Below are 230,686 nucleotides of genomic sequence, written 5' to 3' on the forward strand. Positions count from 1 at the left end.
CCGCGGCGCTGCTCCCGGCGCTCCGCGCCGGGAGACGGGGCGAGTCGCTGCGCTCCCCGCCAGGGAGCCGCTGCGCGGCTCGCAGTGGGTCGATTCCCGTTGCCGTCGATCGAGTCGCTTCGCTCCTCTGAGTTTCCGAGATTAGGTTCTCGCCTGCACTTTTCATCGTCCCGTTCGATCCGGTCCCCCGCACCCCAACGGGGCTGGAGAAGCGGGAGGGTGTGCCCGACCCGCCGCCCACTCGCCTTCCCGCACCGCTCCATGTCATACCCACAGCATACCACCCGGCACCCTCGAATCCCAAAACAGACGAAAAACTTAAAACACCCATATCTGTTGATAATCAACCTTTTTCGAACCTTACAATCTGAAAAACGTGCACAACCCACGTAAAAACTTACTCACCAAGTAATTACCCAAACATGTTGTCAATCAATACCTTTCAGAAACGGCTCGAAAACGGACGAAGCAGACACCCCCACGCCCGCCGACACCCCGGCGCCGGCACTCACCCGACAGGTCGCCGACACCCCACATCACAAACCGGAGACATGTCATCACACCAGGTCACAGCACCATTACGCCCGCGGGTGCCGAGGTCGCATCGATCCCACCCAGAATGGGCAGCAGAGATTCAGCAGCGGATCGCGTCGCTCGCGGCGACGCCTTGGGGCGGGAGCGCGTCATCGTGTTCGAGAGATTCTCCGATCAAGCCCGCCACGTGGTCGTCCTCGCCGCCGGCGCCGCCCGCACCCACCACCAGAACTGGCGTCGGCACCGAACACCTACTGGTCGGGATCCTCGACGCCGGCGGCCCCGGAACGGCAGCACTGACCTCATGGGGCGTCACCGCCCCGGCACTCGACAGCAAGCTCCAGGGCACCGGCGGGCTCCACCCCCGTCGCCGGGCACATCCCGAACACCGGCAAAAACGAAGAAGGTCCCCGAGGGCAGCCTCCGCCAGACCGCCCTGCTCGGGCACGAGGAAATCGGCACCGACCACCTCCTCCTGGCCCTGCTCGACGACCCCACCTCCACCGGCGCTCACGAATTCTATTGTTCCTCACCCGAACCCAGCGGACGCCGCGCGCAACCTCGACATCACCGAACGCGTTCATGCTGCAGTGGCACCAACGACGGGCGTTCAGCGCCTCCGCCTTTCGTGTCCTGCCTAAATCTTTCGTGTCCAGGATCACCCGCGCCGCCCTCGGTGGGGCTTGCCATCGCCGCCACGTCCGTGACCCGGCAGAGCGCCAGCCGACAGTGGCAGGTTCTGCGCTACCGTGTATTTCGTTGCTGCTGCGGAGCTCTCGCCGCCGGGGCCCTAACCGAGCAGCACCCGTCGCCGCGACGGGTGCCGAGGGCGCAGAGCGGCGGGCCCTGCGGAAGGCTACAGGTGCTCGGTGGTGCGCCTGCCGATGGTGGTGCTCAGGGCGTCGAGTTCGGCGAGCACACCGGTGGCGGCCCAGATCTGGTTGCGCTTGCTCTCGGAGAGCACCTCGAGCACCCCGGCCGCGGTGAGCCGGCCCAGCGCGCGGTACGCGCTGGCGTCGGTGGTGCCGGTGATCTGCTGGGCGGTGTCGGCGCCGAAGATCGGCGTGCCGAGGAGGGCGTCGATGATCTTCTCGTCGGCGGAGTTGCTGCGCGGCCGCGCGATATCGCGCCAATAGCTGGGGAGTTCGGCCAGGGCGCGGGCAGAGTCCTGCGCGGCCTCGCTGGAGACGATCGCCGCGCGGGCGACGTACTCGACGAACCCGTCGGCATCACCCGCCCGGTAGCGGGTCAGGTGGTCGAAGTAGCGGCGGGTGTCGGCGAGCATCACCGACGCCAACGGGACGGTGACCCGGTGGGTCAGGCGGCGGCGGCGCAGGATCGCGCTGATCAGGGCGCGGCCGATGCGTCCGTTGCCGTCGGTGAACGGGTGGATGGACTCGAGCTGGGCGTGTGCGATCGCGGCCTGCGCGAGGATCGGCAGGTCGGTGCGGTTCGCGAACTCCAGCAGGTCCGCCAGCAGCTCGTCGACCAGTTCCGGTGGCGGGGGCACGAACAGCGCGTCGATCGGGGTGTAGTCGCTGCCGCCGATCCAGTTCTGCACGTCGCGGAATCGGCCGGAGTCGCGGGCGGTGTAGTAGTCCGGTGCCATCAGCAACCGGTGCGCACCGAGCAGGGTGTCACCGGTGATCGGGCCGTCCCCGGCCGCGTCGACCATCGCGATCAGGGCCTTGACCGCGGCGAGCTGGGACTTGGCCTCCGCGCTGGACTTGCCACCGGCCAGCGCCTTGCCGAACGCGCGCCAGCCCGCGTCGATGTGCTCGATCTTCGACGACGCCACCGACTCGCTGCGCAGCAGGAAGTCCGACAGCGGCGCCAGGTGCTCGCCGAACCCTGCTTCGAGGCGGGCCACCGCGATGACCGCCTCCTCGTGCGCGCGGGCAACAACACCGACCAGATCGCAGTCGAGGGCGCCGATCATCGGCGGGATCATCACGTCGACGGTCTCCAGGGTGCGGTCCGCGCGCGAACCCTGCCGATGACGCGGGTTCCAGGGCCGAGTCTCGATACGATGCTCCGGCCAGATCACAGACCTTCTCCCCCTGGTTCGGTGCAAACGTAGACAACAGACATCTTAGCGTACTTTTACTACCTTAAACGTAGTCAACGACATTGATTGGTATACGCACGGCGGCAGGACACCCACCCCCGCAGGTCGGCGCCTGATGTCGTCCACGCCCGGCAGATCACCGCCCGGTCGGGTGACACCGTCACTCGTCGAACCCGACCCCGCACCGTGCCCCGAGCCATGCCGGAACCTGACTTCGCCGCGACCGAAACAACCTGCCCGGATTTGCCGCTCGTTCGAGAAGCTGATGGCGTTCGGCCGCCGCGACGAATGGTCTGACCACACCATGTCCGCCCACAATGATTCGGCACATCCTTCCAAACCTTCTGCGGAACTTAACAGGCAAGCGGTCAGGCGACGACAGGTCTGACGACAACGCCGACGACAACTCAACCCGTCGCGTCCCGGTCGCGGTGGTCGAGTCGTTGTTGGCCGCTCCCGATGCGCTGACACCCGCACAACCTGAAGAGCTTGTCGCGCAGGCGCGCCGCGTTCAGCGCGAATGGCAGATTCGGCTCCGCAACCTGGGCTACTTCATGGCCGACGACGGGGTGTTCTTCGGCTCGACCATCCTCGACACGGTGTGCAGCACACTCTTCTCAGCCGCACCCTGAACAACCTCTACAGCGGGCCGATCACACCGTTTCCACAACCGCGGGGACGACCTCGACGGATTGCATACGGCTCTGGCCGCCGCGTTCAAGGAGGTCGAGATCACCGTCGCTGTGTTCGCCGCCCGCCGCCCGCGACGTCCCGGCAGCTGATGCGCCGCGCGGGACCGCTGGCCGCGGTAGTCACCGGGATCGCGGTCTATCTGGCCGCGTTCATCTCTCACCCCCCCACAGGAGATTTGCCGCGGACACCACCGCTTCCCCGAGGACGTGCTCAACCAGTACGGACTCGTCATCGCCGAACAGCACTCCAGCCGAGCAAAGATGCCCACCGTGGCCGCGCACTGCACCCTCCACCTCGTCTCCGGCCCCGAACCACCCCCACCGTCTTCGTGGTCGATTGGCACGCGACCGGACTGGCCCTCGCCGGTGTCGTCCTCGCCGCCGGCGGCGTCTGGCTCCGGTGGCGATCCCCGCTCCGCAGCACGGACCGAACGAGTTGGGCCGGAGCGACCGCACCGCCGCGCTGCCTGTGATCCGCCGTTGCCGCCTGCCGACCGAGAGGAACCCCAGTGCCGACACCCAAACCTGACGACCAGACGACCAGACGACCAGACGATCGTCAGTCTGAACGCGGTGCGTCAGAGGACAACCGACGACCTACTGTCCGGGCACGTACCACTGACGTCGCTGCTGTACCGCCGACGCGACCGAATCGCCGCCGACCTACTCGTCTCCGACGTCCTCACCACATACATGCGCGGTCACGGGATCGGGCCGGCCGGGGTCATGGTCATGCTCGGCATCGCCGACGACGCCCGGGCCCGCGACCCGACCGCCGAACAGCGCGGGCAGATCACCGACGCGATCGCCGCGACGAGCGAGCGATAGGGGACGTCTAGCTCCGCTGTCCAGATGGCACTACTCGTCCGGGTCAGGACTCGACCGGGACCCACCGCTCCAGGCGGGCATGGCAGGGGAACTGCCCCGGGGAACGTCGCCGCGCATCGACTCGATCACCGTGTCCTCGCCGTCGACGCATGCGCGTGCGGATGGATCTGGCGGAGATCGTCGACCAGAGGCGCTCACCGAGCACTACGCCGCCGACTGCATGCCCTGCCCGCCACCGGAATCGCTCCACAGCTCCCCCCTCCGAAGCCGAGGTGTGCACGGGCAGAGTTGGCGGCAAGAGCGCTTCTGGTGTCGAGGACAGACATGCCCACCCTTCGTTGTTGCACCAAATTTGCACACCACTGTGGAAGTCCCGATCCGACAGCGAGCGCACCCCGGAAACTGTCAGCGTCCGATCCAGCACCCGTCGCCGAACCCGCAATCCGGTCCGGCGCGGCGTTCATTCCCGTCGCCTGCCGCCGCCGCACCATGGGCGAACTGGTAGACAGACCAGATGTGGTGGAACGCTCTGATCAGGAGGCCCCGATGCCACGACCATCATCATGGGTGAGGACGACGGCCTCCGCCCTCGGTGAGGAGCTGGCACGGATCGGTCTGACCGTCCCCGCCGACCGACTCGAGGACCTGCTCACCGACCGAGTCGCCGCCGTGGCAGAGCGGATGCACATCACCGAACGCACCGCCCGCCGGTACTTCGATCCTCACGCACTGCGCACCCTCGCCCGTGAACTGGCCCTGCGCATCAACGATGAGGCACCCGGCGCCGACCTGCTGACACTGCCCCGCACCATCGCCATGCCCCTGCCCACCCTCGGTGCGACAATCGCCGCCCTCGTCGAGGTCGCCGCCCTCGCCGGCGCCGACACCGGTCCCGACGAGCCGGCGACAGCGATGTCGATGATCTCCACCCTCGGCGTCCTGACCAGAGAACACGACGGTCACCTTCCCACTGTCTGGGTGCCGGAGCCACTCCTCGTGCGAGCGGTGCGGCTCATCGAGAACACCGCCGACCTCGTGCACCACGGCTGCACACTCCCACCAGGCGTCGCCGAGGACGTACGCCCCCACCTGCGGAAGGCACTGAGCGACGACGCCGCCCGGCTACGGGCACTGACCCCCCACACCGGCCGACGGACCGGCCCGGGCCTGTGGGCGGTTCCCGACGATCCCCGGTGAACACCGCGACTGCTGCCCCGAATGCCTTCGTGACGCAGAAACGCAGGAGAAACGAGATCTTCTGGGTAGTGGCTTCGGTGTCCTCGGCCGGTTTGCTCACGGACAGGTTGAGCGTGGGCAGCCCGTACTCGTCGGTCGGTGTGGTCCCGGTGACCACACCGCCGCCCGTCGAAGTCAACGCTGCCGCCCGTGCCGATGGACGTCACCCATTCCGCGCCTTTCATTGTCGAGGTGTTGCGTCGACCGGTTGAACCTGGTCGGTTCCGTTCCGGAATGTTCGTAGAATTGTTGGCCTGCAATGGCTTACGAGTTTCTATGAGAAGGTTGGGGCATGGGTGACAATGCGGCGATGGAATCGTTTTTCGCGTTGCTGCAACGCAATGTCCTCGACCGTGGCCGCTGGAGCAGCCGTGAGGAACGACGGTTGGCGACCGTCGGGTGGATCGAGACGGCCTACCACGGCGGCGCCGGCAACGCGGTTTCGGTCGACTGAAGTGCTGCCACACAATCATCACCGGCAGCTGGAAAAGACCGCCAGCAGCGGCCCCGCGATGACGCCCAGTGAAATCCGCGGTCCTTTCCACCCATCATCCGCAACACGCCTCCCGATCACATCCGGGACCCGACATATTCCCAGATCAGAGCATTCGCCCGGGCCACGGCTCTATCCTGTCCATCCTGCGACACTCGCCGTCTCACGTCAGGACGAGGACCGACAGGCGTCCGCGCGGTGAGAGAGCGCGGTGACCTCGACCGTACGATTCGCGTCGTTGATCAGATACAGCCTTTGACTACTCGAGACCGCCGTCGCTCTGGAGAAGTTGGGCGTTGATCCCTCCGCCCTCCGCGGGGCAGAGGAACGTCACCAGATTCGCGCAAGTCCTGCGGTATACCGAGGCGTCCCAGAGATGTGCAGGTGATCATGTGCGCCTTCTGCTGTTCGGTTCATCCACCCGGTGTCGGTCGGTCCGGGATTGATCGCGTTACAGGTCACTCCCAGATCGGCAAGCTCACGGGCGGCGGCCAGCGTGATCCGGTCCATCGCCCCCTTGCTCGCCCCACAGGCCAGGTTGCCGACGGTGTGATCGCTGGTCAGGCTGACCACCCGCCCGGTACCGTGCTGACCGCGAAATCGCAGCCCGTACCCCCGGATCAGCAGCCACGACGCCCGCGTACTGACCGCGAAGTGCCGATCGAAGCTCTCCACCGTGGTGTCCAACCGGCCGGAATCGACCGACTCGCAATGGCAGAACACCAGCGCGGCGACGTTTCCCAGTTCGCGCTCGACGCTGTCGAAGAGCCGATGGGTCAATCCCACTTCTCTCACGCTCCCCCGGCGGAGGTTCTTTCCGTACTCGGTGCGATCGCCGAGTTCTCTGGTGTCCGGACACACCGGGAGGTCCGCACGAACCCTCGCTGTTGCCCGCGTGCGGACGCACCGGCGGCGCAATTCGAAAATCGGTGTGCGCCAATTCGAAATTGTCGAGCGAAGCTCAGCGCGGATTCGGTCAACGACCTGCTCGGACACCACGGGGGGCGCGCCGCGGCGTAGCGTTGGGGTGACGCCTTGTGGGCTCGCCCAGCACGTTGGCTCACCCAATCCAGGTAAAACCTTATGCACCAGCTCAGTTCACTCGATGCGCAGTTCCTCGACGCCGAGACATCGACCACCTGCACCCATGTCGGGATCCTGAGCGTCCTCGGCCCCACCACACCGGGTGGCGGGCTCACGGTGCAGGCCCTCCGGGCGCTCGCCGATGGCCGATTACACCTGGTGGGGCCACTGCGGTGGCGGCTACAGCAGGTACCTCTCGGGCTCGACCGGCCCTACTGGGTGGACTCCGAGTTCCTCGACCTCGGCTATCACATCCGGGAGGTCACCCTGACCGGTCCCGGCACCGACGAACAGCTCGCCGAGCAGATTTCCGGTCTCGCGGCACGTCCACTGAGCCGCGACCGGCCCCTGTGGCAGTGCTACCTGGTGAACGGGCTCACCGGTGGCCGGCAGGCGATCTACACCAAGGTGCACCCCGCGGTGATCGACGGCCTGACCGCGGCGCAGGCTCTCGCGGTGCTGATGGACACCACCCCGCAACCCCGCACGGTGCCGCACCGGTTCAGCGACGAGCAGTACCAGGCGGCCGGCGCCCTGGGGATGCTCGGCAACAGTGCCTGGCATCTGGCCCTGTTGCCCGCGCGGCTGATGTGGTCCTCGCTCCGGCTGGCACCGCACCTGCCCGAGCTCGCCGACGCTCTCACCGTCCCGGGCGCGGACCTGCTGGGCACACTCGCCCGGGGGCTGACCCCGCGCACATGGCGGCGGCCGGCCGACGAGGCGACGGCCGGGGCACCGGCACCGGCACCGGCACCGCCCGACACCCCATTCCCCGGCCCCGACACCGCGCGCCGACGATTCGCGTTCACCTCGCTGCCACTCGGCGAGGTCGATGCGGTCAGGACCGCGCTGGGATGCACCGTCGACGACGTGGTGACGGCGCTGTGCACCACCGTGCTGCGGCGCTGGCTCATCGACCACGATGCCCCGCCAAACACGACGCTGGCCGCGGCCATGCCGATCGCACGGCGCACCGACGCACAGTTCGCGGCCGCCGACCATCGACTCTCCCTCCTGCCCATCGCCCTTCCGATCAACGAAGCCGACCCGGCCCGCCGCCTGCACAAGGTGCACACCTCACTCACGGCGGCACCCCAACGTTTCCGCGCCGCACCCGCCACCCTCGTCCGCGACGTCGGCGCCGCGCTGCCGCGAGCACTGCGCGGCCCGATCTCACGCACACCGCTGCGGGCACTGACCATGCCCACGCCACCGGTCAACCTGATCATCTCCCACGCCGCCGGCCCTGCTCGGCCGCTGTACACCGCGGGCATCGAGGTAACCGGGAACTTCCCCGTCTCCGCCGTCAGCGACATGACCGGCGGCATCACCATCGCCGCCATGTCCTACGGCCGGCACCTCGACGTCGGCATCATCACCTGCCGAAACCTCGTCCCCGATGTGTGGGACGTCACCGGCCAACTACACCAGGCCCTCTCCGAACTGACCGCGTGCACCCGCAACGTCCGATACCTGCGCCCCGCCCGTCCCCCGCACCGACCGATGTCGAGGTAACCGCGCTCTCGTCATCGGCACCACCATCTACCGACCCGAAAACGCAAATAGTCCCGGCTCTACCCGGAGGCGATTTTGCGTGGAGGCCGTCCTGTCGAGACGATCCTTGGGCAGGAAGGATTTTCGAGGTTGGCGCGGCGCTCGATTTCCGTCTACGAGGCCGACCGGCTTCAGCCGGGGCCGGCTACCGGAACGCCGCGTCGGCAGTTCCTCGAGGGGAACGGATCGTCGCCACTGAGCGAATCGGTGATCTCGCGATACGCCGGTGGTGGGGCGGCGGCGGCAAGTATGAGTTCGTCCGCGCAAAGGTGCCGGATGCGGCCGTTGGCGAAATGCACGGTCGAATCCGATACTGCCCCAAGGCTTCCATCAGCATGCGGATCAGGTCCAGATGGGAACCCTCCGACCGAAGGGGTCAGGCGGCCGGAGGATCCGGGCTCTCGCGCGGGTTTGCCGTCCGAGGCCACGCGGCAGCACGCGCATCGGATACCCCTATCCGACCGGTTCACTCCTCGAGCCGACAGGCGCATCGGTCCAGCGCACCGAGGGCGCCTGCCGATCGCATCGGTGACCAATGCCAGGGGCACGGGGATGGGTGCACGGCGGCTCGCCGTGCACCTTTTCCCACGAGCAGCCTGCGGACGTTCGACGGTCACCGCAACGTCGACATGAACATCACGGGGCGCCTCCGGACGGAACTATCCCATCACTGAACATGGAATGTGCTGTGCCATAGCCAGATTGACCGGACAGGCGGCGAACGACACGATGCCGATGCTGTCGTCGACGCGTCGGACCATCCGGCGCATCCTGCCGCCGCACCCGATCGGGTATTCACCTCAGCCGGCCCGGGCACTGCGTTTCACCCGCAGCCTCGGTCGGCATCGGCACTTCGGCGACCCGGGACGGGACAACCCTTCGGTCTCAGAGGTAGAGGTCGAGAGGGACACCGATCATCGAGCGGTGTCCGACCGTGGGGGCGCACCGTCTTCACCTCGGGATACGGTGCGGAAGGTCCGCGCGAACCTCACGCGCAGCCCGCCGGTGGTGTCGCGGGCAGCCACGACCGGGGTTTCGGTCGCGAGCATCCGGTCGAGCGACGGATAGCCGGCCAGCCACCCGAGGATCGGCTCGACTGACAAACGGTGACCTGAGCCTCGCGGAACAATCGCTGTTCTCCTGTAAACCCATGTGATCGGTATGTCCGTACAATCGATGATGTTGTGGCGAAGGGCCGCGGCAACCGCCGCGGCGACGAAGAGCAGATCGCATATTCTCCTGGCGCCAACCTCGCCGAACCGGCGACAGTCGCCCCTGCCGACGCCGCGAGCGGCCACCACCCGAAAGCTGTCCTCGAACTGATCGAGCGTCATCTTCCATCCCACCCCGGGTGGCCGGCAGGGGAAAGTCGCATACGTACAGCACAAGAGCCACAAGCCTCCCGAGGCGGGAGCCATGACACGGCATCACCCCGATGGGGCCCACACCGCCACCGCCACCGCCACCGCCACCGCCACCGCCACCGCCGAGGATTGGACACTGGACCGCCTAGCGCAGACACCAGGCCATCCGCACTACCCGTCAAACCAAGGTGCCCGGTTTGTTGTCCGGAACGAGCCGCAACCGAGACCCCACGACACATCGACAACACAGAAATTCAGTTTCCGGAGTCCGGATCTGCCCACAGATCCTCCCGTTCGGGAACGAAAGGAACCGCACTTGCTCCCCGCCCGAACCCCATCCACGCCGACCCACCAGGTCCTGAGCGGACCCGAAGGGTGGCGGGACAGCGCCGCGTGCCGCGGTATCGAACCGTCGATGTTCTTCTCCCCCGACAATGAACGCGGCATCGCCCGAAGTCACCGCGAATCACGGGCCCGGCAGATCTGCCAGGACTGCCCCGTACTCACCCAGTGCCGCGAGCACGCCCTGACGACGGGCGAACCGTACGGAATCTGGGGCGGCATGACCGAAAACGACCGCAAACGACACACCAACCGAGCTCGCCGCCGCGAGCACCGACCCCTCGCGCCCCGGCACGCGACACCGGCCACCGCCGACGCCCTGCACCTGAGCTCCGCCCGGTAACGAGCGCGTCCAACGCGGCATCCCGACGACCCCACCACCCCACGGAGAACCCCAGCTCCAGCACCAGAATACGAACCAGATCAACGGTTTTGGACCAACCAGAGTCCGGTGGAGCATCGCCGATCGAGACGCCCGAACGCGTCAACGACGCGATGCTCCCGGCCCCGAAAGCGAGCACGGTGCTCTCCGAAGCGGCGAAACACCGATTGTCACCGGTCGCGATGACGAACTGCCCTCCCGGAGCAGCGAAGGTCGCCGACCGCAGCGGGCCTCCGGTTCCTCGACCCTTTCAGGTTCGGGCAGGTTGAGCGGGGGCAGTCCGTTCTCGCCGGTCGCAGCGGCGGCCGTCATCGCAGCCTGAGCCGGATCGGGATTGCCCTCGCCCATCGGGTCGTTCGCCACCCCCACGGCGGCAACGCAGGCGGCGGTGATGCCCAACGCGGCTGCGGTCTTCACGTATGGGCGGCCACCCGAAGGGCCACGCATTCCCCGGGCTTTTAGTCGGTAGTCGCTTGGCCGGCCCCCGGCACCGCACCCGCGGTGCGGGCGCCCGGGGGTTGTCACGAGGGTTACCGCTGGCGCCGCCGAACAGAGAAGCGTCCGGAACGCCTGGACACCGAGCACGCGGCCCACGCCCCGAGCGGGTCGAGTTCCTCGAGTCGCTCTCGAGTCACTCTCGGGTCGCTCTCCGCTCTCGGGTCGAGTTCCTCGAGTCGCTCTCGGGTTGCTCTCGGGTCGCGTCGTCACCCGTCTTCGCCAGCCGCTGCCACTTGCCGGAGAGAATGAAGAACTCGTCGAGGACCGCGATCATCAGCGGTAGCTGCGAGCCCTCGATCTTCTTGTGGTGAATGTAGGCGTTGCGGGCCATCATCTCGGTGTGCAGCGCACGCACGAACATTGCCGCGCGGAGCGCGTCCTACACCATCGCGCCACAACCGGGGTAACCCTCGAGTGCCGTCGAGTTCGATCATCTTCGGATCGACACCGACGAACGGGATGCCACGGCGCACCGCCTCGGTCAGCAACCGTGCGGATCACGAACCCCTTGCCACCGCCGGTCGGCCCCACGATCACGCAATGCGGCCGGTTCGAACGCGTCGACACATCCCAGAACATCGTCAGGTCCGCCGCGCCGGTCGCATACGGCAGGTGCCGCAGGTCCGCGCCGACCAGGGCGAACGGGTACTCCACCCCGGTCGGCACCGCAGCCACGAGCCGCATCACCAGGGGGGCCCTGCGAAGGGGTCCACTCCGTGGTCCAGGTCCGGCCGGACTCGTGCACGCCCGCAAGAGATGCCAGGGCTTCGTCGACCTCCGCTTGGAAGCCGCCGGCACCGGAGTTCATCGACGGCTCGAACGTGCTCTCGACGCCGTTCTCGAGCCGTTCTCGACGCCGTACTCGACGCCGTACTCGACGCCGTACTCGACGCCGTACTCGACGCCGTACTCGTCGACCGAGTCGACGGTGACCCTCGCGTCCTTGAGGATTGCGCCGGCATCGAGCGCCGCCTGCAGCGCCTTGTGCCGCGCGGAGCGAGTGTCGGGGATGACTTCGGCGCGGGTGATGAGGATTCGATTCCTGTGCCCCTCATGCTCGACGCGGACCTCCCACTTGCCGCGGCCAGCGAATGCCTCCTCGATTGCCCGGGTCAGCTCGTGAAAACGCCTTCGGCCGGATCACGGTGCCGGGGTGCAGTGTGATCGCCGCCCGGCAGACGGTCCGTCGCCGGGGAGCCAGTGACACGATGACCTTCCGGCGACGGTGACCGGTGGTCTGACGCACCACGGATTCGAGCATCCGAGTCGACTTGTGCGCGCGGTAGCGGGACACATCGAGCGCGCACAGTGCGGCAGCGCCAGCGAGCAACGGGCCACTGGTAGCCGTGCAGCTGGGTGAGGGACGTCGGTCGCGGTCTCGTTGCCGTCGACGGCCGGCAGCAGCCGTGGCGCGTACACCGCCGCGGCGGCGCCGGCCACAGCGATCGGTGAGGTGGGGGTGAAGCGGCCGATGCGCGCCCGGTCGGGCGGCCGAATCGACCTGCGTGCCTGCGCGTGCGGTGTCGCAGTCGCCGAAGATCTCGCGGTACTGCTGAACCACCCAGTCCTCGACCGGGTCACGACGTGCGTTCACCGCGGGCTCCTTTCGCTCGGCCCGACACCACTGCGGGAGTGATGCGGGAGCACTGTGGCAACAAACGCGCGCCGGGTTCAACGGGGTATGTGGATAACTTCCGAGCGGCGCGTTCGACGAATCGTCCCGAGCCTGTCGGTGCCCCACGTAGAGCATCCCGGCGACCCCCGGATCCCAGCGGTCCGCGCGCCGCTCACCGAGACCCGGTGTGTGCCGCATCGCACGCCGTGGCGAGGCAGGCATCCAGGGGACTCGTTCGCTGTGTCGGCGGTGTTCGCCGCACGGTGCCGGAGCGGTGCGGGTGCGGCCGCGGACCCGCCCGCCGCAGCGCTCCGAACAGCAGTCGCGGACCCCCGTCGCAGAGCGCTCGAATCAGCGGTCACGGACCCCCGTCGCAGAGCGCTCGAATCAGCGGTCGAATGAGCGGTCGAGTTCCGGGCGTTTCGACGGTGATTCGACCGCTGCGGCGAGCACGTCCGAGCACGCGTGTGAGACGCCTCTCCGCGAGCGATACCGGCAGGGTCGGTGCGGCGGTCGACGCGGTCCCGATGCCGGCGCGGCGAGTCCACGAAGGGCGCGCCGAACCGGCGCCCCGCTGCGCGGTCGACACAGCACCGCCGCAGGCGTGTGACATGGGGCGTCCCGAAATAGGTTGGCGCGGCGCAATTTCTAGTAGTACACTCCCCCCTAGGCCCGAAGGGCCGGGGGGAGTGACCCCCGAAGGGGGTGGGGTTCCCCCGCTTTTCCGGACGCTCGATTCGGACGCCCGTTCTCATGCCACGACAGAGCACCCTCCGATCGGTGCCGCAGCACCACCTGTTCGATCCCCATTTCGAGGGCAATAAGACGCGCACTCGTGTGCGCCTGAACACGGGCGGTCCGGCACCACATTGCAGCGCTGAATTTCGCGCTTCCACGGCCCTGCCGCCACCGTTGCTCCGCCGGGTTCTCCGGGCACCACCCCACCGGGCGGCCCGTTGCGGTGCTCGGCGGGCCCCGATCTCTGACCGAGAGGGGGTCAAGCGCACACCGAACCACCCACGACCCGTCAGAGGTCCACGCGCGACACCCTCACCGCCCACGCAACCGATGCCCGCGCCCAGCCCATGCGTGGGTCACCAGATGGCCGAAAAGCACGCACCCCCGCTGCGCCGACGACCACCGCTGCGCCTTCGCACAAGGAAGCTATCCACATACCCCGTTGACGTCGGCACGCGATCTTTCTTCACGTCGCCCGCACCACATTTCAAGTGCTCTCGCCAGATCCGACCCGAGAAGAACCCCATCTGTGTTGCGTCCACCGTCGTCGACGCCGCACTCGCTTCACCCACACACCCCCACATCGGTGATCACTTTCTTGCTCCGGAAACCGAGGTGAACACCAACAACCTCGAGGACTGGATCGGCGACAACGTCTTCGCCGGTGATCTTCCCCGCTGGTTGCCTGCGCGATCACACTCGGAGCCCGCCACAAGCAACTTCTCGAAGGTGCCGACCGTCGGCGGACCGATCTGTCGCCGCGATCACCTTCTTCGTGCTCGCCGGTAGCCAGAACGCAATGAACGGGCTCGGAACCTTTTCCCTCAGCCTCTTCGGCGTCGACGTCTCACGCGTGCTCGTCCCTTGCGAACACATCCTCGAAGGGAGTGAGCACGTAAACGCCGACCGACCCGCTCTACCCGCGTAGACGCGCACTACCTCGGCCCCCGCGGGCAGAACCCTCCCCCGACTCGCATCCGGTACTCCGCCGTCGGGGTGAATGCAACGATCGCGGTCACGGCCTTCGTCGTCGCCCGCATGATCATCGACGTCCCTCCGGGCTTCACACCACTGGCCGTGATGCTCACGCTCACCGTCTCTCTCACCACCACGATCACCCGATACATCAACGCCGACCGACCCCCGCACTTTCCGTGTTCATCGCGGCATGGAACGACGTGGTGGCACCACGACCGCCTCAGACCCGGACAGAGCGCCCCGGCCCCGGCCCGCCGGTGCTCGACCTGTCCACTACCGAAGATCGACGGTGAAATCCGATCAGCCCGAACAAGGACATCGCCGCCGGTGCTCGACCCGAACTTCGACGAGCCGCAGCCGCCGGTCCTGCCGCCGGAAGCCCCGCCTCCCTCCCGCGCCGCGGCGATGCGCAACGCCCCCCACGACCCCGCCGGCCGAACCGGCACCACAACACCCAGCCCGGCCCCCGATCCCCGATCCCCGGGGCCCGGGGCCCGGGGCCAGCCCGCCGCCCGTCGAACCGCCCAGGACACCCGCGGCACCCCCCCTCCCACCGAACCACCCGTCGTCGACGAACCCGCCGGCCCGCAGCGACGCCGCAAACACCGCACGACCTCCGAAGCCGAGTTCGTTCCACCGACGAAGAGCTACCGCCGCTGCCCGCCGACAAAGGCAGCCAAGCGCACATGCAGATCGACTCGATCCGCATCATGCGCACAATCGCGGCGGCCTTCCCCGAGATCACCACCCTCGGCGGATGGCGCCCCACCGGCGACGTCACCCCGGATCACCCCGACGGGCGCGCGGTCGACATCATGATTCCCGACTCCGCGAGCGCCCCAGGGAAGGCACTCGGCGACACGATCGCCCGGGCTGCGGAGGGGGACTGTCGGGATAACGGTTGAACTGGATCTGGCCGACACGCCGAGTTCTCTTGGCGAGAAGGCAAGACGATGACCGAAACACTTGATCACATGGATCAGTCGAAGATTGACCACCAGAAGCTGGCCCAACAACTGTTGGCCCAGGCCAAAGCCGAGGGCGTCGAGCTGGTCGGACCGAACGGACTACTCAACCAGCTCACCGCGAACGTCCTCGAAACCGCACTCGAAGCCGAAATGGACGAGCACCTCGGCTACGAGAAACACCACGTCACGGGATGAAACGGAGAAAACTCCCGGAACGGGAGGCGGACGAAGACCGTGCTCACCGAAATCGGACCGGTACAGATCCAGGTGCCACGAGACACCGATGCCTCGTTCGATCCGCAGATCGTCAAGAAACGGCAGCGACGCCTGACCGGGGTCGACGAAATCATTTTGTCCCTCTCGGCGAAAGGCCTGACCACAGGCGAAATCGCGGCACACTTCGACGACGTCTACGGCGCATCGGTCTCGAAGGAGACCATCAGCAAGATCACCGACAAGGTCCTCACGGAGATGGCCGAATGGTCCGTCCGTCCCCTCGACCCGGTGTATCCGGTGCTGTTCATCGATGCCATCCACGTCAAGATCCGCGACGGTCAGGTCGCCAACCGGCCCGTCTACGTCGCCATCGGCGTCACCACCGCCGGGGAACGCGAGATCCTCGGGCTGTGGGCAGGTGACGGCGGGGAGGGGGCCAAGTTCTGGCTCGCCGTCCTGACGGAAATCCGCAACCGCGGGGTCGCAGACGTGTGCATCGCCGTCTGCGACGGACTCAAGGGACTGCCCGACGCGATCACTACCGTGTGGCCACTCACGGTGGTGCAGACCTGCCTGATTCACCTCTTGCGTAACACCTTTCGTTACGCATCGCGTCAGTACTGGGACGAGATGTCACGGGACCTGCGGCCGATATACACCGCTGTCAACGAGGCCGCGGCCAAGGAGCAGTTCACCGAGTTCGCCGACAAATGGGGGCCGAGGTATCCGGCGATCGTCCGGCTGTGGGAAAGCGCCTGGAGCGAGTTCGTGCCCTTCCTCGACTACGACCCCGAGATCCGCCGGGTCATTTGCTCGACGAACGCGATCGAGTCCCTCAACGCGCGCTACCGGCGGGCGGTGCGGGCGAGGGGCCACTTCCCCAGCGAGCAGGCCGCGCTCAAGTGCCTCTACCTCGCCACCCGGTCGCTGGACCCGTCCGGTAAGGGAAGAGCACGATGGGTGACGAGGTGGAAGCCGGCCCTCAACGCGTTTGCTATCACATTCGAAGGCCGAATCACCCCAACCGTGATCTAGATTCATGCGCCAGAACTGGATCCACCGATGTTCTGACAGTCCCTGCGGAGGAACGGCTGAGCGAGCGCTGATCAGGTGGGCGACGCTGTGCTGGCGCTGGATCGTGTTCCGGCCGACGATTTCGGGTTCACGCTGGGGCTGCGCGATGCAGTGGGCGGGGATCGATTCGTGCGGCTGGGGCAGTGCGGTCACTTGACGCTGGTGCAGGCCGCGCCGGTGCGGACGTTCCGCTGGTCGCGTGGGCTCGGTCATTTCCCCGGGTGGTGGTGGTCGGTGACAACCGGCCACCATGTGGGTTACGAGTCCTGGCTGGAGCGCGATCGTGTCCGCGCGCTCGATTTCGATCGGGACGTCGTCGGTATCGCGTCGCAGCCGTTCTGGCTGCACTGGAGCGATGGCAGACGCCAGCGCCGCCATGCCCCGGACTATTTCGCTCGCGTGGTCGACGGGTCGGGTGTGGTGATCGATGTCCGCGCCGATGACGCGATCGAGCCGAGGGACGCCGAAGCGTTCACGGTCACGGCGCAGGCGTGTGAGCAGGTGGTCGGCTGGCGATATCGGCGAGTGGGGTGCTGGATCCGATGCTGGCGGGGAACGTGCGGTGGCTGGCACGCTACCGGCATCCGCGGTGCGCCGGCCGGGCCGAGATCGGGCAGCGGCTGCGGGAGGTGTTCGCGTCACCGGCGCCGCTGCTGGCGACCGCCGAGCGTGCCGGAGACCGGATCGCGGTGCTGCCAGCACTGTTCTGATGTGGCAGCAGGAGCTGGTGGCCGATCTGGCGGCCGCCAGGCTGGGCCCGACCACTCTGGTGGCGACTGTGGGTTCGGTCGGTGGTGCTCGGTGAGCGGGGGATCTGCGCCTCGGCGGCCTGCGCGGTTGTCGATCGGTGATCGCGTGCGGCTGGCGGGAACGTTGCACACGGTGATCGCGGTGTCGGGAACACGAATACAGCTGGCGGACACCGGCGGTCAAGTCGCCGAGGTTGGTCTGACCGACCTATTGGCGGCCGGAGACTTCGAGGCGGTGAGTGCGCCGGCGCAGGCTCCGGTTCCCCCGTCCACGCTGTTGGACGGTGTGCCGGAAGCTGTGGCGGCGGAGGCGTTGTGGTGGGAACAGCACATCGTCGAGGTGTTGCGCGGGGTGCCGCCGCAGGCCCGGCGGGGACCAGGCCGAAACGGGAGTACGACCCGGAGCGGGTGTCGCTGACCCGCCGCGAGCAGGCCAAGGCCGCGGAGCTGACCGGGGCCGGTCGTCCGGTGACCGCGAGCGCGATCACCAAACGCCGACGCCGCTACGAAGCGCGCGGGCTGGCCGGGATGGTCGATCATCGGATCGACAAGCCCGTCACCGCGCACGGTCGGGCCGATCCGCTGGTGGTGGCGGCGCTGCAACAAGCGATCGCCGAGGCGACGCAGGAGTCCTCCCGCACGGCCACCTACCTGTTCTGGCGGACCGGCCAGATCCTGGAGGCCGCCCACGGTCCGGGGGGCCGTTCGGTTGCCGTCGCAGCGCAGTCTTTACCGGTTGCTGGAGAAGCTGGCGGTGGGCAAGCACACCACGGGATCTGCTCGCACCCGCCGGTCGCTGGCCGACCGCCCGGACGGGCCGTTCGGCGAGGCGGACGCGTGGGCGCCGGGTGAGGTGATGCAGATCGACTGCACCCCGCTGGACGTGCTGGTCCGCCTGGACGACGGCGTTACGGGCCGGATCGATTTGACCGGCATGATCGATGTCGCGACCAGGACCGTGACCGCGGCGGTGTTGCCTCCGACGACCAAGTCGGTGGACGCGAGCGTGTTGCTGGCCCGCACCGTCACGCCTGAACCGATGCGGCCGGGCTGTTCGCAGGCACTGGCGATGTCGCGGTCGGCGCTGCCGTTCGAGCGGCTGCTGGACATCGATGCCCGTATGCAGCACGCCGCAGCCCGGCCGGTCGTCATTCCCGAGACGATCGTGGTCGACCAGGGAAAGGTGTTCATCTCCCGCAACTTCCGGGCCTCCTGCAACTTCCTGGGCATCAACTTCCAGCCCGTCCACGACGCATCCGGCTGGGAAAAGGGGCATATCGAGCGGATGCTCGGCTCGGTCGGCACGCTGTTCGCCCAGTTCGTCGCGGGCTACACCGGATTCAACGCCGAACGCCGGGGCCGCCACGTCGAGCAGCAAGCGGTGTGGTCGGTGACGGAGTTGCAGGAGCTGCTGGACGAGTGGCTCGTGGCAGCCTGGCAGAACCGGCCCCACGACGGGCTCGGCGACCCCGTCCATCCGGGACGGATGTTCAGCCCGAACGAGAAATACGCCGCGCTCATCGAAACCGCAGGCTATGTCCCGGTCGCACTGTCGGCGGACGACTACGTCGAACTGCTGCCCGCGACCCGGCGGGCGATCAACGCCTACGGCGTGAAGATCAGCCATCGCACCTACCACGACAAAGCCCTGAACCCGCTGCGGCACCAGCGATCCGGCGTGACCGACCATCGGGATCTCTGGGAGATCCATTACGACCCCTACGACGTCTCACGCGTCTGGGGCCGCAACCACTGGAAGGGCGGCTGGCTCACCCTGTTCTGGAGGCACCTGCACCGCGTCGCAGCACCGTTCGGGGAACTGGCCTGGGACCACACCCACCGCGCCCTACCGGGCGCGACCGAAGAAGAAGTCGCCGACGCTGTCGCCGACCTGCTCAAACGGGCCCACCAAGGACCTTCCGACAGTGAGGGAAAGGCCTCGGCGAAACTCAGCCGCCGGGACCGGCGGGTCGCCGCGCGCACCAAGGCCAGCTCACCGGCTGCCCCGATCCCACCGCGGCCCGCACCGCGGGACAGCATCGACGAGGAACCGGACCCGGTCCGCAACAACTCGTCCGGGCGCCAAGGTGATAGCGCTGCCGATCTTCGACCCCTGCGCCGAGGCGGACAAGCGATGGTGACCCGCACAGCCCGTCACGGATCCGATGACGAATCCGGTGATGCCGACTACGGACACCTGCAGCTGACCACGCCGGACGGGTGGCGCGGCTTCGTCGCCGAGATGCACACCGCGCCGAACCTGCTGCCCACAGCGGTGTGGACGGGCCTGGCCGAGGACAAACGCGACTACTACGACGACGATCGCATCGATCACCATTCCCGGTTGCTGGTGGTCCAGACACCCACGATCCGCCAGGTCATCGCCTCCGGTCGCCGCCTGGTCCAGCTCAACCGCAACGCCCACTCCGGGCGATGCGGCTTGATGGTGTCCGGGCCCGCCGGAACCGGTAAGACCACCGCACTGACCCAGCTCGGCAAGACCGTCGAGGTGATCCACCGGCGACGTCACCCGCACGCGGCGGACGACATTCCCCTCGTCTACATCACCATCGCGCCCGCCGCCACCCCGAAGATGATCGCGATGGAGTTCGCGCGGTTCTTCGACCTGCCGATCTCGCGGCGCGCCAACATCACCGACATCGCCGACGCGGTCTGCGGCGTGAGCCGCGACGCCCGCGTCACCCTCGTCGCAGTCGACGAACTCCATAACCTCAACACCCGCACCCGCACCCGCGCGGGCGCCGACGCATCCGACACCTTGAAATACTTCAGCGAGAGGACCCCAGCCACCTGTACATATGCCGGGACCAGCCTGGAACGCACCGGGCTGCTGTCCGGCACCCGCGGCGAGCAGATCGCCGGCCGATTCGAACATGGTCCGCACCGGTCCGTTCAGCCAGGACCAACAATGGACCGCGCTCATCGCCGCCTTGGAAGACAGTCTGCGACTACACCGGCACCGGCCTGAATCACTGCCCGAGCTCGACCGCTACCTGCACAGGCGCACCCACGCAAATGATCGGCAGCCTGCTCTGGCTGATCCGCAGCGCGGCCATCAACACCGTCCTCGACGGCACCGAGAAAATCACCACGAAGTCCCTGGACGCCGTCGACGCCGACATCACCTCCGAATCCTCGGCCCCTCCCGTCGGATAAGCGGCGAGGTCCCACATGCTGCCCCGCGATCGAGCCGAGCTGATACCGGCCCTGGGCAAGGCCGGATGGTCGGTGAACGCCATCGCCGGGGCAGCTCGGCTACAGCCCGACGACGAACCGCTCCTCCCTGACCGGACACACGAGACCCGGAGTCCGAACCGCACGCACCCGCCTGCTCACCGGCGCCCTGGCCGACTACAGCCGCCAGCACCTCACCGACGACCCACAGCTACGACCCACAGCTACGACCCCACGCCCTGTTCAAAGAGTTGAAAGAACTCCGATTCCAAGCCAGCAAAGCGACCTCCAACCGCGAGATGCAACAGCTCCGGCCACCCGCCGCACAGCCGGCTCCCCCGCGCCCGCTCGGGCAGTCCAGACGAGCACACGGTCGTGCTGCCACGGCCGGTCGCACCGATCACAGGGCAAACGCTGAGCTCCTACCTACCTCGGCTCGCCCGAACCAACCACCTCACCCTCACCGAGGTCCTGGCCACACTGCCGCCCTGGTTCTCCACGAAGATCAACAACCCCGACGAACTCTCCCAGCACCACATGCTCGTCCCCGCGACCACCGACGCACTATCCGCGTCACACAGGCCCCCGTACCGAGATCTTCCTTCCGAGGAGGAGACCAATCAGCGGCAAGCCCGTGCACCCGCTTACACAACAAAGGAGCGGCGTGGACATGCTCACCGATCAGCGAGCAGACAGCGCAGGCGTTGACATGGCATACGCATCGGCGAAGCCGACCATCCCACCCATCCCTGATCGACTTCGCCGGGTGCACGATGGCGGTGCGGCGATCTGCCATCTCCCCATTGCCGATCGCCCGAATACCATTGGCGCACCAAATCTTAGCAACTGATACCCGACATCGAGTCCGAAAACTCGTGCCGGCCACCGACCTCCTCCGACGCCGACAACACCCCGCCCGCCCCCCACAACAGGACGCGCGAACAGCGCCACGACAACGACACGCCAACCACCGACAAAGACAACATCCGACCGACGCACCCGATCACATCCATCGCCAAGCAGTTCCGCTCCCCCTCAACGGTCGACGCTGCCGTCATCCAGGGGCCGAGACCGGTACCCGTCAGGCTGCCGCGAGGGCCCTGATGCGATCGGGCCGGAAACCCGCCCAATGGTCGTCACCCACCACGATGACAGGGGCCTGCAGGTAGCCGAGACCCAGCACGTAGTCATGGGCGTCAGGGTCTCGGGTGATGTCGACGATCGTGTAGTCGAGCCCCTCGTTGTCCAGGGCGCGGTAGGTGGCGGTGCATTGCACGCAGGCCGGCTTGCTGTAGATCGTGATGGTCATGGTGCACTCCGCTCCGTGATGTGTGCCGGCGGGGGACCGGAAGTATATGCTCTCCGGCCCGGGTTCGCGCGCTGACAGCGCGGAGGCGCCGAGTCCCGCGAACTCATCGAACATACATGCCCCTCCTTACGTTTGTGTGGGCAGTTTTACCTCGATTCCGCCGAGATTGAGATAGATCATCGCCGTGAGTGATTTTGCTGAATGATGACCGTAACCGCGGGCATTGATCAGTCTGATCTTCGAGTTGATCCCCTCGATAAGGGCATTGGATATCCCCAACTCGATTGCTGCACAGATTTGCTCGGATTTCTTGTCGATCATGCGCGCCAGTTGTACGAACGCATCGATCCCGCAGGACCGCGCTTCTTCGATCCACCGCCGTAGATACCGTGCAGCGTTCCGGGGCGCGATCTTGCGGTAGAGATCGCGGAACTGCTCCTTCAGACGCCACGCTGTCCCGACCTCGGTATCGGCTGCGGTCACCGTCCGCAGCAACGACTTGTGTTTCTTGGTGAGCCGATTCTTACCGAGCCGCAACACTGTGCGAGCTTGACGCCATTCCGGGGCTTGCATCGACAAGGTCCGGCGAACAGACGCCGCGTCGGAGAACACACGATCCAATGCTCGGTTCACCCACTGCATCACGTGAAAGGGGTCCATACACTGACGAGCCCGCGGGACGTGATCCTCTGCGGCGGCTCGGAAGGCGGGAGAGCCGTCCATCGACACCACCTGCACCTTGTCGCGCTCCTTCGCCGACTGTTGCTCGAAGAACTCCGAAAACGAGTCTCGGCCTCGGCCCTCGGTGATGTAGACGACCTTGCCGGTGTCGTGATCGCCGACGATGGTGAGGTACTTGTGCGGATGTCGGTAGCAGATTTCGTCGACTCCGATTCGATACAAATTCTCGAGCCTGCGCGAGTCGATCAACGCATCGACCGCCCGCGTGACGATGGAGGTGACCGTTCGCCATGCACAGCGCATCAAGGTCGACACCGAGGTCCGATCGGTGCGGGTGACCAACCACAGCACCATGTCCTCGAAGTCGCGTGTATGCCGTGCTGTCGGACGCGCCCACGGAATGTCCTCGGTCCGGACGCCGCAGGTCGGGCACTCGATCCGTCGGATCGGATACTTCAACCACACCTTGTGGCGGCCGAAGTCGAGATGGCGCCAGCGCCGCGGCGCGTGGTCGTAGGCTGCGGCGCTCGTGTAGCCGCATGGGCACTTCACACGGCGTGCTGCGAGCCTGAGGGTGACCTCGACGGAGTCGTCTGTGATCGACACATCCGACACCGATGCACCGGGGATTTGAAGCAGACGGTTAAATGCAGTACTGACGCGCACGTGTAGCGGTCCTCCGGGTTGAGGTTGGTGTAGGAACCCCGAAATCTAGAGACCCAACACGTGCGCGTCCCTCATTTCACCGGCAACTCGCCGACCACTGCGTCCAACAACACAACCCACCCTGAACAGCAGAAATGACGCCCACACAAACCTCAGGAGCGCCACATACATTCGATTATCTGTTATGGTGACCTTTCGGCACCAGTGACGGTGTAGGGAAGACTCCGTCACTGGCGCCGTCAACGCTGTGACAATCACAAAAGCCGTTGTCGCGCAATGCTTGTCGGCCAATTTCGGAGAATCGGCACGGGGAGAAGTGTCGGGATGCGACCCGAACGTCCGGCCCGGCGAGTCGGGCGCTGTGCCGTTCCGGGCCGCCGTGGCCAGGGCGGCTTCCACCCCTTCGTACCGGATTCCGCAGCGTTCAGGGACGGGCGCACCCGTTCTCGGTTCCCGCACCCGTAGGGACCTTCGAAGAGAATCCGGGTACCGGGCTGCAGAGTCCGGGTTCGTGCGCTGTTGTCGCCGAGAGACTTGATCGATATCCGCAGGTGGCGCCCGTGCGGTGCGGCGGACAGCGAGTAGGGATTTGCCCGGCTCCAACCGTGACGACCGAGGAACCTCCAGTTGCAGAACTGGCCGGCGACGATCGGAAGTCGATCCAGGTGCCTGCCGGAGATGTACACCGACAGGACCCCGTCCGCCTCCGGCACTACGGCAGCGACCCGCAGCGCATGTCGGACACTGCGCCACAACGGAAGACCGATCCGCCACACGAGAACCGCTGCGGCCACGAGGATCCACAAGGTCCACCAGTAGAGGGTCGCGGCGGTCGAACCCAGGAATTCCTGGCCGGTCCACAGTTGGTGCGGCAACACCAATCCCACCCCGAGATACCCGTAGAGGTGCAGCAGATGCCACGATTCGTAACGGAGCCGGTCGCGTATCGGCCGCACGCTGGTGATCACCACCATCAGAAGTAGCGCCGTGCCGACGACGGCCAGCAACATCCCAGGGTAGTCCGTCGCCAACTCCCACGCCGTCGCGGATGCGGCGAGCACGTCACCGCCGGCATAGCCGAACGTGATTGCCGCGATATGAGCGAACATCAGCGTGAACGACGTCAGGCCTACCACCCGATGCAGCCCGATCAGCCGGTCCTGACCGAAGGCACGCTCGAGCACGGAGATCCGTGACGATCAGCACGACCTGCACGAGGAGGAGGTCCGCGGACGCCAGGCCGGCGAGGCGCCCCCCGGACAGAAGAGCGGTGGCGATGGTGCCGAGATCCTGAATCCCGCCGTCGGCGGCCCACCAGTAGGACACCATCAGCAGGCTCAGCCAAAGCGCCACCCCGGCGCCGATGCGGACGAGGGCATCGCTGCGCTCGGCGCGGCAGTTGGCGCGTGCAAGCGGAGGTCGATCCAGAGGTCGGGTCGGCGGCTCGGCCGCGGTGATCGGATGTGTCGGACAGCTCGATCGTTCCCGACCGGTCACTCGAGAAGTGGGCATACGCGTCATCGTGATCGTCCAACCCGATGTCGTCCTGGCGGCTCGCTGCGTACTTGCTGTGAACGGCAGACCGGTCCGGCGATTTCGATCGTTCGACTGCTCCCAGCATCGTCGGGTCGCCGCGTTCCCACCCACCGCCGGATCATTTCCCGCACACTCGGTGAATGCCCTCGTTGCCGACGGTCCCGTCTCCGATGCTGGCCACGTTGGGCCAACTTCCGCGCGGTGCGGGGTGGGCGTTCGAAATGAAGTGGGATGGTCAACGTGCCATCGCCACCGTCGACGATGGTGGATCCCGGCTGTTCAGCCGCAACGGAAATGACATCACTGCGACCTTTCCGGAGCTGGCCGGGCCGGTATCCGACGCGCTGGGCGGACGTGAGGCGATCCTCGACGGCGAGATCGTCGCGCTCGACGCGAGCGGCCGGCCGTCGTTCAGCCGCCTCCAACGGCGCATGCACGTGCTGTCCCCCACCACAGAACTCCGCAACGAGGTGCCCGTCACGTATTACGTGTTCGACGTCCTATCCCTCGATGGCAAGTCCACGACTGGGCTTCCCTATCTGCGGCGGCGGGCCGAACTCGCCGACCTTGCGCTGTCCGGCCCCCGCCTGCAGGTGCCGCCGTACTGGACCGACGTCGACGGCGAGGAGATGCTCGATCGCGCCCGTAGGCACCACCTCGAGGGAGCAGTCGCAAAACGCGTCGACTCGACGTATCAACCGGGTCGCCGCTCCCCTGCCTGGATCAAGCAACCGCTACGCGCCAATACCGAAGGGATCATCGTCGGCTGGGTCGATGGCACCGGAGCCGCCCGCGACGGTATCGGATCACTTCTCCTCGCCGCGTATGACGACGACCACCGGCTGGTGTACATCGGACATGTCGGCACCGGTTTCACCACCGCGACACGGAAGTCACTACGAGAGCAGCTCGCGGCGCTGGAACGACCCACGACTCCTCTGTCCTCGCCCCCACCTGCGCGGGACACCAAGGGCGCACACTGGGTCGAGCCGCAGTTGGTCGGCGACGTCGAGTACCGCGAGCACATCAGTGGCAGGCTGCGCCATCCCAGCTGGAAGGGCCTGCGCGAGGACAAGGCGCCGAGTGAAGTCGACTTGCCGGGTCGGCACTGAGGTCGCGTGCCCTCGGCGACGGGTCGGGCGGACCACTCAGTGGTTTCTCAGCGACGCCGACGAATACTCGAATCATGTCGACTGTCAGCGGGTTGCCCGCCCATGTCCTGCTCGTCCATTTCATCGTCGTCCTGGCACCGCTGACCGCAGTTCTGATCGTCGTGTGCAGCGTATGGCCGGCGGCCCGCCGTCGGCTGGTGTGGCTCACGCTCGTGCTCGCGGCCGTGACGGTGATAGTGACTCCACTGACCACCGACGCCGGTGAATGGCTGGAGAAGCACGTCGCCCGGTCGTCTGCCGTGCACACCCACGCCGAACTGGGCGACAGCATGATCTACTTCTCCGTCGCGCTTCTTCTCAGCGCGTTGGCGGTCACCGCCGTCCAGCTTCGCGAACGAAAGTCGGATCCTCCGCGGTCGCTCACCGTGATCGTTGCTGTTCTCGCGGTGGTGGTTGCGGTAGGGACCATTGTTCAGGTCTACCGCATCGGAGAGTCCGGGTCGCGCGCCACGTGGGGGGATGTCGTCACGTCGGGCTCGGAGCCGTGACACGACTCCCGGAGCGACGCCGGGGCGTATCCAGGCCGGGTGCCATCGGACTGGGCAGTGCGGCACAGGTCCCGACCGTCGGTACGCCGGAGAACCGCCCTCGGCGGGTGGATGATCGAAGGTCACCTCACCACACGTTCGAAGGGGAGCGCCGGTGTCCGAATTACTGATCTTCGACGATGAGCCCGAACCCGGACTGCGCTCTGGCATGCCTGCACACGGGTTCCGACCGGCGCCCCGGGCGACTCCGTGACGGCCGTACTGAGCGACATGGCCACCACACGGTACGACTGCGCTTCGGTCGTCGCCGTATTGGACGGAGGACGGCTCGCGGGCGTCACGACGATCGAACGTATGTTCGGCACCGCGGACCGTGAGGTTCTGCGCGACGTCATGGATCCGAATCCGCCGGCGGTCCGACCCGATACTCACCAGGAACGGGCCGCGTGGCAGGCGGTCCAGCACGGGGAGCCGGAGCTGGCGGTGGTCGATGACGACCGGTCGGTTCCGTCGTCTCATCGCGCCACAACAACTTCTCGCGGTACTGCTCCAGGAACACGAGGAGGACCTCTCACGCCTCGGAGGCTTCCTCCATTCGGTCGAGACCACCCGCGCGACGAGCGTGGAGAGCGTGCGGCGGAGGCTGTGGCACCGTGTTCCCTGGCTCCTCGTCGGATTGCTGGGTGCCATGGTCTCGGCCGTGTTCATGGCGGCGTTCGAAGTCACGCTCGAAGCGAATGTGGCCGTTGCCTATTTCGTTCCTGGAATCGTGTATCTCGCGGACGCAGACCGAGACCCTGGCGATCCGTGGCTTGTCTGTCGGGGTGGGAATTCGACGTAACGTGCGGCGCGAGGCGCTCACCGGGCTGTCGGTGGGTGCTCTCCTCGGAGCCGTGATGCTCCCGGTCGTCAGCCTCATGACCGGTGACACGATGCTTGCGTTCGCGGTCGCCGTGGCGGTTCTCGCCGCGAGTGCGATCGCCACCGTCGTCGCCATGGTGCTGCACGTCGTAGCGATTACCCTGCAAGGGTCTCGAAAACGTCGTAGACCATCCAGGCCGGCCAGAACAACCCCTGAATGATTGCGAGAACATATTCCCAGAACGCGTCCGCCTGCTGCCAGAACCACACCCAGGCACCGAAGATGCCCAGGGCGTAGATCGCTCCGCCGCCCGCGGCGCCGGTGTTGCTGTCGCTCATGGTCGCATTCCTTCCGCAGCCGGCGTCGGTGATATCGGAACTCGGGCAACTTTCGATCGGGCGCCTCGTCTCAGTGTCGTCACTGCAGGTCCGCGGCGACAGAGCCGTTGGTCACCCGGGCGGGATGCCGCGGTCACGGAGTCAATCGGGCCGGGTGCCGACCTCGGGTTGGTGACCTTCTCCCCTACGGGTGTCATTCGGGGGCGGCAACGATGAAGGTCGAGGCAGAAATTCGGCACCAGCAACCCGGCAGGAGTGCACCATGTCCGGCCATCGCCCGATCGTTGTGGGGATCGACGGCTCACCATCGTCGTTGCAGGCGGTTTCGTGGGCGGCCCGAGAAGCCGCGCTCCGCAGCTCGCCCCTCTCGCTGATCACGACGATGTTCGTTCCCGGGAGATACGGCGTCCCGATCGGTGTGCCCGCCAGCTTCTTCCAGGACGAGGAGCGCGACGGTAAGGAGAGGTTGGAACGGGCGGCGCAGACCGCCCGTGCCGCAGTGCCCGGACACGACATCGAGATCGACACCACCGTCTGCACCGGCACGCCGGCAGGTGAACTTCTCGACCGCTCGGCGGATGCCTCGATGCTCGTCGTCGGTGCGAATAGACGGGGAATCGTCGACCGTGCCGTCCTGGGATCGGTCAGTTCGGCGGTTGCCACCCACGCCTCATGCCCGGTCGCCGTGATTCGCGGTGAACCTGATCGCGATATCAACGACATCCCCGGACCGATTGTCGTCGGTGTCGACGGATCACAGCACAGTGAACCGGCCATCTCGACGGCCTTCGAGGAAGCAGGTCTGCGGCAATCGGAGCTCGTTGCCGTTCACGCATGGTCCGACATCGTTCTGCAGCTCTCCCCGGACGGAGGCAGCGAAGCAGAGTGGCTGCGGGATGCGGCCAACGAAACGGCCCTGTTGTCCGAGAATCTCGCCGGTCGTGCGGAGAACTATCCGGATGTGAAGGTACGCACCCTCGTTGTCAGGGATCGCCCCACCCGGCACCTGCGTGAGCAGGCCGAGAACGCGCAGCTTCTCGTGGTGGGGAGCCGGGGACGGGGCGGGTTTTCCAGCATGCTTCTGGGGTCGACCAGCAGGGCGTTGATGCATTCGGTCGTCTGCCCACTCCTGATCGTTCGCTAGACGGTGCTCAGGAGAGATGTGTCGTGCACAGCCCCGGCCCCGGATCGACCCTGATCGAAGCGCAGCTGCCGAGGTACGAACAACGCATCCTGCGTACGCAGGCCGTACGTGCGTCGGCGCCCGCAACCTTCGCCGCCATTCGCCGCGTCGACTTCTTCCGGTCGCCGGTGGTCGCGTTGCCGAACCGGGCCCGAATTGCGATCGACACCGTCCGCCCGCGTCGGGGCGGCGCACCTATCCAGCGGAGTCGGTCCGAATTCCGATTCGACCGGTTGCTCGAACCCGACGGCGGGTTCCACCTCCTCGCGGAGAAGCCTGGTCACGCAATGGTTCTCGGGTTCATCGGGCGCTGGTGGGAGCGGGGCTACGGCCGCGTCGAGTGGTCCCCGGCCGAGTTCGGCCGCTTCGCCCTTCCCGGATACGGCGTCGGCGCGTGGGGTTTCACAGTTCTCCCGTACGGCGCTCACACGTCTGTCCTGCTCACCGAGGTCCGCGTACACGGCACCGACGACACGGCGCGGCGGATGTTCCGCAGGTATTGGACGGTTGTGGGTCCGTTCGTCACGGCGATGGGCGGGCCGATCCTGCGCCTGATCCGTGACGAGGCAGAGTCTCGCTGAGTTGCGGCCCTGCTGTCACTCGATCGCGGCCCGGAATTGTTCGCGCAGATACGCCGCGAGCTCGCGGATCTCGGGGACCACATCGGGATCGACGACGATCGTCACGGTCAGGGTGCCCGCATAGGACAGTGCCGCGAACGCGACGCCGACGTTCCCCGCGGTGACGGTAATCGGGGTGATGTCCGTGATCGGTGCACCGGCGATGACGAGTTGTCCAGCGGGGCCCGGGAGGTTGGTCAGGAACGAGTTGACGAGTCGCTGACGATCGACGAGCCGGCGAAACAACCGCACCGCGGCCAGAATCCGGAAGAGTGGTCCGATCAGTGCCGAGGATGTGCCTCGGGTCCGCATCTTCCGGGCGCGGGTGATGCGCGAAACAGCGGCGAGCCTTTCCTCGACGCTTCCTTCCAGCGGTACGCGGACGGGCATCACGCCGACCTGGTTCCCCAGATACCCGCTGGTTGTCGTACTCCGGGCCGAGACGGGGACCGACACCACCAATTCCTGGGGAAACTCCTTCCGCTCATGCAGGAGTGTGGCCAAAGCGCCGGTGACGGCGACCAACAGAACATCGTTGACGGTGGCCCCCGACCTCCGCCCCGCTGCCCGGACACGGTCGAGGCCGACGTCGACCGTCGTTACCGTGCGACGGGAACCGGTGGGAACGTTGAGGGAACACCGCGGCGCCCATCCGAGGCGACCACGACCGAGTTCGGCCCAACCATCTCGTATACGAGACACCGTGCGCGGAAGTCGGCGCAGCGTCCGGGTACGGTCGGCAACGCAGTCGACGAACCGGCCCCGAGGCGGTGCCGCGGTATTGTCGGCCGGCCCAGCCGCGTCCGCGCCGTCCACGACACGCGCGAGCACTGCGAGGCCACCGATCCCGTCGGCCACGACGTGATGCAGCACCAGCACCAGACCGATGTGACCGCCCGTGAGACCGGTGACGACAACCGCCCGCCACAATGGTCGTGACCGGGGCAGCGGCCGGGTCACCGCGTCCACCGCGATTGCCAGCGCAGCGTCACGCTCGCCCGGGCACGGGCACCGTACTCGGGACACATGGGCGTGGACGTCGAAATCGGAGTCGTCGACCCAGTACGGCCGCCCCAGGCCCCGCCGTGGCGTGGCCAGGCGCTGTTGCAGGCGCCGAATGCTGGTGAGCCGTCGTGTGAACGTGGCCTCGACGGTCGCCGCATCCACGTCACCTTCACCGGCAACGAAAAGTATCGCGCCGACGTTCATGGGTACCGGTCCGACGTCCGAGACGAGCGTGATCAGGTCGCCCGAGCCGAGTTGCTCGTGACGGTCGTCGGACATCATTCGGAGGCTGCGGCAGCCGCGCGCGAGGCGGCGAGGAGTGTCAGGACACCGCGTTCGATCGCGTCGGTGAGGTCGGCGAGGTCGGGTGTGGTGTCGTAGTCCCCGGTGAGACCGAAGGCGAGATGGTCGCTGTAGCTGAGGATCGCGATCCCGATCCGTAGTCGCAGCGCGATCGGCACGTACGGGAAGATCTCCAGGATCGTGCGGCCCATCACGTGTCGTGTGGCCTTCGGTCCGGGGACGTTGGTTGCGACGGCGACAACACTGTGCTGAGGGAACCGGGTGGCGAGCCGAACTGCCCAGGCCATCGGCATGAACGGCCCGTACTGGGCGACCGCGGTGAACGCCTTGCCGCCTTCTGCTTCCTTGCTCGCCTTGTGCGTCGTGAGCCGGTCGTGGACGGCGACCAACTGCGCGACCGGGTCGTCGATGTCGACCGGCAGGAAAGGCAGCATGAGCGAGACCTGATTGTGGATCGAATGTTCCTCGGTTGCGGAGCGGACGGACACGGGAACGAGTGTGCGGACCGTGTGCGGGTCGGGGTGCTCGCCCCGTTTCAGGAGCAGCTGCCGCAGTCCTGTGGTGATCGCGGCGAGTGCGACGTCGTTGACGGTGACCCGGTACGTGGCGCAGATTTCGCGGACGTCATGCATCCGGACTCGTGCGGCGCAGTAGCGGCGCTGGCGCCCGATCGGTCCGATCAGTGATGTGTCCGTAGAGGAGGTCAGCATCTCGGACAGCAGGTGGGTGAGGCCGGTTGCGACGCCGATACCGGCGGCTGTCAGCCTGCGCGGAACAGCCAGAGCCGCCGAGACGAGCCGCAGTTGCCGCATCGGGGACAGGAACTCGATCGTCGAGCGGATCAGGCCCTCGACGCTCGCGAGGCGTGTGCCGGCGGTTCGTGCCGGCACGGCGTCGGTGTCGGTGTCGGCCTCTGTGGTTCCCGACGCTTCGGCCACGACTTCGTCGCACATTGCCTCGAACAGTTTCGTTCCGGTGATCCCGTCCGCCATGCAGTGGTGAATCTTGGTCAGTATGGCCCAGCGGTCGCCGGTGAGGCTTTCGACGACCCAGCATTCCCACAAGGGGCGGTCTCGGTCGAGTCGGTGCGCCATGACCCGGGCGACGAAACCGAACAGGGCCTCCTCCTCCCCCGGTTCCGGGAGGGCGACCCTCCGCAGGTGATGACCGAGGTCGAAATGCGGATCCGGTGACCACGAGGGTGCGCTGAAGTCGAGTGGGACCGTGTGAACCCTGTCTCGGGTGTGCGGGAGTGTCGCGAAACGTGCGGCGACCGTGTCCCGAAATTCGTCTTGCCCGGGAACCGGACCCTCCATGATGGCGAGAGCGCCGATCGTCAGGCTGGCGTGTGGGTCGGAGTCCTCCGTCTCGAGGAAACCCGCGTCGAGGAAGCTCAAGTTGTCGTCCACTGGCTCCGGCCTCACCATTCGGAAATCGTCGTCGTTTGCCTGTGTTCACCGTGAGCGGGCGTCAGCTGACCGGCCACCCTGGTGCCTTTCCGAGGTTTCGCCACTCGCGGTCCCACTGTGACATCCGGTATCTCGTTCCTGCCCAGCGAATTCCGATCATCATCGTGAGGCAGATCGTCGTACCCATGGTCCACAACGCGAGTGCGGCGCCCACGGCCTCGAACGCGTTCTCGGTGCCTGTCTTCGGCGCGGACACGATCTTTCCGGCCGGGTCGATCCAGATGCTGATCGTTTGTCCCGTTTTCGCTTCCGGCGCGGTCTGTACCAGACCGGTGTGTGTGGTACCGGCAACCGCCCACCGGGCCGGCGCCTGGCCGGTGGCACCCGTCGCCGGGGTGGTATCCGCCAGGTTGACATTTGCGTCCTCGAGGAGCACTGCCGCGATCTGCTGCCGAGTTGCGCGGTCGGCGCGGGATTGGTCGTCGAGGCGGGTGCGGGTCGCGGTTCCGAAGGCGGCGGCGAGGGGGACCAAGCTCAGCACCACTGCGACGACGAGGAGGAAGACCGAGGATTCGAGGCGACAACTTCCCCGCATCAGTCGGTTCCCGCTCCACGGCCCCAATCGCCACATCCGCGCTACCAGTGTCTGTTCCCCGATCATGACGACCTCCTGCGATTGCTCCTTCGAGTGTCGCGCCGGAGCAGGTGCCGATGTAGGGCCCAAGGTCATCGCCCTGGTCGGATCGGTCCGGCTATCAGAAGGGGACACGGAGTGATGTGTACCAGCGCTGCGCTGGTCGAGCCGAGAGTCATCCCGGGGAAGCCGCCCCGCCCGCGGCTGCCGACGACGATCATCTGGGCCTCGTCGGCCATCTCGAGGAGATGGCGGACGGGACGGTCGCGAACGAGAGTTCGGCGCACCGAGACGTCGGGGAACCGTTCACACCATTCGGCGACCGCGGCGTCCAGCACCGACCGCTCCGCGGTCTGCTCCACGCCGACCGGAAGTATCGACAGGTCCTGGTCGGACCACGCGTGCAGCGCGATCAGTTCCGCGTTGTGGAGGGAACACTCCTCGAACGCCAGTCCGACGGCCCGTGCACTGCTCGGAGATCCGTCGATGCCGACGACGACGGGTCCCGTGCCGTCCGCGACTCTCGACCAACCGTCGATCACTGCGACCGGGCACTGGGCATGACGCACCACGGCCGAAGTCACGGAGCCGATCAGCCCGTCGGTGAACTCCCCGAGTCCGCGCCTGCCGAGGACGACCATTTCTGCGCCGGCGGATCGGTCGACGAGTGATCCCGGGGCGTTCTGATGTGACACCTCCGCCCGAATGTCGAGGTCCGCGTCTGCGGACCCAGCTCGGGCGGTCTCGCGTGCCTCGGCAACGTTCCGCTCGGCTCGGGCGTGGAGCGTTTCGGCGAGTCGAGGCCCATCTTCCGTACCGCGGTACGTGATGCAGGACAACAACAGTAGCGGCGCCCTGCGCACTGTCGCCTCACGTGCGGCCCACCGCACCGCATCCAGCGCCGGCCCGGATCCGTCCACTCCCACAACGATCGCCGGATCGACCATGGTGACCTCCTCATCACTTCCCGTTGACGAGCGGGTGAGTCGGCATGCCCTACTCCCCCGGCAGGTGGCCCGGAGCCGGCCGCTCTCGCACCAGAACTTCCGACAACGGGCGTCTGGGTGTGGTCGAGGGTTCCCCCACGCCGGTGCCCGCTCCCACCCTGATCAGAACCTGCGGCATTCCCTCCCCGGAAGACAGCTCTCGAAGCAGTGTCCGCGTCACGGCGCGTTCGGTCAGATGGGTGACGGGGCAGGTACCGAGTCCGCGGTCGGTGCATGCGAGCAGGACGGCGGAGAGCACTTCGCCGCTCCGTAACCAATCGAGTCGCGAATCCGCGGACGTGGAGAGCAGGAGGATCGCGGCTCGATCTTCCGATGGGCCGCCGTCGGGTGTGCTCGCGCGGCCGGGTGGAAACTCGCGGGAGAGGTGCACCGAGTGCTGTTGCCGGTCGGACGGGCGAGCCTGCTCCGGCACACCGTCGGGGAACAGCCCGCGCCCCGACCACCACCGGAGTTCGGCTTGGTAGGTGGGGTCGTCGTGCCGTAGACCGGTCATTCGGCGTGATGCTTCCTCGAGTGCGGGGCGGCTTCGCTGCCCCAGGTCTTCGAGTTCGACGCCTGTACCTGCGGTGATTCGCACCAACTGCTCGAGTGTGTCCGCCCACGCGGGCGGCGGGTCCATGGGCAGTCGTTCGGTTCGCCTCCGTCCGATCGCCACCGCCATTCGGGCGACGAAATCTGTCGGTGCCGGAGCCGGGATGAAGTTTATCGTCGACAGAAGTTGCCGGTCGGAAGAATGCGGCAGCCGTTCGATCACAAGACGCCAATGATTGGCCGTGAAGGCGTACTCGAGGTGATTCAAGGCCGCACCACAGGAGATCACCATTTGGCGTCCGAAGCCATCGGTGGCGGGCAGCAGCCGGTCGGGGTCGCTGTACAGCCGCAGGGCAGTGCCCATCACCCAACGCCACGGTTGGCTGTTGTGCAGTGACGGCGCGCGGCACGCCAGCGCGACAGCTGATTCGACGGTACGTCGGTCGGGGACCGTGGGGACCGCGCGCGTGTTCACGGCGTGTCCATGGGTGTGGTGGGTGCTCCGCCGGTCATCGGGTCTCCTGCGTTGTCCTGGATTCGAGTGTTGTGCTCACGGCTCGACGACTCTAGGGCCGTAGGTCATCGACACCGCCCGGAGCAGGGTTGCACCATCTGGCCGGCACATCGGGGTGTAGCCGTGGGCGTGGAAGTCAGCGATGTCCACGGTCGCCGAACTCCACGGCCTGATCAGGGACTGTGCCGGTGTCACGCTGAACTTTGCTGATCATGACCGGGCACCGAGCCCGGTGCAGCACGTCCTGACTCGTCGACCCGAGGACCGCACGGCCGAGTGCGCCGTGCCCATGGTTTCCGACGACGAGAAGCTGAGCGTCCACACACCAGCGGAGCAAGACTTCGCCAGCTCCACCGGACTCGACGATCTCTCGCACGGCGAGGTCGGGGTATCGATCGGCCAGTCCCGCGAGGCTCTCCGCCAGAACTGCCCGCTCCCGTGGGCGGGCCGCGGCCCCATCCGGTGCGTTCTCGGCGTCGGGCGGCACACGCGACTTCCACGAGTGCACGGCCACCAGCGGCGCGGCGAATCGCCCGGCGAAGTCGGCGGCGTCGGCCACCGCGGCGACACTGCACCGGCTGCCGTCCACACCGACGACAACCGCGCGACGGTCGGGAATCGCGTGCTCTTCGGCTCCCCGCCACACCACGACCGGGCACGGTGAGTGATGGGCGAGTCGCAGCGCCGTAGCGTTCAGATACCCCTCCACGGGGCCCCGTGCCGTCGACCCGATCACCACCATCGACGCCGAATCCGCCAACGGCAACAGGACGTCCGCCGCCGTCGACCCGGTAGGTAGCGAACACTCCACGGCGACGGTGTGCCGGTCGCTCCTGATGTTGCGTACCGCATCGGCCAGGAACCGTTCCCCGGCGATGCGGTCCTCGTCTTCCGACGGAAGTGGCCGGGGTTCCGTGTAGAAGACCGGGGGTGAGGGCAGCACGTGAATCAGGTGCACGGTTGCTCCCTGCTTGTCCGCGACCGCGGCGGCCCAGCGCGCCGCGCCTCTCGCTGCCACCGAGCCGTCGACTCCGACGACGACCGGGGCGAGAGACCGTGTCCTGGCATCGGTCACGGCTATCTCACCACGTCGCGATGAGCGAAACCGACGAGCGCGACTCCGAGCAACACTGCAATCGTGAGTGCGGATACGGATGCTGCTGCGAGCGAGAACCCGTGGCGCAACGGATCATGGCCGGCGTACTGATAGAACGGTGAATATCGTTGCCAGGGAGCCAACCACGACACCACCGGTCCGAGACCGTTGAGCACATACGCCAGTATCGCGATCACGGCCGGAACCGAACGACTGGGTGCGGGGTGGCCGGTGGCGGCTCCGATCGCGAAGGCGAGTGCACCGAAGACCAGCGCCAGAAGTGCCAGATGCACCATTGCCGCGGCAACGTTTCCCACCGGCAGATCCATGTCGGCGAGTATCCCCTCCCCGAGCAGAGCGAGACCCATGACCGCCGACAGCGCCACAGTGCCCGCGGTGAGCGCACCGAACTTCTCCGCAAGGATCCGTCCGCGGCTCAGGGGCGTGGCGAGCAGCTGATCGAGCGTTCCCCGATCCTCCTCTCCGGCGACCGCCGCCGCACCCGTTCCGACGGCATAGATCAGAAGCAGCAGTGGTCCCATGAACGACAGCAGTTCGATCTGGATGTATCCGACCGGGGTGGACATGTCGGCACCGGACATTGCGAACAGGGCACGGAATGCCTCCGGCATCTGGTCGAGGAATTGATTCATCGCCGGCTGGTCGCGAACACTCGGCCAGATCACCACGTACATAGCCACCAGCAGCGCGATCCCGACGACCCATGCGGGGAACGCCCGGCGTTGGTCGTACAACGTCTTGGTCAGAACGCTACGCAGCATGTCGGTCTCGAATCTCGTAGAACGCCATAAAGGTCTCCTCGAGGTCGGCCTCGGCGCACTCGAAGTCGACGATGCCGTAGTGCGAGATCCGGCGGATCAAGGCGTCCAGCGCGGACTGAGGCGCACTGCACGTCAGCGATGTGCCCGCAACGGTGAGGCCGCGGATACCGGCCACGTCGCGGAAGTCCGATTCCTGGATCGGGGTCGAACATTCGGCGGTGACATGGTGCAGCGACTTCTGGCGTAGTTCGTGAAGACTCTCGACGGCGATGAGGCGACCCTCCCGCAGCACACCGACGCGGTCGGCTACCTGCTGCACTTCGCCGAGTACGTGGGACGACAACAGGACCGTTCCGCCGGATGCGGTGTGCTCCCGGATGATCGCGTGAAACTCGTGTTGCACGAGCGGATCCAGTCCGCCGGTCGGTTCGTCGAGAATCAGCAGTTGCGGGCCGGACATCAGGGCGAGAACCAGCGCGAGCTTCTGGCGGTTTCCCTTCGACATCGTCCGGGCGGTGCGATCGAGATCGAGATCGAGATCGAGTCGATCGGCGAACACGGTCGCGGCTTTGTCGACAGGGTCGCCACGCAGGTGTCCGAAGAACGTGATGTGCTGCCGTCCGGTCAGGCGGTCGTAGAGAGCCAATTCGCCGGGGACGTAGCCGATCCGACGATGAACCGCGGGTGCCGCCGACCATGCATCGAGGCCGAGCACACGGGCCGACCCCGCAGTGGGACGCAGCAAGCCCGTGAGTAAGCGGAGCGTGGTCGACTTTCCGGCACCGTTGGGGCCGAGGTAGCCGAAGACTTCGCCTTCGACGACATTCAAGTCCACCGCGTCCAGAGCGAGTACCGAACCGAACCGCTTGCTCAGTCCCACCGTGCACATGGCGATAGTGTCGGACATCTTTTCAGGTTTGCATCGGGGTGAGTGCCGTCAGTAGGGTCTTCCGGCCCGAATCGTCGCCGAGTGTCGCGCCAGTGACCATCGGCCCTAACCTCGGGCCACGGAAAGGCGAACACTGAGGTGGACGCACCGACTGCCCGACCTGGGTGAGGGCGGAGTGCGATCTACCGAGGAGGCGATCGTGGACAGCACCATTCCCGACGAGAACGTCGTGCGCATTGCCGTGGACCTCGCCTGCCGGGCACCGTCGGTGCACAACAGTCAGCCGTGGCAGTGGACGTACGCCGACGGTCAGCTCGACCTTTACACCGAACGCGGTCGGCTTCTGGCCTCGACAGACCCGTCGGGCCGGCAGCTGGTCGTCAGTTGTGGTGCGGCGCTGAATCATCTCGAAACGGCATTGACCGGGCTCAAATGGTCGGTGGACATCCGGCGCGTCCCGGAGGGGCCTCACTCGGGGCATCTGGCGACGATTCGGTTCCGCCACGACGCCCGGCCTCAGTCGCACGACTTCGACTTGCTTGCCGCGATCCGGCACCGGTATTCCGACCGCAGGCCCTTCGGTCCGGTCAGCATGAAGACCCCGCTGCCCCCGGCATTGACCGACGTGACGCGTCGCGTGGACGTCCACCTGACCCTGCTGGCACAGGACGCTCGTCCGACCCTGGCGAAGGCGACGGAGTTGACCGCGGCCGCACGAAAATACGATTCCGCGTACCAGGCCGAGCTTCACTGGTGGGCGGGTCATTCTATTCCGCAGGGTGGGATACCGGCGGATTCCCTCGCGACCGCGGAGAATCGTGACCGCGTCGACATCGGACGCCGTTTCCCCGCCGGCCGCGACAACGACGCGAGCCCGGGGATCGACCGCTCGACGGTTCTCGTGTTGAGCACCGATACCGACGGTCGTGAAGCGTGGCTCCGGGCCGGTGAGGCCTTGTCCGCGGTGCTGTTGGAGGCCACCGTCGGCGGTCTCGCGACGTGCCCGCTGACGCACATGACCGAACTACGGCAGAGCCGGGAGATGATCCGCGAACTGGTTCCCGACCGCGGCTTCCCGCAGGCCCTGATCCGGGTGGGCACGACTGAGAAGAAGTCTCCGCCACGTCAGACTCCCCGGCGCCCCGTCGAGTCGGTGTTCTCGATCGGCCGCCGCCACTCCACTCGTTGACGCTTCGGTAACCCGCAGACACGGTCACGACATTTCCGCGAGCGGCTCACCGAGCACCGACAGTACCGCCGCCACCGCCGTCTCGACGGCGCGGCCGACCGCGGGTGACAGTCCGCCGCCGGCAGCCAGGTCGGCGACCTCGACGGCGAGGACGACCATTCGGTGCGGCAGCCGATCGAGCACGGTGCCGAGTTGAATGATGTCGCCGAGGGAGATCCCGTGGGTGCTGAACCTGCCCGCCCGAACCCCGGCGAGTTCGTCCGGTGTGAACCGGTGCACGGTGCCGGGTCGCGACGGTTCGCAGACGACGGCGTCGACCAGGACGGCCAGCTGCGCACCGGCCCACGCGTCGAGCAGAGCGGCCGGGTCCCCGTCGGACACGGACACGCGCACGTCCGGGGCGACGCGGTCCGCGACCTGTCGCGCGACCGCCGGACCGATCCCGTCGTCGCGGCGGAGTTCGTTTCCCAGCCCGATCACCACGACCGTCATCGGCGGTCGACCGTGAGCGTCAGAAAGTGGGTGGCGCACGAGATGCACGGATCGTAGTTGCGGATGGTTCGTTCGCACAGCGTCGTCAGTTCGTCGTCGGCCAGCATGAGGTTTCCGTCCACCGCGCGCCGTAGGTCGTGTTCGATGGCGGCCTGGTTCTGCGACGTCGGCGGAACGATGGTGGCGGCGCGGATCAGCCCGGCGGGATCGACTTCGTAACGGTGATACAGCAGTCCGCGGGGTGCCTCGCTGACTCCGTGTCCGACCGTACGTATCGGTGACCCGGCGGTGAACGGCTGCGGAGGCCGCTCGTATCGGTCGATGATGCGCAATGCTTCCTCGACGGCGTAGACCACCTCGACGGCGCGGACGACGATGCTGCGGTACGGGTTCCGGCACTGCGCGCCCAGCCCGGCGTCGGCGGCGGTCCGGGCGGCCACTCCGCCGAGCCGGGACGAATTGAGCGAGTACCGAGCCAGCGGTCCGGTGAGGTATCGGCGGCCGTCGAGCTCGGCGTGCAGTGCGGTCGAGTGCGGCACCTGGTGCTCTACCACATGCTTCGGGAATTCGTCGGCGGTGCAACGTAATCCGGTCGACGACCGGATCTCGCCGTCCTCGATGGCGTAGCGGGAGTCGTCGTGCAGTGCGAGGAGGTCGTGGTCGAGTTCGATGTCGGGGAAGTCGAACGACGACACCCATCGGACGGTTGCCACCGCGTGATCGAGTGCCGTGCGCAGTTGGTCGGACAGGGGTATCAGTTCGGCTGCGGTCGGCGCCCGGTGGAATCCGCCGATACGGACGTTGACCGGGTGGATCGGCCTGCCACCGATCGCGTCGAGGATCGCGTTTCCGGCCTTCTTCAACGACAGGCCCCGCTCGACGGCCTCCCGATCGTGCCGGGCGAGGGCAATCGAATCCGGGAGCCCCAGAAAGTCGGGTGCGTGCAGGAAGTAGATGTGCAGCACGTGACTGGCAATCCACTCGCCGCAGTACAGCAGTCGCCGCAGATCCCTCACGTCGTCGTCGAGCTCGAGTCCGCATGCCTGCTCGATGGCGTTGCACGCGCTCACCTGATAGGCCACCGGGCAGATACCGCAGATTCGCGAGGTGATGTCCGGGGGTTCGAGAAAGTGGCGGTCACGGAGGAAGGATTCGAAGAAGCGGGGCGGCTCGTAGATGTCGAGTGTGACGTGTTCTGCTCTCCCCTCCCGCACGGTCACGTCGACGCGGCCCTCACCCTCGACCCTGGCGAGGGCGCGCACCATCAGTTCTCTATTGCGGGGTGCCATAGACCTTCCCTTCCGATCCGTATGCCGCCACGTTGAATGTGGCGAAGACGCGGCCCATGGCGTCCTCGCTCATTCCGCATGTGCGCAGCCACCCCCGCATCGCGGCGAGATTCGGGTCGGTGGTGGGGCCGAAGCAGCCGTAGCATCCGCGGGAGACCGACGGGCACAGCGCGCCGCAACCGGAGTGGGTCACCGGGCCGAGGCAGGGTGTTCCGTCGGCGACCATCACACACGTCAGACCGCGCCGCTTGCATTCGGTGCACACGCTGGTGTCGGGGATGTTGGGCCGCCGGCCGGCGAGGTATGCGGTGATGACCTCGAGGAGTTGACGCCGGTCGATCGGGCAACCGCGCAGCTCGAAGTCGACGGGGACGTGCGCCGAGATCGCGGTCGAGGTGGCGAGGGTGTCGATGTACTCGGGCCTCGCGTAGACCACCGACAGGAACTCGTCGATGTCGGCGAAGTTGCGTAACGCTTGGATGCCGCCGGCCGTCGCGCAGGCCCCGATCGTGACGAGGAACCGGGACTGCTCCCGCACCGCGCGGATGCGGTCCCGGTCGGCGGCCGTGGTGATCGACCCTTCGACCAGCGACAGATCGTATGGGCCCGCGGTGATCGTGTCCGACAGCTCGAGGAAATGGGAGATTTCCACGGCCTCCGACAGGGCGAGCAGCTCGTCCTCGCAGTCGAGCAGGGTGAGCTGACAGCCGTCGCAGGAGGCGAACTTCCACACGGCGAGTTTGGGTTTGGTGGTCGGTGGTGCGCTCATCACAGCTCCGGTACCCGTAGAAGTGGTTCGGCGGTGGCGTAGTCGACGACGGGACCGTCTCGGCACAGCAGCAGTTCGCCGAGCTGGCAGTGTCCGCAGGCCCCGATGCCGCATTGCATGTTCCGTTCCACGGACACCTGAATGTCGTCCGGACGCACCCGGCGGTCGGTCAGTGCCCGGGCGCAGAACCGCATCATCGGCTCCGGTCCGCACAGCAGCGCGGTGGTGCGTCCGGGGTCGAGGTCCACCCGGTGCAGGGATTCGGTGACGAAGCCGACGCCTCCCGTCCATCCCGCGATCGGCTGGTCGATCGTCACTTCCACGGTGAGGTCCGTGCGGGCCTGCCAGGTCCCGAGTTCGGCACGGTAGAGGATGTCCGCTGGGGTGCGGGCGCCGACGACGAGAACGAGCCGGCGGAACTTGTCCCGCGCGGCCAGCGCGGCGAGCACCACCGGCCGCAGCGGCGCCAATCCCACTCCCCCGGCAACGATCACGAGGTCTCGGTCCGGGCCGGTGGGCATGGTCCAGCCCCGCCCGAAGGGGCCGCGCACACCGATGATCGTGCCGCGCGGGGCGTCGTGGAGTGCCCGGCTCACCGCTCCGACGTTGCGGATCGTGTGGACGAGGGTTCCGTCCGTGGCGGACGGGTCGCCCGAGACCGAGATCGCGACCTCGCCGACCCCGTGGGCGTACAACATCATGAATTGGCCGGGGGTGAACTGCGCGAGCGGCATCGCGGGTGGGGCGGCCGGGGCGAGGGTCACGGTGACCGAGTCGCGGGTCTCCACCGAACGGGACACGACCCGGTATCCGGTCGGAAGCATGCGGTCGTCCGGCAGTGCAGTCACCGGTCGCCGCGATTCGCGTAGAGATCGAGGAGTCGCGCGCGGGTGGACTGCAGCCGGGCGATCAGCACCCCGGACAACGCGCGGGTGACGGCATATCCGAAGTCGGGGCGGCTGAGCGCCATCTGCTCGAGCGCGGCGACGTCCACCTCCGCGGCATCGGTGGTCGTCGTGGCCTGGGCATCGAACTGCCACACCTGCCGGGCGCCGAGCCACGACCAGCCGAGAACGTCACCGCCGTGCAGGGTTTCGAGTGCGACGGTGCCGCGGCCGGGTACCAGCGTGGTGAGGACGACACTTCCGGTACCGAGCAGCCAGCACCGGGTCGCCGGTTCGTTCTCGCGGAAGACGAACTCCCCCGCGGCGAATCGAACCGGGGTGCTGAGTTCCGCGAGCCGAAGCCGGTGTTGATGGTCGAGTCGGCCGAGGACTGGTGGCAGCGTCGATTCGTCGGCGTTCACCGTTGCTCCCGGTCGTCCTCCGGCCGGTAGGCAGGCATGACCTGCACCAGCCGCGCGGCCTCTGCGGTGATGTCGATCCCGACGGGGCACCAGTCGATGCACCGTCCGCATCCCACGCACCCGGAGCTGCCGAACTGGTCGAACCACGTTCCGAGCTTGTGCGACATCCACTGCCGGTATCGGCTCTCCCCCGACGTCCGGACGTTCCCGCCGTGCACGTAGCTGAAGTCGGGTTCGAAGCACGACGACCAATGCTGCCACCGCTCGGCGTGCTCCCCCGTCAGATCGGTGACGTCCTCACTGGTGGTGCAGAAACAGGTAGGGCACACCATTGTGCAGTTTCCGCAGGTCAAACACCGGCTTGCAACGTCCTCCCAAACGTCGGCTCCGCGCGCGTCGCGGAGCAGTGCGCGAAGATCCACGTCGGGCATCGCCCGTCCCATGCGGCCGGTTGCGGTGCTCACGGCCTGCCGGGCGTCGTCGGCCTCCGCGGTCGCGGCGGCACGGTGGGCGACGTCGGCGAGGACGTCGGCACCGGATTCGGTGCCGACCTCGACGACGAAACGGTGGCCGTGCTCGTCGATGCGCTCGGTCAGCGCCAGATCGTACCCTGGTCCGGCCGCGGGTCCGGTGCCCATCGAGGCGCAGAAACAGACACCTCCCGGTTCGGTGCAGTGGGCGGCCACGATGAACAGTTTCCGGAACCTGAGGGCAGTGGTGCTGTCGGAGTCGGGGTCCGGGCACAGTACCCGGCGCAGGACGGATATGGCCGCGAGATCGCAGCCGCGGATCCCCACGAAGGCGTAGGGGCGCTCGTCGTGGGCCGGTGCGACGAAGGTACCGTCCCGGTCGACGGACCACTGTTGCTGCCGGGGCGGATGGAGGAATCGTTTCCACGACTGCGGGCCCGCCGAGTGACCGAAGACTGCGGCGTCGTCTCGCCGACGCAGCCGATACGTCCCGGGCCCGGTCGTCACACCCCAGCCGGACGGCAGCTGCGCACCGGAATCGAGTTCGGCGAGAACGATGGCCGAATCCTCGACGGTGGGACCGACGACGCGATATCCGCGGGCGCGGAGCGCCTCGATCAGTTGGTCGAGGCCGCGGCGATCGAGGACACTCGCGTCGGCGTGCGCGGTTGGTTGCCCCTCCATGTGCTCACTCCCTTGCCTATGTGGCGGGTCCATCACTCGGTGAGGTGGACCCGGCTGTGCGTGGCCGCTTCCACGTCGGCCGCGGTGAGCTCGATCAACTGGTGGGCGAGGTCGGCCAACGCACGTGCCGTGGCCAGTTCGTCGCCGATCTCGGGGATCTCGGTGTCCGCGGGATTCCGGCGGGCGAGCCCGACCCCGACCAGGGTGTGGGTGTCGCGGGTTCGGAGCCGGGCTTGGGCCCGGGTCCTGGACCCGCCTTCGTCGGCGTCGTGCTCGTCGATGACGATCTCCACGGACCACGTCTTCTCGTTCATGTTCATCGGCCTCCGTTCGGTGTGGGCGCGGCGTCGCGTCCTCGATGTGCTTGTCGGTTACATGGGGGTTCCGCGATCATGAGGCCACGACCACCCTCGTGTCGGTTGTCTTCGCGCACAGTCCGAGGACGGCGCGAAACCCGTCGGCGAGAGACTCCGTCAAGGTCGCCAGATCCGGCACGGCATCGGTGTCGGCGTTGATCCCGACGCAGCATTGCGTGGTGTAGGACATCAGGGTGACGTTGAACGCCGATCCGAGTGTGGGGCTGAACGCGTAGTAGTGCAGGATCTCCGAGCCGGCAATGAACAGAGGGACCGGGGATCCGGCGACGTTCGAGGCGACGAAGTCGACGTGTTTGAGCATGTTTCCGAGTGTCGAGGCGGGAAGCAGGTTCACGGCGCCGGCGATCATCGGGGAAAACGGAATCGCGGGCTCACGGCGCCACGCATCGACGGTGGCGTGTACCCGGCGCATCAGCTCGGCGGGGTCGTCGATATCGGTGGGTAGCGCAAATCGTGCCAGACTGATGCGGTTGCCGCCCAGCGGGTCCGTCTCGGTGCGCAGGCTGATCGGCAGCGTCATCCGCAGTTCGCGGATCTCGGCTCCGTGCAGTCGGTGATACTTCGCCATTCCCAGCAGGACAGCAGCCAGGAACGCGTCGTTGATCGAACCGGCGGCCGCCGCGGCTGCCTGAGCGAGCGCTTCCACCGGCACGTCGATCACCGCGCAGTGACGCCGCGTGCTGCGTTTCGTCATCACCGGGGACAGCGTGGAAACCACGGGACGCGTGAGGCGCAGTGTGGAGCCGGCGAGAGCGGTTGCTTCGCGCCAGGTGGCCCTCGGCGCACGAACCAGCCGAACACTGTTGCGGCCCAGAATGTTCGCCGCCCGATGGGTCACGTCCGCGGCCGTATCCCGGTACCAGGAGAGGCGGCTCGGCGGACGAGACGATCCACCGTGCGGCACGGCCGTCGCCCGGTCGGTCCGGCCGGGTCGTGGTGTGCCTTCGCGGGTGAAATCCACGATCTCCCGGGCTATCTGCATTCCACTGACACCGTCGGTGAGAGAGTGATGCACTTTCATCACGAGGGCGGATCTGCCGTCGTTCAGTCCGTCGAGAATCGTGAACTCCCAGAGCGGGCGGCGCTTGTCGAACGCCGTCATCTCGGCGGTCCGCGCGAAGTCGAGAACCCCGTCCCATGTTCGTGGTTCGGCGAGGGTGTAGCGGCGCAGGTGCCAGCTGAGGTCGAAGTCTCGATCGTCCGCCCACCGCGGCGGCGCCAGGCCCAGCGGATCCTCGATCGCCGTCCGCCGGAAGAGGGGAACGAGGTCGACCGCTCTGCGCATCATGTCTACGAATCGGCTCTGATCCGGCCTGCGGTCGAGCAGCGCGACAGCCACGATGGTCGATCGGAGGATCGGATCCTCCTCCATCCGCCACGACATGAAGTCCGTCTGGGTCATGTATCGCTGATTCGTGGTGATCACGTCGGTCAACTCGCTCGTGGATCGGGTCTGCGGTCGGTCTGTGTCGCTGAGCTTCGGTGTGGGCGCCGGGGACCCGTCCCTGCGGGACCCCGCGCCGCGGCGTCACATCGGCATCATGTGCATGGGCGGCAGGACACCCATGCTGTGCAGCCACATCATGAACATGTGGAACATCTGCATCGCATCCATCACGATCACCTCCTTCGTGTGCGCGGGTGTCAGGGCGTCGTCCCGGCGCGCAGGATGCTCAGGCGATTGCGGTATTCCTGCTCGTCGATCTCTCCGCGTGCGAATCGCTCGGCCAGGACCGCTTCGGCACTGCGATGCGGTGGCTCGCCGGGCGGTGCCGGGAACGGGTGACTCACGTAGCGGATCAACAGGATGATTCCCACGATCAGCAGGCCCCAGATCAGCGCCATACCGGTGAACATCAGTGCATACCCCCAACCGCCGACATCGTCGTCGTACATCACGGGGCGGCCTCCTCCGGGCTGTTCGGCGGTGTGGTCCGAATTGGTCCGCCGTGCTACCAGTGTCCAACCGTGCCGGGGGTCGTTTACAGGGTCTTTCGGCCGTTTCCGGTGGTGTCCCCGGAGGAATCAGCGCGCCGTATCCAGTGTTGTATACAAGCGATGGTGGTGGCATCGGGCGACCGCCGACAGTGAGACTGCACGCCATGACGAATCCCCGCGAACTTGCCGCAGACAACCTGCCGACCCGCAAGCGTACGGTGGCGCGTCCGGAGCTTCCCACGCCCAGCATGATGCTCGTCGATCCTCGTTTCGGTGAGCTGGCCGGTCAGTTCTTCCGGTTGTTCGGGCAGCCTAGCGACGGGGGCGGCGCCCTCGCGCTCTACCTGCACGGTGAGCCCGTGGTCGACATCTGGTCGGGATGGGCCGCGCGCGACACGCGCTGGCAGTCCGACACCGTCTCGGTGTCCTTCTCCACCGGCAAGGGCGTTGCGAGCACGGTGCTACACCGGCTGGTGGACCGCGGACTGATCGACTACGACGCACCCGTTGCCACGTATTGGCCCGAGTTCGCGAGTGCCGGCAAGGAGTTGGTGACGGTGCGGGATTTGTTGACGCACCGGGCTGGTCTGCATCGTGTGCGCGGACTGGTACCGGGGCGGGCGGCGCTGTTCGATCACGACAGCGTCGTCGGCGCTCTCGCATCCGCGGCACCGGATCGTCGCCGCGCCGTCATGCCGGGTTATCACGCCGTCACGTTCGGATCGCTGGTCGCGGAACTCACCACTCGGGCGACCGGTTCGTCGTTCACCGACCTCGTCCGCACCGAGATCGCCGAACCCCTCGGAATCCGCGAATTCTGGTTCCAGGTTCCCGCGGAGGAACGTCACCGCATCGCCAAGTCCTTCCCCCGCATCACTCCGTTCGGGGTGCCGTGGGAGACCGCGTCCTTCGCCCTGTCGTGCCTGCCTGTGTTGCGGAACATCGCACACGCAGGCATGCCGGAGGGGTTCGACGAACTGGTCCGCAATCCGGCCATTCACGACTATGTGATGCCCGGCTGGAACGGTGTCTTCAGCGCCCGTGCCCTCGCCCGAATGTATGCGGCGCTCGCGAACAAGGGCATGGTGGGCGGAAGGAGGTTCCTGACGGAGGACACGCTCGCGCAGATCGGTGAGGTGCAGACGACGGCACGCGACTATGTGCTCGGTATCCGGATGAACTGGCGCCTGGGCTACCATGCGGCGTTCGTCGCCAGCCGCAATCAGTATCCACACGCATTCGGCCACTACGGACTCGGTGGTTCCGGCGCGTTCGCGGACCCGGAGACGGGGCTGTCGGTGGCGTTCGTGACGAACAGGATGGGTGGTGCACTGACCCCGCTCGCCGACCTGCGGCTGGCAAAACTGGGCGCGCAAGCGGAATCGATCGCCCGGCGACTGTGACCCGTGAGGTCAGCTCGCTCGGCGGCAGATCGTGATCAGGCAGGCGACGTGATGGAGCAAATTCTGACTGGTCGATCCCAGAAACGCTCCGGCCAGGCGGTTGTGGCCGTGGCTGCCGACGACGACGAGTTGTGCGTCGCGAGCGTACTCGAGGATCAGCTCGGCCGGACCAGCTTGTTCGATGACGGTCGTCAGTTGTAGATCCGGGCATTTCTCGCGCCAGCCGGCGAGATTCTCCGCCATCAGAACGGATTGTTCTTCTTCGACGACGGCCCAGTTCACCATCGGCAGGGCGGCAGGGCGCTCCGGGAGGTCGCCGGCGCCCCAGCCGTGCACCGCGAGGAGCGGTACCTCGAAGAACGTGGCGAATTCGACGGCCGTGGTGATGGCGAGTGAGCTCAGGTCACTGCCGTCGACGCCGACGACGACAGGACGGTGGTCGGGTACCGGGGACGGTGCCTCCGATCGGAACACGGTAACCGGACAGTGCGCACGGTTGACCACCTGCAGGACGGTGGAGCCGGTGAGGATCGATTGCAGTGCACCCGCACCGGTGGATCCCACCACCACCATCTCGGCGTGCGCGCTCAATCCTGCGAGTGCCGGTCCCGCGGGGCCGGGATGGGTGCTGCACGACACGGTGACGTCGGGGACGGCGCTCTTCACGTGCTGTTGGGCGCGATCCAGGATCTCGTGGGCAGACTTCTCGACTTCTTCGGCGAACTCGTTCTGGAAGAGAAGCGCGGCTTCGCTGTAGTGATATCCCGGACTCCGTCGACACCGACGACGATGGCCTGACGTTGCGCGAGAATACTCATGGTCCGCAACTCCTCCGGTCATCGTCACGGTCTCAGATGCGACAACGGCGTCGGTAGGGGCATAGGTCATCCCGCTCACCACGGCGCGACCCGATGCCTATGCGGGGGGCACAGTCCCGGAAAGTGACGGTAGACCCTACTCGGTGGTCGCCATCGTTGGTTGAATCCGAAGTGACACGACCCCTCGGAGTTCGCCATGAATCCCCCACCTCAACGTCGTCGACAGGGATCTCGGTCGACGACGAGACACACACAGCCGCCAGTGCCGGAGACGGATGACGACCGAATCGACTGGCCCGATCCGAGCCCGCTGGCCGACTGGTGGGCGCGCGTGATGTTCGGCGCGCACCCGTCGACGTGAACCGTCGGCCAGAACACGCTCGGGCCCAGATCGCGGCGCCGAGCCCCCAACCTCAGAAGGAGTCGACATGCGAACACTCGTGGTCTACGAATCGATGTTCGGAAACACCCGGCACGTGGCAGAGGCGATCGCCCGGGGCCTCGAGTCCGCGGGACCCGTCACAGCGGTCCCGGTCACCCGGGCCGGTGACGAAGACCTGTCCGGCTACGATCTCGTGATGGTCGGCGGTCCGACGCATGTCCACGGGATGAGCCGGGAGTCGACCCGTCGCGGAGCGGCCGTGACGGCCCAGAAACCGGACAGCACGGTGACACTGGAACCTGACGCGGAGAGCGAGGGCCTCCGTGAGTGGCTCGACGGGCTCCCCCCGACTCACGGGAAGGCGGTGGCGTTCGACACTCGTGCGAACGGCCCCGCCCTACTGACCGGCCGGGCATCGAAGGGCATCTGCCGAAAGCTGCGCCTGCACGGGTTCGATCTCGTCGCCGACTCAGAGAGTTTCCTCGTCGACAAGGAATCGCGGCTCGAGGATGGCGAGGAGACACGCGCCGAGCAGTGGGGCCGGACACTCGCTCGGCAGGTCACCTCCAGTCACGCCTGATCATCGCGCGCTTCCGACGTAATCTGGGCATACCGGCGTCGCGGCAGTTCGGAGAGCAGTTGTCATGCGTCCACCACCCGGGAGCTGAGCCCCGTGTCACACGCTGGGATCGATCTGCGACGGCACGATGCGGTGATCTTCGACCTCGACGTCGCGATGACCGAGTCCGCGCGGACCGACACCACGAGAGCACTCGTCCGTCAGCTGCAGAGTCTCGGGGTGGCGACCGCGGTCTTCTCGGCCGATCGCGACGTTCGACCGGTGCTCGACATCGCAAGGATCGCCGACCTGTTTCCGGTTCGGGTCGACGGCGCGTCGCCGGTCGACGCCGCCGACCGACTGGGCGCACATCCGGGCGGTGCTGTGGTCGTCACGGCCTCCGCGGAGGCGGCAGCCGCGGCCAGGCGGGGCGGCTTCGCACTTGTCATCGGGGTCGGGCACGACCGCCGCGCCGACGACTTGGCACGGTGCGGAGCAGATTTCGTTGTCGCCGACCCCTCCGAGATCCAGTTCCGTGCGAGCGATCTCCGGCTGTCCGAGATTCCGGACGCTCTGACGTCGCGGCATGAACTGACCGCCCTCCTCCGGATCCGCAGGCCCGCAGTGTTTCTCGACTTCGACGGCACACTCGCGAACATCGTGTCCGACCCGTCGAAGGCCGTCCTGGTCGACGGTGTGGGCGACGAGCTGGTTCGGCTGACACACGAGTGCCCGGTGGCGGTGATCAGCGGACGCGACCTCGCGGACGTGCAGACACGGGTCGGTCTGGCGGACATCTGGTATGCGGGCAGCCACGGATTCGAACTGGCCGGACCGCAGGGGCAGTACTACCAGAATCCCGACGCTCTCGCCGCGGTACCGTTGCTGCATCACGCCACCCGCGCCCTCACCGACCGCCTCCGAGACGTGCCGGGCGTGTTGATCGAACCGAAGAAATACACCGTCGCCGTCCACTACCGCAACGTTGCCCCCGACCGGATCGACGAGGTCGTCGCCACGGTCCATGACGTCGCCACCACCGGGGAGGTCCGCCTGCGGGTCACCGGGGGTCGCAAGGTCGTCGAACTCCGTCCCGACGTCGACTGGGACAAGGGACGCGCATTGAACTGGGTCCTCGAGCACATCCACGACGCGAAGTCCCTACTTCCGATCTACATCGGCGATGACCTCACCGACGAGGACGCCTTCGACGCCGTGACGACGAACGGGGTGGGGATCGTCGTCCGCAGCACGGAGGTCGGGGATCGACGGTCGGCGGCACGATTCGCCGTGAACGACCCGGCCCAGGTCCGCGAACTGCTGCAGCGGCTCGCGGATCTCCTCGGTCGCGACCCCGAGACCGCAGCCACGGCCGATGCCTGGATGCTGTTCTACGACGGCTACGACCCCGCGACCGAGAAGTTACGGGAGGCCATCTGCACTCTGGGGAACGGCTACTTCGCGACTCGCGGATGCGCACCCGAGGCAACGGCCGGCTCCGTCCACTACCCGGGCACCTATATCGCGGGTCTGTACAACCGCTTACGCGACGAACGTGCCGGGACGGAGATCGTGAACGAAAGCATGGTGAATGCCCCGAACTGGCTGACGACGACCTTTCGCATCGAGGGCGGGCCGTGGTTCGACGTCGACGCCACCGACCTGCTCGAGTACCGCCAGTACCTCAATTTGCGTCGCGCCGTACTCACCCGCCGGTTCCGGTACCGCGACGGCGCCGGGCGAACGACGTCGGTCATCCAGCGGAGATTCGTCGCCATGCATCTCCCCCACGTGTGTGCACTGCAGACGACGATCGTCGCCGAGAACTGGTCCGGCTCGTTCGAGGTGCGTTCGGCTCTCGACGGTGCGGTCCGCAACACCCTCGTCGAGCGGTACCGGGATCTCGCCGCCGAGCATCTCGCGCCGCTCCAGTCCGGCGCGCTGTCGGCGGATACCGTCCTGCTGGCGATGCAGACCACCCAGTCGCGGATACCGGTGGCCATGGCGGCACGGACCACGCTGTCGCCCCGCGATCGACACCGCGAATGCACCTACCGTCTGCACGATGACGACGGGCGCATCGGCCACGACCTGACGGTCGATCTCACCGAGGGTGAGTCCGTCACGTTCGAGAAGATGGTGACCGTGTTCACCGGGCGCGATCACGCACTGTCCGAACCGGCCGACGAAGCGGCACGCTGGGTGCCGTCGATCGGTGGGTTCGAGGAAGTGCTGGACGGTCACGTCCTGGCCTGGGAGCACCTGTGGGACCGCATCGGAATCTCCCTCGGCCACTACCAGGACGGGCTGCGCATCGCCCGGCTCCACCAGATGCAACTCCTGCAGACGGTGTCGCCGAACACCGCGGACCTCGATGTCGGTGTGCCCGCCCGGGGACTGCACGGTGAGGCGTACCGCGGCCACGTCTTCTGGGACGAGTTGTTCGTCTTCCCGGTCCTGAACCTGCGGGTGCCTACCTTGACCCGGTCGTTGCTGCGCTACCGGTACCGTCGTCTGCCGGAGGCCCGCCGGGCCGCGCGGGCGGCCGGTCATCGCGGCGCCATGTTCCCGTGGCAGTCGGGCAGCGACGGCCGGGAGGAAAGCCAGCAAGTGCATCTCAACCCGCGGTCCGGTCGTTGGCTCCCGGACCCGAGTTGGCGCCAGCACCACATCGGCATCGCGATCGCCTACAACGTCTGGAACTACTACCAGGTCACCGGGGATCTCGAGTTTCTCAGTGATTTCGGCGCCGAGATGCTGGTGGAGATCGCCCGATTCTTCGCCGGCCTCGCCTCCTACGAGTCGGCGCGGCGTCGCTACACCATCCGCGGGGTGATGGGGCCGGACGAGTTTCATTCCGGCTACCCCGACGCACCGCACGAGGGAGTCGACAACAACGCGTACACCAACGTCATGGCCGTGTGGGTGATCCTCCGGGCGCGAGAGGCCCTCGATATGATTCCGGCCCCGGACCGGGCCGATCTGGTGGACACCCTGAGCCTGGATGCCCACGAGATGGCCCGGTGGGCAGACGTGAGCCGCCGCATGTTCGTTCCCTTCCACGATCGGGTCATCAGTCAGTTCGAGGGGTACGAGGCGCTGGCGGAACTGGACTGGGCTGGCTACCGGCAGCGGTACACCGACATTCAGCGGCTCGACCGAATCCTCGAGGCGGAGGGAGACGATGTCAACCGGTACCGGGCGTCGAAGCAGGCCGACGTGTTGATGCTGTTCTATCTGCTGTCCGCCGACGAACTGCGAGATCTGTTCGGGCGCCTCGGATATCAGCTCGAACCGGAGGCGATCCCGCGCACCATCGACTACTACATCGCGCGGACCTCACACGGTTCCACGCTCAGTGCGGTGGTGCATTCCTGGGTGCTGGCCCGCGCCAACCGTGACAAGGCCATGGAATTCTTTGACAGGGTTCTCGCGTCCGACATCACCGACATCCAGGGCGGCACGACCTCCGAGGGGATCCACCTGGCGGCGATGGCGGGAAGCATCGACCTGCTGCAGCGCTGCTTCACGGGACTGGAAACGCGCGGTGACCGCCTCGTGTTCAGCCCGGAATGGCCGCATACGCTCGGTGCGCTCGAATTTCCGATCGTCTATCGCGGGCACCAGCTGTGGCTGACGATCAGCGGTCGGCGCGTTCAGGTCAGTGCGGGCGCCGGAAATCAACGCGCGATCGAGATCTCGTGTCGCGATCAGGTCGTTCGTCTGGAACCGGGGTGCACGGTCAGTCTGGGTTAGGCACCGTCGAGGCGGGCCGTTCACGACCGGCGCGTCGGTCGGTCAACTGACCGGCCATCCCGGTGTGCGGCCGAGATCGTTCCATTCCCGATCCCACTGCCGCATCCGGCTTCGGCCGCTGATCCACCGCACCCCGGAGTACAGCAGGAGGGCGCCGACCGCCGCACCCGCCCACACCGACAGGGCCGCGCTCACGGCGATCGCCGCGTTCTGCACTCCCGACCGGGGCTCGGCGACGACGTTGCCGTTCGTGTCCACCCACACCGTCACCGTGTCGCCGCGGTGCGTCCCGGGTCTGGTTTCCACGGCGGTCGAGCGCAGGGTGCCGTCCGGTGCCTTCCACTGAGCTGTCCCACGGTCCTGCGTCTCCGGTGAGCGGCTGCGCGCGTCGGCGACCACCACCTGTCGCGGATCATCGACGAGAACGGCGGACTGTGCATGCCTCGTCTGAAGTTCGGTGTGAGACCGTTCGGCCAAACCGGTGTACGTCACGGTTCCGAACGCCGCCGCGAACGGGACCACGATCAGGACGACGGTGATCAGGACGGCCGCGACGACGGAGTCGCAACGGTCGGTGGCACGCATGAGGGGATTTCGACTCCAGGGCGCCAGACGCCACCAGCGCAGTGCCTGATCGATGGTCATCACAGCCTCCTCGGACCGTCCTCCTCCGTCCTCCTGTTTCCGAGTCTTCCGCGGGCGAGGAGGACGGCCTAGAGCACAAGGTCATGGGCAGGGGTGACCGGCCCCGGACGAGTGGCCGAGCGTCACACCTGTCGTCACCCTCCCGCGAATAGCCGACAACAGTGACGTGGTGACTTTCGGCCCTGGAATTGCGCGCGCCGTTATCGCACCGTTGTGGAAGAGGCCGACGCACGACATCTGAGCCCGTCGGCGAGGGAACGAGGAACATCATGTTCGAAGGCCACGCCACCGCATCGCCGTGCGACGATCGTCACCGCCGAGACGACGAACCCGAGGAGTTTCTGTACGTGCATCCCGCCGGGTTCGCACTCTCCGTGGTGACAGGGGCAGCGGCCGCCGGCCTGGTCGTCCTGCTCGGCGCCTGGCTCGCAACCCCGCTCGTCGGAGTCGGCGCTGCCGCGACACTTGTCGCCACCGTCGGCCTGGCGGCGGCCATGTTGATGCCCCATCGACCACGCCGGCATGGGACGCGCCCGGTTCGTTCCACTGCTCGATGACCATCGGAGGGCCTCGAGTGGGAGGCTTCGGATGCCAGCTGATCTCGGCGTAGTCTGATTTCCCGGAGCGATCACACAGCAAAGACTGGAGGTTGCGGCATGATCAACGTCTTTCTCGTGGATGATCACGAGGTCGTCCGGCGCGGAATCGCCGACCTCCTCACCGCTGACCCCGATCTGACCGTCGTCGGTGAAGCCGCCTCCTACTCTCAGGCCATGGCACGAGTGCCGGCCCTGAAACCGGACGTCGCAGTCCTCGACGTCCGACTGCCCGACGGCAATGGAATCGAGCTGTGCCGTGAACTGCACTCGCTCATGCCGGAATTGCACTGCCTCATCCTCACCTCGTTCTCGGACGACCAGGCGATGCTCGACGCGATTCTCGCCGGGGCCAGTGGATACGTCGTGAAAGACATCCGGGGCATGGAACTGACCCGGGCGGTCCACGACGTCGGGGCCGGCAGGTCACTCCTCGACAGTCGCGCCGCCGCTGCTCTGATGGTGAAGGTCCGCGCGAACGCTGGTGAGAAGGATGGAATCTTCGGGCATCTGACAAATCAGGAACGGACACTCCTCGCCCTGCTCGGTGAGGGGCTGACGAACCGTCAGATCGCGGCGCGGATGTTTCTGGCCGAGAAGACCGTCAAGAACTACGTGTCCCGGCTGCTGACCAAGCTGGGTGTGGAGCGCAGGACTCAGGCCGCGGTGCTCGCGACGAAGATGCAGTCGAGACAGTCCGGCACCTGACGGATCAGACCGGGTCGGTTGTGCGTCCAGTGGTTGTTCCGGCTCCCCGCCATGGCGCTACGTGGGACAATGCGTCGTGTGACCCGTCAACCGGATGCGGGCGACCGAGGTCCGTTACTCGGTAGTCTGTCCGAGCTTCGGCTCCGTGAGCTCCTGGCCGAGGTGCAGGAGCGCATCGAGCAGATCGTCGATGCCCGAGATCACGTCGACGGGCTGCTCGAGGCGATGCTCGCGGTCACGTCGGGACTCGACCTCGACAACACGCTCCACACCATCGTCCATGCTGCGATCAATCTGGTGGATGCCCGCTACGGCGCGCTGGGGGTGCTCGGCCCGGGTGGGGGCCTGAGTGAGTTCGTCTTCGAGGGCATCGACGAGGAGACCCGCGAGCGTATCGGCGACCTGCCCCGTGGTCGCGGGGTCCTCGGTTTTCTCATCACCAATCCGAAGCCGGTCCGGCTGGATGACCTGTCTCATCACTCCGCGTCGGTGGGATTCCCGGCCGAGCACCCGCCGATGAAAACCTTTCTGGGAGTTCCCATTCAGATCCGGGACGAGGTGTTCGGGAATCTGTATCTGACGGAGAAGGCTAACGGGTCACAGTTCACCGAGGACGACGAGGTCCTTCTCCGCGCGCTCGCGGCCGCGGCCGGGATCGCGATCGAGAACGCCCGCCTGTACGAGGAGTCCCGGACGAGGCAGGCGTGGCTCGAAGCGACGCGGGAGATCGCGACCGAACTACTCGCGGGCAGCGAGACCGCCGAGGTGCTGCAGGTGATCGCCGACGACGCCCTTGCCCTCACCGGCGCCGACAGTGCCTTTCTCGCGGTACCGGACGATCCCGACATCCCGTCGGACGAGGTCACCGAGCTCGTGGTGACGGCATCGGCGGGGACGGTGTCGGATCGGATCATCGGCCGGACGATCCCGGTCGACAAATCCACGTCCGGCGAGGCTTTCCGCGAACGGACACCGCTTCGCGTCACGGCGCTGGCGTTCGACCCCGGGTTCGAGACGGGAACCCGGTTCGGTCCGGCGCTGGCGCTGCCGCTGCGTGCCGCGCAATCGGTGACGGGGGTGCTGGTGACGCTCCGCCACGTCGACGCTCTGCCGTTCACCGACGACCAGCTGGCGCTGATGTCGGGGTTCGCAGACCAGGCGGCCGTCGCGTTGCAGCTGGCCAACAGTCAACGCCGAATGCGTGAGCTCGACGTCCTGTCCGATCGGGATCGCATCGCGCGCGACCTCCACGACCACGTCATTCAGCGCCTCTTCGCGGTCGGCCTGTCGCTGCAGAGCACCTTGCAGAGGGCGAAGGCTCCGATCGTCAAGCAGCGGCTCGAACAGTCGATCGACGACCTTCACGACATCGTGCGTGATATCCGTACCGCCATCTTCGACCTTCACGGCGGTTCGGGGGGGATGACCCAGTTCCGGCGGCGGCTGCACGAGATCGTCGCCGAGACCACCGCGGATTCCGGACTCCGCACGACCGTGCACATGTCCGGGCCGCTGTCGGTCATCGACGCCGCGCTCGCCGACCATGCCGAGGCTGTCCTGCGTGAGGCGTTGAGCAACGCGGTACGGCATGCAGGAGCCGACACGGTCACGGTCAGCATCTCCGTCTATGACGATCTCGCCATCGAGGTCGCGGACGACGGCAAAGGTTTCGTGGAGAACGTCGTCACCAGCGGATTGGAAAATCTGGCTGCCCGGGCGCGGGAAGTGAACGGGCACTTCGCCATCGACACAACCCCCGGTGGCGGAACCACTCTCCGGTGGACGGCTCCGCTGCCGTGAGCCGGGATCGGCTCGCCCCGCCCACGAAGGTGGGGACCTTCTCCCCTACGCGGCCGACGGTCGCACCGTCACGATGAGAGGTAGCGGCACCTGCTGCCGCGCGCTTCCTCGAGGAGAAGACCATGACCGCCCGCCACCCGATCGTTGTCGGAACAGACGGGTCACCGTCCTCGCTCCAGGCGGTGGCGTGGGCCGCGCAGGAGGCGGCGTTGCGGAACTCCCCGCTGTCGGTGATCGCGACCACGTTCGTGCCCGGCGCCTACGGTGTGCCGATCGGCATGCCGGAGAGCTTCTTCGACGACGAGGAACGCAACGGAAAGAACCGGCTGGCTGCCGCAGCGGAGATCGCCGCCCGGACGGTGCCCGGGCAGTCCCTCGATATCCACACGACCCTCTGCACCGGAACGCCGGCCGGGGAACTCCTCGAAAGAGCGAAATCCGCCGCGATGGTCGTCGTCGGCTCGAACCGGCAGGGAATCATCGAGCGCGGCTTCCTGGGATCGGTCAGCGCCGCGGTCGCCACCCACGCACCGTGCCCGGTGGCGATCATCCACGATCTTCCCGATTCCGAGGTCACCCGCCTCGAGGGGCCTGTCGTCGTGGGGGTGGACGGTTCGGCGCACAGCGAGCCCGCCATCTCGATGGCCTTCGCCGAGGCCGGCCTGCGCCAGTGCGAACTGGTCGCCGTGCACGCCTGGTCCGACGTCGACCTCCCCGTGCATTACGAGGGCGGTAGCGTTTCCGGGTGGAAGCAGATCGTCACCCAGGAGACGGCCCTGCTGTCGGAGAGTCTCGCCGGCCGTGCCGAGGATTTCCCCGACGTCAAGGTGCGGACGATGGTCGTCATGGACCGGCCGGTACGCAACTTGCGCGAACAAGCCGACAACGCCCGACTTCTCGTGGTCGGTAGTCGCGGACGCGGCGGATTCACCAGCATGCTGTTGGGATCGACGAGCCGGGCCCTGATGCACTCCGTCCGGTGCCCGCTCCTCGTCGTTCGGTAGCGCCGACGCCGGTCAGCGCTCGTCCTCGATTCCCGGGGCCAGCGCGAAGTAGTCCTCTTCCTCCTGGGCAAAAAAACGCAGCACCGCATACAGTCCATACAGGCACGCGAGAAGGTCGTCACGCTGATCCGGGCGGACCTCACCCTGCGCCTCGACGGCGCCGAGGTGAGTTCCCAAGCGCCGGCTGAGCCGATCGATCTCCGCGTGCGCTCGGCTCATCGGAGCGGTGGCTTCCGCCGTCCCGAACGCCTCCGCCAGCGCGGGATACAACTGGGTCTCCTCGGCGCGCTCATGGGGCAGGACCCGCTCTGCCAGCACGGTGTGTGCTCTCCGCACCGCCGCTACCGTCTCGGGTCCGGGTTGGCTACTCACCTGCTCTGCCGCGTTACGGATCAGTGTCAGGGCTCCCCGCAGGTCGTCGTGTTGATGGTCGAAACGCTGCAACAGCAGACCGGTTTCCCGCGTCACCGTGAGTTCGGAGGAGCGGCCGCCTCGAAGGGCGCGCAGGGCATTGAGGATGAACGCCACATCGATCCCCTCCTGCAGCAGGGCGCCCGGCGCGGGAGCGATCCAGCCGAACGCCGCGGCAGTCATTGCCAGCAGCGACAGCGTCATACCGATGCCGGCACTCTGGATCGCGATCCGCCTCGACCGCCGTGGGATCTCCATGGCGTCCGCCAACCGGGCGAGGTGATCGGTCGTCAGCACGATGTCGGCGGCCTCGGAACTGGCTGTGGCTCCTCGCGCGCCCATCGCCACTCCGACCGACGCCGCCAATGCCGGTGCATCGTTGATCCCGTCCCCCACCATGATCGTGACGGCCCGGCGCTTCTCCTCCCGCACTGCTGCCACCTTGTCCACGGGCGTCTGCTCCGCGAGCACGGCGTCCAGTCCGACGATCGACCCGATCTCGAGGGCCGGTGCGCGGCGGTCACCCGTCAGTATGATCAGTCGGTTCAGCCCGGCCGCCCGCAGTCGGCGCAACGTGCGAGGCGCGTCTCGACGAAGCGGATCCCGCAGCAGGATCGCCCCGGCCAAAGTGCTGTCGATCTGAACCCAGGCCGCCGCCGCGCCGTCCAGGGCCGATCGCGTCGAGACGGCCTCCGCCCAGTCCGGCAACACGCCGTAGTCCGCACTGACCTTGACGGCACGACCGTTCACGACGCCGCTGACCCCGGTTCCGGCTGCTCGCTGACATCGGTGGGCAGTGGCAGCGCGCAGCCCCTCGCCCTCGCGAAGTGGACGATCGACTCGGCGAGAACGTGGGGCGACAACTGGTCGACAGCGGCGGCGAGTCGGAGTACCTCGTCGGGATCGTGGCCGGGGGCGGCCGCGACGTCGAGCCCGGACGGCCTGCCGGTCGTCAGCGTTCCCGTCTTGTCCATCCACCAGGGTCCGCGCTCGACGCGACCTTGTCCCGCTGCGGACCGCATTCGTGCCGGTCGACCGCGTAGTAGGCGATGTTGCAGCCGCCGGGGGCCGGTCCGAGTCGACGCTCGAGGTCAGACCACGAGAACCGTGTGCGTTCACCGCCGTAGTCGGTGAAGTTCGGTGCCGCCCCGGGGGTGGACGACGATGTGGGAATCATGCTCATAGCCGCTGATCACAGTCCGTGTCCGCACGCAGCCGCGTCCTGTGTGGCTGCCAGCTCGAACAATTGGTGCGCAAGGTCGGTCAAAGCACGAGCGGCGGCCATCTGGCGACTGACCTGCACTGTGTCGGCGTGTCGAGAGTGGCAGCCGGCCTCTCCCTGCCCTTCGAGGAGGGCCTTGCCGTGCGGGCGCAGGCGCGCCGTGGCCCGGGAGCAGGTCTGCTCCGCGTCGGGTTCGTGTATCTCGATCTCCACGGGCCACGTGGTCGCGGGCACCGGTCTGGTCACCGCCGCCCCGGACCCTTGCACATCGCGCCCATGCCGCTGGTCCGTCATGGCCTCTCCTGTTCGATTGCCGTGTGGTGACGCTCGGTAACGGGCCCGGTCCTCCGGATCGGTGGGACACGATCACTCGGTTGTCCGGTGTGGGCTCACAACGGCCGGACGACGACCGTTCAGGGTGCCGTTCGAGTGCCGTGAAGAGCCGTTGCCGGGCAACCCGTTCGGCCAATTCCGGCATGTCGGCGATCGGCACCCTCGCGAGATCCGCAATACTGCCCGCCACTGTCCGAGCAATCGCATCCCGCGTGAAACTCCCCTCGAACTCGGGAATCAGCCGCTCCACCACCGGCGCCTGCGTGTGCACCATCGCCGTGGTCTCCGTGTCACTGCTCGTGCTGGTCATTGCGTTTCGAGGATCTTTCGATGCCGGTAGGGCGCCCTTGGTTTCCTTCAGCATCGCGAACCCACCGACATCGGCAATAGAGGCGAAGGACCGTAGTCGAGGACCAAAGGCTCTGACGCCGCGTCCGCCGCCACGCTTGAATGAATTCCGACGGCCGACGACGGAGGTGACGGTGCATGAAAACCCGAACGCCGCACGCGGTCACCACGGGCGTCGTCGTGCGCTCCCTTCGACCCACCGACAGAGACGACGTGCAGTCTCTACACGAGCGGATGGACCAACACGACGCCTACCTGAGGTTCTTCGGAGCCCGTCCGAAGCATCTCGAGGATCTGGCCGAGTCACTGTGCCTGCAAGACCCCCGGCATTGCGCACTGGGCGCCTTCATCGGCGGCATCCTGGTAGGAGTCGCGAACTACGTGAGCCCGGCACACCAGTTGGACAACGACTCGACGCCGGTCGAATTCGCGCTGGTGGTCGATCACGAGTACCAATCGCACGGAATCGGAACGATGCTGCTGACCCGGCTCGTCGACGCCGCGCGGGCGCACGGCATCGAGCGGATGACGGCGGAGGTGCTGGCGCAGAACACCTTGATGCTCGAGGTGATCCGAGACCGGGGGTGGGCCCACGCGCTGCGTCGCGACGGGACCACACTTCACCTCGACCTCGACCTCGACCTCGATGAGGACGCGCAGGCTGACGGACCTTCGGCGCGGCGCCGGCCCGTCGTGATGTGACGAACCCTCATGTCGGCGACCGAGAGAACTCAGAGGTGTTCGCCACCGCAGGCAGTCGGTGGACTCGAGGTGAGCGGAGTCGAGACGCACACGGCCTATGTCGTCATGGTCGGTGATGTCGTCTTCAAGGCGAAGAAGCCGATCCGGACGGCGTTCGCCGACTTCGGCACCGCCGAAAGGCGTCGCGCGGCCTGTGAGCGTGAAGTGACATTGAACCGCAGGCTGTGCCCCGACGTGTATCTCGGAGTCGCCGAATTGACGGACCCAGCCGGAGGGCCGACCGAAGCGCTGGTCAAGATGCGCCGGATGCCGTCGGACCGACGACTGGCCCGGCTGGTCGGCGGGGGCGGCGACGATACCACCGCGCAGGTGGATGCGATCGCCGCCGTCGTCGCCCGATTCCACGCCGGGGCGGAGCAGTCTGCGGAGATCGATTGTGACGCCACGCCCGGAGCGGTGGCCGCACGGTGGCGAGCCAACGTCTCCGAAGTGACGAGTTACCGGTGCGATGTCCTCCCGGCGGCGGACGTCCACGAGGTGCAGGCGCGGGCCCTCAGGTATCTGAAGGGGCGGAAACGGCTGTTCGAGTACCGCGTTCGGGAAGGCCGGATAGTCGATGGTCACGGCGATCTTCTGGCGGACGACATCTTCTGCCTCGCAGACGGGCCGCGCATTCTCGACTGCCTCGACTTCGACGACCACCTACGCCACGTCGACTGTATCGACGACGCGGCATGCCTCGCCATGGATCTCGAGTACCTGGGACGCGAGGACCTGGGATCGCGGTTTCTCGATCGGTATTGCGCCGCGGCACGCGATGAGCCGCCGGCATCATTGCAGCATCACTACATCGCCTATCGGGCGTTCGTCCGTGCGAAGGTGGCCTGCCTGCGGTACACGCAGGGTTCCCGCGCGGCCGGCGAGGATGCTCGGGCGCACTGCAACCTCGCGTTGCGGCAGCTGCGCGCGGGAACCGTGCGAATGGCACTGGTCGGTGGGCTGCCCGGCACCGGAAAGTCCACGCTGTCGCGCAAGTTGGCTGACGTCACCGGATCCGTCGTCATCTCCAGCGACCACGTCCGCAAGGAACTCGACGGCCTCGATCCGCATTCCCGTCAGGTGGCCGGATTCGGTGAGGGCTTGTACAGCGGCACCATGACCGACCGCACCTACGCCGAGGTGCTGCGGCGCGCTCGCGACCATCTCACGGCGGGAAGGTCGGTCGTGCTGGATGCGTCGTGGACACAATCGATGCGCCGGGAGCGCGCTGCGCTCGTCGCTTCCTGCACCCACAGCGATCTCGTCGAACTCGAGTGCAGGGCACCACGCGCCATGGCGATCGCGAGAATCGGGAGCCGTCCAACCGGCGACTCGGACGCCACCCCCGCCGTGTACGACGCGATGGCCGCGAGTGCCGCGGCGTGGCCCTCGGCCACCGCGGTCGACACGGACACGGCCGCCGGGGACAGCGTGCAGACGGCGGAGCGGATCTGGCATTCCACGTCGGGGTGGCGAGATGAGTAGTCACAGCTACCGTTCGCCGGTCACGGTTTGCCCGACGACAGGAGAGCCCATGCCCGACATCGTGACGTTGACGATGAATCCTGCGCTCGACATCACCACGAGCACGAACCGGGTGGTGCCGACCGACAAGGTGCGCTGCGGCGCGCCTCGCCGAGATCCCGGCGGCGGCGGACTGAACGTGGCCCGGGTACTGCACGTTCTCGGAACTCCCGCGACGGCGGTGTTTCCTTCGGGCGGCCATACAGGCCGGGCCCTCGAGGATCTCGTGGCCACCGAGGGCGTCGAGATCCGGAGTCTGACGATCCGCGGTTCCACACGGGAGAGCCTGACGATCAACGAGAACGAGACGGGTCTGCAGTACCGTTTCGTCCTGCCGGGACCAACAGTGACCGCAAGGGAACAGGTGGCCTGTCTCGACCTGGTCATCGAGGTCGCGTCGGGCGCCGACTATGTGGTGGTGAGCGGAAGTCTGCCACCGGGTGTGCCCGCCGATTTCTACCAGCAGGTGGCAGACGTCGTCGGCGACCTCGGTGCGCGAGTCATCGTCGATACGTCCGGTCCGGCCCTGAGACAACTTCGGGGTGGTGTGTTTCTCGTCAAACCGAGCATTCGCGAACTCCGGGACTGGACGGGGCGGGAGTTGTCGGCGATCGACGACCAGGTGGCAGCGGCTCGGGAAGTCATCGACCGGGGGGTCTCCCAGATCGTCGTCCTCTCGCTCGGTGCCGATGGCGCTCTGCTGGTCACACGGGACCGCGACGAGCATTTCCCGTCGGTCCAAGTCCCGGTGGTCAGCGGTGTCGGTGCAGGCGACAGCATGGTCGCCGGTGTGGTGTGCGGCCTGGCACACGGTCGTTCGTTGAGCGACTCGGTGCGGTACGGGATCGCCGCGGGGGCGGCCATGCTGCAGACACCGGGCACCGCCCTGTGCCGGCGACCCGACGTCGAGCGGTTCTATCAACTGCTCACCGACGGATCCGCCGCGGGCACCATCGTCGGATAGTCAGGCGTGTGCGAGATGGAGACCGGCCGCGCTCAGTTCCGCGTAGTTCGGCCTTCAGTTCGTACGCGGGAATGGACGTGGGCCGCGACAACGGCCTGGTCGTCGACCGCGATTACGAGGACAAGGCCCCGTACCGGTTCACCGGAACCGTCCACGAGGTCGTGTTCGATCTCCAACCGGCAAACCACGAGGCCGAACTCGCGCTGCACGAGCACGCGGCGATGCAGGGTGTCGGGCACGGCGCGGCCGGCTGACCCGACGATGCCTTTGCCCGGGCTCAGGGGTGTTCGCTGTACAGGGCGGCGCCGGCGGTGACCCCTGCACCCACGGCGACGATCAGGACACGGTTCCCGGCCGGGATACCACCCGTCCGGCGGTCCAGGGCCGCCACGAGGGACGCGGTATGCATCCGTTCGTCATAGGCGACCACGATCCGCGGCACGGGGACACCCAGGTGCTCGGCGAGCGCCGCGCGGAACTTCGGCCGGGCGGGAGCGGCCACGATCAGATCGACATCGGCGAGCTCGAGGGAGGATGCCTCCAGGCATTCCCTCGCCGCCTGCGCTCCGGCGGTCGCGAATCGCTCGTCCATCGAATCCGACTCCCGGAATCGCAGTACGTTCCGGGAATCCTCGAGTCCGACGGTGGCACAGAAGCTTTCACCGGCGTCGGAGCAATTCACCCAATGGACGGGCCCCAGGCCGAATTCGTCGTCGGTCCAGCGGCAGAGGATGGCTCCACCCGTCGGCGCAAACGGAAAGTGCTCGCTCATCCCACGTCCGGGATCGGCATCACTGGCAACCACCAGCGCCCAGTTGATCGTGTGCGACCGCAGGAATCCGTCGACGATCTGCAGACCGTTGAGAGCCCCACAGGATCCGTTTGCGACATCGAAGGAAAAGGTCCCGTGCGTGTCGTCGTGGGGGTCCTCCGGGTGGGCACCGATATCTTCCTGGATGAGCGCCGCGAGGGCGGGCTCTCCCAGATTCCGGTCGCGGTACAACCCGACGTTGACGAGCAGGTCCAGGTCGTCGGCATTCCGACCGGCCCGTTCGAGGCAGGTCTGGGCGGCCGACACCGCGAGATGCAATGCACTGTGGCGGGTACGCCAGCCGCCTCGTGTGACGTCGAGCCGATCAATGACTGTGCCCATAGCGTGCCACCAATTCCTCGTCCAGGGTCAGCAGAACGACGCCGATCTCCAAACCCGATGCGAGGGCGATCAACGCCACGGTCTCACCCGCTCGGATGCGGCCTGCTTCGAGTTCCTCGACCAGCGCGACGGTGTGGGTCGTCGAGGCCGTATTTCCATAGCGGTCGACGGTGATGACCGCGTCGTGCCGTGGAGAATCGCCCAGCGTGGCGGTCACCTCGGCCATCCCTTTGCGGATCGCTCGCGCCGAGGTTTGGTGTGTGATCACGTGATCGATGTCGTGGAGGGAGATCCCGGCGGCGTCGAGCACCTCGTGCAACAACAGCGGGGTGTCCGCGATCGCCGCCCGCTGGATCCCCCGCGAGTTGGTGAACATTCGGGCGCCGGGGTCGTCGCCCTTCGGGTACGCGAGACAGAGCCGACTGTAGTCGGCGACGGTGGTGAATCCGGCCAAACCGATCCCGGCCGATCCGGCAGGGGCACGTTCGAGGAGCAGCGCGGCCCCGGCGTCGCCGAGCGTGAGGCACGCAAGCTCCTTGCTCATGATGTTCCGGATGTGCTGGGCAGCATTCTGTCCGAGCTGCGAAATGTACTCACCACTGACGACAAGTGCCCGTTCGACGATTCCCTGACGGATCCAGTTGTTCATCACCGTCACACCGGTCAACATGCCGGCGCACGCGTTCGAGAGATCGAAGGTCATCGCCCCCGGCGCGCCGATCGCCTGGGCGACCGCACTACTCATCGTCGGTTCGAGCCATTGGGTGAGACCGCCGTGAAACTTGGTGATGCTGCAGCTGACCACTACATCGATCGACGCGGCGTCCCGGTTCGACCGTTCCAGGCAATCCAGTGCCGCCGAGATCGCCAGTGTGTAGGAGTCTTCGTCCCCCACCGATACCCGGCGCTCGCGGATCCCGGTGAGCCGCTCGAGGTCGATGTGAGTCGAGTGACGGGTGGTCGACATCAGGTCCGTGGTCGTGAGATGTGTCGTGGGTAGATGCCGGCCGGCCCCGGCGAGACGCGTAGCGAACGGCATTCGCCGGTCGTCGTTCTCGGTCTCCATGACCAGCCAACGCTTGACCATTCTTCCCACCTCCGTGCTCACTCCACAATCGCGCATCGGCGATGTCGTCACCAGGGCATTTGGACCCTTCCGGGGGATCGTTCGAACCAGCACCGAGGAATGCGACGAGGTGAGGTCCTAGGACCCTTGTCCTGTGACGGTGGCACGCCGACGCTGAGGGACGAGGAGAGGAGTCGTCATGCAGGCACGACACGTCATGAGCAGCCCGGTCACCACGGTGGACCGATCCACCTCGGTGGACGAATGCCTTCGGTTGGTCGGAAGTTCGGGCTTCACGGTGCTTCCGGTCGTCGACGAGCGGAAGCATCTCGTGGGCATCGTGTCCGAGGGTGATCTGCTCCGTGCACGATTCCGTGAGCTGGGCGGGGCGGACCGCGGGACCGACCCGCAGCCTGACGAGATGTCCGCAGGCGACGTCATGGCCAGTCCCGTGGTGGCGATGACGGCCGACGCGGAGGTCAGTGAACTCGCATCCGCGATGCTTCGATCTCGGCTGCGCGGCATCCCCATCGTCCACGATCACGACATCCTCGGGATCGTCACCCGCCCCGATCTCATCGCCGTCCTCACGACCGACGACGCTCAGGTCGCAAAGGAAGTGCAGCACCGCCTCGACGTCTACGGTGGAGCCGGCCGATGGCGCGTAGACGTCGCCCACGGCTCCGCCGCGATCTACGGTGTCACGCCTCAGGACCCGGAACGAAATGTCATCGCCGCACTGGCCGATACCGTGCCGGGCATCGCCGAGGTGCATTTCCCGCCCGAGTAGCCGAACCTCGATGTCACACCGATCCTCGTTTTCTCTGGGCAGGAGCCGGCAATGCAGGCAAGGTATCTCGACGCCGGAGATCTGCGATGGCCATGGGTCGCGGCCGCCGCCGTCGTGGGCTTCGCCGCATTGTCGATGACATCTCCCCTCGCCGTCCTCGGGGGTGCAGCCGCGGTCGTCTTCATCGGACTCGGCGTTTTCCGTAATCCGCACCAACGGGTCGTCGGCGCCGCGATCGTGTCGGTCGGTGTCGGACTGCTGGTGCCGGGCTTGCCCGCCCTGCTCCTGCACGGTGTGAACTCGCTGTGACCGGCCGGTCCGCGATCACGCGGCACCGCAGTCTCGACGGGCCGACGCGAACGAACAGAGACGAGGTATCGACATGACAACAGATTCACCGATCGTCGTGGGTGTGGACGGATCGGCGCACTCACTCGACGCCGTGTGCTGGGCCGCCGACGCGGCCGTCCACCATCGAGCCCCGTTGTCCTCCCTCCTCGGTGCGCCCGGTACGTTCGGCGACGCCGTCAACCTCTCCGCAGGCGTGTTCAGCGGCGTGGAATATGCGGGCACCCAGAGTCTCGCCACGGCTTCGGAACTCGCCCGGCGGAGCGTGCCCGGCAACCACCTCACCCTCCGGACGTCGCTGCGTCACGGCTCGGCCGTGGCGGCCCTGCTCGACGCCGCCGAGTCGGCGCGCATGCTGGTCGTCGGTTCCCGTGGCCTCGGAGAGTTCACCGGCGGCCTGGTCGGGTCGGTCAGCGCCGCGGTTGCCAGTCATGCACCCTGCCCGGTGGCGGTGATTCGCGGAATGCCAGAAATGGACGCGCCGCCGTTGGACGGCCCGGTGGTGGTCGGAGTCGATGGTTCACCGAACAGCGAACCTGCCATCGCGGCCGCCTTCGAGGAGGCCTCTCTGCGCGGCGTCGACCTCGTGGCAGTGCACGCGTGGAGCGACTTCAGCCTGTTGACCGTTACCCCCGCCGATCCCAGCGACAACGAACTTCCCTGGTCGGCAATCGAAACCGCTGAACGGGCGGTCCTGTCGGAGAGACTTGCCGGATGGAAGGACAAATATCCGGACGTGTCCGTCCGCAAAGTTGTCGTCCGAGATCGACCGGTTCACCACCTGCTCCAGCAAGCGCGGGAATCGCAGTTGGTGGTGACCGGCAGCCGGGGGCGTGGTGGGTTCGCCTCACTGTTGCTCGGTTCGACGAGCCGGGCTCTCCTCCACGCGCTGACCTGCCCGCTGCTGATCGTTCGCCGGTGACGAGACGAGACGCCTCCACCGTCGTCCCCGCCGGGCGGACCGTGTTGAGTCCCTTCTGAGGATCGGCCGCGCATTGGGGGCCTTCGGGTTCGTCGTCGTTGCAGGCACGCTCGGATATGTCGTCCTGGGCTTCGGCATGCTGGATGCGCTGTACCAAACCGTGACGACGAATAAGCACGGTCGGGTTTCGTGAGGTTCACCCACTCGGTGCGGTGGGCCAGATCTTCACGATCCTGCTCATACTGGCAGGTGCCGGTACGGCGCTGTACACGTTCGGAGTAATCCTCGAAGCCCTGATCGAGGGGTATCTACGGCAGCACATGGAGCGTCGGCGAATGGACAGACACATCAGCAGGATGACCGGGCACGCGATCGTCTGTGGTTTCGGCCGGGTCGGACGGGCCGGAGTGCAGTATCTGGCCACGCTCGGGATGCCGGTCGTCGTCGTCGATCGCGATCCGGAGCGCCTCGCCGAGCTCGACGTCCCGACAGTCGTCGGGGATGTCACCGACGATCAAGTTCTCGAAGCGGCGGGAATCGGCCATGCCCACGCTCTGATCCGGGCGGGAGCAAACCGCGTCGTCACCCTCATCTCATCGGGGGCGCCGGATGGGTGCCTTCGCGCTCCAGCCACACGTCGCCGAGTTCTCGCACGTCGTGATGCACGACGAGACGCTGGATTACCGGATCGAGGAGGTCGAGGTCTCGCCTGCCTCGCCGCTGGCCGGGCGAACACTGGCGGAAGCGGGCCTCGCGGCGCAACCGGCTCACTGTTGATGGCGTTGTGGTCACCGACGGGGCAGTTCGTCGCCGATCCCACCCCGGAGCAACGTCTGGACCCGGGCACCATTCTCATTGCACTCGGAACTGCGCCGCAACTCGATGCGCTTCGGCGCGAGGTCAGGCAGAGTGAGGGAATCTACTCACCCTGAACAGTTTCCGCCCTCACCGAGCCTGCGCCGGGGCACGGCGGGCCCACCGGAAGTACGCGATCGGTCCGATGAAGTTCACGGCAATCGCAGCAGCCCATGTCGTTCTGCTCCCCCTGATCTCGTGTGGATCACGTTTCGCGAGATCTGCCCAGGCCGCCACGGCCAGCCCCACCTGCACCGCCGCCATCACCACCAGCGCGGCGCGCTGCGACGCTGTCAGACGCGACCACGTCACAGGCCTCTTCCATGGACTCATCGCTGCTCCTCCGATCTCACTTCACCGGCCCGGCACCCGCGAGGTTAGTGCCTCCTCGGCGCCCGACCACCGGATTCAGGTCCATCTTTCCGTGTCCCGGGTCGATTCGGCGGCGATGGCGCCTGCCCACGCGCACACGTCCGCCCAGTCGCGGGCGTCGCCGTAGTGCCCACCCATGAGCGTGAAGACGACTCGCCCGAATCCCGGCCAGTCGCCCGGTGCGATCACGCCGGCGAAGAATCGGTGGTCGCGCACATCGGCCGCATCCCGCAGTATCCGCACTGCTCCGGGCTCCGGTGTCACGCGACGCAGAAAACGCGCCAGTCGTTTCGACAGGGTGGTGCTGGTGACGCCGACCGACGACACCGAGAACGCCCATACGCGCCTTCTTTCCGTGTCCCGGGTCGATTCGGCGGCGATGGCGCCTGCCCACGCGCACACGTCCGCCCAGTCGCGGGCGTCGCCGTAGTGCCCACCCATGAGCGTGAAGACGACTCGCCCGAATCCCGGCCAGTCGCCCGGTGCGATCACGCCGGCGAAGAATCGGTGGTCGCGCACATCGGCCGCATCCCGCAGTATCCGCACTGCTCCGGGCTCCGGTGTCACGCGACGCAGAAAACGCGCCAGTCGTTTCGACAGGGTGGTGCTGGTGACGCCGACCGACGACACCGAGAACGCCCATACGCGCCTTCCCTCGAACTGGGACCGCAGGCGCCCGACGGCGTCGGAGGCCTCGGCGAGCCACTGTCCGTTGTGGATCGCGCTTCCGAAAACGATCACGTCGTAGGAGTGCACGTCAGACACGGCTGCGACCGGCCGGACGTCGACCGACTGCCCGAGGCCTTCGATGCACGATCCGAGCCGCTCCGCGATCCCGCGGGTCGAGCCTTTCGCCGTCGCGTACGCCACCAGTACCGTCATGTGCGTGGCCTTTCCGGAGAGGTCTCGCCGGAATCGTCTCCGCCCGAGTGCGGCGTGGGCTCGTGCGGCTCGCATGGTCCCTGATCGAGACGGAACGGTGGGTATTCATCCCGCATCAGGGTCGCGTACGCCGCGACGCGGAACGCCCAACGATTGATTCCCATCACGAAGTCGAACAAACCGTGTGGGTATCGCCCGGTGAAGAGAAGCGCAATCGCCGAGAAAGTCACCGCGAGACCGAGCACAGAACCGAGGAGCCACGGCTGCCCGTAGTGCGTACCGTCGGTGACGGTCACTCCGGCACGCCAGCTCCCGAACCACCCTCCCGCGAGTAGCGCCAGGATCAGGTAGTGCGGGATCGCCAACAGCCACCACTTCACGAGGACCAGTCCGCGGGACAACCGCACGGGGTAGTCGACGTCGAAGTCCGCGGGATAGTCGGTACGGTTCAGGGTGAAGGGCGGGTAGCGGTCCGTGGCCAGGGCCGAGTAGGTGTAGAACTGCACTCGCCACACCCACCGGAGAACTCCGACGTTGAAGTCGAACAGGGTTCGCGGATACCGCGCGGTGAACAGGATCGCGAATCCGGACACCAGGGTGGTGACGACGAACGCGATTCCGAGGAAGAAGAGCACGAAGTAGTGCGGGAGCGCCAGGAGCCATTTCACCAGCCACAGCCATCGCGACAGCGGCGCGTCGAGTTCACCCACGAGGCGAGCGGGATAGACGGTCCATGGAACGTGTGCGTCGCCGGCGATCGTGCCGTCGCCCGCGATCTGCGCGACGGGATGCGGTTGTGGCGGGCCGTGCCGGCCCAACCCGATTGCTCCTGCCACGATCAACGGGATTCCGATGATCAGAAGGACGACCGCGCCGACCAGGACGCTCAGTGCGAGTGGTCCGAGGAAAGTGAGGCGTGCGCCGGCCTGAATGTCGACGGACAGGCCTGGAGTTGCGTCTGCCTTCATGACGACAGCCGTCCAGGACCCCTGCTGTAGCTCCCACCGCACTTCCTGCGTGCCAGTACCCGAGGAAGAGGCGGACCAGAATGGTTGTGTCCCAGGTAATGCTGCCGGTCGGGTTCCAGGAATCTGCCGATAGGTCGGCCGAAACGGATCGAACTGCACGTCTGTCACTTCGGTGCGAGCAACGTCGGTGAAGTACTTGTCGACCTCGTCACGAGGGCCGATCCCGATGAAGATCTCTTGGTCGGGATCGGTGGCGGTGGCTCGCACCAGTACCCGGCCGAGGTCCTCGGTGCTGAAGCCTTTCGGCAAGTCCGCGCCCTCGAAGAGATCGACCTTCTCCGATACCAGGGCACTCTCACTCGTCTCGAAGTGCTCACGCGGCGAGGTGAAGTGCCCACCGTCGCGTTGCATGAAGTAGGCCCACCCCAGAAACACCGCGGCAGTGAGCAGCGCGAACCCGGTCAGGGCGCTCAGACAGCCCAGGACGAGAACGGCTACTCTGCCGGTTCGCACAGGCGCATCCTCCTGGTCCGGGATCCCCGAAAACTCAGTGTGCGGCGTCCCTCCAGCCGCGCGTCAGGGTCATTGGTCACCACTCGGTCGACCGGTCGAGTGTGTTGCGGCTACGAAACCAACTGGTGGAGCGTTGGGTACCGATCGTGTGGGAATCGGCCATCGCGGTCGCACTCGTCACGGCCGGATCGACCGGCTTCCGCCGCCGCGACCTGAGGTGTCGAATCACCGGTGACGTGAGCGGGGCGTCAGCTCACCGCGGCCCGCACCACCAGTTCGAACGTCGGCCGCGGATCCGCGGTGTCGTGTCGGGCGATGCGATGCAGGATCAGGCCTTCTGCGCACGCCATGACTGCGGTGGCGGCGGTCTGCGGATCCCGTGCTCCCAGCCGGTGGAATGCCGACACGGCGGACGCCTCCATTGCCGCGCGCCCCCGTGCCAGCGCCTCCCGGAGAGCGGGGTCGTGGCTGGCTTCGAGGAACAGGACCAGCCGTGCGGCGGTGACGGTTCGGTTGGCGACATTCGTGTAGTCGATCAGACCGCAGAGCGCGTCGACGAGGTCTTCTGCGGATGTCGGTGCCAGTACACCGACTTCGGACATCTCGCGTTCCACGATCGCGTCGACGGTGCCGGTGACGAGCGCCGCCCGGGTGCGGAAGTAATTGGACAGGCCGGTCACGGCGAACCCGTGGTGCTACTCCACGGCTTCCCCCAACACTGGTGGGAGTGGCGCGGGGTCCTCCCCGGGCTGGCCGCGCATTACCGGGTGATCTGCCCGGATCTGCGCGGCGCCGGCTGGACCGACGCACCGCCGACCGGATACACCAGCGAGCAGTTGCTCGCCGACGTCGTCGCGCTCCTGGACGCGCTCGAACTCGACCAGGTCTGCCTGATCGCGCACGACTGGGGCGCTCTGCTCGGATACGAGCTGTGCCTGCGCGCGCCCCACCGTGTGCGGAAGTACGTGAGCCTCGGTGTCCCCCCCGTTCGTCCGGTTCGATCCACGGCTGCTCGGACGGGGGCGTCAACGCCTGACCTACCACCTGCTGCGGGATTTCACCACGAACCGGAACACCTGTTCGGAGAACGACATCGAGCTGTTCGCCGCCAGCTGCGCGCACCGGCCCGCGCCGCCGCCGCGTCCGCTCTCTACCGCTGCGGATGCTCATCGGCGCCGAAGACCCCATCGTGCGCCCGGAGTTCCTCGGCGGATGCGAGGAGCGCACCGATGACTTCGGTGTCGAGTTCGTCGACGGCGCCTCACACTTCATTGTCGACGAGAGGCCGGAGGCAGTGCTCGAACGCGCGCTCGCATTCTTCGCGCCGCCGGGCCCGGATCACGAGGCGGCGACGGGCACCTGACGGACGGGATCGATGCTCCCCGAACGTTCGAGCTCGCCCAGGGCGAACCCCACGCCGCGCACGGTGTGGACGACGTACGGCGATCCGACGGCCACCAGCTTCCGTCGCAGGGAGCAGATATAGGCATTGAGGACGTTCGTCTTCGATTCGACCGTCACACCCCACACCATGAGCATGAGGTCGCGGCGGGTGACGACTCGATCGACATTCTGCGCGAGCACGGTGAAGAGGACGAATTCCGTCCTGGTCAGCGTGGTGCGGAGCCCGTCGTGGTCGGGTTCGTGGGGTTCCTCGCACTGGCAGACGTCCTGCGCGTCGTCGGGCGCCTGCGCGGGCACCGCGGGCTTCACCCGGCGGAGGATCGCGCGGAGCCGTGCGACGAGCTCGTCCGCCCCGACCGGCATCTCCATCACGTCGTCGGCGCCGGCCTCCAGGAGGTCGCTGCGCCGGTTGCCGGAGCGGAACGTGCCGATCACCACAACGGCGAGCGCGAATCGCATCGCTTTCAACGCCCGCACCGTGGTGTCCGCGTCGAGATGTGGCGATCGCGCGTCGACGATCACCACATCAGGGGGTTCGATCCGCGACCGCACCGGCTCCGCATATGTCCTCGTGACGAAGAACCCCGCGTCCCGAAGGCGCTCGACGAGGGATCTCTCGACGTCCGCGTCGATCAGGAGGACGCGCGGACGGGCGATGGCCGAACTCGACACAGCGTTCATGCGGGTTCCTCCTGTTTTCGAGCCTCGCGTCGGTGTGCCTGTTAGATCAACCGGGGGCAGAGATCAAGTTCCCACGCCGCAGTTGATGACGATATCGGGCGAAACTCCCCTATCGTTACCGAGAGACCGCTGCATCACCCGATCGGGAGGTCGTTGTATGTCCCAACTCCAGCACCTCGCACTGCACGGGGACGCAGTCGCATACCGGCTGAGCGGTGAGGGCGAGACATTGCTGCTCGTGCACGGGATGGCGGGAAGTTCCGCGACGTGGCGCGCGGTTCTCCCGCAGTTGGCCCGGCGGTACCGGGTCCTGGCGCCGGACCTGCCCGGCCATGGTGATTCCGCCAAGCCGCGCGGCGACTACTCGCTGGGCGCGTTCGCCGCGTGGCTGCGCGACCTCCTGAACGAACTGGACATCGAACGGGTGACGGTGATCGGTCAATCCCTCGGCGGAGGGGTGGCGATGCAGTTCAGCTATCAGCATCCCGAACTGTGTGACCGGCTGGTCCTCATCGGCAGCGGCGGACTGGGACCGGATGTGAACTGGACCCTGCGGTTGCTGGCGGCACCGGGGTCCGAGTTCGTCCTGCCGTTGGTGGCGCCCTCCGCGGTTCGTGACGCCGGCAACAAGGTCCGCGGCTGGCTGGCGGCGGTCGGGATCCACTCGGTCCGCGGCGACGAGATGTGGAACGCCTACTCGTCGCTGTCCGATTCGGACACCCGGCAGGCGTTTCTGCGGACGCTCCGCGCCGTCGTCGACCATCGGGGGCAGGCGGTGAGCGCGCTGAGCCGTCTGTACCTGAACGAGGGTCTCCCGACGCAACTGATCTGGGGCGATTCCGACGGCATCATCCCGGTCGCGCACGGATACGCGGCGCACGAGGCGATTCCCGGGAGTCGGCTCGCCGTCCTCGACGGTGTCGGGCACTATCCACACCTCGAGGATCCCGCCGCGGTGGTCGAGATCATCGACGACTTCGTCTCCACGACACCGGCGCGGACCTGAATGATCGGTCGGCTGCGCTCGCGCGGCGCCCGGTGACGAGGATGTAGACGCTGATCAGCAGCACCCATGCCGGGAACGCCAACGTCGACCACAGGCTGAAGTCGACGATCGCCAGCAGCGCCAGGGCCAGCAGATACGTGGTCATGACGAGCCATCGCGGCATCAGGCCGGTCCGCAGCCAGATCGTCCCCAGCGAGATCATGAACACCGCGGCCATGCGCAGCGCGTAGACGTGGTTGATCTGCAGCATGATCTCGCGGCCGAAATAGACGATGTCGTTCGCGGAGCTGCCCGAGTGGCGGGCGATGGCGAGCACGCCGCCCGCCACCCCCATCGAGACGAATCCCATCGCGAGAAACAGCAATCCGCTGCCGAGGAACACCGTCGCGAAGAACCGGTCCTCGAGGTCGCCGAGACGGTCGCGGATGACGCCGATGAACCAGAGGAAGGCGATCCCCGCGAACGGAGCGAGGAGCAGGGCCGTCTTGATCCGCGTCTCGCCGCTGCCCACCCAGGGGGTTTCGTCGAACGGGTCCGCCGGCAGCGCGGTCCGCAGAAGGACGAGGCTGGCGGCGAACAGCACGGCGAAGACGATTCCCGCGACGGCCGCCGAGCGTGGCGTCCTCAGCCGGCGGAACTCCTGCGCGCGCTGCGTTTCGGCCATGAGTCAATCATGGCTCGAGGAGCGATCGGGATTCACCGATTCGCGTCTACCCGGTGAACACCCGCCGGTCGGTTTCCCGCTGGGCGGAACGCCGCATGGCGTGCCGCATCCCCGAGAACTGTGATGTCAATTACACATTCACGAGACTTCGACCACCGAATGTGACCACCCACCCCTACCGCCCGGCTCGGGCCGCGCCGCAGTGCGGCGGCGCCGCCCCGAGTTCCCGTGCAGGTATTCGAAAGGACCCGATGATGGTCACCCATGCGACTACCGAGCGATGGACACCGCGCCTGATCTTCTCGCTCGCCTCGATCGTGTTGCTGCTGGAGATGCTCGCGGTCAGCTACATGATGATCTCGATCGCGTTGCCGCAGATCGTCACCCACTACCAGACGACGCAGGGCGCATGGTTGCTCACGGCGTTCCTGCTGGTGGGAGCGATCACCTGCCCGCTGATCGGCAAGCTCGCCGATACCCACGGCAAACGGAGACTCCTGCTGACGGCCGTGGGCCTGTCGGCGCTCGGGTCGCTGATCTCGGCGATCGCACCGACATACGCGGTGCTGATCGCCGGCCGCGCCCTCACCGGTCTGCTCGTGCCCTGCCTGTTCCTGAGCTATTCGCTCATCCGCGACGTCTTCCCCGCCCGGACGGTGGCGTTGGCGGTCAGCATCGCCACGAGCGGCATGGGCCTCATCGCGATCCCCGCACCGTTCTTCACCGGGTGGCTGATCGACAATTTCGGCTTCCGGAGCATCTTCTGGTTCTTCGTGGCCGGTCTGGTGATCCTCGCCGTCCTGATCCGGGCGACGACCGGCGAATCGACCGTGCGGCTGCGCTCCCGCATCGACCTGATCGGCGCGGCGCTCCTGGGCGCCGGACTCGCCGGCATCCTCGTCGGGGTGAGCTTCGGGCCCTCGTGGGGCTGGACGTCGGGGGCGACGATCGGTTTCCTCGCCGGCGGTGCCGCCCTGCTGGTGGCGTGGATGGTGTCCGCACGACTGCTCGCGGACCCGCTGATCGACATCCGGTTCTTCGGTAAGCGGCCGGTGTTCCTGACGGCGCTCGGCGCGGGATTCTGCTACGGCACGTCCGCGGTGTTCACGATCATGCTCCCGATGATGTGCATGACCCCGGCGATCCTGGGGCTCGGCTACGGATTCGGTATCAGCGCAGAGGGATTCGCGATCTTCCAGGCGCCGCTCGGTGGCGCCGTGGTGATCGGCGGACTGATCGTCGGAACCCTGGTCCCCCGGAACGTCCGTCCGCGGATCCTGATGGTCGTGGGCATGCTCGTGATGGCCGCCGCCTGCCTGCTCACGGCGATGGTCCACGACGACAAGGCCCTCCTGATCGGCTTCGCCGCACTCCTCGGCGTGGGAATGGGCATGGGGTACGCCTCCGTCCCGAACCTGCTCATCGCCGCGGTGCCGCCGCAGTTGCAGGCGACGACGGCGAGCATGGTGGCGGTGTTCCAGAGCATCCTGCCCGCCATCCTCCCGGTGATCGTCTTCTCCGTGTTGAACTCGCACATCGCGACCGTCGTGCAGGGTGCGGTCTTCTACACCGACACCGGCATCACCATCGCGTTCGTGATCGGCGCGGTCTCGGCGCTGCTGGGCGCGGTCGTGGCCTTCGCGTTGCCCCGCCGGATTTCGCAACTGAGCGCACCCGGTTCGGGGGCCGCGGCCGCGGCCGACACGGACGGGGCCGTCGTCCTCGCCCACTGAGCCGCCGGTCTCACACCGTCGTCGCCGCGACTCCCCCGTGGGGTCGCGGCGACGACGGCCCTCAGCGATTTCACAGCGCGCGTGTGTCACCATCAGCGGTCGTCCCGTCCCTGGGTTCGGTCGTGGTGAGGAGGCATTGATGCGGGTGCGAATACCCGGGCGGGTCGTCCCGCTGACCGAGGCGCAGCACGCTATTTGGTTCGCACAGCAGCTCGCACCCGAGATTCCCTACGTGATCGCCCAGTACGTGGACCTGCGTGGTCCGGTACGCCTGGACCTGCTGACGGAGGCGTCCGCACGAGCCGTCCACGAACTGGGATCGTTCACCGTGCGGGAGGTGGATGGTCGGCCCCACCAGGTTTTCGGCGCCGGAACGTCGGAGCGGGTGCCGGTGGTCGATCTGCGGGACGAACACGATCCGGTCGATGCGGCCGAGCGGTGGATGCGGAAGGACTGCATCGCCCCCGTCGACATGTACGGCGAGTCACTCGTCCTGTCGACGATTCTGCAGGTGGGCGACGAGCGCACCTACTGGTACACGCGTGCCCACCACGTCGCAATGGACGGCTATGCGGCGATGATGCTGATGCGCCGCACCGCCGAACTGTACGTGGCGGGAATCGACGGCGACCGGCCTCCGGAATTCCGGGCGGTCGATCCGGGACGGATCGCGGCGGACGACGCCGGCTACCGGTCTTCGCCCCGCTTCCAACGCGACCGCGCCTACTGGCGGGAGCAGGTCCGCGACCTGCCGCCGACGGTCGGCCTCAGCGGACGACGTACCCCGAATCCCGGCGCCTCGGTGCTGGTGGCACGGGGCAGCGCGGACCGCAGCAGCGACCTCTTGCGTCCCACCGGCGACGGGAACGCGCACAGCCCGACGGTGGTGGTGGTGGCGGCGTTCGCCGCGTATCTCGCCCGCATGACCGGCGCCGACGACGTGATCCTGTCACTTCCGGTGTCCGCCAGGACGTCTGCGCGTCTGCGCGGCACCGGTGGTTCCGTGTCGAACGTCCTCCCACTCCCCTTGCGCGGTGTCGGCACCGGCACGGTGCGGGACGCGGTGCGGGCGGCCCGAACGGCCTTGACGGGGGCACTGCGTCATCAGCGGTACCGCCGCGAGGACATCGGTAAGGACATCGCCTCTGCCGGAACGGGTCTCACCCACTTCGGTCCGGTCCTCAACCTGATGCTGTTCAAGCAGGAGATCACTCTCGGTGCGGTCACCGGACGCGTGCAGGTGCTGACGACCGGTCCGACGGCCGACTTGGCGGTCAACATCTATCCGGGACCACCCGGCTCGGTTCCGCGCATCGACGTCGAGGCGAACCCGGCGCTGTACGACGAGGACGAGGTCACCGGGCACCATCGACGGTTCACCATGTTTCTCGCACGCTTCCAGGCCGCCGCCGGAACGGACCGCTCGGTCGCCGAACTCGACGTGTTCCACGATGCCGAACGGGAGGCGTTTTCTCCCGCCTGCGGACGGCCGGATTCGGAACCGGCACCGTTGGATCGGATCCTCGCCGCGACCGTCGTCACCCGCCCGGACGCCGTCGCGGTGCGGGATCGAGGACGGGTGGTGACGTACCGCGAACTCGACGAGGCCGCCGACCGGTGGGCGCGGGTGCTGACAGGTCACGGCGTCGGACCCGAGGACCTGGTGGCGGTGTCGATTCCGCGGTCGTACGAATCGGTGCTGGCCTTGTGGGCGGTGGCCAGGACCGGCGCGGCGTATGTGCCCGTCGATCCGACCCACCCCACCGACCGGATCGCGTACACCCTCGGCGACTCCGGTGCGGCGCTGGGTCTCACCGTCCGCTCTGCGCGCGATCGTCTTCCCACCACCATCCGCTGGCTGAGCATCGACGACGGTGACGACCATCCGCCGACCGTGGAACGCGACCGTCCCGTGCATCTCGGGCACCCGGCCTACGTGATCTACACCTCCGGCTCCACCGGGGTTCCGAAAGGGGCCGTGGTCACACACGACGGTCTCGCCAACCTCGTGCAGGAGATTCGGGAGAAGTACGCGGTCGCAGCGGATTCGCGGGTGCTGCATTTCGCGTCGCCCAGCTTCGACACCGCACTGGTCGAGGTGCTCGCGGCGTGCATCGGCGGCGCCACCCTGGTGATCGCGCCGACCGACGTGTACGGCGGGGCTGAACTGCGAGAACTGCTGCGCGCCGAACGCATCACCCATCTGCTGTCGACGCCGTCTGCGTTGGCGACCGTGGACCCCGACGGACTCGACTCCCTGGAACTGGTCCTCGTCGGAGGCGAGGTGTGCCCGCAGGACCTCGCGGATCGGTGGGCGGTCGGCCGGACGATGCGGAATGCGTACGGACCCACCGAAACCACGTGCAGCGTCACCCTCACCGACCCCCTCGACCCGGGCGGACGGGTGACGATCGGGTCCCTGATGCGCGGTGTGCGGGCGACGGTCTGCGATCCCCTGCTACGCCCCCTCCCACCGGGAGCTGTCGGCGAGCTGTACCTCGCGACGCCGGCCCTCGCCCGCGGATACCACCGACGACCGGCATTGACCGCCACACGGTTCGTCGCGGACCCGTCCGGTAAGCCGGGCTCCCGCATGTTCCGCACCGGTGATCGGGTCCGGTGGACGAACTCGGCCACCCTCGAGTTCCTCGAACGCACCGACGATCAGGTGAAGGTCCGCGGATTCCGCATCGAGCTCGGCGAGATCGATGCCGCGCTGCGCAGGAACCCGGACATCGACTTCGCCACCACGATCGTGCACCGCACTCCGGTCGGAGACCCGGTCCTGGTCTCCTACATCATGGTGCGGCGCGAGTCGCAGACCACGCCCGAGTCGGCGAGACACGCCATCGCACGGTTCCTGCCGGAGTACATGGTTCCGGGATCGATCACGGTGCTGGACGCGGTTCCCCTGACACCGACGAAGAAGCTGGACCGCGGCGCGCTCCCCGCCCCCGACTTCGGCACGACGACCGTCCCTCGGCGCGATCCGGAAACGACGACCGAGCGCACGGTCGCCGACGTGTTCGGCCGACTGCTCGGTGTTCCCGCCGTCGCGGCGGGCGATTCGTTCTTCGACCTCGGCGGAGACTCCCTGTCGGCCACGAGGGTGGTCGCGACATTGAACGCCGAACTCGACGCGACGCTCGGTGTGCGTGAGCTGTTCGAGACCCCGACCGTGTCGGCGCTCGCGGAGCGGATCGACGACCGGGACGCTTCCCGATCCGGCGCGGTGCGGGCCCCGCGCATCGCCGCCACCGCCGTGCCCGACCGGGTGCCGCTGTCGCCGTCGCAGCAGTTCATCGACCGCAGTGCCACCACCCCGCCGCTGTACAGCATTCCGTTCACGGTGCGGGTGGCGGGGGCAGTGGACGTCGACGCGCTGCGCTCCGCAGTCGCGGACGTCCTGGCGCGCCACGGTGCGTTGCGCACCGTGTTTCCGGACTCGGCGGCGGGGCCGTACCAGCGTCTGCTGTCCGTCGACGATGCCCTACCGGATCTGGCGCCGATCCCCGCCGGACCCGACGACGTCGCCGACCGGGTGGACCGGGTGCTCGGGGCGCCGTTCGATGTGCGGACCGAACCCCCTTTGCGCGCAACGCTCTTCGCGCTGGACGCGCGCGATCACCTCCTCGCGTGTGTCCTCCACCACATCACCGCGGACGGATGGTCGCTGGCGCTGGTCGCCCGCGATCTCGTCACCGCGTATGCGAGCCGGACCGCGGGTGCGCCCCCGGGCTGGGAGCCGCCCCGGGTGACGTACCCGCAGTACAGTGTGTGGCGCCGCGACATGCTGGGCGCCGAGGACGATCCGGGAAGCGTCGCGTCGCAGCAACTCGCGTACTGGACCGAGGAACTGTCGGGGCTACCCGGCGCGGTGGGGTTGCCCCTCGACCGCCGCCGGCCACACCACTGGACCTACGGCGCCGGCCGCGCCACGTTCCGGATCGACCACACCGCGCATCACACGCTCGCGTCGCTCGCACACCGGCATCACGCCACGGTGTTCACCGCACTGAGATCTGCGGTCGCGATCCTGCTCGCCCGACTGAGCGGGGACACCGACATCGCCGTCGGCACCCCGGTCGCCGGTCGGAACGACCCTGAACTGGACGACGTCGTCGGGATGTTCGTCAACACCGTCGTCCTGCGGACCCGGGTCGATCCCGGGGACACGCTGGCGGACGTGATCCGCGACTCCCATGACATCGAACTGCGTGCCTTCGCGCATGCGGATGTGCAATTCGAGCGACTCGTCGAGGTGATCGACCCGCCCCGGTCGTCGTCACTGCACCCGTTCTTCCAGGTCGCGCTGTCGCTGAACAACTTCACCCCGGCGACCCTGGACGTCGCCGGCCTGCGCTTCGACATCACCCCGCGTCCCCTCGACGTGGCGAAATGCGATCTCCACTTTCATTTCACCGAACGGCACGACACCACCGGCCGGCCGGCGGGAATCGACGCCGAACTGGTGTACGCCACCGACCTCTTCGACGGGGCCACCGCAACGTCCTTCGTCGACGCCCTGCTGGCGGTCATCGGAGGCGATCCCGGTGCGTGAGCAACACTGAACCCCATGGATCGGAATCTGCTCCACCCGAGGTCGTGGAACGTGCGCGCCCGGTCCGCGGCGGCCGCCGCCCTGGTGGTCACCATCTGCCTCGTCCTCGCGGGCGGAGCATTACTGCTGGTGCTGTACCGGACACTGGAGCACTCGGCGCGCGACGCCGCGGACGCCCGCGCCCGGCAAATCGTCGAGCAACTCCGGACCACGGCACCCGGGGGCCTCGACAGCTCGCTGTTCGCGACCGACGGCCAGGTCGGCACCATCCAGGTCATCGACTCGGCCGGCACCGTCGTAGCCACCTCCCCCGGCGCCGACCGTCTCCCTGTCACGTTCGAGCCGGTGCCGCCCGGCGAATCCCGGTACCTCGGCAACATCGACCTGGGCGACGAACCCGACTACTGGATCGTCGAACGGGGCGCGCAGTCACCGCAGGGTCCCGCGACCGTGGTGGTGGGGGCGGACCGCGAACCCATCGAGGGCATCCTCGGCACCGTGGCCCTCCTGATGGCGATCGGTGGCCCCGTCGTGGTCGCGATGGTGGCGGTGGCGAGCTACCGTCTCGTCGGCGCGGCGCTGCTGCCCGTCGAACGAATCCGGGCGCGGGTGGCCGCCATCTCCACCGACCGACTCGATGAACGCGTCCCGGTGCCGCACACTCAGGACGAGATCGCGCGGCTCGCCGAAACGATGAACAGCATGCTCGGCCGTCTCGAGTCCGGTCACCGCGCGCAGCAACGATTCGTCTCCGACGCGTCACACGAACTGCGGAGTCCGCTCGCCACGATCACGGCCGCTCTGGAGTTGGCGCACACCCGGCCCGAACTGGTCGACACGTCGCTGGTCGACGAGTCGTTGCTACCGGAGGCGCGCCGCATGAACCATCTCCTCGCGGACCTGCTGCTCCTCGCCCGGGCCGACGAGAACGGGCTCACCCACACATCGGTGGACGTGGACATCGACGACCTGATGTACGCCGAGAGTGCCCGCGTGCGCGACATGTCGCCGGAGTTGGTGGTGCGGACGGCGATCGCGCCGGTCCGCGTGGTCGGCGACCCGCAGCAACTGGCGCGGGTGGTGCGCAATCTCGTCGACAACGCGCGGCGTCACGCCCGGCGTGAGATCCGCCTGAACTGCCGGACGTCGTCCGACGGCGCCGTCCTCGAGGTCGCCGACGACGGGCCGGGGATCGCTGTGCCGGATCGGCAGCGGATATTCGAACGGTTCGTCCGCCTCGATACGCCCCGTACCCGCGACTCGGGCGGTGCGGGACTGGGCCTGGCAATCGTCGCCGAGATCGTCGCGACACACGGTGGCACGATCGACGTCACCGACAGCGGCACGGGCGGAGCGCGATTCGTGATCACCCTCCCCGCGGACGGTACCCGTCAGTCGTCTCCGGACTTCAGCCGGTAACCGACCCCGCGCACGGTGTCGATGCTGTTTCTGCCGAACGGGGTATCCACCTTGCGTCGCAGATAACCGATGTACACCTCGACGATGTTGTCGTCGCCCTCGTAGTGGGTGTCCCACACCGACTGCAGAATCTCCTGCTTGGTGACCGCGGATCCGGCGTTCCGCATCAAGAACTCCAGGACGCTGTATTCGCGGGGCGTCAGCGCGAGCGCGGTGCCGTCCCGGGTGACCCGATGCCGGGCGGGGTCCAGCTCCAGGCCGTCCGCCGTCAGGACGGTGGGACGCCGCGGTGCGCCGCGGCGGACCAGCGCCCGCAGCCGGGCCACCAGCACCACGAACGAGAACGGTTTGATCAGATAGTCGTCGGCGCCGAGGTCGAACGCGTCCGCCAGGTCGTATTCGCCGTCCTTGGCCGACAACATCAGCACCGGAGTCCACACTTCACGACGCCGCAGGTCCCGTACGATGTCATACCCGTGTTTCCCGGGCAGCATGATGTCGAGGACGACCACGTCGAAGTCGCCGCTCAGCGCCGCCTCGAAACCCGACAGGCCGTCGTGCTCGACGTCGACGACGAACCCCTCGGCCGTCAGTCCACGGCGCACCGTCTCGGCGAGACGCCGTTCGTCCTCGACCAGAAGAACTCGCACACGCGCTCCTCCCTGTGCCCCGCGACTTTCAGTACAACAGACCGCCGCGGGGTGGGCCACGCGCTCTCAGCGTTCCCACAGCGGGCGGTGACGACACTGGCCGGATGCCCCACACCTCCATCGCCACCGCCGGGCTTCGTGTGTCCGCGCTGACGCTGATCCTGGCCGTGCTCTGTGTGCAGGTCCGCGACGGCGGCCCACTGACCGGTGCCGACGTGCCCGCGACGTCGTGGGTCGTCGGTCACCGCTCCGCCACCCTTGACCATGTGGCTCTCCTCGTCACCGCCCTCGGCAGCCCCGTCGCCACCGTGGCCCTCGCCGTGATCTGCGGGCTCGCCCTCGCCTGGCGCCGGCGTTCCGCGATCCCCGCCGCCGTCGTCGTCGGGACGGTCGGGGCCGCCACCGCGGCGAGCACGGCCCTGAAGCTGGTCGTCGAACGCAGCCGGCCGGCCGTCGACCTGCAGGAGGTCCTGGAGACGGACTACTCGTTCCCGTCCGGGCACGTCACGGGCACCGCGGCCCTGCTCGGGGTCACGGCGGCGATCCTGCTCGGCCGCCGGCATCTCCGCGTCCGGGTGTGCGGCGCGGCGGTGGCCGGGTGCGGGGTGGTGATCGTTGCCGTGACCCGCGTCTACCTCGGTGTCCACTGGATGTCCGACGTCGTCGCCGGCGCGATCCTCGGCGCGGTGTTCGTGACGGTAGGCGCCGCCACGTACGAGCGTGTCCACCGTCCGCTCGTCGCCGTCGCTCCGTCGAAACCGCTCGCGGTCCTCGACCGAGTGGGAGGCTGAGGTGGGGAACAGTTCTCTGGTTCGACCCGGACGACAGGAGACCACCATGCGACTGACCACACTCGGCGACCTTCCCGCGCGCATCGCGACCGGGGGTTTCATCCTCCATTCGGGGATACAGAAATGGTCGGCGGACGAGCAGACCGCCCAGGGCATTCATGGTATGGCGGCGGGGGCGTTCCCGTTCTTGAACGCGATTCCGCCGGAACGGTTCATCAAGTTGCTGTCGGTCGCCGAGATCGGCACGGGCGCAGCGCTGCTCACACCGTTCGTACCCTCCGCCGTGGCCGGGGCGGCGCTCACCGGGTTCTCCGGCGGCCTCGTGGCCATGTACGCGAGGACGCCTGCACTGCGTAACCCCGGCAGCATCTGGCCGAACGAGAACGGCATCGCCGTCGCCAAGGACGTGTGGATGCTCGGCATCGGGCTGGGTTTCGTGCTCGACGGGTTGTCGCGTTCCCGCTGCCGCTGACGGTCTGACGTCGATCGGACCGAGTGCGGAGACTCCGCCGGCTACTGCTCGGGCACGACGCAGAAGTCGCTGTCGGAGAAACCCGAGGGACGCACACCGAGCGCCTGATTGAGACGTCCCCGGTGGTTCTCCCAGGCGATGGCCGCGGCGAGTTCGGTCAGCTGCGCCTCGGAGAACTCGGCGAGCAATGAGCGCCGCAGGCCCTCGCCGATGTGGGCGGGCGTGCGGGTGATGGCTTCGGCGAATTCCAGCACCAGCTTCTCGGTGTCGTCGAATTCGCTGCTCTCCCGAAACTTCGGGAGGGCGCGCAACTGCGCGTCGCTCACTCCGAGCGCGCGGCTGAACGCCGATCCGATGTCGAGGCAGTACTCGCAGTTGGTCAGCGCGGCCGCCTTGATCTCGCCGAGCGCCTTGAGGCGGGGGTCGACCCTGGCGCTGGTCGCGAGCGCGAACTCGTGGAACCCGACGGCGGCGAGTAGCTGCGGTCGGCGCCGCAACCAGCGCAACAGGTCTGCCCGGTTGCGGCGGGCGGTGGGAAAGACACGGCGAAACGAGTCCATCTGACCGAGGACGCTCATGCTGTCGGTCTACACCCGTCGCCGGGGCGGGACAACCCTGAAGCCGTTCGGCATTCGTGGTGTCTCGGCGACGGGAGTGTTCTACGTTCGGAACGGAGGCCCACCGCACCCCGAGGAGTCGGCATGAAGGCTGTCATCTGCACCGAGACTCGCCTGGAGGTGGGTGACATCCCGGCTCCGATCCCGGCGAGGGGTCAGGTGCTGATCGATGTGTCCCGGTGCGGGATCTGCGGCTCGGACCTGCACGCCCGCGTGCACGCCGACGCGATGGCGGAACTGGCGGCCGAAACCGGCTACCGCGACTTCATGCGCTCCCACCAGCGGGTCGTGCTCGGGCACGAGTTCAGCGGCACCGTCGCCGGCTACGGGCCCGGTTGCCGGAAGCGGTGGCCGGTGGGTACCGCGGTGGTTGCGTTGCCCGGGCGTTCCCCCCGAGATGTGGACACCAATTCCTATGCAGCGGTGGCCAGCGTAGCCGATCGCTGCTCGAACTCGATCGGACAGATCTGACCGAGGGTGGAATGCCTCCTTCGCGTGTTGTAGCGGGTGATCCAGCGGAAGATGGCGGCGCGGGCCTCACCCGCACTGTTCCAGCGCTTCCGCCCCTGCAGCGTCTCCCGTTTCAACGTCGCGTTCAGCGACTCGGCGGCCGCGTTGTCCGCCGACGTTCCGACCGCACCCCGCGACCGGGTCACCCCCAGCTCGCGGCAGAGGTCGGCGAACTCGGCCGATGCATACTGGGCTCCGTTGTCGGAGTGGAAAATTGACCCCTCGAGCCCTGCGGCGCCGCGACAGGCCGCCGCCGCCCGCATCGCATCGGTGACCAACTCGGTACGCATGTGGTCGGCGATCGACCACCCCGCCAACCGTCGCGAGCCCAGGTCCAACACCGTCGCCAGATACAGAAATTCACCGTCACCGACTGGGAGGTAGGTGATGTCGCCGACGTATCGAGTGTTCGGTGCGCTCGCGGTGAAGTCCCGCCGGATCAGGTCCGGCACCGCGGCCGCGTCCGGATCGGGGACGGTGGTGCGCACCGGTTTGCGCAGGTGCACCCCGACGATCCCGTGCTCACGCATCACCCGCTCGACCCGCTTGTGATTGACCTCGATCCCGGCCTCGCGCAGTTCGGCCGTGATGCGCGGGGCACCGTAGGTGCCATCGAAGTCGGCATGGATAGCGCGGATCCGCTCGGCCAGCTCCTCGTCGGCGCGGGCACGGGCGGCCCGGGCCGGTCCGGAGGTCCGCCACCGGTAGAAGCCCGAGCGGGAGACTTCGAGGATCTGGCACAGCCACTTCACCGGAACGGTGTCGCAGTGGTCGTCAACGAACTGGAAGCGGCTCACCAATTCGTCTCGCCCGCGAAATACTTCGCGGCCTTGCGCAGGATCTCCCGCTCGGTTTCGAGCTTCCGGATTTGGGCCTTGAGCTGCTTGTTTTCTTCCTCCAACACGGACTCGGACGATACCTCGCCGGCCCGGGATGCCGGCCGCGCAGCCCCGTCGGCCCGGAGCTCGGCCGTGGAGGTACCGGTGCGTTTGCGTTCGGCCCGCACCCAGTTGCGCAGGGTCTCGCGGCTGACTCCCAGGTCGTTGCCGATGCCCTCAAAGGTGTGGCTCGGGTCGGACAGGTACAGCGCGACGGCATCGGCCTTGAACTCCGCCGAGTACGCCTTCATCGCCATCAGTGACATCTCTTCCTCTGGGACCTTCACGACCCAGTGTTCACGATGTCCTCACTCAGGGGGGAACCCCCCCCATCGTCCGCACCGGGTCGGACATCCACCTGACCGGGCTGTCGGCCTCGGCGCCGGGCGGCTACGCGGAACAGGTGGTGGTGCAGGAGTCGATGACCCTGCCGGTGCCCAACGGGCTGTCGGAGGAGGCGGCCGCGCTGACCGAGCCGATGGCGGTGGCGTGGCACGCGGTGCGGAAGGGCGACGTCGGCACGCGCCGGACCGCGATCGTCATCGGATGCGGCCCGATCGGTCTCGCCGTGATCAGCATGCTGAAGGCATCCGGTGTCCGCACCGTCGTGGCCGCCGACTTCTCCACCCGACGGCGGGAGCTCGCCCGGCAATGCGGTGCCGACGTCGTCGTCGACGCTGCCGCGGCGTCGCCCTGGACGTCCTATCCGCGACGCAGGGAGACGACCTCCATCACGGAGGTGCTCGCCCTCGGACTGGACACCATGGAGAGGCTGCGTCGAATCCCGAAGCTGCCGTGGTGGCATGCCTTCGCCCTCGCCGACGCGGTGGGCGCGACACCGTCCGGGCCGGTGGTCTTCGAGTGCGTCGGCATGCCCGGAGTCATCGACGGCATACTGGCCGGCGCGCCGCTGCGGTCACGTGTCGTCGTGGTCGGGGTCTGCATGGAGACCGACACCTTCCGGCCCGCCCTGGCGATCAACAAGGAGATCGACCTGCGCTTCGCCATCGCCTACGACCCCCGCGAGTTCCGCGACACACTCCACATGCTCGCCGACGGAAAGGTCGATCCGACGCCGCTGATCACCGGCACGGTCGGGTTGGCCGGTGTCGAATCCGCGTTCACCGCGCTCGGCAGCCCCGAGGTGCACGCGAAGATCTTGATCGACCCCGAGAACACGACCGCCGCGCTGTGATTCGCCGATGCCCATGACATCCCACCACCCCCGGCTCCAGTGGGCCGTCCCGGCGCTTCTCCTCACGCTGATCTACGCCGCGTCGCTCACCGTGTACGGGCTGAGCAGCCGCACCGGCGACGACGACGGACCGTTCGAGATCGGTAGCGACGAGGTCGTGGTCCTCGTGACGGCGAAGTCGCTGCAGCCGACGACCGACCGGGTGCAGGCCGAGGTGACAATCGCCGTCGGTGAGGATTTCCTCCACGCCAACGGCGACACACTGAACCGGGACATCACGCTGCTGCTCGTCCCGAGCACCAGCCACGAGGAGATCGTCTTCCGGGCGGGCGCCTCGGCCACGACCTTCGACACCGAGTTCATCGCCACCGGCAACGCGGCCTATTGGCCGTTCGACCGGTTCGAGGTGAATCCAATGGTGGTGGAGGCGTATCAGGGGCTCGGCGCCGACCGTGAACTGGTGCCCACGGCCCTCCTGCTGGAGGGCCGTGTCGACGGGTGGAAGGCACGCGCCGAGGAGGTTGCGGTCGATACGGACCTGTCCCGGAACGGTACCGGCGCCGCGCTGATGTTCGCGCGCACGGGCGGGAACCTGATCTACGCCGGAATCCTGTTGCTGATGATGACGATCCTCGCGGGCCTCGCCGCATTCGTCGCGTTGCAGACGTTCCGCCGTAAGCGCGCCGTCAACACGGACATGCTGGGCTGGATGGCCGCGATGCTGTTCGCCGTCGTGCCGTTGCGTGGAATCCTGCCGGGAAGCCCGCCGATCGGGTCGTGGGTCGACATCGCCCTCACGGTGTGGGTGGTCTCTACACTCGTCGCGTCGCTGGCCCTGTTCGTGTTCTGCTGGTGGCGGGACAGCGAAGCGCCCGCACAGCACGAGGTGGTTGCCACGAGAGCGCCGGGTTCGGAATAGTCGAGGACATGGTGCGCCGGACCGGAACAGTGCGGCCGCCCTGGTATCTCGCCCACGTGAACAAGGTGATCGTGGGCCTGCACCGCTTGGGCGTTCCGATGCCGATGCCGGCGCTCACCGTCCCCGGCCGGAAGACGGGGGTGCTCCGGTCGACCCCCGTGTCACCGTACGAGGTGGATGGCCGGCGCTACGTCGTCGCGGGATACGCCGAATCGGACTGGGCGAAGAATGTCCTGGCCGCCGGGCGCGGTGAGCTGACGCGGGGGCGTCGCCGCGAACGCGTCCGGCTGGTCGCCCTGCCCATGTCGGAGCGGGGCCGGATCCTCCGCGAGTTCCCGATCCGGGTGCCGCACGGAGTCACCATGTTCCTCAAGGCCGGGACGGTCGCGAATTCCTCGCCGGAGGCGTTCGCGGCCGCCGCGGACCGGTGCGAGGTGTTCCGCATCGAGCCGCTCGACTGACGGGGTCACCGAACCTCGAGTGTGCCCACCATGTTCGGGTGATACGCGCAGTGGAACGCGAAGGTGCCCGGCTGACCGGGAACGGTGAACGTCGCGGTCGCACCCGGTTCGACCTCCACGTCGAACAGGTCGCCGGTGTCTGCCGTCACGGTGTGTTCGGCGGTGTCGTTGTTGCGGACGGTGACCTCTTCTCCCGGCGCGAACGTGCCGGGCAGGGTGTATTTGAAATCGGAGATCAGGATCTCATGCCCGCCCGCTTGACCCGCCCCCGCAGGCATGGACATCGGCATCGACATGGACATCGACGGCATGCCGGACATGGGATGGTCGCCGCCGTGCGCCGATTCCGCCGAACCGGACGAGTCGTCACCGTCACTTCCGCACGCGGCCAGCGCGAAGACGGCCAGCAGGATCGGCAGGACAAGTGTCAGAACGCGTTTCATGGTGGTCGCCTCCGGATGACGATGAGAACGGATGCCCGACGCCCCGCTCCTCGCGGGAGTAGTACCCGTTTTCACGGCAGGCACCCCTCGGCGCGCCCGGCGACCCGTCAGCCGCCGTTCAGCGCCTCCTGCGACTCGAGGTTCGCCACCGGGGTGCGGAGCGAGGCGACGGCGTCCGCATAGAGGGACGACTTGATCTCACCGAGTGTGCGTCCGCGGGTCGCGACGAGCCCCTGCGCGTGTTCGACGGCCCTGGTGAGCACCTGCTGCTCGGGGGCGACCTCGTCGACGAACCCGAGTTCGCTTGCCGCGACGCCGCCGTACCGACGGCCGGTCACCAGGGCGGTGTGCACCGCCCGCGCGGGCAGGCGGGCCGCGAGCAGCGCGATGCTGCCCGGCGCGTAACTCGCCCCGATGGTGATGCCCGGCAGGCAGAAGTAGCCGCGGTCCTCACGCATTACCCGGTGATCGTGGGCGGCCGCGAGGATGGCGCCGCCACCGAAGGTGTGCCCGGTCAGCGCGGCCACGGTCGGCAGGGGGAAGGTGAGGATCCGGGCGAACAGGGCCTGCACCCGGTCGATGTAGGAGTTCAGCTTGTCGGTGTTGGCGACGACCCAGGCGGTGTCGAGACCGGTGGAGTAGAACTTTCCGAGTCCCGTCGTCACCAGGGCGGCGGGACCGTCGTGCTGCTCGATGCGGTCGAGGAGGCTGTCGACCCTGTCGATCCAATCCGGGTGGAAGGCGTTCTCGCTGTCCGGTTCCCCCTCCTCGCCGAAGTACAGGACGAACACATCTCCCGAGCGCTCCACGTAAGGCATGCGGCGAGGCTACCTGGAGATGGGCGGGTCGCGCCGCTCGAGCACACACACCTCGGTGGGTGAAGTTTCAACTGTCGCGGGGCCGGGTATGTCGATCGTCAAACAGCTGAGGCGGTGGACGATGAAGAGCGGAACAGGCATTGCCGACACCCGCACCGTTCGGGACTATATCCACACGGTGGCCAGAATCGTTCACGCCGACTCCATCGACTGGTGGGACAGCGACGGCATCGAAGCGGTCCTCGTTCTGCCGCACCGGTTGCACTATCTGCCCGGACGCAACGCGGTGCTCGCGTGGAACCGCACGTTCGGCTGGTCACTCGGCGTCGAAGGACTGGGCCGCCGCAGTGTCATCGTGATCGACGGCCTCGGCATCGGGCGGATGCCGTCGCCCACCGTCTGCGCGGAACGTGCAGTGGAGTTGATCGACGACTACTGCCGCTCGACACCCGTATCGCCGGGAGTGCCGAGCACCGGACCCGGCACGACCGCCGCGGACCGGTGTCCCCGCATCGGCCGGGACACCGCCGGCAGCGGACGGCGGGACAGAGTCGTCAGACGACCGTGACCACGGGCGCCGGGGGCCACGACGACAGCGTGGCCCAACCGCATTCCCCCGAGCAGGAGCAGCCGATCGTCGCCGCGGAGGAGGGCGCGGCGCGCATCAGCACGGCGGCGCATCCGCTCGGGAAGCCCGGACCGCGCTTCGATCGCCGGTCACCGTTCTTCATCGGGATGGCGGGGGCCGCCGGTGTCGCCGTCACGTACGCCCTGATCGAGGTCGTTCTCGCGGCCCGCGGGGTGCTGGTCCTCATCGCCGTCGCCGCATTCCTCGCGATCGGCCTCGAACCTGCGGTGTCCTGGCTGGTGCGGCACGGTTTTCCCCGATGGGCCGCGGTCGCAACGGTTTTCGTCCTCGCCTTCGCCGTGCTGGCCGGGTTCCTGGCCGCCGCGATCCCGCCCATGGTGACGCAGGGCGGCGCACTCGTGCACAACGCCCCGGACTACCTGGGACACCTCGAGCAGCGCTACCCGGTATTGGAGGAGCTCAGCACCCGCTTCCACCTGCAGGACGAACTGCGGCGGGCACTCGACGCGAGCAACGCGCCGATGGTGGTCGGCGGGCTCGTGGGTGCGGGCAAGTTCGTGTTCAGCGCCATCAGCGGCACCGTGATCGTGGTCGTGCTCACCGCCTATTTCCTGGCCGACTTCGCACACATCCGGTCGTCGATCTACCGCCTGGCCCCGAACTCACGGCGACCCCGCACGATCCTGATCGGTGACGAAATCTTCGCGAAGGTCGGCGGATACGTGCTCGGGAATCTCTTGATCTCGTTGATCACCGCCGTCCTCACGTTCGTGTGGCTGGTCGCCTTCGACGTCCCCTACCCGTTGCTGCTGGCCGTCCTGGTCGCCGTGCTGGATCTGATTCCGGTGGTCGGCTCCACCCTCGCCGGCGTGGTGGTGGCGCTGGTCGCCCTCACCGTCTCCCTGCTGGTGTCACTGGCCACCATCGTCTTCTTCATCGCCCTCCGCCTGTTCGAGGACTATCTTCTCGTTCCCCGCATCATCGGCCGCACCGTCAAGGTGCCCCCGATGGTCACCGTCGTCGCCGTCCTCATCGGTGGCGCGCTGCTGGGGATCGTGGGGGCGCTGCTCGCGATCCCCGTCGCCGCCGCCGTTCTGCTCCTCGCCCGTGAGACGGTGTTTCCGCAGCTCGACCGCGGCTGAGGAGGCAGGGCACGAAAACGGTCTTGCGGAAGAAGTTTCCGTGTTCTGCTTACCCTGGAGACGTGGGATGCGCCGGGGCATGCTCGGGCCGTGTCCCGAGCATGAGAAAGAGGCGCTGGATGTCGGTGATGAGTCCCACCGAGGCGATGTTCGTGCTGTTCGAGACGCCGTCGCATCCCATGCACGTGGGTGCGCTCGAACTGTTCGAACCGCCGCGCGAGTCGGGGCCCGATCATGCCCGGGCCATGTTCGAGGCGCTGATCTCGCACGAGGGCGCGTCGGACACGTTCCGCCGGCGCGCCGTACGCCCGCTCCGCGGGGCCAGTTACCCCTGGTGGTCGTTCGACGACCGCATCGATCTCGGCTACCACGTGCGGCACACCGCGGTCCCGGGCCGGGGCCGGATGGAGGACCTGCTGTCGCTGGTGTCCCAGATGCACGGCATGCCGCTCGATCCGCAGCACCCGATGTGGGAGATGCACGTCATCGAGGGGCTCGCCGACGGACGGACGGCCGTGTTCTCGAAGATTCACCTGTCGTTGATGGACGGACCGGCGGGGCTGCGACTTCTCCACCACGCGCTGTCGACCGACCCCGACGCCCGCGACTGCCCCGCACCGTGGACTCCCGGGGTCGCCGGTGTGCCACGGCGCGAATCCGTGTTGCCGGTGGCCGTGGTCCGGGCCGGGGTGCGGGCCGCCACCAGCATCGTCGGGGTACTGCCCGCGCTCGCGAAAGTCGCCTACGACGGCGTCCGCGAGCAGCATCTGACCCTTCCCCTGCAGTCGCCGCCCACGATGCTCAACGTTCCGGTCGGCCGGGCCCGGAAACTGGCGGCACGATCGTGGCCGATCCGGCGCCTGGTGTCGGTGGCCACCGCCGCCCACACCACGATCAACGCGGTGGTGCTCGCGATGTGTTCGGGGGCTTTGCGCCGGTATCTCCTCGAGCAGTACGCGCTGCCGGACGCGCCGTTGACGGCGATGCTGCCCGTGCCCCTCGACCTCGGCGGCACGATGATCGGACCGCGCGGCCGCGATCACGGCGTCGGCGCCATGGTCGTCGGCCTGGCCACCGACGAAGCTGATCCGGCGGCACGCCTCGCCCGCATCAGCGAGTCGGTCGAGCACACCAACCGGGTGTTCGGCGCGCTGAGCCACACCCAGTTCCAACTGATGAGCGCGCTGGCGATCAGCCCGATCCTGCTCGAGCCGGTCCGACGGTTCGTCGACGACACTCCCCCGCCGTTCAACGTGATGATCTCGTACATGCCGGGCCCGTCGAGGCCGCGATACTGGAATGGGGCCCGCCTCGACGCCGTGTATCCGGCGCCGACGGTCCTCGGGGGTCAAGCACTCAGCATCACCCTCACCAGCCGGTCCGGTCAGCTCGACGTCGGCGTGGTGGGCGATCGGCACGCCGTCCCGCATCTACAGCGGATCATCACGCACCTGGAGACGTCGCTCAGCGATCTCGAGCACGCGGTCGCCGCATCCGGCACCTGATCCCTAACCGGGCGGCTGCCGCAGCGACGTGCGGTTCTCCTCCCAGCATCGTGCGACGTGATCGCCGACGAGGTCGTCGAAGGCGAGGCAGGCCGCAGCCCCCAGCAGGATGTCGCCGGCCACGTCGGGCCGGGCCGCGACCAGTCCGCCGGCGAGGTCGCGGCAGACGATCTGTTCGTGCACGGAGTCGGCCTCCACGTGCTCGTCGAAGAACAGGGTGGCCGCCTTCCCGAATCCGAGGCGGCGCAGTCCGGCGGCGTATTTCTTGCTCGGCAACGCGGACGTGGTCTCCACCGCGCACAGGTGTCCCACCAGGGCCCCGAGCCGGCTGCGGTGCAGGCCGAACAGGGACAGCGCATTGAGGGACGCCAGCGTCACGGCGGGGACCGCGTCGATGTAGTGCGCGTAGTCGTCGGACAACCCGAGTTCACGCATGGTGGTGGCGAACAGCGCCGAGTGCATCCGCTCGGGTCTGCCGCCGCCGTACTCGTCGGACTGCACCTCCACCAGCGCCGCCTTCGGCGCGCCCGCGAGCCGCGGAATGCCGAACGTGTGCACGTCGGCCTCACGCAACTGGTTCAGGGAACGGTGGATCAGCAGTTCCCGGAACTGGGTGAGATCCGCCTCGTGGGCCATGTGACCGGACAGCCCCGGCGCCGTGCTGGGGGCGGTCATCGCCCACAGTGCCGCCACCACGTCGTCGGCGCCGGTCGGCGCGTCGGCGACGTCACGGATCGCGGCGTCGAACGGAACCTCGAGCGCCGACCGGGCGGCGATCAGGTCGCTGTTCCACTCCCATTCGTCGCCGACACCGGTGATCCCCTGCAGGTGCAGTTCGTAGAGCGCGGTCAGGCAGATCTGCGCGTCCTCGTCGAAGAGGAACGCCCGCGGACTGTCGCGCGCCGACGAGGCGAGGGAGCGTGCCGCCGCCACGAACGGTTCGGCATCGGCGACGTCTGCGCGCAGAATGGAGAACAGGAGGTCGCTGACAGGCCCACGCGGCTTCGGAAAGGGCATGGACGTTCCCGATTGCGCGACCGTGTCCGACATCGACCGAGAGTGCAAAGTAGTCATATGAACTCCATTCCCATTGCCGGCGCCGACGAATCCGACGTCACGATCACGGTCTGCCCTGATGGTCCACTGCTGGTGCGCGGTGCTGCGCGGATCCTCGACCCCGAAGGTAACCCGCTCGGCACCGATCGGGCCACCGTGGCGCTGTGCCGGTGCGGGCGGACAAGCATCGCTCCGTTCTGCGACTCGTCGCACAAGAAGCGGCGCCGCCCGTAGGGCCGACCCGCATCAGTTGCGCTTCCGGTTGTGCGCGCGGCGGCGCGCGATCACGAACGTCACGACGCCGACAAGGATCACGATGGCGATAATTTCCATCCGCTCCGATTACCCACTCCGCGGGCAAGCTACGCCGCGCCCCGGTTGCCTCCCCCGGTTCGATGGCGAGAAGTGCAGTGGGACAACCGGAAACGACGACAGCCCGCCGTCGGCGGTGGTCCGCGGGCAGAAACGTTCGCCGCTGTCATTGACACGATGGGGTAACGTCAGAGTCCTGCACGGTTGAGCCCCCAGCCGCAATGGACGGGCACGGTTCACGCGCCTTATTTCGTGCCTGTCTCCTAACGTCGCTCGACCGTGAGGAAACGACATGAAATCTGTTCTCAGTGCGCTGCCGACACGCTACGGCCCACCCGACAGTTCGACGCTGTTCAGTTGGGCCGTCGAGCCCGAGCACGGGCGGCTCTCCGTCGTCAGTGCGCCCGGTGCCGGCGGGATCCTCGTGGTCCGGATATCCGGTGACATCGACGTCACCACCCTGCACACCTTCGGGAATCATCTCGACGAGGCGATCAACGAACGACTTCCGTTCGTGCTCGACCTGACGGACGTGCAATTCTTCTGCGCGTCTGCCCTGCCGGTACTCGGCACCATGGCCGCCCGCGCCCGCCGGCTCACCGTGCCGTGGGCGGTGACCGGCAACAACGCACTCCGCAGGCCGTTGACGGCAATGAAGATGGCTGCACAGATCCCGTTCTGCGCCGACCTGGAGGACGCCTTCCTGCTGGTCGCCCAGGGAGTTCACCAGGGTGGGCGCTCGGCGTGAAGGATTCCGTTCCGCACGGCACGTCCGACTTCGTGGTGGTCGCCAACCGGCTGCCCGTTGACATGGAAACACTCGACGACGGGACGACACGCTGGAAGCGGAGCCCCGGAGGCCTCGTCACAGCACTGGAGCCGATCCTTCACGACCGGGAACGCGGTTCCTGGGTGGGCTGGCCCGGTGTGCCCGACACGAAGGTCGAACCGATCGTCTCCGGCGGGGTCGACCTGTACCCGGTGGAGCTGAGCTCGGACGAGGTCAAGCTGTATTACGAAGGATTCTCGAACGCGACGCTGTGGCCGCTGTACCACGACGTGCTGGTGGCACCGGTCTTCGACCGGGACTGGTGGCACTCGTACCTGGACGTGAACCGCCACTTCGCCGAGGAGACCGCGCGCACCGCGGCCGAGGGCGCAACCGTGTGGGTGCAGGACTACCAGTTGCAGTTGGTGCCCCGTCTGCTGCGGGAGATGCGCCCCGACCTGACCATCGGGTTCTTCCTCCACATCCCGTTCCCGCCCGTCGAACTGTTCATGCAGTTGCCGTGGCGCAAGGAGATCGTGGAGGGGCTGCTCGGCGCCGACCTCATCGGCTTCCACCTGCCCGGCGGCGCCAACAATTTCCTGTTCCTGGCGCGCCGGCTGCTGGGACTCGACACCACCACCGCAGGTGTCGGCGTGCGCAGCGCACTCGGCAAGGTGACACTCGACGGCCGGGTCGTGCAGGTCGGCGCGTTCCCCATTTCCGTCGACTCGCGGCAACTGGTCGAACAGGCAACCGATCCCGCCATCGTCGAACGGGCCGCCGAGATCCGCCGCGAACTCGGAAACCCCCGCAAGATTCTCCTCGGAGTCGACCGGCTCGACTACACGAAGGGCATCGACCTGCGGCTCTCGGCGCTCGGCGAACTGCTCGACGAGGGCCGCCTCGATCCGTCCGACACCGCGATGGTGCAACTCGCCACCCCCAGCCGTGAACGCGTCGAGCACTACATGAAGATGCGCAGTTCCATCGAGGAGCAGGTCAGCCACATCAACGGTGACCACGGTCAGATCGGCCGGCCATTCGTGCACTACCTCTATCAGCCGGTCGATCGCAGCGAACTGATCGCGCTGTTCCTGGCCGCCGACGTCATGCTGGTCACCCCCATGCGGGACGGGATGAACCTCGTCGCCAAGGAGTACGTGGCCTGTCGCGCGGACCTGGGCGGGGCGCTGGTGCTCAGCGAGTTCGCCGGTGCCGCCGCCGAACTCCGGGGCGCCTACCTGGTGAACCCGCACGACCTCGACGGAGTGAAGAACACGATCATGGCCGCGCTGGACCCGGAACGGGAGCAGGGACGGCGCCGCATGTCACGACTGCACCGTCAGGTGCTCGACCACGACGTGCACCGGTGGGCGCAGTCGTTCCTCGGCGCGTTGTAGCCGTCGCCCGCGACCGAGCGTCGCATCACACCCCTGTCCTGGATCGGCCGAGGCCGAAGGAGAACACATGATTCGCGTTGCCTCCGTCCCGGAGTCCCATGTCTACGTTCGTCATCTGGGCGAGCCGGACGGAGGCGGCGGCGACGTCGTCCGTCTCGCCGATCCCGTCCCGGCAGACGGTCGCAAGGTCCCCGGGGGATGGTGGCCACCGCTCATGCTCGATCCGGGCTGGATCAGCCGCCACCATCGCGAATTCGACGTGTTCCACATTCATTTCGGATTCGACGCCATCGAACCGGCGGACATGAAGGACATCGTCCACGAGTTGTCCGCCCGCGGGAAGCCCTTGGTCTACACGGTGCACGACCTCCGCAACCCACACCACCCCGACGCCGGGCCGCACCTGGAGGTTCTCGACGTGCTGGTGCCCGCCGCTACCGAGTTGGCCACACTCACCGAGGGCGCCGCAGCCGTCATCGACGCGAACTGGGCCCGCACCGCGACGGTCCTCGCTCACCCGCACGTCGTGGAGCGCCCTCTGGTCGAGCGTCCCCGCCCGGACTCGGACGACTTCGTGGTCGGGGTGCACGTCAAGAGTCTGCGCGCCAACATGGATCCGTTCCCGGTCCTGGACGCGCTGACCCGCACGGTCGCCGCTCTCCGCGGAGCGCGTCTGCAGATCGATATCCACGACGAGATCTTCCGACCGGACAGTTATTGGTACGCGCCGAACGCGGCGGCGCGACTCCTGCGCTACCGCGACGCCGATCGGGTCGACGTGCGCGTCCACCCGTACTTCACCGACGCCCAGTTGTGGAAGTACCTGTCGTCGCTGTCGGTCTCAGTGCTGCCCTACCGCTTCGGCACCCACTCCGGGTGGCTCGAGGCGTGCTACGACCTGGGTACCGCGGTGGTCGCCCCGACATGCGGCTTCTATGCGCAGCAACAGGACTGTGCCACTTTCGGATTCGACGAGGACTCCTTCGACGCCGCCTCGCTCGACCGGGCCGTCCGCACCCTGCACCGATCCGCGACGGCCCGGGCGACGTGGCACGAGCGCGCAACCCAGCGGCGCCTGCTCGCGCAGGCGCATCACAACCTGTACGAAAGAGCACTGTCGTGGCGTGCGCTGCCGTGAACGTCGACGCCCTGCGCATCGCCCTGATCGCCTCCAGCCGGCACCCCATCCGCCAGCCCTTCCCCGGCGGCCTCGAATCGCACGTCTGGCACCTGGCGCGGAGCCTGTGCGCGGACGGGCATCGAGTCAGTCTGTTCGCCGGACCCGGATCCGATCCGGGTCTCGGTTGCGCGCAGCTGACGGTGGAGACCTTGGAAACGAGTGCGGCCGCCCGGCAGGACGTGTCGATGCCACCGATGGACTTCCTGCGGGACCACCACGCCTACCTGCGGTTGATGCTCGATCTCGCCGGACCGCTGGCGGATTCGTCCGACGTGGTGCACAACCACAGCCTGCACTACCTCCCCGTCGCCATGGCTCCCGCGGTCCCGACACCCGTGCTGTCGACATTGCACACTCCGCCCACCCCGTGGCTCGAGTCGGCTCTCGCCGTCCGGGCCGGCACCGACGCCCATTTCGTGGCCGTGAGCAAGCACACCGCCGCAGCGTGGAGTCACGCGATCGACCGCATCGACGTCGTGCCGAACGGGGTCGACGTCGACCGCTGGCCTCAGGGTGACGGCGGCCCGCACCTCATCTGGTTCGGCCGACTGGTAGCGGAGAAGGGTGCGCACGTCGCGATCGCGGCGGCGCGCCGAGCGGGCTTCGCGATCCGCCTTGCGGGGCCCATCAGCGATCCGGGCTACTTCGAGAGCACGATCGCACCCCTGCTGGGTCCCGGCGTGACCTATCTGGGCCACCTAGCCCAGCCCGAGTTGGCGACCGCGATCGGCGGTTCGGCGGCGGCGGTGATCACCCCGCTGTGGGACGAACCGTACGGTCTGGTCGTCGCCGAAGCGCTCGCCTGCGGAACGCCGGTCGCCGCGTTCGCGCGCGGCGGGATCCCCGAGGTCCTCTCCGCCGACTGCGGTCGCCTCGTTGTGCCCGACGACGTCGACGCCCTCGCCCGGGTGATACCGCAGGTCGTCGCGTTGCCACGCCGGGTAGCCCGCGAACACGCACGGAGCCACTGCTCGGAACGTCGCATGGTGGACGCCTACGTGAACATCTACCGGCGGCTCGCGGCGAACCGGGTCCGCGCCGACGGCGACCGGAAGGTGGCATCGTGATCGGCTACTACATCCACCACCACGGGACGGGCCACCGGGTGCGCGCCTCGAGCATCTGCGCGGCCCTGGAGGCACCGGTCACCGCTCTCTCCTCGGCGCCGGTCGACCCCGGCGGTCCATTCGTGGACCGTGTCCGGCTGGCGCGCGACGACCGGGGCTCCTCCCCCGAGAACCCCACCGCCGACGGCGCACTGCACTGGGTTCCCGCCCACGACGTCGGGCTGCGGACCCGCATGTCCCGGATAGCGTCGTGGGTCGACGCGACCCGACCCAGCCTGATGGTCGTCGACGTCTCGGTGGAGGTGGCTGCATTCGTTCGACTGCTGGGCGTGCCCGTGGTGATGATCGCGATGCCGGGAGAGCGCACAGATCCAGCCCATCGTCTCGGCTACCGGCTCGCCGACCACATCGTGGCCGCATGGCCGCAGGCGATGTACGACCCGGAATGGTTACGGGAATTCGCGCACAAGACCACATTCGTCGGCGGGATCAGTCGGTTCGACGGCCGCGCATCCGCCGCCGGTCCCGCCTCCTCCCGACCCCGGATCCTGGTGCTCAGCGGCACCGCGGTGACGGTCGGGGACGTCCGTCGGTGCGCCCACGTGCATCGCGACTATCGATGGCAGGCACTCGGGGTTCCGGGCGCACCGTGGATCGAGGACCCCTGGCCGGAACTGTGCGGCGCCGACGTCGTCGTGTCCGACGCCGGGCAGAACTCGGTCGCCGAGATCGCCGCCGCCCGCCGTCCGGCCATCGTCATCGCGCAGCCGCGTCCGTTCGGTGAACAATCGGCCACGGCGCACTCGCTCGCGAGCGGTGGACTCGCCGTGTCGATACCGCAGTGGCCGGAGGTGACCAGATGGCCGGCGCTGCTCGACCGGGCACTCGCCCTCGGCGGCGACAGCTGGGTGCGTTGGCAGACCGCGGGCGCCGCCACCCGCGCAGCGGCAGTCATCGACAGCCTGGCGAAACGGGCGGAATCGGCGCCGTGAAGGTCGCGGTCGTAACGATCGCCGCACGCCGGGACCGTCATCTGCGGATGCAGTTGCGTTCCCTCGAACGGAGCCAGCGTACCTGCGACGACCACATCGTCGTCGCGATGGGTGACCCGCGGACGATGGACACTGTCTCCGAGAACGGACACGCACGGGGGATCTGGCTCGACCACGACGACGGCCCGCTGCCCCTGGCGGCCGCACGCAATGCGGGTGCGGATGCCGCACTCGCCGCCGGCGCCGATCTGCTGGTCTTCCTCGACGTCGACTGCCTGGCGTCCGAGGGTCTTCTCGGCTGCTACGTGTCGGCGGCCGAGCATCCGGACAACCGGTCGGCCCTGCTGTCCGGCCCCGTGACGTACCTTCCGCCTCCAGAACCCGCAGGGTACGACCTCGCCGGGCTCGGGCGGCTGCGATCCCCTCACCCGGCCCGCCCGGCGCCGCCGCACGGGACCGTCACAGCGGGAAGCGACTTCGATCTGTTCTGGTCACTGTCCTTCGCCGTCGGCCGGGCGACCTGGCAGCACATCGGCGGGTTCTGCACCGACTACACCGGCTACGGCGGCGAGGACACCGACTTCGCGCAGACCGCCCGCGCCGCGGGAGTCGGTCTGCGATGGGTGGGCGGAGCCGACGCGTTTCACCAGTATCACCCCGTGTCGGATCCACCCGTCGAGCACCTGCGGGACATCCTCACCAACGCCCACACCTTCCACCGGCGCTGGGGGTGGTGGCCGATGCAAGGCTGGCTGAGGGCGTTCGAAGCCGACGGCCTGATCGAGTACGACCGCGATCGCCGCACGTGGGTGAGGAGTTGACCTCACTCGGGATTCGTCGTCACCGACTCGACGATGCGGCGCGCCACCTCGGCCAACTTGACGTGCTCCTGCTGCGACTGCGCGACGAGGATCTCGAACGCCTGGTCCGCGGGCACGCCCCGCAGCGCCATCACGATTCCCTTGGCCTGCTCGATGACCGCACGGGACTTCATGGCCTTCGTGAGACCCGAAACCTCGTTCCTGGCCAACTCCACGCTGCGGGCGCTCCTCAGCAAACCCTCGATCGCCGTCGTGTAGACGAGCAGCACCACGGCGTCGAGTTCGCTGAACCCGTGATCCCCCTGCCCGTAGATGTTGAGTGTGCCGGCGAGGGCCTCGTCGACGGCGAGCGGCGCGGATAGGAAGCTGCGCATGCCGGCCTGGTCGAGATTGTCCGCGACCGACGGCCACCGGGCCGCGGCCTCCCCGAGCCGGGCCTTGACGACCTTCCGCGTTCCGGCGACACCGAAGTAGTCGCCGTCGAGGGCCTGAAAGTTCGGAATGTCGATCTCACGGACCGCCTCGTCCGTGTACGCGACGGTCACCACCCGTCCGTCGCGCAGCAGCGAAATCCCGGCCATGTCGGCGTCGGCGATCGCGTCCACCACCTGGTCGCAGACCCGCTGAAGCAGCAGGCTCATCTCCACCTGCGAGCCAGAATTGCGATTGAACTCGTCCAACGCGGTTGCCAAGGAGCCCAATTGGGCGGCGATCGTCGCGTTGTCGAGCTTGGGGGACATCGACTCGGGGCGCTCACCCACAGTCTCGGCCATTCTCGGATACACCTCAAAATTCCGGGTGTAACCGACAGGACACCCACTGAACGAACGCAGCAGTTGTCTCTACCGTCGAGAAGACTTTACTCGACCCCGGGACCGCCTCCGTCCACCGATCCCGTCCCGGACGGTGAGGCGGGAGATTCCCCGGTCAGCAAACTCAGCGCCGCCGCGGACGGCCGGAGGATGCTTCCGGCGCTCATCGACGAACCCCGGGTCAGACCGCTGTGGGAGGACACCGCGTCCTCGAAGTTGCGGAGCCGCTCCTCCGCCGTCCGGCAGGCGGCGACCGGAGCGTCGCGGCTGTCGGCGAAGGCGAATTCGGCTCGGATCACGTCTGCCAGTGCGTCCACGAACGCGGCCGCACTCTCCCGGATCTCCGGGTCGAGCGGGCCGAACGGGGGTTGCGGCGCCAGCGCCAGCGAGGTGGCGCGGACGATCTCCGTGCACTGGGGCCAGCCCTCGGACAGCGCCACGACCGCCGGTTTCCATTTCCTTCCGGCGGCGGCCGGACCGGCGGCGCGTCGCATATTGGCGCGCGCGCTCTCATCCGTCCAGGCCACGGCGTCCAGGGCGTCGTCCAGTTGCACCCGCACGTGCGCCGCCCGTTCAGCCCAACGATCGGGCTGTCCACCGGTTCCCGGTTCCCGCAACTCCCGGGCCACGTCGCACAACAGCGACGTGGCCGTCGAACCCAGCCCCGTCACTGCGCGTTCGGACCGCCTCAGGTACAGCGGAGGCAGGAGCAGCGCGTTCACGGCCACCCCGGTGCCGGCGCCGAGCGCGATCGCCAGGATGCGGTCGCCGAGTATCGCCGGTTGATCGGAATCGCCGTACGTCACCATCAGCAGCGCGGTGACCGCCACCCACACCCCGCTCGAACCGAATCGGTGCCACCGGCCGAGCAGGAGACCCGTCAGCACCGCCACACCGACACCGACGGTGACCGAATCGAGCAGCATTCCGACCGCCGCGGCCAGCAACACCCCGAGCGAGACCGCCGCGAGTTGCTCGCCGGCCACCCGCAGTGATCGCGACACGGTGACCTCGATCATGAACACCGCTGCGTAGGGCGCGAGGAACGGCTGCGGCAGCCCGAGAAGGCGCTCGGCCAGAATCCATGCGAGCACCGCAGCGGTCGCGGCCTTCGCCGACTGCACCACCACGGTGTTTCGCTGACCGTCCCCCGCCCACGAGCGCAGACGTCGGAGTGTGGTGACGTGCAAGAGTCCTTCTCTCCCTTCGTGCGACGACAAGTGCCGTGTGCCCGAGTCGCGGCAGCACCAACCGACACGGTTCGAACGCGGCGCGTCCGGGTATGCCGGGCACTATGAACACCCACGTGACCGCGACGCACCTGCAGACACTTCTCGATTCGCCACTGCCGGATCCCGCCCTGATCCTGCAGGGCGGCGCCCCCACCATCGTCGATTCGGGTGAGCTGGGCGACGAGCATCAGTCCCTGATCATCGTGACCCGGACCGAACTGCGCGAGCAACTCCCGCAGGACCGCAACTGCTCGCAGAGCGATCTGGAGTTCCACGCCGCGTCGCTCGAATCGACGGTCGCGGGTTTGGGTGGCTGACCCGGGGTGATCAGCCGTCGCCCAGCTGCGCCCGCAGTCCGGAGAGGGTGCGCGCCAGGATCCTCGACACCTGCATCTGCGAGACGCCCACGCGCTGGGCGATTTCCGTCTGGGTCATCGATCCGAAGAACCGCAACATCAGCACGCGGCGTTCGAGCGGCGGAAGTTTCTGCAGCGCAGGCCGCACGGCGGCGTGACTCTCCACGTTCGCGAGCTCCGGATCCTCCTCGCCGAGCGTCTCCGCGAGGGGAAGGTCGTCGGGATCATCACCCATGGCTGCATCCATCGACAAGGTTTGGTAGGCGTTCTTCGCGAGCAGGCCCTCGGATACTTCACGGACGTCGAGTTCGAGTTGGGCGGCGATCTCACTGGCCGAAGGTGACCGACCCAGTTCCTGCGACAGCTCGTCGACGGCCTTGGTGATCAACGCGTGAAGTTCCTGCATGCGGCGGGGCACCCGCATCGACCAGCCGGTGTCGCGGAAATACCGGCGAACCTCGCCCATGATCGTGGGCACCGCGTAGGACACGAAGTCGAAGCCCCGGTCCGGATCGAAGCGGTCGACGGCCTTGACCAGTCCGAGCCGGGCGACCTGCAGCAGATCCTCGTGCGCCTCGCCGCGCCCGCCGAATCGGCGGGCGATGTGATCGGCGAGCGGAAGGCAGCGTGTGATGACTTCGTCGCGCAGCGCGGACGCCTCCCCGGACGACGCGTCCAAGGCTCGCAGGCGCGCCACCGTGGGCGCCACGTCCTTGTAGTCGTCTCTGCCGGGACGGTGCCGCTCGCCACGTTCCGAAACCGGTGACACTAGATGGTGCCCCTGTATTTGACCAGTTCCACCGCCACGGTCCGTTCGACGGACCCGTTGCCGACGGGTCCCTCCGATACCGAAACCGCATTCATCAACGTCTCGAGCACGTGCCAGCCGAAGCTCTCCCGGTTGGGCACTCCGCCGCGGGTGAGGGGTGCACTGATCGTCACATGCAACCCCGGCTCCGTGACGACGAACGAACACGTCAGTTCGGCACTTCCCGGCGCAGCCGCGATCAGTTCCGAACACACCTCGTCCACGGCAAGTTTGATATCGGCCACGTCGTCGAGCGTGAAGTCTCCCAGAACGGCGAGAGTTTCCGCGACGGCGCGCACCACAGGCAACTGTTCGAACTCCGCCGCCACACGAAGCTCCACGGGCACACCGGATCTCGTTCTCATTCGTCTAACCTCGTCGACCTCGGCCATCTGCACTCCACGTCTGTGTCGTCGGTTTCTGCGACTCTCGGCAGCGTACCCAGCTGCCGCGACCCTCAACCCGCCGGCGAACGAAAGTGCGAGCGCGTGCCGAATGCGTCCCGACGTGCGGGTTCGACGAACTCGATTCGGTGGGCTCAGGCGATCCGGACGTCGCGTGCCTGGTCGCCGGTCTCGGTGCGGCAGACGGCGAAGCTGACGCGCTGCCCTTCCTCGAGAATGCGGTGACCGTCGCCGGCGATTTCGGAGACGTGCACGAAGATGTCGTCGGATCCGTCGGCCGGGGCGAGGAAACCGAAACCCTGTTCGGCGTTGAACCATCGCACCGTGCCCGTGCGCAGTGCCGTCGACTGCCGGGCCGGCAGCGTGTGCCCGGCGCTCATCGTGCCGCCCTTCGATCGGCCAGGCCGTGGAGCGCAGCGCCGCCCCCCAGACTCGCAACGAGCAGAACCACAAGCAGAGCCACGTTGAGCATTGCTCCTCCTCGGCGTGCGCACGGTCGACCCCTGGTCGAATCAGACCGAAGGTAGTGCCTCTAGTACGGATGTGGGGCGATTCGGGCGGAGCGTTTGCACAATCGAGATCTGCCGACCACAGCGCATCCGCGCTCCACACCGCAGAAGATCTGATTTGCTCGGCATAGATTTTGTAGTACGGTCGAGTTGTCGGAACTTCGGCGATCGAGTCAGGAACGTTGTTCGACACGACCGCAGGTTGCGGCGAGGCAGGGTCACGGTGATTCGAGACTTCTCACCACGGGTACGCGGTGAGTTCATCCGGCCCCGCCTCCCCGGCAATCGAGGGGGCACCCAATGCCTCGAAGTTCCGCCGGCAGGTAGTAGCGAAAGAGAGGACCGAGAATGTCGAAGTTCACCGTGCCAGGTCTTTCCGACGATCAGGGCGCGCGAGTCGCCGACATACTTCAGAAGCGGCTCAGCGCATACAACGATCTGCATCTGACGCTCAAGCACATTCACTGGAATGTGGTGGGTCCGAATTTCATCGGCGTGCACGAGATGATCGACCCGCAGGTCGAGTTGGTGCGGGGCTACGCGGACGCCGTCGCCGAACGCATCGCCGCGCTGGGGAATTCGCCCGACGGCACCCCGGCCGCGATCGCCCGCGACCGCACCTGGGACGACTACTCGGTGAAGCGGGACACGGCGCAGGCGCATCTCGGTGCCCTCGACCTCGTCTACAGCGGCGTCGTCGGAGACAACCGCAAGGCGATCGCTGAGACGGGCGACCTCGACCCGATCACCGAGGACCTTCTCATCGGGCAAACCGGCGAACTCGAGAAGTTCCAGTGGTTCGTCCGCGCCCATCTCGAGAACTCCGGCGGCAGCCTCTCGAACAACGGCGCGCACTCCGAGAAGCAGGCAGCCGCGCAAGCGCGGTGAGCACGGTCGATCTCCCGTCCACAACGAAAGGTGACGAACATGGCTGACAACAACAGCGGTCCGGCAGAGGCCGTCAAGGGCGTCGTCGAAGACGTCAAGGGTAAAGCGAAGGAAGCCGCGGGTGCGGTGTCCGGCCAGGACGATCTCACCCGCGAGGGCAAGGCGCAGCAGGACAAGGCCGCCGCCCAACGCGAGGCCGCCGCAAAGGAAGCCGAAGCCGAGAAGGCCCGCGGCAAGGCCGAAGCGCAGGAAGCACGCCAGCGCGCCGAACAGTGAGACGGTGCGGGCCGGATCACGACCGGCCCGCACCGAGCGTCTCTTCTCCGAGCGGAATCGGCAATCGCCGGTCACCACTCTCCCCCGAAAGGACTGATACGTGCTAGGACTGGGAATTCTGGGCTGGATCATCATCGGCGGCCTCGCCGGGTGGATCGGCAGCAAGATCATGAAGACCGACGCCCAGATGGGCATCATCCTCAACATCGTCGTCGGAATCGTCGGCGGTCTCCTCGGCGGCTTCATCCTCCGCCTCTTCGGCACCGACGTCGAGGGCGGCGGTCTCTGGTTCAGCTTCTTCACCTGCCTCCTCGGTGCGGTGATACTCCTGTTCCTGGTCAAGCTCGTGACCGGGCGAAGCACGGCCGGGCGACGCTAGTCCCCCGCACTCCGGAACCGGGCCTGCCCATCTCACGATGGGCAGGCCCGGTTTCGTCGCGTATTCCACACGAAATCGTGGCCTCGACGCCGGCGGTGGGGTACTCGTGGGGGATGGACAGTCGAGGACCGGCTCGGGACGATGCGAACTGGAACTTCCGCGCCCGGCACGAGACCGAGACTCAACGACTCGACCGGAACTGGAGCGGCCTTCTCCAGGAACTGCGCGTCGTGCAGACCGGGGTGCAACTACTCACCGGCTTCCTGTTGACGTTGCCGTTCCAGCAACGGTTCGAGGACCTCTCGGACAGTGAGGTTGCCATCTATCTGGCGACCGTCGCACTGTCGGTGACGTCGACCATGCTCCTGGTGGCCCCGGCCGGCCTGCACCGCATGCTCTTCCGTCGGCACGCGCTCCCGGATCTCGTGTCCGCATCGCATCGCCTCGCGATCTGTGGCATCGCCACCCTCGCGCTGGCGCTGATCGGTGTGGTGGCGTTGATCTTCAGCTTCGTGATCTCACCCATCGCCGGAGTTGTCGCCGCCGCGGTGGCCCTCGCGATGTTTTGCGGACTCTGGGTCTTCGCCGCGATCCTGCGGTCGCGGCATCGCTCGACCGACGGCGATTCCGCCGATCGATGAGCACGGCGGGAGTGCGCCGCCCTGTTTCGCCCGGAACGCTCCCGGGTAGGCGGTGCGGAGACGAGGAAGGAGCACGGACATGACCGATATCCATCGCGGCGATACCCCGCGGGTCCAGCCGCCCGGCGCTGCACACGATCTCGACGATCTGTCGACGGTCCAACTCGTCGAACGACTCACCGATCAGGTGACGGGACTCGTACGGACCGAGATGACCCATGCCCTCACCGAAGTGAAAGACAAGGGAACGCGCTTCGGGATCGGAGCGGGTGTCTCCGGAGCGGGCGTGCTGCTCCTGCTGTCCGGATTCGGGGCCCTCGTCGCCACCGCAATTCTGGGATTGGCGACGGCACTCGATCCGTGGCTGGCCGCGTTGATCGTGGCCGCCGTACTGATCGTGGTGGGCAGCGTCGTGGCGGCGGTCGGAGCCCGCCGCGCCAAGAACGCGCTGCCGCCTGTACCCGCGCGGACGGCGAACAGCGTGCGCGCCGACGTCGACACCGTCAAGGAAGGCCTTCGATGACCGACCCCCAGCCCGAACCGGAACACTCGGTCGCCGAACAACGAGCCGCGCTCGCATCCACTGTGGATGCGCTGCACCGCAAAGTGGACGTGCCCGCACGCGCGAAAGCCGGCGCGCGCCACGAACTCGACAGGGTCCGGCAGCAACCCCGCGGGGTCGCGGCCGCCGGACTCGTGACCGCATTCGTCGTTGCCTACTTCGCCGTGCGACAACGCCGTCGGCACCGCCACTGAAGGAGAGCAAAAACATGACCAAGGACACTCACGGAGAGACGGACGAGCCCAGGAGTGGCCGTCCCGGTCCCGTCGATCACGGCAAGAACGGCGGCATGGCCACGCGAGAGAACGCGCCCGAGTTGGCGGAGGACTCCGCCGACACCGAGACAGAGACCGACTGATGAAACTCAGATCACCACTCGCGCACAGGAGGACTGTAGTGACGTATCAGCCGGACAACGGACCCAGCCGCGAATTGAACTCCGAGCATCACCCCCAGGACGATGCGCACACCATGCGCAATCACGCCGGTGAGGCGATCACCGACAGCCGGAACTGGCCGGGATACATCCTGATCGCCGCCGGAATCGCCGTGCTCGGTCTGACACTGGTCGCGGCCGGCTACGGATTCGAGGGCTGGGCACTGATCGGTGGCATCGCCTGCGTCCTGTGCCTCGTCGTCGGCACGGGTCTCGTTCTCCTCGAACGGCGGCGCGTCAAGGCCCTCGAAGGCAGGGAACTGACCGATCAGGAAGGGCATTGACAGATCCGAAGGTGGACCTTCACCAGTACCTCCAAGCCGCCCGCGACGCTCTGCTGTGGAAGCTTGACGGGCTGTCCGAATACGACATCCGTCGGCCGATGACCCCGACCGGCACGAACCTGCTGGGGTTGGTCAAACACCTGACGGGCGTCGAGATCGGCTACTTCGGCGAGACCTTCGGCCGATCCGTCGAATACCCACCGTGGGTGACCGGCGCCGCCGAAGACAACGTGGACATGTGGGCGACCCCCGGCGAGTCACGCGAGTACATCGTCGGGCAGTACCGGACAGCGTGGGCGCACGCCGACCACACCATCCGGGCTCTACCCCTCGACGCGCCCGGCCGGGTACCGCACTGGCCGGGCGACCGCCGCGACGTCACCCTGCACCGGATTCTCGTGCACGTGATCGCCGAAACCCACCGGCACGCAGGGCACGCCGACATCGTCCGCGAACTCGTCGACGGCACGGTCGGCATGCGCGCGGACAACACCAACGTGCCCGCAGAAGACCGGATGTGGTGGGAGACCTACCGGACCCGTCTCGAACGTGCCGCACGCGAAGCCGGCCAGGGCTGATCGGGCGTCACCCGGCCGCCGGTTGAAGCGTCGTCGTGGTGACGACCGGCGTGGTGGTCGTCGGTGACTCCGATTCAGTGGTCGTGGTGGGTTCCGCCGCGGTGGTAGTCACCACGGATGTGTCCGGTGTTCCGGCGACGGCCTGAGGCGCCGACACCGAGGTCGTGGTTTCTGCGGCCACTTCCACAGCCGTCGTGGGTTCCGGTGACGTCGTCGTCGCGACCGTCGTCGTGGGGGTCGGCGAACTGCTGGTCGTGGTGGTCGCGCTGACCGGGTTGCCCGCCAACTGAGCCTTTTTCGCGCTGTCCGTGGTGGTGGGTGCGACCCGAGCCGCTTCCGTTTCCGTTTCCTTCGTGGAGGCAGAGGCAAGTTTCGCGGTCGACGCTTCCGCCGCGGCCGCGCGCGACTCGCCCTTCTCCGCCTCCTGCGCCAGGTGGGTCAACCACGCTGCGGCGTACTGGGCAGAAGTCAGCGGTTTCCCGCTGCCGGCATTCGCATCACGCCAGTAGTCGAAGTGATGGCCGGTCCCCTCCCCCAGCGTCTGCTGATACGGGTCGCTCATCGCCACCTGGATCGTGTTCTGATTGTCCGCGATGAACCCGATGATCTCGTTCCGCACCTTCGCAGGCAGGTAGACCAGGTCGACCGCCTGATTCGACGAGATCGGACCAGTTGACGTGTCCGATTGCGCCGCACCGCTATCGGGCTTGTACGCCGGATCCGACACCTTGATCAGAACGTCGAGGAACGTCTCGTCGGACTGCATCCAATCGCCTTGCGACTGGATGTCCGCGAACGCGGCGAGGGCGATCTGCCCGAGCACCACCGCGAGATCCTGTCCCGTCGCAGGGGTCAGCCCATCCTTCTGCAGCGAGTCGACGTTCAGTTGCCGTCCCACGTTGATCGCGAGCTGCAGTAGCGCAATGTTCTCGGGTGCGGAGCAGGTCAGGTCGCCTTCCGAGCAGAACGATGCCACCTTCCCGTCCAGGGCACCGAAGCTGCCCGACGTGCCGGGCAACGCTCCCCGCCCGGACGTGCCCTTCTGCCCCGACTGGTAGGCAAGGTCGAAGCCGTCGGGATTGCGGAATTCGTTCTCCGAACCGGGAAATGGCCCTCCCCCGAGGTTGCGGCCGGCATCCGCCAGGATGACCACACCGACCACGGCCGCCGGATCGAGGATGTCGTACGAGCCGTCCCGGCCGTCCTGGTTGCCGACCTCCATCGCAACCCGCCGTGCCACATCGGCGCCCTCGCTGTAGCCGACGATCGAGAACTTCGTGTCCGGGCACGACGCGTGAATCGACCGCATCACGGTCTCGGTGTTGTCGACGCCGGCGTTCACGGCGTCCTCGTACGAGTTCATGTTGGCCGGATACTCGATGTAGACCGCGGCATAGGACCCACCACCGACGGATTGCTGCGGCGCATTCACCACCTCGTCGATCCATGGACTGCTGTAGTCGCTGGAGTACGACGCGGGAAGCCGTGTGCCATCGGGTGCCACGAGCATTCGGGTCCCGTCGCGCGGGGTGTCACCGCGGCCGGCGACGGCGATGCTGACCATGTCGTAGCACGCGTCCGAGGCCGCCGCCGTCAAGGCAGTCGCCGTCGTGGCCGGTGAACCCGGATTCGACCACGGAGTCGCGAGCAGCGCCGCCAGCCCCAACGCGCCGGGCGCGATCAGACTGCCTGCGATCCTTCGTCGATGCGCGACCTTGCGTGCCGAAACGCGACGTTCCATGGTCTACCCCATCCGTTCGTAGCCCGTGTCGAAAACCCGAGTAGGTGTCAACGCGTTAACAGACAAGTCGCACATTGCAGCAACGGCGTTACACGTCCGCCTCGGAAGGCGTCGTTCACGAGGCGCGGAGGTGTGTGATCAGAAGGGTCTCGACCGCCGAATCTCGGGCCGCGGCCGGGTCCGAGCACAACCGGCGGTCGACGATCGCCCGATCCGCGGCCGACAGACACGCTGTCTCCCGCACCAGCAAGGTGGCTCGCCATTCGTTCAGCCGACCGGTTTGCAGCAGAGCCAGGGTGTGCGGCATCTCGCGCACCAGCGCCTGCGCGAATCTGCGACGCGATACCCCGGTCCCGCTCCACCTGCGGTAAACCCCGCAGCCTTTTGCTCCGCGCGAGTACGGGTGGCGACGTCGTCGGTGATCACCGCCTGCGCCGCGTACCCGACCGACTTCAACCCCTCTGCGCTCAAGTGGTCGTTGCCGTTCTGGCAGAATTGATCGGACGTCGCGAGTCTTGCGACGTCGGTTCACGCCGCGTTGGTGCACGTCGGGAGGCGAACAATGCCGAATGGTCCTTCGGAGATGACGCATACCGGAGGCGACGCGCCCAGTGCCGTCTTCGCGAGGCTGGCCGAGATGGTCTACGACGGCGACGACTTCACTCAGGTCTACCAGGCCATCTGCGATGCCGCTGCCACTTTGGTTCCCGGGTGTGCCCACGCCAGCCTCATGCTGAAGGAGAACGATCGCCACGTCACCGTGGCCGCGAGCGATGACATCGCAGCCCAGGTCGACGCGCTCGAGCGAGCCGAGCAGGAAGGGCCCTGCCTCGATGCGATCGAGAACGACGCACCGCAGGTCGAGAGCGAGCTCGCCCGTTCGACGCAGTGGCCGCGCCTTGCCCGTCGGGCCATTGCCGAAACCCCGGTCCGGGGCGCTGCCGGTTTCCGGCTCATGATCCGTGGACGCAAGGTCGGCGCCCTCAATCTGTTCTCGGACAACGCCGGAGAATTCACCGACAAATCGATCGATCAGGCGATTCTGATCACGGCCTTCGCGGCGGTGACGCTGACAGCGCTCCACGAACATCAGGAAGCACAGACCTTGCGTGAGGGCCTGGCCAGCAACCGCGAGATCGGAAAAGCGATCGGACTGTTGATGGCCTTCCACGACATCTCCGAAGGAAGAGCATTCGACTTGCTGCGCAAGACGTCGCAGGACATGAACATCAAGCTCACGGGTGTCGCACGGGAAGTCATCGCGCATCACAATTCGAAGTTCGACTGACGAGACCTCCCCGCTCGACCACGTTGGCAATCGGTTGATGCCCATCTGCTGTAGACGTAATGTTTATCGCGCGTAGTTGAGAACACAGCCGCAGATTGTCCGGGGGCCGCAGCGGTGCGCGGTGGACAGATATTGTGTGCGCTCCCACTGCGGTCTCGGTGCCGTTGCGCTCCTTGCGGCGCACGGACTCGCACAGAGTGCCCGCGATCGGAGGGTCATGAAACTATTACGCACGTCGTTCCGGGTCACTCCCCGCACCGCGCGGGCCACCCGCCACCGCACTCGGAATGCGCACACCAATAATAGTCGAGTGCGGATGGCCGTCGAATTCGCGCCGGACGCCACTGTGGGACGAATTTCCGGCGACATCGACGTGCTCGCCGCACCTTCGTTCGCGCTCGCCCTCGCGCACCTGATCGACAGGACCTCGTCACGCATCATCGTCGACATGACCGCAGTCGACTTCGTCGGAACCTCGGGATTGTCGATACTGTCCGAGTTTGCGGAATCTGCTCGGCGGCAGCACATTACCTGGGCGCTGGCGGGCAATCGAGCGGTGCTCCGGCCCGTCGAGGCCATCGGCCTCGACGCGATGATCCCCACGTGCCGCACGGTTCGCGACGCCTTCGACACGGTGGAGAAGATCGCACACGGCTGATCGGGAGTCGACATGTCCGGGAGGCAGCCTCCTCGTGGGCATCCGACGGCAAGCGTCGCGGAGACCGTGCGTGTGCTTCTCGACACGGCCGGTCCGACGTACGTGTCCGAGTCGCACGTGACCTTGAAGGACACCCCGACGTTTCTTTTTCAACTGCTGTCGCCGGCACACCGTCGCACGAGCATCTCCGCACTCGGCAGAGCAGGTTACGTGCGCTATGACGGGAGCACGGCTACCCGGCTGCACGCCGCCGCGGTTCGAGTCGACGACGAGTACGGCGGTGACCTGCGCCGGCCGGCCCGCGCCTGTGATCAGGAGACCTCCGCCACTTCGTGAGGAAGTGCGCGCCGATACGTGCTGAGAGCCGGCGCCGGCACTACTACTCCGCTCGGACTGCCTTCGACTCGCGCTCGTCGTCCTCGCGGAACATTGCTTCGATGCGGTTCTTGATCTCGACCGTGCTCATCGAGCCACGGGAGGGGGCAGCGAAGCCGCGATTACGGGCTGAGGTGGGCCTGGAGAAGGTGTTCATGTGAAGTGCTTTCTGTCTTCTGCGCCGGCGAGTGCCGCGTGGTGGTCGAAGGGTGCGTCCGCGAGGTGGACGGTTAGATCAGGAGCGCGGCGAGTACTACAGCGGCGAGCACTGACACGGAGGTGGCGACGGCGACGAGGACGGATCCCGTCACGACGGCGGCCGGCGCAGTTGCGGTTGCCGCCGAGACAGAGGCGATGTATGCGATCGGACGGAGCGTGTGGCGGTGCGGCGGCTCCTCGGCAGAGGGCGGCGACATTGTGCGCTGGTCGTCCTGGTGCACCGTGGTGCGGGTCATGTGTTGGCGTACCCCGTCGTAGGAGCTGAGTGACGTGAGTCACAAACTTACGAGTATGTTGTACATCACAACAAGCCCCACGCGCCAGTCGGTGCTATCTGCACCATGTGCAGGCCGAAGGGATCATCGTCGAACGGTGGAGCAGTTGACCGTCCGTCACGGAAAGCGACGATCGAGAAAATCCGTGCAGGGATGTCGAGAAGCCGCGCGCGGCTTCGTCCCCGGAGTGAACACGGCCAGAATGGGCCGTACCGCACCAAGGAGAGCACGATGGCCAAGTACCTGCTGCTCGGGCACTACCGGGGCGCGCCCGCATCGGTCAACGACGTGGCCATGGACCAGTGGACGCCGGAGGAGATCTCCGCCTACGTGCAGTACATGAACGACTTCGCCGCTCGGCTCGAAAGCACCGGCGAGTTCGTCGACAGTCAGGCACTCTCCCCGGAGGGCACGTTCGTCCGCTACGACGGCGAGGGACGACCGCCGATCACCGACGGCCCGTTCGCGGAGACCAAGGACCTGATCGCCGGCTGGATGGTGATCGACGTCGAGACCCACGAGCGGGCACTCGAGCTGGCCGGCGAGCTGTCCGCGGCCCCGGGTGCGGATGGTAAACCGATCCACGAATGGCTCGGGGTGCGCCCATTCCTGGCCGTCTCTCCCACCGCTACGGAGTGATGCACGGTGGACGACGCCCTTCTGCGGACCCTCACCCCCACCGTGATCGGCGTCCTCGTCCGTCGCGGGGCAGACTTCGCGGCGGCCGAGGACGCCGTGCAGGACGCTCTGATCGAGGCCGTGCGCGCGTGGCCGGACGACCCACCGCGCGACCCCAGGGGCTGGCTGGTCACCGTGGCCTGGCGCAAGTTCCTCGACGCCACCCGCTCCGATTCCTCGCGGCGGTACCGCGAGGCACGCGTCGATGCCGAGCCCTCCCCCGAACCTGGCGAGGCGGTGGACGACACACTCCAGCTGTACTTCCTGTGCGCGCACCCATCGCTGACACCTGCCTCGGCTGTCGCGCTCACGCTGCGCGCGGTCAGCGGCCTGACCACGCGTCAGATCGCGCAGGCCTACCTCGTGCCCGAGTCGACGATGGCCCAACGGATAAGCAGGGCCAAGCGGACCGTCTCGGACGTGCGGTTCAACCAGCCCGGAGACGTCGCCACGGTGTTGCGCGTGCTCTACCTGGTCTACAACGAGGGCTACGGCGGCAGTATCGATCTCGCCGCCGAGGCGATCCGGCTCACTCGCCAGCTGGCGGCCAAGACCGACCACGAGGAGGTCGCGGGCCTGCTCGCGCTCATGCTGCTCCACCACGCACGGCGCCCGGCGCGGACCCGCACCGACGGCAGCCTCGTGCCTCTTGCCGAGCAGGACCGCAGTCTGTGGGACACCCGCCTGATCGCCGAGGGCGTCGTCGTGCTCCAGTCGGCCCTCGACCGCGACCGACTGGGCGAGTTCCAGGCCCAAGCCGCCATCGCTGCGCTCCATGCCGACGCCCGGACGTCCGCGGAGACCGACTGGGTGCAGATCGTCGAGTGGTACGACGAACTGGTGCGCCTCACCGACAGCCCGGTGGCCCGCCTCAACCGGGCCGTCGCCGTCGGAGAGGCAGACGGCGCGAGGGCGGGCTTGGCCGCCCTGTCGGGGCTCGACCCCACCCTTCCCCGGTACTCCGCGGCCGCGGCGTACCTACATGAGCGTGACGGGGACCCGGTCACCGCAGCACAGCTCTACGCCGAAGCTGCCCGGTCGGCGCCCAACCTCCCCGAACGGGACCACCTCACGCGACAGGCCGCTCGGCTCAACGCTCAGCTGCGCAGTTGAGCAGCGACCACGCCACCGCTTAATAGCCGGTTAGGGGGTGATTGGTTCAAGAAAGGATCGGTGCTGGTTGTGGTGAGGACGGTTGGTTGATGCTGTGGCGACCCGCTTAATTCGGTAAATCACCGTGTTCCGTCACGGCCCGATTCAAGTATCGGCGATGGAACACTATCAAGGCCGATGACGGGATGGCTACATACGCGATTCCTGCTCACTGCCGACCGCTATTCGACTGACGACTGCCGGGCGTGCGGCTCCACTCCCCCTGGCCGCTCGGCCGGCCCCGCAGCGTCCTCTCCCCTAGGGGCACGGCCGGAGTACGCCGGAAACGGGCCTTTGACGGGTAGCTGCCGACGATGAGAGTCACAGCAGGCTCCGTCATCGACGGTGATTGCCGCAGACGAGTTCCGGGGTGGTGGTCCATCCATGGTGTTCGAGCCAGTCCAGGATGGGTTGTGGCGGTTGGGTACTGGCCGGGTCTATGCCGGTGACCAGTGGTCCGTCGCCGCAGCGGGAGCAGCTGATTACCAGGACGTGGTCGTGGGGCTGGCATCGGGCGCAGTGGTGTTGCTCGCGGACCCGGCGACGGCGCTCGTCGAGTTGCAGCCAGATGGTGGCCAGGTCGTCACGGTGCGGAATGGCCTCGCTGCGGGTGGCAGGACGATGCCCGCACGTGGGACACACCAACGTGCCGCGTTCGGCGCGTGGTTGTCCCGCAGAAACGGTGGAGGCGGAGCCTGTTCGGATGCCGCCGGTACTCGCGGTGGCCGCGGTGACGGGATCGGTTTCCCGCGGCGGGAGGTGTCGGTACAGAGTCGAGCGGGTCAGCCCGGTCTGGGCGGTGATCTCGGCGACGGTGGCGCCACCCTCGCGGAGTTGGGTGGCGTAGGCGAGCTGGGCGTCGGTGACCACGCTCGGCCGGCCGGTGCGGCGCCCCTTGGCGGTGGCCACGGTGCGGGCGTGGGCGGCCCGCTCGACCGCGTAGGTGCGTTCCATCTGCCCGAACAGCGCCAGCAGCACCACCGCCAGCTGCCCCATCGGATCGTCCGGGTTCGTGGAGTCGATACGGATCGGGTCCGCCAGGTTCCGGAACCCGATGCCGCGCTGGTGCAGGTCGTGGATCAGGTTCAGCGTGTCGCGCACGGTGCGGCCGAGCCGGTCGAGGGTGTGCACCACGATGACATCGCCCGGCCGGGCGTAGCCGAGCAGCGCCTGCAGCCCGGGCCGGTCGGTGGTGGTCCCGGACTTCTTGTCCACGTAGATGTTCGCCTGCTCGATTCCGGCCTTGGTGAGCGCGTCGATCTGTCGATCGAGGTCCTGCTTGCTCGTCGACACCCGCGCGTACCCCAGCTCCACGGATTGAGCGTACCGAAAGTCATGACTGCACGGCTGTTGTGACACGGAATTGTGGAATTAACTTTTGGGATGCTCTGACCAGGCGCTTTGCAGGGATGCTTCGGCGGGTGGGTGACCGTCTCATTTCCTTGGATGTGGGACGACGAGGCAGGGACGCGGCTGACTCGTCCCCACGTACTGCACGTGAAGTACACGGCAAGAAGCCCGCTACCAAAAACCTCCTGTAGCGGGCTTCTTGTCGATATTGGATGCTGCCGAAGCCGATCACCTGACGTGTTCTGGGTAAGGGGCTGGTGGCAAAAATTCTGGGCGAATGAACCTGATCAGGTCAGGTGTGTCCCAGTCGGACCTGTGTACGTGCGCGCGTGTGGGGTAGCTGATCCATTCACATGCCCAGACAAGGCCGATGCGGTGGACTATCGGGTCCGGTTGATCGTCGACTGTGACCGTGACCTGCACTTCTGGGTCGGCGTAGCCGTACATAGCCCACCACGATGGCCGGTCTAGATCTCCAGGAGGTGCCTCCTCGAATCCGACCACCTGTCGTTCGGTGAACGGTGGGTGCCAGATCGAGCCAATAGTGTCCGGCCGGGCTTCTAGCCGCGGCAGGTCTTCCTCCCGCGCTACGTAACTCATCCCGTCTTCACGCCACTGAACCACTACGCGTGACTTCTCAAGGACGAGAGTCGTGATATTCATCTCCCGTTCTCCTCAGTTCAGGTCATTGCGTGGTGCGGGTCGTGTGCTCACCATTTCCAGTCTCCCCCCACGGGGTTACCTGGTAGCTGATCGGCTCCCATGAATCTGTAAATGTCGTTCGGGTCGTCGTCGTCGTAGTGCGCAACGGGGCTGCGTACGTAAAAGTACCAGTAGCCTGGCCATTCGCTGAATTCTACCGATATCTGTACGACGTAGTTATGGTCACGCATCCGTCGGTCTTCGAGTTCCATACCTGAGGGATTCGGCAAGCCGACGGCGCGTCCCGTCATGTGCGGTCCCGGCGCGAACTGCGGCTGGGTGGAATGAATGAGGGATCCACCATTCGCAACTCCGACGGCACCATTCTGAAGCGCACCAGCAAATACGACGCGTCCCATAACGGCATCGTTCGAGCTGACGGTTGCCCGTGTGATCTGAGTGTAGGGACCGGCTAGCTTCCATTCCACGACTACGGAGCCGTTGCCTATGATCTGCGGACCCGCGCCGAACACAACGTCGCCTTGATAGTCAGCGCGGAAGTCGTCATAGACATTCCAGCAACCGCCGAAGTTGACGTCGCAATATTCACCCGGACCGTTGAACTGGGGAGGTGCCGGAAGAGCCGCAGCTGCACCACCTGCTTTTGTGCATGTCCACGCACCGACGCGAGACCCCAGCGGTGCGGCACATTGGGCGGCCGCGGGTGCCTGCATGTAGTCCTTATATGCGGCATCTGCTGCAACCCGCTTCGGTGAGTACAGGATGCCATTCTGGAATTGTTGTTGTCGCGCAATATCTTGCAGTGTTACTTCGTCGGCAGTGGGGTAGCCGTACGCTCCAGTTTCGTAACCTGAAGCGGTCCATTGATCGAGGATTCCGCTCACTACTGGGTGGGCTCCATGGGAGGGGTGCCAGTAGAGGACGCCGCGTTCGAAGCGGTTCATCCGGCCCTGCCCGTCGGGTAGGACGATCTCATCAGAGAGTGGGTACCCGAGGAGGCTGCCTGGCCGTTCGGCATTGACGGTGTTCCATTTGTCGCGGATCGCGCCACGGATGGCCCATGCCTCGTTGAGTTTCCAATAGATGGCGGCGGTGTTCTGGAACTCTTGGCGGCGGCCCAGACCGTCTGGGTTGACGATCTCGTCGGTCGTCGGATACCCGAGGGGCCCAGTTTCCCAGTTGTTCCGTTGCCAGGCCGCGAAGAAGTGGTTCACCACCGGGTGGGCGCCACTGGCGGCGGACCAGTAGATCGGTCCGTTGACGAATACGGATCTGCGTCCAAATCCGTCGGGGTTCGTGAGTTCGTTGGTGGTGGGAAAGCCCAGGAAGCTGAACTGTGCGCCGAGTGAGTTGTATTTGTCGCGGATGGCACCGCAGACCTGGAAGTCCGACGGCCAGTACACCTGGCAGCCGGGGGCCACCGCGGCCCGGAGGCCGCTAGCTTGTTTCTGTAGCTCCGCTTCCTTCATCTCGGCCTTGTCGGCGTCTTCCTTTGTGAACCCTTCGGGCAGCTCTTCTCGATCCGAACGCATCTTGCCCGGGACAATGGTCGCGTTGGGGTTCTCGGTCGGTAACCCTGTGTAAGGGATCTTCTTCCCATTTGCAGGGGCTGAGCTGGGGGTGGTGGATTCGCTCGGTGTCGTTGTCGGCGCACTACTGTCGGTTTGGGCGCTCCCCGATGGCGCCGGCGTTGTTACGTCGGGTGCGGCAGAGGCCTCTGGCGTCGACTCGACGGCGGGTACCGTTCCCGACGGGGATGCCGGCGGCGACGAAGGAACAGTGCTGCTCGGGGTTACACGCTCCGCAGTGGTCTCCGTGGGCGTCGGCGATGTCGGTGTGGTGGTGGTCGTGCTCGGTGTGGGTGTCGGTGTGGTGGTGGGTTGCGCTGCGGCGATCCCTCCGCCGGTCGCGAACAATACCGACGCTAACGATGCGAGGATCAACGTTTTTGCTGGTGAAGCCCGCTTCGGGCGCGGCAAATTCAGGTACTTCGTCACTCTGGCCATCTGACATCCGGTTCCTGTGAGGGGACTTTCGGTCAGCGGCGGGCCCACTCGCTGAAAAGCAACCTATGCGACGAACCCCCAGGAATCTCTCAGGAAGGCAAGCGCCGATCCGGTTACACATGCAAGTCCGGCCGGTGATGTTGCGCTGACCTGGACGTTTGACCGGCACAGGAACGACGGAGGGTCGATGTGCGCGGGCGTGTCGCGATGAAACAGGGAGTTGCCCTGTTTTGCAAGGAGTTTCGGACTTCATGTAGCACTGCAAGGGAGTGCATTTCGCATCAGGGCTGCCGCCGAGGAGGAGTGGGGACTATGCGTGGTCGTCTTGGGGGGAGGGCTGAGTTCGTGGATTCAGGTGTGGTCCGGGATGCCGGTTGTAGGGTGCGAGAATGGAACTGGTCCCGCAACCACCACCTGATGACGATGAGTTCGTGTACGAGCTGACCGAGCGGCAGCGTCGCGCGATCATGGCCACTGCCGCCGTCTTGGCGGCCACGGCGTACGGCGACACCGAGGCCCTGGGCGATCAGGTGATCGAGTCCGAGGACCACGGATCACTACTCGCTGCGCTGCCGCCCTGCACCTGGGGACAGGACGCATCGTGGAGGCGGCAGATGGCGCGGGCGTTCGACGACCTCGCCGGCGATATCACCGCCGGGACGGACCCAGAGCCGACCTGCACCGGGGAGGAAATGGCGTTGCACATCATTTTGACCCGCGCGAGCAGCGATCACCTCGCCGGTCACCTCGACCAGATGCTGGCCAAGGCGCCGGCACACGACAATGACACCGACTGGGCGGCGCCCACCAGTTTCTTATTCCAGGACCATGATGTGCTGACTCTGTACGACGAGGACGGCGTCCCGGTCCGCGATGGGGTGAACCTCGAACCCGAGGACTGGTTTCTGCCCTTCGGCGATGCCGTCGCCCGGGACCCGGGCCGCGGTTTCCGGTTCTGACCGCGTCCGAACAGCGTCGAAGGCATCAGCTCTGCGTCGGGCCGCGGGTGCAGTTGGTGTTCGGGAGATGCCGGGCGCCCGGCACCGGTGCCCGGGTCGACGGCACTCGTGCGGTCAAGCCGGGGCGGCCCGGAACAGCACCCGAGGCTCGAGGTCGAGTCGGGTGGTCGGGGTCTGCTCCGGTGGGGTGAGGTTGATGACCCAGTTCCCGAAGCGGCGCACCGTGTGCGTGATGTAGGGGGCGATGGTGGCCAGATCGTCCGGGTCGACCGGTTCGCCGTCAGCGGCGATCTCGTTGGCGGCGTCGGTGATGTCGCAGGCGGTGGAGTATATGACGCAGTTGGCGATCAGTTCGTTGAACTTGATCGCCTTCTCCTGGTGGTCGGGGTCGTTGTGGCCGATGAGTTTGCCGCCGAACATCAGCCAGTCGGCGAAGCCGTGGAACGCCTCATTGCGGTTGGTGATCGCGGTGATCTGTTCCCGCAGCTGCGGTTCGGACAGGTACCGCAGCAGGGTGATGGTGCGTATGACCCTGCCGAGTTCGCGGAACGCCCGGTATAGGCGGTTCCTGCGGGAGTGGTTGCCCAGGCGGCGCAGCAGGGTCACCGACGACAGGCGGCCCTCCCGGATGGAGATGGTGGTGCGCAGTAGGTCTTCCCAGTGGGTTTCGATCAGATCCCAGTCGATGCTCTCGTCGCCGAAGAGCCGGTCGATGTGCTGGTAGCGGGACCGTGGGTCGGGGCGGTAGAAGGTGAGGTCGTGCCAGTTGCGGATCCGTGGGAGCAGATCGAAACCCAGCAGCGTCGCGAGCCCGAACACCGGCAACGACTGGCCCTGGGTGTCGGCGTGCACGGTGTCGGGTTGGATGTCGGAGTCGTTGCGCAGCAATCCCTCGACGATGTACACCGCCTCCCACACCCCGCACGGGATGAAGTGGCTGAACAGGGCGATGTAGGTGTTGGAGATGTGCCGGTAGGCGATTCCGCCGTAACCGCCGTAGCGGATGTGGGATTCGGCGAGCAGGTTGTTCTCCCAGGTCTCGACCTGCGTCCCATCCGCCGCGGCGACCTTCCCGTCGCCCCACATGCCGGCCACATCCAGCCGGTGGAACGCGTTGACCACCACCGTGGACGCTTGGTCGATTTTGGTGGCGGTGGTGTGCTTGTTTCCGGCCAGCGACAGCTCGTGCACGCTGACCTGCCCGCGCATGTGCGCGGCGACCTGACTGGGCCCGAGCAGGGTGCCGTGAGCGAACACGGTCAGCACGTACCGTCCGAGGGCGTCCCGGATTTTCGGGTCCGAACCCGACGCGGGGCCGAAGTGACGGTGCCAGCAAAGCAGGAACGCGGTGCGGGTGAGAATGTCGAGCAGTGCGCGGTGCGGGAGCCGGTCGTGGATGGCCCGCTCCAGCGCCAGCGCCTCCGGGCACCGGTCGGCGCCCTTGCGGCGGCGCAGCACCGGCCGCCCGTCCTCGAGCATCAGGTCGGTGTTGCCGGGGTAGCCGGCGTCCACCGCCGCGGCGGTGGCAGTCAGTTTCTCCCGGTAGAACGCGGTCAACGCGCTCGCCTCGGCCGGGATGCCGGCCTGAGCGCAAAACGCCGGAACCAGCGGTGCGCACTCGTCCCAGGACATCAACTGAGCGTGCAGGTTCGCGAACGAGTCCGACCCGGCCACCGCGACGTCCCCGGAACGGAGCTCGGCGGCCAGCGCGGAGAACACGCACACCTCGAGATGTCGCCGCACGAGCAACCCCGGCCGGTCCCTGTCCCGCAGGATCTTGCGCCACGCCGCCGACGCGAACACCCCGACGTCGATGGTCAGCGTCACCGTCGAGGGGGCACCGTCCGCCCCGGGCTGTTCTACGGTGACATGCTCGGGGATGAGGTTGGCGCGGGTGTTGCGGTGCGCGCGCAGGAATTCCACCGCGTCGAGCACGCTGCGATCGGCGCTGGTCGCTTCGAGCTCGAGGCAGTCCAGCAGGGTGAACAGCGCCGACCGGTGTGAGCGGTAATGCCGCTCGAGCAGCGGCAGATAGTTGTTGCCGTGATGGGCGGTGACCGCCTCATGGGCGCCCACGAGGGCGTCCATGCCGCCAGCCCGGGCCAACGTCTTCAGCACCAGCCGTCCGGCCTGCTCGGCCACCGCCTCCATTGGCCGGGCCGAGGCGGCACCGGCGTCCGCGGACTCACCGGGGCGGATGTCCGGGCGGCCATCGCCGGTGGTGGGGTCGAGGGCTTCGCGCACCGCGGTCAGCACGTCGCCGAATACGCCGAGTAGTCGTTCGGATTCGGCGCGGTGCTCCTCGCGCAGTGCCTCGAGGTGCTCGCGGCCCTTCTTGTGGAGGGCGGCCATGCGTTTGCAGAACATGGTCACCACCTCGTCGCGCGCCCCGGCGCGGGCGGTGTGCAGAAGGCTGGCGACCAGGGTGATCCGCTTGTCCTCGCCGACCTTGCGCAGATCGGCCACGTCGGTCACCTTCGCCTCACCGGCGAAGTGTGCGACCTTGCCCGGCGGGACATCGGCGAGCCATACCTCTGTCGGCCCCAGATCGTCAAGTTGTCGCAGGTAGTCAAGGCGAGCCTTGAATTTACCGAGCGAGGCGGCCTTGGCGGTGTCCTTGACCCTGTCGAACTCGCTGCGCCGGGTGATCGGATCGACCAACAGCAGTCGCCCCAGCCGGGACCGATCGGCCGGACCGAGACGGCCGGCCACCTTGGTGAACAATGCGGTGTTGACCTCGGCCCGGATCGTCGATGCCATCGCGTCCAGGGTGGTGAAGCCGGGCAGCTCACATCGGGTGCGGACCAACTCTTCGAGCGCCACGTTAATCAGATCCGCGGGGTTGTCCTTCGTCTGCACCGCGTCGCGAATCGCCCGCTCTGCGATGTCCCGGACCCGCGCCGGCTCATACGTCACCCCCAACCGGTCCCGCACCCACTGACGGTGCCGCTTCGCCGTCCGTTCCGCGTCCTGCACCAACACGGTCCCCGCCGGCAACTCCAGTACCCCACACAGGTGCGCCGCAACCACCTCGGGCACGTCGACCAGCTTCGGGAAGTAGCCCAGACGCTGAAACGATTTCAGCCACACCAGCAGAACCAGCAGGTGCTGCGCATCCCGGGTACGGCCACGAGCCCACTCAACCTCCTCGACGGACGGCGTGAACGCCTCGGCCAGCTCCCCCACCGACACCATCCGCGAGAACCGCGGATAGGCGGTGCGATCGATCGACGCCACCCACACACCCCAGAGATACGATCACCAACATGACGTGAGCGACACTAACCGGCCCCCGCTCGACAGGCACTTGATCACCCCGATACCAGCATCGAGAAATCCCGAGTGGCCCGTTTCTGCCGTACTCCGGCCGACCCCGCCCTACCCCGGCATCGGCCTGAAGGCCTCAGCGTCTAAGCAGTCCGAACAGGTTTTGAACGAGTCGAGAGGTGCAGACAGGGTCCCACTACCCCGACGCCGTGCGGCGACCACCTGAATTCGGGTAATATCGGCGTTCCGTCCGAGCCAGAGTCTTACCCATCGAATTATTGGGAAACTGATGCGGCGATTTCCGACGAGCCTGCAGGAGTCGCAGATGGTGGGAATGCCACGAGCTGCTTACGTGTCCTCCCCCACACCAGGCACGCCCATGCCGCCGAGTCCACCACTCCCCCGCAGAACGCAACTACAGGCTTCAGAACCAGCCTTTACGCTTCGCCCAGACGAGTAGTGCCCCGGACATCGCGAGCATCACGAGCACGATCGCGGCAACCGAGAGCCATTGCGTCCGTTCGTTCACGATCACATTCATGCCGATGATCGAAGACAACGCCGTGATCGGCAACGTGACGGCCGCGATGACGGCGAGTCGCTCGGCGGCAATGGTCATTTTGGTGTTCGTGCGTGCCTGGTAGAACTCGATCGTGCCCTGGAGGTAGTCCTTCTGGCCCTTGGCCATCACGGTCAGATGCTGGAACTGGTCGACCGCGTCTAGGAGGAGGTCCTGCCCCTTGCCGGCGCCGAACGCCTCGATGGTGACCATGCGGCCGTAGACCTCTCGGCTCAGCGCGGCCATGGTGCCGACCGTGAGCAGACCGTGTCGGACCCGGAACATCTCGTCGAGAAAGGTTTCCGGATTACCGAGGTGCCCGCCGGTGACCTGTTGCTCGAGCTTCCACACGTCCTTGGTCAACTCGGCGGTGTACGCCCGCATCCGAGCCGTCAATGCGGCGAGCACTGCGAAGGACAACTCGAATGCGTTGCTCGGCTGCAACTTTCCCGACTTCAACCGGCCCAGCACCGCATTCACCTCGACCATTGCGGTCGCGGGATCGATCGCTGGATTCACCGGGCCGTGCACGGTGACCAGGTACCGGCCGCCGATGAACTGGTCCAGTTCGACGTAGTGCACGTGCCCGTGCGCTCCCGACTGCGGCGCGTGCAGAACCACGAAGAAGTGGTCCTCATACCTGTGCACCTTCGGCACCTGATTGCGGTTCATCGAATCCCGCACGGCGAGAGGATGGAAGCCGAAAATCGTGGTCAATGCGTCGTTCGCCTGCTCGTCCCAGGTCGGGACATCCACCCAGACCAATCCGTCGGGCCGGTCGAGCAACGCCCTCAGTTCTGTCACCGCACACGAACGCACATCGTCACGGGAGATGAAGCGGACGTCCATATCGGCCTCCTCTCCACGACGGACAGACCGTCTCCTCTGTCATAGCACCCACACGGGGTGTGCGAGGAGAGAGGAGACTGAGGGCGTGGTTGACGACAAAATTGCGCTGGTTGTGGTGGATGCTGCGAACGTCGTCGGCTCGCGACCCGACGGTTGGTGGCGTGATCGTGCCGGTGCGGCCCGACAATTGCTCGCCAAGCTCGGCACCCTCGAACAGCGCCTGGACCGGCCGGCCGAGGTGGTGGTCGTCCTCGAGGGCGCGGCGAAGGCCGCGGTCACCGGTGAGACCAACCCGGAATTCGAGGGTCTGCACGTGGTGTCGGCGCCCGGTTCGGGCGACGACGCGATCGTCGATGTGGTGGCCGCAGCCGCCGAGGAGGACGGCGACCGGCCGATCACCGTCGTCACCGCAGACCGAGAACTCCGCGACCGAGTCGAGGCGCTCGGGGCCACCACGATCGGTCCGCGCTGGCTCCTGGACCGCATCAACACCTAGCGGTGGTGCGGCGACCGCTTACCGTCGGGGGTGACCACGAGGTCGAGGATGCGGCCGCGGACCTTCCGCCGCACCAACCCCCACCGCCCGTGGTCGGCCAGGGCGGCACGGGCCGCGTTGTACCCACACATACCGTGGACGCCGCCGCCCGGATGGGCGGCCGAGCTGGCCAGGTACAGCCGGTCGATGGACGTGTAGGGCCCGGACGAACCTGGGGTCGGGCGGAAGACGAGCTGCTGGTACAGCTGGGCGGTGCCGCCGTTGACGGCGCCGCCGTGCAGGTTCGCGTTGCTCGCCTCGAGGTCACCCGGACGCTGCACATTGCGCCCCACCACCCGCTCGGCGAACCCCGGCGCATGCGATTCGAGCATCGCGTCCACTCGGTGCGCCAGCAACTCGGCCGATTCGTCGTCCGTGATTCCCCGCGGAAGATGCGTGTAAGCCCAGGCGCTTTCGGTTCCCTCGGGCGAACGGCTGGGGTCCGACGTCGTCATCTGACCGAACAGCAGGAACGGGTCTGTCGGGATCACGCCTGTGGTCAGGTCGGCCATCCACCGGACCAGTCCGTTGTCGTCGGCGCCCAGATGCACCGTTCCGGCGGATTCGAGGCTCCGCGACCGCCACGGAATCTTGCGGTCGAGAGCGTAGTTCACCTTGACGACGGGGGTATCCCACTCGAACTTCTCGAGGTCTGCACGGACACCGGCGGGGACCACGGAGGAATCCAGCAGCCGTCCGTAGAGTGCGGGCGCGGAGACATCGGCGAGCACCGCGCGCTTGACCAGATAACGGTCGCCGCCCGCCGTCCGAACCTCTGTCGCCACTCCCCCGGTTGCCTCGATCGACGTCACCTCCTCGCCGCACCGAATTTCCGCGCCGTTTCGTCTCGCTCGTTCCGCCATTGCGGCGGAGAGGGCGCCGGCCCCACCGACCGGGACGACGTACCCGTCGTCCTGCGCGAGCATGGTCAGGAGATATCCCATGACTCCGCTCCCCGGTGCGTCGACCGGTGTGTCGGCGTGCATTGCGTTGCCCAGCAACAGCACCCGGGCGGATTCGCCGTCGAACAACTCGTGCGTCATCCGGCGTGCGGGCAGCATGAGGAAGCGGACGAGCCGGAGGGCTTCCGCGGTGCCGAGCTGCGACAACAGTCGCCGCGGTCCACGGACGGGAGGAAACGGGCTGAACAGGGTGTCGAGGAACGGTTCCTTCACGTCCTTCCACTGCTCGAAGAGCCGGAGCCACGCCTGTCCGTCCCCCGGTTGCCTGCGCTCGAGGTCGGCGGCGGTGTCGGTCGGATCCCGGTGGATCAGTGGGGCATCGTCGTCGTGCGGGTGCCTGGGGTGCCCGACCGCGGCGGGCGCCTGACTCCATCGCAGACCGACACCTTCGAGGTCGAGGTGCCGGATCGCCGGCGACACCGCAGCCAGGGGATAGAACGCACTGAACAGGTCGGTGCGGAAACCAGGGAAGAGCTCGGCCGACCTGACGGCGCCACCCGGTTCGGGTTGTTGTTCGAGAAGTACGACGTCCCAGCCGGCCTCCGCCAGGGTGGCCGTTGCGGCGAGACCATTGGGCCCGGCCCCGATGACGACGGCGTCGACAGTCCGCACTGTCACGGCGTCAGGGTTTCGTGTTTCGCTCGGCCAGGAACGAGAGCCGGCGTAGACATTCCAGGTTGCGCGGGAGGACCGCGAGGTCTTGCGCCGTCTGCGGAACCCACTTCAACGGTACGGAGGCTGCTGCCTCCGACATGCGGAGGTGGCAGCCGGATTCACGCGGCTCGAGTCGCAGTCGCACGACAGCCTTCGTGGGCGTCACCTGGGCGAGCAGCCGAAGTTCACGATTCTCTTCGGCGAAGAGGACCTCGGTGGAGTCGTCGATCAACGCGGGCCAGGCGCCGACGGAATGGTGCAGACGGCTCCCGACGGCGGGCCATTCGGCGGAGACGGCACGCATGCGTGACGCCCCGACCACCCAGGACGGGTACAGCCACCCGTTGGCGAGAACGGACCACACGTCCGACACCGACGCCGACGTGTCGTGTTGTGCCTCGATGACGACCACTCCTTCGAATGAGTACCTGACGGACTCTCCGCGCTTACCCACGTTCACCACATCGAAAACTGTGGTTTGCTCGAGCCTATGTCTGCGAAATCCCCGTCCACCGCCCGAGCAGTGCTGTTCGACGTCGACGGCACCCTGGTCGACTCCAACTACCTGCACGTGCGAGCGTGGCAGCGGGCCTTCCGGGAGGTCGGGCACGACGTGGACGCGTGGCGGGTGCACCGTGCGATCGGACTGGATTCGTCGCTTCTCCTGCAATCGCTTCTCGGTGACGACGCGGACGAGCTCGGGGACCGCGCGAAGGATCTCCACACGACGTACTACCTCGGCGCGCGGGACAGCATGCGGCCGCTGTCCGGGGCACGGGAACTGATCCGGGAACTGCACGGGCGCGGTGTGCAGGTCGTCCTCGCCACCTCCGCCCCCGAGGAGGAACTCGACGTGCTGCGGGAGATCTTGTCGGTCGACTCGTACATCGCTCACACGACGTCGTCCGAGGACGTCGATCAGGCCAAGCCGGATCCTGGGGTGGTTCGCGCCGCGATGGACCGCGCGTCCACGTCGCCCGACACTGCCGTGATGGTGGGCGACGCCGTGTGGGACGGCAAGGCGGCCTCGCGGGCCGGCGTCACCTTCGTCGGACTCCTCAGTGGGGGCATTTCCCGCGCCGACTTGACGGAGGCCGGCGCGGCGGCGGTGTTCGAGGACGCACAGGACCTGCTGGACAACCTCGAGTCCAGTCCGCTGGCGAAGCTGCTGGTGTCCTAGACGCCGCGCGACGACCACGCCTGCGCAATCTCGGGATACGCCTCGGCGATCTCGTCGACACGCTCGTCGGTCGCGGTGTCCATCTCGGCCCGGTGGCGCTGCGCTGTGACCAACGGACTCTCCGATCCCGCGGATCCCGAACCACCGGCAGGCGCGTCCGCCTCCCATTCGTGGATCACTTCGTCGAGGCGTAGTGCGACGAATTCCTTCTTGCTCTCAGCCATCATCGGTTCCTTAGTTGCGTTCGCAGGCGGCGTGCTCTCAGTGCTGCGCTCCTACGCCCTCGCCCGCCGCGAACCGCGATTCCGAATCGGTGACCAGTCCGATCGACACGAGTGGGCGGGGGAAGAGCAGATCGGTGAGATAGGCGAGGGCGACCGCCCAGCGATTGGCCGTGTTCGGCATGGCGTACAGGTGGTAGGCGCGCGTGACCACCTTCGCGAGGAACCCCGACAGCTGGATGCCGAGAGGGTTCGCGACGGCGAACCCCGGGCCGAGATCCACGACGAGACCCATGTCGCGGTGGCCGTACGGTTTCGGGTCGCCGACGCCCAGGCTGGCCGCGACGTTACGGGCCAGGGTCTGCCCTTGCCGGACGGCGTGCTGGGCGGTGGGTGGGGTGATCGACCCGCTGTTCCTCGGATCGGGAACAGCCGCGGCGTCGCCGCCCGCGAAGACGTCGGGATGCCCGTCCACCGAGAGGTCGGGGCGGACCGTCAACCTTCCCTTCTCGGTGGGTAATCCGAGCGTGTCGATGAGCGGGCTTGCGGTCACGCCCGTCACCCAGGCGACGGTGCGGGTGGGGATCACGGTGCCGTCGTCGAGCGTGACGTGTTCGGGTCCGAGTTCGGTCAGCGTGGTTTCCAGTCGCACGTCGATGCCGCGGGAGCGCAGCACGTCCAACACCTTGCCGCCCAGCTTCTCGCCCACCTCCGGCATCACCGTGTCGGCGGCGTCGAGCAGCAGGAACCGGATCTTCGCGGGGTCGAGGTTTCGCCGCGCGGCCGCCTCGTCGGCGAGGGCGCGCAGTTGGGCGGTGAGTTCCGTGCCCGCGTAGGACGCCCCCACCACGACGACCGTCCGGCGGGCGTCGGCGACCGAAGGGTCGGTGTCCCGCTCTGCGAGTTCGATCTGGGTGAGCAGCTGGTCGCGGAAGTACAGCGCCTCGGCCGGCGTCTTGAGTCCCCTGGCGTGCTCGGCGAGACCGGGAATGTCGAACAGGCGGGTCACCGACCCCGGGGTGAGCACCACCCGGTCCCAGGCCACGTCCTCGACACCGTGCTCGCAGTCGGTCACGTGCACGGTGCGGGCCTCGAAGTCGACGGAATCGACGTTGCCCTTCACCAGTTCGACGTTCGGCAGCGCCTCGGCCAGCGGAACCGTGACGAACCGTGCGTCCAGGATTCCGCCCGCCACCTCGGGCAGGAGCGGTGTGTAGAGCATGTAGTCGTGCGCCGAGATCAGGGTGATGCGGGTATCGGTCCCCCGGAGGCGACGCGTGAGAGCGCGTGCGCATTCGAATCCGGCGAAGCCGCTTCCCACCACGACGATGCGAGTTGGCTCTCCAGCTGATTCGTTGGTCATACAGAACACTGTCCCCAACCCGGCGTCGAACCAAACAACACCGGCGGCGCGGCATCGCGGTGTGAGGACGGCGAATACGGGTACTCGCCGTACGAGAGCGATCGACGGGATCGAATGCGAAGGGCGGGAACATGAGTGCCGTGTCGAAGGCAATGTACAAACCGTTGGCGCTGGCCGCGAGTGTCGCCGGCGGAATCGCGGCAAGCGCGCTCTTCGGTCAGGTGTGGAAGCGCGTCGCCGGCGAAGCCGAGGCTCCCGACCCCAAGGATCTCTCACGCAGCACCCGCGAGGTGCTGATCGCGGCGGCCGTGCAGGGCACCGTATTCGGCCTGGTCAAGGCAGCGGTAGACCGTGCAGGCGCGCAGGGATACCGGAAGCTGGCCCACGACGACCCCCGGTAGATCGAGGCAGTTGTCACAGAACACCCCTAGGCTGAGCCGATGCGTACTCGTTTCGCGGAGAATCTCGACAGCCTGTCCGGCGATCTGGCCTCCATGTGCCGGCTGTCCGTTACCGCGATGTCGGAGGCGAGCGACGCACTGCTGCAGGCAGACCTCGAGCTCGCCGAGCACGTCATCGATGTGAGCGGCGAGCTCGACGATGCCGCGGCGCACTGGGAGAAGCGTGCCTTCGCCCTGCTGGCGCTGCAGGCGCCGGTCGCGCACGACCTCCGGTTCATGGTCGGCGGCCTCCACATCTCCGCGGATCTGCACCGCATGGGCGGTCTCGCGGTGCACATCGCGAAGATCGCGCGCCGACGGCATCCCGACCACGTCGTTCCCGACGAAGTCTTGGGCGTGTTCACCGAGATGGGCGCCGTCGCCGTCGCGCAGGCGAAGGAAACCGAGCAGGTTCTGCAGCACCGTGATCCCGAGCGCGCACGCGGTTTGCTGACGGCGGACGAGGCGATGGACGATCTCCATCGGAGCCTGTTCACGATCACCCAGGCCGAGGACTGGCCGCACGGTGTCCAGTCGGCCGTCGACATCACCCTGCTCGGCCGTTTCTACGAGCGGTTCTGCGACCACACGGTGGAGATCGGCAGGCGCGTCATCTTCCTCGAGACGGGCAGCCTGCCCGAACAGTGAGTGCGACGCCCGGTCAGCTCAACCCTTCCGCCGCGGCCACCGAGGGCACCGGACCCCGGGTGTAGACGTCGAGGTGGAAGTCCGCGTCCTGGTACGACCCGGCACGGTGGAGGCCGTCCGTCGCGGCGACCGTCTCGTGCACCGCGCGGCCGGTCTGCGGGTACTCGGGTACCGGATGCTGCCAGTGGACCGCCACGAGGGTGCCACCGACTTCCAGGGCGTCGACAGCACGTCCGAGCGTGGTGGCGAGGTCGGCGGGTGTCAGGTAATACAGCACCTCACTGAGCACGACGAGGTCGAAGGCGCCGGGTGGCCACGGGTCGAGCAGCGATGCCCGGCCGAGTTCCACCCGGTCGGCCACTCCTTCGCGCCGCAGACGGTCCCGTGCGCTCTCCAGGGCGCGCGGAACCACATCCGTTGCGACGACTCGGTCGCAACGCCGCGCCAGGTGCACCGTGAGGACGCCGATCGAACACCCCGGTTCGAACGCCCGCCGATAGTGCGGACGGGGCAGGGCCGCGAGAGTGAGCGCGTACTTGCGGCGCTCGTACCACCGCTCGTCGAAGCCCCACGGGTCCGCCGATTCCGCGTACATCGTCTCGAAGTAGCCGGGATCCATTGCGCTCACCACAGCACCCATTCCGTTGTCCGCATCAGTCTCGCGAGCACCCACGGCGGGAGGATCGCGGCGTCCCGCGGGTCCTCGGACAGCGGGAGGATCTGGGTCCGGAATTCGTCGACGGCACCGCGTTTGCGTGCCAGGATCTCGGCGGCCGGGGTCAGCACGCGTATCCGGTTCCAGGGCACCGCCGGATCGGCGGGCCGGGCCCAGTGCCACATCCAGACCGGATATTCGATCAGTCGGTGACCGGTGATCGAACATGCTGCTGCTGCAGCTCGTCCGGTGGCTTCGTGATCGGGATGGCCGTCGTCTCGCCAGGTCGCGAGCACCCACACTCTCTCCCCCGCCCCGGAGGTCGCGGTGAGCACGTCGACGAGGCGGGTGGTGAGTTCGTGCTCGTGCGCGCTCACTCCGCCGTCCGGTATTCCGAGTCGCAGTGGTTCGCCGGCACCCAGCAGTGCTGTCGCCTGGGTCGATTCCGCGATCCGTGCGACGGCCAGCGCGTCGGGCGACAGGGTCGGCGAGTCCGGGTGGGACGCCGCACCGTCCGTCACCGCCACCACCACGACGGGTATGCCGGCGGCCGCGGCGGTGGCCATCAGCGCGCCCACGCCGAGTACCTCGTCGTCGGGATGTGGTGCGACGACGACCAACCGGTCGCATTCCGCGAGTGGTACCGGCAGGAAACGGGTGGACTCGAGCCACGACTGCCATTCGTCCTCCGGTGTGCCGCGCGCGGCCACGGAGATCTCCCGGAATCTGGTGCCGTTGTCCACTGTCAGTCCTCCCCCGCGACGAGTGCGCCGAGTGCCGCGAGATCGCGCTCGGCGTGGGATTGCCGGATGTAGACGAGCAGGTCCGCGACGTTGCGGGCATGGTCGGCATCCGTCGCGAGCGGCGCGGCGCCCAGCGCCCGGCCGACGCGGTCGATCACCTCGCTCGCGGTCCGTTCGATCAGCGCCCGCACCCGGAACGCGCGCACCTGGGCGGATCTCCGGTCGAGGGGATTCGCGTCCACCTCCCCGGCCGCCGATTCGAGTGCCCATCGTGCCGCGCTGACGGCGACGTCGATCGCGCCGAGGTGCGCGAGCTGGTGACCGTCCGTGCGGCCACTCCGGGCCCGCACCCGCAGCGGTTCCGCGACGGCGAGTGCGCCCCCGAACCAGCAGGCCGCCACCCCGATGCCGCCGTGCCAGAACCCGGGACGGTCGAGGTACTCGTCGGGCGCGCCGACCGGTCGTGCGGGAACGCCGTCGAACGTCACCGACTCGGTGTCGGTGGCCGCCATGCCCGGATTTCGCCAGCCGCCGCGGCCCGCCGTGACCCCCGGTTCCCGCAGATCGACGGCGAACAGGCGGGGTTGCTCGTCGACTCGCGCCGTGACCAGGGCGTGCGTGCACATCGACGCCCCGGAGCACCATGCCTTCGTCCCCCGCAGGCGCCACCCGGCAGCGTCGTGGGACGCGTGCAGGACGGGGTGCGGTGGCTCGCTGGCCCACACGCCCCAGAATTCGTTCCGGCCGGCGCGGGTGCCGTCGACTTCGGCGAGGATTGCGTCCGCGTCGGCGTGTGCCTCGAGGAGCCGGCCGACCGAGAGGTCGTGGCGGCACCATTGCGTCAGCCGGGCCCACCGGGCTGCGGTCGAGCCGCCGCCGGGCAGCGGCAGTTCCGCGTCCCCCGAACCGATGATCGCCCGCACTGCGGCGTCGGTGGGGCTGCTGTCGTGGGTGACGTCGGTGCTCATCGGTCCTGCAGTCCTTCGAGGTACGTGGCGAAACCTTGCGGCGCTCGGGCGTCGGCTCGCGCCGATGTCTCCACCGGGGCATCGATACTCCACACCACGTTCGCTCCCCGCTCGACCATCCGCTGCACCAGATCCACGTCTTCGTGCGCGGGCAGTGCGGCGAACCCTCCCGCCGCCCGATACAGGTCCGCCGAGAATCCGAGGGACGCGCCGTGCACGTGCCCGTGGGCGGAGCCGGACCGGTAGGCGCTGCCGTACCGCGACCGGACATGGTCGGGCCACCCCGACCAGTCGGTCACCGCCACCGTGCCCGCCACCAACTGCGCCCCTCGACGCGCGTGCTGCAGGTGGGACGACAGCCAGTGCGCGGGGACGCGCGAGTCGGCGTCCGTCGTGGCGAACCACTCGTGGGGGCGCGGGGCGACCGACTCGAAACCCGCACGCCGGGCCGCTCCGACGTTCCGCGCACCCAGGATCACGACGTCGACACCCGCCCTGCGGACGACGGCTTCGCTGCCGTCGGTGCACCCGTCGAGCACCACTACCGTCGTGACCGGCACGGACACGGCCCGGGCGGCGGTATGGAGGCCCTCCAGGCAGCGCGGCAGCAGCGCTTCCTCGTCGTGGGCGGGCACGACCACCGTGATGTGCTCGACGCGCATGACGTCCCTTCCTGATCACTCACTGTTTCGGGTTCAACAAGTACCCAGTCCGTCGTCAGGGGAACCACGATCGTTCGGCGTTGCCGACGGCGACATCGGGGCCGTCGACGATCCGGTCCAACAGCACCCACGACAGTTCGACGGTCAAGTTCGGGTGCCGCAGCAAAAGTTCGCGGACCAGGTCCAACTGTCCGTTGGGGCCCACCCGGCGGGACACCCCTGCGTGACACCACACGACGGAGGTCGACCGATGCCGTTCGAGAGCTCGCTCGAGCGCGCCGATGTATTCGTGCCGCCCTGGCAGCCCCATCGACGCGGAATCGTGGTGGATCGAGATCGGCACCTCCTTCTCGGAGCAGAAGTCGAGGACGTCGTCCATCGCTGCGTGATCGGGAGAGGGTACTTCGCCGACGGTGAGACTCGTGAGGTCGTCGTGGCGGAACATCACCTCACCGACACCGGCCCAGCGACCGGTGCGGTTCCACACGAATTCGATCCGACCGCGAGGGCGATCGGTGGGATCGAACCCGCAGACGAGCGGCGCCACCGTCAACCGGCCGTCCGATTCGAGTTCGGGTAGCAGATCGAGGACGATGGCGTCGGTCAGCGAGTGGTAATGGCACGGCCCGCTGCACGCCGGCCCCGACCAAGCTGTCTCGCAAATCGGTCACAGCCGCGGGATGCTGAAGAAAGTCCACCAGATGTACGTGCGTGTCGATCCACTGAGCAGACGCCATATCGTCCGATATACCAGCAATTCCCGAGTCGGCCGACTGTGATTCGGGATCAGTGCCCGCGGGTAACCTCCCGCCATGAATGTCGCGGACAGCCCCCGCTACCGGAAGATCACCCTCACCGTGGACGGTGAGGAACGAAACCTCGAAGTCGACACCCGCACGACGCTGCTCGACGCGCTCCGCGACCACCTCGGGGTGACCGCGCCGAAGAAGGGCTGCGACCACGGCCAGTGCGGCTCGTGCACCGTCCTCCTCGACGGCAGACGATCCACGTCCTGCCTCACATTCGCCGTCGCTCACCACGGGGAACGCGTCGTCACCGCACACGGACTGGCCGACGGCGAGGTGCTGCATGCCGTTCAGCAGGCGTTCGTCGAGCAGGACGGACTGCAGTGCGGTTACTGCACGCCCGGTCAGATCTGTTCGGTGATCGGGATGCTCGACGAGTTCCTGGCCCTGCACCCGAGCGCCGTCACCGAGAACCTGACCGCTCCGCCCGAACTCACCGACGACGAGATACGCGAGCGGATGAACGGAAACCTCTGCCGGTGCGGCGCGTATCCGAACATCCTCGCGGCGATCAGGCAGGCGGCGGAGGCGTGATTCCCTTCGACTACGAGCGGGCCACCGACGTCGACAGTGCCGTCGCCACGGTCACGGGTGACCCGCGGGCGTCGTTCCTCGCCGGCGGCACCAACCTCGTCGACCACATGAAGCTCGGGGTCGCGCGCCCGCATCTCCTCGTCGATGTGAGCCGGCTTCCCCTGGGCGACGTCGTCGAACTCCCGGACGGCGGGCTCCGAATCGGGGCGGCCGTCCGCAACAGCGACCTCGCCGCTCACGACGTCGTCCGCGCCCGGTACCCGATGCTGTCGCGCGCCCTCCTCTCCGGTGCGTCGGGCCAGCTGCGCAACCTCGCGACCACGGCGGGAAATCTGCTTCAGCGGACTCGCTGCGTGTACTTCCAGGACGTCACGACGCCCTGCAACAAGCGGGAGCCCGGCACCGGGTGTTCCGCGATCGGCGGTTACGTCCGCTACCACGCCATTCTCGGTGCCTCGGAGCACTGCGTCGCGGTGCACCCGTCCGACATGGCCGTCGCGATGACGGCGCTCGACGGTGTCGTGGTGGTGCGCGGCGCCGACGGTGAACGGCGAATCCCGCTGAGCGAGTTCTACCGGCTTCCCGGGGACCGGCCCGACCGCGACACCGTCCTCGCGCACGGTGATCTCGTGACGGCCGTGGAGCTGCCCCCGCCGCCTTCCGGGAACCGGTCCGCGTACCGGAAGGTGCGTGACCGTGCCTCCTTCGCGTTCGCAGTGGTGTCGGTGGCCGCCGAGCTGACGATCGGGGATACGTCGATCACGTCGGCGCGGGTCGCGCTCGGTGGGGTCGCGCACCGACCCTGGCGTGCCACGCTCGCCGAGGAGGTCCTCGTCGGGTCGCCGCCCACGGAGGCCACGTACACCGAGGCCGCTGCAGCGGAACTCGCTGCGGCACAACCGCTTCCTGGAAACGAATTCAAGGTTGCACTGACCCGGCGGGTGCTGGCGTCGGTACTTCGTTCCCTCGCCGAGGAGGCGCGCCGATGACCCTCGTCGATCCGAAGGTGATCGGAACCTCCGCCGAACGGCTGGACGCCCACGACAAGGTGACCGGCACGGCGCTGTACGCGTTCGAGTACCCGGTGGACGAGCCGACCTATCTGCACCCGATCCTGTCGACGATCGGACGCGGCCGGGTCACGGCGATGCACACGGCCGACGCGGAAGCCCTGGACGGGGTGCTCGCGGTCCTGACGGTGTTCGATGCGCCCCGCCTCGCGGACACCTCGGACGGTGAACTCGCGATCCTGCAGGACGCCGAGGTTCATTTCCGCGGCCAATTCGTGGGTGCGGTGGTGGCGGAGTCACCGGAAGTCGCCCGCCACGGCGCGAGCCTCGTGCGCGTCGACTACGACGTGGAATCCCACGACACCGACTTCCGTTCCGGTAGGGGCGATCTGTACACCCCCGAGGATGTCAACGCGGGATTCCCGACCGACACCGAGGACGGCGACGTCGACGCGGCACTTTCCGCCGCCGCGGTCACGGTCGATCAGGTGTACTCCACCGCGATGGAACACAACAACCCGATGGAACCGCACGCCGCCATCGCCCGGTGGACCCCAGGCGGCAGCGGACCGGTTCTGACGCTGCACGATTCGACCCAGGGCGTCCACTCCGTGCGGCAGACGCTCGCACCGCTGTTCGGACTCGAAGTCGAGCAGATGCGGGTGATCGCCCCGTACGTCGGCGGCGGCTTCGGCTCCAAAGGACTGCCGCACGCGCACGACGTGCTCGTGGTGATGGCGGCGCAGCGGGTGGAAGGCCGGCCGGTGAAGTTCGCGCTCACCCGGCAGCAGATGTTCGCCCTCTCCGCGTATCGCACGCCGACGGTGCAGCACATCCGGCTCGGGGCGGACGCCGACGGACGGCTGACCGCGCTCTCCCACGAGGCGGTCGTGCAGTCCGCGAAGATCAAGGAGTTCGCCGAACAGGCGGCGGTCCCGTCGCGGCTGATGTACTCCACGCCCACCCGGTACACCACCCACCGTCTCGCGTCCCTCGACGTGCCCGCCCCCTCCTGGATGCGTGCCCCCGGCGAGACCCCGGGCATGTTCGCGGCCGAGGTGGCGATGGACGAACTGGCCGAAGCTTGCGGGCTCGACCCGATCGAATTGCGGATCCGCAACGAACCCGAGGTCGACCCGAGTACCGGCCGCCCGTGGTCGGGGCGGCGCCTCACCGACTGTCTGCGGGAAGGCGCCCGGCGTTTCGGGTGGGCGGACCGCGACGCGACGGCGCGGGCCCGGTCGGACTCGCAGTGGCAGGTGGGGATGGGCGTCGCGTCCGCGACGTATCCAGCCAACACGTCACCCGGATCGGTTGCCCGGATCGTGTACGACTCCGACGGCACGTACACCGTGCAGATCGGGTCGGTCGACATCGGTACCGGCGCGTGGACCGCGCTCACCCAGATCGCCGCCGACGCGCTGGGCTGCCCGCTGGACGCGATCGTCCTGCAGATCGGTGACACGAATCTTCCGTCGGCGACCGTCGCAGGCGGCTCCACGGGAACCAGTTCCTGGGGCAGTGCGATCGTCGCGGCGGCCCGCGCGTTCCGGGACGCGCACGGCACGTCCCCCGACCCGGGGGCGGAGGCGCGTGCGGGGACGCCCGACAACCCCGACGCGGAAAAGTTCGCACTCCATTCGTTCGGTGCCCACTTCGTGGAGGCGCACGTCCACCGCGATTCCTGCGAGATCCGTGTCGAACGCATGCTCGGGGTGTTCGCGATCGGCCGGGTGATCAACGCCCGCACCGTTCGATCGCAACTCCTCGGCGGGATGACGATGGGGATCTCGATGGCGCTGCACGAGAGCAGCGTGAACGACCCCCGGTTCGGTCACGTCGTGACCCAGGACCTTGCCTCCTATCACGTCAGCACCCACGCCGACATCAGGTACCTCGACGCGGTGTGCCTCGACGACGTCGACGAGCACGCCAATCCGATGGGATCGAAGGGCGCCGGTGAGATCGGCATCGTCGGGGCCGCGGCCGCGGTGGCGAACGCTGTCCGTCACGCCACCGGGGTGCGGGTCCGGAAGGCGCCGATCCACCTGGACGACCTACTGCCCGGGTGATCGACCGGGGCTACTGCACGCCCCACGCCTGCGCGAGGGACGTGCGCAGGTGACTTTTCATCGCACGGATCTTCTGGACATCGGTGGACTTCGGTGCGAGTCCCTCGAATACGAGTTCCATGAAGCGTCGGCGGCTGACACCGAATCGCTCCAGCAGTTCCGCCGCGCTGGCACCACCGAACGGTGCCCACTGGATCGCGAAGCTGATCATCCACCGGGCATCCGAGCTCACCGAGTGCATCTGCGCGAGCAGATCGCATCGGCGAAGCGCCAGGCGCAGCCAATCGGTGCCGAACGCTTCCTCCGGTTCCTCTGTGGTCTGGGTCGTCATGCCGCTCACCGCTGACCGGCGGAGCGGACCGCGAACACCGGCAACTGTTCCGCCGTCGACGCGGGACGGAACTCGACGCGAACCGGACAGTCGGACGGTGCCGGGACGTCGCCGTCGATCCAGGTGTACACCCACGGCCCCTCGTCGAGTTCGACGATCGCGATCGTGCAGGGGACGAGACCACGGTCGGTCTCGTTCACTTCACGGTGGACCACCTTCGAGGACACGATCGATCCGACGCCGCACGACGGGACCCGCTCGAGGTTCGAACCCTGACACGCGGAGCAGGTGGCCATCAACGGCGCGAGCAGGGTCGTGCAGTTGAGGCAGCGCTGGATCATCAGTTCGCACTTCTGGGCAAGTCCCTGCCAGCGGGTCATGCCGTCCGTGGTCATGCCGTCACCCCCGTGAATTCCTGCCCCACCACGTCGTCTGCCATTCGGTTTCCCCCGATCCACACAAGACACCGGTCGGTGTGCGCCCGACGGAGAATCGGGGGCCGTGGAAGTTGGGGGTCGGGCTTTCGGTGTGTTCGGGGATCAGTGGGCATCGGGGGGCCTCGGTCTGGAGCCGGATTGGGGGGACGCGTATGAGCATCCCGTCCGCGGCGGGGAAGTACAGCGGCTGAACGACCCGGGGACATACCTATTTCGTCCCGTGCGGGTGGCGGGTCAGGGGTGCGGGTCCTGTGCGTGTTCGACGATCCACGCCGCGATCTGGGTGCGCGAGTTGAACCCCAGTTTGGCGAGAATGTGCTCGACATGCCCCTGCGCAGTGCGCTGCGAGATCACCAACCGGGCGGCGATCGCCTTGTTGGTGAGCCCGTCGGCGACCAGTTCCGCGACCTGCCATTCGCGTCGGGTCAGGTGCGTCGCCCCGTTCGACGCCGACACCGTCTCCGGTGGCTGCTCGTCGAGCGCGTGGGCGACCGCATCGTCGAACGACGTGCGCATACCGTGGTCGAAGGCGTCGTCGAATGCGCGGTCCCCGATCACGGCGCGTGCCTGCTGCTCGCATTCCGCGTGGTGGACGAGCAGGTTCGGGTAGACGGTGCTCGGGTTGCCGACGGTCTGCGCGACGGCCTCCGCGGCGCCCATCAGTTCGGCGGCTTGCTGGGCCCGGCCGGAGCCGACGGCGACCCAGGCGAGCACCTCGAGTGCCCCGCAGGCGCTGATCCGGTCGTCGACCAGGTGGGACAGCCGCAGCCCCTGCTTCACGTAGTCGTCGGCGAGGGCGAGGTGTCCGCGCTGCCACGCCGCCATTCCCGCCGCCCACAGTGACCAGCCCCGGTAGACGGACTCGCCGTGGGCCTCGGTGAGCGCGAAGATCTCGGATCCGCACATCTTCGCCACCGCCCCGTCGCCCTGCATGCCGCTGACCAGTGCCACCCCGAGCAGTCCCCACGTCAGTTGGAGCAGGTTGCCCTTGTCGCGGAACTCGGCGAGTGCCTCCTCGAAGCAGACCCGTGCGCGGGGTAGGTCCCCGGCGAACATGGCGCAGCACCCGGCGGCGTGGACCACCAGGGCACGCATCAGTGTGTCCCCGTGCCGCTCGGCCAGGAGGACCCCCTCGTCGACCAGCGCTTTCGCGGCCTCGCGGTCGCCGTGCATGCCTGCGAGCACGCTGTCGACGTACAGCGCCTCGATCCGTTCCCTGCTTGCGCCGCCCGGGTGCCGTCCCAGCAGCTGGCCGAGCCAGCGGCGACCCTCGCGGAGCAGTCCCCTGGCACGCCAGTACGGGTACAGTGCGGCGGCGATCCGCAGCCCCGTCTCGGCCTCCCCCGGCTCGGTCAGGCAGAAATGGAGGGCCGCCCGCACGTTCAGCGTCTCCGCGTCGAGCCGGCTGATCCACATCGCCTGCCGGGGTCCGATCCATTCGGCCTCGCACTGCACCACCAATTGCTCGTACCAGTCGCGGTGCCGCCGGCGCAGCGACTGGTACTCCCCGGTCTCCTGCAATTTCTCGCGGCCGTAGTCGCGCACCGTCTCGAGCAGGTGGTATCGCACCGCCGGCCCGGACTCCTCGCGGATCAGGATCGACTTGTCGATCAACGACGCCACCACGTCGAGGACGTTCTCCACCGGCAGGTCGCCGGCGCAGATTCCCTCCACCGCGTCCAGTTCGAAGCCGCCGGCGAACACCGACAGTCTCGCCCACAGCTCCCGTTCCTCCTCGGTGCACAGTTCGTGGCTCCAGTCGACGCACAGCCGCAGGGTCTGCTGCCGGCTCGGCGCGCCCCGCGATCCGACCGTCAGCAACCGATAGCGGTCGGTCAGTCGCTGCAGGATCTGTTCCGCCGACATCACCCGCAGCCGCACCGCCGCCAGCTCGATCGCCAACGGCAACCCGTCCAGCTGGCGGCAGATCCGGGCCACCGCGACATGGTTGTCCTCGGTGAGTTCGAACTCCGGCACTGCCGTGGCCGCCCGCTCGACGAACAACGTCACCGCCTCGTACTGCGGCAGGCCCTGCAGTGACGAGCGTTCGGGTTCGGGCACGGTCAACGGCGGCACCCGCAGTACCGCCTCACCGCCGATGGCCAGCGGTTCGCGGCTCGTCGCGAGGATCCGTAACTCCGGGCAGCCCCGCAACAACGTCTCCGACAACGCGGCGGCCGCGGCGACCACGTGCTCGCAGTTGTCGAGCACCAGCAGCAGTTGCCGGGTGGCGAGGTACTCGGTCAGCAGCACCTCCGGGTTCCCGGAGCGCTGCTCGCGCAGTCGCAGTGCCGCCGAGACGGCGTCGACGAGTGTCGTGTCGTCGTCGAGCTCCCCCAGTTCGACCAACCACACGCCGTCCTCGAATGCGCGACTCGCATCGGCGGCCACCCGCAACGCCAGCCGGGTCTTCCCGACCCCGCCGATCCCGGCGAGCGTCACCAGACGGGACACGGACAGCAGGCGTCGCGCCTCGGTCACCTCACGGCGACGGCCGACGAAACTCGTCAGTTCGTGGGGCAGATTTCCCACTGTGCCCTTCACTGCCGCCGGCATCGCACCGTCACTCTCGACTCGCAGCCCCCTGCGCACACGGTACTCCCGGTGCGCGGCGGCAACGACGCTTTCGGCTGCGGGTCCGCGAGTTTCGGGGCCCCGCAAACGGGGTCACCGCGTCCAGCGGGTCGGCGCCCAGCGGCCGGTGTAGGACCGGATGCGGTTGGCGCGGCGAGCAGGCCGCCGCATGCCGGCCTCGGTCAGGCTGTGCGGGATCATGGCGATCCGGGTGCCGTCGACCACGTAGGCGGCCCCGGTGACGAACATTGCGGCCGGCGCGGTCAGGTACGACGCGACGGCGGCGACTTCCCTGTCGTCGGGGCCGGGGGATGCGAAGTCCGGTTCGACCGCGGGCACCACGACCGAATTGACCGTGATCGAGTATCGCGCCAATTCGGCGGCGAGCAGACCGGTGAGTCCGCCGAGCCCGGACGACGACGGGATGACGTTGACGATCCGGCCGCCCCCGCCGCTTGCGATCATGTACCGCACGGCGCGCTGGATGCACTCGACGGCCGTACTGCCCGGACAGCTGACGAGAACGCCGATTCCGCCCAGCTCACTGGCGAACTCGTCGACGGCGGCCGCGGAGTCGGGCAGGTCGGCCAGGTCCATGCGCTGCACGGCCGCGTTCACCGATCTGGACCGGACGTCGGCGGCAGTGGCTTCGGCGCTGTCCCGGTCCGCGGCGTAGGCGAGGCCGATGTGGAACCCGTCGTCCGCGAGTGCCAATGCGACCGCCCGGCCCATCGGCGAGTCCGATCCCGTCACGACAGCGGTGCGTGTGCTGGGGTGCATGGATTCGGAATACCCCCTGGTAGATCTGCTCAAACGCTCAACTTTCGGACTGTGCACGGGCAGAACACAATCCGGCGACGTGCCGCACAGGCGACCCGTCGCGGATCGGCGCCCACCGATCAGCAGTTGGACGGTGCGGGGTCGCCGCGGAACCGGGCGTCGAGGTAGTCCAGGGCGGTCGGCAGGCCCAGCACGGCGGTGGTCAGATGGTCGGGACTCGGGAACAGATCGGACTGCACCTTGGCGCCGGCGGCGCAGTATCGCGCGACGGTCGCCTCGATCGAGTCGATCGGAATGAGTACGTCTGTCGGGCTGTGCCATTCGAAGATCGGCGCGGTCGGTACCCCCGGATACAGCTCGACACTGTTCTCGTTCAGCACCTCCCAGGCCTGCGGGCTGCTCATGAGGTCGGTGGTCCTGGCGACCTCCGTCGCGCTGCGCCCTGCGCCTGCCGCGAGAATGCCGTTGGTGCACGCGTTGACCATCTCGTCGCGCATCGCCAGGCCGCGATCATTGAGTTGCTCGCTGATCGGCAGGCGGTCCGGGTACTCACGCTCGAGTCCGAGTGCCGCCGCCATCGCGAGACCGAACGCCGGATGCGGCTGCATGCCGAGACCGTTGGCCATCTTGCCGATGTTCATGGGCACACCGCCCTCGGCGACACCGACGATGTTCAGTTCCGGCGCGTACGTGGGTGCGAGCGCCGCGGCCCACGCCGACGCCATGCCGCCGCCGGAGTACCCGGCCAGCGCGACCGGGCTCTCCGCCACGGCGAGTTCGGGCACCCGCTGAACCGCGCGGATGCCGTCCAGGGTGATGGTTCCGCCGAGTCGCGCGGCACCGTACGCACTGTTCGGGCCGAGGTGATCGGGAAGCGCGACCGTCCAGCCGCGTTGCAGTGCGAGGTTCAGTGCCGGCGCCTCCTTGATCTGGAGGTCGGGGTCGTTCGAGTACAGGGTCCGAGACGGCGCGCACCTCGGTCCGAGCGCGTTGATGATGTGCTGATACGACAGCAGCGGCCCGTTCACCGGCCGGGTGCGGGGTACCAGCACGGTGGTGACCGACGAGATCGGGTGGTCCTCCGAGTTGGTGGTGCGGTACTTCACCTGCCAGACGTCGGTGTCGGGGAAGGCGAGCAACGGCGGCATCGGCCGGACCGCGAGCGGCTCGCCGACCGCCGTATCCGCCAGACCCTGCGGCTGCAGGTAGAAGGGATCAGGGTCGGAGGCGGGATAGATCGGCACGGCGGCCGCGACTCCGACGTTCGCGACGGTGGCGCAGGCGACGAATGCGGCACACAGTGCACCCGCGGTGAGGCTCGAGATACGTGAGCGCTTCATGCCGCCTCCTAGTTTGCGTAGAGATCGATTGTTACCGAGTTCGCAGGAGATATCGGTATTCGGGCCCGCCCGTTACGCCACTGCAATGCATGGCGGGCCCGCCGCAACGAAAACGGGTCAATGCGCGCTCAGATAGTCCTCGAGGACGGGCCCCACCACGGCCAGGACCTCGGGTTCGATCATCTGATTGTGCTCGCACTCGATCTTCACTTCCCGGATGCCGCCGGTGACGGAACTCCGCCACTCCTCCGGTGAATGCTGGTCCGTCGACGCCGATCCGGCGGCGGTGAAGAACAGCAGATCCCCGTCGAACACCTGCGGGCGGAAGTTGTTCATGATCCGCGACGAGTTGGTGAATCCGGCGCTGATCCGCTCCAGGTGCTGCGGGGTCAGTCCCGTCTTCTGCCCGAACGCGTCGTCCAGCAACTCGACTGCCCGCTCGTAGGTGAGTTCCTCCCCGGAGACGGACTCGAGGTCCAGTCCGAGCCCGTGGAGCAACTCGGGCACGGTGAGGCTCTCCGGGCCCTGGTCGGTCCCGCCGGTCACGTAGCTGTCCATGACGGCCAGCGTGTCGACCGCCTCCCCTTCCCGCCGCAGTTCGACGGCCATCGCGTGGGCGATGACGCCGCCGAGCGACCAGCCCAGCAGGTGGTAGGGCCCGTGCGCCTGGACCTTTCGCATCTCCAGCACGTACTGGTGCGCCAGCTGCTCGATCGACTCGAAGCTCGGGCCACCGCTGATGATCGGCAACTGCAGGCCGAACGCCGGCCGGTCCTGCGATAGGTGCTGCAGGAGACCCGCGTAACCCCACGACAGGCCGATCCCGGGATGGATGCAGAACAGGGGCGGCTTGTCCCCCGTCGGCCGCAATGGGATGACCACGCCGAGCGCCTCGTCCACCGGCGACCCGGCCGCGTTCTCCGTGTCGACCCGCAGCGCCAGGCCCGCGGGGGTCGGGTCCAGGAACATGGACTGCAACGGAATCTGCCGTCCGAGGCGTTCCTGCAGCACCGTGATCACCCGGGTGGCGACGATCGAGTTGCCGCCGAGGTCGAAGAAACTGTCGGCGGTGCCGACGCGGTCCACGCCCAGCACCTCTGCGAAGGCCTCGACGATGATCCGCTCGGTCGCCGTCGTCGGGGCCCGGAAGGCCGCGCCGGTGGTGCCGAACTCGGGCGCGGGCAGCGCCTTGCGGTCGAGTTTGCCGACCGGGGTCATCGGGATCTGATCGAGGACGACCACCGCGGACGGGACCATGTGCGCGGGCAGGCGGTCGGCCGCGTGGGTACGCAACTCCGCCGGCTCGAGATCGTGTCCCTCCGCCGCCCGCACGTACGACGCGAGGAGCGTGTCGCCGGACGGTCCGGTGTGGCCGATGGTGGCGGCGAACGCGACCGCGGGGTGGCGGGCGAGGACGGCGTCGATCTCACCGAGTTCGATCCGGAAGCCGCGGACCTTCACCTGGAAGTCGGTGCGGCCGATGTACTCGATGGTGTGGTCGCCGCGCCAGCGCACCACGTCGCCGGTGCGGTACATCCGGCGACCGGGCTCGCCGAACGGGCAGGCGACGAACCGTTCCGACGTCAGCGCCGACCGGTTGTGGTACCCACGTGCCAGTCCGGGTCCGGTGATGTACAGCTCGCCGGGCACACCGACCGGGACCGGCTGCAGGCGCTCGTCGAGGACCAGCGAACCGAATCCCAGCGCGGGGGCGCCGATGTTCACGACCCCACCCGGACGCATCGGAGCACTGACGCTCGCCTGGATGGTCGTCTCCGTGGGCCCGTACCCGTTGTGCATGTTGCGGTGCTTACCCCAGATCTCCACCAGCTCCGGCGGGCAGGCCTCACCGGCCACCGCGAGGACGCGGAGCGATTCGAGTCCCACGTCCTCGATGGACGACAGCGCGGTGGGCGTGATGAACGCGTGCGTCACCGCGTTGCGCCGGAACAGGTCCGCCAGCTCCGTGCCACCGAAGACGGTGGGCGGCACGATCACGACCCGGGCCGACGCACCGAACGCCATCATCAGCTCGAAGATCGACGCGTCGAAGCTCGGGGACGCCAGATGCGAGACCCGGGACTCGTGCGTGACCTGGAACCGTTCGTGTTCCTCCGCGGTGAGGTTGGCCATGCCGCGGTGAGTGACGATGACACCCTTCGGTTTACCGGTCGATCCCGACGTGTAGATCAGGTACGCCGGGTGGGCCAGATGGAGCGGGCGCGTGCGGTCGGCGTCGGTGACCGGCGACGAGGAGACGGCCGCGACCTGCTCGGCGAAGGACTCGTCGTCGAGCACCAGCCACGGCACGGTGTCCGGCAGGTTGTCGCGACGGCCGGCGACGGTCAGGCCGACGGACGCCCGGCAGTCGGTCAGCATGTAGTCGATGCGGTCCCGCGGGTAGGTCGGGTCGACGGGCACGAACGCCGCACCCGACTTCGCGACCGACCAGATCGACACGACTTCCTCGATCGATCGCGGCATTCCGATGGCCACGAACGTCTCCGGCCCGACTCCCTGGGCGCACAGCACCCGCGCCAGCCGGTTGGACCATTCGTCGAGTTCGCGGTAGGTGACCTGCCGGTCCTCGAAGGACAACGCCACCGAATCGGGGTCGAGTGCCGCGGCGGCCGTCAGCAGGTCGGGCCACACCTCGGGGCGCACGTCGGGCTTGCCGCGCGCCGGGACCATCTCCTCGATCTCCGCCTCGTCGAGCAGCGGGAGGGTGCCGATCGGCCGGTCCGGATCGGCGGTGACAGCCGCGAGGATCCGGACGAACCGGTCCGCGATCGAGCGTGCGGTCCCGCGGTCGAACAGGGAGACGGCGAAGTCGAGACCGCCGGCGACACCCGCGGGCGCGCCGTCCTGGTCGAACTGCTCGGCCAGGATCACCTCGAGGTCTTCTTTCACCACCTTGGTTTCGAGGTCCACGTTCTCGACCCGCAGATCCGGCAGTTCCAGCGTCGGGTTCTCGTTGTTCTGGAACTCGAGGGCCACCTGGAACAGGGGCGAGTACGACGTGGACCGGGTCGGGTTGAGCTCCTCGACGAGGCGCTCGAACGGCAGATCCGAGTGCTGGAACGCGGCCAGGTCCGTTTCCCGGATCCGCTGCACCAGTTCGGTGAACGTCGACGCCGGGTCGATCCGGTTCCGCAGGACCAGGGTGTTGACGAACATGCCGACCATGTCGTCGAGGGCGGCTTCACCGCGCCCGGCGACGGGGGTGCCGATGACGACGTCGTCGGTGCTGCCGAGCCTCGACAGCAGCACCGCCAGCGCGGCGTGGACGGCCATGAACATGGTGGCGTTGTTGGCCCGGGCCAGTGCCGTGAGCCGCTGATGGAGGTCGGCGTCGATCGCGAATTCGACCCGATCACCCTCGAACGTCTGCTGGATCGGGCGCGGCCGGTCGGTCGGCAGCTGGATGACGTCCGGCACCCCGGCCAGGGTCTCGGACCAGAACCGCAACTGCTGGTTGATCATCGATTCGGGATCGTTCTCCGAGCCGAGTCCGGCATGCTGCCACAGCGTGTAGTCGGCGTACTGGACGTGCAGCGGATCCCACTGCGGGCCGTCGCCGCCGAGCCGTGACGTGTACGCCACCATGACGTCGCGGGCGAGCGGCGCGAGGGAGAATCCGTCCGCGCTGATGTGGTGCACCACGATCGTCAGCACGTGATGGTCGGGCGCGATCCGGAACAGGGCCGCCCGGACCGGCACGTCGGTGCTGACGTCGAACCCGCGGGACACCAGGTCCATGATGTGCCGCGGCAGGTCCTCCGCCGCCACCGAGACGGTGTCGACGCCCGGTTGCGCATCGGCGGCGGGCAGGATCCGCTGGGTCGGTTCGTTGTCGACCGTCGGGAAGACGGTGCGCAGCGTCTCGTGCCGTTCGAGTACGTCGGCCATCGCCAGCCGCAGGGCGTCCTCGTCCAGGGTTCCGGTCAGCCTGACGGCCAACGGAATGTTGTAGGCCGGTGAGGACGTGTCGAACTGGTTGAGGAACCACATCCGCTTCTGCGCCAGCGACAGCGGAATCCGGTCGGGCCGTTCGACCGGCGCGAGGGCCGGGCGGGCACCGCCGCTCACACTGTCGGCGACGCGTGCGGCCAGCGACCGGACGTCGGGGGCCTCGAACAGGGCGCGCACACCGATGTCGGTGTCGAGGGCGTCCCGCAACCGCGCCGTGACCCGGGTGGCGACCAGCGAGTTTCCACCGAGATCGAAGAAGTTGTCGTCGATGCCGATCCGTTCGATACCGAGGACATCGGCGAAGATGTCCACGATCTTGCGTTCGAGATCGTTGGTCGGCGGCTGGAACTCGGTGGTGGTGACGTGGAACTCGGGTGCGGGCAGCGCCGACCGGTCCAGTTTGCCCACCGGGGTCAACGGGATCTCGTCCAGGAACATGACGCTCGTCGGCACCATGTGCGCGGGGAGCCGGGTCGACAGGTGCGCGGTCAGTTCGGCCGGATCGACGCCGCCGGCCGTGTTGGGCAGCAGGTAGGTCACCAGCACCGTGTCCCCGGACGGGCCGGGAACACCGAGGGTCGCGGCGAAGCTGACCCCGGGGAACGTGGCGATCTCGTTGTCGATCTCGCCGAGTTCGATGCGGAAACCGCGGATCTTCACCTGGAAGTCGCTGCGGCCCACGTACTCGACGGTGTGGTCGGCGCGCCACCGGACGATGTCGCCGGTGCGGTACATCCGCTCCCCCGCCTCCCCGAACGGGTTGGCGACGAACCGCTGGCTGCTCAGTTCCGGGCGCCGGTGGTAGCCGCGGGCGAGCCCGGCACCGGTGATGTACAGCTCGCCGGGAACTCCGACGGGCACCGGCTGGAGACGTGAATCCAGCACGAGCTCACCGACGCCGCGGATCGGGCCGCCGAGGGTGATGGGGTCGCCCACCGTCATCGGGTCGCTGATGTTGGCCATCACCGTGGTCTCGGTGGGGCCGTACGCGTTGGACAGTTGCCGGCCGGGCGCCCAGCGGGTCACCAGTTCCGGCGGGCACGCCTCGCCGCCGAACACGACGTGCTGGAATTCGTCGAGCCCCGTCGGGTCGACCGTGGACAGCGCCGCGGTGGTGACGAACGCGTGGGTGACGTGTTCGGACCTGATCAGTTCGGCCAGTTCCGCTCCGCCGTACACCGTCGGCGGTGCGATCACCATCGTCGCACCGACCCCGAAGGCCTGCAGGTACTCGAACACCGACCCGTCGAAGCTGGGCGTCGAGAAGTGCAGGGTGCGGGACGTCTGTGCCGCGGCGAAACGCTGCCGCTGGTCCTCGGCGAAGTTGTCGAGGCCCTCGTGGGTGACCACGACGCCCTTCGGCTTCCCCGTCGAACCGGAGGTGTAGACGATGTAGGCGGCGTTGTCGAGGCTTATCGGCGACCGCCGATCCGAATCGGCTACCGGCAGAGCCGGTTTCGACTGGCAGGCCTTCTCGAACTTGGGCGAGTCGAGCTGCAGCCACGGCACCGAGTCGGGCAGCGCCTTCTCGTACGCGGCCATGGTCAGTCCGATGGTGGCACCCGAATCGGTGAGCATGTGCTCGATGCGGTCCATCGGGTAGTTCGGGTCGACGGGGACGAATGCGGCGCCCGTCTTGGCCACTGCCCACACGGCGAGGACCGACTCGATCGATCGGGGAATGCCGAGCGCCACGAACGTCTCCGGGCCGGCGCCGCGGGAGATGAGCACCCGGGCGAGCTGGTTGGAGCGTTCGTTGAGTTCCCGGTAGGAGACGTTGCGGCCCTCGAACGTCAGCGCCGTGCGGTTCGGATCCAGGGCGGCGGCGTCCTCGAAGATCTGCGGCAGCGTCCGGACGGAGAACCCGGGGCGGCCGCGCACCGGCGCGAACTCGGCGAGTTCGGCCTCGGTGAGCAGTTGCATGTGGGCGAGCGGAATCTCGGGCCGGTCCGCGAGGGCGTCGAGCACCCGCTGCAGCCGGTCCGCGATCTCGTCGACCGCGCTTTCCTCGAATACCTCGGGGAGGTACTCGAACTTGAAGTTCAGCCGCGCGTCCCCGGAGGCGACGACGGCGAGCGGGTAGTGCGCGGAGTCCTTGCCGTCGATGCCGGTGACGAACATCCCGGCGATGTCGGTCTGTTCCGTCAGCCCCGCCTCGTCCACCGGGTACGACTCGAACACGGTCAGCGTGTCGAAGGCACCGCCGCCGCCGACCGCCGACTGGATGTCGGTCAGACCCACGTAGTGGTGATCGAGCAGTGCGGCCTGTTCGCTCTGCACACGTTCGAGCAGCTCGCCCAGCGACTCCCACGGGTCGAGGGTCACCCGCACCGGCAGGGTGTTGATGAACAGACCCACCATCGATTCGATGCCCGCGATCTGCGGCGGCCGGCCCGAAACCGTCCCACCGAACACCACGTCGGAGCGGCCGACCAAGCCGCCCAGCACGATTCCCCACGCCGTCTGGACGACGGTGTTGAGGGTGAGCCCGCGTTCCCGGCTCAGGTCCCGCAACCGGGTGGTCTGCTCCTCCGACAGCGTGAAGGCGGTTTCCTCCGCCACGGCGGAGTGCGCTTCACCCCGCTCCAGCGGCGCGAGGAGGGTCGGCTCCTCGACACCGTCGAGCGCGGTGCGCCAGGCGTCGAGGGAGTCCGTGGTGTCGTGCCGCTTCATCCACGACAGGTAGTCGCGGTAGGAGTGGACCCGGGGCAGCAGGCTGCCGTCGGCGTCCAACGCGTACAGCGTCAGCAGGTCGCGAATGACCAGCGGAGTCGACCAGCCGTCGAGCAGGATGTGGTGGTTGGTCAGGATCAGCCGGTAGTCCTCCTCGGTGAGCCGGACGAGGGCAAGCCGCAGCAGCGGCGCGTTCGCCATGTCGAACTTCACCGACCGGTCCCGTGCAACGATCCGGTCGTATTCGCGGGTGGTCTCGTCCGGGTCGAGTGCCGAGAGGTCGAACTCCGACCACGGCAGTTCCACGTGCTGCTGGATGATTTGCGCGGAGGCGCCCGCGCTGTCGTGGACGAACGCGGCCCGCAGGTTGGGGTGCCGGTCCAGCAGGGCCTGCCCGGCCCGGCGGATCCGGTCCGGGTCGATGTTGCCGCGCAGTTTCAGCGCCAGCTGCACCAGGTACGGGTCGACCGAGGCGTCCGAGAACTGGGCGTGGAACAGCAGCCCGGACTGCAGCGGTGACAGCGACCAGATGTCCGACAGCGCCGGGAACCGGGCCTCGAGCCGGTCGATCGCGTCCTGGTCGAGGGTGACCAGGTCCAGATCGGACGGGGTCACACCGCCGGCGTCGGGCCGTGCGACGTGGGTGGTCAGCGCGGTCAGCGCCTGCACCCACAGGTCGGCGAGTGCGCGGACCTCGGACGGGGTGAGGACCCCGGTCGGGAACGCCCAGGTGGCCCGCAGCCGGTTGCCGTCGGCCCCGGTGCCGGTGACGGCATTGATGTCGAGCGCCGACGCCACCGGGATGTCGGAGGCGGGGATGTCGTCGAGCTTCGTGTCCGTCACCGGAACCCAGGCGTGACCGTGGATGTCGGTGGACGTCGCGCCGCCCAGCCGGCCCAGGTAGTTGAACGTGACCTGCGGCTTCGCCAGCGCCCGCAGCTGATCCGCGCTCTCCGGGTCCAGGTAGCGGAGCATGCCGTAGCCGATGCCGTGGTCCGGAATGGCCAGCAGCTGTTCCTTGATCGCCTTGACCGCGGACCCGGTGGCCTTGCCACCGGCGAACGCGTCGTCGAGGTCGATCCCCGACAGGTCCAGACGCACCGGGAACATCGCCGTGAACCAGCCGACGGTGCGGCCCAGATCGGCGCCCGGCAGCACCTGGTCCTCGCGGCCGTGGCCTTCGAGACTGACCAGCGATTCGCGCGTGAAGTCGCCGTGGGTGCGCCGCCACTGGGCCAGCGCCAGCGCCAGCGCGGTGAGCAGTCCGTCGTTGACGCCGCCGTGGAACGCCTCGGGGACACGGGTGAGCAGGGCGTCCGTGACGTCGGCGGGCACCTCCACGGTGACCTTCTCGACGGTCCCGGCCACGTCGATCGCCGCGTCGAGCGGACGCGATCCGATGAGCGGGTCGTCGGCCTCGAGCACCCGCCGCCACAGTTCGATCTCGCCGGCGCGTTCGCGCGTCGCCTCGACGAGGCCGTGCGACCAGCGCCGCATCGACGTGCCGACCGGTTCGAGGGTCGGTTCCTGACCCGCGGAGACTTGCGCCCACGCGGTCGCCAGGTCGGGGACGAGGATCCGCCACGACACACCGTCGACCACCAGGTGGTGGGCCACGACCAGCAGCCGCCCGCCCTGATCGCCCGCGTCGAACCACACCATCTGCAGCATGACCCCGGCCTCGGGGTCCAGTCGTCCTGCCGCGGCGTCGAGTTCACGGGTCGCGACCTCCGCGAACCCGGAACCGACCACCGACGCGACCTCGACGCGGTGCAGCACGTCGTCGACGTCGACCACGCCCACGGCCTGCACCTCGATCCGCCACTGCGGCTCGGCGCCGAGGAGACGGGCCCGCAGCATGTCGTGGTGATCCACGACGGCCGCGATCGTGCGCTTCAGCAGCGTCTCGTCGGCCGCGGCGGGCAGGGAGAGCAGCGCGGTCTGGGTGTAGCGGCGGAAGTCGCCGCCGCGTTCGAGCAGCCACGCGGTGATCGGGGTGACCGGCATCTCGCCGATCCCGCCACCCGGCAGTTCGTCGAGGACGACGACGTCGGCGGCACCCGCCCAGGAGGCGGCCTCGGCCAGCGCGGCAACGGTTTTGGCCTCGAACACGTCCCGCGGGGTGAGCACCACACCGGCGGCCTTCGCCCGGGCCACCAACTGGATCGACATGATGCTGTCGCCGCCGAGCGCGAAGAACGAGTCGTCCACACCCACCGATTCCAGACCGAGCACCTCGGCGAACAGACCGGCGAGGACGGTTTCCATCTCCGTGGCCGGGGCGCGGCCCGCCGACACCCGGGCCCCGAAGTCGGGTTCCGGCAGCGCGCGGCGGTCGAGTTTGCCGTTGCTCGTCAACGGCAGCGCGTCCAGCACCACGAGGGTGGCGGGCACCATGTACGAGGTGAGCTGGGTGCCCACGAATTCGAGCGCCGACGACACCTCGACGGTGGCGCCGGATTCCGGAACCACGTAGCCGATCAGCCGGTGACCGCCGTGCCCGTCGTCGCGGGTGAGGACGACGGCCTGGGCGATGCCGCGGTACCGGAGCAGCGCGGATTCGATCTCGCCGAGTTCGATGCGGAAACCGCGGATCTTCACCTGGAAGTCGCTGCGGCCCAGGTACTCGAGCTGGCCGTCGGTGTTCCAGCGCGCCAGGTCGCCCGTGCGGTACATCCGGGCCCCGGGACGGAGCGGGTCGGCCACGAACCGGCTCGAACTGAGCCCGGCCCGGCCGAGGTAGCCGCGGGTCACCTGGTCACCGGAGACGTACATTTCCCCGATGGTGCCCGGGGGAACCGGGTGCAGGCGCCGGTCGAGGACGTGGACGTGCAGCCCGGCGATTCCGCGGCCGATCACACTGGCCGACGCGGACTCGGCGAATTCGCGGTCGAGCGCGAGGTAGCTGACGTGGACCGTCGTCTCGGTGATGCCGTACATGTTCACCAGCGTCGGGGCGGAGTCGTCGTGCCGCGAGTACCAGCGGCCGAGCTGTCCGAGGTCGAGAGCCTCACCACCGAAGATCACGTACCGCAGCGCGAGCGCCGCCGCGTTCACGTCGATCTCCGAGACGATTCGGTCGGTCTCGGCGAGCTGATAGAACGCGGTCGGGGTCTGGTTGAGGACGGTGACCTGCTCGTTCCGCAGGAGTTCATGGAACATTTCCGGCGACCGCGCCGTGTAGTAGTCGACGACGACGAGTCGGCCGCCGTAGAGCAGCGGACCCCACAGCTCCCACACGGAGAAGTCGAACGCGTACGAGTGGAACATCGTCCACACGTCGTTCTCGTCGAACCCGTAGAGCGGCTGCGTGTTCGCGAACAGTGTCAGCACGTTGCGGTGCGAGACGACCACGCCCTTGGGACGGCCCGTCGACCCGGAGGTGTAGATGACGTACGCCACCGACGAGGAGTCGAGCGGCGTCACCCGGTCGGCGTCGGTGATCGTCGCCGGCGACTGCTGCGCGAGGTCGGCGGTGGTCTCGGGGTCGTCGAGCAGGATCGCCGGGGTCTCCGAATCCGGCAGGGCGGAGACGTCTCCCGTGGTGGTGATGACACAGTTCGGTGCGGCGTCCTCGAACACGAACGCCAGCCGGTCCGCCGGGTAGGTGATGTCGACGGGCAGGTAGCCGCCGCCGGTTTTGATCACCGCCAGCAGGGCGATGATCAGATCGCAAGTGCGTGGAAGTGCCACGGCCACCAGCGTTTCCGGCCCCACTCCCTGGGAGATGAGCAGGCGGGCCAGCCGGTTCGACCGGGCGTCGAGCTCCGCGTACGTCAGTGCCACGTCCTCCGACGTCACGGCCGTGGCGTCGGGGAACCGGGCCACGCTCTGCGCGAACCGGTCCGCGAGGGTGTCGGTGCCCGCGTCGAATCCGGCGGTGTTCCATTCGGTCGCCATCGCCGACCGCTCGGCGGCATCGGTGATCACGATGTCCCCGACCGGGGCCAGCGGGTCGGAGGTGACGGCGCCGAGGATGCGCAGGAACCGGTCGGCGAACGTCCGGACGGTGCCGGCGTCGAACAGATCGGTGGCAAAGATGAACGACGCGGCGATACCCGACGCCACCCCGTCCGCGTCGAATCCTTCCTCGACACTGAGCTGCAGGTCGAACTTGGCGACCTCGAGATCGAAATCGACGGCGGCCGCGGTCAGTTCCGGGAGCTCGAGCCGCGGTGTCTCGTTGTTCCGGAACTCGAGCAGCGCCTGGAACAGCGGCGAGTGCGCGGTGGAGCGCTCCGGCGCGAGAACGTCGACGAGCCGCTCGAACGGCAGGTCCGAATGGTGGAACGCGGCCAGGTCGGTGGACCGGACCTGATCCATCAGGGCGCCGAAACCTGCCGCCGGGTCGACGGCGCTCCGCAGCACCAGGGTGTTGACGAACATGCCGACCATGTCGTCGAGCGCCGCGTCACCGCGGCCGGCGATGGGTGTGCCGACCGCGATGTCCTCGGTGGACGAGAGCGCGGACAGCAGCACCGACAGGGCCGCGTGGACGGCCATGAACATGGTGGAGTTGTGCTTGCGCGCCAACGCCGCCAGCGCCCGGTGCACGTCCGCCGGAATCGTGAAGTCGACCTGCGCACCGCGGAACGACTGCTGGACCGGCCGCGCCCGGTCGGTGGGCAACTGCAGGAGTTCGGGCAGGTCGGCCAGCTGATCGGTCCAGTACCGGAGTTGCTGGGAGATCAGCGATTCGGCGTCGCTTTCGTCGCCCAGCAGTTGGAGCTGCCACAGGGTGTAGTCGGCGTACTGCACCGACAGCGGGTTCCACTGTGGTGCGCTTCCCGCGATGCGGGCGGCGTACGCGGTCATGACGTCCCGGGCGAGCGGGGTGAGCGAGAACCCGTCGGCGCAGATGTGGTGCACCACGATGACGAGCACGTGGTCGTCGGGGGCGAGTGCGAACAGCGCCGACCGCATCGGCACGTCGGCCGTCACGTCGAAGCCTGCCGTCGCGAGACCGGCGATGTGCTCCCTCAGTTCGTCCTCGGACACCTCGACGATCTCGAGGTTCGGCGTCCACTGACCCGGTGAGAGGACCACCTGGGTCGGTTCGCCGTCGTGAGACGGGAACACGGTCCGCAACGATTCGTGGCGGACGAAGACGTCCGTCACCGCGGCGCGCAGCGACTCCACGTCCAGATGACCGGTCAGCCGCACGGCAAGGGGGATGTTGTAGGCCGCCGACGACGTGTCGAACTGGTTGAGGAACCACATCCTCTTCTGCGCCAGGGACACCGGCACGTGCGCGGGCCGCGGCATCGGGCCGAGCGGGATCCGGACGTGGGCGCCGTCCTGCGCGGGTGCGAATGCCGTCGACTCGATGAGGCGGGCCAGTTGATGGATCGTCGGCGCCTCGAACAGGGTGCGGACGCCGATGTCGGTGTCCAGTTCCGCGGTCAGGCGTGCGGCGACACGGGTCGCGATCAGCGAGTTTCCGCCGATGTCGAAGAAGTTGTCGTCGATGCCGACACGTTCGATGCCCAGGACCGTGGTGATGACGTCGGCGATCGTGTGTTCGAGGACCGTCGACGGCGGCCGGAAGTCGTCCGACGTGGGCAGGAACTGCGGTTCGGGCAGCGCCGCCCGATCGAGCTTGCCGACGGGGGTGAGCGGGATCTCGTCCAGGATCATGATGCTCGACGGCACCATGTGTGCGGGCAGCAGGTTCGCCGTCCACTCCTTCAGTTCCGGCGGTTCGAGTGCCGACTCGGCCTCCGGCAGCACGTAGGACACGAGCACGGTGTCGCCGGCGGGACCGGGGCGCCCGAGGGTGACGGCGAACGCCACGGACGGGTGCGCGGCGAGTGCGCTGTCGATGTCGCCGAGCTCGATGCGGAAGCCGCGGATCTTCACCTGGAAGTCGGTGCGGCCCAGGTATTCGACCGTGTGATCGGACCGCCACCGCGCGAGGTCGCCGGTGCGGTACATCCGGTCGCCCGGCTCGCCGTAGGGGTTGGCGACGAACCGCTCGCTGGTCAGCCCGGCGCGTGCATGATAGCCGCGGGCCAGGCCCTCACCGGAGATGTAGAGCTCGCCGGCGACGCCGACGGAGACCGGTTGCAGCCGCGAGTCGAGAATCACCTCGGAGACGCCGCGGACGGGGGCACCGATGGTGACCGTCTCCCCCACCTGCAGGTGGTCGCTGAGGTTGCTCATGATGGTGGTCTCGGTGGGACCGTAGCCGTTGTACATGGTGCGGCCCGGCGCCCAGCGGGTCACCAGTTCCGGCGGGACGGCCTCGCCGCCGGCGACCACGTTCTGGAACACCTCGAGCCCCTCGGGGTCCACCGAGGCCAGGGCCGCGGGGGTGACGAACCCGTGGGTGACGCCCTCGGTGCGGATCAACTCCGCGAGTTCCTCGCCGCCGTACACGGACGGCGGCACGATCACCATGGTCGCGCCGACGGCGAACGACAGCAGGTATTCGAGGACCGAGGCGTCGAAGCTCGGTGAGGAGAAGTGCAACGCCCGCGACGTGGAATCCGTCGCATAGCGGGTCCGCTGCTCCTCGGCGAAATTGTCGAGACCGCGGTGGCTGACCACCACGCCCTTCGGCTTGCCGGTCGAGCCGGACGTGTAGATGACGTACGCCGGGTGTGCGAACCGCAGGGGCGCGACGCGGTCGTCGTCGGTGACGGTGTCGGTGGACATGGCCCGGATGGCCGTCGCGGTCTCGGTGTCGTCCAGGGTCAGCCACCTGACCGTGTCGGGGAGCCGGCCGTGGTCGGCCTCCAGGCGGAGACCGAACGTGCACCCGGAATCCGTGACCATGTGCTCGACCCGCTCACGCGGGTAGGTCGGATCGACCGGAACGAACGCCGCGCCGGTCTTGGTGATCGACCAGACCGCCAGGACCGATTCGATGGACCGTGAGATACCCAGGGCCACGATGTCTTCCGGGCCGACGCCGCGGTCGATGAGCAGACGCGCGAGCTGGTTGGACCGTTCGTCGAGTTCCCGGTAGGACATCCGGCGGTCCCCGAACACGAGTGCGGTCGCGTCACCCGCCGCGGCGGCCGTCTCGGCGAACATCTGCGGCAGTGTCCGCACGGAGCGGCCGGGCAGGCCGCGGGCCGGAACCAGTTCGGCCTCCTCGACGTCGGTGAGCAGCCGCAGCTGCGCCAGTTTCATCCCGGGGTGCTCGGCGAGCGCGATCAGCGCCCGGACGATCCGGTCGCCGATCCGCTCCACGTCGGCCCGGTCGAACAGCTCCTCGACGTACTCGAGCTTAAGCTGCAGGTTCTCGTGCGCCGAGGCGATCAGCGCCAGCGGATAGTGGGCGGCGTTCGCGCTGTCGTGCACGTCGAGGACGTGCATGCCGGCGATGTCGGTCTGGTCGGTCAGCCCCTCCCGATCGACGGGATACGACTCGAACACGGTCAGCGTGTCGAAACCGGCACCGGGACCGGCCACCGACTGGATGTCCGTCAATCCGACGTAGTGGTGGTCGAGCAGCGCAGCTTGCTCGCCCTGGATGCGTTCGAGCAACTCCCCCAGCGTTTCCCGCGGGTCGAGAACCACGCGCACCGGCAGGGTGTTGATGAACAGGCCCACCATCGACTCGATCCCCGCGATCTGCGGAGGCCGACCGGACACCGTCCCACCGAAGACCACATCGGAGCGGCCGACCAAGCCGCCCAGCACGATTCCCCACGCGGTGCGGATCAGGGTGCTGAGGGTCAGGCCGTGCTCGCGTGCGAGCACACTCAGCTGATCGGTGCGGTCGACGTCGAGTTCGACGAGCAGTTCGCTGGACTGTGTGTCGCTCTGCACCGACGCGTCGGCAGGCGCGAGCAGCGTCGGCTCCTCCACCCCGGCGAGGGCGCGCTGCCACACACCGAGGGAGTCCTCGGTGCTGCGGTGCGACATCCACGCGAGGTAGTCGCGGTACGGGTGCACCCGCGGCAGCGCCGTGGCGTCACCCTCCGTGGCGTACAGGGTCAGGAGGTCGCGGATCAGCAGCGGCATCGACCAGCCGTCGAGCAGGATGTGGTGGTTGGTGATGATCAGGCGCTGCTCGTCCCCACCGATCTGGATCAGCATGAACCGCAACAGCGGCGGGGTGGCCATGTCGAACCCGCGGCGCCGGTCGGCGTCGAGGAGTCGCACGATCTCGGCCTCGCGGCTCTCCGCGTCCAGCCCGGACAGGTCGATCTCCGTCCAGGGCAGCTCCGCGGACCCGTGGATCGCCTGGACCGGGGTGCCGCCCTCGTCGTAGACGAACGACGCGCGCAGGTTCGCGTGCCGGTCGAGCAGGGCCTGCCCGGCCACCCGCATGCGGGACGGCACGGCACCGCGCAGTTCGAGAGTCACCTGCACCGTGTACGAGTCGATCGTCTGATCGGCCAGCAGTGCGTGGAACAGCAGTCCGGACTGCAGCGGCGACAGCGACCAGATGTCGGACAGCGCCGGGAAGCGCGATTCGATGCGGTCGATGGCGTCCTGGTCGAGGCTGACCAGTTCGAGGTCGGACGGTGTCACGCCGCCGGCGTCGGGGCGGGCCGCGTACGTCGTGAGCGCGGTGAGCGCCCGGACCCACAGTTCGGCGAGTTCCCGGACCTCGGCGACGGTCAGGACACCGGCCGCGTACGCCCAGGTGGCGCGCAGCTGAGGCCGGTCCTCCACCTCGGTGGTGACCGCGTTGACGTCGATGGCCGAGGTGACCGGGGTGTCGAGGTCCTGCGCACGGTCCATGTCGACTTCACCGGTCGGCGTCCAGCCGGCGCGGGTGGCCGCCTCGGACAGGTCGGCGGCGAAGCGTCCCAGGTAGTTGAAACTGATCTGCGGCAGCGAACGGGCCGCGAGCAGCGGGGCGGTGTCGGCGTTGAGGTACCGCAGCATGCCGTAACCCATGCCGTGGTCCGGGATCGCGAGGAGTTGTTCCTTGATCGCCTTGATCGCGGAGCCGGCGGCCTTGCCGCCGTCGAACGCATCGTCGAGGTCGATGCCCGACAGGTCGAGACGCACCGGGAACATGGCCGTGAACCAGCCGACGGTGCGGCCCAGATCGGCGCCCGGCACGACCTGGTCTTCACGGCCGTGACCCTCGAGGCTCACCAGGGTCCCGTCGACGGACCTGCCGTGCAGGGTGTGGCCGCGGGTGCGCCGCCACTGGGTGACCGCCATCGCCAGCGCGGTGAGCAGTCCGTCGTTCACGCTGCCGTGGATGGCCTCCGGCAGGGCCGTGAGGACGGCCTCGCTGACCTCGGCGGGCAGCTGCACCGTGACGCGGCCGACGGTCGCGTTGACGTCGATGTCGGGGTCGAGCGGGCGGCTGCCGACGAGCGGGTCCTCGCAGTCGAGGATGCGCTGCCACAGGTCCAGTTCGCCTGCCCGGCTCGCGGCCTCGTCGACCAGTCCGTGCGCCCACCGGCGCATGGACGTGCCGACCTGTTCGAGAACCGGTTCCTGGCCTGCCGAGATCTGCGCCCAGGCGGTCGCGAGGTCGGGGACGAGGATGCGCCACGACACACCGTCGACGACGAGGTGATGCGCGACGACGAGCAGGCGGCCGCCGGATTCCCCGGCATCGAACCACACCACCTGCACCATGACACCGGCCGCGGGATCGAGCCGGTCCAGCGCGGCGTCGAGTTCCGCGATCACCGTCGCCGCGAATGCCCGGGTTCCCGGGGCGGTGGACACGGGGACCCGGCGGATCAGGTCCTGGGCGTCGACCTCGCCGACCGGGCGGACGGCGAGGTGCGAGTCCTCGGCGGAGACGATCAGCTGCGCGCGCAGCATGTCGTGCCGGTCGAGTACGGCCTGGAACGTGGCGCTCAGGGGTTCGAGTTCGCGCAGGTTCGGCGGTGCGGTCAGCAGCGCCGACTGCGACATGCGGTTGAACTCGCCGCCCCGTTCGAGCAGCCACTTCGTGATCGGGGTGGTCGGCATGTCGCCGACTCCGCCACCGGGCAGTTCGTCGAGGACGACGACGTCGGCGGCACCCACCCACGACGCCACCGCGGCGAGACCGGCAACGGTCTTGGCCTCGAACACGTCCCGCGGGGTCAGCACCACACCCGCCGCCTTCGCGCGGGCCACCAACTGGATCGACATGATGCTGTCGCCGCCGAGGGCGAAGAACGAGTCCTCGACACCGGCCGATTCCAGACCGAGGACCTCGGCGAACAGTCCGGCGAGCACCTCCTCCATCTCCGACACCGGCGCGCGGCCGGTCGACACCCGGGCGCCGAAGTCGGGTTCGGGCAGCGCACGGCGATCCAGCTTGCCTGCGGGGGTGAGTGGCAACTCGTCGAGGACGATCAGCGCGGACGGCACCATGTACGGGGCGAGGAATCCGCCGACGAATTCGAGGACGGCCTCCGGGTCGAGTTCCGCGCCCGCCGTGGGGACGAGGTACCCGACGAGCCGGTTCGCTCCGGTGCTGCCCCTGTGCGCGGACACCACCGAACGGGCGACCCCCGGGTAACGCGTGAGGGCGGTCTCGATCTCGCCGAGTTCGATGCGGAAACCGCGGATCTTCACCTGGAAGTCGCTGCGGCCCAGGTACTCGAGCTGGCCGGCACCGTTCCAGCGCGCCAGGTCGCCGGTCCGGTACATGCGGGCCCCGAGACCCCCGTACGGGTTGGCGACGAAACGCTCCGCCGTCGTTCCCGCCCGGTCCTTGTAGCCGCGGGCCAGACCGGAACCGCTGACGTACAGTTCGCCGGTCACCCCGTTGGGCACCGGGTGCAGGCGTGAATCGAGCACCATCTCCCCGGTTCCCATCGGCGGACGGCCGATGGTGACGCCCTCACCGGGAATCATCGGTCCCGTCACGCTCGACACGACCGTCGCCTCGGTGGGGCCGTAGGCGTTGAACATCCGCCTGCCCCCGGTCACCCACTGCGCCACCAGCTCCGGCGGGCACACGTCGCCGCCGGTGGCGACGCACTCGAGCTGGTCGAGGCCCGCGGGGTCCACGGACGCCATGGCCGCCGGGGTGATGAACGCGTGCGTGACCCGGCCTTCCCGGAGCACGTCGGCGAGTTCGGTGCCGCCGATGACGGACGCCGGAGCGATCACCATGGTCGCGCCGGAGCCGACCGCGAGCAGCAGTTCCAGGATCGACGCGTCGAAGCTCGGCGACGAGAAGTGCAGCGTGCGCGACCGCGGGGTGACCCCGAAGCGGACGCGTTCGTCGGTGGCGAAGTTCGCCAGGCCGCGGTGGGTGACGACGACACCCTTCGGGGTGCCGGTGGACCCGGACGTATAGATCAGGTAGGCCGGGTTCTCCAGCGCGAGCGGGTGTGTCCGGTCGGCGTCGGTGACGACCGCGGCGGAGTGCGCGCTCACCTCGTCGTCGAATCCGGGTGCGTCGACCACGACGTAGGACGTGCAGTCCGGCAGCGTGGGACGGAACTCGGCGACGGTGAGCGCGAGCGCCGCACCGGAGTCGCTGAGCATGTGGACGATCCGGTCGGTCGGGTAGTTCGGGTCGACCGGGACGAACGCGGCACCGGTCTTGGCGACCGCCCACAGCGACAGCACCGACTCCGGCGAGCGCGCCAACGCCAGCGCCACCACCGATTCCGGGCCGATGCCACGCCCGATCAGCAAGCGGGCGAGCCGGTTCGACCGCTCGTCGAGATCGCGGTACGTCACCTCACGGCCCTCGTAGGACAGCGCGGCCGCCTTGGGGTCCACGGAGGCCGCGGCCGCGAGCAGTTCGGGCAGGGTCCGAGGTTCGGCGTCGGGTCCGTCCATCACCGGGGTGAGCGCCGCACGTTCGGACGCCACCATCAGGTCGATGTCACCGACGGCCATCCCCGGCTCGGACGTCACCGCGTCGAAGATCCGCTGCAGGTAGTCGGCGAAGCCGGCGATCGTGGACGCGTCGAACAGGCTCGACGCGTACGTGAAGGCCGCGGAGATCCCCGCCGGCTCCCCCGACGCCCCGAATTCCTCGGTGAGGGTGAGTTGCAGGTCGAAGTTGGAGATGTCGGTGGCCAGGTCGAGGCCGGTGACGGTCAACCCGGGCAGCTCCAGCCGCGGGCGCTCGTTGTTGCGGAACTCGAGCACCACCTGGAACAGCGGCGAATGCGACGTCGCGCGTTCGGGTGAGATCGCGTCGACCAGCCGCTCGAACGGCAGATCCGCGTGGTGGAAGGCGTTCAGGTCGGTGTCGCGGACCGTGGACAGCAGGTCGGTGAACGTGCCGGCCGGCTCGACCGGGGTGCGCAGCACCAGGGTGTTGACGAACATGCCGACCATGTCGTCCAGGGCGGCGTCGCCACGACCGGCGATGGGCGTGCCCACTGACACGTCGTCCGTGTCGCCCAGCCGGGCCAGCAGCACGGCGAGCGCCGCGTGCACGGCCATGAACACACTCGAATTGTGTTCGCGGGCAGTCGTGATCAACCGGCTGTGCACCTGCGGGTCGATGCTGAACGAGTGGATCCCGCCGCGCATCGACTGCTGCGTCGGCCGGGGGTGGTCCGTCGGCAGCGCGAGGAGTTCCGGAAGCCCGGCGAGCGTGTGCGTCCAGTAGTCGAGCTGCGCGGCCAGCAGGCTGTCGGGGTCGTCGGCGTTGCCGAGCACCCGGTGCTGCCAGAGCGCGAAGTCGGCGTACTGCACCGGCAGCGGCGTCCAGTCCGGTGCCTGTCCCCCGGTGCGGGCCGCGTAGGCGGTCATCACGTCCCGGGCGAGCGGGGCCATGGAGAAGCCGTCGGCGCTGATGTGGTGGACGACGATCACGAGCACGTGCTCGCCGGGATCGGTACGGAACAGGGCGGCGCGCACCGGCACCGACACGGTGACGTCGAACCCGGCGCCCGCCAGTCGCGAGATGTGCTCGGGCAGTTCCGCTTCCGTCGTCGCTATCGGCGACAGGTCGGGCACCACGTCCTCGGTCGGCAGGATCACCTGGACGGGTTCGCCCTCCACCATCGGGAACCGGGTGCGCAGCGACTCGTGCCGGTCCATCACGTCGGCGACGGCGTCCTGCATCGCGTCCTCGTCGAGGTCGCCCGTCAACCGCACCGCGAGGGCGATGTTGTAGGCCGGGGAGTCGAGGTCGAACTGGTTGATGAACCACATGCGCTTCTGCGCCAGCGAGACCGGCAGTCGATCGGGGCGCGCCCCGGCCACCAGCGGCGGCCGTTCGGCGCCCTGCACGGCCTCGGATTCGATCCGGGTGGCCAGCGTCGCGACGGTCGGGGCGTCGAAGATCTCCCTGACCCCGATCCGGCTGCCCAGCGCGGCGTTCACCCGCGCGACCAGCCGGGTGGCCACCAGTGAGTTGCCGCCGAGGTCGAAGAAGCTGTCGTACACACCGATCCGGGGCGCGTCGAGCAGATCCGCGAAGATCGACGCGAGGATTTCCTCGATCGGGTTCCGCGGAGTGACGAATTCGGCGGACGGGCTGAGGAACTCCGGCTCGGGCAGGGCACCCCGGTCCAGCTTGCCGGTGGCGCCGAGCGGGAACCGGTCGAGCACGATGATCCGGGTCGGCACCATGTAGGCGGGCAGCGCCTCCGCCGCCGCGTCGCGCACGACGGCGGTGTCGATGTCGGCGCCGGCCACGGGAATCACGTAGCCGACGAGGCTTTCGCCGGTGGCCTCGCTGCGGTGCACGGTCACGACCGCCTGCGCCACCGACGGGTGCGCCAGCACCGCCGCCTCGACCTCGCCGAGTTCGATGCGCTGACCGCGGAGCTTGACCTGGAAGTCGCGGCGGCCGATGTACTCGATGTTGCCGTCGGCACGCCAGCGGACGACGTCGCCGGTGCGGTACATCCGCTGTCCCGGCGCGCCGAACGGGTTCGCCACGAACCGGTCGGACGTCAGATCGCTGCGGCCGACGTAGCCGCGGGCCAGCTGGATGCCGGCCAGGTACAGCTCGCCGTGCACCCCGACCGGCACGGGGTGCAGCCGGGAGTCGAGGACGTACACCTGCGTGTTCCACACGGGTGCCCCGATCGGGACCGAGGCCCGGTCGCCTTCCGTGCACTCCCAGTAGGTGACGTCGACCGCCGCTTCCGTCGGGCCGTACAGGTTGTGCAGCGCCGCGGACCCGAATTCCCGGAACGCATCGGCGGTGGCGGGCGGGAGCGCCTCACCACTGCAGAACACCTGGCGGAGCGAACCGCACAGTTCCGGTTCGGCGCCCGCCGTGAACACCGCGAGCATCGACGGCACGAAGTGCATGGTGGTGACCTGGTGGTCGGCGATGATGTGGGACAGGTAGGTCGGGTCGCGGTGACCGTCCGGCGCGGCGAGGACGAGTCGAGCACCGACCTCGAGGGGCCAGAACAGTTCCCACACGGACACGTCGAACGTGACGGGCGTCTTCTGCAGCACGACGTCTGTGTGGTCCATCCGGTACGTGTCCTGCATCCACAGCAACCGGTTCACGATCGCGCGGTGGCTGACGGCGACCCCCTTGGGCCTGCCGGTCGATCCGGAGGTGTAGATCACGTAGGCGGTCGAATCGGGGTGGATCGGACCGCCCCGCTCGGCGGCGGTGATCGGGGTGCTCGGCCGCCGGGACAGGTTCAGGGTGTCGATCTCGATCACCGCCGCACCCGCCGCGCTGTCGACGCCCTCGCACCGGTCGCGGGAGGAGGTGAGAACGCATGCGGGCTCGGCACTCTCGATCACGTAGGCGATTCGCGAGGCGGGGTGGTCGGGGTCGAGCGGAACGTACGCTGCCCCGGTCTTCTCGACCGCGTAGATCGCGATCATCAGCTCGAGTGAACGGCGCAGGGCGACGGCGACCCGGGATTCGGGTCCGACGCCGCGGGCGAGGAGTTCGCGTGCCAGCCGGTTGGCGCGGGCATCGAATTCCGCGTACAGCAGTTCCTCTTCGGCGAACACGACGGCCACGGCGTCCGGGGTCCGGGCCACCTGCGCCTCGAACAGGCTGACCAGGGTCGCCGAGTCCGGCACGGCGACATCGGTGTCGATCCACTGCTCGAGCATCCGGTGGGTCTCGTCCGCGCCGATCAGGTCGATGTCGCCGACCTTCGCATCCGAACCGGCGGTGATGGTCTCGAGCAGGGTGACGAAGCGTTCGGCCAGCGCCGTCATCGTCGGCGGGTCGAACAATTCCGACGCGTACGAGAATTGGACGTCGATCGCACCCGGGGCGCCGGATTCCTCGGTGTGCTCGGTGAGGATGACCTGCAGGTCGAACTTCGCGGCGCCGGTCTCGAGCGCCTCGACCTCCACGTCGAGCCCGGGCAGCTCGAGCCGCGTGTTCGCGAATCCCTGCAGCACCAGCATCACCTGGAACAGCGGTGAATGTGCCTCGGAGCGGGTCGGCTTCAGTTCGTCGACGAGCCGCTCGTACGGCAGATCGGTGTTGCTGAACGCCGCCAGATCCACGGAGCGGGTGTGCGAGAGAATCTCGGGGAAGCTGCGATCGGGGTCGACGGTGGTGCGCAGGACGACGGTGTTGACGAACATGCCGACGACGTCGTCGAGTTGGCGCTCCCCTCGACCGGAGACCGGGGATCCGATCGACACGTCGGATGATCCGCTCGACCGGGACAGCAGGACCGCGAGGGCGGCGTGCACCACCATGAACAGGCTGGCGTCGTTGGCGCCCGCGATCTCGAGCAGGGCGGCGTGGATGCGCGCCGGGATCGAGAAGTCGGCGGTGGCGCCGATCATCGACTGCCGGGCCGGGCGCGGCCGGTCGGTCGGCAGATCCATGACCTCGGGGGCGCCGTCGAGGGTGCGGGCCCAGAACGCCAGCTGGCGTGCGAGGAGGCTCGTCGGATCGTCGGGGGAACCGAGCAGCTCGCGCTGCCACACCGCGAAATCGGCGTACTGCACCTCGAGCGGTGCCCACTGCGGCGTGTCGCCTGCGGCGCGGGCGTGGTAGGCCACCATCACGTCCCGGGTCAGCGGTGTCATCGACAGGCCGTCGGCGGCGATGTGGTGCACCACGAACACCAGCACGTGATCGTCGGTCGCGGTGCGGTAGAGCTCCGCCCGGATCGGCGGTTCGACGGTGACGTCGAAACCGGTTGCGGCGTCGGCGATCAGGCGGGATTCGAGCTCGTTCTCGGCCACCTCGACCGCGTCGAGGTGCGGGCTCACCTCCGCGACCGGCAGAACCACCTGAATGGGACCGTTGGGGGTGTTCGGGAACACCGTCCGCAGCGACTCGTGCCGGGTGAGGACGTCACTCACCGCGGTCCGCAGCGCCTCCACGTCGAGCGTGCCGCGCAGCCGGATACCGACGGGAATGTTGTATGCGGGCGAGGCGGTGTCGAGCTGGTTGATGAACCACATCCGCTGCTGCGCCAGCGACACCTGCACCGGGCCGGACCCGGCCCGCGGCGCGAGCACGGGGCGGGCGGAGGTGCGGGGCCCGAGAGCGTCGACGCGGGCACTGAGCAACGCGACGCTGGGCGCCTCGAACAGATCGAGCACCCCGATCTCCGTGCTGAGGGCCGCGTTGACCCGGGACACCACGCGGGTCGCGACGAGGGAGTCGCCGCCCAGGTCGAAGAAGCTGTCGTCGACGCCGATGCGTTCGACTCCCAGAAGCGCCGCGAACACCTCCGCGATCTGCATCTCGGTCGGGGTCACCGGCGCCCGGTAGACGGTGGAGGTGGCCTCGAACTGCGGTTCCGGCAACGCCTTCCGGTCGAGTTTGCCCGCCGGGGTCAGCGGGACCTCGCGGAGCACCATCACCCGGGCGGGCACCATGTGCGCGGGCAGCGCGGCCGCGGCGTGCTCGAGGATGTCGCCGACGACGATGTCCGTCCCGTCCTCGGGGAGCACGTACGTCACCAGCACGGTGTCGCCGGACGGTGCGGTCCGTCCGACCGTGGTCGCGAACGCCACACTCGGGTGCGAGCGGACGACGGCGTCGATCTCACCGAGTTCGATGCGGAACCCGCGGATCTTCACCTGGAAGTCGGTGCGGCCCAGGTATTCCAGCTGTCCGGCAGCGTTCCACCGCGCCAGGTCTCCGGTGCGGTACATCCGCTCGCCGGGCGCCCCGTGGGGGTCGGCGACGAACCGTTCGGCGGTCGGGATCGACCGATTGTGGTACCCGCGTGCCACACCGTCGCCGGTGATGTACAGCTCGCCGGGGACCCCTCTCGGAACGGGGTGCAACCGCGAATCGAGCACCAGCAGACCGCAACCGCGGGACGGACGGCCGATCGTCACCGGTTCGCCGACCGTCAACGGTCCGGCCACGCTCGCGACGACGGTGGCCTCGGTCGGGCCGTATGCGTTGAACATGACCCGCCCCGGCGCCCACTGCGCCACCAGCGCAGGAGGACAGCTCTCACCACCGGTGACGACGCACCGGATGTGGTCGAGGCCGGTGGGATCGACGGATGCCAGCGCGGCGGGGGTCACGAACGCGTGCGTCACCCGTTCCCGACTCAGCAGGTCCGCGAGTTCGGTACCGCCGTACACCGTCGACGGCGCCACCACCATCGTGGCGCCGGCACCCACCGCGAGAAGCAGTTCCAGGATGGACGCGTCGAAACTCGGTGACGAGAAGTGCAGGGTGCGGGATCCCGCGGTGACGGCGAACCGCTGCCGCTCGTCCTCGGCGAAATTGGCCAGGCCGGCGTGGGTGACGACGACACCCTTGGGTGTGCCGGTGGAACCGGACGTGTAGATCAGGTAGGCCGGGTCCGCGGTCCGCAGCGGCCGGAGGCGGTCGGCATCGGCGACCGTGCCGGCCGCGTGCTGCGCCAGGTCCCGGCCGAACGACGCGTCGTCCATCACGAGCCACGGCGTGGTCTCCGGCAGCGACGACCGGTGCGCCGCCACGGTGAGACCGACGACCGCACCGGAATCGGTGAGCATGTGTTCGATGCGATCGGCCGGATAGTTCGGGTCGACCGGGACGAACGCGGCCCCGGACTTCGCGACCGCCCAGGTGGCCAGCACCGACTCGATCGACCGCGCGATCGCCAGCGCCACAACCGAACCCGGCCCCACCCCGTGCCCGATCAGCATGCGGGCGAGACGGTCCGACTGCGCGTCGAGTTCGGGGTAGGTCAGGGTGCGTCCCTGATAGACGAGAGCGTCCCCGTCGCCGCCCGCCTCCACGGCGCGCGCGAGCAACGTGGGAAGCGTGCGGGGCTCGACCGAGGGTTCGTCGCGGACCGGCGCGAGTTCCGCGTATTCGACCTGCTCGAGGAGGTCGACGTCCCCGATCGGTGCGGTGGGTTCCGCCGTCACCGTCTGCAGGATCCGGACGAAGCGCGCGGCCAGGGCCTCCGCGCTGGCGCGGTCCCAGACGTCCGTCGCGAACCGCAACCGGCCGTTGATGCCGCCCGACTCCGATTCGGTGAGGGAGAACACGAGATCCAGACCCAGGGCCCGGTGTTCGCGCTGGATCGGGCTGACTGTCACGTTGCCCGACGAGTCGTGCGGATGCCCACCGTCGGTGAACTCGAGCATCACCTGGAACAGCGGTGTGTGCGAGGGATCGGATTCGGCTCCCAGGGCGGCGACGAGGTCGTCGAAGGGCAGCGCCGCATGCGTGAAGGCGGCCCGGTCGGCGTCCCGGACCCGGCTCAGGTGGTCGACGAACGACGATGCGGTGTCCACCTGCGACCGCAGGACGGTCTTGTTGAAAAATGCTCCGGCTTCCGGGTCGTCGGAGTCGGCCGCCTCGCGCCCGACGATCGGCGTTCCGATCACGACGTCGTCGGTGTCGCCCAGCCGGCCCAGCAGAACGGCCAGCGCGGCGTGCAGCGCGGTGAAGATCCCGGTGCCCGCCTCCTCGGCAAGCAGTGCCGCGCGGCGCTGCACCTCGGCGTCGACGGCGAACCCGACGACCTCGCCGGCCCCCGCCCGCTCGGCCGGGCGCGGCCGGTCCAGCGGCAGTGCCGCCACCTCCGGCAGGCCCGCCAACTCCCGCTTCCAGAACGCGAGCTGGGCCTCCCGCTCGAGGAACCGCGCACCGAGGCGGGCACTCTCGGCGTGAATGTCGGCGGTCCGCGTCTGCGGCTCGGCAGTGACGAACTCCTCGACGAGCTCCACGAACCTGCGGTGGTGGGCACGCAACTCCTCCGAGCCGTACCGGTTGGGGTTGCCGCGGAAATCGAGGAGCGTCTGCCCGTCACCGCTCTGATAGATGTTGACCAGCAGGTCGTCCACCGGGCCCGACGTCACGATGTGGTATTCACCCGTGACCGTGCCCAGCGTGAACGCCTGGTGGAACAGCATGACGTTCACCATCGGGCCGGCGAGGCCCTCCGCGGTGCCGGCGAGCCCGGCATCGCGGCGGATGTCCTCGAGGCTGCACCGCTGATGGCGCAGCGCACCCATCAATTCGAGCTGCGTTCGCTGCACGAGCTCGGCCACCGTGTCCTCCGGGCGGACGGTGATCCGCAGCGGGGCGACGTTGACGAGCATGCCACCGGACCGCTGCAACGGCGCCGTGGTGCGCGCCGACACCGGCAGGTTGATGAGCACGTCCCGCTTGCCCGTCATCCGGGACAGATAGCAGGCGAACCCGGCGAGCAGCACGGCCGCCGACGTGGCGCCGACCCGCTGATCCGACTCACCGAGGAAGCCCAGTGCGGTGTCGGAGATCTTCGCGCTCTCTAGCCGGCTCTTCGCCGCCGCGGGGGCGTCGTGGGTGGCGAGCGTCGATCCGTGCTCGATGCCGACAATGCGTTCGGCCCAGTACAACCGATCGTTCTCGAATCGGCTCGACGCCCGGTACTTCTGGTCCAGCTCGTAGAGGTCGCGCAGATCCAGCGCACGGTTCGGTTCCGGTTCGGTGCCCTCGACCGCCGCGGTGTACAGCGCCGCGATCCGGTTCACCATGGTCATACCGCTGTACCCGTCGAGCGCGACGTGGTGAATTCTGGTGTACCACAAGTAGTGCTGCTCACCGACCTGGAGAACGGTCATCTCGACGAGCCGGTCCCGGGTGAGCCGGAGCGGTGTCGCATAATCCTCGTCGATCCACACCTGCGCGGCACCCATCGGGTCGGACTCGCCCCGGAAGTCGAGGAAGCCGATCGACGGGTCGATGCTGAAATCGACCGCCTGGTAAGGCTCCCCGTCGACGTCCAGCAGTCGCAGGAACGGCGACTGGAACTCCTGACCCGCCCGGACCGCCGCATCGCTCAACAGGTCCAGGTCGATCTCGCCCCGCAACTCGATGTACTGGGCGATGAACTTGGGAACCGTGGGGCTCAGTTGTTGGGCAAACCACATGCTGCGTTGCACCGAGGAGAGCGGGAAGGCCCCTTCGGGAACGGTCACATCTTCGGCGCCGTTATTCGGCTGCGGCGAATTCACACTCGTCATCTCGTTCCCCCAGCGGGTAGAAGACCTTGGATGCGCAAGTCCTGCGCGTGAGACGGACCCACCGACGCCGGTCTCCCACGCTGTACTGATCGTGCTGTACGCGCGGGCCCGGTGTGCGTCGATTCGTGATGTTCGTTTCGGAATCGCCGTCGACGGGCGACGGTCGGACCGGTCGGGCAGAGTGCGTCCTACGCTCCCCCGCCTCTGTCCGAGGCTCAGCGGAAGCGTTCGGCCTCACGTGCGAGTTGCACGAGGTCGGCGCACAGGGACTCCACCTCATGGGCCGCCGCACCTTCGGCAACGGCTGTCGCCACGTCCTCGGCGGCACATCGAACCTGGAAAACCCGGTCGACCATGGCGGAGGCTTCCTCCGAGGTGAGCACCACCGCATCGGCGGGGATGCTCGTGCCCTTGACCTGGTTGCGCTGCTCGTATGCGCGCTGCCGGCAGGATTGGCGGCAATACCGGCGGCGCCGCCCCATCCCCGTCTCGGCCACTTCGCGGCCGCACCACACACAGGAATCGGGTCTGCGGGAGGCGCCGGTCATGGTCAACCACCTTACTGCGCGGCGCCTCGACGCCCGCCCGGTAAGATGTCGAGGTTGCATCTGCGCGGCGTGCGGGAACCAATCGGGAGGCCGTGGCGTTGTAGATGAGTGTGAACGCTTGGTTCTGGTCCAGGCGTACTCGCGCGGAGACGATCGAGGAGAGGACACAACCATGGCAGATCGCGTACTTCGAGGAAGTCGACTCGGAGCGGTGAGCTACGAGACCGACCGTGACCACGACCTCGCGCCCCGTCGGATGGCCAAGTACCGGTGCGACAACGGTGAGGTCTTCGACATTCCCTTCGCGGACGATGCCGAGATTCCCGGCACGTGGCTGTGCCGCAACGGCCTCGAGGGAACCCTGGTCGAGGGGACTGCGCCCGAAGCCAAGAAGGTCAAGCCGCCGCGTACCCACTGGGACATGCTGCTCGAACGCCGTTCCAAGGAGGAACTGGAGGAGCTGCTGAAGGAGCGCCTCGACCTGCTGAAGGCGAAGCGCCGCGGAGCCTGACACAGGCAACCGAACCGTACGAACGCCGTCTCGGCTCTGCCGGGGCGGCGTTCGCCGCGTTCGGGGAGGCTGCGACCCCGGCTTCGGCGCGGACGGGGTGTTCGACACGGACGAGCTTCTGTTGGTCACTGGGCTGGTCACCGTCTCGACAGGACTCATCCAAGTACTCCGATCTGCTGAACGCGGGCGCGTTACATTCCGAGCACACAAAGCACCGAGCGTCACGCCCCGAACACGCAGTCGAAGAAACCACGTATGACCGACCTCTCGGGCTTCCGTACCGTTTGAGAGGTAGGTCACATGACCGCTCTCAATCTACTATTCGGTACCGCGGAGTCAAGGGTTTGGTCTTCTCTTCGGGTAGATCTCACACCTGGGGTATGAAATCGGCACCCCGAAACCACGACCGGTCGGGCGTCCACGACATTCGGGGTGGTCAACCGCTCGTTTTCTGCACAACCACTCACATTTCGTGGTATTCCCCCACCACCGCCCAAACCAAACCTTCCGGTCTGTCGGGCGGCGGTGATGCGGTCAGCGCACCGAGTGCGGCCGGTTCGCGCTGTCGTCGGGATCGCTGTCCCTGCCGGTGTCGGGCGCGGCGTGCCGCGGCCGGCGATGCGAACGCTCGAGGTGCGGTGCGATCGCGGCGAGAGCATCCGGCGTCGTCATCGTCCAGTGCGTCGCGTCCACCGGGTGCTCGTCGATACTCCCGCGCACGAACTGCCCCCAGCAGGTCACCGGGTCCACGTGGAAACCGTCGTCCAGGGCGGCGGTGAAGAACACCAGCTCGCCGTCGAAGACCCTCGGCCGGTGCGCGTCGATCAGTGCGGGGGCTCGCAGCGCATTGCCGTAGATCCGTTCGAGTTCCGTCGCGGTCAGCGCCGCCAGCGGCCCTCCGACGACCCGCAGCAGTGCCGCCGCACGCTCGGCGTCGAACTGTCCGTCCGGCGCGAGTTCGTCGAGCACGCTGTCGTCCGGGAGGTCCAGGCCGACACCGCCGAGAAGATCCGCGGTGGTCGCGGAGTTCTCCACGCTGCGGTCGATCCCGACGTAGCTGTCGAGGAGCCCCAGCAGACGCACCTCTTCACCGGCATCCTGCAACTGCACTCCCATCTCGTGGGCGATGACTCCACCCAGCGACCACCCCACCAGGTGATACGGGCCGTGCGGCTGGATCGAACGGATCTCTCGGACGTAGCGGGCCGCGAAGTCGGTGATCGTCTCCAGGTGCGGTTCGTCCTCGGTCAGCGCGGGCGACTGCAGCCCGTAGATCGGCCGGTCCTGGGTCAGCTCGCGGCCGAGCCCCGCGTAGCTCCAGGCGAGCCCGATGAACGGATGCACACAGAACAGCGGCTCCGCCGTTCCTCTCGTGCGGATCGGGAGAAGCACGTCGAGTGACGCACCGGCACCGTCCACCCCGTCGTTCGTCCACTTCTGGATGCGTTGTCCCAGCGACTGCGGTGTGGGGTCGCTGAACATCCATTGCAGCGGGAAGTCGATTCCCAGCTCGGACCCGAGCGCGGATGCGACCCGGGTGGCGATCAGCGAGTTGCCCCCGAGGTCGAAGAAGCTGTCCGTGACTCCCACGCGGTCGATGCCGAGCACGTCGGCGAACACCGTGGCGACGGCGCGCTCGGCCGCCGTTCGCGGCGCCTGGTACTCGTCGGCCGCCGACCGGGCGGCCGGTGCGGGCAGGGCCGTGCGGTCGAGTTTGCCGTTCGCCGACAGCGGCAGGGTATCCAGGTGCACGACCTGGGCCGGGATCATGTACGACGGGACGCGCGCGGACAGGTGTGCGCGCACGTCGGACCAGTCGGCCGCGCGCGGTCCCACCAGGTACGCCACCAACGCTTCCTCGCCGCGGTCGTCGCGGTGCACCACCACCACCGCCTGCGACACGTCCGGATGCGCCTCCAGCGCCGCCTCGATCTCCCCCAACTCGATCCGCTGCCCCCGCAACTTCACCTGGAAATCGGTACGCCCCACATACTCCAGAACCCCATCCGCGCGGCGACGCACCAGATCCCCCGTCCGGTACATCCGCCCACCCGCCACGTGCGGGTTCGCCACGAACCGATCCGCCGACAGATCCGGACGATTCAGATACCCCCGCGCCAGCTGATCGCCCGCCAGATACAACTCCCCCGCCACCCCGTTCGGCACCGGATGCAACCTCGAATCGAGCACATGCACCTGCGTGTTCCACACCGGACGCCCGATCGGCACCGTCACCGTGTCCGCCGCACCGGTCTCCCAATACGTGACATCGACCGCGGCCTCCGTCGGCCCGTACAAATTGTGCAGATCGGCACCACAGACCGCCCGGAACCGCGACACCTGCTCCGGCGTCAACGCCTCACCTGAACAGAACACCAACCGCAACGAATCACACACCGCCACAGCAGGTTCGGCAGTGAACACCGACAGCATCGACGGTACGAAGTGGGTGGTCGTCACGTGACGTTCCTGTATCAGCCCTGTCAGGTACCGCGGATCGCGGTGTCCGTCGGGTGCGGCGATCACCAGGGAGGCTCCCACCTGCAGCGGCCAGAACAGCTCCCACACCGACACGTCGAACGTCACCGGGGTCTTCTGCAGGACGACGTCCGCACTGGTCAGGGTGTATTCGTGCTGCATCCACAGCAGTCGGTTCACGATCGCGCCGTGGGTGACGGCGACGCCCTTGGGCCGGCCCGTCGACCCGGACGTGAAGATCACGTACGCCGTGTTCGCCGGGGACAGCGGCCACAGCCGGTCCGCGTCGGTGACGGGCGAGCTGTCGAAGCCGGAGACGTCCTCGGACGCGACGTCGATGACGGGGACCGATCCGCCGCCGGCGAGTCCGGCACCGCTGACCAGCACACATGCCGGCTGTGCGGTGTCGAGTACATGCGCGGTGCGCTCGGCGGGGTGGTCCGGATCCACCGGCAGGTAGGCGCCGCCGGCCTTCACGACGGCGTAGATCGCGACGAGCAGATCGATCGAACGGCGCATCGCGACCGCCACCACCGACTCGGGGCCGACGCCCTGCTCGATCAGTCGGCGCGCCAGCCTGTTCACGCGGGCGTCGAAGTCGGCGTACGTCAACTCGTCCCGGTCGAAGATCACCGCGACGCGGACGGGGTCCGCCGCGACCCTCGTGTCGAACAGCGACGCCAGGGTGCCGGCGGGCACCTCGTGCGATGTCGCGTTGGTGCCGGCGATCTGCTTCCGTTCGCCGCTGCCGAGGACGTCGATGTCGCCGACCGCGGTGTCCGGACTGTCGGTGGCCGCCCGGAGAACCTGCTGGAACCGCTGTCCGAACACGTGCATGGACGGCTCGTCGAACAGGTCGGAGGCGTACGTGAGGCGGGCCGCGATCCCGTCCGGACTTCCCGCCGAGTCGAACTGCTCCATCAGGGTGAGCTGCAGGTCGAACTTGGCGATGTCGACGTCGAAGTCGACGCCGCTCACCGACAGGTCACCCAGTCGAAGGGTCGCCTGGTCGAGGTTCTGGAACGTGAGCATCACCTGGAACAGGGGATGCCGCCCGGTGGACCGCGACGGATTGACGACCTCCACGAGGCGCTCGAACGGGACGTCCGCGTGGGAGAAGGCGGCGAGATCGGTCTCGCGCACGTCGGCGACCAGTTCGGCGAAGGTCCGGCCTCCGTCGACCTGCTGGCGCAGGACCAGCGTGTTGACGAACATGCCGATCAGGTCGTCGAGTTCGCGTTCGCCACGGCCCGCGACGGGTGTGCCGATGGCGATGTCCCCGGTGCCGGAGAGTCGGCTCAGCAGCACCGCGAGCGCCGCGTGCACGAGCATGAACAGGGACGCGTTCGCGTCCCGCGCCGCACCCAGGAGCGTGCCGTGCAGGTCGGCCGGCACGGTGAAGTCGACGGTGCCGCCCCGGTACGACGCGACCGCGGGACGCGGGCGGTCGGTGGGCAGGTCCAACTGATCCGGTGCGCCCGCGAGGGTGTGCGTCCAGAACGCGAGTTGCCGTGCCGACACCGATTCGGGATCGGTCTCGTCGCCGAGAAGCGCCCGCTGCCACAGCGCGTAGTCGGCGTACTGCACCGGCAGCGGCGCCCAGTCGGGCGTGGTGTCCGCCGACCGCGCCGCGTACGCCGTCATCACGTCCCGCACCATCGGGGCCATCGACCAGCCGTCGCCGGAGATGTGATGAACCACCAGGGCGAGAACGTGTTCCGTCGCGGACATGCGGAAGATCCGCACCCGCACCGGAACCTCCGTGGTGACGTCGAATCCGGTGGTCACCAGGCCGGCGATCAGAGCGGGCAGCGCGGCCTCGTCCGTCGCGACGACGGACATTTCGCCCCCCACCCGGTCGATGGGCAGGATCACCTGGTGCGGGCCGTCCGCGGAGTCCGGGTACACCGTCCGCAGCGACTCGTGCCTGCGGACGACGTCGGCGACCGCATGCTGCAGTGCGTCGACGTCCAGCGCGCCCGACAGCCGGACCGCCGCGGGAATGTTGTGCACCGCGGAGTTCGGGTCGAACCTGTTGAGGAACCACATCCGGTGTTGCGCCGACGACAGCGGAATCCGTTCGGGGCGCACCGCCGGTGTCAGCGCCGGGCGGGCGGGTGCGGTGGCGTCGATCGAATCCAGTAGTGCCGCAAGGGCGGCGACGGTGGGCGCCTCGAACAGGGTTCGAATCTCCACACGGCACCCGAGCCGCTCGGACAGGCGGGCGACCACCCGGGTGGCGACGAGGGAGTTGCCACCGAGGTCGAAGAAGTTCGCTGCGGTACCGACCTGGTCGACGCCGAGCACGTCGGCGAACACGGCGGCAACCGCTTCCTCCGTGGGCGTCGCGGGGGCACGATATTCGTCTGTCGCCGAGGCGAAGTCGGGTGCGGGAAGGGCCCTGCGGTCGAGTTTGCCGTTCGAGGTCAGGGGCAGTTGCGCGAGCACGACGAGGGCGGCGGGCACCATGTAGCTCGGGACGGCGGCGCCGACCTCGGCGAGAACCGCGGCGAAGTCGACGGTGGCACCGTCCTCGGGGACGACGTAGCCGATCAGGGTCGTCCCGGTGTGCGGGTGCTGGTGGGCGACGACGACGGCCTGCCCCACTCCCGCGCTCGACACCAGGGCGGACTCGATCTCGCCGAGTTCGATGCGGAACCCGCGGACCTTCACCTGGAAGTCGGAGCGCTCGAGGTACTCGAGGACGCCCCTGCTGTCCCGGACGTGCCAGCGGACGACGTCGCCGGTGCGGTAGAGCCGCGAACCGGATGCGCCGAAGGGGTTGGCCACGAAGCGTTCGGCCGTCAGATCCGCGCGAGCGACGTAGCCGCGGGCCAGTTGCTCACCGGCGAGATACAGCTCACCCGCTACCCCGACGGGGACCGGGTTCAAGCGGGCGTCCAGCACGAACACCTGCGTGTTCCACTCGGGTCCGCCGATGGGAACGGTGTCGACATCGTCGGCGGTGTGTGTCCATGCGGTCACGGACACGGCGGCCTCGGTGGGCCCGTACAGGTTGTGTAGCGCGACGGTCCCGAACCGGCGGCGGAAGCGGGCGGCGGTGTCGACGGGCAGCGCTTCGCCGATGCACAGCACCCGCCGCAGGGCCGGCTGCTCCCCCGCATCCGGCGTCGCCAGGAAGGCCTCCAACAGGGACGGCACGAAATGTGCTGTCGTGACGCGCTGCTGACGCATCAGGTCCGCCAGGTAGGCCGGGTCGCGGTGACCGTCCGGGCGGGCGATGACGAGTCGGGCGCCCGTGGTCAGCGGCCAGAACAGTTCCCACACCGACAGGTCGAACGTGACGGGTGTCTTCTGCACGACGGCGTCGGTGGTGTCGAGCGAGTATTCGTGCTGCTTCCAGCGGAGTTGGTTCGCGATGGCGGCGTGAGTCACGGCGACCCCCTTGGGCCGGCCGGTGGACCCGGACGTGAAGATCAGGTACGCCGTGTTCTCCGGCCGCAGCGGGGCGAGGCGACGCGCATCGGTCACCGGTTCGCGTGGTGAGCCGGTGTGGTCGAGGGTGTCGATCTCGATGACCGGGACGGACTCGGCGGCGAACCCGTCCGAGGACGTGGTGAGGATGCACACCGGTCGTGCGGTCGCGAGCACGTAGGCGAGGCGGTCGGCCGGATGGGTGAGATCGATCGGGAGGTACGCGCCGCCGGCTCGCAGCACCGCGTACATCCCGACCAGCAGTTCGATCGACCGGTTCATCGCCAGTCCCACCACGGATTCCGGTCCCACCCCGCGATCGATCAGGCGGTGGGCGAGCACGTCGACACGGCGGTCGAACTCCGCATAGGTCAGTTCGGTGCCCTCGAAGAACACCGCGGCCTTCTCGGGGGTGCGCGCCGCCTGGGCGGAGAACAGTTCGGCGAGCGTCGTCGGCGGCAGATCGACGCCGGTGTCGTTGAAGTCGGCGACGATCGACTGTCGTTCGGGGCCGTCGAGGAGGTCGATGGCCCCGACGGCCACGTCCGGATCCTCCACGACCGACGCGAGCACGCGGGTGAAGCGTTCCGCGAACGCCCGCACGGTGGATTCGTCGAAGAGGTCGGTGGCGTAGGTGAACTGTGCCTCGATCACGTCCGGGGATCCGTCGGCGTCGTGCTTCTCCGACAATGTCAGGTGCAGATCGAAGTTGGAGATCGTGTTCGGCACGTCGAGTCCCTCGACGTGCAGTCCGGGAAGTTCGAGTGTGGTGGTGGCGAGGTTCTGGAACGAGAACGCGACCTGGAACAGCGGGTGGTGCGCGCGGGACCGGGCCGGGTTCAGCACGTCGACGAGGCGCTCGAACGGAATGTCGGAGTGCGCGAACGCATTCAGATCGGCAGAGCGTACGTCGGCGAGGCTGTCCGCGAACGAACTCGCGAGGGCCACCCGGGTGCGCAGTACCAGGGTGTTCACGAACATGCCGACGAGTTCGTCGAGGGATTCCTCACCGCGGCCGGCGATGGGTGCGCCGACGGCGATGTCGGACTCGTTGCTCAGTCGCGCGAGCAGCACCGCGAGCGCGGTGTGCATCACCATGAACAGGGAGGTGTTCCGGCCGCGTGCGAGCGCCAGCAGGGCGCGGTGGGTGCCGGCGTCGATGGTGAACGGCACGTGCGCGCCCAGGTGCGACGCGACCGCGGGGCGGGGACGGTCGGTCGGCAGGGACGGCCGGTCCGGCAGACCCTCCAGCGTGCGAGTCCAGTAGGCGATCTGAGCAGCGGCGACCGATTCGGGATCGGTCTCGTCGCCGAGGAGTTCCCGCTGCCACAGGCTGTAGTCGGCGTACTGCACCGGCAGCGGCGTCCAGCGGGGAACGTGTCCCTCGGCGCGGGCGGTGTAGGCGAGCATGACGTCGCGGGCCAGCGGGGCGAGCGACCAGCCGTCACCCGAGATGTGGTGGGCGACCATCACGAGCACGTAGTCGTCGGCGCCGACGCGGTACATCCGCGCCCGCAGCGGCACGTCCGCGGTCACGTCGAAGCCCGTCGTGACGAGTGCGAGCACCCGGTCGAGGACGTCGTCGGGGTGCGCCGCCACCGGTGTCAGGTCGGGCACCGCGTCCCCGGCGGGCACGATCACCTGGTGCGGACCGTCGACGGAGTCGGGATAGACGGTGCGCAGCGCCTCGTGCCGCCCGACGAGATCGGCGATCGCGATCTGCATGGCACGCAGGTCCACCTCGCCCGACAGCCGGAGCGCGACCGGCAGGTTGTAGGCGGGCGATGCGGTGTCGAACTGGTTGATGAACCACATCCGCTGCTGGGCGAGCGACAGCGGAATGTGCTCGGGCCGGGGCTTCGCCGTCAGCGCGGGGCGTCGCACACCGTGGGTGGTGGTCTCGGTGATGCGTGCCGCGAGTGCGGCGACGGTCGGCGACTCGAACACTTCACGGACCCCGACGTGGACGTCGAGTGCGGCGTTGATCCGCGACACCACCTGGGTGGCGAGCAACGAGTTGCCGCCGAGGTCGAAGAAGCTGTCGTGGATGCCGATCTCGGGCAACGCGAGGATGTCCGCGAAGATGCCGGCGACGATCACTTCCATCGGGTTCCGCGGTGCCTCGAATGTCGTGGCCGCGGCGACGAAGATCGGCTCGGGCAGCGCGGCCCGGTCGAGCTTGCCCGCCGGGGTGAGCGGCAGGGCGTCGAGGAGCGTGACGGAGGCGGGAACCATGTAGGCGGGCAGGGTGCGCCCGACGAAGTTCGCGACCTCGACCCGGTCCACGTCCTCACCGGTGAACGGCAGCACGTACGCGACGAGGGAGGTCTCCCCGTTCGGGTGCTCGTACCCGATCGTGGTGGCGTACTCGATCTGCGGGTGTGCGGTGAGCGCGGCATCGATCTCGCCGAGTTCGATCCGGAATCCGCGGATCTTCACCTGGTGGTCGGTGCGGCCGACGAAATCGAGGACGCGGTTCTCCCGCCACCGGACGAGGTCGCCGGTGCGGTACATCAGGTCGCCGGGCTCGCCGTACGGGTCGGCGACGAAGCGTTCGGCGGTCAGTCCCGGCCGTCCCAGGTAGCCGCGGGCGAGGCTCGGTCCTCCGACGTACAGTTCGCCCGGCACACCCACCGGCACCGGGCGCAGCCGGCCGTCCAGCACGAGTGCCCGCACTCCGCGGCTCGGGCCACCGATGGTGACCGGTTCGCCGGCGCGGAGGGGTTCGGTGATGGACGACATGATCGTCGCCTCGCTGGGGCCGTACGCGTTCACCATGCGACGCCCGGGCGCCCAGCGGGCGACCAGTTCCGGTGGGCACACGTCACCGGCGACCACGACCACGGCGAGGTCGTCGAGCCCGTGATGGTCCACCGACGCCAGCGCCGCCGGAGTGGAGAACGCATGGGTGACGTGTTCCGCGGCGAGCAGTTCCGCGAGTTCCGATCCGCCGTAGATCGTGGGCGGGGCGATGACCATCGTGGCTCCCGCGCCGAGTGCCATCAGCATCTCGAACACCGAGGCGTCGAAGCTCGGGGACGCGAAATGCAGTGTCCGCGAGCCGGAGGTGACCCCGAGGAGCTCACGCTCGTCGGTCACCAGGTTCATCAGACCGCGATGCGTGACCGCGACTCCCTTGGGCCGGCCGGTGGACCCCGACGTGTAGATGACGTACGCCACCTGGTCGGACAGGATCGGCCGCATGCGGTCGCGGTTGGTCAGCGGCAACCGGGATTCGTGGGTGCAGCGCACCGCGAGTGCCGGGTCGTCGAGCAGCATCCACCGGATCGAGTCCGGGAGGACGTCCTGTTTCGCGGACACGGTGATCCCGACCATCGCCCCGGAGTCCTGCACCATGTGCAGGACCCGGTCCGCGGGATAACCGGGGTCGACGGGCACGAAGGCTGCACCGGTCTTGGCCACCGCCCACACGGCCACCACGGATTCGAGGGACCGCGGCAGCGCCAGCGCGACCCGGGTTTCGGGTCCCACTCCCCTGTCGACGAGCAACCGGGCCAGCTGGTTCGACCGTTCGTCGAGGTCCCGGTACGTGAGGCTCTCCCCCTCGAAGACGACGGCGGGTCCGTCGGGTGCCGCGGCGACGGCGTCGGCGAGGATCTCGGGCAGCATCTGCACAGGTCGCGCGTCGGCGCCGCGCACCGGGGTGAGCGCCGCGTATTCCTCGTCGCCGAGGACCGGAATGTCACCGATCGGCCGCTGCGGGTCGGCGACGACCGCCTCGAAGATCCGCCGCAGCCGGATCGCGTACTCGGCGGCGGTGCTCTCGTCGAAAATGTCTGTCGCGTAAACCAGTTCGGCGTCGATGCCGGCGGCCTCGGAGGCGTCGTCGAGCCGCTCGGTGAGCGTGAAGTGCAGGTCGAACTTCGCGGTGCTCGCGTCGAGGGTGAGCGGCTCCAGCGACAGCCCGTCCAGTTCGAGTCGGTCGGCGGAGACCGCCTGCACGCCGAGCGCCACCTGGAACAGCGGGTGGTGCGAGGTGGAGCGGACCGGGCTGAGAACCTCCACCAGCCGCTCGAACGGCAGGTCCGCGTGGGCGAACGCCTCGAGGTCGACGTCCCGGGCCTGTTCGAGCAGCGACACGAACGACGCCCCCGGGTCCAGCGTCGTGCGCAACACGAGGGTGTTGACGAACATGCCGATGATGTCGTCGAGTTCCACCCGGCCGCGACCGGCGATCGCCGTGCCGACGGTGATGTCGGAGCTCGTGCTGAGCCGGCCCAGCAGGACGCTGAGCGCGGCGTGGGCGACCATGAAGATGCTGGCGCCGTGCGCGCGTGCCAGCTCGGCCAGGGCCCGGTGCGTGTCGGCGTCCAGGGTGAAACGCGTTGCCGCACCCCGATGCGACGGAACGGCCGGCCTGCCCCGGTCCCCCGGCAGGTACAGCTGGTCCGGGACACCGGCGAGTGTCCGGGTCCAATACTCGAGCTGGGCGGCGGCGAGGCTGCCCGGGTCGGATTCGACGCCGAGCACCTCCCGCTGCCACAGCGCGTAGTCGGCGTACTGCACCGGCAGCGGCGCCCAGCTGGGCGCATGACCTGCCGCGCGGCTCGAGTACGCGATCATCACGTCCCGGATCAGCGGTTCCATGGACACGCCGTCGGCGGCGATGTGATGGACGACGAAAGCGAGCACGTGCTCGGTGTCGCCGAGCGAGTACACCTTCACCCGCAGGGGCACGGCCTGGGAGACGTCGAAGCCGGTCAGCAGGAACTGCTCGAGATCCGCGCGTAGACCGCTCTCGCTCACGCGGACCGGTGCGGTGTCGGGGGTGAACTGTCCGGGCTCGAGGATCACCTGGTGCGGTCCGCCCCGGGAATCGGGGAAGACGGTCCGCAGCGATTCGTGCCGGGTGATCAGATCATCGATCGCCGCGGCCAGCGCCGCCGTGTCCAGCGGTCCGGTGAGCCGGACCGCGGCAGGCAGGTTGTATGCGGGCGAGGACGTCTCGAACTGGTTGAGGAACCACATCCGCTGCTGCGCGAGTGACAGCGGGATCCGGTCGGGACGCGGCTGCGGCGCCAGGGCCGGTCCGGCGGAAGCGCCGTCGCCCGCCTCGGACATTCGCGGCGCCAGCGACTCGGCCAGCGCGAGGACGGTCGGGGCTTCGAAGAGATCACGCACGGTGACCCGGATGTCGAGCAGGGCGCCGACCCGGGCGGTCACCCGGGTCGCGGAGAGCGAGTTACCGCCTGCATCGAAGAAATCCGTGTCGAGACCGATGTCCGTACCGCCCAGCACTTCGGCAAACGCATCCGCGATCGACTGCTCCAGGGGGTTCCGCGGTTCCCGGTACACGATCTCCTTGGCTGCCGCACCGAAGTCGGGCGCGGGCAGGGCGTCCCGGTCGAGTTTGCCATTCGGGGTCAGCGGAATCGTGTCCAGGAACACGAGCGCCGACGGAACCATGTATCCCGGCAATGCCTGACGCAGAAACGCGAGCAGAGCTGCCGGATCACGGTCGGCGCCCGCACCGACCAGCACGTGCGATGCCAGTCGGGTTTCCGCGGGCGACTCGTAGCCCAGGGTGGCAGCGAATTCGACATCGGGATGTGCGTTGAGGGCGGCATCGATCTCGCCGAGTTCGATACGAAGTCCACGAACCTTGACCTGATGGTCGGAGCGGCCGAGGTACTCGATCGCATGTCCGGGAAAAGTGCCGTCGGTCATGCTGCCGGTCACACCGGAATGTACTGCGCGCCAGCGCACAATGTCACCGGTGCGGTACATCCGGGCACCGGCGGCCTCGAACGGACTGGCCACGAAGCGGTGTGCCGTGAGCGCGGCACGCTCGTGGTATCCGCGTGCCAGAGCCGGTCCCAGCAGGTACAGCTCTCCCACGACACCGACCGGCACGGGCCGCAACCTCGAATCGAGAACCACGGCGGCGACCCCGGGCAGCGGCCCGCCGATGGTGATGTCTCGGCCCTGGCCGAGCACCGAGCTGAACGTGGCGCCCACCGTCACTTCGGTGGGACCGTACCCGTTGACGAGTTCGAGTCGGTCGGCCCATCGCGCCACCGTCTCCGGTGGGCAGGCGTCGCCGCCGACGACGATCGAGCGTAGATCGTCCAGTCCCTCCGGCTCGACCGACGCCAGAGCAGCATTCGTGATGGTCATGTGCGTGACGCGTTCGGACTGCAACACCTCGTGTAGCTCTACGCCGCCGTACACACCGGGCGGGCAGACCACCAGCGCGGCCCCGGAAGTGTGGGCCAGAAGCAGTTCGAGGACGGACAGGTCGAACGTCGGGGACGCGAGGTGCGCGACCCGGGATTCCTCGGTGGCCCGCACTGCGGTGGTATACGAGCCGGCGAGATTCGCGAGACCGCGGTGGGACACCACCACGCCCTTGGGCAGTCCCGTCGAACCCGACGTGTAGATGAGATAGGCGGGATGATCGACGTGCAGAGCGGAGGTACGATCCGCATCCCCGACCGGCGCAGTGCTCGCCGAGGACAATTCGCGGAGCACTGCCGGATCGTCGAGTACGAGCCAGTCCGTCACCCCCGGGAGGTGTTCGGCGAACTCGGCGCAGGTGACACCGACGACGACTCCCGAATCCCGCAGAATGTGCGCGATGCGGTCCGCCGGATGCGCGGGGTCGATCGGAACGTAGGCCGCACCGGTCTTGGCAGCGGCCCACACGCACAGCACCGATTCGACAGAGCGCGGCAAGGCTAGTGCGACGTAGGTTTCCGGGCCGACGCCCATCCCGATGAGTGCACGTGCCAGCTGTGTCGATCGTCGGTCCAGCTCACGGTAATCGATCGAGACACCGTCGAAGACGACGGCAGTCGAGTCCGGATACCGTTCCGCCGTCGCGACGAGCAGCTCGGGCAGGGTGGCGTTCGCGAGCAACGGCCCGCCCCACACCGGTGCGAGGGACCCTTGCTCGGCCGCACCCAGGATGGCGATATCGCCGACGGCGATATCGTCGGCGGAAGCGACCGCCTCCAGGATCCGCAGGAATCGGTCCGCGAATCCCGCGACAGTGGCGCGTTCGAAGAGTTCCGATGCGAATGTGAAGGCACCGGAAATCCCGTGATGGTGTCCGGCGTCGTCCACGATCTCGGCGAGCGCCAGATCCAGATCGAACTTCGCGATGTGAGGATCGAAGTCGACGGCCTCTACCACCAACTGCGGCAGTTCCATCGTCACCGGCCGCAGATTCTGGAAGGCGAACATCACCTGAAACAGCGGGTGCCGATCGGACGACCGGGTGGGACGCAGGATCTCGACGAGCCGGTCGAAGGGAACCTCCGTGTCCTGGAACGCCGTGAGATCGACATCGCGCACCTGTTCCAGGAGAGCGTCGATACTCTCGCCGGGGTCAATCCGTGTGCGCAAGGCCAGGGTGTTCACGAACATTCCGACGAGCGGGTCGAGTCCCTCGTCCCCGCGGCCTGCGACGGGTGTGCCGATCACGATGTCCGTGCTGCCGCTGAGCCTGTGCAAGAGCGTCGCGAACGCTGCATGAACAACCATGAACAGCGTAGTGCCGCCCTTCTGGGCGCGCTCGACCAGCCCCCGGTGGGTGTCGGCATCGATCTCGAAGTCCACGCGTTCACCGCGGTGCGACGCTACCGCGGGACGGGGGTGGTCCGTAGGCAGATCGAGTGCCTCGGGCGCACCGTCCAGCGCCGCACGCCAACGCTCGATCTGCGTGGCGGACAGACTGTCCGGATCGTCCTCGGCGCCGAGCAGTTCCCGCTGCCACACACTGTAATCGGCGTACTGGACGGGCAGCGGCTCCCAGGACGGCGCCAGCCCTTCCACTCGGGATGCATATGCGGCCATCACGTCGGCGGCGAGCGGACCGAACGACCATCCGTCTGCCGCGATGTGGTGCGCGACGAGCAGCAGCACGTGTTCGGAACGGTTCTCCCGGAACAGGTGGATTCGGAACGGGATCTCCCGGGTCACATCGAAACCGGCGACTGCGTACTCGGCGATCCGGAGCATCAGCTGGTCCGGCGCGGTTCGGATCGGTGTGAGATCGAATTCTGCGGCGGCGGCCGGCAGGATCTCCTGATGCGCACCGTCCGCAGAACCTGGGTACACGGTCCGCAACGACTCGTGTCGTTCCAGAACGTCACCGAGCGCGGCACGCAAGGCCGGGACGTCGATACGCCCCGACATCCGCAGTGCGAGTGGAATGTTGTATGCGGACGACGAAGGATCGTATTGGTTGAGGAACCAGATCCGCTGCTGCGCCAGCGACAACGGGATTCGTCCGGGATGCTCGCGTCGGGTCAGCGCGGGCCGACCCGAGGACGCGTCCGGCCCCGACGTGGCCACTGCGGAGACAAGTTGACGCACAGTGGGGTTGTCGAACAGCGTGCGAACGGAGACACGGGTGCCGAACGCTGAACCGACCCGGGAAACCACCTGGGTGGCGGACAAGGAGTTGCCACCGAGAGCGAAGAAGTTGTCGTCCACACCGATGCGTGATTCACCCAGCACATCCGCGAACGCTGCGGCGACTGCGATCTCGTCCGCTGTGTCGGGTGCGGTGAATCGGGTATGGCTCACGAACACGGGCTCGGGGAGGGCGCGGCGGTCGAGCTTGCCCGCCGGTGTCAGCGGGATCGAGTCGAGAACCATGATCGAACCGGGGACCATGTGCGCCGGCAACACACCGCCGACGAATGCGGTCAAGTCGTCGACGTCGACGTCGTTCCCCGACGCAGCGCAGACATAGGTGACCAGTGCTGTAACGCCGGATTCGGTGTCGTGCGCGATGGTTGCGGCGAATCCGACCGCAGAATGCGCTCGGAACACGGAGTCGATCTCACCGAGTTCCACACGGAATCCACGAATCTTCACCTGGAAGTCGCTGCGCCCGACGTATTCGATGACGTATGTCCCGGTGCGGGACTCGACCCACCGGACGAGGTCACCGGTACGGTACATCCGCCGACCGGGTGCACCGTGGGGGTTCGCGACGAAACGCTCCGCGGTGAGACCGAGTCGCTGGTGGTAGCCGCGGGCAAGCGCCGGCCCCGATATGTACAGCTCCCCCGGCACACCGGGTGACACGGGATGCAGCCGCGCGTCGAGAACGAAAGCCTCGACACCGCGCACAGGAGCGCCGATGGTCATCCGCTCGCCGAGCATCAGCGGTCCAGACTGCGTCACCATCATCGAGGACTCGGTCGGCCCGTATCCGTTGAACAGTGCCCGCCCCGGTACCCAACGCTCGGCGAGGTCGGCACCCCAGGCCTCTCCGCCGACGACGATGACGGCGAGTTCGTCGAGTCCCGTGTGGTCGACGGACGCCAACGCGGCCGGTGTGAAGAAGGCGTGCGTGACTCCTTGCGCGCCCAGGAGTTCGGCGAGCTCCGTACCGCCGTACACCGAGTGGGGAACGACCACCATCGTCGCGCCCCTGCAGAAGGCCATCAGATACTCAAATACGGAGGCGTCGAAACTGGGTGATGCGAAGTGCAGGGTACGGGCGTCGGCGGTGAGCTCGTACTCGTCGGCCAGCTCGGTCAGGAGGTTCGCGAGCCCCGAGTGTGTGACGGCGACGCCCTTGGGCAGTCCGGTGGATCCGGATGTGTAGATGAGGTAGGCGAGTTGGTCCGCGTGCATCCGTCCGAGGCGATCGGCCGCTGTCACCGCGGCCGAGGAGTGGGACGTCACCAGCGCAGTGTGGTCGGGATCGTCCATCACGAGCCACTGTGTCGAGTCGGGCAATCCGGCTCGGAACTCGATCGTCGTCAGGCCGAGCGCGGACCCCGAATCGCCGAGCATGTGTGCGATTCGTTCGGCCGGGTAGTTCGGATCCACCGGCACGAACGCGGCACCTGTCTTGGCAACGGCCCAGACGGCGAGCACCGATTCGATCGAGCGGGCGAGCGCGACGGCCACGAATGTCTCGGGTCCGGCTCCGGCTTCGATCAATTCGCGCGCCCAGAGGTTGGATCGCCGGTCCAGTTCTCCGTAGGTCATCGAACGGTCGCCGAAGACGAGCGCCGTCGCGGACGGGTCGGCCGCCGACTCGGCTAGAACTTCGGGAAGCAGTCGACTAGGTCGACTCGCAGGCCCGCGAACCGGTGCCAGGCGGGCCCTCTCGGCGTCGTCGAGGAGATTCACGTCGCCGACCACCGTGGTCGGGTCTGCAATCACCGTTTCGAGGATTCGCACGAGCTGCCCCGCGTACCGGCGCACAGTAACGTCGTCGAACAAGTCTGCGGCGTAGGTGAACTCGGCGCGAATACCCGACGGAACGCCCGCGGGATCGATGTCCTCACCCAATGTCAGCTGCAGGTCGAACTTCGCGACACGCGCGTCGATGTCCTCGACACGCACCCGGAGTCCGGGCAGCTCGATGTCGTCGATGGCCGTCGGCTGCATCGACAGCGCAGTCTGGATGACCGGGTGATGCGCGGACGTCCGCACGGGGTCGAGTACGTCGACGAGACGCTCGAAGGGGAGGTCCGCGTGGCCGAATGCCCCGATGTCGCCGTCGCGTACCCGCGTCAGCAACTCCGCGAACGTCTCGGTGCTCTCGATGCGCGTGCGGAGCACGAGCGTATTGACGAACATTCCCACCAGGTTGTCGAGAGCACGTTCGCCACGTCCCGCGATCGGAGCGCCGACGGCGATATCGTCCGACGCGGACAGGCGGGCCAACAGGAGCGCGAAGGCAGCGTGCGCCACCATGAAGACCGTGGCCCCGTGTTCACGCGCCAACCGTTCGATGCCGCTGTGAATCTCGGGGGTGATGGTGAAGCCCACGGATCCCCCGACGTAGGACTGCTCAGTCCGGCGCGGGCGGTCGAAGGGGAGTTTCAGCTCGTCCGGGAGACCGTCGAGCGTCCGCGTCCAGTACTCGAGTTGGCGCCGGGCGAGTGACTCCGGCTCGTCCTCGCTGCCGAGAACCGCCCTGTGCCACACACTGTAGTCGGCATACTGGACAGCAAGCGGAATCCACTCCGGACTTCGCGACTCTGCTCGGGCCGCGTACGCGACCATGACGTCCGCGCCGAGAGGTCCGAACGACCAGCCGTCGGCGGCGATGTGGTGCAGCGTGATCGCCAGGACGTGTTCGCCGGGACCGGTGCGGAACAGCGTTGCCCGAACCGGCAAGTCCTCGGACACGTCGAACCCGTGCGACGAGAATGCAATCATCCGGGAATCGAGCTCGCCCTCCGGTACGTCCACGACCTCGAGGGGCATCGAGAGATCTGCCGCGGACACGACGACCTGGGCGGGTCCGTCGTCCGTGTCAGGGAAAACGGTACGAAGCGACTCGTGGCGCCCGACTACGTCGTCGAGTGCCTGAGACAGCGCGGCGACATCGAGAGCACCGGACATGCGGACCGCGAACGGCAGGTTGTACGCGGGCGAGGAGGGGTCGAACTGGTTGATGAACCACATCCGCTGCTGCGCCGGTGACAGCGGTATCCGGGCCGGTCGCTGCATCCCGGACAGCACCGGGCGCGCGCCCCCTGCGGCCGTGGGCTCGGCGAGACGACGAGCCAACTCCGCGACCGTGGGCGCGGTGAACACATCGCGCACGGAGAGTCCGGTGCCCGACAACTCACCGAGCCGAGCCGCCACTCGTGTGACGGAGAGCGAGTTGCCGCCGAGATCGAAGAAGTTGTCGTGCGCGCCGACCCGGCTCGAACCGAGCACGTCAGCGAACACTGCCGCGACTGTGCGCTCGGCCTCATTTCGCGGCGCGATGTACTCGGTCGAACTCCCGTGGAATTCAGGAGCGGGCAACTCCTTACGATCGAGTTTTCCGCTGGTGTTCAGCGGGAACTCGTCGAGCACTGTGATCGCGGACGGCACCATGTACGACGGAAGGGATTCCGAAGCCTGCCGGCGAAGCTCCGCGACGTCCAACTCGCCGGGTGTACCGACGACATACGCGACCAGATGATCGCCGACGGTGGTGTCGGAGTACACCGATACGACGGCGCCGGTGACCGCCGGGTGCGACCGGAGCACTGTCTCGATCTCGCCGAGTTCGATGCGCTGACCACGGAACTTCACCTGGAAGTCGGTACGTCCGATGTAGACGAGCGCTCCCGACGACGTCCATCGCACGAGGTCGCCGGTGCGGTACATGCGCTCGCCCGTGCGTCCAAACGGGTTCGCGACGAATCGGTCGGACGTGAGATCGACGCGGCCGAGGTATCCGCGTGCGAGCTGAGCACCGCCCAGGTAGAGCTCTCCCGGAACGCCGACGGGAACGGGGTGCAGCCGGGAATCGAGCACGTAGGCCTGTGTGTTCCATTCCGGCACACCGATCGGCACGTTCGTGGTGTCGGCGTCACCGGTCTTCCAGTACGTCACCGACACTGCGGCCTCGGTGGGCCCGTACAGGTTGTGCAGTCCGGCCGCGGAGAGTTCCCGGAAACGCAGAACTGTCGCGGGCGGCAGCGCTTCGCCGATGACGAACACGAGCCGCAACGAACGGCACGTCCCCTCCGGGGCGGCCGCGACGAACACGTCGAGCATGGACGGCACGAAATCGGTAACCGTCACCGCACGCTCGTCGATGACCCGAGTCAGGTAGGCAGGCTCTCGATGCCCGTCCGGAGTGGCCAGCACCATGGTGGCACCCACCTGAAGGGGCCAGAAGTAGCCCCACAACGACACGTCGAACGTGGTTGCGGTCTTCTGCAACCACACATCCCGATCGGTGAGTGCGTACTCCGACTGCATCCAGAGCAGTTGATTCACGATTGCCGCATGCGGTACCGCGACCCCCTTGGGCTTGCCGGTGGAGCCGGAGGTGTAGATGACGTACGCAGGGTGTGCAGGCCGCAACGGTTCGATACGCTCGGCGTCGGTCAACGGCACCGCAGAGACACCCGAGAGGTCGAGAGTGTCGAGGGCCGACACGGGGATCCGGTTCGGCAGGTCCGGTCGGTCGGCCGAGGTGGTCAGCACGCACACCGGCTGCGCCGACGCGAGCACGTAACTCGTTCGCTCCGCCGGGTGATCGGGATCGACCGGCACGTATGCACCACCGGCCTTGAGTACGGCATAGATTCCGACGACCAGTTCCAGCGACCGCCGCATCACCACGGCCACTCGGGTTTCGGGGGCGACGCCCAGCGCGATCAGATGCCGGGCCAGCTGGTTCGCGCGCGCATCGAGGGCTGCGTACGTCAGCACGTCACCGTCGAAATCGACAGCAACAGCATCGGGTGTACGCGCAGCCTGCGCCTCGAACAACGTCAGCAGCGTCGACTCCGGCACGTGGTGGCCGGTGGCGTTCCAGTCGTGCATCACCCGCGCATACTCGCCCGGGATGAATCCGGTGACCTGGGCGACCGCGGCGGAGGGCTCTGCGATCAACGCTCGAATCACCGAATCGAGCCGCGCCGCAATCAACCTCGCTTCGTCGCGCTCAAAGGTGTCCGGCAGGTAGGCCACCCCGAGCCGCAGGGTGTCGTCGACCTGGGCCATCAGGCTCAAGGGGTAGTGGGTGACACTGTGCACCTGGACCGAGTCCACGCGCATACCTGCGATGTCGGTCTGCGCCTGCAGCGCCGCCTGATCCATGGGGTACGACTCGAAGACGGTGAGCGTGTCGAACAGCGCCCCGACCCCCGCCTCTGCCTGGATTTCCGTCAGGCCGAGGTAGTGGTGATCGAGCAAATCGGCCTGCTGCCCCTGCACCCGTACCAGCAATTCGGCCACCGACTCGTCGGCGTCGATTCGTACCCGGACGGGGACGGTGTTGATGAAGAGCCCGACCATCGACTCGATCCCGGGGATGTGCGGGGGGCGGCCCGAGACGGTAGCGCCGAATACGACGTCGTCCCGTCCGGTGAGTCGCCTGAGCAGCAGAGCCCAGGCGGTCTGGATCACCGTGTTCGGCGTGACGCCGTGCTGTCGGGCGAACGCCAGCAGCTCGGCGGTGTCCGCCGCGGAAAAGTGGACCGGAACTTCCTCCGGGTCCGCCGTTGCGCTGCCGCCGGTGTGGGCAGGTGCAAGCAGAGTCGGCTCGTCGAAGCCTTCCAACGCGTGCGCCCACGCGGCCCGCGAGGCGGAGGGGTCTCGACGGGTCAGCCAGTCGAGGTATTCCCGGTAGGGCCGCACCGCCGGCAGTGCGGACTGATCGCCCGCGGTCGCGTAGAGCACCAGCAGGTCCTGGACGATCAGCGGGATGGACCATCCGTCGAGGAGGATGTGGTGGTTGGTCATCGCCAACTCGTGCCGATCGGCTCCCGTGCGCACGAGCAGCAGTCGCAGCAGCGGCGCCTCGGACAAGTCGAACGGCGCGGTCCGGTTCTCTGCGACGAGCGACTCGAGTTCCCTTTCCCCGGAATCACTCTCACGGCCCGAGAGGTCGACCACGGTCAGTGGGACCTCCACCCCGCGGAGGGGGATCTGCGCGGTGACGTCGCCGTCCTGCACGAACACCACCCGCAGGTTGGAGTACCGGTCCAGGAGCGCAGCAGCAGCGGCCCGCATCCGATCCGCCGACACGTCGCCGAGCAGGGTCATCCGCAGCTGAGAATGGTAGACATCGACACTGTGCTCGGCGGCCAACAGTGAATGGAAGTGGAAACCGGCCTGCAGCGGCGACAGCGCCCACACATCCTCGAGGGTCGGGTACGCCCGCTCCCAGAGGTCGATCTGGGACTGGGTGAGCGCCACCGTGCCGATGTCCGACGGGGTCAGCCCCCCACCGGATCCGGCGACGACGTGCTCGATCTGTGAGACGAGCGCCTGCTGCCACAGATCGACGAGTTCGCGAACGTCGTCGGCTGCGAGCAGTTCACCGGCGAACCGCACCGAAGCTCCGAGTCGCGGTCCGGCATCCGTATCCGTCACTCCGGCATTGATCTCGATCGCTGCGGACGCGCTCATGTCCTGATCGGTTTCACCTGAGAAGACGCGCGACGATTCGAGATCCGGCACCCAGCCGATCTCGCGCATCTCCGGGGACAGATCGCCCATCCCGGTCTTTCCGAGGTAATTGAAGACGACCTGGGGCGGGTCGAAGCCCGCGAGAACGGTGGCCGTCGCCGGATTGAGATACCGCAGCAGTCCGTACCCGACGCCCCGGTCGGGGACCGCCAGGAGTTGCTCTTTCACCGCCTTGATCGCGGCGCCGGCGGACGCGCCGCCGACGAGTGCGTCCTGTGTGTCCACCCCCTCGAGGGCGAGCCGCACCGGATAAACGCTGGTGAACCAGCCCACGGTACGAGACAGATCGGCGCCCGGCACGACCGACTCTTCGCGGCCGTGACCCTCGAGCGTGATGTACGCAGAGGCGGCGGGCACCCCGCGCGCACGGCGCCATTCGGTGAGGGCCACCGCGAAGCCGGCAAGCAGCGAATCACCGACAGAGCACCCGAATGCCTCCGGCACGCGGGCCAGCAGCGTGGCCGTTATCTCGGTGGACAGCTCGACGTGCAGCTCCTGCGTGGTCGAGGTCCGGTCCCGCACCGGATCGAGAGCCCTGCCGCCGAGGAGCGGGTCCGCAGCGTCGACAACACTTCGCCAGTAGTCGAACTGCGCGACGGTGGACGGCTGACGGGCAGCCTCCGACAACCCGTGCGACCACCGCCGCAACGACGTACCGACCTCCGGCAGGTTCGGAGCGTGACCGGCCGCGACGGCACCTCCCGCCGCAACGAGGTCCGGCACGATGATCCGCCAGGACACACCGTCGACGACCAGGTGATGCGCAACCACGAGGAGCCGCCCGGGCCGGGTCGCACCACGATCCAACCAGACGAACTGCGTGAGCACCGGGGTCTCGAAGTCGAACCGGTCGGCCGCGGCGGAGAGTTCGCGGTCGATCAGCGCATCGAAGGCTGCGTCGCCGAGGTCGGGATTCACGGACACCGTCGTGACCAGTCGATCGGCGTCGACGGCACCGGTGGGCAACACCGAGTGACGCACGTCCGCACCGTCGCGGACCAGCCGGGACCGCAGCGCGTCATGCCTGTCGAGCACCGCCTGCACCGTCGCCACGATGTCCGATCGCTCGATCCCGGTCGGCAGCGTCAGTAACACGGACTGCGAATACCGGCCCACCGAACCCGACCGGTCGAGCAGTGATCGGACAACCGGTGTCAACTCGACGTTTCCCACGCCGCCACCCGCCAGTTCGGCGAGCGCGAGTCGATCCGCCGACGCGACGGTAACCACTTCGGCGAGCGCGGCAATGCTCTTGCGCTCGAACACGTCCCGTGGGGTGAATACGATCCCCGCGGCCTTGGCTCGCGAAACCAGCTGGATCGATACGATGCTGTCGCCGCCGAGAGCGAAGAACGAGTCGTTCACCCCCAGGTCGTCGACGCCGAGCGCCTCCCTGAACAAGGCCGCGAGTGATTCCTCCATCGGAGTACGTGGCTCCACTCGATCGACCGCGACGTCACCGACGGCCGGGGCAGGCAACGCCACTCGATCCAGTTTGCCGCTCGCGTTGAGCGGGAAGGCGTCGAGCGTGACGAACCCGTCCGGAACCATGTATTCGGGCAGCCGACTCGCGGCATACGCCGTCAGTGCCTCTATGTCGACCCTCGTGCCCGCACGTGCGACGAGATAGGCCACCAATTGTTCGCTCGCCGCTCCGGAGTACACGGTCACGACCGCCTGGGCAACCGAGTCCGCCGACTCGAGTACCGCCTCGATCTCACCGAGCTCGATCCGCAGTCCGCGCAGCTTCACCTGGAAATCGTTGCGGCCGAGGTATTCCAATTCGCCCCGGCCGGTCCAGCGAAGACGGTCACCGGTCCGGTACATCCGAGTGCCCGGCGCGTCGAAGGGGTTCGCCACGAACCGTTCGGCGGTGAGGTCGGGCCGTCCCGCGTATCCGCGAGACACCTGCGTGCCGGCCAGGTACAACTCACCGGTCACCCCTGCAGGACTGGGGTGGAGCCGCTGGTCCAACACGTAGGCTCGGGTGTTCCACACCGGTGTACCCACGGTGACGATGGCCGAGTTCGAGGTGTCCACCCATGAGGTGGTGGAGGCGGCCGCGACCTCCGCGGGACCGTATGCGTTGAGGACGGCAGCGTCGGAGACGGCCGCGAACCGCCGCGCCACATTGACGGACAGTGCCTCGCCGCCGACGAACACGGTACGCAGCGACGAGAACCGGGACGGCGCGATTACGTCGGTGAAGACGGCGAGCATCGACGGGACGAAATGTATCGCCGTGATCTGCTCGGTATCGATCAGTTCCGCAAGGTAGTCGGGATCCTTGTGTCCGTCCGGTTCCGCGATCACGACGCGTGCGCCCACAGCCAGGGGCCACAACAGTTCCCAGAGTGATGCGTCGAACGACTGTGGTGTCTTGACGACAACCCGATCGGTCTCGTCCAGCGCGCAGAGAGACATCAGGAACTCGAAGTGGCTTCCGAGACCGGCGTGCGAGACGGCCACTCCCTTGGGTCGGCCGGTCGAACCCGAGGTGAAGATGACATACGCGAGGTTGTCGGCCGCGAGAGGCCGCAGCCGGTCGCGGTTCGTCACCGGGGCATCGTCGAACCGGTCGAGTTCGAGACCGTCGATCGGGAGAACCCGGACTCCGGAGTCCGACTCGAACTCGCCTCGAACTGCGGTCAGAACGAGAACCGGGTGGGCTGCCTCGATGACATGGGCCACTCGCTCCGCCGGAAGGTCGACGTCGAGTGGCACGTACGCCGCACCACTCCGCAACACGGCGTGCAGGGCGATCAGAAACTCGATCGACCGGCGGGCTGCGACCGCGACGGTGGTTTCGGTTCCGGCGCCTTCGGCGATGAGTTTGCGGGCCAGCCGGTTGACCCGCGAGTTGAATTCCCGGTACGTCACAGACACGTCGCGGTACACCACCGCCACCGCATCAGGCGTCCGTGCCGCCTGCTCGTCGTAGCGGGCGAGGTAGGGGCGCCCGCTCACCTCCACGTCCGTGGCGTTCCATTCGCGCAGTACGCGAACCAGTTCCCGTTGATCCAGCACCGGCAGGTCCCCCACCGCCGTGCCCGGATCGGCCAGCGCCGCCGTCACGATCCGCGCGAAACGGTCCGCGAACGACTCCACCGTGTCGCGGTCGAACAGATCGACCGCATACGTGAACGCACCGGTGAGACCGGACACGGTGCCGCGCTCGTCGCGGATCTCGGTGAGCGTCACGTTCAGATCGAATTTCGCGATCTCCGGATTCATCTCGACGGCGCTCACCGTCAGACCCGGTAGTTCCAGCACTCCCGGTTCGAAGTTCTCGTATGACAGACCCACCTGGAAAAGTGGGTGACGGGCTGTGGACCGCGCGGGTTCGAGTACCTCCACGAGACGCTCGAACGGCAGATCGGCGTGCGCGAACGCGGCGAGGTCGAACTCCCGCACCTGCGCAAGCAGGTCGGCGAATGACAGGTCACCGGACACTCGAGCGCGCAGGGTGAGAGTGTTGACGAACATGCCGACGAGGTCCTGCAAAGAGGGTTCGGCACGACCGGCGACGGGCGTGCCCACGGTGACGTCCACCGCGTTCGAGAGCCGTGAGAGCAGAACCGACAGCGCGGCGTGCCACACCATGAACGGCGTGGCAGCGGAGCGGGCTGCGAGGTCGGCGACGGCTTTCGCCGTGGCAGCGTCGACCGAGAACGGTACCGTCGCACCCGAATTCGTCGGCATGGCCGGGCGGGGCCGATCAGCAGGCAACTCCAGCAGGTCGGGGATGCCGTCGAGCGCCGCGGACCAGAATTCGATCTGCTCGGTGGCCTGTGACCGACCGTCGGTCTCGTCGCCGAGAAACTCCGCCTGCCAATAGCTGTAGTCCGCGTACTGCACGTCCAACGGCGGCCACGACGGTGCCCGCCCAGCCGTACGCGCCGTGTAGGCGAGCAGGATGTCACGTGCGAGCGGGGCCATCGAGGATCCGTCGGCGGAGATGTGGTGCACCACCACGGCGAGCACGTACTCATCGACGGACAGTCGTAGCAATGCCGTGCGCAGCGGCACCGCGGACGTGACGTCGAAGCCCTCGGTGGCGAGCTCCACGAGTCGCGTCGGCAGCTCGGCCTCGGTGATCGGCTGCACGTCGAGATCGAGGGGCACCTCGTCGGCGCCGACGATCACCTGATGTGGGCCGTCCGTCGAGTCCGGATACAGGGTGCGCAGGGACTCGTGACGCTCGAGGACGTCGCGAATCGCCGAACGCAGGCCGTCACAGTCGAGAATGCCGGACAGCCGCAGGGCGAAGGGCATGTTGTAGGCGGCGGATGCGGTATCGAACTGGTTGACGAACCACATGCGACGTTGTGCCGGGGACAGCGGAATCCGTCCGGCGCGCGTGGCGGCGACCAGTGGGGCGCGCGGTGTCGTCTGCACTGTTCCCTCGATGCGCTCCGCGAGCGCCCCGACGGTGGGGGCATCGAACAGGTCACGCAAGGCGAGCGGCGCACCCAACTCGGCCCGAATACGCGAGGTGACCCGCGTCGCGACAAGGGAGTTACCGCCGACGTCGAAGAAGTTGTCCCGGAGGCCGATACGGTCGAGACCGAGAACCTCGGCGAAGATCTCCGCGAGGTTGGCCTCGACGGACGTGCGCGGGGCCACGTACTCCGTGCCGGAACCACCGAATTCAGGTGCGGGCAGGGCCTGACGATCGAGCTTTCCACTTGTATTGAGCGGGAATTCGTCGACGACCATCAGCGCCGCCGGAATCATGTACGCCGGCAGGGACGCGGCCGCGCACTCTCGAAGTCGCGTGGTATCGAGGTCGTGTCCCGGCTCGGGCACGACGTACGCGACGAGGCGATCGCCGGTGCCGGGATCGGAATGGACCAGCACGGCAGCGCTGGTGACCGACGGTTGTGCCCGCAGGACGAATTCGATCTCGCCGAGCTCGATGCGCTGACCTCGGAACTTGACCTGGAAGTCGGTGCGCCCGATGTATTCGAGGGCGCCCGCCGACGTCCATCGCACGAGGTCGCCGGTGCGGTACATACGCAGGCCGGGAGTAAACGGATTGGCCACGAACCGGTCCGAGGTGAGATCGACGCGGCCGAGGTATCCCCGGGCGAGCTGCTCGCCCGCCAGGTAGAGCTCGCCGGCAACGCCGGGGGGAACCGGGTGCAGACGCGAATCGAGAACGTAAACCTGGGTGTTCCACTCGGGCACGCCGATCGGCACCGTGCCGGCGACCGTGGTCGCGGTGTCCCAGTACGTGACCGAGACTGCCGCCTCGGTGGGCCCGTACAGGTTGTGCAGTCCGGCATCGGACAGCGCCCGGAACCGCGTGACGGTCTCCGGGGGCAGCGCCTCGCCGATCACGAAGACGTGCCGAAGAGTGCTGCACGAGGTGATGGGCACGGACGCGACGAAGGCGTCGAGCATCGACGGCACGAAGTCGGTGACGGTGACACCGTGCTCGTCGATGACCCGAGCGAGGTACTCGGGGTCGCGGTGACCGTCCGGGGTGGCCAGCACCATCGTGGCGCCCGTGTGCAGGGGCCAGAAGTAGCCCCACAGCGATACGTCGAAAGTGGTTGCGGTCTTCTGCAGCAGCACGTCCCGTTCGGTGAGCGCGTATTCCGACTGCATCCACAGGAGCTGATTGACGATCCCGCGGTGCGGCACCGACACACCCTTGGGCCGACCGGTGGAGCCCGAGGTGTAGATGACGTACGCGGGGTTGTCGGGGCGGAGTGGTGCCAGTCGGTCGGAGTCGGTGACGGGTCCGCCGGAATAGGAATCGAGCGCGATCCGATCGATCTCCACGAATGACTGACCCGCGGGAAGTGCGCCGCGGTCGGCCGAGGTCGTGAGCACGCAGACGGGCTGTGCGGAGTCGAGCACATACCCGATCCGGTCCGTCGGGTGGTCGGGATCGACCGGCACGTAGGCACCGCCGGCCTTGACGATCGCGTACATGCCGACCAGCAGGTCCGGTGAGCGCCGCATCGCCAGCCCGACGCGGGATTCGGGTCCCACTCCCCGGTCGATCAGGTAGCGCGCCACACTGTTCGCGCGGCAATCGAGTTGGGAATACGACAGCGTGACGTCTCCGAACACCACCGCGACCGCATCCGGGGTGCGGGCAACCTGCGCGTCGAACAGCTCGGGCAGACACATCGCAGGCACGCGGTGCGCGGTGTCGTTCCACGTGCCGAGAAGACGGTCGCGTTCGGCGGCGTGGAGCAGGGACAGATCACCGACCACCGTCGCGGAGGAAGCCGCGACCGAGCGCAACAGGTTCGCGAATCGCTCGGCCATCGACGCTACGGTCGACTCGTCGAACAGATCGGTGGCGTAATCGAAGCCGGCCGCGAGACCACCCGGCATGCCCGCCCCGACGAACCGTTCGGTGACGGTCAACTGGAGGTCGAATTTCGCAACATGGACATCGATTTCCGCCGCCGCGACCTCGAGGCCTGGAAGTTCGACGGAGGTCGGCGCGGTGTTCTGGAACGAGAGCATGACCTGGAACAGCGGATGACGCGCGGCGGACCGGTCGGGGCTGAGCACCTCCACGAGGCGCTCGAACGGGACGTCGGCGTGGGAGAACGCGGCAAGGTCGGCGTCCCGGACCCGGTCGAGAACCTCCTCGAACGTGTCGCCCGGCTCGGCGGTCGCACGAAGCACCAGGGTGTTGACGAACATGCCCACCAGGTCGTCGAGCGCCTCCTCGCCGCGTCCGGCGACCGGGGTGCCGATGACGATGTCCGTCCCGGCGCCGAGGCGATGGAACAGCACCACGAGGGCTGCGTGGGTGACCATGAACAGCGTGGTGCCGGTGCTCTGCGCCAGATCGACGAGACGCCCGTGGACGTCGGCCGTGATCGTGAATTCGACACGACCGCCCCGATGCGACATCTCGGCGGGCCGCGGCCTGTCGGCGGGCAGCTCGAGCAGCTGAGGCACTCCGGCGAGCGCCGACTGCCAGTGGGCGATCTGCCGCGCGGACACGCTGTCCGGGTCGTCTTCCGAACCCAGTAGTTCACGCTGCCAGAGGGTGTAGTCGGCGTACTGCACCGGGAGGGGCGCCCAGGTGGGCGCGTGACCGGCGACGCGCGCCGCGTATGCGACCATCACGTCGGCGGCCAGCGGCGTCATGGACCAGCCGTCGGCGGCAACGTGATGAACCACGAGGACGAGAACGTGCCGGTCGGGCGCCTCCCGGAACAGCCCGGCGCGCAGCGGCGTGTCGGTGGTGAGGTCGAATCCGGCACCGCCGAGGGCCGTCACTGCGGCGGTGAGCGACTTCGCGTCGACGTCGATCGGATCCGTCTCGGCCAGCACGCTCACGACGGGCACGACCAGCTGGTGGGGTCCGTCCGGGGTGTCGGGGAAGACGGTGCGCAGCGCCTCGTGCCGTTCCTGGACATCGCCGAGTGCCGCTCGCAGGGCTTCCCGGTCGAGTGCGCCGGTGAGCCGAAGGGAGATCGGCAGGTTGTAGGCGGGCGACGCCGTGTCGAACTGGTTGAGGAACCACATGCGTTGCTGCGCAACGGAGAGCGGCACGTGGTCGGGTCGTTCCCGCGCCTCCAGCACCGGACGCGAGTCGGCCTGCGGGCCGGTGTTCGCCGCCGGGACCGCCAATTGCGACACCGACGGCGACTGGAAGAGGTCGCGGACCCCGATCCGCACACCGAGGGCGGTGTTCACCCGGGACACGACCTGGGTGGCCATCAGCGAGTTGCCGCCGAGTTCGAAGAAGCTGGTGTCGACGCTCAGTTCGGGCAGGCCGAGGACGTCGCGGAAGATCCCGAGGAGGATCTCCTCGGTGACCGTTCTCGGGCGCACGATGTCGGCCGAGCGTGCGGCGAATACCGGTGCGGGCAGGGCGTTGCGGTCGAGTTTGCCGGCCGGGGTCAGCGGCAGCGAATCCAACATCATGATCGACGACGGCACCATATATCCGGGAAGACGCTCCCCGACGAACTCCGACAACACCCGGGTTTCGACGTCGGTTGCCGGCACCGGCAGCACGTACGAGACCAAGCGACTGCTCCCGCTCCCGTCGTCATAGCCGACCGTGTAGGCGAACTCCACCACCGGATGCGCAGTCAACGCGGCGTCGATCTCACCCAATTCGATCCGGAACCCCCGGATCTTGACCTGGAAATCACTGCGGCCCAAAAACTCCAGAACCGGAGGCCCGTCCGGGGCGGTCACCCAGCGGACCACGTCACCCGTGCGGTACATCCGCCCGCCGGTGCCGAACGGACTCGCCACGAAACGCTCCGCCGTCAGCCCGGCCCGGCGCACATACCCGCGAGCCAGGCTGGAGCCGAGGACGTAGAGTTCGCCGCGCACCCCGGCCGGGACCGGACGCAACCGGTGGTCGAGGACGACGAGATCGACACCCACGGTCGGTGACCCGACGGTGACCGGCTGCCCGGGCACCATCGGTCCGGTAGCGGACGACATGATCGTGGTCTCACTCGGACCGTACGCATTGACCATGATCCGGCCCGGCGCCCACCGCGCCACCAACTCCGGCGGGCACACATCACCCGCCACCACTACCGTTCTCAGATGGTCCAGACCGCGGTGATCGAGCGACGCCAAGGCCGCCGGCGTGCAGAACGCATGCGTCACCCGCTGCTCGGCCATCAGCTCCGCCAACTCGGTGCCACCGTAAATCGTGGTCGGCGCCACCACCAGGGTCGCACCCGCACACACCGCCATCACCAACTCGAACACAGAGGCATCGAAGCTCGGCGACGCGAAATGCAGCACCCGCGAACCCGACGACACCACCAGACGGTCACGCTCGTCCGCCGCCAGATTCACCACACCCCGGTGCGTGACCGCCACACCCTTCGGCCTGCCCGTCGACCCCGACGTGTAAATCACATACGCCGGGTGATCGACCGACAACGCCCGCGTCCGATCGGTGTCCGTGACCGCATCCGGGGGATACGCCGCCGCGGTCGCCCGAAACTCGTCGTCGTCCAACACGATCCAGTGCGTGCACTCCGGCAGACCATCCCGCAACGCGGCGGTGGTGATACCGATCGGCGCACCACAATCCTCCAGCATGAACGCGATGCGGTCGGCCGGAAGGCTCGGATCGACCGGAACGAACGCCGCGCCCGCCTTCGCCACCGCCCACACGCTCGACACAGACTCCCGCGACCGCGGCAACGCCAACGCCACCATGACCTCCGGGCCGACCTGGAGGTCGATCAGTAGCCGCGCGAGCCGGTTCGACGCTTCGTCCAGGGCGCGGTAGCTCAGGGTGTCGGCGGAGGAGATCCCGTGCCCGGGTGCGACGAGTGCGTCCCCGTCCCGGTTGCTGCGGACGGCACCCCCGAGGAGGTCGGGCAGAGTGACGGGTGCGAACCCGGCGCGGCCGGAAGCCGGAACGAGGGTGCGGCTCTCGTCGTCGTCGAGGATGTCGAGGTCGCCGACCCGTCGAGGTTCATCGGTGTCGGAGGTCAGGAACGCGCCCAGGAACCGGGTGAAGCGGGTGTGATGGGCGCGGAGGGTGCCTTCGGAGTACAGGTCGGGGTTGGCCTCGAAGTCCAGGTTGAGGCTGGTACCGGCGACTCCGTGATAGACGTTGACCGCGAGGTCGGTGATCGGACCGGTGGACAGCAGTTCGAGCCTGCCGACGATGCTGCCGAGGGTGATCTCGTCGTGGAACAGCATGACGTTGATCAGGGGACCGTAGAAGCCCTGGTGCTCGGTGGCGGCGTCCCGCCGGATGTCGATGTGCGGATAGCGCTGGTGGCGGAGTGCCGCGGTGACTTCCAGCCGGACCGCCGCCACCAGGTCCGCGTTCGTCATGTCCGGACGGACGTGCAGGTGCAACGGGACCACATTGGAGACCATGCCGCCGGAGCGGCGGAGCAGCGCGGTGGTGCGGGCGGTGACGGGCAGGCTGACCGCGACCTCTTCGCGTCCGGTCATCCGGGACAGGTACGCGGCGAACGCCGCAATGACCTCGAACGCGGTCGACGAGTCGTGACGATCCGTCGCGGCCTCGAGGTGGTCGACGAGGGTCCCGGGGATCTGCCCACCCGCCGTTCGGCTTCGTGCCCGTGCGGGCGCGGAGCGCTCGACGAGGCTGTGCGTTTCGCCGATGGTGGATACCCGCTCGGACCAGTACTCCTGGTCGGCGCGGTAGCGCGGCGAGATCCGGTAGTCGTCGTCGACCCGGGCGACGTCGGTGAGTGCGGCGGCCTTGGACGGTGCGGCGGTGCGCCCCTGCACGGCTGCGGTGTACAGCTGCGTAGTCCGGTCGATGAGCGTCATCGATCCCATGCCGTCGAGTGCGACGTGGTGGACACGGCTGTACCAGTAATGACGATCCGGCCCGGTGCACAGGACCGCCGAGGTGACGAGCCGGTCGCGGCACACGTCGAGCGGAGTGGTGTACTCCTGCCGCATCCACTCCTTGGCCGCCGCCCGCGGATCGGGCTCGCGCTGCAGGTCGACGAACCTGACCGACGCGTCCAGGGTCGGATCGACCAGCTGATAGGGAACTCCGTCGACCTCGACGAGGCGGAGGAAGGCGGAGCCGAGTTCGCGGCCGGCGGTGATCAACGACTCCGACAGCAACGCCACGTCGAGGACACCCACCAGTTCCACGCACTGCGCGATGGTGACGGGCACCTCGGGATCGAGCTGCTGGGCGAACCACATCCCCCGCTGAGCGGTGGAGAGTGGGAATGCACCGTCCGGAATACGATCCACGGCGGTGACATCACCACTCGGCACAGCGTCGACCACCTTGTTCGTCCTCTTTCCCACTACGGCGGTGGGCACGACACCCACCGGCCACCCACGGAAACTCATAGTGACCTGCGAACCTGGGAATTTACCGAACCTTACCCGGGAGTACGCTTCAAGTTCCTATCGGACGTACGGTTCAAACCGTTTCAGCCCGTCTCAAAATGTGGACTGACCGCGCATTTGCCCATGGGTATCACGCTTCAGAGCATCTACCCCAGCACTGCCCCACTGCTTCCGTCAAAGGAATGGGGCAGCGGTTGGTACCCAGGTGCTACCTCGCTGCCGCACCCTTGAGCTTGGCGATCCGGTTCCGCAGCCCCCACTGCGTGACCTTGAGGAGCGCCTCGCGAACGATCCCGCCGCTCATCTTCGATTCGCCGATCTCTCGTTCGGTGAACGTGATGGGAACTTCGCGGACGTCGAAGCCCTCCTGAATTGCCCGCCATGCGAGATCCACCTGGAAGCAGTAGCCGTGCGACTCCACCGCGGCGAGGTCGAGCTTCTCGAGCACCTCACGGCGGTACGCCCGGTATCCGCCGGTGATGTCCTTGATCTTCACGCCCAGCGCGAGCCGCGAGTAGATGTTCCCGCCGCGCGAGAGCCACTCACGGTGCTTCGGCCAGTTGACGACCGTGCCACCCGGCACGTACCGCGAACCGAGCACGAGGTCGGCGCCGGCGTCCACCTGGTCGAGTAGGCGATGCAACTGCTCGGGCGCGTGACTGCCGTCCGCGTCCATTTCGACGAGGACGGTGTAGTCGCGGTCCAGACCCCAGTGGAAACCGGCGATGTACGCGGCTCCGAGACCGTTCTTCTCGGTGCGGTGCATCACGTGGATGCGACTGGCGTCGTCACTCGACGCGAGGGCGTCCGCGACGTCGCCGGTGCCGTCCGGGCTGCCGTCGTCGACGACGAGAACATGCGTCCGCGGCAGCGCCGCATGCAGGCGACCCACGATCAGGCCGAGATTCTCCCGCTCGTTATACGTCGGAATGATCACCAGAGTCCGTGCGCTCGGTGCCCCGCTCTGCCCGGAATCGGTCTCCGATGCCATGAGGATCCTCCCTGCCGGCAACTGCCGGCGCCTTCTCGGTACTGCGTTGAATCAGTGTGCGAACTGTGCGTCGTCGTTGCACCACGGCGAACGCGACGGCAGCGACGGCGCCGACACAGAGAAGAACCTCCGGAATCGGGCCGAGCCGACTTGCCAGCGTAGTACCGGTGCGCAGCGGCACCTGTGACACCAGGGCCGCGGGTACGAAAAGTGAGGTTTCCGCCGCCGTGGACCCGTCGGGGCTGATGATCGCGCTCACACCGCTGGTCGCGGCGACGACGACGGCGCGGCCGTGCTCCACGGCCCGCACCTGCGACATGGCGAGCTGCTGGTAGGTCATCTCGGTGTCGCCGAACGTGGCGTTGTTGGTGGGGACGGCGAGCAGTTCGGCGCCGCTGCGCACCGACTGCTCGAACGCCCGGTCGAACGCCACCTCGTAGCAGGTCGCGACGCCCACGGCGATCCCGTCCGCGTGGACGACGCCGTCACCGTCGCCGGGAACGAAGTTGCCCGCCCGGTCGGCGTACGCGGAGAAGTGCCGGAAGAACCCGCGGTACGGCAGGTACTCGCCGAACGGCTGGATGATCTTCTTGTCGTGCTGCTCCTGTGGTCCCGCATCGCCGTCCCACACGATCACCGAGTTGGTGGTGGTGCGGTCGGAGTTCACCAGCACCGCGCCCACCAGAATGGGCGCACCGATCGCCTCGGACGCCCGGGAGATGTCGGCGGCGGCGTCGGCGTTGCGCAGGGGATCGATGTCGGACGCGTTCTCGGGCCAGACGACGAGGTCGGGCTGCGGCGCCGCGCCCGACGCGACATCGTCGGCGAGTTCGAGGGTGCGGTTCACATGATTGTCGAGGACCCGCTTGCGTTGGTCGTTGAAGTCGAGTCCGAGCTTGGGGACGCTGCCCTGGATCGCGGCGACGGTGATCGTCCGGTCTCCCGAGTCCATGCCCGGCGGTGTCGGCCACAACGCGAGCGACACGACGGTCGCGGCGAGGGCGGCGACCAGGCCGCCTGCGAGCGGCCGCGTCCAGTTCGTGGCACCGCTCGCCCGGGCCCGCACCGTCACGGCGACGGATGCCAGTCCGGCGCCGGTCAGTGCGACGGCGAAGCTGAGCAGCGGGGCACCGCCGATGCTCGCGAGCGGCAGGAACCAGCCCTCCGACTGGCCGAACGCCAATCGCCCCCAGGGGAAGCCGCCGAACGGCACGCTCGCGCGCAGCCATTCGGTGAGCGACCAGCACGCCGCGATCCACAGCGGGGCCCAGCGGAGCCGGGAGACGAGCACGGCGAGCACCCCGAACAGTCCGATGTACAACGACTCGACCGCGGCGAGCGCAAGCCACGGGAGGGCTCCGACGAACACCCCGATCCACGGGAGCAGCGGCACGAGGAAACCGAGTCCCGCGAGATACCCGTAGCCGAAACCCGCGCGCAGTCTCGGTGCCGCACCCCCGGCTCCGGTGAGGATCAGCGTCAGCAGGGCGATGCCGATGGGTGCGAGGAACCACAGGGGCCGGGGCGGAAAGCCGGCGAACACGAGGAATCCCGCAGCCACCGACAGGACGGAACGCACCAGCACGCCGAGCTTTCCGATAGTCCAGCGAGGTGTGGTGCTACCGCTCATGGACGACGCTCCCCCGGTGCACCGAACGCAGCAGGACCGGTGTGGGCGCGTCGTCCTCGAGCCGCGGCAGGGCCGGAACCCGGGACCGGGGATCGGTCGACCACCGCTGCACGGAGTCCTTGGGCGCGCTGACGACGAGTTCCCCGGCATCCCACACGGCGTACGACGCGGGCGCTCCCGGGTCGAGCGTCCCGGCGAGACCGTCTCGGACCCCGCCTGCCCGCCATGCACCCCGGGTGGCCGCCGAGAACGCCGCGCGGGGGGAGATCCCGCTGCCGGGGGTGCGGTGATGGACGGCCGCGCGCAGCATCGCCCAGGGGTCGACCGGGGTGACGGGCGCGTCGGAGCTCAGCGCCAGCGACACCCCGGCGGAGGCGGCGGCGGCGAACGGGTTGAGGGTGAGGGCACGCTCGGTTCCCAGGCGCTGCGCGTACAGGCCGTCGGTGCCACCCCACAGGGCGTCGAACGCGGGCTGGACGCTGGCGATCACACCCCATTGCGCGAGCCGCGCCGCGTCGTCCCCGGTCATCATCTCGACGTGTTCGAGTCGGTGCCCGGCCTTCGCGACCGCGGGCCCGCCCAGGTCGGCGGCGACGACGGCGAACGCGTCGACCGCGGCCCGGACGGCGGCGTCGCCGATGACGTGGAACCCGGCCTGGATTCCGGCGATCGTGCAGGCCCGCACGTGGGCGGCGATCTCGTCGACTCCCAGGTAGCTCTTGCCGGTGCCGCCGTCCAGATCGGCATAGGGTTCGCTGAGCCACGCCGTGTGGGAGCCGAGGGATCCGTCGATGAACAGGTCGCCGCCCAGCGCGTGGGCGCCGGTGGCGTTCAGCAACTTCCTGGCCTCGTCGGCGTCGGTGACCGCCTCACCCCAGTAGCCGCGGACCTCGACGCCGTGCGGGGTGGCGAGGAGTTCCCGGAAATCGTCGAGTCCGGCGATGTCGGGCCCTCCGCACTCGTGCACAGCGACGATGCCGCGGGAGGCGATGGCGTCGAGTGCGGCGGTGCGGGCGGCGGAACGCTGCTCGGCCGTCAGCAGCGAGCGCGCGACGGTGCGGGCGGCGTGGTGCGCCTCGAACGTCAGCGGCCCCTCCGGCGAGAACCCGGCGGTGTCGCTCAGATCCGGGACCGACTGTCGCAGGGCGGTCGAGCAGACCGCCGAATGGACGTCGATCCGAGACAGATACACCGTGCGCCCGGGTGCGGCCTCGTCGAGCTGCGCCGTGGTGGGACCGGCGCCTTCCGGCCACGCCGATTCGTCCCAGCCGTGTCCCCAGATGACCGCGTCGCCGTGGGTGCGGGCGAAGGAGGCGAGCCGGTCGAGGCATTCGCGAAGCGACCCGACACCGACCAGATCGAGCCCGACGATGTTCAGGCCGAGCGCCGTGAGGTGCACGTGGGTGTCGACGAATGCCGGGGTGACGAACGCGCCGCCGAGGTCGACCACGTCGGCGCCGGGATGCAGCGCGCGGGCCGCGCGGTCGTCGCCGACCCACGACACGACGCCGCCGGTCACTGCCATCGACGTGGCGTCTGGTGCAAAGGAACTGTAGATTCGGCCGCCGACCAGCAGTTGTGTAGTCACAGGCAACCAGTCTGCCTGTTAGGGCAGAACGTGGGGATCACGGGTCGGGGTTCGGGGTTCCTCGTCGATCACTTCGCCCTCGAAGACCTCGTCGACCACCTCCCCTTCGATCACCTCGCCGCGACCGCGTCGGGGTGCCCGCGCGAAGGCCTCCGCCCCGGCCGCGACGGTCGCGGCACGCCGGCCTGCCAGCAGGACCACGACGGGCCGAAGGGCCCACCGGGTGGGGGGAACGAGGAAGAGCAGACCGAGCACCGACGTGACCAGGCCGGGGACGAACATCAGCGCGGAGCCCAGTGCGACGAGCGCGCCGTCCGCGACCGCGGCACCCGGAGAGCCGTCGCCGCTCGCCGCCCGGCGCAGGCCGTCCATCACACGACGCCACTGCGACCGCATCAGCAGCAGTCCGATCAGCGTTCCACCGAGCAGGAGGAGCACGGTCCACAGCACGCCGATCGCGTGACCGACCAGGACGAGCGCGGCGATCTCCACCACTACGTACAACAGGAACAGTGCGGCGTACATGACGCCCCCTTTCGGACGGCCGGGTTCATCGAGGGTCTGGGGTCAACCGTCTGATCGTTCAACGCTCGACGGCGCAGTTTTTCTCCCGGCCGGAGATATCGAAGCGCTCACAATGCTAACCCTCAAGTTGACATTGAGACTCTGCGCATGATGCAGTTCACTGCGATGGGGGTCTTCCGACCCCGCGCACAACGAGGAGCCGATATGACTCGTTCCACCGTCTTCCGCCGAGCCGCAATCGTTCTCGCGTCCGCAGCCGCCTTCGGCATGCTGTCCACGGGACCGGCATCGGCAGCACCGGTCGCCGACTTCGCGAAGGGTGCCGCCGAACTGCAGGCGCTGGCCACCGAGGTCTCCCCCGCCGCGACCGCCGCCGTGGACGCCCTTCTCGGCGCCAGCGTGTTCATCCCGAAGGACGTGCTCGAGGTCGGACTCACCACACCACAGGACTTCATGTACCCGTCCCCCACCCTCGGGTGCGGCGTCGCCGACAAGCCCGCGACGGTCACGCTGGCGAGCGCCCAGGGCGGACCGAACCTCTTTCCCCAGATCTCCCCGAACCAACTCCGATTCCAGGCCGTCCCCGCCTACGTCGCGATCCCGCAGTCGTCCGATCTCAGCGTCGCCTGGATCAACCTCACAACGTTCCAGGGCGGGATCGTCAAGCTCGACGACAAGCTGCCGCTCATCAATACCCCGTTGCTGTCCAAGGTCGTCGACACCGGCAAGGGAACCGTTCTCGCGACGATGTTCGGCACGGTCGGCTACGCCGACTCCGTGACGTGCACCGTGGTCCCGACCGTCGGCACCTTCACCGTCTAGCCGCAGTTCGCTTCCCCACCCGCCGTCCTACGAGCCGGGTCGCACCAGGCCCGTCTCGTAGGCCAGCACCACTGCCTGCACCCGGTCGCGGACGTTCAACTTGGTCAGAATCCGGCCCACGTGCGATTTGATGGTCGACTCCGAGAGGAACAGCTGACCGGCGATCTCCGTGTTCGACAACCCGGTGGCCACCAGCTGCAGCACTTCCCGTTCACGCTCGGTCAGCACGTCGAGGACCTCCGGGTCACGAAGCGGGCCCGGACCGTCGTCGAGGAACTTCGCCAGCAGCCGGCGGGTCACCTTCGGCGACACCACTGCGTCACCCGCGGCCACACTGCGGATGGCCGACACCAGGTCTTCCGACGGGGTGTCCTTGAGCAGGAAGCCACTGGCCCCGGCCCGCAGTGCACCCATGGCGTGCTCGTCGAGGTCGAAGGTGGTCATCACCAGCACGCGGCTCGCGACCCCCGACTCCAGGATCTGGGCGGTCGCGCTGACCCCGTCCACCACCGGCATGCGGACGTCCATCAACACCACGTCGGGTTCGAGTGTGCGGACCGCGGCGACGGCGGCCGCGCCGTCGCTCGCCTCACCGACGACAGTGATGTCGTCCTGAGCGTCGAGCACCATGTTGAGGCCCATCCGCATCAGTTCCTGGTCGTCGACGAGTAGCACGGTGATCGGCACAGCGCCAACCTAACACCGCTGTCCCGGTGGGCGCCCGGCCCGCACGACGGGCACCGAGCGCCGCGGTCACGAGTGGGTAACCAAACCAAGACCGGCAGAAGCGCTGGCATACGCTCGAAGTCTGCCTATGATCGAACCGGCGGCCAGTCGGAGTGCCCACAGATCGGGGTGTCCAGATGCGAATCGCGGATGTGTTGCGGAACAAGGGTCCGGCCGTGGTGACGGTCGATCCGGAGATGCCGGTCAGCACGCTGATCGGCGAACTCGCCAGGCACAATGTCGGCGCCCTGGTGGTGACGGAGAACGACGCCGTCGTCGGGATCGTCACCGAACGCGACGTGGTGCGCCGCATCCACGAACGCGGCCCCGACATCCTGAATGCCCGGGTCGTGGACATCATGACGACGTCGGTGTTCACCTGTCTCCCGACCGACACCGTGGACAGTCTCGCCGAAACCATGACCGAACGCCGGATCCGGCACCTGCCGGTGATCGTGGACGGGCAGCTGGTCGGGATCGTCAGCATCGGCGACGTGGTGAAGAGCCGGATCGGCGAGTTGCAGACCGAACGCGACCAGCTCGAGTCCTACATCGACCACGGCTGAACGAGAACCTCATGGCCCTGTTCGTCGTGGAATACACGTACAGCCCCGAGACGTCGTCCCTCCGCGACGATCACCGGACGCAGCATCGTGGGTGGCTCACCGAACTCGTCCGCCGCAAGGTGATGCGCTCGACCGGCCCCCTCGCCGATGGCCACGGTGCGCTGTTCATCGTCGACGCCGAGGACGAGGACGCCGTCGCACGCCTGTTCACGCAGGATCCGTTCGCCCAGGAGAATCTGGTGCAGAAGGTGCAGATCCGCGGATGGACGCCCGCGATGGGCGAATTCAGCGAGTAGGACGCACGTCACACCCAGCCGAACAGGGCTCGGCTCCGAATACCTCTAGCGGATCGTTCTGCGCACGCCGCGATGATCGCTGTACCAGTCGTCGTCGGGGCGAAACATCGAAGAAGTACGCATGCCCGGGTTCCCCCTCGCACCGGCCGACAGCCTCGGCCACGACGCGTTCACATCGCTGGTGGTCTCTCTTCCGCGCCCGGTCTGCGTCTACGACGACCGACGGCAACTGGTGTTGACGAACCCTGCCCTCGCCGACCTCGTCGGATACCGATCGGACGAATTCGATCGTGTGGACCTCGCGGGATTGATGCACCCGTCGGACGCGCCGCGATGGTTCGGCCTCGTCCGGGGTGTCCTCGACACCGGTACCTCCGACGCCGGGTATGCCCGCGTCCGGCACAGAAACGGGAACTGGCTGTGGGCGCACGGGTTCGCCTCCACTTTCACGTCCGCGGACACCCGCTTCGTCGTGCTCGTGTGGCAGGACAGGACCGACGAGGTCTGGAACAACCCGCGCTTGCTCGACAAGGCCGACGTCGCTTCGGCCGACGTCGTCCGTTCGCGGGCGATCATCGAACAGGCCAAGGGTGCGCTGATGCTCGTCTACTCCATCTCCGCGGACGCCGCCTTCGACCTCCTGACGTGGCGGTCACAGGAGACGAACACGAAGATCCGCGTGATCGCCGACCAACTCGTTCTCGCATTCGGCGACGAAATCCACACTCCCGCTTCGTTTCGCGACCGTTTCGACGCTCTGCTGCTCACCACTCACGAGCGGCACCGCCGATAGGAAAAGCCCGGGGGCGGTCCCGCGACCTGGGGGCTCAACCCGCGGAACCTGGGCCGGTGGTGCCACCGGTGACGCTTCCGACCCTGGAGCGTCGATTTCCCGTCTTGTCGAATGACTAAACAGTCGACGGGCACCAGCGAGTGCGCGCGGTGCGGCACTTCCGGGGACCGGGACCGTGCGGCCGTCGAATTCGGTGGCTGCCAGCAGCAGTCGCGGCTCCGGTCTCTAGGATGTCGCGGTGTCCACAGGATTGCTGAACGAACCGCTCGAGCGGTCTGCCCCGCCACCGGTACCGAGACCGTTCCGGGCGCCGATGATCCTCGCCGCGTCCGGCGCGGTGGTGGCCGCCGTGTTGTTCTGGATCGTCTCCGGCAGCCTGACCGACGATGCCTACATCAGTTTGTCGGCCGCCAGGAATCTCGCCGTCCACGGGGAGTGGGCGATCGTCCACGGCCTGACCGCGAACACGTCGACGTCCCCGCTCAACGTGCTCGTGCTCGGGGCACTGACGTTCCTGACCCGGTTGTGGGGCCCGGGCGATCCCCTGTTGGCACTCGGAATGCTCAACGTCGCGGTCACGGCCCTGTTGGGCTGGGTGCTGGCGCGGATGTGCCGGCGGCTCGGCCTCGGGTCCGGGTGGGCGGTGCTCGCCGGCGCGCTGGTGGTGTTCAACCCGTTCGTGTTGTCCGCGGTCGGGCTCGAGGTGCTGCTGATCCCGGCGGCCGTCGCGGTGATGGTGTGGTTCGCGGTCGAGGGCAGGACCGCCTGGTTCGGTGCGGCCGCGGGGATGGCGACGCTGGTGCGTCTGGACCTGCTCGTTTTCGTTGTAGTCATCGCCGCCCTGTCACCGGTGATTCGCACGCAACTGCGCCGCGCCCTCGCCGGCTTCGCCGCGATCGCCGGGCCGTGGTACCTGTTCAGCTGGGTCGTCCTCGGTTCGGCGCTGCCCGACACCTTCCTGATCAAGCAGGGCCAGGCCTCCGACGTGGGCGGCTACAACTATCTCACCGGCCCGATCATGTACTTCGAGTCCAATCCATGGCGGACCGTGGCGGCATTCGGTCCCGCGGCCCTCGCGCTCGTGCTGATTCTCGTCGCGCTCGCCTCGTACGCCAGACCGTGGAAGCGACCGGTGCCGGTGCCCGTGCCGCTGCTCGCGCTCGGCTTGTCCGGTGCCCTCTACTACGTCGCCTACGTCGTGCTCGACACCGTGCCGTACCACTGGTATTACGTGGCGCCGGCGACCACGCTGGCGATGTTCGCCGTCCTCGCCGCCGGCATCCACTGGAGCGCCGCGCGCGACACCCCGGACCGCGCCGTCGCCGGCTCGCTGGCCGGCCTCCTCGCTGTGCTGGGAGTCGGCGCCGTGTACTACGACGTCGAGAGCGGTCTCCCGTGGGACGCGCCGCCCATCTTCGGTAACTGGGCGAGCGCGCAGGACTACGAGCGGGTCGGCCGGGCGGTCGGGACACTCGTCGGGGAGGCGCCGGTGCGATCCCCCGGTGAGATCGGGACCCTCGCGTACTTCTGTGAGTGCGTGATCGTCGACGAGTTCTCCGACCGCGGATTGGTGGTCGAGGACCGGTTGGTGCCCCGTCTCGCGGAGGCCACCGAACCGGCGCGAACGTTGCTGCGCGCCAATTACGTCTTCTTCGACTACCGGCTCGCACCCGTGAACCCGGCGTTCGATCTCCGGTACGAGGAAGGCCGTGGTCCCGGCGGTCCCATGTCCTGGGACGTGTTCTCCGCCGCCCGCGGAGCCGGTCACTTCATCCTGGTGCCGCTCACCGCCGGCTGACGCGGTCGTGCGGCCTGCCCTCGAAGACGGTCCGTGCGTTGAAAAGGTGCGGATCCATCGGATTTCTCCGCCAACGGATTCTACGACCCGCTGCTACGACACGGCGCGCGATTCTTCGTCGCCTGACACGTGAAATGCCGCCGCGTGGAACGGTGAACCGTTGCCATATTGCTCGCGGGGAACGCTGGGACGGGGCGATGCGAGTGGCAGCTGACGAGAATCGATCGGCCGCGCCGGATGATCACGAGCGGAACCGGAAGGTCCGCACTGCGGCGGCGGAGGAGGCGTCCAAGCACGGGCGCCTGATGCGGAGGCCTCGGAACGGGGCAGTCCTCAGTGCCCTGATGCTGCCCGGCTTCCTCGTGCGCCCTCCGACGGGATTTGCAGTACTGACGACGACTGGACGCAAGCCGGGCAAACAGCGACGAAAGTGTGTGCGGGTGATCCAACGCGGTGACCGTGCCTACCTCGTCTCTCTTCTGCCACCCGCGTTGGCGATGACGCGCCCGGATTTCGTCGCCGGCTGGGTGTGGAACATCCGTGGGAACCCACGGGTTCGACTTCGGTTGCCGGCAGGTTGGTTCGATGGACTCGCGCGAGAGATCACCGATCGCGCGGAGTTCGACGATGCCCGGGACGCGCTGTGCGAGACGGTCACTGTGTTCGACTACGGCGAATGCGCCGTGCATCTGCGCGGGTTGCCTACGCGCGAAGATCAAGGATCTACACCGGTACTGGTTCGACACAGGTCGGCCGCTCGTCGTCGAGCTCCGGGATGCTCCCCGGTGATCCGGCCCGGGTCCTCGGGCCGTTCGGCCACGATTCGAGCCGAACCATTGTCACGAGGTTGCCGATTCTCGCTTCGCGTCGAGTCGGTGAAGCAGGGCGCGCGCGCCGTCGAGGAGCAGTTCGAGTGCGTCGGGATAGGCGCTGCGGTCGGAGAGGTCGACGAGCAGGCCCGCGGTCGCGGCGATGTGCGGGTGCGTCTCGGCAGGCAGTTGCGCGTAGGACGATCGCCACAGTTGCCGGTCGGACTCGCGGACGTCGTCGGGTAGTGCGAGTTCGGCTCCGTCGAGGGCGGCGAACGCCAGCATCTGATCGACGAACGCGCGGTAGAGGCGCACCGCTGCGCCGTCGGGGAACCCCGCCTCGCGCAGTACCCCGAGGATCGTGTCGACGGCCGCTTTCTCCGAGGTGCGACCGCTGACGCGGCTGGCCGACAGGACTGCCGCCTGTGGATGGTCCAGATACGCTGCATGCGAGCGTATTCCGAGGGAGTGCAAGTCGCGCCACCAGTCTCCGGTGGGTTCCCACCCGTGGAAAGACCGTCCGATCAGCTCGTCGGCGATCGCCAACGTCAGGTCGTCGATGCCCCGGAAGTACCGGTACAGGGTGCTGGGGTCGGCCCCGAGCGCAGCCCCGAGTCGGCGGACGGACAGGCCCGCACTGCCGTGGTGCCGGAGCAGCCGCAGCGCCGTCTCCATGATCAGCTGCTCCGAGAGAACTGCGCCCTGTTTCGTCGGCCTGCGCCTCTTCCGGGACGAGTCCGACACCACCTGCTTCGCCATTCCCGGCTCCTTCCGTCGGCCGCAGCTTATGCCAACACCGTTGACGGTGTAAACGGTGACGGTGTTGCATGTCACAGGCAGGGAGCGAAGCCCCAGGCCGCGGGCACGAGACACCGGACCGGCGCGTGGCCTCGCGTCCCTCTCCACCCTCCAGCGAAAGCGACGCACACATGGCAGTAGTGAACAACGGCGCGGCCGACGCGCCGAGGGCGACGGCCCTCCGCAAATCCCTCGGCGTCATGGACGGAGTTGCGATCGCCGCCTCGAGTACCGCCGCGACGACCAGCATCGGTGTCGGTTTGGGAGTCATCGCCGCCGTGGTCGGCCTCCAGATGCCGGTAGTGCTGCTACTGGCCTTCGTCCCGATCCTGGGAATTGCCAGCGGATACGCCCGGCTCAACCGGGTCGAACCGAATTGCGGCAACAGCTACGTCTGGGTGGGCCGCAGTCTCAGTCCGTGGCTGGGCTTCCTCACCGGGTGGATGGCCATCGTCGCCGTTGTCGTGTTCATGGCCTACACCACCGCGATCGCCGGGTCGGCGATCCTGCAACTCGCCGGCATGGCCGGGCTGCACAGCATCGGCGGGCTCGCTCTCGATCCCGACTCCACGCTGCAGTCGACGATGCTGGGGTTGACGATCCTCGGTGCGGTGACCTTCACCGCCGTCCGCGGCGTCGCGGTCGCCGCACGGCTGCAGAAGTATCTCCTCGTCTTCGAGTACGTCGTGCTGATCGGCTTCTGCACGTATGGGCTGTTCGCCGGGAGCCAGCCGTTCTCCCTCTCCTGGTTCAATCCCTTCGCGATTCCGTCGTTCGCCGTGCTGGCCGAGGGAATGGTGATCGCGGTCTTCTTCTACTGGGGTTTCGAAGCGGCGTTCAGCGTGAGCGAGGAGGTGCGCGATCCGCGCGACGCGTCCCGCGCCGGCGTGATCACCGTCTTCCTGGTCCTCGGCCTGTTCCTGCTCGGTGCGGTGGCGTTCCAGCGCGTCCTCACCCCCACGGAACTGGCGGACAACGGGACCGTCGGGCTCGCGTTCCTCGGCGAGGCACTCGCCCGTCAGCCGCTGGCCGCGCTTCCCGTGGTGGCGTTGATGTTCTCCGTCATCGCCTCGCTCCAGGCCACCGTGATACCCAGCGCGCGTGGACTGTTCGCGATGGGCCGGGACCGCACGCTCGGCCCGGTGTGGACCCGCATCCATTCCCGCTATGGAACCCCGGCGGCCGGAACCGTGCTGCTCGGCGGCATCTCCGCCGTGGTCGCGCTGCTGGCCACGGTCATCCCCAAGCTCAGCGACCTTCTCGGTGCGGGCATCAGTTCGATCGGTCTGGTGGTCGCCCTCTGGTACGGCCTGACGGCACTCGCCGCAGCCGTCCGGTTCCGCGGACTCCTGCGGGAACGTCCGTGGGAGGGACTGCGCGCGGTCGTGTTTCCCGCTCTCAGCGCCCTGGTGTTGCTGGCATTGGGCGGCTACCTGGGCTGGATCTTCTACACCTCGGCAGATCATCTCGAATTCAGCGCGACCAACGGTTGGTTTCAGCTGCTGTTCCCGGTCCTCATCCTGATCTCGGGGCTGGTTGTGGCCGCGCACGCGAAGTGGGTCCGACGGTCGCCCTATTTCGTCACCGGCCGCGGAACGGATGCCGACGACGTCAACCTGCTCGGTGCGCCCGCCGACGTTCCCGTGACCACCCGTTCCTGATCAGCGCGACGCGACCTGATCCGACCACCGACTAAATCACTTCCCGACAGGAGATTTTCGATGTCAGCAGAACCCGCAGATCTGGTCTTCACCGGCGGATCGATTGCCACCCTGGACCCGGCCCGCAGCCGCGCCACGACGGTCGCCGTCACCGGTGGCCGGATATCCGCCGTCGGCCACGACGAGGTCAGGGAGCTGATCGGCTCCCGCACCGAGGTCGTCGACCTCACCGGCAGGCTGCTGCTGCCCGGCTTCCAGGACGCGCACATCCATCCCGTGGTGGCCGGCCTCGAGTACGCCCGCTGCAACCTCACGGGCACCAGCGACGCCGCCGGCACCCTCGCCGCCATCCGCAGCTACGCCGACGCACACCCGGAGTTGCCGTGGATCGTCGGCGGCGGGTGGTCGATGGAGGCGTTCGACGGGGGCACACCCACCGCGCAACTCCTCGACACCGTCGTGCGGGATCGGCCGGTGTTTCTGCCCAACCGCGACCACCACGGGGCTTGGGCCAACACGAGAGCGCTGGACCTCGCGGGCATCACCCGAGACACCCCCGATCCCGTCGGTGGACGTATCGAACGCGACGCCGACGGCTTGCCGACCGGCATGCTCCAGGAGTCCGCGATGGAGTTGGTCGGCTGCCACACCCCGCAGCACACGCCCGACGACCGGCTGAAGGCCCTGCTCCACGCCCAGCAGCACCTGCATTCGCTCGGCATCACCGCCTGGCAGGACGCGCTACTCGGCGACACCTCCGGGATCTCCGACGTCTCGGACGCCTACCTGAGCGCGGCCGGCGACGGGTCACTCACCGCGCGGGTGGCGGGCGCCTTGTGGTGGGATCGCGATCGGGGCGCCGAGCAGATCCCCGATCTGCTCCGGCGGCGTTCCCTTCTCCGCGTCGGGCGGATGCGGGCCGACACCGTGAAGATCATGCTCGACGGTGTCGCCGAATCCCGCACCGCGGCCATGATCTCCCCGTATCTGGATGGATGCGGCTGCGCGACAGCCCATTCCGGCACCAGCTTCGTCGACCCGGACGAGCTGCGCGGATACGTCACCGAGCTCGACGCCCTCGGATTTCAGGTGCACTTCCACGCGCTCGGTGACCGGGCCGTGCGCGACGCGCTCGACGCGGTCGACGCCGCTCGGACGGCGAACGGATTCCGCGACACCCGGCCGCACCTCGCCCACCTTCAGGTCGTGGACCCGGACGACATCCCCCGCTTCCGCGCGCTCGGCGTCACGGCCAACATGCAACCGCTGTGGGCAGCCCACGAACCGCAGATGGACGAACTCACCATCCCCTTCCTCGGGGACGAGCGCTCCCGCAGGCAGTACCCCTTCGGTTCCCTGCTGCGTTCGGGCGCAACGCTGGCAGCCGGCAGCGACTGGCCGGTCAGCAGCGCCGACCCGATCCACGGCATCCACGTCGCGGTCAATCGCGTGCTGCCGGGCCGGGACGGGCAGGGGCGCCCGGTGTTCCTCCCGGAGCAACGAATCGACCTCACGGCCGCACTGACCGCCTACACCGCCGGGTCCGCGTACGTGAACCACCTCGACGACACGGGGAGCATCGAGGTGGGCAAGCTCGCAGACCTGGTGGTCCTCGACCGGGATCCGTTCACGGGAACCGCCGACGAGATCGGCGGGAGCCGGGCGGTCCTGACCTATGTGGGCGGTAATCGCGTCTACTCCGCACCGGACGCCTGAGGACCAGCGGGAGGCAGCCCTGCTCGGCGGCGCGGATGCCGATCGGCGGACCGTCGTGGCGCCGATCGGCATCCGCGGCCACACTGGAGGTGTCCCGCCGAAGTCAGGAGACAGTGATGGGCGACAACAGGCCGTTCGGGTTCGACCCCGACGATCTCGACCGCGTGATCCGTGAGGCCGGCGAGGAATTGCAGGGCGTCAAGGACCGGATCGTCAGGTTCCTGGACCAGGCGGATTCTCAGATTCCGTGGACGGGCGTGTTCGCGGACTTCGCCCGCTCTCCGCGCGGCGCGGCGAAGCCGGAAACCGCCGGCGAGACCGGTGACGGTGTGTGGGCGATCTACACGCTCGACGACGAGGGCGTCGCACGCGTCGAGCAGGTGTATGCCACCGAACTCGATGCGCTCCGCGCGCACAAGCACAACACGGATCCCCACCGGTCGGTGCGGTTCCTCCCCTACGGCGTCACCGTCAGCGTCCTCGACCAGCCGGAGGAAGCAGCGCCACCGGAGACGGAGTGACCGAGGCCGCTCAGTCCTCCAGCTCGAGCGGCAACTCCGCGGTGACCCGCCAGCTGCCGTCTGTCTGCCGTCCCGCCTCGAGGGTGCCGTGCAGGACGGCGACCCGCTCTCGCATACCGAGCAGGCCGTTGCCCGACCCGAGCGAGAACTGCCCGGACGAGTTGCCGTTGTCGGTGATCTCGACGAGGACATCCGTCTCGCGCCGCCGCACCCGCACCTTCGCGCGCGGACGCTCCCCGGCGTGCCGCAGCACATTTGTCAACGATTCCTGGACCAGCCGGTGGACGCCGAGGCTGACCGCGGGGCTGATGTCGTCCAACTCCCCCGTCAGTTCGAGTTCCACGGGCAGGCCGGCGCTGCGCATCATGTCGACCACTCGGGCGAGGCCGGCCGTGCCGTGCTGGGGCATGTCGTCGGTCGCCGGTTCGGTGCGCAGCAGCGAGACGGTGCGCCGCAGTTCCGCCAGAGCCTCCCGCCCGGTGCTCGCGATGTTGGTGAGTGCCTGCTTCGCGATGTCGGGGTTGGTCTTCAGGGCATACGACGCGCCGTCGGCCTGAACGATCATCACGCTCACCGCATGTGCGACCACGTCGTGCAGTTCCCGGGCGATCCGGGTCCGCTCGGCCGCCACCGCATCCTCGGCGCGGCGATCCCGGTCGTAGTCGGCGACGACGAGGCGCGCGGCGACCTCCTCGTCGTAGGCCCGCCGGGCGCCGAGGAACTCCGCCGTGATCCACGAGAGCGCGAAGACGAGGACGGAGAACAGTCCGGCGGCCACCAGTTCCTGTTCCAGCAACCAGATCGACAGGGCCGAATCGACGACGAGACCCACCGCGTACACCGCGGCGGTGCTGCGGTCGACGTAGGCGACGAGCGTGTAGAGGGCGACGGCGAGCGCCAGCAGACCGGGATGTTCGGCGTCGAGGTCACCGATCGAATAACTGATGAAGGTGATCGTGATCGACATCACGAGAACGGCACCGGCCGCCGCCAGCGGGTACTTGCGACGCCACACGATCGGCAGGCACAGCAGGAAACCCATGACCAGCTGCACCCACGGCGAGCGGTCGCCCGACGCGGTGAACACGAACACCTCGAGGGTGAACAGGATCGCCGCCAGCATCGAGTCCGCAACCGTCGGCTTTCCTCGCAGCCACAGACTGAACCTCCGCATGTGCACAGCGTAAGTACCTCGGGGTGGGTGTGGTTGAGTCTGCACCATGAATGTGGGTGACTGGGCGCTTCTTCTCACCGCCGCGACGGCCGCCGGGTGGGTGGACGCCGTCGTCGGCGGCGGCGGACTGATCCTCATTCCCGCGCTGTTTCTCGTCGCACCGCAGCTGACGCCGCAGGCGGCGCTGGCCACCAACAAGCTCACCGCATTCACCGGCACCTCCGCCGCCGTCGTCACGTTCGCGCGCCGGATCCCCATGAACTGGCGGTTGCTGGTTCCCGCAGGCCTGCTCGCGGCGGTGGCATCCGCGCTCGGCGCGGCAACGGTGTCGCGCATCGACAAGGACGTCTTCATCCCGCTCATCATGGCGGTGCTCGTCGGCGTTGCCGTCTTCGTGACGATCCGTCCGCAGCTCGGGACCACGCTGGCAAAGGATCCGCCGACACGGCGGAAGGTCGTCGCGGTCGTCCTGCTGTCTGCCGGGCTCCTCGGTTTCTACGACGGACTGTTCGGGCCGGGCACCGGCACATTCCTCATCATCAGCTTCGCCACGTTCCTCGGCACGGAATTCGTGCGCAGTGCGGCGATGGCGAAGGTGATCAATCTGGGATCGAATCTCGGTGCGCTGGTGTTCTTCGCCGCCACCGGTCACGTGCTGTGGGCACTCGGCCTGGGTATGGCGGTCTGCAACGTGATCGGCGCGGTCATCGGCTCGCGGATGGCACTGAGCAAGGGCGCCGGATTCGTCCGGATCACCCTGCTGATCGTGGTGATCGCGATGGTGATCCGGTTGGGTTGGCAGCAATTCGGCTGAGCGACCGACTACGGTGGTCCAGGTGACGGCTCCACGACAGGTTGATCCGGAATTCCTTGCCCTCCCCCTGCGTTCGCTGGCGGACGCGGCACTCGCCGCTGCCCGCGCGGCGGGCGCGTCGCACGCCGACCTGCGGGTGCATCGGCTGACCAGCCAGTCGCTGCGGCTGCGCGACGGCGAAGTGCAGTCGGCGGTGGACACCAGCGAACTCGGCTTCGCGGTGCGTGTCGTCGTCGACGGCACCTGGGGTTTCGCGTCGCATGCCGAGCTGACGCCGGCGACCGCCGCCGCGACGGCGGAACAGGCCGTCGCGGTCGCCCGGGCGCTGCGTCGACTGAACCGTGAGCACGTCGAACTCGCCGCCGAACCGGTGCACACGGACGTCCGCTGGGTGTCCGATTACGACGTCGATCCGTTCGAAGTTCCCGCCTCCGACAAGATCTCGCTGCTCGGTGAATACTCCCGCAGGCTCCTCGCATCCGACGGTGTCGACCACGTCACTGCCGGATGCCTGCATGTGAAGGAGCAGACGTTCTACGCCGATCTCGCCGGATCGTCCATCGTGCAGCAGCGGGTGCGGCTGCATCCGCAACTCGAGGCCACCACCGTCGACCAGTCGGCCGGTGTGTTCGAGACGATGCGCACCCTCGCTCCGCCCGTCGGCCGCGGATGGGAATACGTTGCCGGCGACGGGGTGTGGAACTGGACCGACGAACTCGCCCGGATCCCGGACCTGCTGGCCGAGAAGGTGAAGGCCCCCACCGTGGTACCCGGTCCCACCGACCTGGTGATCGACCCGACCAACCTGTGGCTGACCATCCACGAATCCATCGGGCACGCCACCGAGTACGACCGCGCCATCGGCTACGAGGCCGCGTACGCCGGCACGTCGTTCGCCACCCCCGACAAGCTCGGCACGCTGCGCTACGGGACGCCGATCATGCACGTGACCGCGGACCGGACCGAGCGGCACGGTCTCGCCACGATCGGCTACGACGACGAAGGCGTCGAAACCCAGTCCTGGGACCTGGTTGCCGACGGGATTCTCGTCGGCTACCAGCTCGACCGGGCGTTCGCGCCCCGGCTCGGGCTGGAGCGTTCCAACGGCTGCTCGTATGCCGACTCGCCGCACCACGTCCCCATTCAGCGAATGGCCAACGTGTCGTTGCAGCCCGACCCCGACGCCGACCGCAGCACCGACGACCTGATCTCCGATGTGGAGGACGGCATCTATGTGGTCGGCGACAAGTCCTGGTCGATCGACATGCAGCGCTACAACTTCCAGTTCACCGGTCAGCGGTTCTACCGCATCCGCGGCGGGAAGCTCGACGGCCAACTCCGCGACGTCGCGTACCAGGCGACGACCACGGACTTCTGGGGTTCGATGGACGCTGTCGGCGGCCGCTCCACGTGGCAGCTCGGCGGCGCCTTCAACTGCGGCAAGGCGCAGCCCGGCCAGGTCGCGGCCGTCAGCCACGGCTGCCCGTCGGCACTCTTCCGCGGCGTCAACGTACTGAACACTCGGACAGAAGGCGGCCGATGATCGCACCGCAGCAACTCGTCGAGCAGGTCCTCGCCCGGGCCACCGTGGACGAAACCATCGTGATCGTCACCGATGCCAGCGAGGCGTCGCTGCGATGGGCAGGCAACTCGATGACCACCAACGGCGTGTCCACATCGCGCAGCTGGACCGTCATCTCGATCGTCCGGGCCGGCGAGGACGCGAAGGTCGGCATCGTCACGTCCGCCTCCGTCGACGCCGCCGACATCGACGGTGTGGTCCGCTCGGCCGAAATCGCCGCCCGCGCAGCCACACCCGCATCGGACGCGATGCCGCTACTCACCGGAACCGAGGCCGATGAGCGGTGGGACGACTCGGCGGAGCGCACCGAGATCGGCGCGTTCGAACAGCTCGCCCAGGATCTGAGCATGGGCTTCGACGGCAGCGACCAGCTCTACGGCTTCGCCCACCACCAGCTGCACACCACGTGGCTGGGCACGTCGACCGGGATCCGGCGCCGATTCGCCCAGCCGACCGGATCGGTGGAGATCAACGGCAAACGCGGCGATGCCAGCGCCTGGGTGGGCACCAGCACCAAGGACTTCACGGATGTGGCCAGCGTGAAGTTGCTCCAGGACCTGTCCACGCGCCTCGACTGGGCACGCAACCGGGTGGAGTTGCCCGCGGGCCGTTATGAGACGATCCTGCCGCCGTCCGCGGTCGCGGACCTCATGATCTACCTCATGTGGACGATGGAGGGCCGGGCCGCCGAAGAAGGGCATTCCGCCCTGTCGGCGCCCGGGGGCACCCGTATCGGGGAGAAGCTGAGTGCGCTGCCCCTCACCCTCTATTCCGATCCGGCCGCGCTCGGCCTGGAATACACGCCGTTCGTCGTCACCGGGTCGTCGTCCGAATCGGTGTCCGTCTTCGACAACGGGATGGACGCGGGCCGGGTCGACTGGATCCGCGACGGGACCGTCAATGCGCTCGCGTACCCGCGGGCTGCGGCGAAGGAGTTCGGCGCCGACGTGACCGCGCCCGGCGACAACCTGATCCTCGACGCCGGCGGTTCGGTGTCACTCGAGCAGATGGTGGCCGAGACCGAACGAGGGCTGCTGCTGACCACCCTCTGGTACATCCGGGAGGTCGACCCCGCCACCCTGCTGCTCACGGGATTGACGCGGGACGGCGTCTACCTCGTCGAGAACGGGAAGGTCACGGGCGCCGTGAACAACTTCCGGTTCAACGAGAGCCCCCTCGACCTGTTGCGGAGGGTCACCCAGGCCGGTGCCACCGAGCGGACGCTGCCCCGGGAATGGAAGGACTGGTTCACCCGAACCGCGATGCCGGCGTTGCGCGTCCCGGACTTCCACATGTCGTCCGTCAGCAAGGCGCTCTGAGGGGCGGATTCTATGCGGACGCTCGTCTAGGTGACAGCCCGTGCAGTTTCCGTTATAAATGCTGCAGACATCGCGCATATGAGATTCCTCACTCCAGAGCCGTTTCGCCGCGCATGTCATATTCAGGTCTCCAGAGAACGGGGCCGAAACTCACCGTAGCGCCGCGTGGCCGGCGCATGCGCCGAGTACGTCCCTTGCCCGTCTGACCAGGAGGTTTCATGCACTCCGATACCACCACCCGCGACCTGCTCCACGGCCACACCAAGGTCACGAGACGGTTCGCTCTCGCCGACGTGGCGCTGACGACGTTCGTCTGCCTCGTCTGCGCCACCGGAATCGGCATCATCACCGGTTCGGTTCTCGCCGCCGCGACGGGAGGACTGATCGTCGTCCTCGCGACGGCCCTGATGGTGGCGGCGGTATGACCGCGCCCAGACATCAGCGAAGCACCACAATCCAGGAGATCACCGTGTCGAACGACGTACTCGAAACCGCACCGCCCGCACATTCGATTCCGCACCGTCACCCCGACGGACGCGAGGTTCTCGCCACCGCGAAAGGCATTCTCATCGCCACCCGCGGTTACGGCGATGCCGAGGCGTTCGAGGAGTTACTCGACGTCTCCCGACATCATCACGTCAGTGTGATGCGGGCAGCTAAGTCGTTGGTGGAGTTGGCGACTCGGCGACAGCCGTGCCCGTCCGTGACGACGCCCGCACCGTCGTACGCCCTCGAGTTCAAGGAATGGACGACGCTGCTGGCGCGGTGACACCGTCCCTGTCCGCCCGGGTGAGACGCTGGTAGCCCCGGTGCGTGAGCCACTCGAGCGGCCCCCGATCGAACCGCCGCAACCACAGGCGTGACACGACGATCAGGGTTGCCGAGACCGCACCGAACAGTGCGACCGTCGCCGGCACGACGGTGGCGCCGCCCAACCGGACCGCGAGGCCGAATCCCCAGCCGTAGCAGACGACCGAGCACAGGATGTTCTGCAGCACATAGCAACTGAGCGCAGTGCGGCCCACTCCCGAGAGCGCCCGACCGGCCGGGCCGGGTTCGCTCCCGGCGCTCCGTCGAGCATCAGCAGCCCCGCGCGCCACGGGTAGCCGCCCGGCCACCGAGCGCCACGTCGCTGCGCGGAGCGCTGCTGGATGACCAGTCCGATGCCGAACATGATGGTGAGCAGGCCGAGGAACTTGCCCTGCGCGAACTGCTGCAGAATCGCCTGCACCGGGGCCCATCCGCCGGTGGCACGTCCGGTGCCGTTGACATACCCCACCAGACCCTCGACGTTGGTGAAGATCCAGATGTTGGTGGCGAGGGTTCCCAGGATGGCCGCACCGCGCATGACGTCGAGCGCGGCGTAGCGGTGGGAACTCGACAGTTGCGACGTCATGCCTTCAGCCCTCCAGTACTTGTTAGTACGATCGTGCCAACAAGTGTCCATGCTAACACGGCCGTGCTAGCATGGGAGGGTGCCGAAGCTCATCGACCACGACCGAAGGCAGCAGGAGATCGCCGAGGCCGTGTGGCGGGTGATCCAACGCGAGGGCATCGGCGCCGTGTCCGTCCGGGATGTCGCCGCGGAGGCCGGAATCTCGAGCGGATCGCTCCGACACGTGTTCGCCAGCAAGACCGAACTCCTCGCCTATTCGATGCGGCTCGTCGCAACGCGTGTCCGCGAACGAGCACAGGCCCACGCGTCGATCACCGACCCGTGGCAGCGTGCCCTCGCAGTGCTGGACGAGGTACTCCCCCTCGACGACCGCCGACGCTGCGAAATGGAAGTGAACCTGGCCCTCGTAGCGGAAAGCCCCGCCCATCCCCTACTGAAAGACATCGCCCTCGACGCCCAACGGCAGCTCCGTGGTGCATGCGCCGCGATCCTGACCGGCCTCGCTCAATGGGGCTTGATCGCGCCGGACATCGACGTCGACGCCGAGGCGATGCGCCTGCACGCACTTGTCGACGGCGCGGCGATGCACGTTCTGCTCGGCGATACCGACACCCCGGACACCGCTCGGCGCATGATCGCCGAGCATCTCCGCACACTCCTCTGACCGTTCACCGAGATGCGGTGCCACATACCCGTTCCGCGAGAAGCCGACCCGCCCCTCATCACGCGGGCCGGTAGCGGAGCCAGACGACGCCGTCGTCGAATGTACGGCTCGCGATGAGGTCGCCGCGCTTCCTGATGCTGTGAACGGCGTTGTCGGCCAGGTGATCCTTCTCGTGAATCGTGACCGTACCGAAGTAGTCCGCGAGGACGCGGGACGCGAGCAGTCCGGCGATGACGACGGCGTGTGCGTCCCGGCGTGGGATGTTCACGCGCCGCGATCGCATGGATCGGTCAACGCGGCGACGCAGGGCGATGTGGTGGTTCATGGTGATACTCCCGTCTACGGGACATACCCACCGTGATCCCCGCACCCGCACGCCGCCAGGCCCCTGGGGTCACCTTCCCTCACCCCAGGGTGAGGAAGGTGACCCAGGGTGGGCGCGTCGAATCCACCCTCGAACGTCCGATCACCCACGCCGGTCGTCGGCCGTCACGGCGAGCCCGATGGTGCCGGTCTTTCCTCGGCGCAGGAGGCTGCCCTTCATCGTGAGCCAACCGAGGATGCCGTACTTTCGGGCGATCACGTCCCGCGTGTGATCGGTGTCGGCAGCGTCGAGGATGACGGCGCGGGCAGGAACCTCGGGCCCCTTCGGCTTGCCGCGAGCATCGCATGCGGCCACCGTCACTTCTGGGTTGCGGCGGATGCGTTTGACCTTGTAGGAGTCGGTGACCGTCCACATCAACAGACGGTCACCGTCGGCGGCGGCCCACAGCGGCGTCGCCACCGGGGTGCCGTCTTTCCGAAACGTGGTGAGCAGGACATACTTCGCGGACGACACCCGGTCGAATTCTGTGGTCACCGGCCCCATGCTAGACCGAACTGCGAAGCCCGGGCGGTGGGTCAGTCCCCTTCGAGTTCGCCTTCGGTCTCGAGATACACCTGCCGCAGGCCGTCGAGGGTCTGCTGCTCGGGGTGCTCCCACATGTCCCGCTCGGCCGCCTCGAGCAGGCGTTCGGCGATGCCGTGCAGGGCCCACGGGTTGGACTGTTCCATGAACTTGCGGTTCTGGTCGTCCAGCACGTACGACTCGGCGAGCTTCTCGTACATCCAGTCGGCGACGACGTTGGTGGTGGCGTCGTATCCGAACAGGTAGTCGACGGTGGCCGCCATCTCGAACGCACCCTTGTAGCCGTGGCGGCGCATCGCCTCGAGCCACCGCGGGTTCACGACGCGGGCGCGGAACACCCGGGACGTCTCCTCCGACAGGGTTCGGGTGCGCACCGACTCGGGACGGGTGCTGTCGCCGATGTACGCCTCGGGCGACTTTCCGGTGAGCGCCCGCACGGTCGCGACCATTCCGCCGTGGTACTGGAAGTAGTCGTCGGCGTCGGCGATGTCGTGTTCGCGGGTGTCGGTGTTCTTGGCCGCCACGGTGATTCGACGGTATGCGGTCCGCATGTCGTCGGCGGCGGGTGCGCCGTCGAGTCCGCGGCCGTACGCGAAACCACCCCACGTGGTGTACACGTCGGCGAGGTCGGCGTCGCCGCGCCAGCTCTTGGAGTCGATCAGCTGCAGCAGTCCGGCCCCGTAGGTGCCCGGCTTCGACCCGAAGATGCGGGTGGTCGCGCGCCGTTCGTCGCCGTGCTCGGCGAGGTCCGCCTGGGCATGTGCGCGCACGAAGTTGCTCTCCGCCGGTTCGTCCAACGCGGCGACTAGCCGGACGGCGTCGTCGAGCAGCGCCAGGACGTGCGGGAACGCGTCACGGAAGAAGCCGCTGATCCGGACCGTCACGTCGATGCGCGGCCGGCCGAGCTCCTCGAGGTCGATCACCTCGAGGTTCACCACGCGGCGGCTCGCCTCGTCCCACACCGGGCGCACACCGAGGAGCGCGAAGACCTCGGCGATGTCGTCGCCGGAGGTGCGCATCGCGGACGTGCCCCACACGGACAGGCCCACCGAGCGGGGCCACTCCCCGTGATCGGACTTGTACCGGTCCAGCAACGATTCGGCCATCGCCTGGCCGGTTTCCCAGGCGAGCCGGGACGGCACGGCCTTCGGGTCGACGGAGTAGAAGTTTCGGCCCGTCGGGAGCACGTTGATCAGCCCGCGCAGCGGCGAACCGCTCGGCCCGGCGGCGATGAATCCGCCGTCCAGCGCGTGCAGCACCTGGGCGATCTCGTTGTCGGTCTCGCGAAGCCGGGGCACCACCTCGGTGGCGGCGAAACGGAGAATCTTCGCGACGGTGGCATCGTCGGTGAGGGTGTCGGCGGCGTCCGGTTCCCAGTCGGCGTCGTGCATCCCCTGCACCAGTGCGTGCGCCTGCTGCTCGATGTCGTCTACGCGGGTGCGGGATTCGTCGCCGTCCTCGCTGAGGCCGAGCGCCTCGCGGAGTCCGGGCACGTTCTGTTCGCCGCCCCACATCTGCCGGGCGCGCAGCATCGCGAGCACCAGTTCGACCTCGGCGTCGTCGCGGGGGGCCGCACCGAGGATGTGGAGGCCGTCACGGATCTGGACGTCCTTGATCTCGCACAGCCAGCCGTCGACGTGCAGCAGCATGTCGTCGAACACGTCCTCGTCGGGCCGCTCCTCGAGTCCGAGGTCGTGGTCCATCTTGGCGGCGCGCATCAGCGTCCAGATCTGCTGGCGAATGGCCGGCAGCTTGGACGGGTCGAGCGCGGAGATGTTCGAGTGCTCGTCGAGGAGCTGTTCGAGTCGTGAGATGTCGCCGTAGCTCTCGGCGCGGGCCATCGGCGGGATCAGGTGATCGACGAGCGTCGCATGGGCGCGGCGCTTGGCCTGCGTGCCCTCGCCCGGATCGTTGACCAGGAACGGGTAGATCAGCGGCAGGTCGCCGAGCGCGGCGTCGGTGCCGCACGACGCGGACATGCCGAGTGTCTTGCCGGGCAGCCATTCGAGGTTTCCGTGCTTGCCGAGGTGGACGACGGCGTCGGCGCCGAAACCGCCGGCGGCGGCGTCCGCGGCGATCCACCGGTAGGCGGCGAGGTAGTGGTGGCTCGGCGGCAGGTCCGGGTCGTGGTAGATCGCCACCGGCTTCTCCCCGAATCCGCGCGGCGGCTGCACCATCAGCACGAGATTTCCGAACTGCATTGCGGCGATGACGATTTCACCGGCAGGATCCTGTGAGCGGTCGACGTACAGTTCGCCCGGCGCCGGACCCCAATGGTCCTCGACGCCCTCGCGCAGTTCCGCGGGCAGCGCCGAGAACCACTCGCGGTAGCGGGCGGCGGAGATCCGGATCGGGTTGCCCTCGAGCTGCTCCGCGGTCAGCCAGTCCGGGTCCTGTCCGCCGGCGGCGATGAGGGCGTGGATCAGCGCGTCGCCGTCCTGGGCCGCGAGACCCGGCACGGAATCCGGCCCGTCGACCGGGCCGAGGTCGTATCCAGCGGCCCGCATCTCGGTGAGCAACCGGATCGCACTGGCCGGGGTGTCGAGACCGACGGCGTTGCCGATGCGGGCGTGCTTCGTCGGGTACGCCGACAGCATCAGAGCGATCCGGCGGTCGGATGCGGGGATGTGCCGGAGTCGGGCGTGCCGGACGGCGATCCCCGCCACCCGGGAGGCGCGCTCGGCGTCCGGAACGTAGGTGGAGAGACCGTCGGCGTCGATCTCCTTGAACGAGAACGGCACCGTGATCAGCCGACCGTCGAACTCGGGGACCGCGACCTGGGTGGCGACGTCGAGCGGCGACAATCCGTCGTCGTTGGACTCCCACGACTCACGACTGCTGGTCAGGCACAGGCCCTGCAGGATCGGCACGTCCAGCGCGGCCAGTGCGGCGACGTCCCACGCCTCGTCGTCGCCACCGGCCGAGACTCCGGCCGGCTTGGTGCCGCCGGCGGCGAGCACGGTGACCACCATCGCGTCCGCCCGGCGCAACGTGTTCAGCAACTGCGGTTCGGCGGTACGCAGCGACGCGCAGAAGATCGGCAGCGGAGTGCCGCCCGCCGCGTCGACGGCGTCGCACAGTGCCTCGATGTAGCGGGTGTTCCCGGCCAGGTGCTGGGCGCGGTAGTAGAGAACGGCGATCGTGGGGCGCTCCGGGTTCACAGCGGGAGCGAACGGCGCGACACCCCAGCTCGGCAGGTGGACCGGCGCCTCGAAACCGTGACCGGTCAGCAGCACGGTGTCCGACAGGAAGTGGTGCAGCTGGGCGAGGTTGTCGGCGCCACCCTCGGCCAGATAGTTGTGCGCCTCCGCCGACACACCGGCGGTGACCGTCGAGCACTCCATCAGCTCGGCGTCCGGGGCGTGCTCGCCGCCGAGGACCACCACGGGCAGCCCGCTGGCCAGGACCGCGTCGAGGCCCTCTTCCCAGGCCCGGCGGCCGCCGAGGATGCGAACCACGACCAGGTCGGCGCCGTCGAGCAGTCCCGGCAGATCCTCCTCGACCAGCAGCCGTGCCGGGTTGGCCCAGCGGTAGTCCGCCCCGCTGGCGCGTGCGCTGAGCAGGTCGGTGT

The 230,686-nt window shown here is 67.9% G+C and carries 172 protein-coding genes and 16 pseudogenes (1 of these 188 cut by a window edge); 100 read left to right on the top strand and 88 right to left on the bottom strand.

Annotated features, from left to right (window positions below; translation table 11 throughout):
- Positions 1-634: 634 nt before the first annotated feature.
- Both RHA1_RS53940 and RHA1_RS00010 read right to left on the bottom strand, forming a co-directional pair.
- Positions 635-1,048 (bottom strand): hypothetical protein, encoded by a 414-nt coding sequence (locus RHA1_RS53940; RefSeq protein ID WP_041810841.1) that lies wholly within the window; start codon positions 1,046-1,048, stop codon positions 635-637.
- Between the two features lie 342 nt (positions 1,049-1,390).
- Positions 1,391-2,581 (bottom strand): Fic family protein, encoded by a 1,191-nt coding sequence (locus tag RHA1_RS00010; protein ID WP_011593337.1) that lies wholly within the window; start codon positions 2,579-2,581, stop codon positions 1,391-1,393.
- 452 nt (positions 2,582-3,033) lie between these two features.
- Between RHA1_RS00010 and RHA1_RS53155 the strand changes: the two genes are divergently transcribed.
- From RHA1_RS53155 to RHA1_RS51375, 5 genes and pseudogenes are all read left to right on the top strand, one after another.
- The gene (locus RHA1_RS53155; protein ID WP_009472491.1) at positions 3,034-3,234 is read left to right on the top strand and encodes a hypothetical protein; all 201 of its coding nucleotides are present in this window, start codon (positions 3,034-3,036) and stop codon (positions 3,232-3,234) included.
- Between the two features lie 389 nt (positions 3,235-3,623).
- On the top strand, positions 3,624-3,767 hold the full coding sequence (locus tag RHA1_RS51370) for a hypothetical protein (protein ID WP_016884935.1): 144 nt from the start codon (positions 3,624-3,626) through the stop codon (positions 3,765-3,767).
- Positions 3,768-3,867: 100 nt separating this feature from the next.
- Positions 3,868-4,122 (top strand): hypothetical protein, encoded by a 255-nt coding sequence (locus RHA1_RS00020; protein WP_237726811.1) that lies wholly within the window; start codon positions 3,868-3,870, stop codon positions 4,120-4,122.
- Between the two features lie 567 nt (positions 4,123-4,689).
- Complete coding sequence (locus RHA1_RS49170) at positions 4,690-5,319, top strand: hypothetical protein (RefSeq protein ID WP_237726812.1); 630 nt, start codon at positions 4,690-4,692, stop codon at positions 5,317-5,319.
- Between the two features lie 258 nt (positions 5,320-5,577).
- A pseudogene (locus RHA1_RS51375) lies at positions 5,578-5,874 on the top strand (hypothetical protein); the annotation flags it as partial.
- A gap of 307 nt (positions 5,875-6,181) precedes the next feature.
- Here RHA1_RS51375 and RHA1_RS53945 read toward each other — a convergent pair.
- The gene (locus RHA1_RS53945; RefSeq protein WP_011593340.1) at positions 6,182-6,940 is read right to left on the bottom strand and encodes an SDR family oxidoreductase; all 759 of its coding nucleotides are present in this window, start codon (positions 6,938-6,940) and stop codon (positions 6,182-6,184) included.
- Here RHA1_RS53945 and RHA1_RS00035 point away from each other — a divergent pair.
- Entirely contained in the window at positions 6,935-8,449 is a 1,515-nt protein-coding gene (locus tag RHA1_RS00035; protein ID WP_011593341.1) for a wax ester/triacylglycerol synthase family O-acyltransferase, read from the top strand. The two genes, RHA1_RS53945 and RHA1_RS00035, sit on opposite strands and share 6 nt — an antisense overlap.
- Before the next feature lie 953 nt (positions 8,450-9,402).
- On the opposite strand, the gene RHA1_RS00040 is transcribed toward RHA1_RS00035, so the two are convergent.
- Positions 9,403-9,822, bottom strand: a complete 420-nt coding sequence (locus RHA1_RS00040; RefSeq protein ID WP_050787218.1) for a DUF1931 family protein — start codon at positions 9,820-9,822, stop codon at positions 9,403-9,405.
- A 346-nt stretch (positions 9,823-10,168) separates the two neighbouring features.
- Between RHA1_RS00040 and RHA1_RS00045 the strand changes: the two genes are divergently transcribed.
- Positions 10,169-10,537, top strand: coding sequence for a WhiB family transcriptional regulator (locus RHA1_RS00045; protein WP_009472503.1), 369 nt, complete (start codon positions 10,169-10,171; stop codon positions 10,535-10,537).
- Positions 10,538-11,207: 670 nt separating this feature from the next.
- On the opposite strand, the gene RHA1_RS53455 is transcribed toward RHA1_RS00045, so the two are convergent.
- Positions 11,208-11,435 (bottom strand): hypothetical protein, encoded by a 228-nt coding sequence (locus tag RHA1_RS53455; RefSeq protein ID WP_011593342.1) that lies wholly within the window; start codon positions 11,433-11,435, stop codon positions 11,208-11,210.
- Positions 11,436-11,965: 530 nt separating this feature from the next.
- Positions 11,966-12,668, bottom strand: a pseudogene (locus RHA1_RS53460) (AAA family ATPase); the annotation flags it as partial.
- Positions 12,669-14,042: 1,374 nt separating this feature from the next.
- Between RHA1_RS53460 and RHA1_RS51395 the strand changes: the two are divergent.
- From RHA1_RS51395 to RHA1_RS50235, 9 genes and pseudogenes are all read left to right on the top strand, one after another.
- Positions 14,043-14,216 carry a hypothetical protein gene (locus RHA1_RS51395; protein WP_237726815.1) on the top strand — a complete coding sequence of 58 codons (174 nt, stop codon included), beginning with the start codon at positions 14,043-14,045 and terminating at the stop codon, positions 14,214-14,216.
- Positions 14,217-15,091: 875 nt separating this feature from the next.
- Positions 15,092-15,310 carry a VldE C-terminal domain-containing protein gene (locus tag RHA1_RS00065; RefSeq protein ID WP_011593344.1) on the top strand — a complete coding sequence of 73 codons (219 nt, stop codon included), beginning with the start codon at positions 15,092-15,094 and terminating at the stop codon, positions 15,308-15,310.
- A 69-nt stretch (positions 15,311-15,379) separates the two neighbouring features.
- Positions 15,380-16,624, top strand: a pseudogene (locus RHA1_RS00070) (IS256 family transposase).
- Positions 16,625-16,840: 216 nt separating this feature from the next.
- Positions 16,841-17,134 (top strand): annotated as a pseudogene (locus tag RHA1_RS51400) (TnsA-like heteromeric transposase endonuclease subunit); the annotation flags it as partial.
- A 71-nt stretch (positions 17,135-17,205) separates the two neighbouring features.
- Positions 17,206-17,373: a hypothetical protein gene (locus tag RHA1_RS51405; protein WP_237727033.1), complete on the top strand. Its 168-nt coding sequence runs from the start codon at positions 17,206-17,208 to the stop codon at positions 17,371-17,373.
- Between the two features lie 357 nt (positions 17,374-17,730).
- On the top strand, positions 17,731-18,264 hold the full coding sequence (locus tag RHA1_RS51410; RefSeq protein WP_237727034.1) for a hypothetical protein: 534 nt from the start codon (positions 17,731-17,733) through the stop codon (positions 18,262-18,264).
- A complete protein-coding gene (locus tag RHA1_RS51415) occupies positions 18,167-20,401 on the top strand; it encodes an AAA family ATPase (RefSeq protein ID WP_237726816.1) in 2,235 nt (744 codons plus the stop codon). The genes RHA1_RS51410 and RHA1_RS51415 overlap by 98 nt, the downstream gene beginning before the upstream one ends.
- A 47-nt stretch (positions 20,402-20,448) precedes the next feature.
- Complete coding sequence (locus tag RHA1_RS50230) at positions 20,449-20,589, top strand: hypothetical protein (protein WP_167540914.1); 141 nt, start codon at positions 20,449-20,451, stop codon at positions 20,587-20,589.
- A 682-nt stretch (positions 20,590-21,271) separates the two neighbouring features.
- On the top strand, positions 21,272-21,457 hold the full coding sequence (locus RHA1_RS50235; RefSeq protein WP_167540915.1) for a hypothetical protein: 186 nt from the start codon (positions 21,272-21,274) through the stop codon (positions 21,455-21,457).
- Between the two features lie 231 nt (positions 21,458-21,688).
- On the opposite strand, the gene nrdH is transcribed toward RHA1_RS50235, so the two are convergent.
- From nrdH to RHA1_RS00105, 3 genes are all read right to left on the bottom strand, one after another.
- Positions 21,689-21,916 (bottom strand): glutaredoxin-like protein NrdH, encoded by a 228-nt coding sequence (gene nrdH / locus RHA1_RS00095; RefSeq protein WP_009472518.1) that lies wholly within the window; start codon positions 21,914-21,916, stop codon positions 21,689-21,691.
- 126 nt (positions 21,917-22,042) lie between these two features.
- Positions 22,043-23,263 (bottom strand): ISL3 family transposase, encoded by a 1,221-nt coding sequence (locus RHA1_RS00100; RefSeq protein ID WP_011593348.1) that lies wholly within the window; start codon positions 23,261-23,263, stop codon positions 22,043-22,045.
- Between the two features lie 254 nt (positions 23,264-23,517).
- The gene (locus RHA1_RS00105) at positions 23,518-24,447 is read right to left on the bottom strand and encodes a ferric reductase-like transmembrane domain-containing protein (protein WP_011593349.1); all 930 of its coding nucleotides are present in this window, start codon (positions 24,445-24,447) and stop codon (positions 23,518-23,520) included.
- Between the two features lie 492 nt (positions 24,448-24,939).
- Here RHA1_RS00105 and ligD point away from each other — a divergent pair, with 492 nt between their 5' ends.
- The 3 genes and pseudogenes from ligD to RHA1_RS44365 form a co-directional block, all read left to right on the top strand.
- Entirely contained in the window at positions 24,940-25,911 is a 972-nt protein-coding gene (gene ligD, locus RHA1_RS00110; RefSeq protein WP_029539665.1) for a non-homologous end-joining DNA ligase, read from the top strand.
- Between the two features lie 74 nt (positions 25,912-25,985).
- Positions 25,986-26,459, top strand: a complete 474-nt coding sequence (locus tag RHA1_RS00115; protein ID WP_011593351.1) for a DUF2231 domain-containing protein — start codon at positions 25,986-25,988, stop codon at positions 26,457-26,459.
- 154 nt (positions 26,460-26,613) lie between these two features.
- Positions 26,614-27,463 (top strand): annotated as a pseudogene (locus RHA1_RS44365) (CBS domain-containing protein); the annotation flags it as partial.
- Between the two features lie 13 nt (positions 27,464-27,476).
- Here RHA1_RS44365 and RHA1_RS00125 read toward each other — a convergent pair.
- Complete coding sequence (locus RHA1_RS00125; protein ID WP_011593354.1) at positions 27,477-27,659, bottom strand: hypothetical protein; 183 nt, start codon at positions 27,657-27,659, stop codon at positions 27,477-27,479.
- Positions 27,660-27,921: 262 nt separating this feature from the next.
- On the opposite strand from RHA1_RS00125, the gene RHA1_RS00130 reads away from it, so the two are divergent.
- Both RHA1_RS00130 and RHA1_RS00135 read left to right on the top strand, forming a co-directional pair.
- Positions 27,922-28,803, top strand: a complete 882-nt coding sequence (locus RHA1_RS00130) for a universal stress protein (protein WP_011593356.1) — start codon at positions 27,922-27,924, stop codon at positions 28,801-28,803.
- Positions 28,804-28,826: 23 nt separating this feature from the next.
- Positions 28,827-29,423: a hypothetical protein gene (locus RHA1_RS00135; protein WP_011593357.1), complete on the top strand. Its 597-nt coding sequence runs from the start codon at positions 28,827-28,829 to the stop codon at positions 29,421-29,423.
- A gap of 15 nt (positions 29,424-29,438) precedes the next feature.
- On the opposite strand, the gene RHA1_RS00140 is transcribed toward RHA1_RS00135, so the two are convergent.
- The 8 genes from RHA1_RS00140 to RHA1_RS00175 all read right to left on the bottom strand — a co-directional run bounded on the left by RHA1_RS00140 (position 29,439) and on the right by RHA1_RS00175 (position 37,650).
- The gene (locus RHA1_RS00140; protein WP_011593358.1) at positions 29,439-30,749 is read right to left on the bottom strand and encodes a wax ester/triacylglycerol synthase domain-containing protein; all 1,311 of its coding nucleotides are present in this window, start codon (positions 30,747-30,749) and stop codon (positions 29,439-29,441) included.
- Positions 30,746-32,179, bottom strand: a complete 1,434-nt coding sequence (locus RHA1_RS00145) for a wax ester/triacylglycerol synthase family O-acyltransferase (RefSeq protein WP_011593359.1) — start codon at positions 32,177-32,179, stop codon at positions 30,746-30,748. The genes RHA1_RS00140 and RHA1_RS00145 overlap by 4 nt, the downstream gene beginning before the upstream one ends.
- 61 nt (positions 32,180-32,240) lie before the next feature.
- Complete coding sequence (locus RHA1_RS00150) at positions 32,241-32,840, bottom strand: Rv1733c family protein (protein ID WP_041810862.1); 600 nt, start codon at positions 32,838-32,840, stop codon at positions 32,241-32,243.
- 65 nt (positions 32,841-32,905) lie between these two features.
- Positions 32,906-33,760, bottom strand: coding sequence for a universal stress protein (locus RHA1_RS00155; protein ID WP_011593361.1), 855 nt, complete (start codon positions 33,758-33,760; stop codon positions 32,906-32,908).
- 49 nt (positions 33,761-33,809) lie between these two features.
- The gene (locus tag RHA1_RS00160) at positions 33,810-34,826 is read right to left on the bottom strand and encodes an Acg family FMN-binding oxidoreductase (RefSeq protein WP_011593362.1); all 1,017 of its coding nucleotides are present in this window, start codon (positions 34,824-34,826) and stop codon (positions 33,810-33,812) included.
- Positions 34,827-35,001: 175 nt separating this feature from the next.
- On the bottom strand, positions 35,002-35,940 hold the full coding sequence (locus RHA1_RS00165) for a universal stress protein (protein WP_011593363.1): 939 nt from the start codon (positions 35,938-35,940) through the stop codon (positions 35,002-35,004).
- Positions 35,941-35,942: 2 nt separating this feature from the next.
- Positions 35,943-36,743 carry an ABC transporter permease subunit gene (locus RHA1_RS00170; protein WP_011593364.1) on the bottom strand — a complete coding sequence of 267 codons (801 nt, stop codon included), beginning with the start codon at positions 36,741-36,743 and terminating at the stop codon, positions 35,943-35,945.
- A complete protein-coding gene (locus tag RHA1_RS00175) occupies positions 36,733-37,650 on the bottom strand; it encodes an ABC transporter ATP-binding protein (RefSeq protein WP_011593365.1) in 918 nt (305 codons plus the stop codon). Before RHA1_RS00175 ends, RHA1_RS00170 begins: the two co-directional genes overlap by 11 nt.
- A gap of 157 nt (positions 37,651-37,807) precedes the next feature.
- Here RHA1_RS00175 and RHA1_RS00180 point away from each other — a divergent pair, with 157 nt between their 5' ends.
- Positions 37,808-38,821: an Acg family FMN-binding oxidoreductase gene (locus RHA1_RS00180; RefSeq protein WP_011593366.1), complete on the top strand. Its 1,014-nt coding sequence runs from the start codon at positions 37,808-37,810 to the stop codon at positions 38,819-38,821.
- A gap of 24 nt (positions 38,822-38,845) precedes the next feature.
- Here the strand turns inward: RHA1_RS00180 and RHA1_RS00185 are convergent, their stop codons facing one another.
- The 9 genes from RHA1_RS00185 to RHA1_RS00225 all read right to left on the bottom strand — a co-directional run bounded on the left by RHA1_RS00185 (position 38,846) and on the right by RHA1_RS00225 (position 46,104).
- Positions 38,846-39,313 (bottom strand): hydrogenase maturation protease, encoded by a 468-nt coding sequence (locus tag RHA1_RS00185; RefSeq protein WP_011593367.1) that lies wholly within the window; start codon positions 39,311-39,313, stop codon positions 38,846-38,848.
- Entirely contained in the window at positions 39,310-40,602 is a 1,293-nt protein-coding gene (locus RHA1_RS00190; protein WP_041810865.1) for a Ni/Fe hydrogenase subunit alpha, read from the bottom strand. The genes RHA1_RS00185 and RHA1_RS00190 overlap by 4 nt, the downstream gene beginning before the upstream one ends.
- A complete protein-coding gene (locus RHA1_RS00195) occupies positions 40,586-41,371 on the bottom strand; it encodes an NADH-quinone oxidoreductase subunit B family protein (RefSeq protein WP_011593369.1) in 786 nt (261 codons plus the stop codon). Before RHA1_RS00195 ends, RHA1_RS00190 begins: the two co-directional genes overlap by 17 nt.
- Positions 41,371-42,219 carry an FAD/NAD(P)-binding protein gene (locus tag RHA1_RS00200; RefSeq protein WP_011593370.1) on the bottom strand — a complete coding sequence of 283 codons (849 nt, stop codon included), beginning with the start codon at positions 42,217-42,219 and terminating at the stop codon, positions 41,371-41,373. The genes RHA1_RS00195 and RHA1_RS00200 overlap by 1 nt, the downstream gene beginning before the upstream one ends.
- On the bottom strand, positions 42,216-42,677 hold the full coding sequence (locus tag RHA1_RS00205) for a cyclic nucleotide-binding domain-containing protein (protein ID WP_009472537.1): 462 nt from the start codon (positions 42,675-42,677) through the stop codon (positions 42,216-42,218). The genes RHA1_RS00200 and RHA1_RS00205 overlap by 4 nt, the downstream gene beginning before the upstream one ends.
- On the bottom strand, positions 42,674-43,831 hold the full coding sequence (locus tag RHA1_RS00210) for a 4Fe-4S dicluster domain-containing protein (RefSeq protein ID WP_011593371.1): 1,158 nt from the start codon (positions 43,829-43,831) through the stop codon (positions 42,674-42,676). Before RHA1_RS00210 ends, RHA1_RS00205 begins: the two co-directional genes overlap by 4 nt.
- A 32-nt stretch (positions 43,832-43,863) precedes the next feature.
- Positions 43,864-44,151, bottom strand: a complete 288-nt coding sequence (locus tag RHA1_RS00215) for a DUF1876 domain-containing protein (protein WP_016884286.1) — start codon at positions 44,149-44,151, stop codon at positions 43,864-43,866.
- Positions 44,152-44,221: 70 nt separating this feature from the next.
- Positions 44,222-45,643, bottom strand: a complete 1,422-nt coding sequence (locus tag RHA1_RS00220; protein ID WP_011593373.1) for a wax ester/triacylglycerol synthase domain-containing protein — start codon at positions 45,641-45,643, stop codon at positions 44,222-44,224.
- 209 nt (positions 45,644-45,852) lie between these two features.
- Positions 45,853-46,104: an SHOCT domain-containing protein gene (locus RHA1_RS00225; protein ID WP_011593374.1), complete on the bottom strand. Its 252-nt coding sequence runs from the start codon at positions 46,102-46,104 to the stop codon at positions 45,853-45,855.
- Between the two features lie 206 nt (positions 46,105-46,310).
- On the opposite strand from RHA1_RS00225, the gene RHA1_RS00230 reads away from it, so the two are divergent.
- The gene (locus tag RHA1_RS00230; RefSeq protein ID WP_016884283.1) at positions 46,311-47,549 is read left to right on the top strand and encodes a serine hydrolase domain-containing protein; all 1,239 of its coding nucleotides are present in this window, start codon (positions 46,311-46,313) and stop codon (positions 47,547-47,549) included.
- Between the two features lie 9 nt (positions 47,550-47,558).
- Here the strand turns inward: RHA1_RS00230 and RHA1_RS00235 are convergent, their stop codons facing one another.
- Positions 47,559-48,215 carry a universal stress protein gene (locus RHA1_RS00235; RefSeq protein ID WP_016884282.1) on the bottom strand — a complete coding sequence of 219 codons (657 nt, stop codon included), beginning with the start codon at positions 48,213-48,215 and terminating at the stop codon, positions 47,559-47,561.
- Between RHA1_RS00235 and RHA1_RS52820 the strand changes: the two genes are divergently transcribed.
- The 3 genes from RHA1_RS52820 to otsB all read left to right on the top strand — a co-directional run bounded on the left by RHA1_RS52820 (position 48,216) and on the right by otsB (position 53,064).
- Positions 48,216-48,347 carry a hypothetical protein gene (locus tag RHA1_RS52820; protein ID WP_016884281.1) on the top strand — a complete coding sequence of 44 codons (132 nt, stop codon included), beginning with the start codon at positions 48,216-48,218 and terminating at the stop codon, positions 48,345-48,347. It abuts the gene before it with no gap.
- Between the two features lie 448 nt (positions 48,348-48,795).
- Positions 48,796-49,329, top strand: coding sequence for a flavodoxin family protein (locus tag RHA1_RS00240; RefSeq protein WP_009472546.1), 534 nt, complete (start codon positions 48,796-48,798; stop codon positions 49,327-49,329).
- Between the two features lie 156 nt (positions 49,330-49,485).
- Entirely contained in the window at positions 49,486-53,064 is a 3,579-nt protein-coding gene (gene otsB / locus RHA1_RS00245; protein WP_411755673.1) for a trehalose-phosphatase, read from the top strand.
- A gap of 42 nt (positions 53,065-53,106) precedes the next feature.
- Here otsB and RHA1_RS00250 read toward each other — a convergent pair whose 3' ends face one another.
- A complete protein-coding gene (locus tag RHA1_RS00250; RefSeq protein WP_011593379.1) occupies positions 53,107-53,709 on the bottom strand; it encodes an Rv1733c family protein in 603 nt (200 codons plus the stop codon).
- 269 nt (positions 53,710-53,978) lie between these two features.
- On the opposite strand from RHA1_RS00250, the gene RHA1_RS00255 reads away from it, so the two are divergent.
- The 4 genes from RHA1_RS00255 to RHA1_RS00270 all read left to right on the top strand — a co-directional run bounded on the left by RHA1_RS00255 (position 53,979) and on the right by RHA1_RS00270 (position 57,817).
- Positions 53,979-54,266 carry a hypothetical protein gene (locus RHA1_RS00255; RefSeq protein WP_237726817.1) on the top strand — a complete coding sequence of 96 codons (288 nt, stop codon included), beginning with the start codon at positions 53,979-53,981 and terminating at the stop codon, positions 54,264-54,266.
- Between the two features lie 99 nt (positions 54,267-54,365).
- Complete coding sequence (locus RHA1_RS00260; protein WP_011593381.1) at positions 54,366-55,013, top strand: response regulator transcription factor; 648 nt, start codon at positions 54,366-54,368, stop codon at positions 55,011-55,013.
- Positions 55,014-55,082: 69 nt separating this feature from the next.
- Positions 55,083-56,813, top strand: a complete 1,731-nt coding sequence (locus RHA1_RS00265) for a GAF domain-containing sensor histidine kinase (protein ID WP_041810870.1) — start codon at positions 55,083-55,085, stop codon at positions 56,811-56,813.
- A 122-nt stretch (positions 56,814-56,935) separates the two neighbouring features.
- Positions 56,936-57,817, top strand: a complete 882-nt coding sequence (locus RHA1_RS00270; RefSeq protein ID WP_011593383.1) for a universal stress protein — start codon at positions 56,936-56,938, stop codon at positions 57,815-57,817.
- Between the two features lie 12 nt (positions 57,818-57,829).
- On the opposite strand, the pseudogene RHA1_RS00275 reads toward RHA1_RS00270, so the two are convergent.
- The 3 genes and pseudogenes from RHA1_RS00275 to RHA1_RS00280 form a co-directional block, all read right to left on the bottom strand.
- Positions 57,830-59,202: pseudogene (locus RHA1_RS00275) on the bottom strand (heavy metal translocating P-type ATPase); the annotation flags it as partial.
- On the bottom strand, positions 59,181-59,411 hold the full coding sequence (locus RHA1_RS53465) for a hypothetical protein (protein ID WP_423816196.1): 231 nt from the start codon (positions 59,409-59,411) through the stop codon (positions 59,181-59,183). The gene RHA1_RS53465 and the pseudogene RHA1_RS00275, both read right to left, overlap by 22 nt.
- Positions 59,412-59,420: 9 nt before the next feature.
- Positions 59,421-59,744 (bottom strand): dsRBD fold-containing protein, encoded by a 324-nt coding sequence (locus RHA1_RS00280; protein ID WP_016884276.1) that lies wholly within the window; start codon positions 59,742-59,744, stop codon positions 59,421-59,423.
- Positions 59,745-60,269: 525 nt separating this feature from the next.
- Here RHA1_RS00280 and RHA1_RS00285 point away from each other — a divergent pair.
- From RHA1_RS00285 to RHA1_RS00300, 4 genes and pseudogenes are all read left to right on the top strand, one after another.
- A complete protein-coding gene (locus RHA1_RS00285) occupies positions 60,270-60,833 on the top strand; it encodes a GNAT family N-acetyltransferase (RefSeq protein ID WP_011593387.1) in 564 nt (187 codons plus the stop codon).
- Positions 60,834-60,842: 9 nt separating this feature from the next.
- Entirely contained in the window at positions 60,843-62,357 is a 1,515-nt protein-coding gene (locus RHA1_RS00290) for a bifunctional aminoglycoside phosphotransferase/ATP-binding protein (protein WP_011593388.1), read from the top strand.
- Between the two features lie 49 nt (positions 62,358-62,406).
- A complete protein-coding gene (locus RHA1_RS00295; protein WP_011593389.1) occupies positions 62,407-63,360 on the top strand; it encodes a 1-phosphofructokinase family hexose kinase in 954 nt (317 codons plus the stop codon).
- Positions 63,276-63,614, top strand: a pseudogene (locus RHA1_RS00300) (hypothetical protein); the annotation flags it as partial. The gene RHA1_RS00295 and the pseudogene RHA1_RS00300, both read left to right, overlap by 85 nt.
- 23 nt (positions 63,615-63,637) lie before the next feature.
- On the opposite strand, the gene RHA1_RS00305 reads toward RHA1_RS00300, so the two are convergent.
- A complete protein-coding gene (locus tag RHA1_RS00305; protein ID WP_011593390.1) occupies positions 63,638-64,513 on the bottom strand; it encodes a 3-oxoacyl-ACP synthase III family protein in 876 nt (291 codons plus the stop codon).
- On the bottom strand, positions 64,497-65,600 hold the full coding sequence (locus RHA1_RS00310) for a 3-oxoacyl-ACP synthase III family protein (RefSeq protein WP_016884270.1): 1,104 nt from the start codon (positions 65,598-65,600) through the stop codon (positions 64,497-64,499). Before RHA1_RS00310 ends, RHA1_RS00305 begins: the two co-directional genes overlap by 17 nt.
- A 178-nt stretch (positions 65,601-65,778) precedes the next feature.
- On the opposite strand from RHA1_RS00310, the gene RHA1_RS00315 reads away from it, so the two are divergent.
- From RHA1_RS00315 to RHA1_RS00330, 4 genes and pseudogenes are all read left to right on the top strand, one after another.
- Entirely contained in the window at positions 65,779-66,369 is a 591-nt protein-coding gene (locus RHA1_RS00315; RefSeq protein ID WP_011593392.1) for a CBS domain-containing protein, read from the top strand.
- A gap of 51 nt (positions 66,370-66,420) precedes the next feature.
- On the top strand, positions 66,421-66,678 hold the full coding sequence (locus tag RHA1_RS00320; RefSeq protein ID WP_011593393.1) for a hypothetical protein: 258 nt from the start codon (positions 66,421-66,423) through the stop codon (positions 66,676-66,678).
- A 73-nt stretch (positions 66,679-66,751) separates the two neighbouring features.
- A complete protein-coding gene (locus RHA1_RS00325; protein WP_011593394.1) occupies positions 66,752-67,639 on the top strand; it encodes a universal stress protein in 888 nt (295 codons plus the stop codon).
- Between the two features lie 55 nt (positions 67,640-67,694).
- A pseudogene (locus tag RHA1_RS00330) lies at positions 67,695-68,571 on the top strand (potassium channel family protein).
- Positions 68,572-68,584: 13 nt separating this feature from the next.
- Here RHA1_RS00330 and RHA1_RS00335 read toward each other — a convergent pair.
- The 5 genes and pseudogenes from RHA1_RS00335 to RHA1_RS48880 form a co-directional block, all read right to left on the bottom strand.
- Complete coding sequence (locus RHA1_RS00335) at positions 68,585-68,827, bottom strand: PLDc N-terminal domain-containing protein (protein WP_011593396.1); 243 nt, start codon at positions 68,825-68,827, stop codon at positions 68,585-68,587.
- Positions 68,828-68,902: 75 nt separating this feature from the next.
- Positions 68,903-69,220: pseudogene (locus RHA1_RS53470) on the bottom strand (flavodoxin domain-containing protein); the annotation flags it as partial.
- Positions 69,212-69,748: pseudogene (locus tag RHA1_RS00340) on the bottom strand (flavodoxin domain-containing protein); the annotation flags it as partial. The pseudogenes RHA1_RS53470 and RHA1_RS00340, both read right to left, overlap by 9 nt.
- Positions 69,745-71,229: a DUF4389 domain-containing protein gene (locus RHA1_RS00345; RefSeq protein WP_011593398.1), complete on the bottom strand. Its 1,485-nt coding sequence runs from the start codon at positions 71,227-71,229 to the stop codon at positions 69,745-69,747. The pseudogene RHA1_RS00340 and the gene RHA1_RS00345, both read right to left, overlap by 4 nt.
- A gap of 248 nt (positions 71,230-71,477) precedes the next feature.
- Positions 71,478-71,909 carry a TetR/AcrR family transcriptional regulator gene (locus tag RHA1_RS48880; RefSeq protein ID WP_011593399.1) on the bottom strand — a complete coding sequence of 144 codons (432 nt, stop codon included), beginning with the start codon at positions 71,907-71,909 and terminating at the stop codon, positions 71,478-71,480.
- A gap of 12 nt (positions 71,910-71,921) precedes the next feature.
- On the opposite strand from RHA1_RS48880, the pseudogene RHA1_RS53475 reads away from it, so the two are divergent.
- Both RHA1_RS53475 and RHA1_RS51425 read left to right on the top strand, forming a co-directional pair.
- Positions 71,922-72,302, top strand: a pseudogene (locus RHA1_RS53475) (alpha/beta fold hydrolase); the annotation flags it as partial.
- Positions 72,303-72,391: 89 nt separating this feature from the next.
- Positions 72,392-72,592: an alpha/beta fold hydrolase gene (locus tag RHA1_RS51425; RefSeq protein ID WP_016884264.1), complete on the top strand. Its 201-nt coding sequence runs from the start codon at positions 72,392-72,394 to the stop codon at positions 72,590-72,592.
- Here the strand turns inward: RHA1_RS51425 and RHA1_RS00365 are convergent.
- Positions 72,568-73,314 (bottom strand): response regulator transcription factor, encoded by a 747-nt coding sequence (locus RHA1_RS00365; protein ID WP_009472609.1) that lies wholly within the window; start codon positions 73,312-73,314, stop codon positions 72,568-72,570. The two genes, RHA1_RS51425 and RHA1_RS00365, sit on opposite strands and share 25 nt — an antisense overlap.
- A 157-nt stretch (positions 73,315-73,471) precedes the next feature.
- Here RHA1_RS00365 and RHA1_RS00370 point away from each other — a divergent pair, with 157 nt between their 5' ends.
- Positions 73,472-74,320: an alpha/beta fold hydrolase gene (locus RHA1_RS00370; protein ID WP_009472610.1), complete on the top strand. Its 849-nt coding sequence runs from the start codon at positions 73,472-73,474 to the stop codon at positions 74,318-74,320.
- Here RHA1_RS00370 and RHA1_RS00375 read toward each other — a convergent pair.
- Positions 74,280-74,984: a hypothetical protein gene (locus RHA1_RS00375; RefSeq protein ID WP_009472611.1), complete on the bottom strand. Its 705-nt coding sequence runs from the start codon at positions 74,982-74,984 to the stop codon at positions 74,280-74,282. The two genes, RHA1_RS00370 and RHA1_RS00375, sit on opposite strands and share 41 nt — an antisense overlap.
- Before the next feature lie 251 nt (positions 74,985-75,235).
- On the opposite strand from RHA1_RS00375, the gene RHA1_RS00380 reads away from it, so the two are divergent.
- The 3 genes from RHA1_RS00380 to RHA1_RS00390 all read left to right on the top strand — a co-directional run bounded on the left by RHA1_RS00380 (position 75,236) and on the right by RHA1_RS00390 (position 82,697).
- Positions 75,236-76,717 (top strand): MFS transporter, encoded by a 1,482-nt coding sequence (locus RHA1_RS00380; protein ID WP_011593401.1) that lies wholly within the window; start codon positions 75,236-75,238, stop codon positions 76,715-76,717.
- A 139-nt stretch (positions 76,718-76,856) separates the two neighbouring features.
- Positions 76,857-81,278, top strand: a complete 4,422-nt coding sequence (locus tag RHA1_RS00385; protein WP_011593402.1) for a non-ribosomal peptide synthetase — start codon at positions 76,857-76,859, stop codon at positions 81,276-81,278.
- A gap of 15 nt (positions 81,279-81,293) precedes the next feature.
- The gene (locus tag RHA1_RS00390; RefSeq protein WP_041810879.1) at positions 81,294-82,697 is read left to right on the top strand and encodes a sensor histidine kinase; all 1,404 of its coding nucleotides are present in this window, start codon (positions 81,294-81,296) and stop codon (positions 82,695-82,697) included.
- Here RHA1_RS00390 and RHA1_RS00395 read toward each other — a convergent pair.
- Complete coding sequence (locus RHA1_RS00395) at positions 82,670-83,347, bottom strand: response regulator transcription factor (RefSeq protein WP_009472616.1); 678 nt, start codon at positions 83,345-83,347, stop codon at positions 82,670-82,672. The two genes, RHA1_RS00390 and RHA1_RS00395, sit on opposite strands and share 28 nt — an antisense overlap.
- Before the next feature lie 104 nt (positions 83,348-83,451).
- Here RHA1_RS00395 and RHA1_RS00400 point away from each other — a divergent pair, with 104 nt between their 5' ends.
- Together RHA1_RS00400 and RHA1_RS00405 are read left to right on the top strand one after the other, a co-directional pair.
- Complete coding sequence (locus tag RHA1_RS00400; protein WP_011593404.1) at positions 83,452-84,138, top strand: phosphatase PAP2 family protein; 687 nt, start codon at positions 83,452-83,454, stop codon at positions 84,136-84,138.
- Positions 84,139-84,184: 46 nt separating this feature from the next.
- Positions 84,185-84,610, top strand: coding sequence for a DoxX family membrane protein (locus RHA1_RS00405; protein ID WP_011593405.1), 426 nt, complete (start codon positions 84,185-84,187; stop codon positions 84,608-84,610).
- 41 nt (positions 84,611-84,651) lie between these two features.
- Here the strand turns inward: RHA1_RS00405 and RHA1_RS00410 are convergent, their stop codons facing one another.
- A complete protein-coding gene (locus tag RHA1_RS00410; RefSeq protein ID WP_011593406.1) occupies positions 84,652-85,188 on the bottom strand; it encodes a carboxymuconolactone decarboxylase family protein in 537 nt (178 codons plus the stop codon).
- Between the two features lie 123 nt (positions 85,189-85,311).
- Here RHA1_RS00410 and RHA1_RS00415 point away from each other — a divergent pair.
- Positions 85,312-85,656 (top strand): annotated as a pseudogene (locus RHA1_RS00415) (alcohol dehydrogenase catalytic domain-containing protein); the annotation flags it as partial.
- On the opposite strand, the gene RHA1_RS00420 reads toward RHA1_RS00415, so the two are convergent.
- Positions 85,641-86,872, bottom strand: a protein-coding gene (locus RHA1_RS00420) for an IS3-like element ISRhosp5 family transposase (protein ID WP_085996103.1) whose coding sequence is annotated in 2 segments (ribosomal slippage) — positions 85,641-86,551 and positions 86,551-86,872 — 1,233 coding nt in all. Because the reading frame shifts where the segments join, the coding sequence is not laid out codon by codon here. The pseudogene RHA1_RS00415 and the gene RHA1_RS00420 overlap by 16 nt on opposite strands.
- 71 nt (positions 86,873-86,943) lie before the next feature.
- On the opposite strand from RHA1_RS00420, the pseudogene RHA1_RS00430 reads away from it, so the two are divergent.
- The 3 genes and pseudogenes from RHA1_RS00430 to RHA1_RS00440 all read left to right on the top strand — a co-directional run.
- A pseudogene (locus RHA1_RS00430) lies at positions 86,944-87,810 on the top strand (zinc-binding dehydrogenase); the annotation flags it as partial.
- Between the two features lie 13 nt (positions 87,811-87,823).
- Positions 87,824-88,729 carry a DUF8686 domain-containing protein gene (locus RHA1_RS00435; RefSeq protein WP_193384944.1) on the top strand — a complete coding sequence of 302 codons (906 nt, stop codon included), beginning with the start codon at positions 87,824-87,826 and terminating at the stop codon, positions 88,727-88,729.
- 8 nt (positions 88,730-88,737) lie between these two features.
- A complete protein-coding gene (locus RHA1_RS00440) occupies positions 88,738-89,190 on the top strand; it encodes a nitroreductase/quinone reductase family protein (protein WP_011593412.1) in 453 nt (150 codons plus the stop codon).
- Positions 89,191-89,195: 5 nt separating this feature from the next.
- Here the strand turns inward: RHA1_RS00440 and RHA1_RS00445 are convergent, their stop codons facing one another.
- Together RHA1_RS00445 and RHA1_RS00450 are read right to left on the bottom strand one after the other, a co-directional pair.
- Entirely contained in the window at positions 89,196-89,633 is a 438-nt protein-coding gene (locus RHA1_RS00445; protein ID WP_050787221.1) for a cupredoxin domain-containing protein, read from the bottom strand.
- Between the two features lie 107 nt (positions 89,634-89,740).
- The gene (locus RHA1_RS00450) at positions 89,741-90,451 is read right to left on the bottom strand and encodes an enoyl-CoA hydratase/isomerase family protein (protein WP_011593414.1); all 711 of its coding nucleotides are present in this window, start codon (positions 90,449-90,451) and stop codon (positions 89,741-89,743) included.
- A 121-nt stretch (positions 90,452-90,572) separates the two neighbouring features.
- On the opposite strand from RHA1_RS00450, the gene RHA1_RS44375 reads away from it, so the two are divergent.
- From RHA1_RS44375 to RHA1_RS00460, 3 genes are all read left to right on the top strand, one after another.
- On the top strand, positions 90,573-91,019 hold the full coding sequence (locus RHA1_RS44375; protein ID WP_050787445.1) for a DUF6292 family protein: 447 nt from the start codon (positions 90,573-90,575) through the stop codon (positions 91,017-91,019).
- Entirely contained in the window at positions 91,016-92,182 is a 1,167-nt protein-coding gene (locus RHA1_RS00455) for an AI-2E family transporter (RefSeq protein ID WP_081437392.1), read from the top strand. The genes RHA1_RS44375 and RHA1_RS00455 overlap by 4 nt, the downstream gene beginning before the upstream one ends.
- A 119-nt stretch (positions 92,183-92,301) precedes the next feature.
- Positions 92,302-93,687, top strand: coding sequence for a WS/DGAT/MGAT family O-acyltransferase (locus RHA1_RS00460; RefSeq protein WP_009472628.1), 1,386 nt, complete (start codon positions 92,302-92,304; stop codon positions 93,685-93,687).
- Positions 93,688-93,690: 3 nt separating this feature from the next.
- Here RHA1_RS00460 and RHA1_RS00465 read toward each other — a convergent pair whose 3' ends face one another.
- Positions 93,691-94,737: an iron-containing redox enzyme family protein gene (locus RHA1_RS00465; RefSeq protein ID WP_011593416.1), complete on the bottom strand. Its 1,047-nt coding sequence runs from the start codon at positions 94,735-94,737 to the stop codon at positions 93,691-93,693.
- A gap of 24 nt (positions 94,738-94,761) precedes the next feature.
- Here RHA1_RS00465 and RHA1_RS00470 point away from each other — a divergent pair, with 24 nt between their 5' ends.
- The 7 genes from RHA1_RS00470 (at position 94,762) to RHA1_RS00500 (ending at position 101,284) form a co-directional block, all read left to right on the top strand.
- The gene (locus tag RHA1_RS00470; protein WP_016884251.1) at positions 94,762-94,977 is read left to right on the top strand and encodes a CDGSH iron-sulfur domain-containing protein; all 216 of its coding nucleotides are present in this window, start codon (positions 94,762-94,764) and stop codon (positions 94,975-94,977) included.
- Positions 94,978-95,347: 370 nt separating this feature from the next.
- The gene (locus RHA1_RS00475; protein WP_011593417.1) at positions 95,348-95,803 is read left to right on the top strand and encodes an STAS domain-containing protein; all 456 of its coding nucleotides are present in this window, start codon (positions 95,348-95,350) and stop codon (positions 95,801-95,803) included.
- On the top strand, positions 95,800-97,224 hold the full coding sequence (locus RHA1_RS00480; RefSeq protein WP_009472632.1) for an alpha,alpha-trehalose-phosphate synthase (UDP-forming): 1,425 nt from the start codon (positions 95,800-95,802) through the stop codon (positions 97,222-97,224). The genes RHA1_RS00475 and RHA1_RS00480 overlap by 4 nt, the downstream gene beginning before the upstream one ends.
- Before the next feature lie 67 nt (positions 97,225-97,291).
- Complete coding sequence (locus RHA1_RS00485) at positions 97,292-98,362, top strand: glycosyltransferase family protein (protein WP_011593418.1); 1,071 nt, start codon at positions 97,292-97,294, stop codon at positions 98,360-98,362.
- A complete protein-coding gene (locus tag RHA1_RS00490) occupies positions 98,344-99,471 on the top strand; it encodes a glycosyltransferase family 4 protein (protein WP_041810883.1) in 1,128 nt (375 codons plus the stop codon). Before RHA1_RS00485 ends, RHA1_RS00490 begins: the two co-directional genes overlap by 19 nt.
- The gene (locus tag RHA1_RS00495) at positions 99,468-100,463 is read left to right on the top strand and encodes a glycosyltransferase (protein WP_011593420.1); all 996 of its coding nucleotides are present in this window, start codon (positions 99,468-99,470) and stop codon (positions 100,461-100,463) included. Before RHA1_RS00490 ends, RHA1_RS00495 begins: the two co-directional genes overlap by 4 nt.
- On the top strand, positions 100,460-101,284 hold the full coding sequence (locus RHA1_RS00500) for a glycosyltransferase family 2 protein (protein ID WP_011593421.1): 825 nt from the start codon (positions 100,460-100,462) through the stop codon (positions 101,282-101,284). Before RHA1_RS00495 ends, RHA1_RS00500 begins: the two co-directional genes overlap by 4 nt.
- Before the next feature lie 2 nt (positions 101,285-101,286).
- Here the strand turns inward: RHA1_RS00500 and RHA1_RS00505 are convergent, their stop codons facing one another.
- Both RHA1_RS00505 and RHA1_RS00510 read right to left on the bottom strand, forming a co-directional pair.
- On the bottom strand, positions 101,287-102,057 hold the full coding sequence (locus tag RHA1_RS00505) for a GAF and ANTAR domain-containing protein (protein WP_011593422.1): 771 nt from the start codon (positions 102,055-102,057) through the stop codon (positions 101,287-101,289).
- Positions 102,058-102,143: 86 nt separating this feature from the next.
- A complete protein-coding gene (locus tag RHA1_RS00510; protein WP_011593423.1) occupies positions 102,144-103,286 on the bottom strand; it encodes an FUSC family protein in 1,143 nt (380 codons plus the stop codon).
- A gap of 104 nt (positions 103,287-103,390) precedes the next feature.
- On the opposite strand from RHA1_RS00510, the gene RHA1_RS00515 reads away from it, so the two are divergent.
- Positions 103,391-103,645 (top strand): hypothetical protein, encoded by a 255-nt coding sequence (locus RHA1_RS00515; protein WP_011593424.1) that lies wholly within the window; start codon positions 103,391-103,393, stop codon positions 103,643-103,645.
- A 10-nt stretch (positions 103,646-103,655) separates the two neighbouring features.
- Here RHA1_RS00515 and RHA1_RS00520 read toward each other — a convergent pair whose 3' ends face one another.
- From RHA1_RS00520 to RHA1_RS00530, 3 genes are all read right to left on the bottom strand, one after another.
- Positions 103,656-104,453 carry a SigB/SigF/SigG family RNA polymerase sigma factor gene (locus RHA1_RS00520; protein ID WP_011593425.1) on the bottom strand — a complete coding sequence of 266 codons (798 nt, stop codon included), beginning with the start codon at positions 104,451-104,453 and terminating at the stop codon, positions 103,656-103,658.
- Positions 104,453-104,884 carry an ATP-binding protein gene (locus RHA1_RS00525; protein ID WP_009472642.1) on the bottom strand — a complete coding sequence of 144 codons (432 nt, stop codon included), beginning with the start codon at positions 104,882-104,884 and terminating at the stop codon, positions 104,453-104,455. Before RHA1_RS00525 ends, RHA1_RS00520 begins: the two co-directional genes overlap by 1 nt.
- A 146-nt stretch (positions 104,885-105,030) precedes the next feature.
- Positions 105,031-105,276, bottom strand: coding sequence for a cold-shock protein (locus RHA1_RS00530; protein WP_009472643.1), 246 nt, complete (start codon positions 105,274-105,276; stop codon positions 105,031-105,033).
- A 477-nt stretch (positions 105,277-105,753) separates the two neighbouring features.
- On the opposite strand from RHA1_RS00530, the gene RHA1_RS00535 reads away from it, so the two are divergent.
- From RHA1_RS00535 to RHA1_RS00570, 9 genes are all read left to right on the top strand, one after another.
- Entirely contained in the window at positions 105,754-106,293 is a 540-nt protein-coding gene (locus RHA1_RS00535; protein WP_009472645.1) for a Dps family protein, read from the top strand.
- Positions 106,294-106,332: 39 nt separating this feature from the next.
- Entirely contained in the window at positions 106,333-106,569 is a 237-nt protein-coding gene (mbp1, locus tag RHA1_RS00540) for a microaggregate-binding protein 1 (RefSeq protein WP_009472646.1), read from the top strand.
- A gap of 100 nt (positions 106,570-106,669) precedes the next feature.
- Positions 106,670-106,948 carry a GlsB/YeaQ/YmgE family stress response membrane protein gene (locus RHA1_RS00545; protein ID WP_009472647.1) on the top strand — a complete coding sequence of 93 codons (279 nt, stop codon included), beginning with the start codon at positions 106,670-106,672 and terminating at the stop codon, positions 106,946-106,948.
- A gap of 113 nt (positions 106,949-107,061) precedes the next feature.
- Positions 107,062-107,589 (top strand): DUF6328 family protein, encoded by a 528-nt coding sequence (locus tag RHA1_RS00550; protein ID WP_009472648.1) that lies wholly within the window; start codon positions 107,062-107,064, stop codon positions 107,587-107,589.
- A 79-nt stretch (positions 107,590-107,668) separates the two neighbouring features.
- Positions 107,669-108,112, top strand: a complete 444-nt coding sequence (locus tag RHA1_RS00555) for a phage holin family protein (protein ID WP_011593428.1) — start codon at positions 107,669-107,671, stop codon at positions 108,110-108,112.
- Positions 108,109-108,345 carry a DUF3618 domain-containing protein gene (locus tag RHA1_RS00560; RefSeq protein ID WP_041810885.1) on the top strand — a complete coding sequence of 79 codons (237 nt, stop codon included), beginning with the start codon at positions 108,109-108,111 and terminating at the stop codon, positions 108,343-108,345. Before RHA1_RS00555 ends, RHA1_RS00560 begins: the two co-directional genes overlap by 4 nt.
- 14 nt (positions 108,346-108,359) lie before the next feature.
- The gene (locus RHA1_RS50240) at positions 108,360-108,509 is read left to right on the top strand and encodes a hypothetical protein (protein ID WP_167540916.1); all 150 of its coding nucleotides are present in this window, start codon (positions 108,360-108,362) and stop codon (positions 108,507-108,509) included.
- A 38-nt stretch (positions 108,510-108,547) separates the two neighbouring features.
- Positions 108,548-108,871 carry a membrane protein gene (locus RHA1_RS00565; protein ID WP_011593429.1) on the top strand — a complete coding sequence of 108 codons (324 nt, stop codon included), beginning with the start codon at positions 108,548-108,550 and terminating at the stop codon, positions 108,869-108,871.
- A complete protein-coding gene (locus tag RHA1_RS00570; RefSeq protein WP_011593430.1) occupies positions 108,868-109,449 on the top strand; it encodes a DinB family protein in 582 nt (193 codons plus the stop codon). The genes RHA1_RS00565 and RHA1_RS00570 overlap by 4 nt, the downstream gene beginning before the upstream one ends.
- A gap of 7 nt (positions 109,450-109,456) precedes the next feature.
- Here RHA1_RS00570 and RHA1_RS00575 read toward each other — a convergent pair whose 3' ends face one another.
- A complete protein-coding gene (locus tag RHA1_RS00575) occupies positions 109,457-111,190 on the bottom strand; it encodes a cutinase family protein (RefSeq protein WP_011593431.1) in 1,734 nt (577 codons plus the stop codon).
- Between the two features lie 172 nt (positions 111,191-111,362).
- A pseudogene (locus RHA1_RS51430) lies at positions 111,363-111,661 on the bottom strand (HNH endonuclease); the annotation flags it as partial.
- A 91-nt stretch (positions 111,662-111,752) separates the two neighbouring features.
- On the opposite strand from RHA1_RS51430, the gene RHA1_RS00585 reads away from it, so the two are divergent.
- The 3 genes from RHA1_RS00585 (at position 111,753) to RHA1_RS00595 (ending at position 113,472) form a co-directional block, all read left to right on the top strand.
- Positions 111,753-112,478 carry a GAF and ANTAR domain-containing protein gene (locus RHA1_RS00585; protein ID WP_011593433.1) on the top strand — a complete coding sequence of 242 codons (726 nt, stop codon included), beginning with the start codon at positions 111,753-111,755 and terminating at the stop codon, positions 112,476-112,478.
- Positions 112,479-112,695: 217 nt separating this feature from the next.
- The gene (locus RHA1_RS00590; protein ID WP_237726819.1) at positions 112,696-113,136 is read left to right on the top strand and encodes an STAS domain-containing protein; all 441 of its coding nucleotides are present in this window, start codon (positions 112,696-112,698) and stop codon (positions 113,134-113,136) included.
- Positions 113,137-113,148: 12 nt separating this feature from the next.
- Positions 113,149-113,472 carry a hypothetical protein gene (locus RHA1_RS00595; protein ID WP_011593435.1) on the top strand — a complete coding sequence of 108 codons (324 nt, stop codon included), beginning with the start codon at positions 113,149-113,151 and terminating at the stop codon, positions 113,470-113,472.
- A 43-nt stretch (positions 113,473-113,515) separates the two neighbouring features.
- Here RHA1_RS00595 and RHA1_RS50245 read toward each other — a convergent pair whose 3' ends face one another.
- Positions 113,516-113,668, bottom strand: coding sequence for a hypothetical protein (locus RHA1_RS50245; protein WP_157180196.1), 153 nt, complete (start codon positions 113,666-113,668; stop codon positions 113,516-113,518).
- A gap of 73 nt (positions 113,669-113,741) precedes the next feature.
- The gene (locus RHA1_RS00600) at positions 113,742-113,966 is read right to left on the bottom strand and encodes a hypothetical protein (RefSeq protein WP_009472660.1); all 225 of its coding nucleotides are present in this window, start codon (positions 113,964-113,966) and stop codon (positions 113,742-113,744) included.
- 270 nt (positions 113,967-114,236) lie between these two features.
- On the opposite strand from RHA1_RS00600, the gene RHA1_RS00605 reads away from it, so the two are divergent.
- Together RHA1_RS00605 and RHA1_RS00610 are read left to right on the top strand one after the other, a co-directional pair.
- Complete coding sequence (locus RHA1_RS00605) at positions 114,237-114,644, top strand: YciI family protein (protein WP_041810890.1); 408 nt, start codon at positions 114,237-114,239, stop codon at positions 114,642-114,644.
- Between the two features lie 6 nt (positions 114,645-114,650).
- Positions 114,651-115,796, top strand: coding sequence for an RNA polymerase sigma factor (locus tag RHA1_RS00610; protein ID WP_011593438.1), 1,146 nt, complete (start codon positions 114,651-114,653; stop codon positions 115,794-115,796).
- Positions 115,797-116,171: 375 nt separating this feature from the next.
- Here RHA1_RS00610 and RHA1_RS00615 read toward each other — a convergent pair whose 3' ends face one another.
- Positions 116,172-117,149: a recombinase family protein gene (locus RHA1_RS00615; protein WP_039952066.1), complete on the bottom strand. Its 978-nt coding sequence runs from the start codon at positions 117,147-117,149 to the stop codon at positions 116,172-116,174.
- Positions 117,150-117,895: 746 nt separating this feature from the next.
- Positions 117,896-119,380: an LGFP repeat-containing protein gene (locus tag RHA1_RS44380; RefSeq protein ID WP_050787222.1), complete on the bottom strand. Its 1,485-nt coding sequence runs from the start codon at positions 119,378-119,380 to the stop codon at positions 117,896-117,898.
- Positions 119,381-119,468: 88 nt separating this feature from the next.
- Between RHA1_RS44380 and RHA1_RS51435 the strand changes: the two genes are divergently transcribed.
- Together RHA1_RS51435 and RHA1_RS00625 are read left to right on the top strand one after the other, a co-directional pair.
- On the top strand, positions 119,469-119,858 hold the full coding sequence (locus RHA1_RS51435; RefSeq protein WP_007298955.1) for a hypothetical protein: 390 nt from the start codon (positions 119,469-119,471) through the stop codon (positions 119,856-119,858).
- Positions 119,859-120,243: 385 nt separating this feature from the next.
- Complete coding sequence (locus RHA1_RS00625; protein ID WP_011593442.1) at positions 120,244-120,813, top strand: hypothetical protein; 570 nt, start codon at positions 120,244-120,246, stop codon at positions 120,811-120,813.
- Positions 120,814-120,927: 114 nt separating this feature from the next.
- On the opposite strand, the gene RHA1_RS00630 is transcribed toward RHA1_RS00625, so the two are convergent.
- Positions 120,928-124,050, bottom strand: a complete 3,123-nt coding sequence (locus tag RHA1_RS00630; protein WP_011593443.1) for a Tn3 family transposase — start codon at positions 124,048-124,050, stop codon at positions 120,928-120,930.
- Positions 124,051-124,504: 454 nt separating this feature from the next.
- Complete coding sequence (locus tag RHA1_RS00635; RefSeq protein ID WP_011593444.1) at positions 124,505-125,488, bottom strand: magnesium transporter CorA family protein; 984 nt, start codon at positions 125,486-125,488, stop codon at positions 124,505-124,507.
- Between the two features lie 85 nt (positions 125,489-125,573).
- Between RHA1_RS00635 and RHA1_RS00640 the strand changes: the two genes are divergently transcribed.
- On the top strand, positions 125,574-125,984 hold the full coding sequence (locus tag RHA1_RS00640; RefSeq protein WP_011593445.1) for an NYN domain-containing protein: 411 nt from the start codon (positions 125,574-125,576) through the stop codon (positions 125,982-125,984).
- Here RHA1_RS00640 and RHA1_RS00645 read toward each other — a convergent pair.
- On the bottom strand, positions 125,981-127,603 hold the full coding sequence (locus RHA1_RS00645) for a phytoene desaturase family protein (RefSeq protein WP_009472666.1): 1,623 nt from the start codon (positions 127,601-127,603) through the stop codon (positions 125,981-125,983). The genes RHA1_RS00640 and RHA1_RS00645 overlap by 4 nt on opposite strands.
- Positions 127,604-127,607: 4 nt before the next feature.
- Positions 127,608-128,051 carry an SRPBCC family protein gene (locus tag RHA1_RS00650; RefSeq protein ID WP_016884232.1) on the bottom strand — a complete coding sequence of 148 codons (444 nt, stop codon included), beginning with the start codon at positions 128,049-128,051 and terminating at the stop codon, positions 127,608-127,610.
- A 78-nt stretch (positions 128,052-128,129) separates the two neighbouring features.
- Here RHA1_RS00650 and RHA1_RS00655 point away from each other — a divergent pair, with 78 nt between their 5' ends.
- Positions 128,130-128,819 carry an HAD family hydrolase gene (locus tag RHA1_RS00655; RefSeq protein ID WP_011593446.1) on the top strand — a complete coding sequence of 230 codons (690 nt, stop codon included), beginning with the start codon at positions 128,130-128,132 and terminating at the stop codon, positions 128,817-128,819.
- On the opposite strand, the gene RHA1_RS00660 is transcribed toward RHA1_RS00655, so the two are convergent.
- A complete protein-coding gene (locus RHA1_RS00660; RefSeq protein ID WP_041812276.1) occupies positions 128,816-129,043 on the bottom strand; it encodes a hypothetical protein in 228 nt (75 codons plus the stop codon). The genes RHA1_RS00655 and RHA1_RS00660 overlap by 4 nt on opposite strands.
- A 37-nt stretch (positions 129,044-129,080) precedes the next feature.
- Positions 129,081-130,403 carry an NAD(P)/FAD-dependent oxidoreductase gene (locus RHA1_RS00665; protein WP_011593447.1) on the bottom strand — a complete coding sequence of 441 codons (1,323 nt, stop codon included), beginning with the start codon at positions 130,401-130,403 and terminating at the stop codon, positions 129,081-129,083.
- Between the two features lie 131 nt (positions 130,404-130,534).
- Here RHA1_RS00665 and RHA1_RS00670 point away from each other — a divergent pair, with 131 nt between their 5' ends.
- Both RHA1_RS00670 and phoU read left to right on the top strand, forming a co-directional pair.
- A complete protein-coding gene (locus tag RHA1_RS00670; RefSeq protein WP_011593448.1) occupies positions 130,535-130,804 on the top strand; it encodes a DUF4235 domain-containing protein in 270 nt (89 codons plus the stop codon).
- A 39-nt stretch (positions 130,805-130,843) separates the two neighbouring features.
- Complete coding sequence (gene phoU, locus RHA1_RS00675; RefSeq protein WP_009472672.1) at positions 130,844-131,491, top strand: phosphate signaling complex protein PhoU; 648 nt, start codon at positions 130,844-130,846, stop codon at positions 131,489-131,491.
- Between the two features lie 13 nt (positions 131,492-131,504).
- Here phoU and RHA1_RS00680 read toward each other — a convergent pair whose 3' ends face one another.
- The 5 genes from RHA1_RS00680 to RHA1_RS00700 are packed head-to-tail and all read right to left on the bottom strand — an operon-like array spanning position 131,505 to position 135,006.
- Complete coding sequence (locus tag RHA1_RS00680) at positions 131,505-132,122, bottom strand: class I SAM-dependent DNA methyltransferase (RefSeq protein ID WP_009472673.1); 618 nt, start codon at positions 132,120-132,122, stop codon at positions 131,505-131,507.
- Positions 132,116-132,889, bottom strand: a complete 774-nt coding sequence (locus tag RHA1_RS00685; protein WP_011593450.1) for a PIG-L deacetylase family protein — start codon at positions 132,887-132,889, stop codon at positions 132,116-132,118. The genes RHA1_RS00680 and RHA1_RS00685 overlap by 7 nt, the downstream gene beginning before the upstream one ends.
- Before the next feature lie 2 nt (positions 132,890-132,891).
- Positions 132,892-133,857: an acyl-CoA dehydrogenase family protein gene (locus RHA1_RS00690; protein ID WP_011593451.1), complete on the bottom strand. Its 966-nt coding sequence runs from the start codon at positions 133,855-133,857 to the stop codon at positions 132,892-132,894.
- Positions 133,854-134,519, bottom strand: coding sequence for a glycosyltransferase family 2 protein (locus RHA1_RS00695; RefSeq protein ID WP_011593452.1), 666 nt, complete (start codon positions 134,517-134,519; stop codon positions 133,854-133,856). Before RHA1_RS00695 ends, RHA1_RS00690 begins: the two co-directional genes overlap by 4 nt.
- 55 nt (positions 134,520-134,574) lie before the next feature.
- Positions 134,575-135,006, bottom strand: a complete 432-nt coding sequence (locus RHA1_RS00700; protein WP_237724182.1) for an amidohydrolase family protein — start codon at positions 135,004-135,006, stop codon at positions 134,575-134,577.
- Between the two features lie 325 nt (positions 135,007-135,331).
- Between RHA1_RS00700 and RHA1_RS00705 the strand changes: the two genes are divergently transcribed.
- From RHA1_RS00705 to RHA1_RS00715, 3 genes are read left to right on the top strand one after another with little or no spacing between them, the layout of a single operon-like run.
- Positions 135,332-135,859 (top strand): 2Fe-2S iron-sulfur cluster-binding protein, encoded by a 528-nt coding sequence (locus tag RHA1_RS00705; protein ID WP_011593454.1) that lies wholly within the window; start codon positions 135,332-135,334, stop codon positions 135,857-135,859.
- Positions 135,856-136,848, top strand: coding sequence for an FAD binding domain-containing protein (locus RHA1_RS00710; protein ID WP_011593455.1), 993 nt, complete (start codon positions 135,856-135,858; stop codon positions 136,846-136,848). Before RHA1_RS00705 ends, RHA1_RS00710 begins: the two co-directional genes overlap by 4 nt.
- Complete coding sequence (locus RHA1_RS00715; RefSeq protein ID WP_011593456.1) at positions 136,845-138,941, top strand: xanthine dehydrogenase family protein molybdopterin-binding subunit; 2,097 nt, start codon at positions 136,845-136,847, stop codon at positions 138,939-138,941. Before RHA1_RS00710 ends, RHA1_RS00715 begins: the two co-directional genes overlap by 4 nt.
- Positions 138,942-138,951: 10 nt before the next feature.
- On the opposite strand, the gene RHA1_RS00720 is transcribed toward RHA1_RS00715, so the two are convergent.
- The 7 genes from RHA1_RS00720 to RHA1_RS00750 all read right to left on the bottom strand — a co-directional run bounded on the left by RHA1_RS00720 (position 138,952) and on the right by RHA1_RS00750 (position 171,855).
- Positions 138,952-139,272 (bottom strand): hypothetical protein, encoded by a 321-nt coding sequence (locus tag RHA1_RS00720; RefSeq protein ID WP_011593457.1) that lies wholly within the window; start codon positions 139,270-139,272, stop codon positions 138,952-138,954.
- A gap of 5 nt (positions 139,273-139,277) precedes the next feature.
- Positions 139,278-139,667: a Zn-ribbon domain-containing OB-fold protein gene (locus RHA1_RS00725; RefSeq protein WP_009472682.1), complete on the bottom strand. Its 390-nt coding sequence runs from the start codon at positions 139,665-139,667 to the stop codon at positions 139,278-139,280.
- A 276-nt stretch (positions 139,668-139,943) separates the two neighbouring features.
- Positions 139,944-142,301, bottom strand: coding sequence for an ATP-binding protein (locus tag RHA1_RS00730; RefSeq protein WP_011593459.1), 2,358 nt, complete (start codon positions 142,299-142,301; stop codon positions 139,944-139,946).
- Between the two features lie 75 nt (positions 142,302-142,376).
- The gene (locus RHA1_RS00735; RefSeq protein WP_011593460.1) at positions 142,377-143,063 is read right to left on the bottom strand and encodes an SDR family NAD(P)-dependent oxidoreductase; all 687 of its coding nucleotides are present in this window, start codon (positions 143,061-143,063) and stop codon (positions 142,377-142,379) included.
- 119 nt (positions 143,064-143,182) lie between these two features.
- A complete protein-coding gene (locus tag RHA1_RS00740) occupies positions 143,183-144,403 on the bottom strand; it encodes a lipase family protein (RefSeq protein ID WP_009472685.1) in 1,221 nt (406 codons plus the stop codon).
- A gap of 117 nt (positions 144,404-144,520) precedes the next feature.
- Positions 144,521-171,307: a non-ribosomal peptide synthase/polyketide synthase gene (locus tag RHA1_RS00745; protein WP_011593461.1), complete on the bottom strand. Its 26,787-nt coding sequence runs from the start codon at positions 171,305-171,307 to the stop codon at positions 144,521-144,523.
- 215 nt (positions 171,308-171,522) lie between these two features.
- Positions 171,523-171,855, bottom strand: coding sequence for a hypothetical protein (locus tag RHA1_RS00750; RefSeq protein WP_005246337.1), 333 nt, complete (start codon positions 171,853-171,855; stop codon positions 171,523-171,525).
- A gap of 172 nt (positions 171,856-172,027) precedes the next feature.
- Between RHA1_RS00750 and RHA1_RS00755 the strand changes: the two genes are divergently transcribed.
- Positions 172,028-172,366: an RNA polymerase-binding protein RbpA gene (locus RHA1_RS00755; protein ID WP_005255751.1), complete on the top strand. Its 339-nt coding sequence runs from the start codon at positions 172,028-172,030 to the stop codon at positions 172,364-172,366.
- Between the two features lie 534 nt (positions 172,367-172,900).
- Here RHA1_RS00755 and RHA1_RS00760 read toward each other — a convergent pair.
- The 5 genes from RHA1_RS00760 to RHA1_RS00780 form a co-directional block, all read right to left on the bottom strand.
- On the bottom strand, positions 172,901-204,019 hold the full coding sequence (locus tag RHA1_RS00760) for a non-ribosomal peptide synthetase (RefSeq protein ID WP_011593463.1): 31,119 nt from the start codon (positions 204,017-204,019) through the stop codon (positions 172,901-172,903).
- 208 nt (positions 204,020-204,227) lie between these two features.
- On the bottom strand, positions 204,228-205,010 hold the full coding sequence (locus tag RHA1_RS00765) for a polyprenol monophosphomannose synthase (protein WP_029539648.1): 783 nt from the start codon (positions 205,008-205,010) through the stop codon (positions 204,228-204,230).
- Complete coding sequence (lnt, locus tag RHA1_RS00770) at positions 204,937-206,640, bottom strand: apolipoprotein N-acyltransferase (RefSeq protein ID WP_011593465.1); 1,704 nt, start codon at positions 206,638-206,640, stop codon at positions 204,937-204,939. Before lnt ends, RHA1_RS00765 begins: the two co-directional genes overlap by 74 nt.
- Positions 206,630-208,234 (bottom strand): amidohydrolase, encoded by a 1,605-nt coding sequence (locus RHA1_RS00775; RefSeq protein WP_011593466.1) that lies wholly within the window; start codon positions 208,232-208,234, stop codon positions 206,630-206,632. Before RHA1_RS00775 ends, lnt begins: the two co-directional genes overlap by 11 nt.
- 12 nt (positions 208,235-208,246) lie before the next feature.
- Positions 208,247-208,753, bottom strand: a complete 507-nt coding sequence (locus RHA1_RS00780) for an FxsA family protein (RefSeq protein ID WP_009472693.1) — start codon at positions 208,751-208,753, stop codon at positions 208,247-208,249.
- A gap of 204 nt (positions 208,754-208,957) precedes the next feature.
- Between RHA1_RS00780 and RHA1_RS00785 the strand changes: the two genes are divergently transcribed.
- The gene (locus tag RHA1_RS00785) at positions 208,958-209,575 is read left to right on the top strand and encodes a hypothetical protein (RefSeq protein ID WP_011593467.1); all 618 of its coding nucleotides are present in this window, start codon (positions 208,958-208,960) and stop codon (positions 209,573-209,575) included.
- 27 nt (positions 209,576-209,602) lie between these two features.
- Here RHA1_RS00785 and RHA1_RS00790 read toward each other — a convergent pair whose 3' ends face one another.
- Positions 209,603-210,262, bottom strand: a complete 660-nt coding sequence (locus RHA1_RS00790) for a response regulator (RefSeq protein ID WP_011593468.1) — start codon at positions 210,260-210,262, stop codon at positions 209,603-209,605.
- Between the two features lie 176 nt (positions 210,263-210,438).
- Here RHA1_RS00790 and RHA1_RS00795 point away from each other — a divergent pair, with 176 nt between their 5' ends.
- The 5 genes and pseudogenes from RHA1_RS00795 to RHA1_RS51440 all read left to right on the top strand — a co-directional run.
- Positions 210,439-210,867, top strand: coding sequence for a CBS domain-containing protein (locus RHA1_RS00795; protein ID WP_005246355.1), 429 nt, complete (start codon positions 210,439-210,441; stop codon positions 210,865-210,867).
- Positions 210,868-210,878: 11 nt separating this feature from the next.
- Entirely contained in the window at positions 210,879-211,163 is a 285-nt protein-coding gene (locus RHA1_RS00800) for a YciI family protein (RefSeq protein ID WP_009472697.1), read from the top strand.
- Between the two features lie 121 nt (positions 211,164-211,284).
- The gene (locus RHA1_RS00805; protein ID WP_011593470.1) at positions 211,285-211,956 is read left to right on the top strand and encodes a PAS and ANTAR domain-containing protein; all 672 of its coding nucleotides are present in this window, start codon (positions 211,285-211,287) and stop codon (positions 211,954-211,956) included.
- Positions 211,957-212,194: 238 nt separating this feature from the next.
- Positions 212,195-213,754, top strand: coding sequence for a glycosyltransferase family protein (locus RHA1_RS00810; protein ID WP_011593471.1), 1,560 nt, complete (start codon positions 212,195-212,197; stop codon positions 213,752-213,754).
- A 344-nt stretch (positions 213,755-214,098) separates the two neighbouring features.
- Positions 214,099-214,308, top strand: a pseudogene (locus tag RHA1_RS51440) (nitroreductase/quinone reductase family protein); the annotation flags it as partial.
- 285 nt (positions 214,309-214,593) lie between these two features.
- Here the strand turns inward: RHA1_RS51440 and RHA1_RS00815 are convergent.
- The gene (locus RHA1_RS00815; RefSeq protein WP_011593473.1) at positions 214,594-215,322 is read right to left on the bottom strand and encodes a TetR/AcrR family transcriptional regulator; all 729 of its coding nucleotides are present in this window, start codon (positions 215,320-215,322) and stop codon (positions 214,594-214,596) included.
- Between the two features lie 170 nt (positions 215,323-215,492).
- On the opposite strand from RHA1_RS00815, the gene RHA1_RS00820 reads away from it, so the two are divergent.
- From RHA1_RS00820 to RHA1_RS00830, 3 genes are all read left to right on the top strand, one after another.
- Positions 215,493-217,022, top strand: coding sequence for an APC family permease (locus RHA1_RS00820; RefSeq protein WP_029539646.1), 1,530 nt, complete (start codon positions 215,493-215,495; stop codon positions 217,020-217,022).
- Between the two features lie 60 nt (positions 217,023-217,082).
- A complete protein-coding gene (locus RHA1_RS00825) occupies positions 217,083-218,738 on the top strand; it encodes an amidohydrolase (RefSeq protein WP_011593475.1) in 1,656 nt (551 codons plus the stop codon).
- Positions 218,739-218,854: 116 nt separating this feature from the next.
- The gene (locus RHA1_RS00830; protein WP_009472704.1) at positions 218,855-219,259 is read left to right on the top strand and encodes an Rv0313 family protein; all 405 of its coding nucleotides are present in this window, start codon (positions 218,855-218,857) and stop codon (positions 219,257-219,259) included.
- Positions 219,260-219,269: 10 nt separating this feature from the next.
- On the opposite strand, the gene RHA1_RS00835 is transcribed toward RHA1_RS00830, so the two are convergent.
- Complete coding sequence (locus RHA1_RS00835) at positions 219,270-220,433, bottom strand: sensor histidine kinase (protein ID WP_041810897.1); 1,164 nt, start codon at positions 220,431-220,433, stop codon at positions 219,270-219,272.
- 46 nt (positions 220,434-220,479) lie between these two features.
- On the opposite strand from RHA1_RS00835, the gene RHA1_RS00840 reads away from it, so the two are divergent.
- From RHA1_RS00840 to RHA1_RS00860, 5 genes are all read left to right on the top strand, one after another.
- The gene (locus tag RHA1_RS00840; RefSeq protein ID WP_011593477.1) at positions 220,480-221,247 is read left to right on the top strand and encodes a TSUP family transporter; all 768 of its coding nucleotides are present in this window, start codon (positions 220,480-220,482) and stop codon (positions 221,245-221,247) included.
- A gap of 22 nt (positions 221,248-221,269) precedes the next feature.
- A complete protein-coding gene (locus RHA1_RS00845; RefSeq protein WP_011593478.1) occupies positions 221,270-222,790 on the top strand; it encodes a TldD/PmbA family protein in 1,521 nt (506 codons plus the stop codon).
- Positions 222,787-224,148: a metallopeptidase TldD-related protein gene (locus tag RHA1_RS00850; protein WP_011593479.1), complete on the top strand. Its 1,362-nt coding sequence runs from the start codon at positions 222,787-222,789 to the stop codon at positions 224,146-224,148. The genes RHA1_RS00845 and RHA1_RS00850 overlap by 4 nt, the downstream gene beginning before the upstream one ends.
- A 218-nt stretch (positions 224,149-224,366) precedes the next feature.
- Complete coding sequence (locus RHA1_RS00855; RefSeq protein ID WP_011593480.1) at positions 224,367-224,573, top strand: hypothetical protein; 207 nt, start codon at positions 224,367-224,369, stop codon at positions 224,571-224,573.
- Positions 224,570-224,917, top strand: a complete 348-nt coding sequence (locus RHA1_RS00860; protein ID WP_009472710.1) for an ANTAR domain-containing protein — start codon at positions 224,570-224,572, stop codon at positions 224,915-224,917. Before RHA1_RS00855 ends, RHA1_RS00860 begins: the two co-directional genes overlap by 4 nt.
- Here RHA1_RS00860 and RHA1_RS00865 read toward each other — a convergent pair.
- Positions 224,886-225,544: pseudogene (locus RHA1_RS00865) on the bottom strand (DUF418 domain-containing protein). The gene RHA1_RS00860 and the pseudogene RHA1_RS00865 sit on opposite strands and share 32 nt — an antisense overlap.
- 79 nt (positions 225,545-225,623) lie before the next feature.
- On the opposite strand from RHA1_RS00865, the gene RHA1_RS00870 reads away from it, so the two are divergent.
- A complete protein-coding gene (locus tag RHA1_RS00870) occupies positions 225,624-226,208 on the top strand; it encodes a TetR/AcrR family transcriptional regulator (RefSeq protein ID WP_011593483.1) in 585 nt (194 codons plus the stop codon).
- A gap of 58 nt (positions 226,209-226,266) precedes the next feature.
- On the opposite strand, the gene RHA1_RS00875 is transcribed toward RHA1_RS00870, so the two are convergent.
- From RHA1_RS00875 to cobN, 3 genes are all read right to left on the bottom strand, one after another.
- On the bottom strand, positions 226,267-226,476 hold the full coding sequence (locus RHA1_RS00875; protein WP_237724179.1) for a hypothetical protein: 210 nt from the start codon (positions 226,474-226,476) through the stop codon (positions 226,267-226,269).
- Positions 226,477-226,674: 198 nt separating this feature from the next.
- Entirely contained in the window at positions 226,675-227,076 is a 402-nt protein-coding gene (locus RHA1_RS00880; RefSeq protein ID WP_009472714.1) for a PPOX class F420-dependent oxidoreductase, read from the bottom strand.
- Positions 227,077-227,108: 32 nt separating this feature from the next.
- Positions 227,109-230,686 carry the 3' portion of a cobaltochelatase subunit CobN gene (gene cobN, locus RHA1_RS00885; RefSeq protein WP_041810900.1) on the bottom strand. Its footprint extends 25 nt past the window's final position, so 3,578 of the gene's 3,603 nt are visible here — the last part of the coding sequence; its start codon lies off the right edge, out of view; the stop codon is at positions 227,109-227,111.

The sequence above is a fragment of the Rhodococcus jostii RHA1 genome, assembly GCF_000014565.1.
Lineage (GTDB): Bacteria > Actinomycetota > Actinomycetes > Mycobacteriales > Mycobacteriaceae > Rhodococcus_F > Rhodococcus_F jostii_A.

Excerpts from the sequence above, each read along its gene's own strand:
- RHA1_RS00035 (WP_011593341.1), top strand. The coding sequence starts at position 6,935 with ATGCACCAGCTCAGTTCACTCGATGCGCAGTTCCTCGACGCCGAGACA.
- RHA1_RS00040 (WP_050787218.1), bottom strand. The coding sequence starts at position 9,822 with ATGACGCTCGATCAGTTCGAGGACAGCTTTCGGGTGGTGGCCGCTCGC.
- RHA1_RS53455 (WP_011593342.1), bottom strand. The coding sequence starts at position 11,435 with ATGTTCGTGCGTGCGCTGCACACCGAGATGATGGCCCGCAACGCCTAC.
- RHA1_RS00065 (WP_011593344.1), top strand. The coding sequence starts at position 15,092 with ATGCAGATCGACTCGATCCGCATCATGCGCACAATCGCGGCGGCCTTC.
- RHA1_RS51405 (WP_237727033.1), top strand. The coding sequence starts at position 17,206 with ATGCTGGCGGGGAACGTGCGGTGGCTGGCACGCTACCGGCATCCGCGG.
- RHA1_RS50230 (WP_167540914.1), top strand. The coding sequence starts at position 20,449 with ATGATCGGCAGCCTGCTCTGGCTGATCCGCAGCGCGGCCATCAACACC.
- nrdH (WP_009472518.1), bottom strand. The coding sequence starts at position 21,916 with ATGACCATCACGATCTACAGCAAGCCGGCCTGCGTGCAATGCACCGCC.
- ligD (WP_029539665.1), top strand. The coding sequence starts at position 24,940 with ATGCCCTCGTTGCCGACGGTCCCGTCTCCGATGCTGGCCACGTTGGGC.
- RHA1_RS00115 (WP_011593351.1), top strand. The coding sequence starts at position 25,986 with ATGTCGACTGTCAGCGGGTTGCCCGCCCATGTCCTGCTCGTCCATTTC.
- RHA1_RS00125 (WP_011593354.1), bottom strand. The coding sequence starts at position 27,659 with ATGAGCGACAGCAACACCGGCGCCGCGGGCGGCGGAGCGATCTACGCC.
- RHA1_RS00130 (WP_011593356.1), top strand. The coding sequence starts at position 27,922 with ATGTCCGGCCATCGCCCGATCGTTGTGGGGATCGACGGCTCACCATCG.
- RHA1_RS00140 (WP_011593358.1), bottom strand. The coding sequence starts at position 30,749 with ATGATGTCCGACGACCGTCACGAGCAACTCGGCTCGGGCGACCTGATC.
- RHA1_RS00150 (WP_041810862.1), bottom strand. The coding sequence starts at position 32,840 with ATGATCGGGGAACAGACACTGGTAGCGCGGATGTGGCGATTGGGGCCG.
- RHA1_RS00155 (WP_011593361.1), bottom strand. The coding sequence starts at position 33,760 with ATGGTCGATCCGGCGATCGTTGTGGGAGTGGACGGATCCGGGCCGGCG.
- RHA1_RS00170 (WP_011593364.1), bottom strand. The coding sequence starts at position 36,743 with ATGCTGCGTAGCGTTCTGACCAAGACGTTGTACGACCAACGCCGGGCG.
- RHA1_RS00175 (WP_011593365.1), bottom strand. The coding sequence starts at position 37,650 with ATGTCCGACACTATCGCCATGTGCACGGTGGGACTGAGCAAGCGGTTC.
- RHA1_RS00185 (WP_011593367.1), bottom strand. The coding sequence starts at position 39,313 with ATGACGGTCGTGGTGATCGGGCTGGGAAACGAACTCCGCCGCGACGAC.
- RHA1_RS00190 (WP_041810865.1), bottom strand. The coding sequence starts at position 40,602 with ATGGCACCCCGCAATAGAGAACTGATGGTGCGCGCCCTCGCCAGGGTC.
- RHA1_RS00195 (WP_011593369.1), bottom strand. The coding sequence starts at position 41,371 with ATGAGCGCACCACCGACCACCAAACCCAAACTCGCCGTGTGGAAGTTC.
- RHA1_RS00210 (WP_011593371.1), bottom strand. The coding sequence starts at position 43,831 with ATGGAGGGGCAACCAACCGCGCACGCCGACGCGAGTGTCCTCGATCGC.
- RHA1_RS00215 (WP_016884286.1), bottom strand. The coding sequence starts at position 44,151 with ATGAACATGAACGAGAAGACGTGGTCCGTGGAGATCGTCATCGACGAG.
- RHA1_RS00225 (WP_011593374.1), bottom strand. The coding sequence starts at position 46,104 with ATGTACGACGACGATGTCGGCGGTTGGGGGTATGCACTGATGTTCACC.
- RHA1_RS00230 (WP_016884283.1), top strand. The coding sequence starts at position 46,311 with ATGACGAATCCCCGCGAACTTGCCGCAGACAACCTGCCGACCCGCAAG.
- RHA1_RS00240 (WP_009472546.1), top strand. The coding sequence starts at position 48,796 with ATGCGAACACTCGTGGTCTACGAATCGATGTTCGGAAACACCCGGCAC.
- otsB (WP_411755673.1), top strand. The coding sequence starts at position 49,486 with ATGACCGAGTCCGCGCGGACCGACACCACGAGAGCACTCGTCCGTCAG.
- RHA1_RS00250 (WP_011593379.1), bottom strand. The coding sequence starts at position 53,709 with ATGACCATCGATCAGGCACTGCGCTGGTGGCGTCTGGCGCCCTGGAGT.
- RHA1_RS00255 (WP_237726817.1), top strand. The coding sequence starts at position 53,979 with ATGTTCGAAGGCCACGCCACCGCATCGCCGTGCGACGATCGTCACCGC.
- RHA1_RS00260 (WP_011593381.1), top strand. The coding sequence starts at position 54,366 with ATGATCAACGTCTTTCTCGTGGATGATCACGAGGTCGTCCGGCGCGGA.
- RHA1_RS00265 (WP_041810870.1), top strand. The coding sequence starts at position 55,083 with ATGCGTCGTGTGACCCGTCAACCGGATGCGGGCGACCGAGGTCCGTTA.
- RHA1_RS00270 (WP_011593383.1), top strand. The coding sequence starts at position 56,936 with ATGACCGCCCGCCACCCGATCGTTGTCGGAACAGACGGGTCACCGTCC.
- RHA1_RS53465 (WP_423816196.1), bottom strand. The coding sequence starts at position 59,411 with ATGAGCATGATTCCCACATCGTCGTCCACCCCCGGGGCGGCACCGAAC.
- RHA1_RS00280 (WP_016884276.1), bottom strand. The coding sequence starts at position 59,744 with ATGACGGACCAGCGGCATGGGCGCGATGTGCAAGGGTCCGGGGCGGCG.
- RHA1_RS00285 (WP_011593387.1), top strand. The coding sequence starts at position 60,270 with ATGAAAACCCGAACGCCGCACGCGGTCACCACGGGCGTCGTCGTGCGC.
- RHA1_RS00290 (WP_011593388.1), top strand. The coding sequence starts at position 60,843 with ATGTCGGCGACCGAGAGAACTCAGAGGTGTTCGCCACCGCAGGCAGTC.
- RHA1_RS00295 (WP_011593389.1), top strand. The coding sequence starts at position 62,407 with ATGCCCGACATCGTGACGTTGACGATGAATCCTGCGCTCGACATCACC.
- RHA1_RS00305 (WP_011593390.1), bottom strand. The coding sequence starts at position 64,513 with ATGGGCACAGTCATTGATCGGCTCGACGTCACACGAGGCGGCTGGCGT.
- RHA1_RS00310 (WP_016884270.1), bottom strand. The coding sequence starts at position 65,600 with ATGGTCAAGCGTTGGCTGGTCATGGAGACCGAGAACGACGACCGGCGA.
- RHA1_RS00315 (WP_011593392.1), top strand. The coding sequence starts at position 65,779 with ATGCAGGCACGACACGTCATGAGCAGCCCGGTCACCACGGTGGACCGA.
- RHA1_RS00320 (WP_011593393.1), top strand. The coding sequence starts at position 66,421 with ATGCAGGCAAGGTATCTCGACGCCGGAGATCTGCGATGGCCATGGGTC.
- RHA1_RS00325 (WP_011593394.1), top strand. The coding sequence starts at position 66,752 with ATGACAACAGATTCACCGATCGTCGTGGGTGTGGACGGATCGGCGCAC.
- RHA1_RS00335 (WP_011593396.1), bottom strand. The coding sequence starts at position 68,827 with ATGAGTCCATGGAAGAGGCCTGTGACGTGGTCGCGTCTGACAGCGTCG.
- RHA1_RS51425 (WP_016884264.1), top strand. The coding sequence starts at position 72,392 with ATGCTCATCGGCGCCGAAGACCCCATCGTGCGCCCGGAGTTCCTCGGC.
- RHA1_RS00365 (WP_009472609.1), bottom strand. The coding sequence starts at position 73,314 with ATGAACGCTGTGTCGAGTTCGGCCATCGCCCGTCCGCGCGTCCTCCTG.
- RHA1_RS00370 (WP_009472610.1), top strand. The coding sequence starts at position 73,472 with ATGTCCCAACTCCAGCACCTCGCACTGCACGGGGACGCAGTCGCATAC.
- RHA1_RS00375 (WP_009472611.1), bottom strand. The coding sequence starts at position 74,984 with ATGGCCGAAACGCAGCGCGCGCAGGAGTTCCGCCGGCTGAGGACGCCA.
- RHA1_RS00380 (WP_011593401.1), top strand. The coding sequence starts at position 75,236 with ATGATGGTCACCCATGCGACTACCGAGCGATGGACACCGCGCCTGATC.
- RHA1_RS00385 (WP_011593402.1), top strand. The coding sequence starts at position 76,857 with ATGCGGGTGCGAATACCCGGGCGGGTCGTCCCGCTGACCGAGGCGCAG.
- RHA1_RS00390 (WP_041810879.1), top strand. The coding sequence starts at position 81,294 with ATGGATCGGAATCTGCTCCACCCGAGGTCGTGGAACGTGCGCGCCCGG.
- RHA1_RS00400 (WP_011593404.1), top strand. The coding sequence starts at position 83,452 with ATGCCCCACACCTCCATCGCCACCGCCGGGCTTCGTGTGTCCGCGCTG.
- RHA1_RS00405 (WP_011593405.1), top strand. The coding sequence starts at position 84,185 with ATGCGACTGACCACACTCGGCGACCTTCCCGCGCGCATCGCGACCGGG.
- RHA1_RS00410 (WP_011593406.1), bottom strand. The coding sequence starts at position 85,188 with ATGAGCGTCCTCGGTCAGATGGACTCGTTTCGCCGTGTCTTTCCCACC.
- RHA1_RS00435 (WP_193384944.1), top strand. The coding sequence starts at position 87,824 with ATGACATCCCACCACCCCCGGCTCCAGTGGGCCGTCCCGGCGCTTCTC.
- RHA1_RS00440 (WP_011593412.1), top strand. The coding sequence starts at position 88,738 with ATGGTGCGCCGGACCGGAACAGTGCGGCCGCCCTGGTATCTCGCCCAC.
- RHA1_RS00445 (WP_050787221.1), bottom strand. The coding sequence starts at position 89,633 with ATGAAACGCGTTCTGACACTTGTCCTGCCGATCCTGCTGGCCGTCTTC.
- RHA1_RS00450 (WP_011593414.1), bottom strand. The coding sequence starts at position 90,451 with ATGCCTTACGTGGAGCGCTCGGGAGATGTGTTCGTCCTGTACTTCGGC.
- RHA1_RS44375 (WP_050787445.1), top strand. The coding sequence starts at position 90,573 with ATGAAGAGCGGAACAGGCATTGCCGACACCCGCACCGTTCGGGACTAT.
- RHA1_RS00460 (WP_009472628.1), top strand. The coding sequence starts at position 92,302 with ATGTCGGTGATGAGTCCCACCGAGGCGATGTTCGTGCTGTTCGAGACG.
- RHA1_RS00465 (WP_011593416.1), bottom strand. The coding sequence starts at position 94,737 with ATGTCGGACACGGTCGCGCAATCGGGAACGTCCATGCCCTTTCCGAAG.
- RHA1_RS00470 (WP_016884251.1), top strand. The coding sequence starts at position 94,762 with ATGAACTCCATTCCCATTGCCGGCGCCGACGAATCCGACGTCACGATC.
- RHA1_RS00475 (WP_011593417.1), top strand. The coding sequence starts at position 95,348 with ATGAAATCTGTTCTCAGTGCGCTGCCGACACGCTACGGCCCACCCGAC.
- RHA1_RS00485 (WP_011593418.1), top strand. The coding sequence starts at position 97,292 with ATGATTCGCGTTGCCTCCGTCCCGGAGTCCCATGTCTACGTTCGTCAT.
- RHA1_RS00505 (WP_011593422.1), bottom strand. The coding sequence starts at position 102,057 with ATGGCCGAGACTGTGGGTGAGCGCCCCGAGTCGATGTCCCCCAAGCTC.
- RHA1_RS00515 (WP_011593424.1), top strand. The coding sequence starts at position 103,391 with ATGAACACCCACGTGACCGCGACGCACCTGCAGACACTTCTCGATTCG.
- RHA1_RS00525 (WP_009472642.1), bottom strand. The coding sequence starts at position 104,884 with ATGGCCGAGGTCGACGAGGTTAGACGAATGAGAACGAGATCCGGTGTG.
- RHA1_RS00530 (WP_009472643.1), bottom strand. The coding sequence starts at position 105,276 with ATGAGCGCCGGGCACACGCTGCCGGCCCGGCAGTCGACGGCACTGCGC.
- RHA1_RS00535 (WP_009472645.1), top strand. The coding sequence starts at position 105,754 with ATGTCGAAGTTCACCGTGCCAGGTCTTTCCGACGATCAGGGCGCGCGA.
- mbp1 (WP_009472646.1), top strand. The coding sequence starts at position 106,333 with ATGGCTGACAACAACAGCGGTCCGGCAGAGGCCGTCAAGGGCGTCGTC.
- RHA1_RS00550 (WP_009472648.1), top strand. The coding sequence starts at position 107,062 with ATGGACAGTCGAGGACCGGCTCGGGACGATGCGAACTGGAACTTCCGC.
- RHA1_RS00555 (WP_011593428.1), top strand. The coding sequence starts at position 107,669 with ATGACCGATATCCATCGCGGCGATACCCCGCGGGTCCAGCCGCCCGGC.
- RHA1_RS00560 (WP_041810885.1), top strand. The coding sequence starts at position 108,109 with ATGACCGACCCCCAGCCCGAACCGGAACACTCGGTCGCCGAACAACGA.
- RHA1_RS50240 (WP_167540916.1), top strand. The coding sequence starts at position 108,360 with ATGACCAAGGACACTCACGGAGAGACGGACGAGCCCAGGAGTGGCCGT.
- RHA1_RS00575 (WP_011593431.1), bottom strand. The coding sequence starts at position 111,190 with ATGGAACGTCGCGTTTCGGCACGCAAGGTCGCGCATCGACGAAGGATC.
- RHA1_RS00585 (WP_011593433.1), top strand. The coding sequence starts at position 111,753 with ATGCCGAATGGTCCTTCGGAGATGACGCATACCGGAGGCGACGCGCCC.
- RHA1_RS00590 (WP_237726819.1), top strand. The coding sequence starts at position 112,696 with ATGAAACTATTACGCACGTCGTTCCGGGTCACTCCCCGCACCGCGCGG.
- RHA1_RS00595 (WP_011593435.1), top strand. The coding sequence starts at position 113,149 with ATGTCCGGGAGGCAGCCTCCTCGTGGGCATCCGACGGCAAGCGTCGCG.
- RHA1_RS50245 (WP_157180196.1), bottom strand. The coding sequence starts at position 113,668 with ATGAACACCTTCTCCAGGCCCACCTCAGCCCGTAATCGCGGCTTCGCT.
- RHA1_RS00600 (WP_009472660.1), bottom strand. The coding sequence starts at position 113,966 with ATGACCCGCACCACGGTGCACCAGGACGACCAGCGCACAATGTCGCCG.
- RHA1_RS00605 (WP_041810890.1), top strand. The coding sequence starts at position 114,237 with ATGGCCAAGTACCTGCTGCTCGGGCACTACCGGGGCGCGCCCGCATCG.
- RHA1_RS44380 (WP_050787222.1), bottom strand. The coding sequence starts at position 119,380 with ATGCGTTCGGATCGAGAAGAGCTGCCCGAAGGGTTCACAAAGGAAGAC.
- RHA1_RS00625 (WP_011593442.1), top strand. The coding sequence starts at position 120,244 with ATGGAACTGGTCCCGCAACCACCACCTGATGACGATGAGTTCGTGTAC.
- RHA1_RS00635 (WP_011593444.1), bottom strand. The coding sequence starts at position 125,488 with ATGGACGTCCGCTTCATCTCCCGTGACGATGTGCGTTCGTGTGCGGTG.
- RHA1_RS00655 (WP_011593446.1), top strand. The coding sequence starts at position 128,130 with ATGTCTGCGAAATCCCCGTCCACCGCCCGAGCAGTGCTGTTCGACGTC.
- RHA1_RS00660 (WP_041812276.1), bottom strand. The coding sequence starts at position 129,043 with ATGGCTGAGAGCAAGAAGGAATTCGTCGCACTACGCCTCGACGAAGTG.
- RHA1_RS00665 (WP_011593447.1), bottom strand. The coding sequence starts at position 130,403 with ATGACCAACGAATCAGCTGGAGAGCCAACTCGCATCGTCGTGGTGGGA.
- RHA1_RS00670 (WP_011593448.1), top strand. The coding sequence starts at position 130,535 with ATGAGTGCCGTGTCGAAGGCAATGTACAAACCGTTGGCGCTGGCCGCG.
- phoU (WP_009472672.1), top strand. The coding sequence starts at position 130,844 with ATGCGTACTCGTTTCGCGGAGAATCTCGACAGCCTGTCCGGCGATCTG.
- RHA1_RS00690 (WP_011593451.1), bottom strand. The coding sequence starts at position 133,857 with ATGAGCACCGACGTCACCCACGACAGCAGCCCCACCGACGCCGCAGTG.
- RHA1_RS00695 (WP_011593452.1), bottom strand. The coding sequence starts at position 134,519 with ATGCGCGTCGAGCACATCACGGTGGTCGTGCCCGCCCACGACGAGGAA.
- RHA1_RS00705 (WP_011593454.1), top strand. The coding sequence starts at position 135,332 with ATGAATGTCGCGGACAGCCCCCGCTACCGGAAGATCACCCTCACCGTG.
- RHA1_RS00715 (WP_011593456.1), top strand. The coding sequence starts at position 136,845 with ATGACCCTCGTCGATCCGAAGGTGATCGGAACCTCCGCCGAACGGCTG.
- RHA1_RS00720 (WP_011593457.1), bottom strand. The coding sequence starts at position 139,272 with ATGACGACCCAGACCACAGAGGAACCGGAGGAAGCGTTCGGCACCGAT.
- RHA1_RS00725 (WP_009472682.1), bottom strand. The coding sequence starts at position 139,667 with ATGACCACGGACGGCATGACCCGCTGGCAGGGACTTGCCCAGAAGTGC.
- RHA1_RS00735 (WP_011593460.1), bottom strand. The coding sequence starts at position 143,063 with ATGCACCCCAGCACACGCACCGCTGTCGTGACGGGATCGGACTCGCCG.
- RHA1_RS00740 (WP_009472685.1), bottom strand. The coding sequence starts at position 144,403 with ATGAAGCGCTCACGTATCTCGAGCCTCACCGCGGGTGCACTGTGTGCC.
- RHA1_RS00745 (WP_011593461.1), bottom strand. The coding sequence starts at position 171,307 with ATGACGAGTGTGAATTCGCCGCAGCCGAATAACGGCGCCGAAGATGTG.
- RHA1_RS00750 (WP_005246337.1), bottom strand. The coding sequence starts at position 171,855 with ATGACCGGCGCCTCCCGCAGACCCGATTCCTGTGTGTGGTGCGGCCGC.
- RHA1_RS00755 (WP_005255751.1), top strand. The coding sequence starts at position 172,028 with ATGGCAGATCGCGTACTTCGAGGAAGTCGACTCGGAGCGGTGAGCTAC.
- RHA1_RS00760 (WP_011593463.1), bottom strand. The coding sequence starts at position 204,019 with ATGAGTTTCCGTGGGTGGCCGGTGGGTGTCGTGCCCACCGCCGTAGTG.
- RHA1_RS00765 (WP_029539648.1), bottom strand. The coding sequence starts at position 205,010 with ATGGCATCGGAGACCGATTCCGGGCAGAGCGGGGCACCGAGCGCACGG.
- lnt (WP_011593465.1), bottom strand. The coding sequence starts at position 206,640 with ATGAGCGGTAGCACCACACCTCGCTGGACTATCGGAAAGCTCGGCGTG.
- RHA1_RS00780 (WP_009472693.1), bottom strand. The coding sequence starts at position 208,753 with ATGTACGCCGCACTGTTCCTGTTGTACGTAGTGGTGGAGATCGCCGCG.
- RHA1_RS00785 (WP_011593467.1), top strand. The coding sequence starts at position 208,958 with ATGACTCGTTCCACCGTCTTCCGCCGAGCCGCAATCGTTCTCGCGTCC.
- RHA1_RS00795 (WP_005246355.1), top strand. The coding sequence starts at position 210,439 with ATGCGAATCGCGGATGTGTTGCGGAACAAGGGTCCGGCCGTGGTGACG.
- RHA1_RS00800 (WP_009472697.1), top strand. The coding sequence starts at position 210,879 with ATGGCCCTGTTCGTCGTGGAATACACGTACAGCCCCGAGACGTCGTCC.
- RHA1_RS00805 (WP_011593470.1), top strand. The coding sequence starts at position 211,285 with ATGCCCGGGTTCCCCCTCGCACCGGCCGACAGCCTCGGCCACGACGCG.
- RHA1_RS00815 (WP_011593473.1), bottom strand. The coding sequence starts at position 215,322 with ATGGCGAAGCAGGTGGTGTCGGACTCGTCCCGGAAGAGGCGCAGGCCG.
- RHA1_RS00820 (WP_029539646.1), top strand. The coding sequence starts at position 215,493 with ATGGCAGTAGTGAACAACGGCGCGGCCGACGCGCCGAGGGCGACGGCC.
- RHA1_RS00825 (WP_011593475.1), top strand. The coding sequence starts at position 217,083 with ATGTCAGCAGAACCCGCAGATCTGGTCTTCACCGGCGGATCGATTGCC.
- RHA1_RS00830 (WP_009472704.1), top strand. The coding sequence starts at position 218,855 with ATGGGCGACAACAGGCCGTTCGGGTTCGACCCCGACGATCTCGACCGC.
- RHA1_RS00835 (WP_041810897.1), bottom strand. The coding sequence starts at position 220,433 with ATGCGGAGGTTCAGTCTGTGGCTGCGAGGAAAGCCGACGGTTGCGGAC.
- RHA1_RS00840 (WP_011593477.1), top strand. The coding sequence starts at position 220,480 with ATGAATGTGGGTGACTGGGCGCTTCTTCTCACCGCCGCGACGGCCGCC.
- RHA1_RS00850 (WP_011593479.1), top strand. The coding sequence starts at position 222,787 with ATGATCGCACCGCAGCAACTCGTCGAGCAGGTCCTCGCCCGGGCCACC.
- RHA1_RS00855 (WP_011593480.1), top strand. The coding sequence starts at position 224,367 with ATGCACTCCGATACCACCACCCGCGACCTGCTCCACGGCCACACCAAG.
- RHA1_RS00860 (WP_009472710.1), top strand. The coding sequence starts at position 224,570 with ATGACCGCGCCCAGACATCAGCGAAGCACCACAATCCAGGAGATCACC.
- RHA1_RS00880 (WP_009472714.1), bottom strand. The coding sequence starts at position 227,076 with ATGGGGCCGGTGACCACAGAATTCGACCGGGTGTCGTCCGCGAAGTAT.